The sequence below is a fragment of the Mycobacterium sp. NGS54 genome (genome assembly GCF_059812465.1).
This window is the reverse complement of sequence record NZ_JCALCS010000009.1, coordinates 1-227,439: the sequence shown is the minus strand read 5'-3', so window position 1 is coordinate 227,439 and position 227,439 is coordinate 1. Positions and strand designations below refer to the sequence as shown.

The window sequence follows — 227,439 nt, the reverse complement described above, 5'->3', positions numbered from 1 at the left end:
GGCTACGCGTGTGCGGGCCGTTAAATCCTGATCGTCCTCCAACTGCTCGATCCCGTCTGCGAGGCTGGGGATCCCCGCGTCTTTTAACGATCGCTGCGCTTCATCGAACATCTTTTTCATTTGCTCGATCTGTTCAAATTCCGGGAGCTGGTCAGCAACCTGGTTGATCAAAAGTATTTCGGATTGCGCCCGTTTGGCGAGATTTATTAGTGCGTTATTGAGGTAGTGACATTGCTCACGCGCTATCGCGACGTCCTTGCTCACATCGGTATTAGGGTCCTCTGCATGGCGTTCGATGACTTGATTGAAGCTATACATCGCGTCTTCAAATAAACCTAGGCCGCCGAAAGCCCAAGCGCGGATCATACGTGCCTTCGCTACCGACATGCGGATCAGTGAAAGAGACTCGTCGTCATATCGCGCGATGGTTTGGTTTAGGATGTAAACCGCGTCGATGGACCGGCCAAGCAAAGGTGACGAGGCATAGTCGAAGTGCGTTTTAGGTGTGCCGCGCAGCCAAATCAGTACCCATCCGAGGAAGGCTCCGGCTGCGGCGGCGATGATGTCGTCCTCAGACTGCGATGCTCGCGTGTACGCGTCAATGGCATCGCCCCAGCGAGAGGAACGGTAGGCGAGAGTCCCCATGTAATAGGCTTCAAACGATGAAGCGGTCTCGATGGCGGCCACCCAAACACGCGCGCTTGGAGTTTCTCCTTGGTTGCTAATCAACCTCGTCACGTAGTCATAGGCGCGGTAACCATTGTCGGCAGGTACCAGTAGCCGGATCCGCCCGGCTACCGGCGCTTTTGCCCACTCTATGCCTTTTGCGAAGGCTTGTGCGCTGGCTTCGATGCCGGCTGGCAGGTAACTCAACCACAGGTCGTGCAGCATTTCTTGGCTGACTGCCGCGGTGCGTCCGCATCGTGCCCAGTCAGCTGCAGCACGCACAATCGCCAGTCCTTCGGGTGATGCCCCGGAAGTAAGTTTGGTTTCCAACCGATCCCCAGCAACCAGGTACGCGGCCAGCCCGTAATCGCGCGCCATTTGGAAATCTAGCTCGAGTTGGCCACGCAGCGGTTCCAACTCCGACTCGGTGGTCAGGTCCAAGTTGATTTTGCATGCTCGTGCCAGGAAGTCGTCGACAAGATTGTTCGGAGTCTCTATGCCTTGATTTTTTTCGAAGAGCTTGCCGCCGTAGGTTGCGACGACAAATCTGCCGGGCCCGCTTTTTTTCCAGTTCACTATCGTCTGCCACGTCAGGCCTTGGGAAAGAAAATATTCAAGATCATCCAGCCACAACACTGCAGCGCGGTCTGGCGCCACGACCTTCTCCGGGGCGTTGACGATGTTCGCGATTGCTTCACATCTGTTTTGTGGAGCGACCAATGCGATCTCATTAATCGTCAAATCATATCTGCACAGGGCTTCGAATAACGTTCTGGATTTTCCGACCTTCGATGGGCCTCGAACGACAACCAGTGGCCTGCTTGGGTCGGCATTTGCATCTTTAATGGCTTCCAATAACTTGGTGTCGACCTCGCGTGGCAGATACTGGGGTAGCACGTCACCGGCTAGGACATCCTGCGCCGCCGGAGACACGCCGATGTTGGTTGGGTCGATTTCGCTCACTCGTTCCACCGCAACCCGCAGATATTCCGAACTCGGCACCCGTTGACTGATGACCGCCATGACCGGGTTCTTTGTGGCAAATGGAGGGCCAATGAGTGGATCTACTGAAGCATCTTTCGGGAACAGCGCCGCGTTCTTGCCCCCGCGGAGTCTCTTCGAGATCACTTGGAACGGCACGCCCTGTTTCTCCGCCCGGGTACTGTAATGGTGAAGGGCGACAAGTCGGCCGCGCACGTCGATTATCGATGACCCGGACGACCCCTGAAGGGTGTTGGAGATGTACCGGATGCGGGTTCCCAACTGGTTGATCCTCGGGGGGATTCTCACAAATGACGTTGTTTGCATCTGTCCTAATGGGTGCTGGACGATTCGGAGAATAGAAGCGCTCGCGAAGTCGTAAGGCGTGGTGTCGAGGCGGTAGTAACCGCGCGGCCACTCCTTCGGTTCGCGGCCGACAGGATCTTTGAGGCGAACTACCGCGAAGTCGAGTTCAGTCTCCGGCGCATTCCAGTCGCGTTTTGCATCTCCAGCGACCTCGCCCGACGTGGGAAGGCTCGCCTCGATGAATTCGATCACCTCTACCGCCGAGCCGGTTTCGGCCGGGCTAAGCCAAGGCACCAAGCTGTAGTCGAAGACGGCGACAAGGCCGTCGAGATCTGCTGGTGGCCAGTGTGTGGCGTCGAGGACGTGAGCGGCGGTGAGCAGGAGATCGTCCCCAATCAGCACACCAGTTCCGATCGGCTGGCCGTTTCTTCTAATCTGGGCGGTGCGCCGCGTTTGATTTATGTTGGCCACCAACTCGGCGGGGGTGCTCTCGAACCCGAGGCTGGCGGATGTGAGTGCTTCCGGACCCTCAATAGGCTCGCTCGACGGATCGACTCGAAGACTTTCGAGCTTCTCGACCACCCGGGCAGAAGGTGCTTTGCCTCGAGCCGCGAGCTTGAGAGTGACGATGGGCAGATCGTTGCCGAGGAGTTCAATCAACGAATTGTGAATAGCCTTGGCGGTCGAATCGCACATGACCTCGGCCACGAGATCCAGCACCCTCCCCGAACGTGACGCATCGCCGAGCACACGGATCCAGGCTTCGTTTGCTGAAGCATTGTCATCGTGGTCGCTACCATCGTCCAGTTCTATGGAACGTGCTAACTCCCTTATTTGGTCGAGTTGGCCATAGGTTTCGGCCAATAACTGAACCGCCACAAGTGGCTCCGGCTTAGTCCAGTCGGTCTGACTATTGCTCCATTCGATCACGACATGACTCCTTCAGCAGTGCCTGTCGACGATGTCCGCCAGACGCGTGGCCTGGACTGCGAAGTTGCCCTCGCGCTCGATCCCACCGAAGTGAAGGGCGAGGACCCTTCCTGTTTCAAGATCTACGACGGCCGATCCGGACGAACCACCAAGGGTGGTGGCATCGTGCTCAAGCAAACCGTCCGCGCGGACCGCTGTAACCTTGCCCGGGGACAGCCGTTTGACGTTGTAGATCCCGTCGAAGATGCGCTGTTGGTCGGCGAAGTCGTTGCGACTGTCTCGAGCCGGGTAGCCGACTACCCCGATCCATCGTTGACCGGCGGAGGCCATCTCCTGGGCCGAGGATAGGTCGAGGACTGTCGGCTGGTGTTCGCTTTCCTCACCTAGGTCGACGATTTCGAGCAGAGCGACGTCGAAGGAGGGCTCGGGTTCGATCCACCGCACCTTCCTCACGCGGAATCGTGCGCTTACGTCGCGCTCATGCTCTTGGCGGAAGTCGAGTGTCGCGTCGATCGACTTCTTGTTGAAGTTTTGTCGGAAGACGAAGCCATCGCCGTCCGGCTTGGCAAATTCGGCTGCCACGTGCCGATTGGTCACTACGAGGTTCGGTGCCACCATCCACCCGGTGCCCACCCACGCCATGCGGTGATTGCGGAGGTCGATGCGGCCCGCGCTGGGGATCACCCCATTCAACTTCGTACGCGCCCTCTCAAGCCGATCGGCGACGGAATCGCTATCGTCGAAGTCGTCCCGAGGTGGGCCAAATGTCCCATCCTGGACTAGGTACACGGGTCGGGTGAAGCGTTCGATGATTGCCTCCAGCCCGGGGTTGGAACCACCGTCCCAATTGCCCTCCTGCATGGCAGACACCGCGTTTTCCGCGTCATCGACCGAGTAACTGATGTTGTCAAGCCCCTCGAATCCTCCACGACCTCGATTGCTGAGTTCTCGAGCTTGGGCTTCGAGTTGATTGAAGCGGTCGAGGAATTCGTCCCTCAAATCCTCATCTCGAAAGACCTCGCGGTAATCCACCGTCGCTCCTCCTCCGCTTCCCTCGAATCCCAAACTGGGACGTTTCATGACGCCGCCGATCGCGTTTTTCGCAACTGCCGAGACCAGTTGCATGGTCACGGCGACGAACAACCATTGAGATGGAAATCGGTCGGTCTTGAATTCCGACCAAGACTATTATCACGATTCAGATTTTCCTGTCACGAAAGAGTGACAGAACAGTGAATTCCACATGGACAGGCACTGGCCGCAACTCGAAGCGCCCGAGGAAGTGCTACGGCACTTCCTCGCCCACATCGACCGAAACTCCCGGCGAGATGAATAGGCATGCGCCAAGTCGCTGCCCGTAGAGGAGACCCGGCCCGGGCCGCCGCGCTGCATAATTGTGAACGTTGGGTTCAGTTTTTGGTCGTAGAGGTGACGGGTGGCTGAGGATCCGAGGTCTCGTCCGGGCCGCCCACGTAGCGAGCAGTCCCGTTCGGCCGTGCTGCGCGCCACGTCGGAATTGATCAACGAGGTGGGCCTGCGTGCGATGACGACCGACGAGATCGCCTCCCGCGCCGGCGTGAGCAAGGCCACGATCTACAAGTGGTGGCCGAACAAATACGCGGTGGCAGTCGAGGCGTTCCTGTCGGAAATGGCGAAGGAGTCGCCGGACCCGGACACCGGGTCGGCGGAGGAAGACTTCCGACAAGCGCTCCGGGGTCTGATCCGCTTCTACCGCAGCAAAAATGGCCGAGCGTTTGCCCAACTGATCGGGGAGGCGCAGTTCGATCCCCAGATCGGCAAGGAACTGCGGGAGCAGCTCGTGGGCTCTCGACGGGAACTGGTGCGGGCGATCTTGGACCGCGGCATCGCCCGGGGGGAGCTGCGGCCCGACGTGGACGCAGAGGCCGCGATCGACCTGATCTTCGGGCCCGCGATGTACCGGCTGGTCGCCGGTCACGCCGCGCTTGATCGCAACGCCGCCGACGCGATCGTGGACGCGGCGATCCGAGGCCTGGCGCGCTGAGAGCGATTTCACAGATCCGGCGGGATCACAACCGCCGCGACACGCGTTGATCGCATTTAGAAACTAAACGTTCAGTTTTACAGGGAGCCATGCATGACGAACGCCTTTCCGATCACCAAACATAAGACGCGGTCGACGGCGCATCGCCCCGCGACGATCCGCAAGATGACCGTCGAGTTGATCGGCACCTTCTTCTTGGTGTTCACCGTCGGGGCCAGCGTGCGCGGCGGCGCTGCGCTGGCTCCGCTGGCGATCGGGTCGGCGCTGATGGTGATGGTGTATGCCGGCGGCCACATCTCCGGCGGCCACTACAACCCGGCAGTGACGCTCGCTGCGCTCGTCCGCGGCCGGATCGACCGCACCGACGCGTTCGGCTACTGGATCGCCCAACTCGTCGGCGGTGTCGCGGCTGCTCCGGTGGTCCGCGCGGTTGTCAGTGGTTCGCAGGCCCGCGCCGTCGCACCGGCTGGTCATGCCATGACGAGTGCGCTCGTTGTCGAGTTGCTGTTCACCTTCGCGCTCGCCTACGTCGTGCTCAACGTCGCCACGAGCAAGGACAACACCGATAACTCCTTCTACGGCCTGGCGATCGGGTTCACGGTCGCGGTCGGGGCCGTCGCGGTCGGCGGGATATCGGGTGGCGCCTTCAACCCCGCCGTGGTCGTGGGTGGCGCGGCGATGGGACTGTTCGCCTGGTCGACGTTGATTTATGTGGCCGCACAACTGGCTGCCGGCGCCTGTGCCGGCCTGGTGTTCCGCGTGCTCAACCCCGACGACAAGTAACCGCCAACCATGGGCCCAATTGCGAGGGCAGCCAGCCGCTCCCGTGGACATCGGGATTGGGCTCCTGCTCGGCGTCTCCGCCGGCCGGAGTCAACGTCGCGTACGAGCGCGCGGCGAGTGGAGGGGGGAACTCGTTGTCGAGCAGCAGCGCGACGAATCTTTCCCGATGAGCCATGGCGCAGTCGGATCGATCTAGTCCTAACCGTCTCATAACTTCGTCACCGTCGACTGACGGGATGAAATGACGTGCGTGGGCCTTCTGCCCACGTGTAAGGCGTTGACGATTAACAACTTTGGCTTATCGAGCGAGAATTACTTTGTATCGATTGCGATTTCAGCAGAGTTGCAGTGCCCAATGGGCTGAATTCGTTGTCAACTCACAGGTACTCGTACGTCACCTTGGAGCTTTCGTGCTTAGCGTCATCGTGAGCTGCTCTTGGTCACGGAATTTTGGGGGATTGTCGATGAGTCGGGCGCAACGCATTTCGAATTGGGATCCCGAGGACCTCGCGGCTTGGGAGGCCGGCAATAAGAAGATCGCCCGGCGGAACCTGATCTGGTCTGTGTTCGCGATGCACGTCGGCTACTCGGTCTGGTCGATCTGGTCGGTGATGGTGTTGTTCATGCCCAGATCTGTGTACGGCCTTTCGCCGGCCGACAAGCTTCTGCTGGGTGCCACCGCCACCCTCGTCGGCGCCTGCCTGCGCATCCCGTACGCGGCGGCGGTGGCCAAGTTCGGCGGCCGCAATTGGATGCTGTTCTCTTCGCTGGTGCTGTTGATCCCGACACTCGGCACGATTCTGTTGCTGGCCGACCCCGGTCGGCCGTTATGGATGTATCTGGGGTGTGCGGCGCTAACTGGTATGGGCGGCGGCAATTTCTCCGCGGCGGTTGCCAATGTGAACGTCTTCTACCCTCAGCGACTCAAGGGCGCGGCGCTGGGCATTGCCGGTGGCGGTGGGAACATTGGGGTGCCGATGATCCAGGTCATCGGTTTGCTGGTGCTCGCGACCGCCGGCAACCGGCAGCCCTACTGGGTATGCGCGATCTATCTGGTGCTGTTGTCGGTGGCCGCGCTCGGGTCGGCATGCTTCCTGGACAACATGGAATTGCCCCGCGCCGAGCACAAACCCACGCGAGCGGCTCTGGTACGGCGCGACACCTGGATCCTGGCGACGCTCTACGTCGCGACCTACGGCTCGTTTATCGGATTTTCGTTCGCCTTCGGCGAGGTGCTGCAAATTAACTACATGGCCGCCGGGCAAGGTGCGCTGCAGGCGTCCTTGCACGCCGCCCGCGTCGCCTTCCTCGGACCGCTGCTCGCGTCGTTGGCCCGGATGTACGGCGGCAGGCTCTCGGACCGGCTCGGCGGAGGTACCGTCACCCTGGGAGCTCTATTTGCCATGATCGCTGCCGTCAGCGCGCTGATCGTGGTGAGCGCACACGCCGACAATCGCTCTGGCCCTTTGAGCGTCACCACCATGACCGGCTACATCGTCGGCTTTATGGCACTTTTTGTCTTGTGCGGGATCGGCAACGGGGCCGTGTACAAGCTGATCCCGGCGGTTTTCGAATCGCGCAGCCACTCGATGAAAGCCGCCGAGGCCGAACGCCGCCACTGGGCCCGCGCGATGTCCGGCGCCGTGATCGGAATCGTCGCCGCGGTCGGCACGCTCGGCGGTGTATTGATCAATCTGGCACTGAGACAGTCCTATCTGACCACAGGCTCGGAAACGACGGCGTTCTGCTTTTTCTTGGTGTGCTACCTCGTCGGGTCGGGGCTGACGTGGTGGGTCTACGTGCGGCGCCCCGCCGCCGGGGCGAAATCAGAACTGTCCGAATTACCGCTCGTCGAGACCAGTAGTTCTTAACTGGCACGGTCGGGGTCACTGAGAGTGGCGACGGTGCGCCACATCTTGGTCACCGGCGGAGGAACTTTTCGCGGTCAACTATTACGCGATCGATTTCGCCGCGAGCAACAAGCTGTCCCGAATCGTCAACCGCCTGCACTTCGAACGTCAGGAGTCGCCCGTCGCCCGGCGATCGCGCCTCGGCGGTGACCTCTACGGTGCCGCCTACGTGGGTCGCGCGCCGGTGCTCGATGCGCACCGCGGTGCCAACGGTCGTCTGGCCAGGGCCGGTGAAGGGCGCGGCGGCTTGCACCGTGGCCGCTTCCAGCCATGCAATGAGCCGTGGAGTCGCGAGCACCGGCACATCACCGCTGCCGATCTCCGCGGCTGTGTCGGCGTCAGTCACTTGGTAGTGCATCACTACACGCTAGCTCGCTCGGGAATATCCCTGTCGCCGCTAAGCCTTCGCCGACCGCGTCACCGACGAGTATCTGGCTGCAGCCAGGAGGTCGATGGACGAATACGGGTTCCTCGCGAACCTCCCCGATGAGGGTTAGCCAATCGGGTCGGCGCATGATGACCGTCATGGACGCTGAACTGAAACGCTGGCTGGACTCGGGCCAGCACTTCGACCACCTCGGCTTCGACGTCTTCTACCGCGTCGAGGGCAGCGGACCTCCGCTGCTGCTGATCCACGGCTATCCATTCAATTCGTTTGACTGGGCGCCGATCTGGCCCACGCTGATAAAGCGCTTCACCGTCATCGCACCTGACATGATGGGCATGGGATTCTCCGCCAAACCGACAAACTACCAATACTCGGTGCGCGACCACGCCGACATGCACGAGGCGCTCCTACAGCACCTGGACATCCACAACGCGCACATTCTGGCCCACGACATCGGCGACTCCGTGGGCCAAGAACTGTTGGCGCGCCACGAGTTCGGCCAACAGACGTACGGCCAATGGCGCATCGACTCGATCACCTGGCTCAACGGCGGCATGTTCATCGAGGCCTACACGCCCCGGGCGGCCCAGAAGCTGATGTCGGGCACCCCGCTGGGCGACCTGTTCGGCCCGGTGCAGGGCAGCCCGCTGGCACGACGACTGCTCGAGCCGACAATGCGCGAGATGTTCGGCCCCAACACCAAACCGACCCCGCACATGATGAGCGTGTTCAACCAGATCTTGGACTACAACGACGGCCGGCGGGTGTTGCACAAGGTCGGCCGGTTCATCAAGGACCGCTACACGCATCGCAATCGGTGGGTGCGCGCGATGCGGCAGACCGCGGTCCCGATGCGGCTGATTGACGGGCCGGTCGACCCCAACTCCGGTGCGCACATGGCGCGCCGCTACGCCGAGGTGATCCCCGACGCCGACGTGGTGATGCTCGCCGACGACATCGGGCACTGGCCACAACTCGAAGCGCCCGAGGAAGTCTTACGGCACTTCCTCGCCCACATCGACCGCGTCACCGCCGGCTAACTCATCGGGCAAGGTCGACCGTCGCCGGCCCGAGGGTGACGGGCAACTCCTTGATCCCGCGCAGCAGGGTGCTGTCGTTCGGGATCGGCTCGCCGGCGAGGGCCAGTTGGGGGAAGCGTTCGAACAGCGCTTGCAGCCCGATCTGCAGTTCCATGCGCGCGAGCGATGCGCCGAGGCAGCTGTGGATGCCGCTGCCGAAGCTGATGTGCTCGCGGGCGTTGGCGCGGGCAGTGTCGAACTCGTCGGGACGCTCGAAGACGGCGGGATCGCGGTTGGCCCCGCCAATCAGAAGGAAGATCGTCGAGCCTTCCTGCAGGGTATGCCCGTCGAGCTCAACGGTTTCGGTGGCCACCCGGGCCGCGATGTGCGCGACGGAGTCGTAGCGCAGCACCTCCTCGACCGCGTTCGCCCAGCCGTCCGGTTGCTCCTGGAGCCGGGCCAGCTGATCGCGGTGCCCGACGAGCGCCACCACCGCGTTGCCGAACGCATGGGTGGTGGTGATGAACCCGGCGCCCAGCAGCAGCCCCGCGAACATCCTGACCTCGGTCTCGGTGAGGTCGCCATCCTCCAAAACCGCCGAAAGGATACTGCCGTCCCCGCCGCCCCGACGGAGGCGCTCGATATGCGCGGCGAGGTAGCTTTCGAACTCGCGCAGCGCCGCGATGGCGGTCCGGTATTCGCGCCAGGACGGCGACGTGCTGTTAAGGATTTTGGTGCCGGGCTCGGCGAATGTTTGGAGGTGTGGCGCCTCGTCGCGAGAAATGCCCAGCATCTCGACGATGACGGCGATGGGGATTTGAGAGGCGTAGGCGGCGATCAAATCGCATTGGCTTTTGCCTTCGAGATCGTCGAGCAGGGTGTCGGCGATCTCCTGAATACCCTGACGAAGTCCCTCGATCGCCCTAGGAGTGAATGCCCGCGACACCAAGCGACGCAACCGCGCATGCTCGGGCGGATCGGCAACAAGCAGCGACGGCGGCTCCACCCCATTCAGGACACCGGGGTTCGTTCTCGCCAGCATCCGCTGAACGACGGGAAACGGTGAGCGGTCCCGTGGCTTCGACGTCCGGAACCTGTCGTCGCGCAGCACGTCCCGAACAATCTGCGCGTCGGCGGTGACCCACCCGCCAATCACCGCGGAGACACGCCCGCGCCGGCGTATCTGCTCAACAAGTCGATACACTTCGCCGGGCGGCCCGCCCTCGATTAACAGCTGGGAAAAAGGATCGCCCCGACGCGCGAGCAATTTCAGCGTCCAACGCGGCAGTCCATATCCCAGCAGCCAATGCACCCGGGTCTTGACGTCGGCATTCATATTCGCCCCTGCCTTCGGCTACCGATGAGGCTAGCGGTCAACGGGCGGCGATACGCGTCAAAGAAACGCGCCGGAATCTGGCGGGATTGCACAATTGCGGCAGGCCATTCCGACGGGACATGACGGCTTACCAGCCTTGTTTGGCCCCGGACGATCCACCTGCGTCCGCACCGGGTAGCTATACGGGTGTGATGGACAAGCAGGAGTTGGCTCGGGAGCTCGGCCACCCCGACGCCCAGAAATTGCTCGCCGGTTCAATGGCGCGGCTCGCCTACAACGGCCACGACGGCTTCCCGCGAGTCATCCCCGTCGGGTTCTACTGGACCGGCGAACGCATCGTTGTCTCGACGGCACCGACCTCGCCGAAAGTCCGCGCGGTTTCCTCCCGCCCGGAAGTCGCGTTGACGATCGACACCGGCTCCACCCCGGAAGAGGCCAAGGCGCTGTTGGTGCGTGGCCTTGCCACATTGCAAACCGTCGACGGCGTCACCGACGAGTACCTCGCCGCGGCGAGGAAGTCGATGGACGAAGCGCAGCTTGCCGAGTTCGAACGCAACGTGCGGTCGACGTATCCGGAGATGGTGCGCATCTCGATCGAGCCGCGCTGGGCGCGGTTTTATGACTTCGGCGCCGGCCGGTTACCCGCGTTCCTTGCGGACCTCGTCAACGATGGGTAGTCACTGGGCGCCGAACGCAAAAACGGTTGTCGAATCGTAGGTCTGGCCCGGGTCGAGCGTGGTGGTCGGGAAGGTCGGGTGATTCGGCGAATCGGGGTAGTGCTGGGTCTCCATCGTGAATCCGGCGCCCTGCCGGTAGCTGTGCCCGCTGGTGCCCGTGAGCGCCCCGTCGAGGAAGTTGGACGTGTAGAACTGCACGCCGGGCTCGGTTGTTAAGACCGTCAGGGTGCGCCCCGACTTGGGGTCTTGGGCCTTGGCCGCCTCGACCAGCCCGGTGTTGTTGCCGCGGTTGATCACCCAGTTGTGGTCGTAGCCGTGGGCGAGCAACAGCTGCGGGTCATTCGCGGTGATACGCGCGCCGATCGCGCTCGGTGACGTGAAGTCGAAGGGTGTGCCCTGCACCGGGGCGATCTGCCCGGTCGGTATCTGCGTGGGGTCGGTCGGAAGGTAGTTGTCGGCATGGATTGTGACCTTCTGGTCGTAGACGTCGAGCGTGTCCTCACCGGCCAGGTTGAAGTAGCTGTGATTGGTCAGGTTGATCACGGTCGGCGCGTCGGTGGTCGCGCGGTAGTCGATGCGCAGTTCGTTGTTCTGGTCCAGCGTGTAGGTGACGGTGGTCGTCAGCGTCCCGGGATAGCCCATTTCGCCTGCGGGACTGACATATTCGAGCTTGAGGGCGACGCTGTCCCCACCGTTCTGCGGACCGGCCTGCCACACCTTCGTGTCGAAGCCCGCGGTGCCGCCATGCAGGCTGTTGCCGTTGTTGTTGGTCGGCACGTGATACTCGCTGCCGTTCAACGTGAACGCTCCCTTGGCGATCCGGTTGCCGTAGCGGCCGATGATCGCGCCGAAATAGGTCTTGGCGGATCCGGTGTTGTTCACGTAGCCGGCCAGGGTCGGAAAGCCCAGCACCACATTGTCGACGATTCCGGCGCGATCGGGCACCTCGATGGACTGAATGATGCCGCCGTAGTTCAGGATTCGCACACGCGTGCCGCGCCCGGTGGTGAGCTCGTAGCGGGTCACCGGATTGCCATCCACCTGACCGAACGGCTCGCTGGTGATCGACGGCGGTCCGGCGGGGATCGAGGCATTGCCACTGCCCGTAGTGGAGCTGCTACACGCCGCCAACCCCGCCACACCGGCGATGGCGATCGGTCGAAGTAATCGTCTGCCGCGCATCGGCTCCCCTCACACTCGTACCGAACATAGCGCCAGCAACGCGCGGATCGATTGATCGGAACACTCAGCCTTGTCGGCGTCGACCTCGCACGTCCTCGGTTACGCTCACCCTCGTGGCCGCCGGATACATCAGGGCTACCGACAGTGACCGCGACGAGACCGGACGAGTGCTGGACGCGGCGCTCAGCGACGGCCAGCTCTCGATGGAGGAATATCGCCAACGGGTGAGCGCCGCGCGCCGTGCGGCCACTGTCGGCGAACTCGAGTCGCTTGTGGAAGACCTGCAGATCCACAGCGCCCCGGCCCAGCCCCCGAAGCCGGCCAGTCGACGGAGCATCCTGGTAGCCGGCGTCGCGGTGTTGGCGCTCGCGGGCCTCGGTATCGGCTGGAAACTGATCGGCAACACCACTTCGTCGTCATCCGCGCCACCTCCAAGTGCCACCAGCACCGTGGCGGTCACCCCGCCGCCGCCACCGCCACCACCGCTGCAACTGCAGACCGTCGACGGTCTGACAGGGCTATTGGCGCAAATGCGGAAAGAGATCGGTGACACCATGGGCTACCGGCTGGTGGTCTACGCCGATCACGCGGACCTCGACCGTCCCGACCCCCAAGACGCGCAGCACTCGGTGACCTACCATTACACCGGCAGCGGCTGGGCGAAGCAGGGCGCCAGCGCCATCCCGCCCAGCTCGATCGCCGGTGACCTGAGCAAATTCAACGTGCCGGAAGTGGTCAACGTAATGCGCGGGGCACCGCAGGCCGTCCAGGTGCCCGGCGCCACCAACACCTACCTGATGATCGAATCCGCCAAGGACGGCGGCCTCGCCCTGTCGGTGTACGTATTCAGAGGCCGCGACGGCGGCTATATCGAGCTCAACGCGGACGGCACCGTCCAGGCGATCAAACCTCTTACCAACTGATCCACCTCTAGGATCTTCCCGTGGCCACCGCAAACACCCGGGCTACCGACGGCAACCGCGTCGACACCTGCCAGCTGCTCGATCTAGCGCTGAGCGACGGCCAGCTGTCGATGGAGGAGCACCGCCAGCGGGTGAGCGCTGCGACCAACGCCACCACCCTCGGCGAGCTGCAGTCGCTGGTGTCCGACCTGCAGATCCGCCGCGCCCCAGCCCAATTCCCGAACCTGAAATCGCTGGCCCGCCGCCGAGGGGTACGGATCGCCGTGCTGCTGGTGGTGGCGCTTCTGGGCGTCGCCATCGCCTGGGCTCTGTACGGCAATACCGCGCCCGATCGCGCCCAGCCGGCCGCCGCCAGCCCGGCGGTAGCCGCGCCGCCGCCCCCAACAGCGGCACCAACCGTCGCACCGCCGCAGTCATCGACACCGCCACCGGCACCAGAACAACTGATGACGGTGGGAGGGCTGTCGGACGTAGTCGCACAAATTCGGACAAAGTTCGGGGACACGATGGGCTACGAGCTGCTGGTCTATCCCGAACGCGCCGCCATCATTCGTCCCGACTCGGTCAACGCGCACAAGACGGTGGAATTCTCGTACGCGAACGGCCTTTGGGGCGCCAGCAGCAGCGCCAGCAAGCCGATGGACACGACGGTTGGCGACGTCGGCAAGTTCGACGTCCAGGCCGTCATCAGCGCGCTTCGCGCGGCGCCCCAGACCCTGCATGTCGACGGCGGCCACCCGGATTACATCTCAATTCAAGCTGCCGAAGACGGGACGCTGCGCATCGAGCTCTATGTCACCAACGGTTACACGGGTCGCTACCTCATGGTCAACGCCGACGGCAGCATCCGGCCGGACTTCTGATCGGGCCGACCACTTGTTGGCCAAGGTGTAGCTCGCACGTGACCTTCCCGCGACCGCGACCAAGGAGCCTCAATCTTCGTGACGGTTGTCGCGGTGATCTGCGCGCTCGCAACAGCGACATGCATCGGCTACTACGCCGGCCGGCGAGCCGGCTCGAAGCCGTCGACCTGGAAGATGCGAACGACTCGGATCGCGCTGGGTAAGCAGGCGATGAGCCTGCTCATACTGGTGGCAGTGCGCCGCGCCCGGCGACGTTTCAGGCTGAGAACCGTTGGACCGGTTGACTTCTTGCGGGCTGGGGTGGCGTGGATGCGGCCCTGACGAGGGCGCAATGTAGCCTGTGAAGCCCGTCAGCGCACCAAGAAGGGCCACTATGTCAGCACTGCAAGGCAAGGTCGCGTTCGTCACCGGCGCGTCGTCGGGCCTGGGCGCGGAAACGGCCCGGCTGTTTTCCCGCCAGGGCGCAACGGTTTTCGGCGTCGGCCGCGACATCGGGCGCTTGGCCGAGGTATTCAAGGATGTGGAAAGCGGCTCGTATGCCTCGGTCGACGTTGCTTCGGCGCCGGCCTGCAAGGACGCGGTAGAGCAGTGCGTCAAGGAGTTCGGCGGACTGGACGTTCTGGTCAACGTCGCCGGCAAGCACCAGATGCGCCGAACCGAGTCGATGAGCGACGACGACTGGACCCAAGACCTCGCGGTCAACCTGAACGGACCGTTCTACCTCTGCCGGGCCGCGTTGCCCCATCTGCTGGAACGAGGCGGCAACATCGTCAACGTCGGCTCGATCGCCGGCGTCGAGGGCCAGGCGTACTCGGCCGGCTACTGCGCCGCCAAGCACGGGCTGATCGGGCTGACCCGCGCGCTGGCGGTCGAATACACCGCGGATCGCCTGCGCGTCAACGCCGTATGCCCGGGCGGCATGCTCACCCCGCAGATCGAACAGTTCAGCGCGCCGGAGAACCCGAACTACGACCTGATCCTGCGCACGGCCTCACCGCGCGGCATGATGCAGCCACTCGACGTCGCGAACGTGATCGCGTTCCTCGCCAGCGACGCCGCGGCCGCCGTCCATGGCGCCGTTTACCGCGTCGACAACGGCAAAGGCGCGGGTTAGTACGCCGGGATCAGGGATTCGTGCACCGGCCGATTTGGCATGGTTGTGCCCTTTCTTCCGGTGATGCGGCGTTGGCCCCTGCCCCCCTCGGCGTGATCGAACGTTTCGACAAGCACGCATGCGGTCGCGCCGGTCACGGAGCCGCCGTGACTGCTGAACGGGTTGGGCTATCCGTTGGGTGCTTCGAGCTCGGTCGCCAGCGTCTGTTGGGTGGCCGCCCACGACGCCAGAAGCGCTAAATTGTCAGCCGTCGGCGTGCCCGCGAGTGCTGTGTAGACGTTGAGGTGCAGGCCGGGCTCGGCGGGCAGTTCGAGGGACTCGACGTCCAAATCGAGCCGGCCCACGATCGGATGGTGCACCCGCTTGCGTCCGGACCGGCGCAGCCGCACGTCCTGAGATGCCCACCGCTGCCGGAATAGCTCACTGCACGTTGACAGTTCGCCGATTAGGGCGATCAGCTCCTCGTCGTGCGGATTGCGGCCAGCTTCCATGCGTAGCTTCGCGGCCGTGTCACGGGCAATTTGGTCGTAGTCGACAAAGAAATCTCTGGCCGCCTCGGCAGCTAGGTAGACGAACCGCGCTGTGTTCGCGGGCCGTCGGGGGTCGGCCAGCACCGGTGCATACAGCGCGCGGGCGAGTTGATTCGTGGCGAGCACGTCACATCGTCCGTTTAGGATCCAGGCCGGCGCATCGGAGATGGCGTCGAGCACCTGCTGCAGGGTCGAGCGCACCGTCAGGGCCGGCTTGTGCCGGCGTGGGCCGCTGGGCGCCCCGGATTGGCGTGCGAGGTGGAACAGGTGATCGCGCTCGGCCTCGTCGAGTTGAAGGGCAGAGGCCACCGCGTCGAGGACTCCATCGGAGGCACGGGCCAGGCTGCCGCGCTCCATGCGCACGTAGTAGTCGACTGATACCCCCGCCAGAAGCGCTACCTCCTCGCGACGCAGACCTTTGACCCGACGATTGCCGCCGTAAGCGGGCAGGCCCGCCTGCTCGGGTGTGATGCGGGCGCGACGCGAGCTGAGAAACTCCCGGATATCGGTACGCAGATTCATCGTGGCCATCCCCTCACGGTATGCGCGTTTCGCGGTGTAAGGGAGGCACTGCGGGTACCCCGACGACCGCGTTGAGACCTGGCGTCCGGGTGTTCTCGAGGGGCCGTCGGCGGCCGGCAAAGCCTCGCGCCGACCCCTAGGGCGTACCCGATGCGGTCGTAGCGATGCCGCCGTCGACCGGGATGATGGCGCCCGTGAGGTAGGACCCAGCCCGGCTGGCGAGAAACACGGCGATACCCGCCATGTCGTCGTCGCGGCCGAGCCGGCGCAGAGGGGCCGCCGCGGCGATCGTGTCGCCGATGGCATCGAGCGTGGACGCCATCATCTGCGACGGGAACGGTCCCGGTGCTACCGCGTTCACCGTGACGTGCTGTGGGCCCAGCTCTCTGGCAAGCACTCTGGTGAGTTGATGGAGTGCCGCTTTGCTGCTGGCGTATGAGTAGTTGGGCGACTGGGCGACGTGGATGGCGGCGATACTGCCGATGTTGATGATCCGCGCGGGATCATCGGCCGTGCCCGCCCTGCGGAGCGCGGGGAGCAACGCCTGCACCAGCCAGAACGGCGACTTGAGGTTGAGGTCGATCACGGTGTCCCAGGCCTCGTCCGGGAACGTCGCTAGCGGCTCGCGCCACATTGCTCCCGCGTTGTTGACGAGGATGTCCAGGCGTTCCGAGTCCACCTTGACAAGATCAGCGAGGCGCTGACACTCGTCGTGCCTGGACAGGTCGGCGGGGATTGCTCGAACGTCACCGAATTCGGACAGTAAATGCTGTGCCTCTGCGCACGTCTCTGCCTTGCGTGAGCTGATGACGACGCGGGCGCCGGCCTGGAGAAGGCCGCGCGCTATCATCATCCCAATGCCGCTGGTGCCGCCAGTGACAACGGCGTACTTCCCACTCAGATCGAAAAGTTCTGTGTGAGTGGCGAATTGGTTGTCCGTCACCGGTCTCCGTCCCTTCTGTCGTGGAAGAATGCGTGCAGAATTACGCAGCTGTTCCAGCGAGTCTTGTTACAGCTCCGCAAGCGTGGGTACCAACTGGGCTGCACGCTCGGTGAATTCCAGCGGATGACGGTCCGGTATGACATTGAGGTGCGAAATGCCGAGCGCCGCGTACCGCCGGGCGTCGGTGAGAAACTGTGCGGTGTTCTCGAGTACTTGTCCGAAGTTTAGATAAATGGCCGTCTTCCGAATGGCGTTGTAGTCTCGACCCTCGGCCTCGCAGTGCGCTCGCAGCACCGCCAGTTTGTGGGCGATTTCGTCGACGTCCGTCGCGATCAGGTTGCACGCGTCGGCGTAGCGCGCAACCAACAGCAAGGTCTTGCGTTCCCCATTGCCGCCCAGCAGGATTGGTGGTCGAGATCCCGTCAAAGATGTCGGATTGCAAAGCGTTTCGTCGAGCTGGTAGTGGCTACCCCGGTATGGCCCGTTATTGTCGCTCCACATCTGCAGGCAAATCTGCAGGGTCTCCTCCAGCCGTTCAAATCGCTCCTTCACCGATACGACCGGCACCCCGAGCCCACGTTGTTCGCGGTCGTACCAGGAGGCTCCGAGTCCGAGTAGGGCACGGCCGCCAGAAAGCACATCGAGGGTCGCAACAGTTTTGGCGAGCACGCCCGGGTAACGGTGCAGAACTCCAGTCACCAGAGCGACCAGACGCACTCGTCTTGTACGCGCGGCAACAAAAGCCAGTGTCGTGTACGCCTCTAACATCGGCCCCTCAGCGGGGGCGACGTGCTCCGTCTGAAAGAAATGATCGACAACGCTGAACTCCGCAAACCCTTGCTCGTCAGCGAGTTCGGCCGTCGCCGCGAGGGTTGTGGCGATCATGGCTACATCGGGAGGCTCTGAAAAGTTCAAATAATGCAACCCCAGATCCATTCCTTCTCCTCTGTGTAGCTGGGCGCCGACCCAACCAGGTTGACAGGCGTTTCAGATGTCCGGGAGATCCTGGTGATACAGGGACTGTGAGAGCCACCCTTTGGGCCAACTCAATCCGTTACAAGCACACCGGCGATTCGGCAAACGGGGGCCACCGCGAACCGCAATGGGCCAGAACAACGTGTCACAGTCAGTAATCGCTTCCCCGGTCCCGCCCAACGGCGCCTACGCTGCAATGACACGCCCGAGGAGGTATATGCGACCCGCGACCTATCTCATCGCCTCAACCCCCCGTTCGGGTAGTTCGCTGCTGGCCGCCGGCCTCGTCGCGACGGGAGTCGCCGGGCGGCCCGAAGAGTACTTCGCGGCGGACCATATTGCGGCCTACAAGGAAGATCTGGGGCTGCCGACGGACTGCTCGTGGTCCGAATACCTGACGAGGGTCATGGCGTTCGCGGCGACGGACAACGGCGTTTGGGGCGCCAAGATTCACTGGCGCGACGTCGTCTCGCTGGCGCAAGCGCTGGAGCACGGTGCAGACCCGGGTGCCGTTCTCGAGACGCTCTTTCCCACAGCGGTTTTTGTCAACATCGTCCGCGCCGATCGGCGCGCGCAGGCGATATCGCTGTTTCGTGCCGAAACCACCGGTGAATGGTTTCGTTCGCCCGGCCCGTCGGAGAAAGAACGCCCGTGGGGGCTCTATCTGGGCCGGCCGAGGCCCGACCGCTCCGCGCTGGACCTCACCGGCGCGACGCCGACGCGCGAGCAGATCGCCGAGATCGAACGCGGCCTCGCGGCCGAACAGGCGGCGTGGAACAACTACTTCACCACCCGGCGCCCCAAAGTTCTGACGGTCCGGTACGAGGAGCTCGACGCGGACTATCGCGGGGAGATTGCGCGCGTCCTAAAGTTTCTCGGCGCGGATCCCGCACAGGCCGCCGGCATTCCCACACCCCCGCTCGAGCGTCAGTCCGACCACATCAACGAACACTGGCGGCGACGAATCGACGACGAGGGCCGCGGCTACCCGGTGCAGTGAACCTCGGCGATGCGGCCCGAGGAGACCTTGGCCAGGGCGGCGGTCTGAGCGGCCGGCGCGGTCGAGCCCCAGTCGGCGCCCCACCCGCCGGGCCCGAGAGCCAAAGCGACGCAACGGTTTCGGGTCCACCCCGCGACGGTGCAGCCCGTGCCGTGCCGCTGGCAGTTGCCCAGCGCGATGTGGGTGGCCTCCTCCATGGTGCTGGCGTTGTTGGCCCAGCCCGTCCAGCCGGTGACGGGGGAGTAGGCGATGACGGCGTAACGGTCGACGGCCGCGGCCTGCGCGGCGGGCGACGCCACGAACGCGGCGCCGATGAAGGCGAAGGCGGTTAAGGCGATCAGGGCGTAGACGCGGTGGCGTGTCATAGCGGAAACCTCGTGAGTCGTTTTGGTGGACGAACTCACCATCAGTTACGCCGCTTGGGAGATCCTCAAAAGATCCTTGGCGTTAGCGCGCCTTCCGCAGGTCGGCGAGCGAGTTGCGCAATCCACCGTCCAACCGGATCTGCACGGCCGCCACCGCGAGCATCACCGCCGCCGTCACCAAGTGCACCACGGCATCGGTGGTGTTGTTGGGGAAGGTGAAGACGAACGCGACCTGATGCGAGAAGAAGGCCCAAATGCCCGGCAGCGCACCGGCGATCGCCGCGGCGATCAGGTACAGCACGGCCCACGACTTGCGGAGCGCGAACACCAGGCCCGGGCCGAACAACGCCAGCCCGGCGACCGCATGCCAGCCGTTGTAGTCCATTCCTAGCAGTTGAACCGTTGGCGCACCCGGCCCGGTCGCGAAGCTGGGCTCCATGATGAACCCGACCACCGCCTGGATGACGTGCAGAACACAGATGATCAGCAGCCCGATCTGGGCAAAACTCCACCTCACATTGCACCTCCTTGTGCATGGTGGGATAGCCCAGATACTACGCTCGGTAGTAGACGCTGACAATCGAGGATCTGCGCGTCGAGACTGCAACTACGAACACTCTCGTCGGCGTGTCGTGTGTGTGGCGTAAGTGTCGCGGCGGCCCTCCGAAGCCCCGGAGTCACTTCCGCCCGGGGAGCTTCATCATCGTGCGCACGACGGGCACCAGCGACTTCTGCCATAGCGTCGACGGAATGCCAAGGGGCGGATCGAGATTGAACACGCGCGCCGCCGCGATCGTCTGCGATTCGGTGTATTTCAGCAGGCCCTCGGCACCGTGGCGGCGGCCGACGCCCGACTGGCCCATCCCGCCCATCGGCGCGCCGAGGCTGCCCCAGGCGAACGCGTAACCCTCGTCGACGTTCACCGTTCCCGACCGCAACCGGGCGGCGATCTCCTGGCCCTCGGCGGTGGACCCGGCCCACACGCTGGCGTTGAGCCCGTACTCGGTGTCGTTGGCCTTCTCGACGGCCTCATCCACATCGGCGACGGGATAGATGGACACCAGCGGCCCGAACGTCTCGTTGGCCGCACACTCCATCTCCGGCGTGACGTCGGTGAGCACCGTCGGCTCGTAGAACAGCGGCCCGATGTCGGGTCGCGCCTTGCCGCCGGCAATCACCTTGGCGCCCTTGGCTTTCGCGTCGTCCACGTGGTCGGTCACGGTGTCCAGCTGGCTCGCCGAGATCAAACTGCCCATGTCGACCGAGAAGTCGTAGGCGCTGCCGAGCTTCATGTTTCGCACCGCCGCGCCGAACTTGCTGGTGAACTCGTCGGCGACGTCCTTTTCGACGTAGATCCGCTCGATGGAGATGCACAGCTGGCCCGCGTTGGAGAAGCACGCGCGGGTGGCCGCCTTGGCGGCCTTGTCCAGGTTGGCGCCGCGCGTGACGATCATCGCGTTCTTGCCCCCGAGTTCGGCCGAGAAGCCGATGAGCCGGCGGCCCGCGTGCTCGGCGAGCTGCCTGCCGGTGGCGGTCGAGCCGGTGAACATCAGGTAGTCGCAGTTCTCGATGATCGCGGTGCCGACCACCGAACCCGGACCGGGCACGATCGCGTACAGCGCCCGCGGCAGCCCGGCCCGGTACAACAGCTCGGCGCACGCCAGCGCGCAATACGGCGTCTGGCTGTCGGGCTTGAGTACCACCGCGTTGCCGGCCACCAGCGCGGGCACCGAGTCGGACGCGGTGAGCGTCATGGGGTAGTTCCACGGCGAAATCACCCCGACCACGCCCTTGGGCTGGTAGATGACCGTGGTCTTGCCGACACCCGGGAGCAGCGCCTGCACCTTGCGCGGCTTCAACAAACCGGCGGCCACGTTCACGTAATAGTTGGCGTTGGCCATCAGGTCGACGATTTCCTCCTGCGCCGCCCATCGGGCCTTGCCCGCCTCGGCCTGCAGGAGGTCCATCAGGAACTGCCGGTTCTCGACGACCAGGTCGCGATAGCGGCGGATGACATCCACCCGCTCGGCGACCGGCCGCTTCGCCCAGTCGACCTGCGCCGCGCGGGCCTCGGCGAACGCCGCCTCGACGTCGGCGGCGGTGCCGATGGGGATCGTGGTCAGGGGTTTTCCGGTGAAAACCTCGTCGATCGTCTTGGTCTCGCGTGCGGTGGTGTCCTTGATCGCGACCAGTTGTCGCAGGCGGTCGAAGACCTCGGCTGACGGTGCGGACATGTCGTTACCTCTCGAAAAACGCAAGCGTGCAAAACACCAGCCTAGGCCCGGCGGACCCGGGCCGGTAACGGTTGGGGCACGGTCCGGTTGCCCCGCGGCACGTCACGCGGCCTCGCGGTCCCCGGGATTGAGAATGCGGGACATGACGCAATCGCGGGAGCCCGACGATGGCGCGTGAGATCTCCCGCCAGGCGTTCCTGCGCGGGGCCGCCGGGGCGTTGGCCGCCGGCGCGGTATTCGGCCCGACCCGCGCCGCCGCGGCCCCCAATAATCCCTCCGGCTGGGACGGCCTTACCACCGCGATCGGCGGGAAGGTGGTCCTGCCGAAAGATCCCCAATTCGCCGGCGCGAAGCAGGTTTTCAACACCAACTACAACGGCTCCACGCCGGCGGCGATCGTCACCCCGACGTCGGCGGCGGACGTGCAAAAGGCGATGGCCTTCGCCGCCGCCAACAACCTCAAGGTCGCCCCGCGCAGCGGCGGGCACTCCTACATCGGGGCGTCGACGGCGAACGGCGCGATGGTGTTCGACCTGCGTCAGCTGCCCGGCGGAATCAATTACGACGCCTCCACCGGCCAGGTCACCGTGACGCCCGCGACCGGTTTGTACGCGATCCATGAGGCCCTGGCCGCGGCCGGCCGGGGCATCCCGACGGGTACCTGCCCGTCGGTGGGCGCCGCGGGGCACGCCCTGGGCGGGGGCCTGGGCGCCCAGTCGCGGCACGCGGGCCTGCTCTGCGACCAGCTGACGGCGGCGTCGGTGGTGTTGCCGGGGGGCCAGGCCGTCACCGCGTCCGCGGCCAGCAACCCCGACCTCTTTTGGGCGCTGCGCGGCGGCGGGGGCGGCAACTTCGGCGTGACCACCTCGCTGACCTTCGCCACGTTCCCCACCCGGGACGTCGACGTCGTGAACCTCAACTTCCCGCCGCAGGCGTTCGCACAGGTCCTCGTCGGGTGGCAGAACTGGCTGCGCACCGCCGACCAAAGCATGTGGGCGCTGGCGGACAACACCGTCGACGGGTTCGGCACGCATCCACGGATCATGGCGACCTGCCCGGCCGGATCGGGGAACAGCGTCGCGGCCGCGATCACCAAAGCCGTTGGGGTGCAACCGACCGGAACCGACAACCACACGTTCAACTACATGGACCTGGTGCGCTACTTGGCGGTCGGCAACCTCAACCCGTCGCCGCTGGGATACGTCGGCGGATCCGACGTCTTCACGGCGATGACGCCGGCCGCCGCGCAGGGGATCGCCTCGGCGGTCGAAGCGTTTCCGCGTGGCGCCGGGCGCATGCTGGCGATCATGCACGCGCTCGACGGCGCGCTAGCCACGGTGGCTCCGGGGGCGACGGCCTTCCCGTGGCGCCGGCAGGCGTCGCTGGTGCAGTGGTACGTCGAAACGGGTGACCCGTCGGCGGCGACGAGCTGGCTGGCCACGGCACACCAAGCGGTGCAACCGTATTCGGTCGGCGGCTACGTGAACTACATCGAGGCGAACCAGCCGGCGTCGCGCTACTTCGGCCCGAACCTGTCCCGGCTGAGTGCGGTACGCCAGAAGTACGACCCCGGCCGGGTCATGTTCTCGGGGCTGAATTTCTAGCGGCCGAGTGATAACGCTTTACGTTAATAACGGTTGGCGCGATCATCTATCGCGGATTCGCTCGCTCCGGGAAAAGGGCAAACATAAGTGGCAGACTTCGCGCCGACCCACACCGGGCGAGATCCTCAAGGCGGAATTTCTTGACCCGCTTGGTATCTCGCAGTATCGGATCGCCAAGGCGATCGACGTGCCGCCCCGCCGGATCAACGAAATCGTGCACGGCAAGCGCGGCATCACTGCCGACACGGCGTTGCGGCTCTCCCGTGCGCTCGGACTGAGCGACATGTTCTGGATCAACATGCAAGCTCACTACGACGCCGAAATTGCCCGCGAGCAGCTGGCGGGGGAACTGGCGACCATTGATCGCATCGCGTAATCCACGACCGACCAATAGGTGAGTCTCATCTGTGATATCGCCGGTGATACCGCAATTGGGAATCACCGCATGGTCGGCCGACGGCAGTCACGTCGTTGGTGCGGCGACGGGCTCCCGCAGCGGACGGGAACGCACCAGCGTCGGCCACCAGAACCACGGCCCGAGGATGCGCAGGATGCACGGCACGACGAACGACCGCACGATCAAAGTGTCGAGCAGCAACCCGATACAGACGGTCGAACCCACCTGGCCGACGGTGCGCAGATCGCTGGTGAGCATCGCCAGCATGGTGAACGCGAAGACCAAACCGGCGGACGTCACTACGCCACCGGTGCTGCCGAGCGCGCGGATCAGGCCGGTGTGGATCCCGGCGTGCAGCTCCTCTTTGACCCGGAGGATCAACAGCAGGTTGTAGTCCGAACCCACCGCCACCAGGATGATGAACGTCAGCGGCAACACCAGCCAGTGCAGCGGCAGGCCGATGAGGTGCTGCCAGACGAGGATGGAAAGCCCGAACGCCCCGGCATAGGAGAAGGCCACCGTGCCGGGGATGACAATAGCCGCCATCAGGCTTCTGGTGAGGAACAGCATGATCAAGAAGATCAGCACGAAGGCGGCGATCGCGACGATCAAAAGATCGGACGCGGCGTATTGCTTGATGTCCTTGTTGGTGGATCCGGAACCGCCGATGTAGACCTTCGCGCCGGCCAGCGAGGTCTCCTTGAGGGCAACGGTTATCGCGTTGGGGAACTGCTCGACATGCTGCACGCCTTCCGGACCGTTGGCGTCGCCCTCGTGCGTGACGATGATCCGGGCGGCCTGGCCGTCCGGTGACATCAGCAGCTGCATGCCGGTCTTGACGTCCTCGTTGTCGAATCCCTCGTGCGGGATGTAGAAGAAGTCGTCGCTGCGGGCCTGGTCGAAGTCGAGCCCCACATTGATCTGGTCGTCGAACGTCTGATTGGTCTGGGTGGTCTGCAGAGCCGACTGGCCGTAGGTGCTGACCAAGAGATTGGCCAAGGCCTCCGAGTCGTCCGCCGTCAGCTTCAGCTGCACGATGATCTGCGGCACGATCTTGTCCATCTCCTCGAGGGAGGTCTTGGCGTCGTTGATGTCGGCGGCCAGATGGTCGATGTTGTCGAGCGTGTCGAACAACGACCTGAACGCCCAGCACATGGGGATGTCGAAACAGTGCCGCTCCCAATAGAAGTAGCTCTTGATCGGCCGGAAGAAGTCGTCGAGGTTCGAGATTTCCTGATTCATCTCGTCGGTGACCCGTTGCAGATCCTCGACGGTGAGAACCGTCTTGTGCAGCTCGTCCGACAGGTTCTGGAAATAGTCGATCTCTTTGCGTGTGACCTCGACGGTGTGCTGCGTGATCTGCGCCTGCTGGTTGGTATTGGCGTTCTGTTGCTGGTTGAACGGCAGCTGCTGGCCGCTCCCGCTGCCCTGGGTGGTGAACAGATAGGGGATCGTGGCGTGTTCCAAAGCCCGGCCCATCGGCCGGGTGATGCTTTGCACCATCGCGACGCCGGGCAGGCGTTCGAGGGCCTTGGCCGCGCGGTCCAATGAGATGAAGTCACCCGAGTTCCGCATGTCGTGATCCGACTCGATCATCAACATCTCGGAGAACAGCTTGCTCTTCGGGAAATGCCGATCGGCCGCCTGGAAGCCCAAATTGGCGGGCGCGTTGTGCGGCTGGTACTGACGGTCGTCGTAGTTCTGCCGGTACGTCGGAACGAAGATCGCCCCGAGCAGCACGGCGGCAGCACTGGCGAAGAGGATCGGCACCGGCCACCGGACCACGCTCGCCCCGATCCTCCGATATAGGTGTGCCTTGGCCTTGCTCCTCGGGTCGAACAGCCCGAACAGGCTGCCCAGGGCCAAGAAGGCGGGGCCGAGCGTCAGCGCCGCCGCGATGGTGAACAGCATGGAGATGGCGACGGCCGGGCCCATGGTGTGGAAGTAGTTGAGCCGTGCGAACGTCAGGCAGTAACACGCCCCCGCGATCGTCAGGCCCGAGCCGAGGATGACGGGGGTGACACTCTTATACGCGGTGTAGAACGCCTCCTCCCGGCTCTCGCCGTCGTGCCGCGCCTCGTGATAGCGGCCCATCAGGAAGATGCCGTAGTCCGTCCCGGCCCCCAGGGTGAGCGCGACGACGATGTTCACGGCGAACGACGAGAGTTCGATGTACCCGAGATGCCCGAGGGTCGCGATGACCCCCTTCGCGACCAGCATCTCGAACAGCACCCCGGCCAGCGGCACGAACAGGGTGACAATCGAGCGGTACACCAGCAGCAGCATCCCGATAATCAGGAAGATCGTCACGATCGTGATGTCGTTCAGGCTCGAGTTCGCAATGGCCACCGTGTCCGAGGCGAGCGGGGCCGCGCCGCTGACGTAGACCTTGAGCCCGGCCGGGGGCGTGTCCTTCGCGACGATGTCGCGAACGGCGGCAACGGATTCATTCGCTTGCATCTGGCCGATATCGCCCGCGAGGCGCAACAGCACGTAGGCGCACTTGCCGTCGAGGCTCTGCGCCCCGGCCGCGGTGATCGGCTTACCCCAGAGGTCCATCGCGTACTGCACGTGCTTGGGGTCGCCCTTGAACCGGCGCATCAAGTCGTCGTAGTACTGATGATCCGCGTCGCCCAGCGGCCGGTTGGCCTCCAGCACGATCATGGCCAGGCTGGTCGAATTGGACTCGCGGAACTTCGCACCGATGGACAGCAGCGCCCGCTGGGACGGCGCGTAGTGCGGGACCACCGGCCCCGCGAGCTCTTCCGCGACCCGCTCCACCTGCGGCATGAAGGTGTTCGTCGACACGGCGAGCAGGCCCCAGAAGGCGATGATCGGGATCGCAAGGGCGCGAACCATTCTGGGGATGAACGGGCGCTTCGTCCGCTGCTCCGCCGGATGCTCGCTCATGCGGATTTCACCAGGCAATAGACGTGCGCATCCTGATTGGTATCGGACTGTTCCGCGCGGACAACGCCATTCACCCGCAGTCGGCAGCCGACTTGACCGCCATGAACCTGCGCCGAGATGCTGCCGGACACCACGGTCAGTGTCGTCGCCTCCGTGTGCGACCACGGCAAGGTCGTGAGATCAACCCGGTGCGGATGGCCGTTGATGTCGACCCAGACGAGCATCCCGCCTTCCCCGACGGAGCCGAACAGTTCGTACGTGAGCCGCTTGATGCTGAACTCCGGCGGTGCGGCCGGTTGATTGACGGTGATGACGGGCGGGGGCTCCGAGAACTGGTGCACCTTGTACATGGCCACCCCGCCGACACCGAGCGCGATGACGGCCACCAGCGGCAACCAGACTCGCGCCAAAACCCGCCTGCCCACCGGACGAGGGCTCATTCGATCACCTCTCGTAACTCGCTCGGGCCATCGTCTTCTCCCCCCGGCCCCACCCCTAGGCCAACTGCAGATAGTAGACGGTCATGTACCCAATGGACAGATGATCGTGAAAGAGTAGCGGCCTTGCGGCCGCAACGCGACCGCAGCGACCTGCGGACACACCCGCCGGTCGCTCACGGCAACACATGCCTGTAGGTGCTTCAGGACATCTTTTGCAGACGCCGCTTCAACCTCGCGCTGCGCACGACTTGAGTCGTGAGATTCATGGACGCCAATATCGGAAACAAACCGAGAAACGTCCGCTCGGAGGGCGTCGCTCCGTGCAAGTGGTAGAGACTGCCGAACACGTAAAAGCAGCCCAGCGAGAACAACGCACCCGGGATGGCCAGCGTCAGCAGCGAGCTGCGCGCGGCAAGCAGTTGCTTCGCATAATCCAGCTCGTCTTGCGACATGGGTTCGCGCTTGCGCACTTTGCGCGTAACCGTTTTGGTGCTGCCGATTTCGTCGCTCAGCGGGGGAGGCGGCCGGTCCTGCAGCCGTTTGACGTGCACTGCCGCAATAGCGGCGAACACGAGCGCGAACGCGAGCGCGAGCAGCGTCAGGAAACCGAACAGACCCGATGTCACCATCTCGTTCCTTCACTCCCGGCGGTCGAAGGCCGCTCCAGACGCTACGCCACCCGTCGGGCGCACGACGGCAGACCAAAGATAGCCGACCGGTCGGCTAACATTGTTGCCATGCCCCGCCCACCGAACCCCGAGGTGCGGTCCCGCCTGCTCGCGGCGGGGCAGGAACTCCTGCACAAGCACGGATTCGCCGCCAGCGGCGTCAAGGACATCACCGACGCGGCCGGCGTCCCGAAGGGGTCGTTCTATGCGTATTTCCCGAGCAAGGAGGCCTTTGCCGCGGCGATCCTCGAGCATCACTGGGCAGACGTCGAGGCGCGGTTGGTGCCGCTCCTGGAGGCGGATGGGCCGGCGCAGGAGCGGATCACGCGCTTTTTCCACGCGCTGGCCGACGAACACGAGGCCGGTGATTTCCTGCTCGGCTGCCTGGTCGGCAACCTGTCGCTCGAACTCAGTGGGACGAGCGAGCCGGTACGCAAGGAGCTCGTGAGCATCCTGGACCGCTGGGGTGCGGCCGTGGGCGAGTGCCTGCGTTCGGAGGTTCGGGGCGACCTCGAAACGGGGGACCTCGCCTTTCGACTGATCGAGGCGTGGGAAGGCGCGGCGCTGCGCGGGAAAGTCACCCGCAGCCGCGTCCCGTACGACCGGTTCGAAGCGGTCACCGTTCCGGCGCTGCTGCACTGATCTATCGCTCTCGGGAATGCCGAGACTGAGGGCCTTGTTAGATAGACGACTGGTCATCTATGCTACAGACGCTAGACCAACGGGCTTTGATACGCAGGGAAGGCTCGATGACAGACCTGAGCGACTACGCTGAACCCCAGAATCCCGCCCTGCCGTATTCCGGCTTCACGCTCGACCTCGAGCGCGCCGCACTAGTTCTCACCGATCCGCAGATCGATTTCCTTAGCCCGGAAGGCGTTGCATGGCCGGTATTCGGTGACAGCATCTGTGACAACAACGTCGTCGCTCACATCGGCGAGTTGCTGCACGCTGCCAAGCTGGCGGGCATCACCGTCGCGGTGTCACCGCACTACTTCTACCCGACCGACGAGCAATGGCTGTTCGGTGATCCGCTCGAGAAATTCATGGGCGCCGCCGGCATGTTCGGTCGCCGGGGTGCCTACACGACCGAGGGATTCGCCGGATCCGGTGCCGACTTCCTGCCCGCCTACCGGGACCACATCCACGACGGGCGAACCGTTATCGCCTCCCCGCATAAGATCGTCGGCCCCGAATCGAACGACCTGGTGCTTCAGTTGCGCAAGCGCGGCGTCAACCAAGTGATCCTGGCGGGCATGGCCGCCAACCTGTGTGTCGAGGGCCATCTGCGCGAACTCATCGAGCAAGGCTTCGAGGTCGCGGTCGTCAAGGACGCCACGGCCGGCCCGCGCCTCCCCGAAGGCGACGGCTACCTCGCCGCCCTGGTCAATTTCCGATTCCTCGCCAGCGCGGTGTGGAGCACCGCCGAGGCCGTCGCCCTGCTTACCAAGCACGTCGTCACCAACAACAAGGAGGCCGAAAAGCCATGGCGCCGAACGAGAAACTAAACCAGCACAGATTCGCCTTGAACGACGGCAGCGGCGCGATTCCGGCGCTCGGCTTCGGCACGTCGCTTTCCGATCGCAACGAGACGCGAAACGCGGTCAAGACCGCGGTCGAGATCGGGTTCCGCCACCTCGACGCGGCCGAGCGGTACCGCAACGAAGCGGACGTCGGCGCGGCGCTCAAGGAGTTGTTCGCCGCCGGGACCGTGCGCCGTGACGAACTCTTCGTCACCACCAAGCTGTGGAACAACAACCATCGGCCCGAACGGGTCAAGCTCGCGCTGCAGGCCAGCCTGGACAGGCTCGGTCTGGAGGCGGTCGATCTGTACCTGGTGCACACGCCGTTCGCGTTCCGGCCCGGCGACGACCAAGACCCCCGCGACCGGCACGGAGCCGTCGTCTACGACGACGGGGTCACGCTGGAGGAGACCTGGGCCGCGATGGAAGCCCTTGTGGACGAGGGTCTTTCGCGGGCGATAGGCCTGTCGGACATCGACGCCGCGGGCGCACGGAGAATCGTCGAAACCGCCCGCATCAAGCCGGCCGTCGTGGAGGTCGAGTCGCACCCGTATCACCCACAATGGGAACTCCACGAACTGTGCAAGGAGCACGGGATCATCCTGCTGGCCTTCGCCTCGCTGGGCCATGCGCTGGAACCGCGATTGCTCGACGACCCGCTCATCGTCTCGATCGCTCGGCGCGTCGGAAAGACACCGGCGCAAGTGCTTTTGGCGTGGGGCATCCAGCGCGGCTCGGCCGTCCTCACCTCGTCCGTCAAACCCGCACGCATCGGTGAAAACTTCGACGTGACCGCGCTTCCCGAGAGCGCGATCCAAGAGATCAACGAAAGCCTGGAAACTCGCTACCGGTTCAATTCCGTCGTCGACGCCGGACAACCGGGCTTTGCCGAGGTGCCGCGATGACATCGAGCGTGGGGTTCCACACCGGCGAGTTGGCCGTGCAACGACAAGCCGGCGTCGAGGCCGAGGCCGCCCGACTCGCCGCGATGGTCGGCCGCGGACAACTACGCGCCGGCATGGCCGCGTTCCTGTCCGAGGCGCCATTCGCGGCCATTGCCGCCCGAGACCGGTCCGGACGGCTTTGGACCTCACCGCTGTTCGGCGCATCCGGGTTCCTGCGGGCGGCCTCGCCGACTGCCCTGGAGATCCACGCGGAGCTGCCGAGCGCGGACCCGCTGCACGGCCTGCCTTCCGGACAGCCGGTGGGCGTCATCGCCATGAACTTTCTGACCCGCAGGCGCGTCCGCATCAACGGTGTTCTCAGCTCTGCCGAGGCCGGTGCCCTGACCGTCGACGTGGACCAGGCCTACGGCAACTGCCCGCAGTACATCCACCAGCGCCGCGTCGACGTCCATGGGACGCCCGATGACGACCGAAAGCCGCTGCACTCCGGAAGAGCGTTGCGGGCCGAGGACATTCGTCTCATCGAGGCGGCCGACACCTTCTTTCTGGGCACCACCCACGCCACGGCCGGCAGCGACGCCTCGCACCGCGGGGGCCCGCAGGGGTTTGTCCGCGTTGCCGATGGGCGACTGTGGTGGCCCGACTACCCGGGCAACAACCTGTTCAACAGCTTCGGAAACCTGGCCGCCGACCCGGCGGCCGCCCTGCTGTTCGTCGACTTCGGCGCCGGGATCACGCTCCAGCTCTCCGGCAGCGCGGCCGTCTGCTGGGACGACCCGGACGCGGCCGACACCGGACGCCGCGTGCAATTCACTCCCGAGTGGGTAATCACCACGGCGATACCCGCCCTCGGTGGGGCCGACCACGAGCTGCTAACGGAAAACCGGAATTAAACAATTAGATTTGTACCTATGCGGGACAACGACCGAGACGACCCGCGGTCCGAGCTCGACGAGATGACGACGGCTCGCGACCAGATGGAACAACTGGTGCGGGTCATCGTCGAGGTCGGCTCCGACCTGGATCTGGATTCGACGTTGCACCGGATCGTCGATGGGGCGATGGAGCTGACCGACGCCCGGTACGCGGCGCTGGGCATGCGGGCGCCCGACGGCACGCTGGCATCGTTCGTCCAGAGGGGAATCGACGCGGGCACGGCCCGGCGGCTCGGCGACCTGCCGGTGGGCGAGGGCGTGCGCGTCGATGACCTGAGCACCCATCCGCGGGCGGCCGCGCTGGAGGCGCACGACCCGCCGCTGCGGGCGCTGCTCGGTATACCGATCACCGTGCGGGCGGCCGACTTCGGCAGCCTCTACCTGGCCGACGATCGGCCGGACCGGGCGTTCACCGACTTCCAGGAGGCGGCCGTACGCGCGTTGGCCACGGCGGCGGCCGCCGCGATCGACAACGCGCGACTGTTCGAGCGGGAACGCGAATCTTCGAAATGGACCAAGGCCAGCCGGGAGATCACGACCGCGCTGCTGTCCGGTGACCCGCAGATGGGGCCGTTGCAGCTCATCGTCAACCGGGCACTGGAGTTGGCCGACGCCGAACAGGCGATCTTGTTGGTCCCGCGCGAGCCCGATCTGCCTGCCGATGAGGTCGACACCCTGGTCGTGGCCGCCACGGCCGGCCGGTACGCCTCGGAGGTGATCGGCCGGCAGGTGCCGATGGACGCCTCCACCACGGGCGGCGTCGCGCGTCGCGGCCTCCCGCTGATCACCGATTCCTTCCAGTACCCGATCGAGGGGTTTACCGATGTCGGTGAACGCTCGGCGATCGTCATCCCGCTGATCGCCGACGGCCGGGTGCTCGGGGTGATCGCCGTCGCGCGCCAGCCGCAGCAACAGGCGTTCGGCAGCGACTACCTCGAGCTCGTCAGCGACTTCGCCCGGCACGCCGCCATCGCCCTGGCGCTGGCCGCGGGCCGCGAACAGGCGCTCAACCAGGAACTCGCCCAAGCCGACACCGTCGAGGACGCGGTGCACGCCGCGGCCGAGGAACTGCGCCGGCTGTGGCGGGCCCGCCGCGTCCTGGCCGTCACCTTCCCAACCCACCGGTCCGCCACGGAAACCGCCTCCGGTGAACCGTGGGTGGAATCGGTCGGCGAGCCCGCGCGGTGGGCCGACCTGCCGTCGGAGACCCGGCAGATGCTCAGCTCGTTGCGCGACGGCGACCTGCTGAGCCCCAACGCGTCCGAGCCCGGCACGGCGGGGATCGCGCTGCAGCACCCCGAGGGGGTGCTGGTCGTCCGGATCGACCTCGCCGAGCGACGGCCGTTCACCCTCGAGGACCAGACGCTACTGACGGTGCTGGCGGGCCGCCTCGGCCAGGGCCTGCAACGCGTGCATCAGGTCGACCAGCAGCGCGAAACGGCCCTCGCGCTCCAACACGCGATCCTCGGCCCCGCCGACCTCCCGCACGGGTTCGCGGTTCGCTATGAGGCGGCCAGCCGCCCCCTGCAGGTGGGTGGCGACTGGTACGACGTCTTCGACCTGGACGACGGGCGCATCGCGCTGATCGTCGGCGACTGCGTCGGTCATGGCCTGGCCGCCGCCACCGTGATGGGGCAGGTGCGCAGCGCCTGCCGCGCGCTGCTGTTCGAGAACCCCAGCCCCAGCGCCGCCCTGGCGGGCCTGGACCGCTTCGCCGCGCGACTGCCCGGCGCCCAGTGCGCCACCGCCGTGTGTGCGGTGCTCAACCCCGACACCGGTGAACTGGTCTACTCGAGTGCCGGGCACCCGCCGGCCGTCCTGGTCGACGCCGACGGCAGCACCCGAATGCTTGACGAGGGCCACACCATCGCGCTGGGGGTGCGAGCCGACTGGCCGCGCCCCGAAGCACGCGTGACCGTCCCGCCGCGCGCGACGTTGCTGCTCTATACCGACGGGCTGGTCGAACGTCGCCGTCGGCTGCTGCAGCAAGGCATTTTGCGCGCCGCCGAGCTCGTGCAGGAGGGCCGCGATTCCGCACTGGAGGATTTGGCCAACCAGATCATGTCCGGTTTGGCGCCGAGCGACGGCTATCAGGACGACGTTGTCCTCCTGCTCTACCGTCATCCCGCCCCGCTGGAGTTGGAGTTTCCCGCCGACGTCAGCCAGCTCGCCCCGACGCGTACCGCACTGCGCCGGTGGTTGACCCGGGCCAGACTCGACGCGGATCAGACGATGAACGTGCTCGTCGCCGCGGGCGAGGCCGTCGCCAACGCCATCGAGCACGGTCACCGCCACAGCCCGGGGGGCACGATCAGTTTGGGCGCCACCATTTTGGTTGACCAGGTACGCCTGACCATCACCGACACCGGCTCCTGGAAAACTCCGCAGCCGGCCGCCGAAACGAATCGCGGCCGGGGCATCGCTTTGATGCGGGGGCTCATGGAAGACGTCACCATCAACCCCGAGGCCGCCGGCACCACGGTTCACCTATGCGCGAGGATCACCTGATGGCCACGTCGCTCATCCTCGACACCGCGCGCCGCCACGACGGGCAGCTCGTGCTGACCGCGATGGGGGAGATCGATCTGAGCAACATCGACGCATTCAACCAAGCGCTCAGCAGCGCCACCGCCGAGGCCGATAGCAACGGCGGCATGTTCACCGTCGACCTCAGCGCGGTGGAGTATCTGGACAGCTCCGCCATCAACGCCCTATTCGCCCGGGCCGGCCACATCGACGTCATCGCCCACCCCCTGGTGATGCCCGTCCTCACCGTGAGCGGCATCACGGAGCTCGTCACCGTCGAACCCGCGCAGCCGCCAGCCGAACGCTGACGCGATGCTTCGCGGAAAGTCGGTACTGGTAACAGGTTCCACGTCCGGCATCGGCCTGGGCATCACGCGCGCGTTCGCCGCCGAGGGCGCGAACGTGACCCTCAACGGCTTCGGTGACCCGGCGGCCATTGAGCGGCAGCGGCGCGACATCGAGGAAACGTTCGGCGTGACCGCTGCTTATTCTGCGGTCGACGTGACCAAGCCGCGGGAGATCGCCGACATGATCGCCGGCGCCGAAAAGGCCTTCGGCGCAATCGATGTCCTCGTCAACAATGCGGGCATCCAGTACGTGGCGAAGGTGGAGGAATTCCCGGTCGAGAAGTGGGACGCCGTCCTCGCGACGAACTTGTCGGCCGCCTTCCACACTTGTCGGTGCGCATTACCCGGGATGAAAAGCCGTGGCTGGGGCCGGATCATCAACATCGCGTCGGCGCACGGCCTCGTCGCCAGCGCCGAGAAGGCGGCATATGTCGCGGCCAAGCACGGGCTCGTCGGACTGACCAAGGTGGTGGCCATCGAGACCGCCGACCACGGCATCACGTGCAACGCGATCTGTCCCGGATGGGTGATGACGCCCCTGATCGCCCAGCAGATCCAAGCCCGCGCCGACGCGGCGGGCGTGACATTCGAAGAGGCCAAGCCGGAATTTGTCGGCGAAAAGCAGCCGATGGCCCGCTACACCCAACCGGAGGACATCGGCGCGCTCGCGGTGTTTCTGGCCGGCGATGCGGCCGCCACCATCACCGGCGCTAGCTATACGATCGATGGCGGCTGGACCGCCCAATAGGCGAAATACGCCACGGCACCGAGCGTTTCGCCGCCCGGCGCAACAGAATCGTTTGACGGCTGCCGGCTCGGGGCGCCGCCCGCGGATGAGGCTATTCGGCCGGTACCGTTGCTGAAAAACGGAGTTTTCATAGGCATTTCGGCAATATCCGATTAAGATCCTATTGCTCCGGTCAACGGGCGACCGTCGCGGTGCATCTGCGGGAGGCACATATGTCCTATCTGGTGACGGCTCCAGAACAACTGCAGTCTGCGGCCGAAGGTTTGTCCGGCATCCGCACGTTACTGTCCGGGTCCGCCGCCTCGGCCGCGGCGCCCACGACGGCGGTGGCCGCCGCGGCCCAGGACGAAGTATCGGCTTTGGTCGCAACGCTATTCAGCGATTTCGGCCAGGACTTTCAAGCCATCAGCGCCCAGGCCAACGCGTTTCACGAGGAGTTCGTCGGCTTGATCAGCGCGGGTGCGGGCGCCTACCTCGGCACCGAGGCGGCCAACGCCGCGGCCGCCGCCGCGGCCGACCTGGACCTCTCGTCGTTCCTCGGCGGCAGCGCGAGCCTGAACCTGAACGGCGGCGTGGTGACCCTGCCGCCGATCCTCGGTGGTGGCGGTTTCAGCGTGCCGTCGTTCATCACCGGGGGCGTGCTGGATCTGCCGCCGATCTTGGGCGGCGCGGAATTGACCGTGCCGCCGATCTCGGCCGTCGGGTCCTCGATCGCGACCGCCCTGAGCCCGATCGTCAACGGCGGCGTGGTGGCCCTGCCCGCGTTCCTGGGCGGTGGCGAGCTGACCGTGCCGTCGATCCTCGTCGGCGGCGTGATCGACCTGCCCGCAACCCTCGGCGGTGGCGTGCTGGGATTGCCGTCGATCATCACCGGTGGGCTGCTGAGCCTGCCCTCCAGCCTGGGCGGCGGCGTGTTCACCGTGCCCCCGATCACCACCGTGTTGACGCCAATCCTCGACGGTGGCGCGGTGACCCTGCCAACGTTCCTGGGCGGGGGGCAGCTGAGCATTCCGTCGATTCTGACCGGCGGCGTGCTAAGCCTGCCCCCGATCGCCGGCGGCGGGGACGTGAGCATCCCGTCGATCTTGACGGGCGGCGTGCTGAGCCTGCCCTCGAGTGTCGGCGGCGGGGACGTCGGGATCCCCTCGATCATCACCGGCGGCACGCTGACGCTACCCCCGAGCCTCGGCGGCGATCAGCTGACGGTGCCGCCGATCACCGGTAGCCTGCTGGGCCTCCTCCTCGGCTGACCGCAATCCCGAAGGCGCCGTTGATCACTCGGACGGCGCGGGCGTCATGGACCCGATGAAGTACGTCTCGTGACCGGTCGGGTAGCCGCCGCCGTTGGTGGCGATGTGGACGTGGTCGTAGTGGTTCAGCGTTTCGTTGCCCAGGTTCGACATCCAGCTCGGCGCGCCTACGCCCGGGTAGATCTTCTGGCGCCAGATCACGTGGTTGATTCCCCACCGTTTCGCGTTCGCCAGGGCGTACCCGGCGATTTCGTTGCCGAGCTGGATGCCTTCCGGGCTGGCGTGGTTGGGGATCATCACGTCGATCGCGAGCCCGTTGGGGTGCCACGGCAGGGGATCCTCGCGATAGCCGTAGATGGTGGCGATCTCCGGGAACAGCACGCTGATGGCGCGGGCCGCCCAGATGGTCTTGACCTGCAACCGCTGCTCCGACGCGACGCCGGGAGACAACGGGAACAGGAATTGCTGGGCGGCGGCGGGCGCGCCCGCGGCCAGCTTTTCCACCTCCGCGGGGCTGGCGATCTGCGGCGCCGGACCCGCCGGCGGCGGCGCGGCGACCGGGCCGGGGGCGGCCGCGGCGATCGGCGGCACGGACGGCGCGGCCGCCTGGGCCGCGGCCGGATTGCCGGGCGGCTTGGCGCCCTGGGCGTAGATGGGCTTGGTGCCCTGGGCGTAGATGATGGCGGCCGAGACCACCAGCGAGGCCGCCAACGCCAACCAGCGGCTTCGGCCGATGGCTAACACGCCTTTGCGCACGAACAGCAGCTTAGCGCCGTCCGGGGCGTGCGTGGCAATTCTTTGAACAACTCGATGACGCGCCCGGTCCGCGCATCTCATCGAATCGACGGGCGCCCGTGCTGAAATGTTGCGCATGCCCGTCCATCGCGAGCTCATCGAGCACGAACCGGCGCCCCAATAACGTGCTGTCGAGAATTACCGGTCTCGCCATCGCCGCGCCGCGCCGCGTCATCGCCGTGGCCGTCTTCGTCATGATCGCCACCGCGATCTTCGGCATCCCGGTGAGCAAGTCCCTCCTGCCCGGCGGGTGGTTCGATCCCGATTCGGAATCGTCGCGGTCGTCGGCATTGCTCTCCCAGAAGTTCGGCCAGGGCGACATGGTCATGCTGATCACGGTGACCTCCGACGGCGGCGCGCGGGGCCCCCGGGCCACGGCGGTCGGCACCGATCTCGTTCGGCGGCTACAGAATTCGCCCCACGTGGGGCAGGTGCAATCCGCGTGGACCGCGCCGCCGGCCGCGGCGCCCGCGTTCGTCAGCAAGGACGGCAAGACGGGCCTCATCGTGGCCGCGATCTCCGGCGGCGAGGCCAACGCCCAGAAAAACGCCGAGCGCCTATCGCACGAACTCGCCCACGACCGCGACGGCGTCACGGTGCGCTTCGGCGGCGAGGCAACCGCCACCTGGGAGGTGGACGAGCAAACCCGGGACGACCTCTTGGTCATGGAATCGCTGGCACTGCCGCTGAGTTTCGTGGTCCTGGTCTGGATCTTCGGGGGGTTGTTCGCGGCTGCGCTGCCGGTGGCCGTCGGCGGGTTCGCGATCCTCGGTGCGATGGCGTCGCTGCGCGCGGTCTCGCTGTTCGCCAACGTGTCGATCTTCGCGCTGAACCTGACCGTCGCGATGGGCGCCGCGCTGGCCATCGACTACACGCTGCTGATCCTGAGCCGCTTTCGGGATGAGTTGGCAGACGGCCAAACTCGCGACGCCGCGCTGATCCGCACCATGGCGACGGCCGGCCGCACGGTGTTGTTCTCGGCGCTGACGGTGGCGCTGTCGATGGCCACGATGGTGCTGTTCCCGCAATACTTCCTGAAATCGTTCGCCTACGCGGGGGTCGCGGTGGTCGCGTTCGCGGTGGCCGCCGCGGTCGTCGTGACGCCGGCGGCGATCGCGCTGCTGGGCGAGCGGCTCGATTCCCTGGACGCACGCCGACTCGCGCGACGGATCCTGCGGCGGCCCGCGCTCGAGCCGGCTCCGGCCGAGCGGCGCATTTGGTATCGATGGACGAGGTGCGTCACACGCCACGCGGCGCCGATCGTGATCGCCATCGTCGCGCTGCTGTTGCTGCTGGGCTCGCCCTTCCGCGACGTGCGGTGGGGCGTCGTCGACGACCGGGTCCTGCCCACCTCGGCGTCGGCGCGCCAGGTCGGCGACCAGTTACGAGCCAGCTTCCCGGGCAGCGGTGTCCCCGACGTCACCGTCGTGCTCCCGAACGCGACCGGACTCGGCCCGGCCGACCTCGACGCCTACGCCGCCGCGCTGTCGCGGGTTCCGGACGTGTCGTCCGTGTCCGCGCCGAGCGGCACGTTCGTCGGCGGCCGGTTGGCGGGGCCGCCGACGGGGCCGTGCGCCGTCACGGACGGTGCCGCCTTCATGACCGTGGGCACCACGGCGCCGCTGTATTCCGCCGCCTCCAACGCGCAGCTGGACCGGTTGCACGCCGTCGCGCCCCCGTCGGGGCGGCCGGTGCAGCTCGCAGGCGCCGCGCAGAGCAATCGCGACACCGTGCACGCGATCACGACGCACCTGCCGCTGGTGCTCACCATCATCGCCGTGATCACGCTGGTGCTGGTCTTCCTGCTGACCGGGAGCGCGGTGATGCCCTTCGAGGCGCTGGTGACGAACACCCTGTCGCTGGCCGCGGCATTCGGCGCGGTGGTGTGGGTGTTTCAGCAGGGGCACCTCGGCGGGCTCGGCACCGCGGCGACCGGCACTATCGGGGTCGACCTGCCGGTGTTGTTGTTCTGCATAGCTTTTGGGCTTTCCATGGACTACGAGGTCTTCCTGATCGCGCGGATCCGCGAGTATTGGCTCGCCTCACACCGGGGCTGGGGCGCGAACGACCGGAGCATCGCGCTCGGCGTGGCCCACACCGGCCGGGTGATCACCGCCGCGGCGCTGATCATGGCGATCTCCTTCGTGGCGCTGATGGCCGCGCAGGTGTCGCTCATGCGGCTGTTCGGGTTCGGGCTCACGGTCGCGGTGCTCGTCGACGCGACGCTGGTGCGGATGCTGCTGGTGCCCGCGGTCATGCACGTACTCGGCCGGGCCAACTGGTGGGCGCCCGAATGGTTGGCCCGGCTGCACGACCGGGTCGGGTTCAGCGAGAGCGGGACGGATACTCAAACAACCGATTGGCGGGCGATCAGCCGCCGAATGTTGTTCGGCGTGCAAAGCGGGCCGCGGCGGGGCGAGCCCGTCTGATCAAACGGCGATGGCCTGGTCGATCGCCGGCTTCCAGAGCGGTCGGCGGCCGGTCAGCAGGAGCAGCGCGAGTTCCTGGGCCGCGAACCGCTCGACCAGAAGGGGGACGTAGTCGCGCACCGGCCTGCCCTCGAATCGGGCATGAACGCCCCGCACGACCGCGGTCACGGTTTCGGCCGGGATGGTCGAATACTTGCTGGTCAACCGATCGGCCACCTGGGCGATGATCGTCTGTTCACTCAACTCGATCACCGCGCCAGATTCGCATGGGCTTCACGGCGAAGTCAAACACCGTTAACGACGCGTCCGCGGCCCTACGGCGCGTCATATCTGAGTATTGTGTACTATACCGAGCATGCCCGAAAGACTCCCCGCGAAGCTGGCCGACCACCCCACCGTGAAGAAGGTGAGCTTCCGCCAGAAGCGGCGCCCCGGCGTGCTCGACGCCGACTGGCTGCGCGAGCTGTGCCTGGCCGCCGGCGCCGACGACGTCGCATTCGCCGGCGTGGGCAACCCCGACCTGGCATCAGAGGTCGAGCATGTCCAGGCAGCGCTGCCGGGAGTCAGAAGCTACATCTCGCTGGTGGTCAAGATGAACCGCGACAACGTCCGCTCGACGGCCCGCAGCGTCGCGAACCAGGAGTTCCACCGCAGTGGCGAAGTCCTCAACGAGGCGGCACACCGCATCGTGCGCCGGCTGCAGGACGCCGGTTATCGGGCCCTGAACCCGTCGGCGACGTTCCCGATGGAGATGGACAACTTCCCCGGCCGCATCTGGGTGGTGGCGCACAAGCCCGTCGCCGTCGCCGCGGGCCTTGGCGTTATGGGGATCCACCGCAACGTGATTCACCCCAGGTTCGGCAACTTCATCCTGCTCGGCACGATCTTGGTGGACGCGCCGATCAGCAGCTACGGCGAGCCGCTGGATTACAGCCCGTGCCTCGAGTGCAAGTTGTGCGTGGCGGCGTGTCCGGTCGGCGCGATCGGCAAGGACGGCGATTTCGACTTCATCTCTTGCTCGGTGCACAACTACCGAGAGTTCATGGGCGGGTTCACCGACTGGGTGCAGACCATCGCGGACAGCGCGGACGCGGCCGACTTCCGTTCGCGGGTCAGCGATTCGGAGAACGCGTCGATGTGGCAGAGCCTGTCGTTCAAGCCGAACTACAAGGCCGCCTACTGCCTGGCGGTGTGCCCGGCGGGGGAGGAGGTCATCGAGCCCTACCTCGAGAACCGAAAGGGTTTCATGGACTTGGTGCTGAAACCGCTTCAGGACAAGAAGGAAACCTTGTACGTGCTGCCGAACTCGCGGGCGAAGGCGCACGCCGAACGCCGCTATCCGCACAAGCCGGTGAAGGTCGTCGACAGCGGTATCCGGGGCCGCTAGGGATTGAGGGCGACAACGTCTACGTGCGCGCCACCCGGGTGCCGCCGGTTTCCAGCGAGGTGACGGAAGACCGGGCGGACCTGCGGGTCCGCGTGACCGGCGCGCGCCTTACCCGGTGGTCGTCCGGTATTGCGGGCAGTACGCGGACGACGACAGCCCCAGGAAGAAGCCGGCCTGCCTGGCCGAGAGATTCGCGTCCTTCATCAGCTTCATCACCAGCAGGGCCGCGATGAATGTCGACCACGTCCCAAGACCTACCCTCGCGCGGGCCACGGTTCCTCATTTATGCGGGCGAATTTGCGTCCAGTCAAAAATAACGCGGCCGCACTTCAGGGCGATAGCAGAAAGTCCTCTGACGCGAAGTCGGGTTCACATCATCGGCGGGAACGGGACCATCCAGTTCATCGAGTTGTCGGTCTTTCCCCGGTATTGCGGGCAGTAGGCGGCCACGGAAAGTCCGACGAAGTAGCCGGCTTGCTTCGGGTTGAGATCGGTGTCCTTCACTATCCGTATCGCCGCCGCGGTCGACGGCTCGCCCTTATCGAATGCGGCGCACACCGTGTGACCCATCGAAACGGCGGTGCCCCGGTCGGACATGGCGATCCCGTTTTTCGCGAGGGCCGCGACGAACGCGTCGTCGATCGGCTCCGCCGATGCGGGCGCCGCGCCGAGCAGCGCGACCGCGGACAGTAGGACTCCGCAGGCCGTCGACCACGCGCTCGTGCCGGTCATGGCCTCCCTCGAAACGGGTGAATCGGCTCCAAGTCAAGAACGACTTGGTTGAACGGTAACCGAAATCTGCACATCCCTCTCGCCGAGCGGCCGCAAGAATTCCGCAAGAACTTCGCGACGAAGCGGCAAGCGCCCGGGAGCAACGTATGGGCTGCCGGTCACGGCCACCGGCCCGCACGAAAAGTTCGCGAGAAAAGTGTCCGACCGTGGGGGAGCGGTGGCTCTTACCAATGCGAGCGGCCCACCGGGCCCGGTCGGAGATCTTGGGACCGGTAGCGGCCCGGTACGGGTCAACTTGCACACAACTACAGACCACCAAACCCGAGAGGAAACCCCGGTGAGCACCGACCTCGACAACGCGCCGACACAGCGCACGCGCGGCATCAGCACGCTGACCCCGGTGAGCGAGCCCCGCATCGCCCACCGCGGCTGCTACGCGTCGGGATCGCGCGCGCTCGCGGTCACCGAGACGTCGACACTCCCCCGGATCAGGGTCGTCGCCCCCGCCGCCACCCCGGTGCCCGCGGCAACCAAGGCCCCGCGGAAGTGGCAGGGCCTCTACGCGCTGAAGCCGTGGTACACCCGCCGCTTGACCCCGATCGTGAACATCGCGGTGCGCCGGAACATCTCACCGGACGTCTTCACCCTCGCCGGCGTGCTGGCGGCGGGCGTGGCCGGAGTGACGGTCGCGCTGGGATGGTGGCCCCTGACGGCCGTGTTCCTGGCGCTGCGGCTGGCCGGGGCCAACCTCGACGGCGCGGTCGCCCGCGCTCGCGGCGTGAGCCGGCCGTGGGGATTCGTCGTCAACGAGATCGGCGATCGCGCCTCGGACCTGTTGACCTTCGCGGGCCTCGCGGTGTGGGCGGCGCGGCAGCGCGGCCCGGGCCTGCACTGGCTGTCCTGGCCGGTGATCATGGTGCTGGTGGCCGCGCTGGCCGCGACGCTGCCCACTTTCGCCTCGCTGGCCGGAGCCGCCGCCGGCGCGCCGCGCCGCAACGGTGGCCCGCTCGGCAAGACCGAGCGCTGCCTGTTCGTTTTCCTGGCCACCGCCTTCCCGGTCATCCTGCCGGTGGTGTCGACCCAGCTGGTGAACGGCTCGCTGATCACCACCGTGCTGCGGCTGCGGGCCGCCCACCGCGAGCTGGCGGCCAGGCGCCAGGACGGCCCGGCCGCGCAGGCCACGCAGGAATTGGCGGTGCTGGCATCATGACCGCGACCCGGATCAGCAGCGTGCTGCGACACCGGCTGTGGCGGGCGGTGTGCGCCGTGTCCGGCGGGCTGACCGTCACCGGCCGCTGGCGCGTGCCGGGCGGCTGTGTGGTGGTGGCCAACCACTCCTCGCACGCCGACACCGCGGTGCTGCTGGCCGCGCTGCCCGCCGGCGCCCAGCCGGTGTTCGCCGCGGCGGCCGACTACTGGTTCGACGTGCCGGTGCGCCGGTTCGTGGCGTCCTCGCTGATCGGCATCCTGCCCGTGCGGCGGTCCGGCAAGGACACCTACGCCCAGCTGCTGGCCGCGGCCCGACCGGCGCTGAAGGCCGGACGCACCGTCGTCATCTACCCCGAGGGCACCCGGTCGACGGACGGGAACATCGCCGAATTCCGTTCCGGCGCTGTCCGGTTGGCGCGCGACTGCGGCGTGCCGATCGTCCCGGTCGCGGTGTTGGGCACCGCGGAGGTGCTGCCCAAGGGCGCGAGCTTCATCTCCCACGCGCCGATGCAGGTCCGCATCGGGGAGCCCGTCGACCCGGCGCTCACGTCCGCGGCGCAGCTGCGGGAGCAGGTCATCGGCTTGCGGGACGGCTTCTCGCCCCAGCCGCTCGGGCTGCTGCACGCCGCGTGACGCGGCCGGTCAGCCGAGGAGATAGGCCAGCGGGAGGACGAGCAACAGCGAGTCGATCCGGTCGAGCAGGCCGCCGAAGCCCGGCAGCCAGGTGCCCGCGTCCTTGACCTGGGCCTGCCGCTTCACCATCGATTCGACGAGGTCGCCGAGCACCCCGCCGAACGCCACCGCCACCAGCAGGCCGAGGGTCATCGTGCCCAGCAGGGTCAGGACCAGGAAGGCGCCCACCACCGCGCCGACCAACCCGCCGACCGTCTTGTTGGGGCTCAACGGGGACAACGGCTTTCGCGCCCACCGGAAGTAACGCAGCCCCTTCCCTCCGCACCAGGCCGCGACGTCGGTGGCGGCCGCCGCGAAGCACACGAGATAGGCGTCGGACCACAACGTCACCAGGTGCGCCAGGGACCAACAGATCCACACCGAACCGAACGCGGTGAAGGTGGTCCGCCTGCTCCCGTGTTCGACGTCGCCGCTGAACACCGAGGGCAGCGCGCACGCCAGCACGATGATCGGCGCGAGCCGCAGCAGCGGCGGATGCAGCCATGCCGCAAGCGGATACAGCACGGCCAGCGCCAGCAGCAGGTACGTGTCGACCTTGCCGAGTTTCACCAGGCGCGCGTACTCGAATACCGCGACCACGGCCAGCGCGGCCGCCAGCGTCGCGGTGGTGCCCCGCCCTATCCAGATCGGGATGCCGACCACCGGCGCGATCATCACCCACGTCGTCCACCGCCGGATCAGCTCACGCCGGCGCGACGCCAGCACCACGACGCCGGCGATCACCAGGATCACCACGGTGACCCACAGGAAGAACACCGACCGCGCGTACAGGTGCACGTGCAGCGGACCGATGTCGAAGTTGAGCGGCAACCGCCGATCCATGTGCAGGATCCGCAGGTAGTAGTCGACCAGCATCAGCGTGGCCCGTCCACATCAGCCTCCCAGCAAACTGCGGTCCAGGAAACGATAGGCCGTCCGGGCCGATCCAGGAAATGAGATCGCGGTATCGGGCTCGGTGTCGGCTACCTACGGTCGGGCCCGGGCCGCGCGCGTCGGTACGGCTCGCGGTAGGGTCAAAGAAGTGTGTGGACTCACCGGTGAGGTTCGACTCGACGGCCGGGTTCCCGACCTAGCGGCGGTGTCAGCCATGGCTGCCGTCATGGCGCCCAGGGGGCCGGACGCGGCGGGGGCCTGGTCACAGGGCCGGGTCGCCCTGGGTCATCGCCGCCTCAAAATCATCGACCTGACCGAAGCCGGCGCCCAGCCGATGGTCGACTCGGAGCTCGGCCTGGCGGTCGCCTGGAACGGCTGCATCTACAACTACAAGGAACTTCGGCGCGAGCTCGCTGACCACGGCTACCGGTTCTTCTCGCACAGCGACACCGAGGTTCTGCTCAAGGCCTACCACCGCTGGGGCGACGACTTCGTCAGCCACCTGTACGGGATGTTCGCCTTCGTCATCGTCGAACGCGACAGCGGGCGGGTGGTGCTCGGCCGGGACCGGCTCGGCATCAAACCGCTGTACCTGACCGAGGACGGTCACCGGATCCGGTTCGCGTCGACGCTTCCCGCGCTGCTGGCCGGCGGCGGCCTGGACACCCGGATCGATCCCGTTGCGCTGCACCACTACATGACGTTCCACTCGGTGGTGCCGCCGCCGCTGACGATTCTGCGCGGCGTGCGCAAAATCCCTCCCGCCTCGCTGCTTGCCATCGAGCCCGACGGCCGGCGCAGCACCACCACCTACTGGGCGCCGGACTTCACCAGGCGCGCCGACCGATCGGAGTGGTCGGAACGCGACTGGGAGGACGCGGTGCTGTCCACGCTGCGGGTCGCGGTCGAGCGCCGCCTGGTGGCCGACGTCCCCGTCGGGTGCCTGCTGTCCGGCGGGGTCGACTCCAGCCTCATCGTCGGTCTGCTCGCCGAGGCGGGCCAGCACGGGCTGTCGACGTTCTCGATCGGCTTCGAGTCGGCGGGCGGCGTCGAGGGCGACGAGTTCCGCTGGTCGGACATCATCGCCCGCCGCTTCGAAACCGACCACCACCAGATCCGCATCGGGACCGACCGGATGCTGCCCGCGCTGGACGGGGCGATCGCCGCCATGAGCGAGCCGATGGTCAGCCACGATTGCGTCGCGTTCTACCTGCTGAGCCAGGAGGTCGCGCGCCACGTGAAGGTGGTGCAGTCGGGTCAGGGCGCCGACGAGGTGTTCGCGGGCTACCACTGGTACCCGCCGATGGGTTCGCCGGCGGCCGCGACGCTGGACGGGGCGGTCGCCGAGTACCGCGGCGCCTTCTTCGACCGCGATTCGGCCGAGCTGGCGGGCCTGCTGGGGTCGGGCAACCTCGCGCCGGGCGACCCCAGCCAGCGCTTCGTCGCCGAACACTTCGCGCACGCCGGCGCCGAAACCGGCATCGACCGCGCGCTGCGGTTGGACACGACCGTGATGCTGGTGGACGACCCGGTGAAACGGGTGGACAACATGACCATGGCCTGGGGATTGGAGGGCCGGGTTCCGTTCCTCGATCACGAGCTGGTCGAGCTGGCGGCGACCTGCCCCCCGGAGCTCAAGATCGCCCACGACGGCAAGGGTGTCCTCAAACAGGCTGCGCGACGGGTGATCCCGTCGGAGGTCATCGACCGGCCCAAGGGCTACTTCCCGGTCCCCGCGTTGACTCACCTCGAAGGGCCCTACCTGGACATGGTTCGCGACGCCCTCTACGCGCCGGTCGCCAAGGAGCGCGGGCTGTTCAACTCCGAAGCGGTCGACGCCCTGCTGGCCGACCCGAACGGCAAGCTCACCCCGCTGCGCGGCAACGAGCTTTGGCAGATCGCCCTCCTCGAGCTGTGGTTGCAGCGTCATGGCGTGACGGGCCCGGCCGCATGACCGCCGTCGACCCCTCCGAGGATCACTCGCACGATCACGCCGAGGATCACACCGAGGCCATCACCATGGGCCTGCACGACGCCTCGCCGCCGGAGCTGGTCGACGCGATGGCCAAGGACGTCGAACTCGAAATGGGTTGGGGCCGACTGATTTTCGGCCAGACCTTCGCGGACGCGGAGACCCTGGCCGAGACCCTGCGCCGCGAGGTCGCCGGGCGGCGCGACATCTGCATCTACGCGCGCGAGTCCCACGTGGTGGTCGCCGGGGCGCCGACCGAACTTTTCATCGACCCCAGCCACACCTACCGGCTGCGCTTCACGGGCCACCCGGACGAGGAACGGCTAGCGCCGTCGCCGGTCGGCATGACGGTGCGCACCCTGAACGGCCCGGACGACGCCGACGCGATGAACCGGGTGTTCGTGCGGTGCGGCATGGTGCCCGCACCGATCGACACGATCTGGGACAACCACCTGCACCAGGATGCGGTCACCTACCTGCTCGCCGTGCGTGACGACGACGGTGCCGTGGTGGGCACCGTGACCGGCGTCGACCACGAGTTGCTCTTCTCCGATCCCGAGGAGGGCTCGAGCCTGTGGACGCTGGCCGTCGATCCCGCCGCGGCGCTTCCCGGGGTGGGTGAGGCCCTGACCCGGGCGGTGGCCGATCACTTCCGGCGCGCGGGCCGGGCCTACATGGACCTGTCGGTGGCGCACGACAACGCCGCGGCCATCGGCCTTTACGAGAAGCTCGGCTTCGTCCGCGTACCGGTGCTGGCCATCAAGCGGAAGAACGCGATCAACGAACCGCTGTTCACCGCGCCCCCGGAGACGGTCGAGGACCTCAACCCCTACGCGCGGATCATCGCCGACGAGGCGATGCGCCGCGGAATCTGGGTCGAGGTCCTGGACGCCGAGACCGGCGAGATGCGGCTCACCCACGGCGGTCGCAGCGTGATCACCCGCGAATCGCTGTCCGAGTTCACCTCGGCGGTCGCGATGTGCCGTTGCGACGACAAACGTTTGACGCGGCGGCTGGTCTCGGAGGCGGGCATCACCGTGCCGCGCGCGCGCCTGGCCACCTTCGACGACGGCGACTTCGCCTTCCTGCAGGAGGTCGGCGAGGTCGTCGTGAAACCCACCCGCGGGGAGCAGGGCAAGGGGATCACCGTGGGTGTGCCGGCCGAGAAGGGTCCCGACGAGCTCGCCGCGGCGGTGGCGCGGGCGCGCCAGCACTACCCGGAGGTCCTCATCGAGGAACGCGTCGACGGTGACGACCTCCGCCTGGTGGTGATCAACGGCCGGGTCGTCGCCGCCGCGCTGCGCAGGCCGCCCGAGATCATCGGCACGGGGGACCACACCGTGCGGGACCTGATCGCGGCCGAGAGCCGCCGCCGCTCGGCGGCCACCGGGGGCGAGTCCAAGATCCCGATCGACGACATCACCGAGGCGACCGTGGCCGAGGCCGGCTGGCAGCTGGACGACGTACTGCCGCAAGGGAATCGGCTGCGCGTGCGGCGCACCGCCAACCTGCATCAGGGCGGCACGATCCACGATGTCACCGCCCAGGTGAACCCGGAACTGTGCCGCGTCGCGGTCGCGGCGGCCGAGGCGATCGGCATCCCGGTGACTGGCATCGACCTGCTGGTGCCCGACGTCACCGGGGCCGACTATGCGTTCATCGAAGCCAACGAGCGACCGGGGCTCGCCAACCACGAACCCCAACCCACGGCCGCGGCATTCATCGACTACCTGTTCCCCGGTCAACCGGGCCAGCCACCGGCGTGGACTCCCGAGGAGTCGCGCTCTGACCGGGACTGAGCTTTCGATACGCCTTGTTTGGGTAGTTCTCTGCTCACCCGGATAGGAGTCATATGAGCGCAGGCGTGCAAACCGGCACCATCACCACCCATATCCCGGCGCGGCTGGACCGGCTGCCCTGGTCGCGGTTTCACTGGCGCGTCGTCATCGGACTTGGCGGCGTCTGGATCCTCGACGGCCTCGAGGTCACCATGGTGGGCAACGTGTCGTCTCGCCTCACCGAGAAAGGCAGCGGCATCGGCCTCAACCCCGCGCAGATCGGTGTGGCGGCGGCGTTCTACATCGCCGGGGCCTGCCTGGGCGCGCTCGTGTTCGGTCACCTGACCGACCGGTTCGGGCGGCGCAACCTGTTCATCCTCACGCTCGTGGTGTATCTGACCGCCACCGTGGCGACCGCGTTCGCCTTCGCGCCTTGGTATTTCTTCATCGCCCGCTTCTTCACCGGCGCGGGCATAGGCGGCGAATACGCCGCGATCAATTCGGCGATCGACGAATTGATCCCCGCCCGGGTGCGCGGTCGGGTGGACCTGGTGATCAACGGGACCTACTGGCTGGGCTCGGCCGCCGGCGCGGCCGGGGCCCTGGTCCTGCTGGACACGTCGAACTTCGCGCCGAACATCGGCTGGCGGCTGGCCTTCGGCGTCGGCGCCATCTTCGGCATCTTCGTCCTGCTGGTCCGGCGCAACGTTCCCGAGAGTCCGCGCTGGTTGTTCATCCACGGTCGCGCGGAGGAGGCCGAGCGGGTGGTCGGCGAGATCGAAGGCGAGGTGCGGCGGGGGAGCGACAAACCGCTGCCCGAACCGGCGGGCCGGCCCCTCAAAGTTCGTCAGCGCGAGACGATTTCGTTCCGGGAAATCGCGAGGGTGGCTTTCACGATGTATCCGCGTCGCGCAGTGCTGGGGCTTGCGCTGTTCATCGGGCAGGCTTTCCTGTACAACGGCGTCACGTTCAACCTGGGCACGCTGTTGAGCGGCTTCTACGGCGTCCCGTCCGGCAAGGTGCCGGTGTTCTTCATCCTCTGGGCGGCAAGCAATTTCATCGGGCCCCTGGCGCTGGGGCACCTGTTCGACACCATCGGCCGCAAACCGATGATCACGGCGACCTACATCGGCTCCGCCGTGGTGGCCGTCGTCCTCGCGGTCGTGTTCGTCACCCAGACCGGCGGCGCCTGGACGTTCATCGCGATCCTGGCGGTGGCGTTCTTCCTGGCGTCGGCGGGCGCCAGCGCGGCGTACTTGACGGTGAGCGAGATCTTTCCGATGGAGACCCGGGCGCTGGCGATCGCGTTCTTCTACGCGGTGGGAACGGCGATCGGCGGCATCAGCGGCCCGTTGTTGTTCGGTCAGCTGATCGATTCCGGACAGCGCGGCCAGGTGGCCTGGTCGTTCCTCATCGGCGCGGCCGTAATGGCGATCGCGGGCCTGGTCGAGCTGTGGCTTGGCGTCGCGGCCGAACGGCGCCCGCTGGAGGAACTGGCCCTGCCGCTGACGGTGGCCGACGCCGAGCGCGAGGGATAGCCGCCGCACCGAGACTGCCCTAGCGGGGCGCCCGCGCCGGGTGTGAACTGTGGGCGTTGCGTGTGAGCCGGTGGCGGGAAAATCGCCGATATGCCGCCCTGGGCGCACGCTGAAAACCGCTGGTTCACAGTCAAAGCCGCGAATACACGCGCGACGCGACGACGCGCGAGGAGATCCACGCCACATAGAAGCGCGGGGACCGTTCACGCGATGATTCCCGGGTGATGCGATCGCGGCGGGTGGTCCAGATCCGCCGGATCCGCGCATGGCTGGCGTTGTGCGCGGCAATCACGTTGATCCCCTGGACCGTCTATCTCGCGCTGACCTTGCCGCAGGACTACACCGCCCAGCATTGGCACGCGACCTGGGTCGGCTTCTATATCTTATTGCTGGCTTTCATGGTCGCACCGCCGTGCTCGGCTTCCTCCACCACCAATTGCTGACGCTGTTCGCGTTCGCGACGGGGGTGCTGCTCGTCTGCGACACCTGGTTCGACGTGCTGACCGCCGAAGGCGGCGACCTCGTTGTGTCGGCGCTCATCGCCGGGCTGGTGGAATTGCCGTTGGCGGCGGTGCTGATCGTCGGCACCCTGCGGATCGCGCGCCTGCAGGGCCCTCCGTCCGGCCGGCGACGGCCATTTCGCATGCACCTGCGGCGCTAACCCGCGCCGCCGTCCGCGTCTCACGATCGAAACCATTGCGGACCCGCCGTTGACACGTGCGTAACAAAATTGGCATGGAACGTTCCTACTGTGGGGCGGTCCACTGTCCGGCACCGGAAATCGTGGGCCCCCCTCAGCGATAGGAACTCAATTGAGCGGAAACGCGGTTCGCCTACAGGCGATCAACAACGTAGAGGCATATGTCCCCCCGGCGGTCAGCTTCGTGGATGGCGAAGAGCCCGGCGCGGTATTCGGCTCGAACGTCTTCACCAAGGCCGAGATGCAGGCCCGTCTGCCCAAGTCGGTGTTCAAGTCCATCGTCGCGACCATCGAGAAGGGCACCAAGCTCGACCCCGCGGTGGCGGACACGGTCGCCGTGGCGATGAAGGACTGGGCGCTGGAAAAGGGTGCCACCCACTACGCGCACGTCTTCTACCCGATGACCGGGCTCACCGCCGAGAAGCATGACAGCTTCCTGGAACCCATCTCCGACGGCCAGACGCTGGCCGAGTTCGCCGGCAAGACCCTCATCCAGGGTGAGCCGGACGCGTCGAGCTTCCCGTCGGGCGGCCTGCGCAGCACGTTCGAGGCGCGCGGCTACACCGGCTGGGACGTCACCAGCCCCGCCTACATCCTGGAGAACCCGAACGGCAACACGCTGTGCATCCCGACGGTGTTCGTCTCGATGACCGGCGAGGCCTTGGACTACAAGACGCCGCTGCTGCGCAGTCAGCAGGCGATGGGCAAACACGCCGAGCGTGTCCTGAAGCTGTTCGGCCACAAGGACCTCAACCACGTCGTCTCGTTCTGCGGCCCGGAGCAGGAGTACTTCCTGGTCGACCGGCACTTCTTCCTGGCGCGCCCGGACCTCGTCAACGCCGGGCGCACCCTGTTCGGCGCCAAGCCGCCCAAGGGCCAGGAGTTCGACGACCACTACTTCGGCGCGGTGCCGGAGCGGGTGTTGGGCTTCATGATGGACACCGAGCGGGAGCTGTTCAAGCTCGGCATCCCGGCCAAGACCCGGCACAACGAGGTGGCCCCCGGCCAGTTCGAGATCGCGCCGATGTTCGAGCGGGCCAACATCGCCTCCGACCACCAGCAGCTGCTGATGACGATCTTCAAGACGATCGCCAAGAAGCACGGCATGGAGTGCCTGTTCCACGAGAAGCCGTTCGCCGGCGTCAACGGGTCGGGCAAGCACGTCAACTTCTCGATGGGAAACTCCGAGCTGGGCTCGCTGCTGGTCCCGGGCGACACCCCGCACGAGAACGCACAGTTCCTGGTGTTCTGCGCCGCTGTGATCCGCGCCGTGCACAAGTTCTCCGGGCTGCTGCGGGTGTCGGTCGCATCGGCCACCAATGACCACCGCCTGGGCGCCAACGAGGCGCCGCCCGCGATCATCTCGATCTTCCTGGGCGAACAGCTCGCCGACGTGTTCGAGCAGATCGCCAAGGGCGCGGCCACGTCGTCAAAGGGCAAGGGCACCATGATCATTGGTGTCGACACGCTCCCACCGCTGCCGACGGACCCAGGGGACCGTAACCGGACCAGTCCGTTCGCGTTCACCGGCAACCGGTTCGAGTTCCGTGCGCCAGGCTCCGGGCAGACGGTCGCCGTGCCGCTGATCGTCCTCAACACGATCATGGCCGACTCGCTCGACTACATGGCGACAGTGCTGGAGAAGGCCGTCGCCGACGGCGAGGACTTCGACCATGCCGTTCAGCGGCTGCTCACCGATATCATCACCGAGCACGGTGCGGTCGTGTACAACGGCGATGGTTATTCGGAGAAATGGCAGATCGAGGCGGCCGCGCGCGGTCTGCCGAATCTCAAGACGTCGCTGGACGCCATTCCGGAGCTGATCAAGCCGGAGTCGGTTGAACTCTTCGAGAAGTACGGGGTGTTCAACGAGCGCGAGCTGCACAGCCGCTATGAGGTCCGGTTGGAGCAGTACGCCCTGACCATCGCGGTCGAGGCGAAACTGGCGCTGGAACTCGGTACGACCGTGATCCTGCCGGCCGCCATCCGCTACCAGACCGAGCTGGCCCAGAACGTCGCGACGCTGAAGAAGGCCGGCGTCGAAGCGAGCACGGTTGCGCTGGAAGCGGTTTCGACCCCGATCGCCGAGCTGCAAGAGGGCCTGGCGAAGCTGAAGTCGGCGCTGTCCGACCACTCGGCGGAGACGGCGCTGGCCGAGGCCACGCACGCCCAGAAAGAACTGCTGCCCGCGATGGCGGCGGTGCGTACGGCGGCCGACACGCTGGAAAGCGTTGTCGCCGACGACCTGTGGCCGCTTCCCACCTACCAGGAGATGCTTTACATCCTGTGATAGACATCGTCGGGCGTGGGGGCCGGCCGCGCCAGCGGCGGTGATCCGCGGCCCCCACGCCCGACGATCCACGCGCGACGCGAGCGCAAGAATTTCGCAAGAAACTCGCCAACCTTTGCCAAGTGCTGTGCCGCAACCTTTCCGCTGACGGGCCTTGCCCCCGTAGCAGACCGGAAAGGGACACAAAGTGCCGCAAAGCCGCGAAGACAAGACTTACGATTCGGCCATGTCGCTCGAAGTTGGCCAGGTATTCGCCGGGTATACGATCCTGCGGCTGCTGGGTTCGGGCGGCATGGGCCAGGTCTATTTGGCGGCGCACCCGCGACTGCCGCGCGAGGACGCGCTCAAAGTGCTGCCGCCCGACCTGACCGCCGACGCGGAGTTTCGCGCCCGGTTCGTGCGCGAGGCCGACCTGGCGGCGGGCTTGTCGCATCCGCACATCGTGCGGGTGCACGACCGCGGCGAAGAGGACGGCCATTTCTGGATTTCGATGGCCTACGTGCCCGGCACCGATGCGGGCCGGCTGTTACGCGGAAGCTACCCCGGCGGAATGCCCCTCGACCAGGTGGTGCCGATCATCACCGCGGTCGCCGAGGCGCTGGATTACGCGCACCATCGCGGCCTGCTGCACCGCGACGTCAAGCCGGCCAACATCCTGCTGGCCGAACCCGACGGCCAGGAGCGACGGGTGTTTCTGGCCGACTTCGGGATCGCCCGGCGCATCGAGGACGCGACCGGCCTGACCGCGACCAACATGACGGTCGGCACGGCGGCCTACGCGGCGCCCGAGCAGCTCAAGGGCGAGTCGATCGACGGGCGCGCGGACCAATACGCCTTGGCCTGCACCGCATTTCACCTGCTGACCGGCGCGCAGCCGTATGTCGACTCCAATCCCGCCGTGGTGATCAGCCAGCACGTCAACGCCCCGCCGCCGTCGATCGGTGCGCAGCGACCGGAGTTGGCCCTGCTCGATCCGGTGTTCGCCACCGCGATGGCCAAGGAGCCGTCCGGCCGGTTCGCCAGCTGCCGGGAGTTCGCCGCCCACCTCGGCGGGCAGCCGCTGCCGAGCTTCGCCTACGCCGGCGAGATCCCGGCCCGCCCGGACAGCGAAATCACCCAACCCTCGTTCGGCGTGGCCGCGCCGACCGTCCCGCTGCGGCCGAAGCCGGCAACCTGGAAACGTTGGAGCCGAAGGCCGGCGGTACTGATCCCCGCCCTGGCAGGCGTCGCGCTGCTGATCGCCGGCGGAGTCTTCGCCTCCCAGAAGCTCACCCAGTCCAACAAGCCGGCGAACACGGCGGCACCCACGGCCAGCCCCGGTCCCAAGGCGCCGCCGCCCAACACGGGCCCCTTCACGGGCGTCTACCGGGCCGACTTCGCCCGGATCACCAGCATCGAAGGCATGCCACCCCCGGGCGCCGCGCCGTCGGGCGAAACCTGGGCCGTTAGTTCGGCGTGCCGCCCAACCGGTTGCGTGGCGACCGCGACGCGCCTGACCGGCGAGACCATGCAGGTGCCGACGATCGTGTTCGATCAGGTCGACGGAACGTGGCGGGCCGTCACCGCCGGCACGAGCACGTGCGGCGGTGGCAACGCCGAAGGCGAGATTTGGGAAACGTTCACGCTGCAACCCCGTCCCGACGGCACGCTCGCGGGGGAGGCCACCGAGATCATGGCCAAGGGCTGCGCCAACAAACGCAATGTGACCTTCACCCGCACCGGAGACGTCGACCTCAGCAGCGTGGCCGACCCGAACGCGCTGCCGCCGCGGGTGGCGTCACCGGCCGAAGCGCTGCACGGCCACTACCACGAATCCGATGTCACGCCAACCGGATTCAAAGGCCAGCAGGACTATGTCGTCCGCACGGACTGCCTGCGCACCGGCGATCGGTGCATGAGCTTCTTCCACGCACCCCCGGCGTCCGCCATGGCGTTGGTGTTCGGCGCAGGGGAGTGGATCTACGACCGCGAGTTCGACGGCCGCTGTTCCAGGGGCGGCACTGCGCACGTGCGGATCGTCGCGCATTTCCCGATGCCACAACCTGCCCAGGACCCGATCGCGTTGCTCACCGGGCACGGCCACGAGGACGTGACGAATTCCGCGGGGACCAACTGCGGCAGCACGGACGTCGACGCGAAGTTCGCGCGCACCGGCGACTAGCGGCCTCCGCGGCGTGAGCGTCTAGAGCCAAGGCGCGCAACGGTTTAACGGCCACCGGGCGGACCCATCATCCCGCCCGGTCCCATCATGCAGCCGCCCATCATCCCGCCCGGTCCCATCATGCAGCCGCCCATCATCTGCTGCATCATGGCGGGCATTCCCTGCTCGACGAACCCGGTAACCTCGCGCGCGTGGGCGCGAATGGCGTCGGTGAGGGCGGGATCCTCGGAAGTCTCCTCGGCGGTCACACCCGTTGCGGTAAAGGTGAATTGGCGGCGATAGCCGTTCGCGCGGCGAAACAGCGTCGGCAGGCTCTGGCTCATGCATTTCACCTCCGTACCTTGATCGAGGTGGGCGTACATGCTCGAGACATGCGCCTGGAGTTGGGCGGCAAGCTCCGGTGAGCTCGATTGGGTGGTGGTGCGCACCCCGCCCGGAATCTCTTCCACCGTGCGGCTGATTTCCCGGTGCCGCATGAACATCTCCATATAGCGGCTCATGTCCACCGAACCCGAACCCATGAAACCGCATCCGTCGGCCAGCCGGATACCCGCGGACGGCGACGCGACGATGCTGCGACGGGCCGCCTGCAGGCCTAACACGCTGCCCGCACCCAGCGCACCGAGCGTGGCAAGCGCCGCCCGTCGACTGAACTTGACCATGACGTTCCCTCTAATCCGGAGTCGCTTCGCCAAGCTGACCAGATCCAGACCTCCCATACTAGGGCCAATAGTCCCTACCCCCGTGGGGTATATGTGTGCGATCCTTCGAACCATGACAGACACACCTGAACCCACGATCGAACCGACCCCCGTGAGCGAGCAACCCCGCTACGGCAACCGATACGGCGCGCCCAGCCGTCTGGGACAAGCCGCAGCGTGGGTTGTCATCGTCGCCGGCGTGGTTTTCATCGTCGGGTCGATCTTGTTCTGGGGCCTATTCCTGGGCTGGTCCTCCGGCGCCCACTCCGGCTGGCACCGGGGCTATTACGGCGGCCATGAGGGCAGCTGCCCGATGATGGGCCAGGGCGGAATGGGCGGAATGATGGGTCCCGGTGGAATGGGCGGCATGATGGGCCCGGGCGGAATGATGGGTCCTGGCGGAATGATGGGTCCGTCACAAACGCCTTCGCCGGCACCGTCCACGCCGCATCCCTAGCGGCGAACGGACGGACGTGCGGCGGAATCTCCGACCGCCGCAACCGCATTCCGCGGGCTACCCGAGCAGCTTGGTGAGCCAGGTCGGATCCTGGTAGTTGATCGACCTGGTGCCGTCCCACACGAACGGCGTGCCGGTGGCGTTGAGTCCGGTCAGCGTCGCGTCCCCGGCCGCGGCCTTGGCCTTCCCGGTGCCGACGTCATCGCCCGCCTTGATGCAGTCGATCACGCTGGCGTCGACGCCGACGGTCTTGGCCAGCTGGGCCAGTTCGCCGTCGGTGCGGTCCTCGGGGGCGTCCTCCGCGGGCTGGAAGTTGCTGGCGAACAGGCCCGAGTAGAAGTTCATGTAGAGCTTCGGATCGTTCTGCCCCGCAACGCAATACGTCGCGGCAACCGCGCGCGACGAGTAGTTCTTGCTGTGCGACTTGTCGTCGAGGAAGTTGAGCAGGTGGTAGCGCACCGCGAGCTTCTTGTTGTTCACCGCGCTGTCGATGTCACCGGCGTTCGATCGGATGAAGCTGCCGCACGGCGGGCAGATCGGCTCGTTGAAGATGTCGATCGTCGTCGGGGCGGCCGAGCTGCCGATGGACACACCGTCGTCGAGCACCTTGAGTTCCACCGCGTCCGGCGGAGGCGCCGCCGACGTCGGCGTGGCGGGCCGGGTCGACGGGGACGCCGAATCCCAGGGATGGGCGGCGACGACCGCCAAGCCGACCACCACGGCGACCACCACCGCCACGGCGGCGCCGATCCACAGCAAGGGCTTCCGATTGCTCGGTGGCGGCTGCCCCCATAGCGGGGCGCCGGCGCTGCCCATGTCGCCCGTAGCCCAGGTGGGAGTGCCGGGCCATCCCGTCGGCTGCGGCACCGGTCCACCGCCCACCGGTGTCCCCGGCGCCGATCCCGTGGGCCACCCCGGGGCCGGGGGCGGCGCGTGGTTCGCCATGACGGACGGGGGCATGGCTGCGAAACCGCTGGGCGGCTGGCCGGCGAACGCGGCCGGCAGCTTGGCCACCTGGCTGCGTTCGAGAATGTCGGTGGCCCGATCCTGATCGGGCGTGGCGAGCGCGGCGTACGCGGCCGCAGACAGGTCACCACAGGTGGCGTAACGCGCCGCGGGATCCTTGGCCATGCCGCGCGCGATCACGCCGTCGAAGGCCACCGGAATGCTCGGGCGCGCGGCGCTGGGGCGCGGGATCGCCTGGTTGAGGTGGGCCCCCATCACGCTGATGGTGTCGCCCGTGTAGGGCGGGGAGCCGGTCAAGCACTCATACAAGACGCAGGCCAGCGCGTAGATGTCGGCCCGATAGGTGACGTCGGTTTCGCTGAACCGTTCCGGGGCCATGTATTTCACGGTGCCTACGGTGGTGCCGAACTGGGTCAGCTTTTCGTCGGACGTGGCGCTGGCGATCCCGAAATCGACGAGATACGCAAAATCGTCGGCGCTGACGAGGATGTTCTCCGGCTTCACGTCGCGATGCATCACCCCGGCCGCGTGCGCGGCGTCGAGCGCCGAGCCGATCTGGCGCACGATCGCCACCGCCCGCGGTGGGGACAGCGGTCCGAAACGGCTCAGCGTGGCGGCCAGGTTGTTGCCGTCGATCAGGCGCATGTCGACGTAGAGCTGCCCGTCGATTTCGCCGAAGTCGTGGATCGGCACGACGTGCGGTTCCTGCAGCCGCCCCGCGGTGCGGGCCTCGCGCTGCATTCGCGAGCGGAAGACGGGATCGCTGGACAGCGTCTGCGACATCAGCTTGAGCGCCACGATGCGTTCCCGCACCGTGTCCTCGGCCTCGTAGACGTCGCCCATGCCGCCGCGGCCGACCAGCCGCCGCAGCCGATACGGCCCGAACTGCGAGCCCTCCCGCGAATCCGCGGTCGTGTCACCCATCGCCGACTCCTCACCCGCCGCCACGCGCCGCAAAACCCACACCGAAGCGCGGCGTGCCAGGCATAAGGCTAATGGTTCGGGCAACCGCGGGGCACGCTGAATTGCCAGAAAGCCAGCTAATTCCCGGTCGGCTGGCTACGAACTCCGGGGTCGGCGGGGATCACCGGCATTCCTCCTCGCCGGTCTTTTCGCTGAGCCCCTCCCGTGACAGCGCCCGGACGAAGCCGTAGGCCTGCATGCCCGCCGGGCCGGGATTTCTGACGATCCAGTCGTTGATCTTTCCCAGGGCGGAGGCCAAATCGTCACGCCTTACCCGGATCAGATAGGTCTTGCGGTCGTCCTGCGGATCGTCGATCGACTCGGCGACGGCGACGGGGTTGCGGAACGCGTAGGCGATCCCGTGCACGGAATCGTTGTTCAGCGCCCATTGCAGCTCGCTGGGCCGCAGCCGGTTCACCGCCAGATTGCGGTATTCGTCCTCGCCGTTTGAATCCTTCACGTCGCCCGCCAACCTCCTCTCTGTGCCCGCGAGAAGAAGTCGGACGGCGATGGACTGAAGATTATGTCGCGCAGGCAATTCGATGGAATTTTCCCCAAGCTCTCATCATAGGAAGCGCAGTGCGTCGCTGCATGCCGAGCGAGCGTCCAGCAATCGCGAAGGCACTGACGGTGACCGGCCGCGGCGACGTAGAGTAATCGGCGAGGCAAATCAGGTTGTCTGCGCCGGCTGCGAGGACCCATGACCGAAGAACGCATCGAGACCCGCCGCACCATCGGAGCCCCGGCCGCCGACATCTTCGCGGTGTTGTGCGACCCGCAGGGCCACGTGTCCATCGATTCCTCGGGCATGCTCCAGGACGCCGAGGGTGACCCGGTGACGGGCATCGGCGACAGCTTCGTGGTGCACATGGACCGCGAGTCGCTCAACGACTATCCGCAGCTCGGCAAATACGACGTCACCGTCGACATCAAGGAGTTCGAGAAGGATCGGCTAATTTCGTGGACGATTCTCGGCCAGATCCGCCCCCAGATAGGCCACGTCTACGGCTACCGGCTCGAGCCGGCCGAAGGCGGCGCGTCCACCGTGGTCACCTCGTTCTACGACTGGTCGAACATCGACCCGCAGTGGCGCGACGCCGGGATTTTTCCGGTCCTCTCCGAGGGTGCGCTGCGGGCAACCCTGGGCATCCTCGACCGGACGGTCCGCCGAGGCTATCCCCGCGGCTGACCGCCCGCTCAGCGGCGATACTTCAGGAACACGTAGTCGTCGTAGGCCAAGGCGTGCTCGAGCCGCATCTCGACCGGCACGGACAGCCGTGCGGGCCGCCGGCTGCCGACGCGCTGACTCCCCGCGAGCTTGGGGGCCACCGTCACACAGATTTCGGTGACGGCGTCGGCCTCCACCAGCTCGTCGAGCAGGGTCGGCCCGCCCTCGCACAGGATGCGGTCCATGCCCTGGGAGCGCAGCAGCTCGACGGCCCGCGCCAGATCGACGGAGTCCTCGCCGGCCACCAGGATCCGCCGGCGCGCGACATGGCGGGCGGCCGAGCGCGCACAGGTGACCAGGATCGGGGGCTGGTCGGGATCGCTGAACAGCCTGGCGGGCAGGTTCCCCGTGCGGGTGATCACGGCGATCGGCGGCGGGACGCCCCGGTGCGCATCGACGAGCCGCACGGGGCCGTAGTTCTCGGCGCGCGCCGTGCCCGCGCCGACCAGAACCACGTCCGCGAAGCCGCGCAGGATCCTCAGCAGCCGTTGATCGGTGGGACAGGACAGCGGGCCGGCCCGACCGGTGAACGCCGCGGCGCCGTCGGCGCTGAAGATCATGTTGGCGCGCACGCCCGGTGGGGGATCGGCGTAGAACGACGCGAGTTCGGCGATGTCGCCGACTGCGCCCACCCGGGGCGTCACCTCAGGCCTCGTGGCCCGGTTCAAGATGGCGGACGTCGCCGAAGGACACCCACTGCTCGAGCTCTCGCGGAGGTTGGCCGTCCACCGGTTCGAGCAGATGCCCGACGTGGTCACCCAGGGGGAAGCGGTCGAGGATCTTGCCGGCGAACCAGGCGGCCGCGTCGTCGAGAATAGGCAGCTGCGCCGGCCCGCGATGCCAGGAGCAGCGGTCAAACTTGTTGATGTCGTCGCCGGTCTGGCTGCCGAATAACTCCGCGACACCGAGATGCTCGCGGTCGAAGACGTGCACCGCCAGGTGGCTGGCGCCCGCGGCCACCCGGAACGTGTGGTTCTTGGTGGACAACCCGACCAGGAAACGCGGCGGATGGATGCTGGCCTGGCTGGCGAAACCGACCAGACAGCCGGCCGGCACACCGTCGGCCTGGGTGGTTACCACGAACATCGGATAGTTCAGCAGCGCCACCAGCTTTTCGAATGCGTCTGTTCCGGGCTCGGTCACCCGCTCAGTCTTCCCGTTCGGACCGCCCGGGAATCGCGTACGCCGCGGCACCGATCCCCAGCACCGCCGTCCCCGACAGCACCGAAGACAGCGGCAGCGCGCACGCCAGCACCACGCACCCGACCAGCCCGACCACCGGTATCGCGCGCGGCGGGCGGCCCTCGTCGGGCCCCAGCGTGAACGCCGAGGCGTTGGCGACCGCGTAGTAGATGAGCACCGCGAACGAGGAAAACCCGATCGCCCCCCGCAGGTCGGCGGTCGCGGCCAACACCGCCACCACGACGCCGATCAGCAGCTCGGCGCGGTGGGGGACGCCGAACCTGGGGTGCACGGCGGTGAGAGCGTGGGGGAAGTGATGGTCGCGCGCCATCGCCAATGTGGTCCGCGAGACCCCCAGGATCAGCGCCAGCAGCGAGCCCAGCGCCGCGACCGCCGCGCCAACCTGCACGACCGGCGCCAGCCAGGCCATCCCCGCCATTCGCACCGCCTCGGACAGCGGCGCGGACGCCTGGGCCAGGCGCCGCGGCCCCAACGCGGCGAGCGCCGCGACGGCCACCAGCGCGTAGACGGCCAGCGCGATCGCCAGTGCCAGCGGGATGGCCCGGGGGATCGTGCGCGCCGGGTCGCGCACCTCCTCGCCCAGCGTGGCGATGCGCGCGTAACCGGCAAAGGCGAAAAACAGCAGTCCCGCCGCTTGGATGACACCGCCGACCGTGACGCCCGCCATATGCAGGCGCTCGGCGCTGACGCTGTGGGAGGTGAAGACGGCGACGACGACCGCGGCCAGCACCGCCAGGACCACCGCGACGATGATCCGGGTCAGCCACGCCGACTTCTGCACCCCGACGTAGTTCACCGCCGTCAGTGCGACCACCGCGGCGACGGCCACCGCGTGCGCCTGCGCCGGCCAGGCGTAGGCGCCGACGGTCAGGGCCATCGCCGCGCACGAGGCGGTCTTGCCGACGACGAAGCCCCAACCCGCCAGATAGCCCCAGAAGTCGCCAAGCCGCTTGCGCCCGTACAGATAGGTGCCGCCGGAGGCCGGATAGAGGGCGGCCAGCCGCGCGGAGGAGGTGGCGTTGCAGTAGGCGACGACCGCCGCCAACGCCAGCCCCAACAGCAGCCCGGAGCCGGCGGCGCGTGCCGCGGGGCCGAGCGCCGCGAAGATGCCGGCGCCGATCATCGAGCCCAGCCCGATCACCACCGCGTCGAACACGCCCAGGGTCCGGCGCAGCTCGTTCACGGCGCCAAACCTATCAAATCAGTTTGATGTATTCTCCATGAGGTGGCGGTAACCAAGCGCGCGGACGTTCCCCCGCTGATGCAGATGGCGTCGCATCCGGTGCGGTGGGCGTTGCTCGCCGAGCTCGCCGCGGGCGACCACCGGGTACGGGAATTGGCCGCCGCCGTCGGCGAGCCGCAAAACCTGGTGTCGTATCACCTGCGGCTGTTGCGCTCGGCGGGGCTAATCGACGCGCGGCGCAGCAACTTCGATGCCCGCGACACCTACTACCACCTGAACCTGGCGGGGTGCGCGGCGCAATTCGCCGGGGCGGCAAGCGCTTTGCATCCGGCGCTCGCACCCGCTGGCACCATCCGGCCGGCCGGGTCGGTGCTGTTCTTGTGTTCCGGCAACAGTGCGCGCTCGCCGATGGCCGAGGCGCTGCTGCGGAAGAAGGGCGCGGGCCGCGTCCGTACCGCGAGCGCGGGCAGCCATCCCAAATCCCAGATTCACCCGAACGCGGTGCGGATCATGCGCGACCTGTACGACATCGACCTCGGGGGCGGCCGGCCCCGGCCGTTGGCCGCGGTCGCCCGTCGCCGCTTCGATTGCGTGATCACGCTGTGCGACAAGGTACGCGAATACGCCGACGACCACGGCGTGGCCACCACGATGCACTGGAGCCTGCCGGACCCGTCCGCCGCGGGCAGGGCAAGTTACCCCGAATTCCGGCGCGTGGCAGGCGAACTGAACGACCGGATCGAATTCCTGCTGCCCACCCTCGCCCGGCAGCGGTGATGATGCCGTTCGACCGACGCCGCTTCCTCGGCGGGCTGGCGATGATCACGGCGAGCGGGGCCGCCGGCGTCGCGGCGGCCTGTTCACGAACGACGCCGCCCGGACCGCCCGCCGGCAAGCCCGATTACACGCTGCGGATCGGCACCGGAAAGGTGCAGCTGGCGCCCGGCCACACCGCGACGACCCTGACCTACAACGGCCAATTCCCCGGTCCCTTGCTGCGGTTCAAGGAGGGGCAACGGACATGGGTGGACATCTTCAACGACACCGACGCCCCCGAGCAGCTGCACTGGCACGGACAGCACGTGGGCGTCGACGTCGACGGCTCGGCCGAGGAGGGCACCCCCGACATTCCGGCACACGGCATGCGGCGCATTTCGTTTGTGCCCGGCCCGGCGGGCTTCCGGTTCTATCACACCCACGTCGTGCCGCGGGCCGATCTGTCCCGCGGCCAGTACAGCGGCCTCGTCGGCCCGGTCTACATCGAACCCAAGGAGAACCCCGGCGCCTACGACCAAGAGATCTTCCTGACGCTCAAGGAGTTCGAGCCCAGTTTCAGCCGCGGGGGCGACATGGCCAGCGCATTCCTGGCCGGCGAACCGGATGCCGACCTCAAGGAGAAGGGCGAGGCCTCGATGGCGGCCTCGCTGTCGCGCGGCGAGCCGAAGGGCTTCGAGGTCAGCTACGGTGCCTTCGCCGTCAACGGGCGCATGCTCGGCCACGGCGACCCCATCCGCGTCCGGCCCGGACAGCGGGTGCTGTTGCATGTCCTGAACGGCAGCGCCACCGAATCCCGCAGCCTGGCCCTGCCCGGGCACACCTTCAACGTCATCGCGCTGGACGGCAACCCGGTGCCCAAACCGGCGCCGGTACCGGTGCTGTGGCTCGGTGCGGCCGAACGCATTTCGGCGGTCGTCAACATGACCAACCCGGGCGTGTGGGTGCTCGGTGACCTGTCCGACGACGACCGCGGCAACGGCATGGGGGTGGTGGTGGAATACGCCGGGCGCGGCGGCGACCCCCAATGGGCCGCGCCCGCGCCGTTCAAGTGGGATTACCGGCTGTTCGCGCCGCCGAGCCCCGCGCCGGCGCCGCCGCCGGAACGCACCATCGAGATGCTGATCGAGAAGCGCAACGCGGCCGACAACGGCTTCAACGTCTGGATGTTCAACGGCACGGCGTTTTCCATGGAGACCAATCAGCCCGTGCTCGATCTGCAGCGCGACAAGCGCTATCGGATCCGGTTCCGCAACGCCACCGACGACCTGCACCCGATGCACCTGCACCGCCACACCTTCGAAATCACCCGCATCGCCGGCACACCGACCGCCGGGGTGCGCAAGGACGTCGCGATGCTGGGCGGGTACCAAAGCATGGAGATCGATTTCGTCGCCGATCAGCCAGGGCTGTCGCTGCTGCACTGCCATCAGCAGATCCACATGGACTACGGGCTCATGCTGCTGCTCAACAGCCACTGATCCGCGCGGCGTGCATCTACGATTCGGCCATGGCGCTCGAGACGGGTCAGGTGTTTGCCGGCTACACCATCCTGCGGCCGCTGGGCTCGGGTGGCATGGGGCAGGTCTATCTGGCCTCGCACCCGCGGTTACCGCGCCAGGACGCGCTGAAGGTGCTGCCGACCGAGGTCACCGCCGATCCCCAGTACCGGGAGCGATTCGAGCGGGAAGCGGAGCTGGCCGCGGGGCTTTCCCACCCGCACATCGTGGGGATCCACGACCGCGGTGAATATCAGGGTCAATTCTGGATCTCGATGGAATACGTGCCCGGCACCGACGTGGCCCGGCTGTTGCGCGAGAAATTCGTGGGCGGGATGCCCGTCGACGACGCGATGGCGATCATCAACGCGGTCGCCTCGGCGCTCGATTACGCGCATCACCGGGGCCTGCTGCACCGCGACGTGAAGCCGGCCAACATTCTGGTGACCGACGCGGACGGACAGCCGCGGCGAATCTTCCTGGCCGACTTCGGGATAGCCCGGCGCGTCGACGACGCGGCGGGACTGACCACGACCAGGATGGCGGTGGGCACTGCGGCCTACGCGGCGCCCGAGCAGTTGATGGCCGGGTTGGTCGACGGCCGCGCCGATCAATACGCCTTGGCGTGCACCGCATTTCATCTGCTGGCCGGGTCGCCGCCGTTCGGCGGCCCCAACCTCGCGGTGGTGATCGGCCAACACGTCAGCGCCGCGGCGCCGTCGATCGGTGCCCACCGCCCGGAGCTGACCGGCGCGGATCCCGTCTTCGCCACCGCGCTGGCCAAGGACCCGGCCGGCCGGTTCAACAGCTGCGGGGAGTTCGCCCGGGAGTTGGGCCGGCACCTCGAGATGGCCGACTTGGATGCCCAACAAGCGTCGGGCCCGACTGTGCTTGCGCCGCAATGGGTGAAACCCTCCGTCTGGAGACGGGTGGGCCGCCGCCCCGCTGTCCTCGTCGCGGCCCTGGCCGGGATCGCGTTGCTGGTCGCGGCCGGCGTCGTCGCACTGCTGAAGTTCACCGGTCCGGGCAGCCCGGCCCCGCCGGCGAGCCCCTTCATCGGCACCTATCGGGCCGAGTTCGGGCCGAACATCGCCCTCGACGACGTTCCGGACGCGGGTTCCCCGCCGGCGCTGACGAGCACCTACGGCCTGCGCTCGGTGTGCCGCCCAGCCGGCTGCGTGATGACCGCGTCCCGCCTCGGCGGGGAAACCGTGGCGCAACCGACGATGGTGTTCGACCAGATCGGCGCGGCCTGGATCGCGGTCGCCGTCGCGCCCGACGCGTGCCGCGAGGCAACCGCGGAATTCTGGCAGGTTTTCACGCTGCGGCCCCGTCCCGACGGCGGCCTCGACGGCGAATACACGTCGACCGCCGCCAACGCCTGCGCCAACAAGCGCACCGTGTCCTTCACGCGTACCGGCGACGTCGACGTGAAAACCCTTCCCGACCCGGGCGCCCAGCCGCCGCGGGTGGCGTCGCCGGCCCAGGGGCTGCGTGGCCGCTACCGCGTGACGCGAACCTTCGCGAACGGCCTGCCGCAGCAGCAGTTGAACACCGCGGTCAGGACCGACTGCCTGCGTACCGCCGATCGGTGCATGAGCTACTTCCACGAACCGTCGGCCGACCAGCCGCTGGTATTCGGAGACGGACGCTGGACCTGGAACGTCGACGCCGATGTCACCTGCCCGCACTCCGGCGGCACCGCGCGCATGAAATCCAACGGGGTGTATCCGCTGCCTCAACCGCCCGGGGACCCCATCGCCAAGCTCGCCGGCCGCGCTCACCAGGAACAGAGCGCGCCGTGCGAGCTCAACACGGACTTCGACGAAACCTTCACGCGCACCGGCGATTAAGGGGGAAGGGCGGCGCACCACGTTTGCCCAGACAGCGCGGCTCCGTATTCGTGGCGAATTTAGGTGCCGCTGGGGCTTGAGCATTTACGATTTGCCCATGTCGCTCGAGACGGGTCAGGTGTTTGCCGGGTACACGATCGTGCGGGTGCTGGGCGCGGGCGGGATGGGCCAGGTGTACCTGGCGGCGCATCCCCGACTGCCGCGCGAGGACGCGTTGAAGGTCCTGCCCGCCGACCTGACGGGCGACCCGGAGTTTCGGGGCCGCTTCATGCGTGAGGCCGAGTTGGCGGCCGGGTTGTCCCATCCGCACATCGTGACGATCCACGACCGCGGCGAAGAGGACGGTCAATTCTGGATCTCAATGGATTACGTGGCCGGCACCGATGCGGGCCGGCTGCTGCGCGACAACCCGGGCGGGATGCCGCTCGAAGACGTGGTGGCGATCATCACGGCGGTCGCGTCGGCGCTGGATTACGCGCATGGAAGGGGGTTGCTGCACCGTGACGTCAAGCCCGCCAACATCTTGCTCACCGACCCCGACGGTCAGGCGCGGCGGGTGTATCTCGCCGATTTCGGGCTGGCACGCCACATCGATGACGCGACCGGGCTGACCGCGACCAACATGACGGTCGGCACCGTGGCCTACGTGGCGCCCGAGCAACTGAAGGGAGAGCGGGTCGACGGGCGCGCGGATCAATATGCGTTGGCCTGCACCGCTTTTCACCTGCTCACCGGCTCGCCGCCGTACGCCGATTCCAACCCCGCCATCGTGATCAGCCAACACATCAACGCCGCCCCGCCCTCGATCGCGGCCCGCCGCCCCGAGCTCGCGGCGCTGGATCCCGTGTTCGCCACCGCGATGGCCAAGGAGCCATCCGCACGGTTCGGCAGCTGCCGCGAATTCGCCGACCAACTGGCCCGCCAGCTGGGCCCGGGCTTCGCCCAGCCCGGCGACATTCCATTCCCGGACACCCAACCGCGGATCGACGCGACTCTCCCCGCCCTGCGACCGAGCCGCCGCCCCCGGGCGCTCATCGGCGCCCTGGTGGGCATCGCGTCGCTCGTCGTCGCCGGTGGTGTCTTCGCGGGCGTGAAGCTTCTCCGGCACCCCGGTCCGGGCCACACCGCCCCGACCAATCCGACCGCCGCGCCGGGAAATACCGCCGCCGCGACGCCGAACACCGGCCCCTTCACCGGTGTCTACCAGGTGCGCTTCGGCCAGGGCACCACCCTCGAGGGTGTCCCGGGGCAGGGCGCGGGCCCGGAAACGGACACGTACGCCGTCCGCTCGACCTGCGGGTCGAGCGGCTGCCGGGCGACCGCGCAACGCGTCAGCGGCGAGCTGAGGCTCGCACCGAACGCGGTGTTCGACGAGGTGGACGGGCGCTGGCTGGCCGTGACCATCGGCTCGGACAAGTGCCGAAACGCCCCGGCCGAGGTGTGGCAGGTCTTGACGCTGCAGCCGCGGCCAGACGGCACCTTCGTCGGCGAATACCGCGGGGCCTCGGCCAACGCGTGCAACGAAAAGCGGACGGTGACCTTCACCCGCTCCGGCGACGTCGACATCAACAAGCTCCCCGACCCGAACGCGCTACCACCGCGGGTGGGCTCGCCGGCCGCAGCGCTGCACGGCCGCTACCACCTCGTCCGAAAATTCAAGGCCAGGATCGCGCCACAGCAGACCGACCAGGCCGTCATCACCGACTGCCTGCGCACCGGCGAGCGGTGCATGAGCTATTTCCACTCGAAAACGATTGACACACCGCTGGTGTTCGAGGGCGGGACCTGGACCCTGCACGTCGAGCACGACGACAACGATCCGGGCTGCGGCGGCGCCGTCTACGCTCGGGCCACCGGCCAATACGCGCTGCCGCAGCCGCCACAGGATCCGATCACGCAGCTGATCGGCCACGACCATCTGGACGAGTCGTCGGGCCGCTCCGACTGCCAATGGAGCGTTGACTTCGACGAAACATACACGCGCACAGGCGATTAGCGCCATCCGATCGGTACCGGCCGCCCGCGAGCGCCTCAATGAGGCGCGACGACACCTCCGGTCGTACAGTTAGGCATGTCGCATCCGATGGACCCGGGCCCGCCGCCCCCATACCAACCACCCGCGCCCCAGGGTGGATACCCGCCGCCTTACCCGGGGCCGTACCCGCCGGCGCCCTATCCGCCGCCGTACCCGCCGAGTCCGTATCCCGCGCCATACCCGCCCGGCCCCTACCCGCCGCCGGGCTACGCGCAACCGCCGCAGGCCCAGACGACCAGCGGATTCGCCATCGCCTCACTGATTTTCGGCGCTTTCGGGGGAATCCTGCTCGGCGTCATCTTCGGTCTCATCGCGCTGGGCAAAACGAAACCCGGTGGGCAGCGCGGACGAGGATTGGCGATCGGCGGGCTCGTGCTGTCCGGCGCGTGGGCGATCGGCATCGCCGTCCTCATCGCGGTGGTCGCCCTGTCGCCGACGCACACGGTCAACGCGCGGGACATCAAGGTCGGGGACTGCTTCGCCGAGCTGCCGAGGGGGAACAGAATCTCCTCGGTCGACACCACCAGCTGCGACCGGCCCCATGCGGCGGAGGTGGCCGGGATCGTGACCGTTCCCGACGGCCCGTTCCCGGGCGAGTCCGGCTTCGGCGCCTACGGCAAGGACTGCAAGGACGACTTGGCCTCGTACTCGCCGGCGGCGCTGCTGGATCCCGACATCGACCTCGCGATCATGCCGCCCACGCGGGAATCGTGGCAGCGTGGGGACCGCGCCATGGTGTGCGTCGCGACGTTCACCACCAAGCGAACGGGGTCCATCAAGAGCTGAGTTCCCGAAGCGGCTGATTTTCGCGGATCCCGCGATACATGCCCCATCGGACGATCCACGGCATCACCACCCGCTCTACAGACCACGACGGGAACCGAAACGAGTGGCCCGTGGGGAAGAAAACCTCGAGCCCGTTGGGCTGGATGCCCACCAACGAACCCCACCGCCGCCCCGGAGTCCGGAAAGCGCGCAACTCCCGGCCGGCGAACTCGGCGCGAATATTGCTTGCTACCAACGAATCTCCCCGATTGCGGGCCGAGCTGCGCAGCGGGTCGGTGGCCGCGACGTCGCCGACCGCGAACACGCCGGGGTGACCGGGCACCCGCAGCTGGGGTGTCACGCGAACGAAGCCGCGTTCGTCGAGGAGTTCCGGTGGCAGCCAGTCGGTGTTGGGCCGCACCCGGCCTATCGCCCAGAGCACGGCGTCGGCGGCTGCCGGGGGTTGGCCGGTGCTCCAGTGGACCGGTTCCCCGGTGATCTCCTCACCCGAGAAGCGGTCGGCGATCTGGGCGCGGTGGCCGGGGTGCAGGCCCACGCCGAGGTCGGTCAATCGGTCGTGGATGCGCCGCCACGTCGCCGGGTGATACTCGCCCAACGCCCGTTCGCCGGGGAAGAACAGGTCCACCCGCTTGCCCGGCCAGGTGGTCGCGATGTTCACGGCGCTGCTCACCGCGGCCGCCCCGCCCCCCACGACGATCACCGACTCGGCCGCCGCCAGCCGGTCGTGGGCGGCGCGCAGCTCGGCGCCGATCTCGTCGGGCGACTGCAGGGTCGGGCGGCGCCAGAAGCCGTTGCTGACGCCGGTCGAGATGACCAGCGCGTCGTACTCCTCGGCAACGGGCGTGCCGTCTTCGCTCCGGCCCAACACCGTTCGAGTCGCAAGGTCGAGGCCGGTCAGCGTCGCCTGCACCGTGCGCACGCCGTCGAGGCGGCGGAACCTGTCGAACGGGATCCAGTAGTCGCGGGCCCAGTCCTCGGGGCGGGAGAGCCGGACCCCGAGTTCCTGTCCGCTGACCAGGGCGGGCTTGGCGGAGATCCCGACGACGTCGGCGTGCCGGGCCAGGCGGATGGCGGTCAGGACACCGACATCTCCCAGTCCGGCGACGACGACGCGCTTGCGTGTCGGAATCACGCGCGGCGCGATTGGCTTGTGCCGCTGGGGATTTCGGTCGGCCGGGCCGCTACGACGGCGTCCATGCGGGCCTCCTTACGCGCGTGGTGGGCAAACTGTAACACGTTCTAGGTATGCGCCATCGGGCGTCGGAACGCGGGGAGCCGCATCAGTAGCATGAGCCAGCGGCGCGCGCCGCCACGGCACCGAAAGGAACGGGTCCCATGACGACACAGGCCGATGCCCATCGCCACAGTCCGCAACTGATTCCGCGCCGGCTGCTGCGGGGCGGCCAGGTGCACCACCCGGCCGTCCTGGAGGAGGCCCGGAGGCGAGGCGAGGACCTCCAGCTGCGCCTGGCCGACCGGATCACCGCGTTCGCCGGGTCGATGAACTTTGTCTGGCTACATGCGGCCCTGTTCGGGGTGTGGATGCTGTTCCTGGAGGCCAATCCATGGCCCACCCTGACTCTGGCCGTGTCGCTCGAGGCGATCTTCCTGTCGACCTTCGTGATGATCGGCCAGAACCGCCAGGCGGCGTTCCAGCAGGCCCGGGCCGATCATGACTACCAGATGGAGGACTTGGAGCTGAAGACCAACACCGAGCTCACCCGCGAGATCCATCTCCTCACGCAGGAACTGCACCGGCGCTATATCGGACCGCCGAGTTAGCAACGGCTACGACACGCAGCGAAAAGCGTTGCTAGAGCGGGTGGTGACATGAACGACCGCTCTAATGTGGGGGAGCAGATGTTGGAACTACAGGCGACGATGCGACCACGTATGGACGCTGCGCTGCGTGCCGCGGCGCGTGCGACGGCACCCCGCCCCGCCGCGGCCAGGCGGGCAGCCAAGGACCTGCAGCAAAACCTCGGGCCGGCGGTCGGCGCCGAGATCCGCTGGGCGTTCACGCCGCCCCGCAACTGGCTGATGGGCGTGGTGGCCAACGTCGTCTTCGCCGCTGCCTGGTTGCTGGTGCAGCCACTCACGCCCGGGCGCCACCACCACGACTGGGCCGTCCTGGTCGGCACCTATTTCTCCTCCTGGGTCCTCGCGGACGTCACCACCACCAACCTGCTCGGCGCCGACCACTACCGCGTCCAACAGGCGTTGTCCGACGGGGTGCCGTTCTGGCGAGTGCTTCTGATCAAGAACCTGGCGCTGCTGGCGATCGTCGGGCTGCCGACGTTGCTGACGGCGATGGTCCTCACCCTGTGGTTCCAAACGCCCGCGAGCCTGGCGGTGACGATCCCCACCGTCGCGGTGCCTATCGTGTCCTGGCTCGGCGTCGGTAACTTCTTCTCGGTGGTGCACCCGGTGAGCGTCGAGCCGCTGCTGCGGCGGTGGCGGCAGCGTGGCAATCGTCGCCGCACCGGCGCCTGGATCTTGGCGCTGACCCTGCCATATGCGCTGTACTACGTCGCCGACCCGATGAACGGGGTGGAGCATCGCCTGCTGTGGACGAAAGTCCCCGCCTTGATCTGGCCGGTGTTCGGGCGCGACACGAAGAGCTTCGTGCACCTGGCCATCGCCACCGCGGTGTGGATGGTGGGCACCCTCGCCGCCCTGGTGTGGGTGCGCAAGCGGGGGGTCGAGATCAGGTGAGCCCCAGCTGGAGGAGTCGGGCCCTCCCGGCGGTTATTCGGCTGACGCGGGCGCGCACCTACCGCAGCGCGCAAACCGCCCGCGATCACATCGACCGGCGCGCCGCGCATCCACAGTTCTACGGGCCCCCGCCGGGGTTGCCCAAGGAGGTCAACCTGCACCTGGACCGGCATTCGGTCTGGCCGATCTACACCCTGACCTCCGGCGCCTCGCGCACCGCACAGCGCACGGTCGTCTACCTGCACGGAGGGGCCTGGGTCAACGAAATCGCTTCGCAGCATTGGAAATTGGCGGCCCAGATCGCCGCCGGCGCGCGAGTGCAAGTGGTCGTGCCGATCTATCCGTTGGTGCCGTTCACCACCGCGGTCGAGGTGGTCCCCACGATCGCCGAACTGGTGGCCGAAAAGGCGGCGGCCGACCACTCCGTGTGCCTGGCCGGTGATTCCGCCGGGGGACAGATGGCGTTGTCGGTCGCGTTGATGCTGCGCGACGAGCGCAGCCTGGTCCTGTCCGAAACCGTGCTGATCTCGCCCGTCCTGGACGTGTCGCTGACCAACCCGTTGATCGACGCGGTCGACGATCCGTGGCTGACGCGGGTGGGCCTGCTGGAGTTCGCCGGCCGCTGGTGTGGTGACCTCCCGATGACCGACCCGATGGTCAGCCCCCTGAACGCCGACCTGTCCGGCCTGGGACCGCTGACCGTGTTCAGCGGCACCCGCGACATCCTCAACCCCGACGCGCGACTGCTGGCCGAAAAGGCCTCGGCGGCCGGCGTGCACATCGACTACCACGAACAGCCCGGCTTGGTGCACGTCTACCCCCTCACTCCTACACGGGAAGGCCGCGCCGCACGAGCGCTCATCGTCGATCGGTTGCGGGAGAACTAATCCCACACCGGACAAATCCGGTCCGGCGGTGCAATGATTGGCGTCACCGTTGAGCCCGGCTAAATCGGTGAGCCACACACGCATTCATCGCCTTCAGCAGAGAGGGAAACACAATGACTGAACAGCCGTCCCCCGGGTGGTACCCGGATCCGAGCGGCCAGCCCGGCCAAATGTATTGGGACGGCCAGCAATGGCACGCGAACACCGCTGCCGCCGGCTCGGGCGTCGCCCCGTACGGCGGCGCGCCGTTCGGCGTCGACCCCTACGGCCGGCCGCTGTCGGACAAGAGCAAGCTCCTCGCCGGGCTGCTGCAGATCTTCGTGGGCAGTTTCGGCGTCGGGCGCTTCTACCTCGGCTACACCAACATCGGCATCGCCCAAATCGCGGTGTCCTGGCTGACCTGCGGGATCGGGGCCATCTGGCCACTGATCGACGGAATCATGATCCTCGTCGGCAAGGTGCCCGACGCGGAGGGGCGCACGCTGCGCGACTGAGGCGCATGGCCGGTCCTCACATGTGGCCGCGCGTATTCTCGCGTTTGCGGGTGCAGTTCGGTCAACAGGGGAGGATCCGCCCATGACGACGCCCAACCGGCCCGGTTGGTACGACGATCCACAAGACCCCAACGCCCAGCGTTACTGGGACGGTCGGACCTGGACCCCGCAGCGACAGCGCAGACCCGATGCGCGGGACCCGCGACCGCCGGTCAGCCAGCCGCAGCAACCCCCGCCCTCTGCCGCGCCGACCCAGGTCACACCGCTGCAGCCCCCGCCGCCCCGCCCGCCCGGGTCTAATCTGCCCTCGGCGGCGCAGACCCGCGCGGCGCCCCTGCCGCCCCTGCCCCCGCGCCCGCCGGCGCCGACGGGGCCGCCGCGGCCGCCTCAGCCGGCCAATCGACCGCCCCCGCCACCCGGCTATTCACCGCCCGGCTCACAACGATGGACGCCACCCGGTCCGCCGAATCCGGACGCCGGCGGACCCAAGGTCCCTGAGAGCCTTGCGGCGGTGAAGTCCCTCGCGGCAGGGATGTCGGTGCCCGCGTGGATCGTGTTCGGTGGACTTCTCGTCACCGTCATCTCGATCTTCCTGCCGTTCGCGACGGTCAGCCTCAAGCTGTTCGGCAGGACTCTGAGCTCGCACGGGGCGGCGGCAGACGGAACGGCCAAGTTCGTCGTCATCCTGTTGGTCGTCGTGGCCGGGTTTTTAGCGTTGCCGGCGCTGTGGGGATCCCGAATGCCGGCCAGCCGGCTGTTCGGACTCAGCGTGGTGGTCGGCCTGCTGGGTGCCCTGACGTTCGTCTGGTTCCACACCGTGTCGACGAAAAACAACGAGGGCGAAGGGTTCGTGACCGTCGCGCCGGCGTTCGGGCTGATGGTGTATGCGGCCGCGGTCATCGTCACCGCAGTGGGGGTCGTGCTGCTGTGGATGGATCGGTCGAGGGCCAAACAGGCCTAATAAGGCCGAGCGATTCGGTGTCCCGGCCAGCGGTCCTTCGCGCGGGTTCAGCTGAGCTCGTGTTGTTAACCTGGGGAAATGCCTGAGCCCAGCGACAAGTCGGTGAAGTCGGCGCTCGCCGCCACCAGTTGGGCGCTGCTGGGCATGATGTCCTACGAGGAGGAAGTCTCCGGTTACGACCTCAAAAAATGGATCGACTGGAGCGTCGACCTGTACTACTGGAGCCCGTCGTACAGCCAGATCTACACCGAGCTGAAAAAGCTCGAGGGCCTGGGTCTGGTGACGTCGCGGGTCGAACACGACGAGGGCGCCCGCAGCCGGCGGCTCTACAAGATCACCCCGGCCGGGATGGCGGCCGTCACCCAGTGGACTAATGATGCACCGGTGGATCCGCCGGTACTCAAGCACAGCATGCTGATGCGAGTCACGTTCGGCCACCTCAGCAATCCGGCGCGGCTGAAGGAACTGCTGCAGGAGCACGTGGCCTACGCCGAAGCCAGGCACCGGAAGGCCGTCGAGGACGCCGAGGGCGCCGAGGCGGAACCGGCATGGGCGTATTCGGTGCTCGCCCTGCGCTGGGCGGCCAAGTACTACGCCGCCGAGCGCGAGTTCGCCCTGGAACTCATCAAGGAGATCGACGAGGCCGACGCCATCCTGCAGAAGGCGCCCAAGGGTGGTTACGGCAAACCACGCACCACGCCGGGTTATTGGCGCGAGGTCGAGAAGCAGGTTCAGGCCAGGCGCGAAGCCGAATAGCCGATCCCACGCGCCAACTGGTGTCCCGCTCAATGAGAATGGACCTCGCCAGTTGTTCGGCGGGCGCGGAACGTAGTACACACATTCGCACCAACGGCGGAGGACAGATGGCTGCTAGCTGGGACACGATCGATCGGTATGTGGTCATCTCGACGGACACCCACGCGGGCGCGGACCTTCACGACTACAAGCGGTATCTGCCCGCTCGCCTGCATGACGAGTTCGACGCCTGGGCCAAGGAATACGTGAGCCCGTTCGATGACCTGATCATCGCGACGGCCGACCGAAACTGGGATCACGATCTCCGGATCGCCGAGATGGATGCCGACGGGGTCGCCGCCGAAGTGCTGTTACCGAACACGGTCCCGCCGTTCTTCCCGACCACGCCCAACATCACCATCAGCCTGCCGCGGACCCGCGACGAGCTTGAGAAGCGGTGGGCGGGAGTGCAGGCCCACAACCGGTGGCAGATCGACTTTTGTTCGCTGGCCCCGGACCGGCGTCGCGGGTTGATCCAGATCTTCCCCAACGATGTCGACCTTGCACTGGAAGAGATCCGCTGGGGAGTCCAGCACGGCTGCTTCGGCGGCGTGCTGATCCCCGCGGTCTCGCCCGGCGATCCTGAGGTCGCCCCGCTCTTCCATACCCGCTACGAGCCGATCTGGGCACTGTGCGCGGAGCTGGACCTGACGGTGGTGCAGCACGCCGGGGCCGGTAGCCCCGAGATGCCGATGGACCAGCCGGCGTCCAACGCGGTCTTGATCACCGAGATGGCGCTTTGGGCCCAACGCACGCTCGGTCACCTGATTCTGGCCGGCGTGTTCGAGCGATACCCGACCCTGCGGTTCGCGCCGACCGAGCAGGGAACGCTCTGGGTGCCACCGCAATTGGCGATGCTCGACGCTATGGTGCCGACCATGAAATCCGAGGCGCACAACCGCACCTACGGGATGTTCGGCGGGTCGTCGGTCGACGCATTGAGCATGGCACCGAGCGAATACGCCAAGCGGAACTGCTATCTGGCCAGCGAGCTGGCACCGTTCGACTCGGCGATGATCGACTTCATGGGGTCCGACCACATCATGTGGGGCAGCGACTATCCCCATGAGGAGGGCTTCGCGCCCCAGTCCAAGCTGGCGATCCGCTGGGCGCTGGCCGACCGATCCGAGGACGACTGCCGAAAGATCCTGGGCGGCAACGCGGGCCGACTGTACCGGTTCGACCTCGATTCGCTGGCGCCGGTTGCCGCCAAGATCGGTCCGACGGTCGCAGAGGTACGCACGCCGCTCGAGGACACCGGCTATCGCGCGCCGGCCGCGTTCGGGTACCGGCCCTTCGAAGGTGGGCTGGCCCTGCGGCGTCGGGCCCCGGAGCGCATTTAACCGGCCGCCTCCACGGCCGCGATGTAGCCGTACACCAGTCCCTGGGCGATGGTCGCGCCGGCACCCGGATACGTGGTTCCGAATGCGTTGGCGGCGGTGTTGCCGATCGCGTACAACCCGGGGATGACCAGGCCGTCTTCGCGCAGCACCCGTGCCCGCTCGTCGGTCTTGAGCCCGCCACAGGTACCAAGGTCACTCAGAACCATTTTCACGCCGTAGAACGGTCTCTTGCTCAGCGGACGAAGGTTCGGGTTCGGCCTGATCGTCGGGTCGCCGTAATAGCGGTCGTAGGCGCTGCGGCCCCGGCCGAACTCGGGATCCTCACCCGCCGAGGAGTTTTCGTTGAATCGGGTCATCGTCTGGACGAACTCCGGCACCGGGACTCCCATCCGCGCGCCCAGTTCGCCGAGGCTGTCGGCGCGTACCGCGATGCCGGCGTCATACCAACTCCGCGGGATCCGCATCCGCGGAAACAGTTCGGCGCCAAAGACATAGCTGTTGCGGTATTGCTGGTCGAAGACGATCCACATCGCCTCTAAGGGGCTGCCCGACCGCTCCAGCTCCAGCAGCCGCTGGCCGAACGACATGTAGTCCGCCGACTCGTTGGCGAACCGGCACCCGTGCTGGTTCACGATCACGCAACCGGGAAGCGAGCGCTCGGCCAGCATCACCGCCGGTGCCTTGCCGGGCAGCGGCGCGATGGCGGGGAACCACCACGCCTGATCCATCAGGTCGATGTCGGCCCCCAGTTCCTGGCCGGCCCGGATCCCGTCGCCGGTGTTGGATTCGGCGCCGAGACTCAGGTTGGGGCCCAACGACTCCGACTGGAACTTCCACCGCATGTCCATGCGGTGGTCGAACCCACCGGTCGCCAGCACCACCCCGCGCCGGGCAGTGATTGTCACTTCGCGGCCGTCGTGGTCGACGACAGCGCCCGTCACCCGGTCGCCGTCGGCGCGCAACCGAAGCAGCGTGGTGTCGGTCCACACCGGGATGCCGGCGCGCAGCACACCCGCGAACAACCCGGCCATCAGGCCCTGCCCGCCCGCCGCGTACCGCCGGCCCAGCAGCCGGCCGCCCAGGCCCTGCGCCAGCCGCTTGGCGAACGTGGGCACGCCCTTGCGCGGCACCCGCGCCACCAGGTTCATCCAGCGGTAGTCCGCACCCGTTGTCGGTATCGGCAAGCCGGACTCCAGCACGCTGGGCCGCAGCCGGCTGCGGTACTCGCCGAGGATCGAGGTGTCCAGCGGGCGAGCCTCGCAGGTACGGCCGGCGGCGCTGCCACCCGGCTCCTCCGGGTGATAGTCGGAGTAGTCGCGGGCCCAGAAGAGCCGCAGCGGAGTCGTCCGCCTCAGCATCTCGACCATCGGGGACGCGTGTTCGACAAAGGCGACCGACCGCTGCGCGGATGCCGAGCCCGCGACTACCGAGTCCAGGTACGTGCCCGCACGCTCCACCGTGTCGTCGGCGCCGGCCTCGCGCAACACGGGGGAGGCCGGCAGCCACAGCGCGCCACCGGATCGGGCGGTCGAACCGCCCACACACGGGGACTTCTCGACGATCAGTACCGACAGCCCGCGCTCACTGGCGGCCAGTGCCGCGGCCATGCCGGTACCCGAGCCGACTACCAACAGATCGACGGTCGTGTCGGCGACCGGAAGCCCGGCCGGGATCGTCGTGCTGTGTGGGGCCACGTGCTGAACCGTATGCCGCCGCGCCGAGGGAAAGAAGTCTCGTCCTGACCAGTGGGAGCAGATCGGAGGCTATCCGCTTTTCCAGCGTGAACTGGCACAAATCCGTATAACCGTCGCGGAACAACTCGGCTCATCGAAGCCCAGCCCGCACCGTCCCAGTTCGCCCGCGGCTGGCATTGCCGGGGCCTGATTCGGGACTTCGGCGACGGCAAGCCGGACGCGATCAAGGACTTTGGCGAGAAGCTCGTCGCCTTCCGCGGCGGGGACGGCAACATCAACATGCTCGACGGCTACTGCCGGCACATGGGGGGTGACCTGTCGCAGGGCGAAGTCAAGGGCAACGAGATCGCCTGGCGCGCATTGACAATCCGCTGCTGGTCGAGGAGGACAGCCCCGTCTATCAGCTCCGTCGTTGGTACCAGCAGTTCTACGTCGACGCCGCCGACGTGACGCCAGACATGGTGGATCGCTTCGAATTCGAGCTCGACGCCGCTCGGCCATACCAGGCGTGGATGGACGAGGTCGAGACAGCATGGCGGCCCAGGCGGCCGTCGGCCCGGCGCTATGACGCTGAAATCGTCCGTCAGGACGGACAACCGGCTCGACGAGATGCCCATGGCGCCCGTTGCGTGCCGCGACTGCGGCGCGCGGGTAGCTGGCCCGCAAGAGCAGCTGGAATCAGACCAGCGTGCAGTGGAACGCCGACGCGACCGCCCGGTGCACCGAACTTGCCGAGGCCCACAAGATCTCCGCGCACGCGGGGCGGGGCGTTTTCCTGGTGTGCTCCGTGCTCAGCGAGTCGATCCTGGACGCGGCGCGAGCGGGCGCGTTGTCGATCGTGGACGAGGCGGTGGCGGACGCCCCCGGGCTCACGGGTGGTCGCTGACCACCTCTGCCGAAACCCGATGCTGGTGTCGCTCCACCAATTTCAGCGCCCGTGCGGCCTTCGCCGGGGCCGTCAGCACCGCCGAGTGCGGCGCCGGGGATCCGCCGTGCTGCGCTGGTGGTGGGGCGGACGTGGCGGGCTCGTCGAGTCCCGGGTCTTCGGTGCGTGGTGACTGTTCGTCCCGACGGCCCGACCGCAACCGGTTGGTGGCGGCGACGGCGAGGACGGCGGCCGAGGCGGTGCCCAGCCCCTGCGCCCAGCCCACCGGGCCGACCGGCGTGCAGCCCAGGAGTTGGCTGATCCCCGGGGTGGTGATCATCGCCGTGAACGCGGCGAAGGAGCCGGCGGCGGTGAGCAGCACCAGAGGCGCGTGTGAATCGACCACGGTCTGGCCCAGCTCGACGGCGACCAACGAGATCAGCGCGACGGTGGAGGCCCGCTGCGGTAGCCCGGTCACGGAGGCCATCAGCCAGGCGGTGGTTGCGGCGGTGGCGGTGAGCGCCCCGCGTGCCGCAACGGTTCGCATGAGCGCGCGCTCGTCGATGCCGTGCCCCACCCGTTGCACCGGCCCCGCGGGCGTGCTGACGGCGACCGCGGTCGCGGGCAACGCGTCGGTGAGCATGTTGATCAGCAGCAACTGTCGGGTGTTCAGCGGCGAGGTCCCGGTGAGCGCCGTGCCGATGACCGAGAAGATCACTTCGCCGGCGTTGCCGCCGAGCAGGCCGGCCACGGCCGCCTGGACGCCGCGCCACAGCCGGCGTCCCTCGTCGATGGCGGACACCAGCGTCTCGATCCGGCCGTCGGTCAGGACCAGGTCGGCGGTGGTGTGGGCGGAGTCGCTGCCGCGCGCCACCACACCGACGCCGACGCTCGCGGCCCGGATCGCGGCGGCGTCGTTGGCGCCGTCGCCCACCATGGCGCACACCCGCCCCGCGCGTTCGAGCGTCTGGACGACCTGCACCTTGTTCTCCGGCGACATCCGGGCGAAGATCACCCGTTCGGACACCGCGCGCTGCTGATCCTGCCGAGACAACCCGTTCCATTCGGACCCGGTGATCACCTGGTCCGCGCTCACCGGCACCCCCAGTTCGCGGGCGATCGCAGTGGCGGTGACGGGATGGTCGCCAGTGATCAGCCGGATGGCCACGCCGCGGGCGGCCAGGTCCGCCAGCAGCTGTGGCGCCTGGGGGCGCGGGGTGTCCGAGAGGCCCAGGAACCCGGTCAGCGTCAAGCCCATCTCGCACAGTCCGGTGATGTTGTCGGGGTCTTTCCGCAGCGCTCGCGCCTGCGCCGCGCTCAGGCGGCGTTGGGCCACCGCGATGGTCCGCAGTCCCGCAGTCGTCAGGGCGGCGACCGCGTCATCCACCTCCGCGCCGACTTCCCCGCACGCCGCCAAGATCACTTCCGGCGCGCCCTTGACGGTCAACTGCGTACCCGTCACCGAAGCCGAGAAGGCCCTGCCGGAGCGGAACGGCAGGTGCGCGTCGGGATCGGGTCGGGGGCCGGAGCCCGCTACCGCGTCCGCCGCCTTGATGATGGCTTCGTCGGTGGCGTGGACGTGGGGGTTGCCGTCGTCTGCCGGTGCGGCCTGGGCGGCGCACCGCAGGACGTCGTCGCTGGAATGGCCCGCCACCGGGTGCACCTCGGCGACGCGGAGGCGGTTCTCGCTCAGCGTTCCGGTCTTGTCGAAGCAGACGACCTCGACGCGGCCAAGCGCCTCGGCGGCGCGTGGCACCCGCACCAGCGCCCCGCATTCGCCCAGCCGCTGGGCCGACGCGGATTGGGCGAGGGTGGCCATTAGGGGCATGCCCTCGGGGATGGCCGCCACGGCGACGGCGATGGCGCTGCCGAGGGCTTGGCGCAGGCCACCGGCGCGCAGCAGGCCGAGGGCACCGACCGCGATGCCGCCGCCCGCGCTGAACGGGAAGGCGCGGCTCATCAGCTGGCTGAGTTGATGGTGCAGGCCGACGGTCGGCAGGTCACCGGACGCCAGCTCGGCCGCGCGACGGCTCTGGGTGTCGGCCCCGACGGCGGTAACCAGCGCGACCGTGGTGCCGGCCACCACGGTGGTGCCGGCGTAGATCATGCAGCGGCGCTCGGCGAGCTCGGCCCCGGGCGTGGCCTCGACCTGCTTCTGGACCGACAGGGATTCACCGGTCAGCGACGATTCGTCGACCTCGAGGTCGTGCGCCTCGATCACCCGGGCGTCGGCGGGCACCACCTCGTCGCTGCGTACCTCGATCACATCGCCCGGGCGCAGCTGCTCGATGACGACTTCTCGGTAGCCGCGTGGGGCGTCGGGCCCCTGGGTCACCACGCGGGCCGGCGGGGTCTGCTGAGCGAGCAGGCGGTTCAGCCGGTTCTCGGCCCGAAGCTGTTGGGCCGTCGACAGCAGCGCGTTCCCGGTCAGCACGGTGCCGACCAGTACCGCGTCGGTCGGCGACCCCAGCACCGCGGTGGCCGCCGAACACAATCCGAGGATTGGCGTCAACGAGTCACCGGTCAGCTCTGCGACCGCGGCCCTGGCGAACTCCCACGCCGCGGCGGGGAACCGAGCGCCGTCCTGGTCGGAACCCGTTGTGGCAGGGGGCTCGTCGGGGTCACGGAGCGCCGCCAGCACCTCGCGGACCCGCCCCGGCGACATCGCGTGCCACTCGAATGCCGGCGCCGGCCGGGGAACCGGCGTGCGAATCGTGCCGAGCGCCAACAGGTATCCCGACAGCAGACCCGCGACGGCGCCGATGGTCACCGGGCCCGGCCCGCGCAACCTGCGCACCCCGGGCACCATGAACAGCGCGCCCAGCGCCGAGGCGCCCACCGAGATGGCGATGCCCTGCTGGCTCGCCCTCCTGGCCGCCGGTAGCGCATGCAGCACCCGCCACGCTCCGGCCAGGTCGTCGAGCATCAGGTCCGCGTTCCAGGGCGGTGGAGCATCCGTGTCCTGCCTGATCCCCAGCGCCACGTCGGCGCCCGAAAGGGCCTGCGCGCCAAAGGATGACAACACCGCGACGGTGTGCCCGTCCCGTTGCAGCGCGGACACCGCGTCGGCGAGCGCGCGGTCGATGTCGCCGTGGCCGGCCGGTTGGACGTCGTCGAACGCGGGACGCAGGTCACCGAGCAGGTCGGTGTCGACGGACACCAGGCGCGTACCGGAGTCGCGCGCCCGGGTGATCAGAGCCGACGCGAGCGGGTGGGGCGCCGGGGCGATGAGCGCCTCGACGGCGTCGCTGCCTTCGGCTTCGTCGGTGGCGCGCACGGGAATGCGGTGCCAGCCCGGGGCCGGGCCTTCGTCGAGCAGCTCTTGTGCGCGGGTCCAGACCTCCTGCAGGTCACCGTCGCGGGCGTCGCGGACGCGAACCACCCGCATCTGATCGGCGCACAGCACGCGGGGATCGATCAGCACCGCGTCGACCTTGTCGAGCCGTCGCAGGCTTTCCGGCCGCAGCGGTAGCACCGCGTGCCGGTCTGCCAGGCCGCGCCCGAGGGTGGTGGCGAACGCCTCGTGCGTGGTGCGCATCGCCTTCGGCGAAGTCGCCAGCGCGGCGTTCGACGCCATGGTGACGTTGCGCGTGAGCGCCCCCGTCAGGCCGACACCGATCAGCTGCGCCCACGCCACGCGCTTCCCATGGCGTTCGATCGAGCCTTCTGGGGCGGGAACCGCGCGCGGCAAGTGGTGCAGTTCCGATTCGTCGGCATGCCGGGCCAATTCCGGCTCGTAGCGGGCCCATGCCCGCGCGGCGGCCCGGGACTCCGCGGCCTTGAAACTTTGCATCGCCAGGTCGACGGACAGCTTCGCCGGTGACAACGTGACGACATGCGCGGCGGTGCTGAACACCGACAGTGCAGTGTCCGTGGCGCCGGGGCCGATCCCGCCCTCGAGCGCACGGCGCAGCCACGGTTGGTGATTCGCGATCGCCGACACGGCCTCGACGGCGATCGGGGCAGCCGGCAACCGCAACGCCCGGCTGGCGACCGCGACCGCGAACCCGGCGGCGTTCACGGCGACCATCGCGCCGCGGGTGGCCAACAGCAGCCCGTCACCGGGCAGGCTGCCGGGCCGCGTTGAGTCGCTTGCCCGGTATTCCTTTTCGAGGTCGTCGAGCACCGAGCAGAGGTCGTCGAGCGACGCCGCGTCGTTGTCGATCTCGACAACTGCTCGCGACAACGGACGGTTCAGGCTGACCCGCGTGACGCCGGGCTGGGCCCGCAGCGCAGCAACGACGGCGCGGCCACGCGCCTCCCCGCTCATACCGTCGACGCCGCGCACCTCGATCCACAGCCGGCCGTCGCCGCGCCCGCACCGCCGGCTCAGCGTGGAGCGGGAAACCTCACCCGAGAGCGCCTTTGCGCCCACGCGGACGGGCAGCGCGACGACATCAAGGCCGGCGGCGGCCAACCTGGCGGCCGCGTCGCCAATTCCCGCGGCCGCCCCGAGCCCCGTCGAGATGACCCGCAGCGGCGAAATCTGTCGCACGCGCAACCCCTTTCAAACACGAGACGAATGGTTGCTTCGCGGTTATTCGCGAGAGGAGGCCGCTGATCGACGTTGGCCGCGGCTGCAAACCCGACCAACCTACCCCGCGGGGAACAGGGCCAGCAACTGGAGACAGCTCCGCGTAAAGATCATGTAAATAGTTATCGCGGCAGTTCGGCAGCCTAGATTAAAATATTCGGAGCGCCCAATTTTATATTCAGCAAACTCCCGTGGGCCGTTGGGGCTACGCCCGCTCCGATTCGCGGGGCTCGAGGGCTATCCCTTTTCCAGCGTGAACTGGCACAAATCGGTATAGCCGTCGCGGAACAACTCGGCGCAACCGGTCAGGTACCTCATGTACCGCTCGTAGACCTCTTCCGATTGGATCGCGATCGCCTCGTTCTTGTGCGCCTCCAGGGCCGCCGCCCACAGGTCGAGGGTCCTCTTGTAGTGCGGCCGCAGCCGATGGATCCGGCTGACGCTGAACCCGGCCGCCGTGGAATTCTCCTCGACCATTTCCACCGTGGGCAGGCGGCCGCCGGGGAAGATCTCTTCCAGAAGGAATTTCACGAAGCGGATATGCCACATCGTCAACGGAAGGTTGCGCTGCCGGATCTGCTCGCGGCTCAACACCACGATGGTATGGAGCAGCATCGTGCCGTCGGGCGGCAGCAGGTTATGGGCCCACTTGAAGAAGGGGGCGTGGCGGTCGTAGCCGAAATGCTCAAGCGGGCCGATCGCGACGATCCGGTCCACGGGCTCGTGAAACTGCTCCCAGCCTTCGAGCAGCACCCGCTTGGAACGGGGGCTGTCCGATGCGGCGAACAACTCCTCCACGTAGGCCACTTGATTCCTGCTCAGCGTCAGGCCGACGACGTTGACGTCGTACTTCTCCAATGCACGGACCATCGCCGAACCCCAACCGCAGCCCACATCGAGCAGCGTCATGCCCGGCTGGAGGCCGAGTTTGCCCAGCGCCAGATCGATCTTGGCGATTTGGGCCTCTTCCAGGGTCATGTCGTCGCGCTCGAAGTAGGCGCAGGTATACGTCCGGGTCGGGTCTAGGAACAGCGCGAAGAAATCGTCGGACAGGTCGTAGTGGGCCTGCACGTCTTCGAAGTGGGGCCGCAGGCTCTGAGTGCTTTTTGGCATGCGTCCTTTCGCAGCGGCTCGGGCAGGGACTCCCTGCAGGCTTCACGCCGGCGCGGGTCCCCCCGCGACTATTCCGCACCATCCGGTACGGGAGATTACACGTGTTGGGCGCCGCGGCGAGGTAGCGAAACAGGCCGGATTTTGAATGCAAAATGGCTGGGGGATTCCGCGGCGGGATTCGGCGCTAACGCACCGTCGGTCGCCGTTGCTGTGCAAGGACATTCGCTCGTTCGGTCATGGCCGCCCCGACATACTCCGGATCGGTCAGAAGGTAGAACCGGCCTTCGGCGGCCTGTTGAAAAATCCTGGCTGCGGCCGTAAGCGAATCCATGGCCCCCGCCTTGACCTCCAGCATGGCCGAGCGTTGCCGGTCGGCGGCCGCGGGATCGGTTGCGGCGGACGGGTCGACACCCCCGGCGGATTCGAAGATGTTGGAAACCACCGCCCCCGGCAGCACCGCCTGCACGTGGATGTGGTGGTCGTGTCCGGCCGCCTGCACGTCGAGATACAAGCACTCCGTCAAGGCGAGGACGGCGTGTTTGCTCACGATGTAGGGCCCCTGCAACGGCGCCGCAAGCACGCCGCCGACCGAGGACAAATTCCACACCCAGGCCGGCTCCTCGGTGGCCATCATCCTGGGCAAGAAGGCCCGCACGCCGTAAAACACTCCGCTGACATTGATGTCGACGACGCGGCGCCAGTTCGCCACGGGTGTGTCCCACAGATAGCCGAACTGTTCGACGCCGGCGTTGTTCACCAATAGCCGCACCGGACCGACATCGCGGTAGGTCCGTTCGGCGAGGTCACGCATGGCCTCCGGGTCACGCACTTCGCACACGACGTCGAGCGCCGAACCTCCTGCGGCGCAAAGCTCCTCGCGCAGTGCGGCGATCGCCCGGGCGTCGACATCGGCGAGCACCACGGTCATCCCCGATGCGGCGGCGTGACGGCTGAGTCCCGCGCCGATGCCCGCGCCGGCCCCGGTGATGACCGCGACGCCGCCACGGAACGGATTCACGCGTACTGCAAGGCGGGCCGTGAGATGGGCCGCAAGGGCCGCAGCGGCTGTAGGGTCGGCGCGACGCGCTGCGGGCCGTCCTCGGCGTTGCGCCAGATGCCCATCGCGGTCATGCGCACCGGGGCCGTCAGCCGTTGATCGAACATCATGCGATTCATCGGACCGCACACCGACACCGCGGCCACTGCCTCGCCGGGGCTCCCGATCGGCGCTGCGACACAACCGAATCCGAGCAGCGACTCCTCGCGTTCGAAAGCGACACCGTGGGCCCGCACCTTGGCCAATTCGACCGCGAGCTGCGCGCTGCTACGGATCGTGTACTTCGTCTTGCGGACCCGTAGATCGAGCTCGGCGTCGGCCTCGCGGTAGGCCAGGATCGCCTTGCCGACGGCCGTGCAGTGCGCCGGCTGGCGCCCGCCCACCCGAGTGGGGATTCTCTCGTCGCCGATCTTGTCCAGGTAGACGACGTCGGGTCCGTCGAGCACCGCCAGATGCACGACAAACCCTGTGGCGCGGTGCAATTCGCCGAGCAGCGGCCCGGCCGCCCGCACCAGCCGGTCCTGGTGCACGGCGAGGGAGCCCAGCTCGACCAGCCGCATGCCGAGCTCGTAGTCGCGCCCGCTTCGGCGCAGCCAGCGCAGTTGCACCAGCCGCTCGAGCATCCGATGCGCCGACGAGCGCGGCAGGCCGGTCCGGCGGACGATCTGGGCCAGTGTCAGCCGCCCGGGCCCCTCGAACGCGTCGAGGACCAGGGAGATGCGATCGATGACGGCCGTGGGAGTGGTAGGTCCTGCCATCGGTCCTCCAAGGTATCGGGCTGGCATATTCCTATTAGGAACATAGTGGACCGCGAGCAGACGCAAAAGCCCCCGCGGGTAATGCGGGGGCTTTTGCGTCTGGTGGCCGGGCGAGCCCGGCGAACACCGCTCGAGGAATCAGCCCTTGGCGGCCGACCGGCCCGCGCGGCGGCCGTAATAGCTGCCGTCACCGAGCGAGATGCCGCTGGCGTAACCCCACGCGGCCAGTCCCGCGGTCGACCGGCCGGCGGCGAACAGCCCCGGGATGGGGTCGCCGCTGACGTGCAGGACCTCGGCGTCCAACGTGGTGAACAGCCCGCCCAGCGTGAAGCCGCCGGTGTTCTCCCGCAGGTCGATGGCCCCGACCGGGTACCCGATCGGCCTGAGCCACTCGGGCTTCTTGTGCAGCAGCGGATCCTCGCCGCGCGCGGCGCCCTCGTTGTAGGCGGCCACGGTCGCCTGCAGCGAACCGAGGGCCAGGCCCATGTCGCGCTCCAGGTCGGCCACGGTGTCGGCCACCCAGGTCGCCGGGCGCAGCATGAACTTCGGCGACCACGAGGCCATCGCCTCCTGCTGCGCGTCGTCGTCGATGATCAGAAAAGCGGTGTTGTCCTGGTGGTACAGCGTGAGCTGCCCGACCCGGCCCGGGTAGGTGTCCTCGGCGACGTAGCGCTGGCCGCGGCCGTTGACCAGGATGCCGCGCACCAGTTGCTGCGGGTCGATGAAGATCGCGACCTCGGTCGCGTCCATGTGGGCCAGATCGGCGCCCAGCGCCTGCGCCATCCGGATCGCCTGCCCGTCGTGCTGCTCGATCGAGGCGGCCGGGCGCCCGGCGATCCGCGGGGCGTACCGCGCCACCATGGCGTCGTTGTAGGCGAAACTGCCCGTCGCGAGCACGACCCCACGGCGGGCGCGAACCGTCATCTCCGCGCCGTACTGGCGGGCGCGGATGCCGACGACCCTGCCGTCGGACTCGACGATCAGGCTTTGCACGCGGACGTCGTACAGCGCCCGCGCGCCGGCCGCCGTGGCGGTCTCGACGAGGGGCTTCATCAGCATGTAGCCGGCGCTCGCCTCGCCCTGCTTCTTGTTCTGCATCTGCGGGACGTGCCCGCGCGGGGCGGGGGAGGCGATGGTGTTGAACGGGTAGGCGTTTTCGCCGCCGCTGTACATCAGCCCCTGGTCGCCCATCGGCTCCCAGCCGGGCTCGGAGAAGAACTCCGCCTTGAACGGCACGCCGCAGCCGACGAGCCAGTCGAAGTGCGCGACGCTGCCGGCGCAATAATCGGCGATCCGGTTCTCGTCGGCCCCGGGGCCCATCGCCACGTTGAGAAAAGCCGCCATGTTGTCGACGGAATCGCTGAAGCCACAGGCGGTTTGCAGCGCGGTGCCGCCGCCGAGGTAGATGAATCCGCCGGCCATCGCCGCCGCACCGCCCCATGACCCGGTGCGCTCCAACACCAGCACGTCGGCGCCGGAGCGGGCCGCTTCGACCGCCGCGGCGGCGCCGGCCACCCCGTAGCCGGCGATGACGACGTCGGCCTCCTGATCCCACGACGTGATCGACGACGCCGCGACGGGGGTGACGTCGGTGTCGGGCGTCATAGCCGCATCGCCGCGGGCATCTCACCGGTCCACTGGTGACCCCAGTAGCTGTCCGCGGTGATTTCCTCTGCGGTGTAATAGGTTTCGTCGACGCGCATGCCGTCGGTGCCGAACTCGATGTCCCAATCGCCGGGCGCCCGGACGTAGAAGGAGATCATCTTGTCGTTGGTGTGGCGGCCCAGCGTGGAGGACAACTGGAAGCCCTCGGCGTTGACCCGGTCCAGCGCCTGACCCACCGCGTCGAGGGTGTCGACCTCCACCATGATGTGAACGACGCGCGGGTCGCGCAGATGCGCGGCCGGCACGATCGCCAGGCTGTGGTGGCGCTCGTTGATCCCGAGGAAGCGAACCCGCACCGGGCCGAACTCTTTCGGCAGCGGCACCCGAAACGCGCCGCGGGAACGGAAACCCAGGACGTCGGTGTAGAAGTCGAACAGCCCGTTGGGGTCCATCGCCGGCAACACGACATGGCCGAGCCCCTGATCGCCGGTGACGAACTTCGCGCCGAACGGCGTGATCACCGGGCTGTGGTCAAGCACCGGGCCGTGGAACACCTCGAGCGTGTGGCCCGACGGGTCCTCGAACGTGATCGCCTCCTCCAGTCGGCGCTCCTCCGCCTCGTCGACGGACAGTTGCTTGAACGCGACGCCGGCGCCGTCAAGGGTGGCCTTGACCCGCTGCAGCGCCGCATGATCGCGCACCTCCCAGCCGATGGTGAGCACCCGCTCCGTCGCGCCGGGAACGACGACGATCCGGGCCGCGCGTTCGTCCATCCGCAGGTACAGCGCCGACGGGTCGGATCCCTTTCCCTCCGCGAAGCCGAGGACGTCGAACGCGAAATGCCGCCACCGGTCGACATCGTTCGTCGAAATGGTGATGTAGCCAAGGCTTTTCAGGTCGGTCATCGCGTGCTCCTAGTTCGCCGTTAAATCAACGCCCGCAGCGGGCCTTCCGGCGGGTCGATGCCCAGCGAACTCAGCGCCGACGCGTGATACGTGGTGCCGGGCACATGGATGGCATGCAGGTGGCCCACGTGCACATCACGCCAATACCGTTGCAGGGGCTTGTCCATCCGGGCCGCGTTTCCGCCGGAGCGGGCGAAGATTTCGTCGACCGCCGCCACGGCGCGCCACACCGCACGAACCTGGGTCCGGCGACCGGCCGCGCGGTCCGCGAACGACACCTCCTTGCCGGCGGCGACCATGTCGTAGATGCGGTCGGCGTTGGTCAGCAGCTCCTGGCGGGCGGCGTTGATGTCGGCCGCGGCCTCGCCGATGGCGTGCATGACGTACGGGTCGTCCCTGATCGCGGTTCCGGTGGCGCCCACGCGCTCCCGCTGATAGTCCAGGTGTGCGGCCAGCGCGCCCTCGGCGATCCCAATGGTGGCAGCGGAGATGCCCAGCGGGAACATCGTCGACCACGGCATCAGGTACAGCGGCTCGGTCATGCCGGCCTCGCGCTGGGCGGTGCCGTCCATCACCTTGGTCGCGTCCATGGTCCGGTAGGTCGGGACGAACGCGTCCTTGACGATGACGTCCTTGGAGCCGGTTCCGCGTAGCCCCACCACATTCCACGAATCCTCGACGATCTCGTAGTCCTTGCGGGGCAGGATCATGTGCAGCATCTGTGGCGGCATCAACGGTATGCCCTGCTCGTTGCCGAGCATCGCGCCCAGGATGATCCAGTCGCAATGGTCGGTGCCCGAGCTGAACTGCCAGCGGCCGTTGAAGATATAGCCGCCCTCGACAGGCTTGGCAACGCCCTGCGGCGCGTAGGGGGACGCCATCCACGTGTCGACGTCGTCGGCCCACACCTCGGCGGGCACCTTAGGATCGGCATAGGCCAGCTGGTAGGGGTGCACGCCCACCACGCCGACGATCCAACCGGCGGCCGGATCCAGCGCTGCGGTGGCCATCACGGTCTCGGCGAACTCGCGCGGGTGGACCTCAAAGCCTTGGTAGCCCTTGGGTTGTAGCAGCCGGATCAGCCCGGCCCCCTTCATGAGTTTGACGGTGTCGTCGGTGAGTCGGCCGATCCTCTCGGCTTCGGCGGCCTGGTCGCGCAACTGATCGGCCATGGCCACAACCTGGTCAAGTACCCGCTCGCTCATGTTTGGTCCTTACCTGTGGGGGGCGTACTAATGGTCTACCGCAGTCCGCGCCGAACCCGAAGCCCTTCCCGGTGAGCGGACGCAAATGCGTGCCGGATGAGGAGAAACCATGACAGACATCGAAGACTTGGCGGCGCGGCTGCGCCGGCTCGAGGACGATCGAGACATCAGGCAGTTGATCGCCTCGTACGGTCCGGCCGTGGACGCCGGAGACCCGGACGCGGCCGCGCGGCTGTGGGCGACCGACGGCGTCTACGACGTCGATGGGTTACGCATGGAGAGCCGGGCCGACGTGCACGCGATGATCAGCTCGGAGGCCCATCAGGAGCTGGTGGCCAAGGGCTGCAGCCACTTCCTCGGACCCTGCGTCGTCACCCTCGCCGGCGACGAGGCGGTGGCGGTCTGCGAGTCGCTGGTGCTCATCCGCGAGCGCGGCGAAAAGGGGGCGTATCGCGTATGGCGGGCAACCGCGCACCACTTCGCGCTGCGACGCATCGACGACCGCTGGCAGATCACCACCCGCACCAGCCGGGTCCTCGACGGCAGCCCGGACGCGCACGCGCTGTTGCTGAAGGGCCTCGCAGGATCCGCCAAGTCGTCTTAGCGGGCGAGGAACGCCAGCACGGTGCTTTCGAACGCCTGCCTGGCCTCGATCATGGCCCAGTGCCCCGAGTTCGGGAAGATGTGCAGTTCGGCGTTCGGGATGGTGCGCATCGGGAGGAGCGCCATGTCGGGCGGGCTCACCCGGTCGTCGCGGCCCCATGTCAGCAGCGTCGGCGCCCTCAGCTTGTGCATGACCGCCCACGGCATCGGCCGGTCCGAGGCGGCCATCCCGGCGTTCATGGCGGCGAACGCGGCCTTGCCGTACATCCGGCGGGCGGCGTCCAGGGCCACGGGATCGGTTGCGAGCGCCCAGCGTTCCTCGATCAGCTCGTCGGTGACCAGGGACTGGTCGTACACCATCGACTTCAGCCAGTCGACCAGACGCTGGCGCGTCGGGTCCTCGACGAACTCCTGCAACAGGCGGATGCCCTCACTGGGGCTGGGGCTGAAGATGTTGGTGCCGATGCCGCCGATGGTCACCAGCCGGTCGACGCGGCCGGGATTCTGGATCGCGAAGTTGATGCCGACGCCGCCACCCATCGAGTTGCCGACGATGTGCGCCTTTTCGACACCGAGCGCGTCGAGGAAGGGCCCGACGGTGCCGAACGCCATGACCATCGGGTGGCCGCCGAAGTCGTCGCTGACGCCGAACCCGGGGAATTCCAGGACCAGGCAGCGGTAGTGCTCGGCGAACGTCGGCAATATCCCGCGAAAGTTACGCCAGCCGGTGACCCCGGGACCCGAGCCGTGCAGGAACAGCAGCGCCGGCGCGGAATCCGGGCCGCAGTCGTAGTAGCGCAATGCGCCCTTCGGAGTTCCGATTTCGCGCAGGTCTTGTTCAACGAGTTCAGTGTTGGCCACGGGTGTCACCCTGCCACGCCGCCCCGGCCAGCGGGAGCGATGTCCCGCCGATCGGTCATCTAGAGTCTGGGGCCATGTCAGGCCGCTTGCTGATCACCGGCGTCGACGCGTCCGGGCGGTCGTGCGCGGCCCGGGACGAACCCGTCACGCTGCACGGGGACGCCGGTCGCGGCGGCCTGCTCTATTCGGTGCTGTACGCGGCGCCGTCCCTGCCGTCCATCGCGGCGGGTGGGCGAGCCGCCGACCTCCTCGACCTGGTTGTCGCGCCCGGCGCGCTGCGCTGGACGATGATCGAGTACGCCCCGGGCGCCGAGTTCGCCATGCACCACACCGACACCGTCGATTTCGACGTCGTCCTCGCGGGCTCGGTGGAACTGATCCTCGATGACGGCGCGCACCCGTTGGCCGTCGGGGACAGCGCGGTGCTCACCGGCGTCGACCACGCCTGGCGCGCGGGCCCGGACGGGTGCCGCCTCGCCGTGTTGACGATCGGCGCCTCGGCGCCGGCCTGAAACACAGCCGCGCCGAACGCTAGCCCGCACCGGGAGGGGCGCAATCCAGCAATTCCTTGAGCGCCGCGGGAAACGCGTCGGCGAGCGTCCACAGGTCCGGCACGAGGTCGGGGCAGGAAATGATGCCGATACCCAGCCGGCCGTTGAGCGACATGACGGTCACGTTGAGCCCGCCGCCCGCGATGATCGGCCCCAGCGGATACATGGCGTCGACCCGGCAACCCAGGAAGTACAGCTGCTCCTGCGGACCCGGCACATTGGACATCACCAGGTTGTGCGGCGGCTTTTCGGGCAACGGTATTCGCGGCAGCAGCTTCATCGCGGCGCCGAACATGGTCTGCCCGGCCACCTGCGTCCAGTCCTGCAGCAGGGTCGGCCCCATCGCGGCGGCGTGGTCCTTCGCGCAGGCATTGCCTTCGGCGATGCTGACCAGTCGCTGGGCCGGGTCATCGATGTGGGTTTCGAGCCGGCACAGCATCCACGTGGTCTGGTTTCGGCCCGGCCGGTCGGACCTGCCCCGCACCGACACCGGCACGCTGGCCACCATCGGGCTGTCCGGCAGCTCGCCGCGGTCCGACATGAACTGCCGCAGCGCCCCCGCGCACAGGGCCGTCACCACGTCGTTGATCGTCACGCCGAACCGGTTCTTGACCGTCTTGACGTCGTCGAGGTCCACGGTGGTCAGCGCGACGTTGCGGCGCCGGCTGAACGGGCCGTTGAACGGCGTCGGCGGCGCGGCGAACGGGGCGGCCATGGTGGGCCCACCGCCGCGCGCGCGCAGGATGGTTTGCCCGAGCGTCAGCACGGTCGCCGGTACCACCTTGGCCAGCCGCCACGGCCGCAACGCGGCTCCTATCAGCCCCGACGCGGCGATCTGCAGGGGACTCGCGGCGCCGGCGCGCTCCGCCGGGTTGGGCGGCGGCGGATCGGCCACGGTGCTGCACAGCTGGGCCAGCAGGTTGGCGCCGCCGACCCCGTCGACGACCGCGTGGTGGGCCTTGAGGACGACCGAGAGCGCCTCGGTGCCGTGCAGGCCCTCGATCACCCACATTTCCCACAGCGGGCGGTCGCGATCGAGCGCCAGACCCGCGACGTGCCCGCAGATCTCCGCTAACTCCTTCGGTCCGCCCGGCGAGGGAAGCGCCACGTGGTGCAGGTGGCGAGACAGGTCGAAGCGATCGTCATCGACCCAGACCGGATGGTCGAGGTTCAGTTGGCTGTCGGCCAGCTTGAGGCGGAATTCGGGCACCGCGTCGACGCGTGTCGACAGCGCCCTCCGGAACCCCTCGAATGTGTACCCCCCGGGTTTCGTTTCCGGGTTGAGCTCCAAGATGCAGCAAACATTCAATGGCTGCGTCGGTGACTCCAGGTACAAAAAGAACGCGTCCAGCCCACTAAGTCGCTGCATTCCCCGCCCATCTCATTCGCGCGGTCGTGACCCCTGGTCATATGACCGGCGGTCAACCCCCGGACTCCGATGACCCACCGCATCGGAGAGGACCGCAATCTCTTGATGTGATCCCTAATCTGTAGCCGTTGGGCGGCATGTGGCAAACATCTGGGCGATACATTTAACGAAATCGCCATCAAGATTCATCTGACCGGCCCCGGATCAGCGGGCCATTTTCGAATCCGGGGCCGCCCAGTCGGTTGACACCTTGCGATGCTTGATCAGCCAGGTGTCACCGTCGGGCACCAGGACGTCGCGATAGCGGCCGAAGTGGTCGAGCCCGATGAGGGTAACCACGGTGAAGTACGACGAGACGCGCGCCTCGTCGGGTGTGAGCCCGGTGAAGAGCACGTTGGCGACGTTGTGCCGGACGACGGAGTTGACGTCGACGTCGCGGGCGACGTTGCGCGTGACGCCGCCGAGGAACGAAACGATCGCGGCTCGCCCGCGCAGCGGCTCCAGCCCGCGTATCTCGAGGATGCCGTCGACGCAGAACGTCTCCGCGAGGCCGTCGAGGCGGCCGGCGTCGCCCGACCAGTTGTACCGCGCGAGCGTGTCCCGAATGCGCTCACGGGCGACCAATTCCCACATCTCCACCGCCGCGAGCCTAATCCGCGAAAGTGCAACCGCGGGAGGGCCTTTACCTCACGAGATAAGGCCGGAAGCCACGCTGGGCTGCCGGGGTGACCCCGTTCAGGTCGAAGACGGCGATGAGGGCGCGCAAGAGGGCGGGGGACCAGTCGTCGAAATGCTGCGCATCCATGCGATCGAGTAATTCGCCGCGGAGGTGCTCGATGCCGGTGGGCTCCTGGTGATCGGTCATGTCGTGAACGACGCTAGGAGCCGCGTCAGGCGCTTGTACAGCCAACTGGCCAGATTCAAATGCCATTCTTGCCCGATATGTATTGGGAATGAATCGCCCCGCACGACGGTATAAGCACGCATGAAACTCAACGACGCCGCGCGCGATCTCATCGGCAAGGGTGCCGACGCCACCCTGGTCACCATCAATCCCCACGGCAGCCCCCAGGTGAGCGTGGTCTGGGTCGCGCTGCAGTCGACGCCCGACGGGGACGAACTGGTCACCGCGCACCTCGCCGAACACAAGAAGGTGCGCAACGTCCGCAACGATCCCCGCGTGGCCGTCACGATCCTGGCGCTGGACAAGGCCGGCCAGGGCATGCGGCCCTACCTGTCCGTCACCGGGACTGCGCGAATCGTCGAGGGCGGGGCGCCCGAGCTCCTGACGCAGCTCAACCCGGTCCTGGGCGATCCGAACATGAATTTCCCGCCGGAGGGCGCGCCGCCGGGATTCCTCACGCGCATCCGCATCGACAAGGTCGGCGGCATCGGCCCCTGGACGGCCTGAGAATCCGGTGCCTGCCGGCGCGTGAATCCAGGGCTTTCAGCGTGTACAAGTGGCGGGAATCGCGCGATCTTCCCACCCAGGATTCACACGCAAGGCCCACAATTCACACCCAACGCCGACGGCCAACTAGCCGGCGTACTCCCGCAGCAGGCTGCGGGTCCGGGCCCGGCCCTCTTCGGATGTGTCGAATGCATAGGCGACGAACTCGTCGACGCCGGCCGCGCGCAATTCGTCGAGGCGCTGGGTGACGACCGTCTCGTCGCCGATGATGGCCGCATCCTGCGGGTCGCGGTAGCCCTCGCGATCGAGCATTGCCCGGTATGACGGCAGTTGCCCGTAGAGCGCGAACTGCTCGGCGGCTTGTGCGCGCAGCCTCTCGACGTCGTCGGTGACCGCGATCGGGAGCGAGGCCGCCACCCGCACCGCGCCGTCCGGGCGACCGGCCTCGGCGGCCGCGCGGCGAAGCGTGGGCCCGACGTGTTCGGCGAGGGTCTTGGGCCCGGTCATCCACGTCTCCGTCCCCGCGCAGCGCCGCCCCGTCAAGCGCAACAGTTGCGGCCCCAGGGCCGCGATGTACACCGGTGGCGTTGGCGCACCGGGAACGCGCACCGCTCCGCGGGTGGTCACCGTCTCGCCCGTGGCATTGGCGTCCTTCCCGTCCAGCAAGGGCAGCAGGCCGTCGAGGTATTCGCCAAGCCGCCGCACCGGCTTGTCCCACGGGATCCCCCACATTCCCTCGGTGACCATGCGATGGGTCATGCCCAGCCCGAGGATGAATCGGCCACCGGAGATCAGGCTGAGGGTGAGCGCGCGCTGCGCCATCAGCATCGGCTGCTGATTCTGGATCGGCAGCACACCCGTCGCGACCTCGATCGTGTCGACCTCGCGGAACGCGATCGCTAGCACCGTCAAAACATCGGCCTGCCAGGGCATTTGAGCCACCCAGGCCCGGCTGAATCCCTCGTCGCGCAGCTTCGCGAGTTCCGCCACGTAGTCGTCGACCAGCGACCCTTCCGGGTCGTCGCCGAGGAAGCAATTCACGCTGATTTGCACCTGTATTCCTCTCGTTTGCCTTCTGCAAGATGGTACTTCCGCTACCGGCGGTAGCGGAATACAGTGGGTGGGTGACGACCGGCGATGACGGCAGGCATCTGCGCACCTGCCCACTGTGTGAAGCCATGTGCGGCTTGGAGATTCAGGTGGAGGGCGGCAAAGTCGCCAGCATCCGCGGCAACCGCGACGACGTCTGGAGCCGCGGGCACCTGTGCCCGAAGGGGGTGTCGCTGGCCGCGGTGCACGAGGACCCGGACCGGATCCGCCGCCCGATGGTCAAGGTCGACGGGCAGTGGCACGAGGTCAGCTGGGACGCGGCGTTTCGGCGGTGCACCGAGCTGCTGACGCCGGTGATCGAGAAGTACGGGATCGGCGCGGTCACCGCCTACACCGGTAACCCGCTGGCGCACTCTTTTTCGCTGGCCCGGTATGCCGGAGTGCTGATGGGCATGTCCGGGATGCCGGTCACGTATTCGCCGGGCACCGTCGACCAGTGGCCCAAGAACTTGTCGTCGCATCTGATGTACGGCCTGTGGTGGAACTTCCCCGTGCCGGACATCGAACGCACCGACCTGATGGTGATCATGGGCGCCAACCCCGCCGCGTCGCAGGGTTCGCTGCTGGCCGCGCCCGACGTGATGGGCCTGATCACGGGGATTCGCAAGCGCGGCAAGGTGATCGTGATCGACCCGGTGCGTACCCAGACCGCGGCCCAGGCCGACGAGTGGCTCCCGATCGTCCCGGGCACCGACGCGGCGCTGTTGCTGGCCGTGGCGCACACCCTGTTCGACGAGGGCCTGGTCAATGCGGGACCGCACGTCGACGGCCTCGAAACGATGCGCCGGGTCGCCGCCCAGTGGCCGCCGGAGCGGGTGAGCGCGGTCACCGGGATCGGCGAAGACCGGATTCGGCGGCTGGCCCGCGAACTCGCCGGCACCGAGAGATCGGTGGTGTACGGGCGAATCGGGTTGTGCAATCAGGAGTTTGGCAGCCTGGCCAGCTGGCTGGTCGACGTGATCAACATTCTGACCGGCCATTTCGATACCCCGGGCGGCGCGATGTTCCCCAGGCCGGCGGCCTGGTTGATCACCACCCAGCCACTGCCCGGCCTGGAGGGCGGCCTACCGGAGTTCGGCCGCTGGCACACGCGGGTGCGCGGCGCGAAGGAGGTTCTCGGGCAGGCCCCGGTGTCGTGCATGGCCGAAGAGATCGCCACACCCGGCGAAGGTCAGCTCAAGGCGCTGATCACCGTCGCCGGCAACCCCGTGTTGTCGACGCCCGGCGGCGACAAGCTCGACGAGGTGCTGCCGATGCTGGAAGCGATGATCTCCGTTGACCTTTGGCTCAACGAGACGACGCGGCACGCGGACGTGATCCTGCCCGGGCTGTCCCCGCTCGAGCAGCCGCACCACGACGACCTGATCCTGCTTTTCGCGATCCACAGCATCGCCAATTACTCGGCCCCGGTGTTCGATCCGGGCGATCGCCCGCACGAATGGGAGATCCTGATCCGGCTGACCGGCCTGTGCACCGGGACGCCGGCCGAGGACGTCGACGTCGCCGCGATCGACGACGGATTCTTCGACTATCTGGCCTTCACGCACGGGGTCGACGGCGCGGAAATCCGCAAGCTCTACGATCACGGCGGCCCGGAGCGGATGCTCGACCTCACGCTGCGAACCGGGCCCTTCGGGGACCAGTACGGCAAGAACCCGGGTGGGCTCACCCTGGACATGCTCAAGGCGAACCCGAACGGAATCGACTTCGGGCCGATGGTGCCGCAGCTTCCGGACATCCTGGGCACCCTCGACAAAAAGATCCACCTCGCCCCGCAATACCTGCTCGATGACCTGCCGCGCCTCGCCGCGCGCATGCAGCGGCCCGCCGAGCCGCTGGTCCTCGTCAGCCGCCGGCACCTGCGATCGAACAACACCTGGATGCACAACGTGCCCGCGCTGATGAAGGGCAGGGACCGGTGCACGCTGCTGATCCATCCCGACGACGCGGCCCGCTGCGGCATCGCCGACGGCGACGTCGTCACGGTGAAGTCAGCGGCCGGCGAGATCAAAGTGCCCGTCGAGGTCACCGACGCGATCAAGCCCGGGGTGGTGTCGATGCCCCACGGCTGGGGGCATGGCAAGCCGGGCACCCGCATGTCGGTGGCCAACGGTTCGCCTGGGGCCAACACCAACGTGCTGTCCCCGCCGACGTTCCTCGACGAGCCGTCCGGCAACGGCGCCCTCAACGGCATCCCGGTGACGATCATCGACGATCAAGCACGGTTTCGGCCCGCGCAAACGGTTTGAGCTTGGCGCGATTTCACAGCTGATCGCTAACAACCATCCAGCGTGCTGCTAACGCGATCCCGCAGCATTGCGGATGGCGGCCAACAGGCAGATGGTGTTCGTTCAAACGTTTTTTCGCCGGGGTCGCTACGGTCGCGACGCTGGCGTTGTTACATGCGGCGCAGCCCGATGACGCGAAAATCGTTGGCGCGTCGATGAACTTGGCGGACCGCGGCTTCGCCACCGATGACGACGACGAAGCCCAACTGCAGCAACAGCTGCAGATCCAGCAGGAGATTCAGCAGTCGGAACAACAGGCCGAACAGCAAGAGCAACTCGACCTCCAGGAAGCCCAGCAAGCCGAGCAGCAGGGGCAACAGGTTGAGCAGCAGGCCACCCTGTCGGTCCCCGGAAGCTAACTCAGCGTCGCGGCGGTGCGTTGCTGCCGCGCCGCCCGGATACCGGCGAATCCGAAGACAATCCCCATACTCATTGCCGCGGCGAGACTGAGCCACGAATACCACGTCACGCCCGTGTGTGGCGGCGAGACGAAGCTGTCTTGCAGCCCCGGCAGAAATGTCGGCAGCAGGTGTCCGTAGGTTGATGCCAAGGCCGTGCCGAACCCCACGATGATCGCCGCCTGCGGCGCCCACCGCCGGCGTGCCAACACCATGAACACGGCGATCGCGATCGACAACGCCTCCGCGCCCCCACCGATCATCACCAGCATGGTCGCAGCCGACATCCCACGTCGGACGTGATCCACGGCGTGCGTCCCGAACCCGATCGCCAAGGCGACAGCGCTCCATCGTAGAAACTCCTGCGGGCCGGGCGATCCCGGACGATTCGACATCACAACTCTCCGTTCGCTATTGGCCGACTGCTTAACGCCGCTTGGATTTCGATCGCCACCTGTTGCGGGTTGTCCAGCGGGACCAGGGTGCGAGCGCCGGTGATCTCAACGAGTCGTGCGTCGGGGAACGCGTCGCACAACCGATGGGCAAGTTGGATGGGGAAGAACCGGTCCGCGTCGCCCCAGAGCACCACGACCGGTTTGGCGAATCGCCCAAACCGGGTGTACACCTCAACCAACTCGTCCGGGTCGACGCCGCGCAGGAACTTGGCGGCGTCACGCCGTACGCCGCGATCGGCCAGGGCGGGCGTGACCCAGCGGCGAGTCAGGGCCGGATCCAGGGGTTTGGACACGTTCTGGCCCTGCACGCGTTGACGAATCCAGGCGGGCCGCATGAGCGACATCAGCGCATAAATGCCTGCGGCTCGTCGGCCCAGTCTGAAGACCGGCATCAACGAAGGGGGCGGGAACTGATCGAACGCATCGCCGTCGGTCAGCACGAGTTGAGCTATCCGGCTGTCGTCAATGTCGATCACGAACTGGCACAGGGCAGTTCCGGTGTCGTTTCCCACCAGCGTGACGTCGGTGAGCCCGAGCTCTTCCAGGAAGGCGATGACCAGTCGCGCCACCCCACGTGGACGTAGATCCGCATCGGGTCTGAGCGCTATGGAGTGTGACCCCAGGGGGAGGTCGAGCGCGTAGGAGCGTATGCCGCGTGCGGCGAGGTCGTCGGCTACCCGACTCCAAACCTCGTAGTTGACCATCAGCCCGTGCAGGAACACGACGGGTGCACGTGAACTGTCAGCCGGTCCGGCGAGTCGGTACTGAACCGCCCCGTGGGGCAGGTCGATGATGGGCATCGAGGACTCCTGAGATACGATCCAACGAAACATACATACCGTATGTACTAACATACATACGGTATGTACGAGAGGCAAGGCCTATGAACGCCACCCGCCGAACCCAGGCCGAACGCGCCGCCGAAACCCGCGAGGCGCTGATCGCGGCGGCACGGCCGCTGTTCGCCGAGCACGGTTTCAGTGAGGTGGCCTTGGAGACGATCGTGCGCGCGGCGGGCGTGACGCGGGGCGCGCTGTACCACCATTTCGCCGACAAGACCGAGTTGTTCGCGGCGGTGTTCGAGCGCGTGGAGGGAGAGCTGGCCGCGCGGATGGGCGACGCGATCGCGGCCTCGGGACAAACCGATCCGCTGGAAGTGATGCGGCTCGGTGTGGGCTTCTGGCTCGACGCATGCTCGGATCAGGAGGTGCAACGGATCGTGTTGGTCGACGCCCCTGGCGTCTTGGGCTCGTCACGGTGGAGCGAGATCGGCAACCGTTACAACATCGGCCTGGTGCGGGAACTGCTAAACGGCGCCATTGAGAGCGGCCGCATTCCGCCCCAGCCCGTCGAGGCGACCGCGTTGACAATGTTGGGCGCGATGCGGGAGGCGACGCTCTACATTGCTCGCGCGGAGGGACACGATCAGGCCCGCCGCGACGCGGGTGCCGTGATGAACCGACTGATCGATGCCCTCGCCGCGGAAAGCACTCGACGCTGAAATGGCGGGCCACCAACGTTTTCGCGGCAGCGAACGCGGGTGCCGAGCGGCGCTTCGGCGTATCCGTTCTCGCGCGGTTCATTTCGGCCGGCGATTTCACACCGGGGACGAGATGTAATGTGGTTCACCTTTCATAGCATCTGATGAACCTTTGACGGCTCCATAGTCGTCGGGTGGGTATGACTGCAACAACGTATTCCACATCGGCGAACCATGCCGCCGCTCACGGGCGAGGCGCCCCGCACATCGCGGGAACCGCGGTGGCCTTCACGCCGAACCGCTACGACCAGGAAGAGGTGGCGCGCGAGCTCACCGAGTTCTCGGAGCCGGGTTTCATGCGTTTCGCGCAGACCGCGGGGGTCGACCATCGCAGCCTCGCGCTGCCGCTGTCGCGTTACCCGCGGCTGAGCGGATTCACCGAGGCGAACGACGCCTACCTCGAGGTCGCCGTCGACCTGGGGGAGCGGGCCATACGAAAGGCGCTGGCCGCGGCGGAGATTGAACCCCATGAGGTGGACGCCATCGTGATGGTCTCCAGCACGGGGATCGCGGTGCCGACCATCGACGCGCGGTTGATGTCGCGCGTCGGGTTGCGGCCCAACATCAAGCGCCTGCCGCTATTCGGACTCGGCTGTGTCGCGGGCGCGGCCGGTATGGCGCGGGTGCACGACTACCTGCGCGGCTACCCGGGGGATGTGGCCGTGCTGCTGTCGGTGGAGCTGTGCTCGCTCACGCTGCAACGCGACGACACCTCGATCCCGGCCCTGATCGGTGTGTCGCTGTTCGGCGACGGCGCGGCCGCGGTGGTCGCCCTCGGCGCCGATCGAATCGGCCCGGGCCCCAACGCGCGTCGGGGGCCGCGGGTCCTGGCCACGCGCAGTCGCGTGATTCCCGAGACTGTCGATGTCATGGGCTGGAATGTCAGTTCCAGCGGGTTCCAGCTGGTGATGTCGCGGGACGTCCCGAAGATGGCCGACGACTATCTGCGCGCGGAGGTCGACGGCTTCCTGGGCGACCATGATTTGTCCATTGCGGATGTCTCGACGTGGGTATGCCATCCCGGCGGCCCGAAGGTGCTCGATTCGATCGAGGACGCGCTGGGTCTGCCGCCGGAATCGGTGGCTCACAGCCGAGAATCGATGCGGGAGAACGGAAATATCTCATCGGCGTCGGTCCTCGACGTGCTGCGCCGGACGGTGGCCGAACCGCCGCCGCCGGGATCCCTCGGGGTGATGCTCGCGATGGGGCCGGGCTTCAGCTTCGAGTTGCTGCTCCTGCAGTGGTGAGGGGGTAAACCATGTACTACTACCTGTTCATCCTGGCGATCGGAGCCGAGCGGCTCGTCGAGCTGGCGGTCGCCCAGCGAAACGCCAAGTGGTCTTTCGCCCACGGGGGCAAGGAGTTCGGGCGCGACCACTATCCCGCGATGGTCAGTATGCATGCGCTGCTTCTGGTTTCGTGCATCGTGGAGGTGTGGACCATGGGCCGCCCGTTCATCCCCTTGCTGGGATGGCCGATGCTCGGCGTCGTGGTGCTCAGCACCGTGGTCCGCTGGCGGTGTGTCGCGGTGCTCGGCAAACGCTGGAATCCGCGACTCATCGTGCTCCCGGGCGCGCCGCTGGTCTCCGATGGGCTGTACCGCTGGGTCCGTCACCCCAACTACACCGCGGTCGCGGCGGAGGTCGCCGCGCTGCCGCTGGTTCATTCGGCGTGGCTGACCGCGATCGTGTTCAGTGCGGCGAACGCCCTGGTGCTCACGGTGCGCATCCGCGCCGAGAACGCCGCGCTGGGTTACGCCTAGCAATCACGGCGCTACGGGACGATTCGTCCATTCCCGGTCGGCCCGGCGCGACGAGCGGAACCAGCCGCCCGCCGCGCCGGTGCCGCCGTCGGTCGGGATGGTGTGGCCGGTGACGAATGCCGACAGCTCCGAGGCGAGGAAAAGGATGACGCGGGCCTGGTCCTCCGGCAACCCCATCCGCCCGACCGGCACCCACTGCGGCCACTGAGTCTGCTCGTCCGCGGAGAGCCACCGCGAGTAGGGCACCTGCAGCGATTCGGTGACGTCGGGGCCGATCGCGTTGACCCGCACTCCGTCGCGGCCCACCTGCACCGCCAGGCTGCGGGTGAAGTGGATGACGGCGGCCTTGAAGGCCGCATAGACCGGATCCTCGGGGTAGCCGCGCAACCCCTCGACCGACGAAACGTTGACGATGGCGCCGGCCCGCTGCTCGATCATCGCGGGCAGGAACGCGTGCGTGACGAGGAAAACGTGGTGCAGGTTGATGCGGTACAGGTCGTCCCACAGTTGTGCGTCGGTGTCGACGAAGTTGCCCGGGTGACGCAACCAGTGACCCACGTTGTTCACCAGCACGTCCACCCGGCCGTAGCGGTCCAGCACCGTCCGCGCCAGGGCGCTGACCTGCGTCTCGTCCCGGACATCGGTCACGGCAGCCAGGCCCGAGCCTCCCGAAGCCGCAATCTGGTCGGCGACTCGCTCGGCGAGGGAGGCCTCGATGTCGGCGATAACCACCCGGGCGCCGTGCTGGGCGAACTGGAGCGCGGTTGCCGCGCCGATACCACCGCCACCGCCGGTCACGACCGCGACCTTGCCGGCCAGCAGTGCGGCGGACTGAACTGCCTCTTCCATGGCTCATATCTTGGGCCACCCGGGTCGGCGCCGGCGCAGTTACCCACCTTCCCCGCGCACCAAACAGTGAGGAAGCCGACATTTGCCAGAGATTCAACCGGCGTTTTTCCCGATTTGGGCCGGGTACTCGGTTCATCTCTACGGAGGATGAATACAAATGCTGACGAAGCCGGATCGGCACCGCATATTGCCGAGCCACGCAATCAACCGGCGGGTGCACCATCGGCACAGTCCGCAATCCTTTGCGGTGTCGATGGCCAGTCGGCTTATCGTCAAGAACATCGTGCGCGCCTGGGCCATTCAGCCGAATTTGCATTGGCCTCTGGGATACGTCGACGACTTCGCGGGTTTGCTGCAGCATTTCCCGTCCGCGGCGAGCATCGAACCGGTGCGCCTTGACGGCTGCGCCGCCGAATGGGTTCGCGCGCCGGGTGCCTCGTCGCAGCGGGCGATTCTTTACCTCCACGGCGGTGCGTTCCTCACCTGCGGCCTCAACACGCACCGATCCCTGGTGACCCACCTGTCGAAGGCGGCGGACGCCGCGGTGCTGACGGTCGGATACCGAAAGCTGCCGTCGCATCAGATCGCCGACGCGATCGAGGACGGAATGTGCGGGCTCCGCTGGCTGCGGGACCGCGGCTATGACGGGGACCGGGTGGTGGTGGCCGGGGACTCGGCCGGGGGATACCTCGCGTTCATGACCACCCTCGCCGCCATCCGGACCGGCATGCTCAGACCGGCCGGCGTCGCGGCGATCTCGCCGTTCACCGACGCGGACCCGACCCGAAAGCTGCGGCACCGCAACGCCCGCAGGTGCTCGATGTTCACCCGCGGGGCGTTGTCGATGTTCGCCCGGTACCTCGGCGAGGTGCGCGTTCCGCAGGGCAGGGGGACGTCCGCGCGTCGCGTCGAGTCGCCGGTTGACGCGGACCTTTCCGCATTGCCGCCCGTAACCATCCACGCCAGCTCCGACGAATTGTTGCTTCCCGACGCCGAGCTCATGGCGGAACGGTTGCAATTCAGCGGAGTTCGCTGCGACCTTCACCTGTGGGACGGCCAAATCCACGACTTCCCGCTGGCCGCCGACGTATTGCCGGAAGGGAGGCGGGCCATTCGATATCTCGGGGATTTCATCAAAGAAGTCACCGGGGGAGCGAGCCGCGTGCCTTACGTCGCGGCGGCGGGATAGCCGATATTTCGGTGTCGAAGTCATTCGGGCGGCCCATATCGGGCCGTTTTTCGCGCCGCCCGAGTTTCTCACTGCGGGACGGTCCCGCAATTCCCGCCAGCCGGACGCGGTCGTCCTCCAGCGGAACCGGCAGTCGCCGCCGCATCCACGGCCGCGACCCGGGCCACGAGCCGAGGCCGTGAAAGGCGCTGAGCACTTGGCCTGCAATCGGGCCCGCTGCCGATACAGTTGGTCATCGTGAGCCCACCAGCCCCGCCAGTGCTGACCGTGCGGTACGAGGGATCGGAGCGCACCTTCGCAGCAGGCACCGACGTCGTAATCGGGCGTGATCTTCGCGCGGACGTCCGCGTCGCACACCCGCTGATCTCCCGGACGCACCTCATCGTGCGTTTCGACCAGGGACGATGGATGGCCATCGACAACGGCAGCCTCAACGGGCTCTACGTTCACAACCGTCGCGTGCCTGTCGTCGACATCCAGGACGGCCTGCGGGTCAACATCGGCAACCCGGACGGTCCCGCGCTGACCTTCGAGGTCGGCCGCCACCAGGGTTCGGCCGGGCGGCCGCCCCTGACCACGTCGATACCGATTTACACCGCGAGCACACCGAGCGCCCCCGTGTCCCAGAGCCAGCCGCAACAGGTCGGCCCACACTGGCCGGGCCAGCCGCCGCAGTCGCCCTCGGCCCCGGTCCACCAGCCGACACATCCGCCGAGCGCGCCCCGGCCGATCCACCCGCCCAGCGGGCCGCAGCCAATTCATCCGCCCACCGGGCCGCAGCCGTGGCAGCCGACCGGCGGACATCCGACGGGAGTGCCGAGCGAACCGCTACAGGCGCCGAAGATCTACCGGGCACAACCCATGCAGGTGCCGCCGGCGGAGTCCGAGACCGGCCGCGTCCCCGATGCCGCCAACATCGCCACGTCGATGATGAAGATCCTGCGGCCCGGCCGAACCGGGTTGGTGTCGATGCCCGGCGCGGTCAAGATCGGCCGGGCCAACGACAACGACATCGTCATTCCCGAGGTGCTGGCGTCGCGCCACCACGCGACCCTGATTCCGACGCCGCAGGGCACCGAGATCCACGACAACCGCAGCATCAACGGAACTTTCGTCAACGGCGCCCGGGTGGAAACGGCGGTGCTGCACGAGGGCGACGTCGTCACGATCGGCAACATCGACCTCGTTTTCGCCGGCGGCACGCTGGCCCGGCGCGATGAGACCGCGACCGCGACGCGCGGCGGCGGCCTCGACGTGCGCGGGGTGACGTGGACGATCGAGAACAACAAGGTCCTGCTCGACGACATCTCGCTGGGCGCCCAGCCGGGAACGCTGACCGCCGTCATCGGCCCGTCGGGGGCGGGAAAGTCGACGTTCGCGCGGTTGGTCGCCGGCTACACGCACCCGACCAAGGGCACCGTGGCCTTCGAGGGGCACAACGTCCACGCGGAATACGCCTCGCTGCGCAGCAGGATCGGGATGGTGCCGCAGGACGACGTGGTGCACGGGCAGCTGACCGTGCAGCAGGCGTTGATGTATGCGGCCGAGCTGCGGCTGCCACCCGACACCACCAAGGACGACCGCGCGCAGGTGGTGGCCCGGGTGCTCGAGGAGCTCGAGATGACCCAGCACCTGCACACCCGGGTCGACAAGCTGTCCGGCGGCCAGCGCAAGCGCGCGTCGGTGGCGCTGGAGCTGTTGACCGGGCCGTCGCTGCTGATCCTGGACGAGCCGACGTCCGGCCTGGACCCGGCCCTGGACCGACAGGTGATGACGATGCTGCGGCAGCTGGCCGACGCGGGTCGCGTGGTGCTCGTGGTCACCCACTCGCTGACCTACCTGGACGTCTGCGATCAGGTCCTGCTGCTGGCGCCCGGCGGAAAGACCGCGTTCTGCGGGCCGCCGAGCCAAATCGGTTCCGCGATGGGCACCACGAACTGGGCCGACATCTTCAGCACGGTCGCGGGCGATCCCGACGGCGCCAAGGCGCGCTACCTGGCGCGGACGGGCCCGCCCCCACCGCCGCCGCCGGCGGAGAAACCGGCCGAAATCGGCGACCCGTCGCACACCAGCCTGTTCCGGCAGTTCTCCACGATCGCGCGGCGGCAGGTGCGGTTGATCGTGTCCGACCGCGGCTATTTCGTCTTCCTGGCGCTGCTGCCGTTCATCATGGGCTCGCTGTCGATGTCGGTGCCCGGCGATGTGGGCTTCGGCAGACCGGACCCGATGGGCGCCGCGCCCACCGAGCCCGGGCAGATTCTGGTGTTGCTCAACGTCGGCGCGGTGTTCATGGGAACGGCGCTGACGATCCGGGATCTGATCGGTGAGCGCGCCATCTTCCTGCGCGAGCAGGCGGTCGGCCTGTCGACGTCGGCGTACCTGTTGGCGAAGGTGTTCGTGTACACGGTGTTCGCGGTCATTCAGTCCGCGATCGTCACCGTCATCGCGATCGTCGGGAAGGGCGGTCCGACGCAGGGTGCGGTGGCGTTGGGCATTCCCAACCTGGAGCTGTTCGTCGACGTCGCCATGACGACCGTCGCCTCGGCGATGCTCGGGCTGGTGCTGTCATCCATCGCGAAGTCCAACGAACAGATCATGCCCTTGCTGGTCGTCGCGGTCATGTCGCAGCTGGTGTTCTCCGGCGGCATGATTCCCGTGACCGATCGAGTCGGCCTGGACCAAATGTCTTGGGCCACACCGGCGAGATGGGGCTTCGCCACGTCGGCGTCCACCGTTGACCTGCTCAGCCTGCAGGACAAAGTCCCGTCGGTGCCGCACGACTCGCACTGGCGTCACACGGCCGGCGCATGGTGGTTCGACATGGGCATGTTGGTATTGCTCAGCGCCGTGTACCTGGGCTTTGTGCGCTGGAAGATTCGGCTCAGAGGCGGCTGATCGCTCGCCCGCGCGCTTTCGGTGTGTATCCAGGGCGACGACTCGCGGCGTGTCGTGGGCTCACAGTGAAAGCCGCGGCGGCTATGCGCCCTTGCGGACCACCTGTTCGGCGGCGGCGCGCATCCGGTCCGACAGCTGAAGCAGGGCATGCTCGCCGACCCCGTGCGGCACCGTGTAGGCGAGTTGCCGTAACTCGAGGGCGCAATCGCGCAACTCCTGGCGGAGGCGTGTCTCAAGGGTGGGCATGGCTTCTTCCTCTACGCGTGGGGGCTGAGAAAAATTTTCGCAGCCCGGCGTTGTATCCGCGATATGGGCGAAGCGTTTTTACGGGAGATTGACAGCGTTTTTACATCCGGTGAACGCGTGTTACGGCTCAGGGGCGCACGGCGACGAACGTCTCGTTGGGCACGCCGGCGGCCAGCCCGTCGACGTCGAAGGGTTCGCGCAGCCGCGCGTGCAGCTTCGCGGGATCCGTGATCAGGCTGATCTCCGCGGTCTGCCGCGCGAACAGGCGCCCGAAAAGCGGGTAAAGCCAACGCATTAACGCCCGCTCGGAGCGGGTGCAGCGCGCCGCGCAGTAGCCGACGTGGCCGAGTTCGTCGGTGAGGATCTCGGTGTAGAGCCGATCGATCCGCGCGGCCACGTCCGGCTCGTCGGCGAACAACTCGACGCCAACCCGGCGCAACTCGTCAAACATGATGCAGCCCGCCATCTCTCCCGCGCCGACGAACGGGAATCCGATGCGTTCGGGCAGGAAAACTTCCATCTTGACGAATTGCCGCATCACGAACGGCGGCACCACGACCTGGAACGGCAGCCCGAACATGTCCAACACGTAGCTCAGCAGGCGGGTGTGGTAGTGCTCCTCGAGCGCCAGATACACCCGCTCGGGCGGCTGGTCCGCGCCGCCGATCCGTCCGTACGTATCGCCCAGGTCCACGCCGAATCGCTCCGCCTGGTTCAGTTTCGCGGTGGCCAACAGGAACAGCATCTCGCGGGGCAGCCCCGACTCGGGTCGGCGGCGGCGCAGGTTTCGCAGGAACACGCGCTGATCGATGTGCCGGCTGGAGCGAATCGGGTCGGCCGTCAGCGACCCGAAGAATTCCTCCCGGCTGGAAAGTCGGCGATGCAGCAGATCCGCGTCGCCGTCCCGACGCACCAGAAAGTCCCGGTATTCCTCGATGGCCGTGCTGGTCATGACGCCTCCATTCCGTTGACGATGGTCTTGACGTATCGATCCAGGAGCGCCGCACGTGACCGCGGTGCCGTTGCCGCGGTGACCAGCAATGCGAACAGGCCGGTCAGGAAGATGGCACCGAGTTCACCGGCGTCCGCATCGGGCGACACCCGTTGCGCGGCCTGCGCTTCGGCGATCGCGGCGATGACGAACTCGGCCAGCGGGTGCTCACCGAGTTCGTCCTCGATGGGGCGCGTCGCCGAGAAGTGCAGCCCCAGCATGTCCCTGAAGACGACCGGCCCCAGCCGCTCCTCGGCCGCAAGCACCTGGCGCACCAGCGAAGTCAGCATCGACCGCAGGTCGCCGGGCGCGCCGGTCTCGGCGGCCAGCATCGCCACGATCTTGGACTCCTCGTCGCGTTCCAACTCGGCCAGCACGTGTTCCTTGGTCGGGAAATGGAAATAGAACGTGCCCCGCGCCACCCCCACCGCCGAAGCGATCGCGGCGACGTCGGTGCCCGCCAAGCCCGACCGCGCGATCTCGGCGACCGTGGCATCGAACAGGCGCGCCCGCGTCTGCAGCCGCTGCGCCTCCCGCGCGCTCATGACCGACGTCGTCGAAGGCATGCGAGCGAAACTACCCCCTTTCGCTGACGGGCGTCAATGACGGTCGTCAGCAAGCGATCGGCGGCCCGGTCAATGGGAACGGCATCTGGCGGTGACCCTGGTGGCTGAGCACACTGAGAGGGCACACCACCTCATCTGGGGCGAAGGGGCCGGGATGGATTTCGAGCTCGACGCCACGCAACGCGCGTGGCTGACCGAGGTTCGCGGATTCCTCCAGGAGCACGTCACCGACGAGCTGCGGGCCGAACTAGCGCAGCACGACCTGGAATTCCCCGACGGCGAGGTGGCCCGTTTTCGCCGCAAGATCGGCGAGAAGGGCTGGTTCGGCCTCAACTGGCCGCGCGAGTACGGCGGGCTCGGCCTCGGCGCCGTGCATCAGCAGCTGCTGATGAGCGAGTTCGAATATTGGGGCGTGCCCGGACCCGACCTGACGGTCACCTCGGTGGCGCCGATGATCATGCGCCACGGCACCGAGCGGAACAAGGCCGAGTGGCTACCGCGGATCGCCACGGGCGAAATGCTCTGCGCCGTCGGCTATTCGGAGCCCGACGCGGGAACCGACCTGGCCAGCCTGCGCACGCGCGCCACCCTCGACGGGCAGCACTGGGTGATCAACGGCACCAAGATCTGGAACAGCGGCGCCCAGCGCGCCACCCACGAATGGCTGTGCGTGCGCACCGATCCGGATGCCGCGCGCCATCGCGGGATTTCGGTCATCATCGTGCCGATCGACAGCCCGGGCGTCGAAATCCGCCCGCTCTACGCGTGGTCCGGCTATCGCACCAACGAGGTGCGCTTCGACGACGTGCGCGTCCCGGTCACCAACCTGATTGGCGAAGTCAACCGCGGCTGGACCTACATCACCGGCGCCCTCGACCTGGAACGAGGTGCGCTGACCAACGCCGGCGATCTGCGCCGCGCCGTCGACGACTTGCGCGAACTGGCGCTCCGGCCGCGCCGGGACGGGACGATGCCCGCGCACGAACCGGCCCTGCGCCGCCGCCTGGCGCGGGCCGAGGCAGACGTGGAGGCGGCCACGCTGATGGGCTACGAGGCCGCGTCCATCCTGGACGGCGGGGTCATGCCGACCGTGGAGGTCAGCGTCGAGAAGGTCTTCACCAGCGAATTGCGCCAGCGCATAGCCGAATTGGCGCTCGATGTGCTGGGGCCGGACGGCCTGCTGGCGCATCGCAGCCGGGACGCGCCGTTGGGCGGCAAGTTCGAGCGGCTCTACCGGGCGGCCCCGTTGATGCGTTTCGGTGGGGGCACGAACGAAGTTTTGCGCGACATCATCGCCCAGCGCGGCCACGGGATGCCGTCATATGGACGTTAGGCCGACCGCCGAGCGGCGCGAGTTCGCCGCGACCCTGCGCGCGTTGCTGTCGGCCGAGAGCCCGATCGGCCTGGTGCGCGGCCTTGGCGAACCGGGCGCCGACCGAAGCGCCCCCGCCCTGTGGAAGGCGCTGGCCGACGCCGGTGTCTTCGGGCTGGCCGTCGGCCAGGAGCACGGCGGTTCCGGGGGCTCCCTCGACGACCTCGCCCTGTTCTACACGGAGGCGGGGCGCGCGCTGTGCCCGACGACGGCGCACAGCACGATCGCGGCCGTGTTGGCGATCGATCAGCTTGGCGCCCAACGCGCCAAGGCCGAGTGGCTGCCGCGGCTGACGACCGGCGGCATTCGCGGCACCACCGCATTGTGCAACGCCCGCGACGCCGCCGTCATCGCGCCGGTGCTCCGCGCCGAACCGGACTCGACCGGCGGCTGGCGGCTGACCGGCACCGTGGACTACGTCCCCGACGCCGACTTGGCCGACGTCGTCGTGGTGTCTGCCGCCGCCGGCGAGCGCACGCGCGCCTTCGTCGCGGACACGCACGCGGGCGGGCTGAGCATCGAGCCGCTCGCGATGGCCGGCGGCCACCGGGCGTGCACGCTGCGCTTCGACGGCGTGGTCGTCGACGCCGGCGCGCTGCTCGGCGATGCCGACCCGCGGGATCTGCGCCGCATCGCCAACACCGCGGTGGCGCTGGGATCCCTCGACCTGGTCGGGGTCGGGCAGGCCGTGCTGGACCGCACCGTGGAATACACCAAGCTTCGTCACCAGTTCGGCCGCCCGATCGCCTCGTTCCAGGCGGCCCAGCACCTGATCGCCAACATGCACATCGCCTTGGCCGCGGCGCGATTGGCCGCGCACTCCGCGGTGTTCTGGCTGGCCCGGGGTCACGTGGCCACCCGGCAAACGGCGATCGCGCGCATGCACGCGGCCACCGCGGCCCGGCTGATCACCCTCGACGCCCACCAATTGCACGGCGGGATGGGCTATGTCACCGAAACCGACCTGCACCTGTGGAGCGAACGGGCGCGGCTCGGCTCGACGCTCGGCGGCGGAGCCGACACCGCCGCGGGGTGGCTGGAAGCGATCCTTCAGGAGGGCGCCGATGAGTGAGGAACCCTTGATCGACGCCGAGTCGGCGTCGCGGGTGGGCGCCGTCGCCGCGTCCGCCACTGGCGAGGTGAACCGGCGCGACTGGCAGCGCTGGGCCGCGGCGGTCGGCGACCACAACCCGTTGTGGTTCGATCCGGAGTACGCCCGGGCCAACGGCTTTCGTGACGTCATCTGCCCCCCGCTGTTCCTGCAATACGCCGTCCTGGGTGTCACCCGCCTGGACGGGCTGCGGCCCGACGGATCCTCCCGAGCGGCCTCGGGCAGCCTCGCTTTTCCGCGCGCCCCCAAGCGGATGGCCGGCGGCGAGAGCTTCACCTTCCACCTGCCGGCCTACCACCGCGACGAGATCGAGATGGTGCGAACCATCGAATCCATCGTCGAAAAGCAGGGCCGCTCGGGAAGATTCGTGCTCGTCACCTGGCACACCGTGTACCGAAACCAGCACGAGGATCTCGTGGCCGAGGCGTCGACGTCGATGATCGCGCGACCCTAGGAGCACCAATGGAAGGTCGGCAGGTGTTCTACGAGGACGTCGCGGTGGGCGACCGGATGCCCACGCTGACGGTCACCGTCGACGAAACGCAACTGTTCTTCTTCAGCGCCGCCACCTACAACGGCCACCGCATCCACTACGACAAACAGTGGGCCCGCACCGTCGAGGGCTACGACGACGTGCTCGTCCACGGCCCGCTGCAGGCGGCGCTGCTGGCCCGCGCGATCGGCGACTGGATCGGCGGACGCGGCCGTCTGGTGTCCTTCTCGGTGCAGAACCGGGCCGTCGCGTACCCCGGCCAGCCGCTGAGCTTCGGCGGCGAGGTCACGGGCAAGCGCCTCGCCGAGAACGGCGCGGGACTCCTGGATCTCGAGATCGCCGGCCGCCGAGACGACGCCGTGCTGATGCCCGGAACGGCGACCGTCGAGCTGCCCCGACGCGGAACCGCGTCGTGACCGGGCTGCGCGGGGAGGCGGCGATCATCGGGATCGCCGAGCTGCCCGCCGAGCGGCGCCCGACCGGGCCGCCGCGGTTCACCCTCGACCAGTACGCGTTGTTGGCGAAGCTGGTCATCGAGGACGCCGGCGTCGACCCCGCGTGCATCAACGGCCTCCTCACCCACGGCGTGGCCGAATCGGCGATGTTCGCGCCGGCCACGCTTTGCGAATACCTCGGCATGGCATTGGATTTCGGCGAGCGAGTGGATCTGGGCGGCGCCACCTCGGCGGGCATGGTGTGGCGCGCGGCGGCCGCCGTGGAGCTCGGCATCTGCGACGCGGCGCTGGCCGTGGTCCCGGGATCGGCCTCGGTGCCGCAATCCCAACGGCGCCCGCCGCCCGCGCCGAATTGGTATGGGGCGTCGTCGAACAGCTACGGCTCGCCGCAGGCCGAGTTCGAGATCCCCTACGGCAACGTCGGCCAGAACGCCCCGTACGCGCAGATCGCCCAGCGCTACGCGGCCGAGTTCGGCTACGACGCGGCCGCTGTCGCCAAGATCGCGGTCGACCAGCGCGCCAACGCGTGCGCGCATCCGGGCGCGGTTTTCCACGGGACCCCGATCACGGTGGACGACGTTCTGTCCAGCCCGATGATCGCCGATCCCATCCACATGCTCGAAACCGTGATGCGGGTGCACGGGGGAGCCGGCGTCCTCGTCGCCAACGCCGACGTCGCGCGCCGAAGCCGTCACCGCCCCGTGTGGATCAAGGGCTTCGGTGAGCACATTGCCTTCAAGACCCCGACCTACGCCGAGGACCTGATGCGCACGCCCATCGCGCGCGCCGCCGACAGGGCGTTCGCGATGGCGGGGCTGAGCCGATCCGATGTGAACGTCGCCTCGATCTACGACTGCTACACCATCACGGTGCTGATGAGCCTGGAGGACGCCGGCTTCTGCACCAAAGGCCAAGGCATGTCCTGGATTACCGACCGCGACCTGACCTACCGCGGCGACTTTCCGCTCAACACCGCGGGCGGTCAACTGTCCTTCGGCCAGGCCGGGATGGCCGGCGGCATGCACCACGTCGTCGACGGCGCGCGCCAGATCATGGGCCGGGCCGGCGACGCGCAGGTGCCCGACTGCGACGTCGGATTCGTCACCGGCAACGGCGGCATCATGAGCGAGCAGGTCGCACTGCTGATCCGGGGGGACTAACGTGACCGCCGAATATCGTGTGCCCGAACCCACGCCCGTCTCCCGGCCCTTCTGGGACGCCCTGGCCCAGCACCGGATCCTGGTGCAGTACTCGCCGTCGCTGCGCCGCCACGTCTTCTACCCGCGCACCCTGGCCCCCGGTACCCTCGCCGACGACCTGGAATGGCGCGAAATCGACGGCGCGGGAACGCTGTACACGTTCACCGTCGCGCGCCGGCCCACCGGTCCGCCCTGGGCGGACGCGGTGCCGCACCTGCCCGCGGTGGTCCAGTGGGACGCCGGGCCGAGGATCAGTACCGAATTGGTTGACGTCGATCCGGACGATATCCGGATCGGAATGCGGGTCACCCCCGTGTTCTACGATCTCGACGGGGGAATCACCTTGCTGAAATACCGGCCCGCATGACCGGCGCAGCGGTGCGGGCGGAGGCCCACATGGACGACCCGATCGACGGCGCCGTGCAGGCGATGTTGAGCGAACTGAACGCCGGATTCCCCCGCATCGAGACGATGACCGGACCGCAGGCGCGCGCCGCCGTGGCCGAACGGCGGGTGCCCGTCGACAACGTCGGGGACGTCCGCGACACCGTCGACCACGCGATCCCGGGCCCCGCGGGCGCCATCCCCGTTCGGATCTACCACCCGCACGGCGACCTCGGCCACCGACCCGGAATCGTCTTCTACCACGGCGGCGGACTCGTGTTCTGCGACATCGAATCCCACGACGGCTTCTGTCGCGCCCTTGCGCGCGGCAGCCAGGCGGTGGTGGTGTCCGTCGGGTATCGGCTGGCCCCCGAGCATCCCGCGCCCGCGGCGGCGCTCGACGCGTTCGCGGCGTTCTGCTGGGTGTTGGAACACGCGGCCGGTCTCGGCATCGACCCCACCCGGACGGCGGTCGCCGGCGACAGCGCCGGCGGGAATCTCGCGGCCGTGACGACGATCCTGTGCCGCGAGCGAGGGGTCGCCCGCCCGGCCGCCCAGCTGTTGCTCTACCCGGTCATCGACCCCTCCTTCGATACGGACAGCTACCACCGCTTCGGCACCGGATACGTCAACACCCGAGCCGCGATGCAGTGGTATTGGCGCCAATACCTCGGCGCCGACAGGCTTGTCGACCCGCCTTATCTGGTGGCGCCGGCCCGGGCGGATTCGCACCGGGACCTGCCGCCCGCGGTCATCGCGACCGCCGGCCTGGATCCGTTGCACAGCGAGGGGTGCGACTACGCGCACCGGTTGCGCGGCGCCGGGGTAGCGGTCGTGCACCGCGACTTTCCCGGACTCTTCCACGGCTTCATGACGATTCAGTCCTTTGAGCCGGCGGCCTCGGCGCGCGAGATGGTATGCGCCGACCTGCGTGGGCTCCTCGCGCCGACGCATTGCGAGTCGGCATGACCGATTTCGACGTGATCGTCGTCGGCGCGGGGTTCGCCGGCTTGTATGCCGTGCACCGGGCGGCCTCGGCGGGTCTGTCGGTGATCGGCCTCGAGGCGGCCCCCGACGTGGGCGGCACCTGGTATTGGAACCGGTACCCGGGCGCGCGGTGCGACGTCGAAAGCGTGGACTACTCATACTCTTTCGACGAGGCGCTGCAGCAGAGCTGGACCTGGACGGAACGGTTCGCCGCGCAGCCGGAGATCCTGGCCTATCTGCGCCACGTGGCCGACCGGTTTGACCTGCGCCGCCACTACCGTTTCGGCGTCGACGTGGTCGGCGCCGACTTCGACCAGGCGGACGAGCGCTGGCACGTGCGCATTGCCGATGGTCAGCCGCACGCCGCGCGGTTTCTGCTCTGCGCGACGGGCTGCCTGTCCGCGGTGAACCGCCCCGACATTCCGGGCGTCGCCGACTTCGCCGGCGCGGTCTACTTCACGGCCGAGTGGCCGAGCGAAGACCCGGACCTGCACGGCAAGCGGGTCGGGCTGATCGGCACGGGTTCGTCTGGCATTCAGGCGGCTCCGCTGATCGCCGCGCAGGCGGAGCGGCTGGTGGTGTTTCAGCGCTCGGCGAACTACAGCATCCCGATGCCCAACCGTCCCTGGTCTTCCGAGGAGCAGCAACGGATTCGGGAGGAGTATCCGGAGCGACGCCGGCTATCGGCCTACGCGTCGGCCGGCACGCCGCACGGCACCTATCCCAAGAAAGCCGTCGACACCGAACCGCACGAGGGAGTCGACGCCCTGTGGCGGCGGTGGCGCGAGGGCGGCGTGCTGTTCGCCAAGACCTTCCCCGATCAAAACAGCGACCCGGCGGCCAACGACATCGCCCGGGAGTTCGCCGAGGCGCGGATCCGCGAAATCGTCCGCGATCCCGTCGTCGCCGCCGATCTCATCCCGGTCGACCACCCGATCGGAACCAAGCGAATCTGCACCGACGCCGGCTATTACGCGACCTTCAACCGGGACAACGTCCGGCTGGTGAACCTGCGCCGCGAGCCCATCGACTCCGTCACCCCCGAGGGTGTGCGAACCAGCTCCGCGACCTACCCGTGCGACGTGCTGGTCTTCGCGACCGGCTTCGATGCGCTGACCGGCGCGCTGACCCGGATCGACCCGCGCGGGCCCGGGGGAGTGCGGCTGCGGGACGTCTGGTCCGACGGCCCGCTGACGTTTCTCGGCCTGATGGTGCCGGGCCTGCCCAACCTGTTCACGATCAGCGGGCCGGGCAGCCCGTCGGTGCTGGCCAACATGGTGCTGCACGCCGAAGTGCAGATCGACTGGGTGATCGAGTTGATGCTGACGGCCCGCCGCCTCGGACTGAGCGAGGTGGAGCCGCGCCGCGACGCCGCCGAGGCCTGGACCCGCCACGTCGCCCAGGCCGCCGACCAGACCCTGTTCCCCAGGGCCGCGTCGTCGTGGTACCTGGGAGCCAACATCGAAGGCAAGAAGCGCGTATTCATGCCCTACGCCGGGGGATTCGGAAACTACCGGCGCCACTGCGACGCGGTGGCCGGCCGGAACTACGCCGGGCTGGTGCTGACCACCCGATGACCGAGACAGTGCAGGAGCTGCTGCGCCGGCGCCGGAACGACGACACCCCCGCGGTCGTCCACGGCGACCGGACCTGGACCTGGCGGCAACACCTGGCCGAGGCCGAGGCCGAGGCGGCCGCGCTCATCGGCCTCGCCGACCCGGCTCGTCCGCTGCATGTCGGCGCGCTGCTCACCAACTCTCCGGCGATGCTGCGCGCCATGGCCGCCGCCGCGCTGGGGGGCTACGTGTTGTGCGGGATCAACACCACCCGGCGCGGGGCCGGCCTGCTCGCCGATATCCGGCGCTCCGATTGCCAGCTCCTACTCGTCGACCGCGAGCACCTGGCCCTGCTGGACGGTTTGGCGCTCAACGGGATTCAGGTCATCGACGTGGGCTCGACGCGCTACGCCGAGGCGGTGGCCGCGGCGCCGGCCCTCATTCCGCATCGCGAGGTCACCGCCGCGGACACGCTAATGATGATCTTCACCTCCGGCACCAGCGGCGCCCCCAAGGCCGTGCGATTCGCGCACGGCATGGCGATCATGTGCGGGACCAGCCTGATCTGGCAGTACGACGTCACCGCCCAGGACGTCTGCTACCTGTCGATGCCGCTGTTTCACTCCAACGGCATCGCCGCCGGATGGGCGGTCGCCATCGGAAGCGGCGCCACGATGGTGCCGGCCAAGTTCTCGCCGTCACGCTTCATTGACGACGTGCGCCGCTACCGGGTGACCTACGTGAACTACGTCGGCAAGCCGCTGGCGCTGATCCTTGCCACGCCCGAACGTCCCGACGACGCCGACACCCCCTTGCGCGTTGCGTTCGGCAACGAGGCGACTGATCGCGACATCGACGAATTCGCACGGCGTTTCCGCGGCGCACCGCCTGTTCGTCGGGTGTCTCGTCGACGACGGGGTTTTCGTCGTCGGGGTTGCACGCGCCGGGGGCGGCCAGCTTGGCCAACATGGCCTCGATGGCCGCCCGCAATTCGGGAGTGACCAGCCCGCTGATGCGTGACATGCCGTCGAATTCCTGGGCGCCGAGGGTGATGCCGCGCCGGCGCGCTCGTTGTTGGTCGCTGAATTCGCCATCGGGATGCAGCCAGTCCATGATTCGCCGGGCATATTTGGCGACCTCGTCGGGGCGATAGTGGGTGGCCTTGTCGGCCAGGTCGGCCTCGGCAGCTTCCCGGGTGCAGCCGTCCACGTCGGTGAGCAGGTGGGCGAAGAAGCTGCGGATCACCCGCACATGCCCCTCGCCGATCAGCCCGTCGCGTTGGGCGGTGGCGGTCGCGGGCATAAGCGGTGGCAATGACTCCCCCGTGAGCGCGCGGCGTTCACCTAAATCCTCGGCTTCGTCGATGCGCCGGGCCGCCTCGGCCTTGGTGATGCGCAACCGATCGGCCAGCGCACCACGCAGCGTGCCGCCGAGTTCTTCGGCGCTGGCTTGCGCCCCGACCTGATTGATCAGCGTGTGCTGCGGGGCGCGCAGCCCGCGCGCGAAGGATTCCAGATGTTCGAGGGCCGAAAGTCTTTCCGGGGTGGTCAACACGTCAAACGACAAATCCCGCAGCCGTTTCAGCACCCCCTTGAGATCGCCGAACACCTCGACGATCTCCTCACGACTGCCCGAACCCATACCCGAATCGTAGGAATACCCACCGACAACAAATCCCGATTTGTGACCACTGAAACTAAAGTGACACAAGGGATTCCATGCAATGCCGTTCCCAAAGGTTCAGCACGTTCGCGAGCATCTGCAGCGGCGCACGCACGCTCTCGTCACCGGCGATCCGCGGATCCATGCGGCTCCCCGGTGCTGAGTCGCCAAATCGCGCGCGCATCAGCGCCGGCACATCCAACAACCACGCGACCCCCATCGTCGCCGCGTATAGCAGCGTGTGCCGGCGCAGCCGGTCCGGATCCAGGCGCGGACCACCAACGCGCTCGACCTCCGATACGAACAATTCCAGCAGCTCGTCGAAATGCTCATTCCACAAATCGGTTTCGGCGCCGGACATGGCACCCCAAATGGCCATGCCCATGTTCATCTGGCCGACGCATCCCCAGTCCAGCAAGCCGCAGCGCAGGACGCCGTCGCGCCAAAACCAGGCGTTGTCGATGTTGGCGTTCCAGTGGCACAGCGCGACGTAGTCGGAGTCGTCGGTCAGCTGCCTCATGATCGTGTGCTCGTGACGCGCGACCCGCGGCACCTCTTCGCGCAGGCGCGCCAGGAACTCCGGCGAGCCGACGTTGGCGGGCAACAACCCGGGATTAGCTTCCACAAATTCGGTCAGCTGGGTCACGCGCCGGTCCAACTTGTCGGCGCCCACCGGTGCGCGGTCCGCCACGGTCGCGGCCCGCACATCGAGCGGGAATTGCGCGGCCAGCTGCGCCGGCAGGCGACCGGACCCGTAGGTGCCGGCGAGGCGCCCCAGAGCGGTCAGCAGCGCGCGGTAGTGGCCGACCGCCTCGGGCATGTCGTAGTCCAGGCACTTGTGGTACTGGCGCTCGATTCCGCCGCGGCCGAATGGGATTCGTTCGGTGATCAGGATTCCCGTGCCGGTCTCGCGGTCGTAGTCGCCGAACTGCACCGCGGGGACCGCGATGGGAAACCCGGGTGTGCGGGAGAGCGCGGCGAACCGGACCTCCGGCTCCATCTGCGTCCTTCCCTTGTCGCGCACCGGGTTGTCGAGATCGCGGGAGAACTTCACGAACAGGTCGGTGCGCAGACCAATACGCGGCCTGGCGTATTCGACCGACAGCACGACCTTCCGCCCGGTGCTGCCGCCGGCCACCTCCCGGAACCCGGTCACGGCGGTGACGGCGTTACCGCCGGCGAGCACACCCGAAGCGCGAAACGCCTGGGTCAGAAACCGCGCGCCGACGCCGCGCAAAGCGTTGGGGTCGGGCGGGATCGCGAGGCCGAACCGCCCGCCGTAAATCACCAAGTCTGTTCCGCCGCGCGCACCAACATGTGGTTGACGGCGACCCGGCGATCGCGAGTCACCATGTAGAGCACCGCGTCGGCGATGTCTTCGGGCCGCAACTTGACCATGCCGGCGGTCTGGCGCGCGACGGCCTCTCGCGACGGGGCGGAAAGGTGGCCGAAGATCTCGGTGTCGACGGTCCCGGGAGCCACCACCCCGACGCGCACCCGATTTCCGAGCACCTCTTGGCGGATCCCCTCGCTGAACGCGTTCACCCCGAATTTGGTCAGCGAGTAGACCGCGGTGTTCGGGCGGGCCACCCAGCCGCCGGTGGAACTGATGGTGACCAGATCGGCGACGCCGCGCGGTGAGCTGCCGGCCGCCTCGATCAGGTGCGGGAGAGCGGCGCGAGTGACGTAAAGGACGCCCTGAACATTCACCGCCACCATGTCGTCCCAATCCTGCAGGCGGGCCTCGGCCGCGGGGCCGGACCGGATCAGCCCGGCGTTGTTCACCACGGTGTCGAGGCGCCCCAACTCGGCGAGTGTGCCCTGCACGGCCGCCGACACGTCGTCGGCGTCGGTCACATCGGCGGTGACGACCAGCGCGGTGCCGCCCGTGGACTCTATCTCCGCCTTGACGTCGGCAAGCCGGTCGGCCCGACGCGCGAGGAGCGCCACTGCGGCGCCTTCTGCCGCCAGCGCCTTCGCCGTAGCGGCTCCGATACCGCTGCTGGCGCCCGTCACCAGGGCCGCGGTATTCGCTAGGGTGGCCGTCACCTCGCGCCTCCCGTCGTTGATCCCGCGCCCAGGATCTCCCCCAGGACGTAGTCGGTGTCCTCGCCCAAGTCCGGTGCGCCGCGTTCGATTCGGGCCGGGGACCGCGCCAGCCGCCACGACGGCCCGATTATCGGGCGCTGGCCTTCGCGATTATCCGTGACGAAGCGGAACAGCTCGCGATCCCACAATCGCTGATCGCCGATCGTGTCGATCACGGTGGCACTCTTGCACGCAGGAACCCCCGCGGCCCGCAGGCGCTGCGCCAAATCCTCTGCGTCGTGCTCGCGGGTGAGCGCCGCGAGCGCGTCGTCCAGCGCGTCGGCGTGGCGGTGCCGGGCCTTCATCGTGCGGTAGCGCGCATCGATAACCAGCTCGGCGCCGCCCAATACTTCGCACAGCCGGCGCCATTCGGCGTCGTCGGCCACGGCCACGGCGATCCACGAATCGTCCCTGCACGGGTAGCAGCCGTGTGGGCACATGTCGGGATGCTTGTTGCCGTTGGGGCCCAGGCGTTTTCCGGTGAGGCTTTGTTCAAGCAGACAGTCGCCGACCATCGAGGACAGCGTCTCTACCGCCGACAGGTCGACGAACTGGCCCTCGCCGGTGAGCTCCCGATGCAGCAACGCCACCACGGCGGCGTAGGCGGCGGCGGCCCCGACGGTGGAATCCCCGTAGCGCATGCTCGTCCCGAGGGGTGGGCCGCCCGGGTAGCCGACCAGCGATGCCAGGCCGGCCAGCGCCGCGAAGCATGGGGCGTAACCGGTTTGATGCCCCAGTGGCCCGTCGTTGCCCCACATCTTGATCGACACCGAGATGATGTCCGGCTTGATCGCCGCGAGTTGTTCATAACCCAAGCCCTGGCGCTCCATCGCGCCCGGCCGCAGGTTGTTGACGACGATGTCGGCGCGCGCAATCAGCTCGCGCAGGCGCGCCATGCCCTCGTCTGACTTGATGTCGAGCTCCACGCTGAGGATCTCGTGGTTGATGCTGAGAAAGTATGGGGCGTGATTGATGTCCGTGCCGCCGTAGGCCCGCATCTCCTCGGGGGCGCTGGCGGTTTCGACCTTGATCACTTCGGCGCCCAGCTGCGCCAGGAGCTTGCCGGCATACGGACCGGCCCAGACCTTGGTGAGCTCGACGACGCGGACTCCCTCCAGCGGTCCGCCGCGCGGCCGCTTGGGCGGCTTGAGTTGCGGCGCCCTGACCGACGGCGGTGTGCGTGGCACGCCGAGCCCGTCGCGGACCGCGTCCGTGTGCTCGCCGAGAGTGGGTGCGGCGGAGGTGATTCGGGCCGGCGACGCGCCGAGGGCGTACGGAACGGTGGGATACGCCGCATCGCCCAACGCGGGATGGCGCATCTGCTGGAAGAACCGCCGGTGGCGGTATTGCGGCGACTGGTGCAGATCCCCGGCCTCGTTGACCGGGACCAACGGCACCCCCAGGCGCTGGGCTCGCTCGGCGGCCGCCTCTCTGGGCATGGTCCGGACCCACGCGGCGAAACCCCGCCGAAACGCGTCGACCTTTTCCGCCGTGACGGAGAACTCCAGCCAGTCGTCCTCGAAGGCGTCCAGCCAGTCGGGATGGCCCAGCAGTTCTTTCAGGCCGCTCCAATGGGCGCGGCTGGTCATGTACAGGTAGACGAAGCCGTCGGCGCAGGCGAAGAATGACGCCGGGCCCGCCTGGTCGTAATCGTCACGGCGGCCTGCTGCCGGAACCTCCCCGGTGATGAAGCGGCCCAGGATGCAGTCGGCGCGGGAGACCAGCACCGCGTGCTCCGAGACGTCGATGCACTCGCCCCGACCGGTGTGCAGCCGCCCGAACAGCGCCGACGCGACACACAGCGCCGCATCCAATCCCGCCTCGTAGTCCGCCAGGAAGCGCCCCGGTCCCTGCAACGGCGGCTTGCCCGGATCGGCGTGACTCGGGGTGTGATACCCCCAGCCGCTGGCGTGGAACACGTTCAGGCTCTTGGCGTTTCCGAACCCGGCGGCCGCGGCGGCGCCGAACGGGGTGATCGAGCAGAACACCACGGATGGATGCCGTTCGGAGCGGCCCGACTCGCGGTCTTCGATGACCGCGTCGGCCGAAGCGATCAGCGCTTGCAAGCGCTCGTCGTCGAGGACGACGGAGCGCTTGTTGGTGTTGAGGTAGGCGAACAGCGCGCTGCCTTCGGGCCCGTCGGCGAGGAGGGGGGCCATCGCGCGGGTGCGGCTGCCGCATTCCGGCGCCTCGACCTTGATGACCTCGGCGCCGAAATCGGCCAGTAGCTTTCCGCAGTACTCCCCCGCGACCGTCTCGGCCAACTCAACGATCCGGAAGCCCGTCAGTGCGGTCAGGGCTTCTTCCGTCCCGAGCGGCTCAGGCGCCATTCCGGCGGGAAGTTCAGGTCGTTGTCCTTCACCACGTTGTTGAGGCCCTTTTCGAAGGTGCCGTCGGTCAGGTCGACCTCCTGCGCGTCGTTTTGGATCAGCGGCAACATTCCCTCGACCATGCCGGTGAGCAGGCTGCCGAAGTACTCGCCCTTGTGCTGCTTGTACAGCTCCAGGAAGGTCTTCTGCACCGCGACGGTGTCCGTGGGCCGGGAGCGCGAGCACGCCATCGCGTATTTCAGCGTCTCTTCTTCCAGCTTGTCGCGGGGCACCACGCTGTTGACGAAACCGCACTCGTACATCTCTTTCGCGCTGAACGGCCGCCCGGTGAACAGCATTTCGGAGAACTTCCGCAGCCCCATCGTCTCCGCCCACCACCACAGGCGTGGGCCCCAGCCCACGTAGCGGAACGCGGGGTGACCGAAAAGGGCGTCATCGGAGGACACCACCAGATCGGCGTCGCCGGCCTGATAGAAATGCCACCCGTAGCAGTAGCCCTTGGCCTCGATGATGCTGATCTTCCGAAGCTCTTGCAGCGGGCGGTTTCCCGCGCGGGCCTTGGCGTAGAAGTCCGTGACGGTGGACAGGTAGCGGTACGATCCGCCCGGCGGGTACTTGACGTCGTCGTCGTTGATGGCGAGCTCGTGCAGCAGCGGCAGGCCGGGGTTCTCCAGCATCGGGCGTTGCTCGGGTAGGTCCCCGCCGCTGCCGAAATCCTCGCCCTCGCCACGGATCACGACGACCTTGACGTCGTCGTCGACGTTGCACTTGTGGATCAGGTCGGCGTAGTTCTGCCGCATGCCCAACGTGGTGGCATTCTGGGCGTCGGGTCGGTCGAACGTGATGTAGGCGATCCGGTTCTTCTTGTCCTTCTCGAACTTGATGTACTGCTCGGCTTCCTTCTTCAGCTTCTCGTAGTCGTACTCGGGCATGGGTTCTTCTCCACTTCTCTACTTGAGCAAGGCACCCGCGTCGACGGGCAGCGAAACGCCGGTGACATAACGGGATTCGTCAGAGGCGAGGAACAGGACGGCGTTGCTGATGTCGGCGGCTTCCACCCAGGGCACCGGCAGCGTGTGGGTCATCTGCGAGAACGGCGCGAAGTCGTCGGGTCCGGGATTCTCCAGGTCCGGCCGAAAGAGGCGAAACGTGACTTCGTTCATCGTCATCGGCGTGTTGACCTGGCTGGGGTGCACGGAATTCACCCGGATCATGTGCTGGCCCAGCTCGACCGCGAATGCGCGCATCAGGCCGATCACGCCGTGCTTCGCGGCGATGTAGTGGCCGGTGTAGGCCATGGCCTTGTGCGATCCGACCGAGCCGGTGAGCACGATCGAGCCGCCGCGCCCGCCGGCGATGATGTGCGGCACACCGGCTTTCACGGTGTGCCAGACGCCCGAAAGGTTCACATCGATCATGTCCTGCCAGACGTTCTCGCGAATCTTGTGCAGCTTGTTGCCGAATGTGCCGATGCCCGCGTTGGCGACGATGATGTCGAGACGCCCGAGCTGCTCGACGCCGCTGTCCACCGCCGCCTTGAGCGCGTCGTAGTCGCGCACGTCGACCTGCGCGGTCACGATGCGGCGATCCTGCGCCTTCACCAGGTCGGCGGTTTCGGCGAGATCCTCCGGCGTGGAGTGCGGGTAGGCCAGGTTTTCGATCGGTCCGCAGACGTCGATCGCGATGATGTCGGCGCCCTCCTGCGCCAGGCGCACCGCGTGACTGCGGCCCTGCCCCCGGGCGGCCCCGGTGATGAAGGCGACCTTCCCTTCTACCCGGCCCGTCATCAGGGCACCACGGTCGGCAAGGTTTCCCAGCCCCGCACCGACGACGTCGGGCTCAGCTTGGCGTTGGCCAGGTCGACGTCCCACTCCGGAAAGCGTTTGAGTACTTCCTCGAGCGCGACCCGGCCTTCCAGTCGGGCCAGCGCCGAGCCCAGGCAGAAGTGCGTGCCCACGCTGAAGGTGAGGTGGGGCCGGGCTTCGCGATGGATATCGAACCGGCCGGCGTCGGGCCCGAACTGCCGCTCGTCGCGGCAGGCGGACCCGAGGAGCGTCATCATGACGCTGCCCTCGGGCACCGTCTGGTCGTACAGGGTGACGTCGCGGGTCACGTACCGGGCCATGTGTGGGGCGGGCGGCTCGTAGCGCAGCAGCTCCTCGATCGCCTGCGGGATGAGGCCGGGGTTTCGTACTAGCTCGCGGCGCTGATCGGGATGCTCGGCGAGCACCTTGCCCGCCCAACCGATCAGCCGGGTCGTGGTTTCGTTGCCCGCTCCGGCAACGACGTTGAGGTACACCAGGATCTCGCCACGGGTCAGCCGTCGCGTGGTGCCGGTCTCGTCGACGAACTCGACATTGAGCAGATCGGTCATGATGTCGTCGGACGGATTGTCGGCCCGCCAGTCGATGTAGGCCTCGAACTGTTCGCCGACGGACAGGCCGTGCTCCGCGGCCTTCATCGGCTTGCCGGCCTCGGTGCGAAGCTGCGCGTTGCCGCGGTCGCGGATGTACTCCTGGTCGTCTTCGGGGATGCCGAGCAGCGTGCTGATGACCTTCATCGGCATGATCGCGCCGAGATCGGTGACGAAGTCGAATTGCCCCGAACCCACCAGGGGATCCAGGAGCTGCGCGCAGAAGTCCCGGATCATCGGCTCCAGCGCGTTGATCTTGCGTGGGGTGAACATTCGCGACAGCAGCTTGCGGTGTACGTCGTGGATCGGTGGGTCCTCGAAGATCAGCATGCCCGAAGGGATTTCGAGGTTGGCCTTGATCAGCTCGAGGATCACGCCCCGGGCGGAGCTGTAGGTGCCGTGGTCGACGAGGGCCTTGTTGACATCGGCGTACCGGCTCAACGCGAAGAAGTCGTATTCGGCGTTGTAGTACAGCGGCGCCTCGTCCCGCAGGCGCGCGAACATCGGATACGGGTCGGCAATCAGCTCGACGTCGTATGGGTCGAAATGGACATCGCTGTCCGTGCTCACCGTCACGAAATCCCTCCTACCGCTGACATTTTCGTATAAGCATCGAGATATCCGCCGCGGCGCAATTTATACGCTTCGCTTAAATACAGCGGGTTCACTCTATTCTCGTAGAGAACCATACGGCGGGTGCCCTGGCAAGACGACGACACGGAACTCATCCGGGCGCACCGGTTCCGGTCAGCCGGCCCTTGTTCGGGTTCTTCAGGATGCCGGTGGCCATCGCCGTCAGGATCCCGTCAAGCTGTTCGGGACTGTCGACGACCCGGTCGCCGTGGGCGAAGCGCAGGAGCAGGCCGTTGATGAAGGTGAGCGTGATGTTGCTCAGATCCTCGACCACGGCCGGCTCCAGCTCGGCGCCGCGCGGCATGAGCTGCACCAGGATTTCGCGGTGCAGCTTCGTGAATGCGTCCGTGGCCTGCTGCAGAATCGCCGCCACCGCGGGGTCGCGGGTGGCCTGCATGGTCAGCTCGTAGCGGGCCCGGGTCCGCGACAGCTGCGGCTCGTGGCCGGCCTGAATCACCACCTGCGACAACCGCGACGGCGACGGGCTGTTTGGCCGACCGTCCGCGCCGTCGGCCTCGTCCGCCACGGACTGCAGGCTTGCCAGGTCCAGCTCCGCCAGCCGCTCGGCCACCGCGCGCAGCAGCGCCGAGCGGGTCCGGAAATAGAACGAGGTGGTGCCGTCCGGGACCCCGGCCTGACGGTCGACTTTGAGATGGCTCAGCCCCTTAGCCCCGTCGTGAGACAAGAGGTGGATCGCCGCATCGCAAAGGTCGCGGCGGCGTTCGGTGGGGTTGGGCTTTCGTCGTTTGTCCATTCAAGGTGTCCCGGAGCGGGAGACTACTCTATATTCGTAGTGTCCGTAAAGAGCGTGTCGCGCCGGTGCAACGGGTTCCCGGATGAAAGTCTGGTGCAATGATTCACCGCGCATCCCGGGGCGCCGGCGGCCTGACGAGCGCGCTGCTGCTGGGCGCGGTGATGTGCGGCTGCCACTCGGCGCCACACCACAACTCCCCCACCACGCCGACCACCGCCGCGGCACCGACGACCACCCAATCGGCGCCCACGGTGAGGATCCAGCCCTTACCGGTTCGGCCGGTGCAGAAGTCCCAACCGACGACGCCCAACAAGTGCCCCGCCGCGAATCCGAACGCTCCGGTGGCACCGACCGGCGTCCTGGTTACCTGCGACCTCGCCCGGACGACGCTGTATACGTTGGGTCCCGAGACGATGCGACTGGCCCTGATCCACGTGGACCCGCCGGCGTCACTGACGTCCGGCTTCTACGAGGTGAGCTTGACCATGGACCCGCTGTCCGCGGGGGCCTGGGCGACATTCACCGCCACCCACCTGCAGGACCACGTTGCCTTCATCCGCGACGATCTGGTTCTGGAGGCACCGATCATCGTAGAGCCGGTCACCTCCGGCAAGATCGCGTTGACCACCCAGACGGCCCAGGCCGCCGACCAGTTGGCGCAATTGGCCGGACGCCCCGAGTAGCATGGACCGCCTCGGCATCGGCTTCCTCGGCGGATTCGGACTTCCGCCAGTGGAATTCGTCGATCTCACGGCCGACCTCGGTTGCAAATACATGTCGGCCGTGGTGCGGGGGCTTCCGCTGGTACCGCTGGGCTATCCGCCCTTCTCCCTGAAGGACGCGGCGCTGCGGCGAGACGTGCGGGCCGCGATGGATCACCGTGGCGTCGCGATCTCGCTGGGCGACGGGTTTTTGGTACTGCCCGGCGCCGAGATGAGCGAATTCACAGGCGAGCTCGACGCGCTCGCCGAGCTCGCGGTTCCGCGGATCAACGTCGTGAGCCTCGACCCCGACCTCGGCCGCACGTTCGACCAGTTCGCGGCCCTGACGGAGCTCGCCGCCCAACGCGAAATCCAGACGGTCGTCGAACCGGTACCGGGCCTGACCGTGGGCGACCTGCCCACCGCGCTCGCCGCCCGGGAGCACGTCGCGCGGCCCGACTTTCGGCTGTTGATCGACCCGATGCACCTGGTGAGATCCGGTTCGACCGCCGCTGACGTCGCGGCCATCGACCCCGATCACATCGGATATGCCCAAGTCAACGACACGACCCTGCAGCCGCGTGGCGACAACTACATGGAGGAGGCCATGTTCGAGCGCATGGTTCCCGGTGAGGGCGAATTGCCGCTACCCGAAATACTTTCCGCGCTTCCCGCCGACGTTGTGATCGAAATCGAAGTCCCGAGAAGGTCGTTGGCGCTGGCCGGCGTCAGCCCGATCGATCGCCTCCGCCCCTGCGTCGAGGCGGCGCGCCGCTTGTTGTCCGACGTGGCAGCCCGGTCAACGGGTTAGCGGTCAGCTCGGTTCGCGAAGCGGAAGGCCCGCGGCACGGTAGATCGCGTCGATAACGGTCATGTTTTCGATCGCGTCTTCCGGGGTGGTCTTGACCGGTTCGCCGCGCAGCACCGAGGCGGCGAAGGCGTCGAGCTGGTAGGCGTAGGTGGGGCGGCGCGAAAAGCGCTCGACGCGCCGCCCGTCCTGTGATCGGATCGTGAGCCGGTGGAAAAGGCTGGGCAACACCGGGTTCAAGACGCGAAGCTCACCGTGTTCGCCGACCACGTGCGCGCTGATCTGCAGCAGCTGCGTCGACCACATCGAACAGCGGACCCGGCCGGTGTGCCCGCCGGCGAACTTCACCTCGGCCGTCATGGCCCGGTCCACCTGCGGATCGCGCAATTTGGCGCGCGCGGAAACGACCTCCGGGGTGGAACCACCGAAGGTGCGGACCATGTGCACCGAGTAGCACCCGGCGTCCATCAGCGCCCCGCCGGCAAGCGAATAGTTGTAGCGGATGTCGGAGAACCTCGGCAGGGGGAAGCACATGGCGGCCTCCACCCGGGTGAGCTTGCCCAGCTCGCCGGAGGCGATGATCTCCTCGACGCGCCGGGTCAGCGGGTGGTAGCGATAGTGGAAGGCCTCCATCACCACCCGGTCCGAATTGGCGGCGATCTCCGCGATCTCGCGTGCCTCGGCGGCGTTGGCGGTGAACGGCTTTTCGCACAGCACGTGCTTGCCGGCCGCCAGCGCGGCCCGCGTCCACTTGCCGTGCAGTCCGTTCGGCAGCGGGTTGTAGACGGCGTCGACGGCGGGGTCGGCGATCAGCGCGTCGTAGCTTTCGTGCACCCGCGGGATGCCGTGTTTGGCGGCGAAGGCCCGCCCACGCTCCGGGTCGCGGGCCGCCACGGCGGCCACCGCTACCTGGCTGTGCTGCTTGGCTGGATTGACGACGGCCAAAGGCGCGATGCGGGCCGCCCCCAAGATGCCGATTCGGATGGGGTTGCCGTCTGCTGACACGGAGCCGACGCTAGCACTCGGCCGTCTGCCACGGCTATCGCCGACATCGAGGCCGGTCCCCGCGCCTACAGGTCCGCGTCGAACACCGAGATGGGGTCCAGGATGACGCCGGTCTCCTCGACGTAGCGATCCCACAGCGCCAGCAACTCGGCCAGCTTGTCGGGCTGCGAGGCGGCCAGATCCTCGATCTCACCCGGGTCGCCGGACAGGTCGTAGAGCTGCCAGGCGCCGGGACCGTACGGCGCCGGCAGATAGACGGCCTTCCAGTCGCCCTGCCGAATGGCCCTGCGCCCGAACAACTCCCAACCGGTACCGGTGTCCGCGCCGTGAACCGCTTCGGTGTCGCCCGACAGGTACGACACCAGCGAGCGGCCCCGCATGGGTTCGACGTCGCGGCCCCGGTAGGCGGTGCCCGGGTGCGCGACGCCGGCGAGCTCGAGCACCGTCGGGGCGATGTCCATGACCGTCGTGAAGGCCGTGCCGATTTCGGCCTGCCGGGCAAAACCGGGCCAGGTAACGAACCCGACCACCCGGATCCCGCCTTCGGTGGTGAACGCCTTGTGCAGGCGCGACGGCGCGGTGGCCGCTTGCGCCCAGCGCGGGCCGTACCAGATGAACGAGGTGGGGCCGCCCAGGTTGTCGAGGCTGTTGTCGCAGTACTTTTCGATCTGCGCGACGATTTGGGCGCCGCGCAGCGGCATCGCCTCGACCATCGCGCCCTCCGCGCCGTTGTCGGACAGGAAGATCACGACCGTGTTGTCCAGTTCGCCGGTGTCGGCCAGGTAGTCGATGACCCGGCCGATGTTCTGATCCATCCGGTCCACCATCGCGGCATAGACCTCCATGCTGCGGGCCGAGCGGGCGCGCTCGTCGTCCGTCATGTCGGCCCATTCGGGCGCGCCGTCGGCCACGACGGGGTGCGCCTCGACGTCGGGCGGGCACAGGCCGAGCTTCTTCAGCGCCGCCAGGCGCGCCTCGCGCAATTCGTCGGGCCCGGCGTCGTAGCGGCCGTGGTAGCTCGCGATGCACTCCGCCGGCGCCTGCAACGGCCAGTGCGGCGCCTGAAAAGGCAAGTAGGCGAAGAACGGGCGGTCGTCGTCCGCGCGGCGCTCGCGGAAGTAGCCCAACAGCGTGTCGACGTAGAAGTCGGACGAGTAGAAGTCGTCGCCGACGGTGACGAATTGGTCGTCCTCGGTGTAAAGCGTTGCCACAGGCGAGAACCCACCCCCGGTGGCGGGGCCGTAGTGGCTGGCGCCGGCGGGCAGCAGGGCGAACGAGCGCTCGAATCCGCGCGCCCACGGCGACCTTTCGATGGTGCCGCCCAGGTGCCACTTGCCCGACATCAGCGTCAGGTATCCGGCGTCGCGCAACAGCTCGGGCAGGGCCACCACCCGGTCGTTCAGGTAGCCCTCGTAGCCCGGGGCGCCGCGGAACTCGGGCATCGCGACCTCGAGCATCGTGCCGATGCCGGCGAGGTGGTGGTCAGTTCCGGTCAGCAGCATCGCCCGAGTGGGCGAGCAGGCCGGGGCCGAGTGGAAATCGGTGAATCGAACCCCGGCGTAGGCCAGCCGGTCCAGGTTCGGCGTCTTGATCTCGCCGCCGAACGCACCGATATCGGAATAACCGAGGTCGTCCGCCACGATTACTAGAAAGTTGGGCCGCTTCACGGTGAAGCATCCTGTCAGGTCCGGCGCCGGGATGGAATGGCCGGGATGGAATGGCCGGGATGGAATGGCAATGCCCCGCCGATATTCTCAAGGCAGCCCGTGATCCGGACTCGGAAGGGGGACTGGGATGCTGGAACAGTTTGGGATGTCGATACCGCTGGTCGCCGCCCCGATGGCCGGCGGGCCCACCACGTCGGCGATGGTGTCCGCCGCGACCCAGGCCGGCGCGCTGGGCATGCTGGCGGCAGGGTACAAGACCGTCGACGCCGTCGAAGCCGAGATCAAGAAGGTCCGCGCCGAGGGAATTCCGTTCGGGATCAACGTCTTTGCGCCCAATCCCCTGCCCGTCGACCCCGACAGCTATCGCGCCTACGCCGCGATCGTCCAGAAGGAGGCCGACCAGTTCGGTCTGACGCTTCCCACTGAGCCGATCGACGACACCGACCGGTTCGACGAGAAGATCGCGCTGTTGCTCGACGACCCGGTGCCGATGGTGTCGTTCACCTTCGGGATACCGCCGGCCGACGTGATCGCCGCCCTGCGAAAGGCCAATACCGTTGTGGTGCAGACCGTGACGACGCCCGACGAGGCGGCGCAAGCGCGCGACGCCGGGGTGGACATGCTTGCCGTGCAGGCGGCGACGGCGGGCGGGCATTCGGGCACGCTCTCGCCGCGCAAGCCGTTGACACCGGTCCCGATCGTCGACCTCGTCGCACAGATCGTCGCGACGGTATCGCTGCCGGTGATGGCCGCCGGCGGGCTCGCCACTCCCGCCGCGGTGGCCGACGTGATCCGTGCCGGCGCCGCGGCGGCCGCGGTCGGGACGGTTCTGCTACGCGCCACCGAGAGCGGCGCCTCGGCCACCCACCAGGCGGCCCTCACCGATCCCGCCTACACCGAAACCGTGATTACCCGGGCCTTTACCGGCCGCCCCGCCCGCGGCCTGCGCAACGCGTTCATCGACGCCCACGAGGCGCAGGCGCCGCTCGGCTATCCGGCGATCCACTACCTCACCAGCCCGATGCGCAAGGCCGCCGCCGCGGCGGGCAAGCCCGACTACGTCCACCTGTGGGCGGGCACCGGGTATCGGCACGCCACCGCGGAGCCCGCGGCCGACATCCTGCGGCGCTTGGCCTCCGACCTGTAACCGTCACGGGGCAGCCGCAGAATTTAGTTGCTCAGATACAGATACCAGAGGCCGTCAGCATGCTGCTGGCAGGAGAAATGGGTGAAGGTGCCGGGGTGGTTGACCTCGACGTGGGGGCCGTCCACCTCGCACGCGGCCTGGGTCGCATAGTTTCCTTCGACTTGGATCTCCTCGGCGTTGCTGACGCCGACGCCGGTGGTCATCAGCCCGCAGAGCGCCAGAACACCGGCGGCAACGAACTTCCTCATCATGCACCTCCAATTCGCTTCCGCCGCTGGGGCGGAGCTCGCAGCCGTTTGCTGATGGCCCGACGTTAGCCAGCCGTGCCGGTTTTCCGCTCAGCAAAGAAAAAGAATTTGCACGGACATAACATTCGACTCGCCCGCGGGCACTCAACTGGCCGCGCCACGGGCGGGCCGGTGCCCCATGGACAGCACGCGGTCGATCGCGTCGCTGACGCAGTCCGCGTCCTCCTCGAGGAGCATGTGCCCGGCGGTGGGCCGGTGCACGTGGATGGCACCCGGGATGGCCGCGGCGAGGTCGCGCGCGTGGTCGGCTGGCGTGGTTCGGTCCGCTCCGCCGCTGATGACGACCGTGTTGGCGGCGATCACGGCGAGCGCGTCGTACTGGTCGTATTGCTTCAGGCTGGGCAGGAAACCGGCCGCGGTGGTCAACGAAATCGTGCGGATGGCGGATTGCGTGACCGCCGCGGCGCCGTTGCGCTCGACGCCGGAATATCTGATGAGGCCCTCGCAGACGGGCCGGACCAGCCCGTTGATCGCCTGGTCCGTCGCCCGTCGGGGCATGTGGTGCACCAGATCGAACAGCGCTCCCGTGGCCCGGCTGGCCAGCAAGCGGCCCAGCCCCCGCTCGGCGAGCCGGCCCGCCGCCGTGGCCACCAGGACGAGCCCCTGCGGTTGCACCGGGCGGCCGGCGGCGGGACCGCCCAGATAGGCCAGCGCCGTCATCCCGCCCATCGAGTGCCCCGCCAGCGTCAGCGGCCCGCTCACCCGCAGCACGGTCAGGATGTCGGCGAGGTCGGCGGCGAGCCGGTCGATCTGGTAGGTGTGCATGTCGGCCCCGGTGGAACGCCCGTGGCCGCGGTGGTCGTAGGTGATGATTCGCACGCTGTCGCCCCACCGGCGCACCAGGTGGCGAACCTGGAGGGCCCAGCTCGACTGCGTCAAGCACAGACCGTGCAGCAGGACGACGGTGTGGTCGCGGGCGCCGGCCGCGCCGTAGTCGCGGACCGCGAGCCGCACGCCGTCGCCGGTGATCACCGTGCGCTCGACGTACCCGTCGCGCGGAGTGGGCAGTCGCCGCGGAAGCGCAGCGGTCGGCGCACGGTACGCGTTTGATCCCGTCGTCATTTCCGGCTGAGTGAACACGGTGGGCTCCTGGTCGGTGTCGATGTCGAGGGGGTCTCGACACCTCGTTGCACTCGACGCTACGGAGCGATGACGGCGCTGACGCGCTTGTGCGCAATAGCCACGGAACAAACGATTTTGAGCTTTTGCGCATTCTGTTCACGGAGTGATCGTCGGCCGGGACCGCCGCGCGAATGCCCTAGTCTCTCCCGCCGCCGTGTCCCTTGCCGTGGCCTTTGCCCGGCCCGTGCCGTGGCGGACCCGGCGGCTGTTCCGTGGGAGGCGGTGGGGGAACCGGGTTGCTGACCGGCATCGGCACCGGCGACGGCGTGCTGGTGGTGACCGGCTTGGCAGGCGAGTTCGAGGGTGCCGGATCCGACGCGATCGCGAACGGGAGGACGACCATCGCCGCCAGGACTGCCAGGGCGGCGAGCGCCTTCCTGGTGCGGCTCGTCAGCCGTGGACCGCGCGCCGGCACGGGCATCTCGAGTACCTTCGTCGCCGGGCGCCGCGGGGCGGCGAGCGGCACCCCGGCCATCAGCGGCGCCCCCCGGCCGTGCAGTACTCCCCGCATTTCCTCGGCGCTGCCGAACCGCTGCCGGGGATCCGGCGCCATCGCGCGTTCGATCGCCGTGATCAGGGCGGGATCGACGTCGGGCCGCAGCAGGGCGAGTGGCGGCGGCCGGTCGTGCAAGATGGCGCCGGCCAGTGCGCCCATGTTCTCCTGCGGGAAGGGCCGATGCCCCGCGAGTGCCTCGTAGCCGACCACCCCGGCGGCATAAAGGTCATCGGCCACGCTGGCAGGCGCTCCGGCCAGCCGCTGGGGGCTCAGGTAGGCAATGGTGCCGAAGACCTGGCCCGTTCGCGTATGGGCGGCCTCCTGGGTCTTGGCGATGCCGAAGTCCGAGACCTTCATGGCCGCGCCGTCGGCGCCGACCAGGATGTTTCCCGGCTTGATGTCCCGGTGCAGGATCGCCGCGCGGTGCGCGACCGACAGTGCGGCGAGAACGTTGTCGAGCGTGGCGCGGACGTGCGGGGGTGGGAGGGGACCACGGGCTATCAGATCGGCCAGCGAAGTGCCGGGCAACCGCTCCATCACGATGAAAGGCATGCCGTCGTGCTCGCCGCTGTCGTGGACCGCCACGATGTTCGGATGGTTCAGCGCGGCGGCCGCGCGCGCCTCCGCGTCGAACCGGTGCCGAATGTCGGGCTCCGCGTTGAAAATCGGGTGCAGGAGCTTGATGGCGATGGACCGGTTCAGTCGGGTGTCCCAGCCGTCGCGAACTTCGGCCATGCCTCCCAGGCCAAGCCTGCCGCGCAACTCGTAGCGGCCGGCCAGCAACGCGAGGGTGTTCATTCGCCCTGCCAATCCCCACTGCTTTTGTCGACGACCGGGCGCGCAACGCGACGACCGACGTCCCACGTCGGCTACCCAAAGGCCCGCGGGTCAAAACGCGCGTCCGAGATCGACGCGACCAGAGCTTTTGCGCAATGTGCTGATTTGGAGCGGCACGTTCGCCATCCGCGACGGGCGTCGCTCCGAAACACTATCGAGCAGATTTTGTGGCGACCGACGCCGATGGTTCGAAGAGGGGGCCTGTCTTGATGGGAATAGCGACGTTCAAAACGGTTGCCGCTGGCGATGGTTCACCGCAATCCCCATCCGGATACGCCTTTTACCTGCTGGTCCACGCGATCGCGACGGCTCTGCTGCTGATCGCCTTCGTGGCCGCGATATGGACGTTCATGGACTGGGTCGCGGCGCCGCCGTGCACGAAACCCTCCCTGGCTTCGGTGTCCTCGCCGGTGGGCGCGTCGCAGCGGTATGTGGCCCTCGACGATACCGGCTGTCCCTGCCCGCACGAGCGGCAGCGCCAGAACGCCTAGAACGCGTCGGGATTGCGCTGGACCTCGGCCGGCACCGGGTGGCGGTACAACCGAGAGGCGTTCTCCCAGCTGAACTTTCGGATCACGTCTGCGGGCAAATCGCCGATTTGCTCGTGGATAGTCTCCTGGGTGTGCGGCCAGGTGGAATCGCAGTGCGGGTAGTCGGCTTCCAGCATGATGTTGTCCACGCCGATCCGGTCGCGCTGCACGAACGACGATTTGTCCTCCACCGCGCAGAACCAGAAGTTTCGGGTGAAAACCTCTGCCGGAGTTAAGCTTTCGCCCAGGGCCTGCCAGGTGCCGTACATCGCGTGGTAGCTGAGCATGTGGTCCAGGCGGTCCAGCAGCCCGGCGACCCAGCCGATTCCACCCTCCGACAGGCAGATCTTCAGGTCGGGGAATCTGCTGGGCAGGCCGGAGTACAACCAGTCGACCGCTGCGGAAATGGCGTAGGCGAAGAACAGCACGCCCTGGACGTCCGGCGGCGCGTCGTCGGTGGTGGACGGTGAGGAGCCGGAGGACCCGATGTGCAGGTTCACGACGGTGTCCGTCTCGGCGCAGGCCGCCATCATCGGGTCCCAGTGGCCGGAGTGGATGCTCGGCAACCCGAGCATCGCCGGGTTCTCGCTGAAAGTAACGGCGTGAAAACCCCGTTCGGCGTTCTCATAGATCATCTTCGCGCCGAGCTCGGGGTCCAGCAGCCACGGCAGCTGGCAGGGGATGATGCGTTCGGGATACGAGCCCGCCCAGACCTCGAGGTGCCAGTCGTTCCATGCCCGCACCGAGGCCAGCGCCAGGTCGCGATCGGTGGTGACTTGTTGTAGCCGCTGGCCGGCGAATCCCGGCAGGAACGAGGGAAAGTTGAGCGAGGCGTAGATGCCGTTCAGGTCCATGTCTTTGACCCGCTCGTGGATATCCCATGCGCCCCTGCGCATCTCGTCGAACCGGACCGGCTCGAAACCGTATTCGGTCACCGGCCGGCCGACCACGGCGTTGAATCCGACGTTGGGCAGTTCCCGGCCGTCGTAGACCCACGTCTGTCCCCCGGTCCCGGTCTCCACAACCTTTGGGGCGCGGTCGGCGAACTTCCGGGGCAGGCGCCCGGTGAAGGTGTCGGGCGGTTCGACGATGTGGTCGTCCGCCGAGATCACCGTATAGCGGCGCGGGGCGCGGGGTGGGTCGGGCAGAAAGGTGACCGAGCGATCGTCGCCGGTCTTCGCCGTCGTGAACTTCAGGTCGCCGGCCAGTTCATCGATCGATTTCACTCGTCAGTCTCCTTGCGGGACAGGGCATTTGAGTGTGCGCCAGCGGCATTGACTGTGCGCCCAGGGCGGGAATCGCGGCCGAGCCGCGCCCTGAATGCACACTCAGCGCCGTGGCCGCACAATCCACGGCCGCTCAATTGAGGACATCCGGATCGGCCTTGATGGTCATCCGGGCCGCCCCCGCCCAGTACACGTCGGCGGCACGTTCGATCAGCGACCGCTGCATGCCGGCCATGTCCGACCAATTCATCTTCACCGGTTCCCGGCCGGTAAGCATGACGTCGTAGGCAAGCTTGCAGACCCGTTCGATCGATGCGGCCCGGTAGACCGCCTCCGGCAGGTTGCGACCCGTTGCGATGACGCCGTGGTTGGCCAGGATGGTGAGGTTGGCGCCCCCGATGCGCGCGGCGAGATCCGCGGCGCGGGCCGGGCTGTCGACTTCCCCGTCGTAGGACTCGACCAGGCACAGGTCGTCGAGATACAGCGAACCGGTTTGGTGGACCAGTTCGGGGAGCCTGCCCAGCGCGGCGAGCACGCACACGTAGTAGGGGTGGTTGTGGATGACCACGCGGGCGTCGTCGCGCACGCGGTGCAGTTCCGTGTGAATGTGGATGGCCGGGGTGACGTCCCATCGACCGCGGACGACGCGGGCCTCGCTGTCCACCACGCAGATGTCCGAGGCGGTGAGCTCCTGCCACCACAGCCCCCACGGGTTGACGAACATGTCCGTTTGGCCGTCGAGCTGCCAGGTGATGTGTCCGGCCATGTTCTCCGAGAACCCGATGCCGGCGAGATGCCGGAAGGCCACCGCGAGGGCCTGCTCGTTCGACAGGTCGACGCCGATCGGGGGCACCACCGACGGTGCCCAGACCTCGATGCCGCCTCGACGTGCGTTAGGAGCGTTCATGATCCGCCTCCGTCCTGATTCGAATATCCTCGCGGAGCTGGCCTTTGGCAATCTTGCCGCCGGACGATCGGGGAAGCTCATCGAGCACGATGAGCCGTTCGGGCAGCAGCTCCTTGGAAACTCCCAGCGCCAACAGGTGCTCGACGAGCTCCGGCAGGTCGATGGCCCGTGAGTCGACGAGTTCGGCGTAGAGGCAAACCTTTTCACCGAACACCGGATCGGGCATGGCGACGGCCGCCGCCACCGCGATCGCGGGGTGGGTGGTGGCGGCGTCCTCGACCTGGCTGGCGCTGATGTTTTTGCCGCCGCGCACGATGAAATCCGAGGTTCGTCCGGTGACGCTCAGATAGCCTTCCGCATCGATCTCGCAGATGTCGCCCATGCGCATCCACCCGTCGGCGGTGAACAGCTTGTCGTGGTCGGTCCCGCCCAGGTACCCGAGACTGGTGGCCGGGCCCCGGCACGCGGGCTGCCCGCGCCCCGTCGCGGTGACGTCCCGATCGCCGTCGAAGAGTCGCACCGCCATCTCCGGGACGATCCGCCCGCCCGTGCGGAGCCGGCGTTCGCGGGTGTCGTCGAGCGTGGTCGCGCTCAGCAACCCGGTTTCGTTCGAGCCGTAAAACTGCAGGATCTTCGCGCCGGTCAGCTCCTCGAACTCCGCGGCGGGCCGGTACGGCAGCGCCTCGCCGCCCGCGAAAACGACGCGCAGAGAACTCAGGTCGTGCTCGCGGGAAGCCGGGTCCGCCATCAGCATGGTCAGCTGCGTGCTGACACAACACAGCACGGTGACCCGGTGGCGGGCGATCGCCTCACACGCCGCCGACGCAGTGAACCGCGGCAGGATCACCGCGGTGGTGCCGAGATAGATCGGCGTGGTGTGGCTGGTCCATAGTCCAAAGCCGAAGGGCGTCGGGATGACCGGCAAGAAGATGTCGTCTGACGTCAGCAACCCGTTGGCGACGGCCTTCTGGTGAAAGTAATGCCAGCGGTTCTGCGTGTGCACCACGCACTTGGGCAGGCCGGTGGTCCCGGAAGTGGAGTTGATCAGGAAGATGTCGTCAGGACCCAGTCGCGATTCGGTTCCCACCGCCCGGGGCCGCGCGTCGACGTTCAGCCGCAGCGCACCCGGATCACCGTCCAAGACCAGGGCGGACACCGCGGATTCCTTGGCCACATCGGCCGCGGCATCTCCGCGTTGCGGATCGCTGACCAGGATCTTTGGCTGCGAATTGCGCAGTATCGCGGCGACCTCGCGGGTCCCGGCCCGCGCCCCGATGCCGACCACGACGGCACCGCACCGTTCGATCGCGACGAACAGCACGTGGATGGCGGCGGCATCGCCGTGCCACACCGCGACCCGGTCACCGCGAACCACGCCCAGCCCCGCGAGTAGCTCGGCCAATTTGGTTGCCGCATGGTCGAATTCGCGCCAGTTCAACGACGTTCCGGGATGATCGACGTAGGCGGGGCGATCAGGCGACGATTGGGCGTTATGACGTACCGCGTCCGACAGCGTCGCATCGGACCACCAGCCGGCGGCGCGAAACAGGGCCGAGTCCTCGTCGGTGAATGCCGGCGAGCCCACGGTATCCAGCCCACCGGCGCTCATTGGCAAATGATAGGAAAGCCGCTCGCGTTCTGGTCAGGAAACCCGGCCGCTATGGATTTTGCGGGGCGGGGGGATTGTGCTGGTTGGCGCCCGCGGTGCCCGGACGACGGTGCGGGGTAGGGCAGGTGACCCGCGGAATGCACCCACAGTTGAGGCCGACGATGCAGGGGCTCCCACCGACGGGCTGCACGTCGATGGCGCCGCCACCGTCGCCGCCGGTTGCGGCCGTCCCCGATGAAGAGCTCGCTGCGACGTTCAGTGGCGCGCCGACGACGGGCCGCGGGCCGAAAGCGCCCAACCCGACCGCAAGAACCAACGCGGCGCCGCCGCACACCGCCGCCGCCCGCGTGACTTTGCGATTCGTCATGACTACCAACTGTAATTCCCGCTCGCGGGATGCGCACCGCCACACAGGGTGCTTTAGTCAAACTCGACGCAAGCTGCCAGAGAGGAGGCGGCCGGTGCGGACCACCCGGATTGCCCGGCTTTGGCCGGGGCTGGTGAGCGGCGCCGCCGCCGGGACCGCCGGTACCACCGCGCTCAACGTGATCACCTCTCTGGACATCGCGGTGCGGGGCCGGCCGACGAGCTCGACGCCCGAACGGACCGTCGAAGCGATGGCGAAACTGTTCGGCCTGACGGTGCCGGGATCCGGTGACGTCTTGGCCAACCGGATGCTCGGCCTCGGCGCGCTGACCGGGTATGTCGCGGGGATCGGGATGGGGCTGATCCTCGGGCTGGCCTACGCGCTGGGCTGGCGCCCGAGCCTTGTGGTCGCCACGCTGGTCGCGACGGCGATCGCCCTCATCGGCACCAACGGTCCGATGACCGTGCTCGGCGTGACCGACCCGCGAACCTGGGGCGTTGTCGGGTGGGTCAGCGATCTGATCCCGCACCTGGGATACGGGATGGTCACCGCCCTGGTGCTGCAGTACCTCTGCCGCAGTTGGGATCGGTAGCCGCCCGCCGGGTTTCCACTTGCCGCATGAAAATCAAGGCCGCAGTCCTGTTGTCCGGCGCGCTCATCGCCCTGCTGCTGCTGACGCGCTACCTCGCGCTGAGCCGCGCCGGCCTGCCGCTGGGGTGGATGCTCTACCTCGGGCTGCCGATCACCGCGGGCGGTGTGCTCTTCGCGCTGCGGCTAATCAACCTCGGCGCGGGATGGGGCGCCAAGGACACCAGGCGGCCCGCGCATCCGATAGCGCTTTCGTATCCGGAACCGCCGGTGCCGGTTTCCGAACGGTTCAGGGAGCTCGAGGCGCTGCGCGCCGCCGGCGCGATCTCCGATTCGGAGTACAGCGCGAAGCGCGCCCACATCATCTCGGAGATGTGAGTCAGTTTCCGTCGGCCATCCGGACATAGCTCATGGCACGTCGACTGGCTCAAAGACGACCACATGGCGCGTGCCGCTCCGCCTCATATACGCATCATGAGCAGGCCACATTTCTACGAGCCTCGTCGTGTTGCGGGCGGCCTCATCCTCCGTGGCGGGCCGGCCGACGTAATCGGCGGCCGCACCGCCGATCTCGATCCGTGCCGTTGGGTTCGCACGCAGATTGTGTGGCCAGCTCGACGTCGCGTTCAGCCCGAAGTTCTCGCACATCGCAACCAAGTTTCGTCCGTCGCGAACGTAGTGCAGCGCAACTTTCCGGTCCTTGCCGCTCTTCCTGCCGATCGTGGTGAGCAGCATGGTCGGTAGCTGCGGGCCGCTCATCGACAGGCGACCACGGCTTGCTTGGATCAGTGCGCGGTCCGCTCGTGAGCCGACGTGCTTCATGAACAGGGCGAACCAGCGGTAGTGACCAATGCGGCGCATGACTTTCAGATAAAGCTCATACGGCCTGCCCGCCGAAGCCTGGGCGATTCGCTCCGCCATGGATCCTTCCCTCCCACCGCCGCTTACGGTCGCTCGAAGTAGGACTGCAGCTTGAGGGCTCGCCAGGGCCTGCGCCCGCCGACGATTCGTAATCCGTGACGAACCGCGGTGAATGGCCCGATGCGCTGGTAGAGCATCAGCGCGAAGGTCGATGCGGGCGTCCGCAGCACCGCGTCCGGGCGATCATTGGGGCGGCGCGGCCGGAACTCGGCGGTGCCGCAGTGGATGTGAGTCAGGTATGGCCGGGCTCCCGCGAGTTCGAATGCCACCCTCAAGTCGACGTCGGGCGAAACTCCCTCGCGCAATGGGTATCCCGCACCGATCTGCACCATGCCGCGAGATACCAGCAGCATGTCCCGCTCAGAGAGTTCCCAGGGCGCCTTGACGCCTCGGGCAATGTCGTAACCGTGCAACAGCAGCTCGCCCAGCCAATTCGTTTGCGCCGTGATGTCGTCGACGACCGCACCGCCGTGAAACCGAAGCGTCGCCGTGCTGGTAGCGAGCGTGTCGAAGTAGCCGTCGATTTCTGGCGCAAGTGCTTGAAGCTGGTCAGCCAATTCGTGCATTGGCGCCATCGCGACTTGGAGCTCCGCCTCATTGATCGCGCCTAACTCGCCAGCGGTTGCGCCGAGGTGAGGCTCTCTGCCATGCGCCAGTTCCCGATATCGATGAGCGACAGTAAGCACGTGGGCCACAGTCTGCTGAACGGTCCAGCGGGAACCTGCGGGGCGCGCGAGCGGATCGGCGATCCGGGCGAGGCTGTCAAAGCGGTTGCGTGCCAATTCAATCCGGTTGCGGAGCTCGTCGCGCGTGCTGTCGGCGAGTGCGACGTATTCGGTGCCGTTCATTTCAACCGCCTAAACTCCAGTGTGGAGTAGATTTTACTCCAGAATTGAGTATCGTCAAGGAATGGCCTCTCGCCCGACTGCAACTTCTTTCGCGCTTCTGGGTCTCCTCGCCGTGCAATCGTGGACAGCGTACGAGCTGGTCGCGCAGGTGCGGCGCAGTCTCCACTACTTCTGGCCACGATCGGAGGCCCATCTGTATGCCGAGCTAAAGCGGCTCGTTGAGCGGGGGCACGCTCAAGCGGAAACGGTTGACGGCCGGCGCCGGCGAGCCACGCGCTACACAATCACGCCGCAGGGCCGCGCGGCCCTCAAGGATTGGCTCGGCACCGAACCCGCCCCACCCACTATCGAGGTCGAGGCATTGCTGCGCCTCTTGCTGGCGGACCAGGGAACGTTAGCGGATCTGCGCGCCGCCTTAGATGCCACGGGGCACCAGGCCCGCGAATTGCGCGCCGCCGCCCTGCAGCTGGGCGACGAATTGCTCAGCACGGGGGGGCCATTCCCGGAGCGGCTCCACCTCACCGAACGCGTGGTGGCGCTCTATGGCGAATTCCTGCTGCTCCTCATCCGCTGGTGCGAAGAAACATCAGCGGAGGTTGAGACATGGTCGGATACGCGTGACATTGGGCTGACCCCCCAAGGGCGCGAACGACTCACTCGACTCGTCGTCCGCGCCCGCGAAGCTCATTGATCAAATGAGCTACCTGATCGTCGCTAATTCTGTTCCGTAGTGCCAATGATGATGTCACCGATCTCGACACCGGGGTGTTCGCGTTGTTCTCCCTGCATGTCCCTTTCGTACTGCGTGCGTGTTGATGTCTCGTATTGTGTAGTCCGTGCTCATCGGGTTCCTGCTCGCGCTGGGTTGCTCGGTGTGCTACGGCACCGCCACGGTGTTGCAGGCGGTGGCGACGCGGTCGGTGGAACCCGCCAGCAAGTCGGGTGTCGACGCGGTCCTGCTGATGCGGGCCGTGCGGCAGTGGCGCTACATCGCCGGTATCGGCCTTGACGTCCTCGGGTTCCTGCTTCAAGTGATCGCCCTGCGTTTGGTGCCGATCTACGTCGTCGCGGCGGCACTGGCCGCCTCGATCGCGGTCACCGGCATTGTGTCCGCGTGGGTGTTGTCGGCGCGCCTTTCACGGGCCGAGTGGGCGGCCGTCAGCGTGGTCTGCGTGAGCCTCGCGGTGCTGGCCTCGGCGGCCGGGCCGGGGCATTTTCGGCACGCCCCCGAGGGACTCGGCTGGGCGCTGATCGGCGTGGTCGCCGCTTTGTTCGTCGTCGGTGCCGCTGCCGGCCGGTTGCACGATCGCGAGCGCGCGCTTGCGCTTGGGCTTTGCGCCGGAAGCGGATTCGGGGTGGTGGAGATCGGCGTGCGGCTGATCGACGTGATCGACCCGACCAAGGCCGCCTTCTACACCCAGCCGGCCGTGTACGCCGCGGCCGGCGGGGGCGCCGCCGGATTCCTCTTGCTCACATCGGCCTTGCATCGCGGATCCGTGACCACCACAGTGGCCGCCATGGTCGTCGGTGAAACGATCGCTCCCGCGATCGTGGGAGTCGTATGGCTGGGTGACACCGCTCGCGACGGTCTCGGCTGGCTGGTGATCGCGGGATTCGTTGTGGCCGTGTCCGGAACACTGGTATTGGCCCGGTTCGGCGAGGCGCCCACGCCCGCCGAGTCCGGTTGAGTCATTTCGCTCTGGCCACGGAACCTATTCTGCCGCAGCCGATATAGGACTCCGTGTGACGACTGAGTCCAGGGCGCCGACGACGATGGGTCAGTTTTCGTGCGCGGTCCAACGGGCCGGAACCTGGGCATGCGAAAACGGCTAGCGGCCAACCCGATTGCCCCACACGGCCCGTTACAGACCGGCTCCCGCTATTCATCCTCGGCCACGTAACCAGGCGCAAAGCCAGGCGCCACGTGCCTGGCGCGGCTGGCGGATTCGCTGATGCCGATCCGGTTGTGCAGCCAGGCCAGCGGTTTGGGGGTCCACCAGTTGGCCCGGCCCAGCACGTGCATGAAGACCGGCAACAGTACGGTGCGTATCACGGTGGCGTCGATGAGTACGGCCAGGGTCAGTCCGAGCCCGAACATCCTCATGAACGACACCTGCGAGGCGGCCAGCGCGGCAAACGAGATTGACATGACCAGCGCGGCGGCGGTGATCACGCGCCCGGTACGGGCCACGCCCAACGCCACGCTCACGTCACTGGCGTCGCTGCTACGGGCCGATGCCAGCCAGTACTCGCGAATCCGTGACACCAGGAACACCTCATAGTCCATGGATAGGCCGAACGCGATGCAGAACATCAGTACCGCCGTGTTGGCGATCAACGTTCCGGTAGACGTGGTCCCCAGGGCGTCAAGGTGGCCCTCTTGGAATATCCATACCAGGGCACCGAACGTCGCCGTCAGCGATAACACGTTGAGGATCAACGCCTTGAGCGGCAGCACCACGCTACCGGTAAGCAAAAACAGCAGTACGAAGGTGACGACAGCGATAAACCCGACCGCCAGCGGCAGGCGCGAGGTGATGGCTTCGACGCTGTCGCGGTCGGCTTGCGCGAGGCCGGCGAGCTGGACTGACCGGCCACCGGGGCCCGGCATCTCGTGTAACCGGTCGAGTTGGGTGTCGGAGGCTGACGAATTCAACGGCGCGGAACTGAGGACCGTCAAAAATGCACTGCCGCCGGCGATCCCAGTCGCGGCCGCCGGTGGCCCAACTTCGTGCCCATCGATGAAGGTGCCGGCCGGAGCGGCTACCGCAGACACGTCGGGCATCCGAGACAGGTCGGCAGCGTAGCCGTCAAGATCGCCCGGAACCAGGTCGCGCGCGTCGGGGATGACGACCTGTATCGCCGGCGCGGAATCGTTGGAAAAACCGTTGCGGAGCTGGTCGCCCACCTGATGGGCCGACGCAGATCGCGGCAACAGGCGGTCGTCGGAATAGCCCCACTTCACGTGCAGGAACGGGAATCCCAGCAGCAGCAGCACGGCGAGCGCGGCCAGACCGATGGGCATCGCTCGGCGCATCACCAGCTTGGTTGACCGGTACCAGAACAGCTGCTCTGGTCGTCTCGGCAGCGGATCGGGCCGATGCAGCGCCCGACGTGCCAGCCGGCGAACATCCAGGGAGTCCAGCCGAGGCCCCAGTGCGGCAATCGCTGCCGGGGTCACCATGATCGCCGTGAGACTCGCGAATGCGACGGTTGCAACTCCGGCATAGGCGAACGATCTCAAGAAGTACATGGGGAACAACAGCATCACGGCCATCGACAACGCGACCGTAGTCGCGGAGAAGAGCACGGTTCGCCCGGCCGTGGCCATCGTCCGGATCAGCGCGTCGTTGGGAGTGGCTCCTTCGGCCAGCTCGTCGCGGTAGCGGCTGATGATCAACAGCGTGTAGTCGATGGCCAGCGCCAGGCCCAGCGCGGTGCTCAGGTTGAGCGCCAAAATCGAGACATCCGTGGTGAAAGTCAGCAACCGCAGTATCGACATGGAACCGACGATGGCGATCAGCGCCACGGCGATCGGCAACGCTGCCGCGAGCAGTCCACCGAACACCCACACCAGTGCGAGGAAGCTCAAGGGGATTGCGATGGACTCCATCAACGCCAGGTCGCGTTGGGTTTGATCGTTAACCTGCGCGTAGACCATCGCCATACCCCCGGCGCGCACGGCGACCCCGTCCCGGTTGCCGCCCACTTGATCCGACAGCGTTTTTGCGTATTTCGGTGCATTGTTTTCCCCGCCCTTGAGGTTGGCCACGATCAGGCCGGACTTGCCGTCCTTGCTGACCAGCCCGGCGGCGGCCTGTGGTGCCGCGGTCCACAGGGAGGACACGTTGAACACGTAAGGGGATCGCTGCAGGTCGTCGACGATATCGGTGCCGACCCGGCGAGCTTGATCGCTGCGGGCGCCTCCGGGCGCGGTCACCATGAACAGCAACTGCTGATCGCTTTGACCGAACTCGTCGGCCAACAGCCCGCTGGCCCGGGCCGACTCCGATCCCGGAGCCCGCAAGCCGCCCACCGACAGACTCTGAGCGACCGGGGCGCCAAAGACCGCCGCCCCGATAAAGCCCAGGAAGGCAACGGCGATGACCCGCCGTGGCGCGGCGATGGCCAACAGCGTGATCCGGTGCAGCATGTAGTGTCCTTCCAAGGTTGTCGCCCGGACTTCGCCCGACGTACCCTCCTCAGGCGAGTAACATGAGTACACGCCGATGGCGCTCATATTAAACGGGAGTACACATGGACGCAGCCGAAGGTGCGGAGAAGGGCGACCTGGCGGCCCGTCTCGACAAGCTTTTCGAGGTAATGCGTCGGCCGGACACGCCGCCACTGTCGAATGCCGCCGCCGCGGCCGCGATCACCAGCCAAACCGGTGTCTCGATCAGCCCGGCCTACCTCTGGCAACTCAGGAGCGGACTCAAGGACAACCCAACGGTCCAGCATTTGCGCGCCATCGCCGAGTTTTTCGGAGTGCCAGCCAGCTACCTCGTTGATCGTGATCCGAACGCACAGATCGACGCCCAACTCAATCTCTTGCAGGCGTTGCGTGACAACGGCGTACGCGACTTGGCGATGCGTGCGAGCGGCCTCACCCCGCAGGCGCTCAACAGTGTGGCCCTGATTCTCGACCGCGTTCGCGAGCTTGAGCGGCTGCCGCCGATCGCGCACCCAGGCGGCGGTGAGACGGAGGCGTAAATGACACTTTCGAATGGTGACATCTTGGCGCTGGCACGCCGCCAGCCGATCCCGGTCCCCTGGGACAGGGATGTCTTCATCCGCAACCTCGCTGAATTGCGCGGCCGCCCAATCAGATTAATTCCGACCGACACCGCCGCTCTGGCCGACAGTCCATGCGGACTGTGGCTGGCTCGCGACAACGACGACCTGATCCTGCACGAGATCGGGACCACCGACTATCACATCGACCAGATCGTGGGCCACGAGATCGGGCACATGCTCCTAGGTCACCAGCGAAGTCCTGCTTTCGGCGCAGACAAGTGGCGCGAACGCGACCTGTGCCGCCAGATCCTTCCCGATATCGATCCGCAAACCGTGCACGCCGTGCTCGGACGCAGCAATTGCGGCAGCGAGCAAGAGCGCGATGCCGAAATGTTCGCTTCCCTGCTGATGATCGCCGCCGCCGAAGCCAACGAACGCTCGTCGATGATGATGCGTAGCGCCTTCTTCCATCGGCGATGACCTCCACCGTCCCAGGCTTCATCGCCTGGCCCGTGATCATCGCGATGGCGGTGCTTCTCGCCGCGCGCTTCCGCTGGTGCAGGACCAACCTCTACGAGAGGTACTACACCAATCTGATGGCCTGGATCATGCTGATCCAGCTCCTGCGTGAGCGCGATGTAGAAGTCCTGCTGTCCAAATGGGCTCTGTTGACTGTCACCACCGCCCAGCAATTATCTTCCGCGGCAATGATTTTCGCCGCCACCGAATTCATTGGCTTCACGATGTTGGGGACTCGGCTCTCACCGGCCGAAACGCGCCGGGGCCACCGCTATTACCGCCTGGCCGCGGTCATCTTGTCCGTGGCATACCTGGTCGCGGCCACCCGTGCCCGCGTCGCCGGTCAAACCCTTGAAGTCGCCGGCGGCTGGGACGGAGTCTTGGCCTGCAGCTTCTATACGGCCATGATTCTCCTTCTGGCGGCTCGGGCTGTGTGGATGTTCGCGGCTGAGTTGCGAAAGAGCACCCAGAAACGTGACCTCTTCCTCGCCGTCGGCGGGCTGCTGGTCGGTGTGCTGACCGCAGCAGCTCCTCTAGAAGCGCTGGTCTCGGCCGCGACCGATCAGCTCGGCTGGACCGACACGCTGAGGTTCCGGCTGTGGTCGCACGGCTTTGAGGCCTTTTGCATGGCAGTCATCGTGTATGGCTTCGGAGCTGTTCCGCTCCTAGCGCGAGTGCTGCGTTACCTCGGACTGGATCCCACCAGCCGCTCCTGGAAAAACCTGGCCGCCTTACGGGCAAGCATGACAACGGTGGTCCCGGAAAGCAGTTTCAACCTCGACCACGACAATCATCGGTTTCAGAAAACCACCCTGCAGCTACACCAAACTGTTATCGAAATCCGCGACGCGATCCTGCACCTGCGTCCCTATTTCCGCGACATAGCGCCGCACGAGCTGGCCCGGTTCCACCGGACAAACTCCGTGCCAACCGCCGAACACGACGCGGCATCGCAAACCTTACAGCTGGCTCACGCCGCCAGAGCCAAAACCGCGGGCGCAGCGCCCGGATCCCCCGACGTGGCAACGATCCTGCGCTCCCGAGCGACAACCCTCGACGAGGAGGTCGCCGAATTGTTGACCCTGGCGAAATGGTGGAAGCCCGCCTTAGCGGCCACCGAACAGTTCAGCGAGATTGCGCCCACGCCCGCCGAGTCCCGCTAACTCAGATCGTCACGCGATAGCTCGTGCCGCGCGGTTCACGTGCCCACAGCACCCCGCCCTGCGCGGTGACGCCGGCGGCGATCAACTCCCGCTTGAGGATCTTGTTGGTGGCGGTTGCCGGCAGGTCGTCGTTGATGCGGACGTAGCGCGGCCACGCCTTGGGCGACAGGTCGGGCTGCGCGGCGAGGAATTTCTCGAAATCGGCCGGCTGTAAAGGGGTTTCGTCACGGAGCACGAGGGCCGCCATCACCTGGTCGCCGACCCGCTCGTCGGGCACGGCGTAAACGGCGACCTGGCCGACCTGCGGCAGCCGTTCCAGGATCCGCTCGATCGGGGCCGCCGCCAGGTTTTCGCCGTCCACCCGCATCCAATCGGCGGTGCGGCCGGCCAGATAGATCCAGCCGTCGGCGTCGCGGTAGGCCAGGTCGCCGGACCAGTACATGCCGTGCCGCATGCGCTCCGATGTCGCGGCGGGATCGTTGTAGTAGCCGGTGAACGGGCCGGCGCCCTGGGTGTTGACGAGCTCGCCGACGGCGTCGTCGAAGTTGGTCAGCGCGCCGTGTTCGTCGAACCGCGCGACGGCGCACTCTTGCAACGTGTTCGGGTTGCAGATGCTGACGCCCGGGTAGGGCTTGCCGATCGAGCCGCGCGGGGCGCCGTCTTCGCGCACGACGATCACCGCGAACTCGCTGGAGCCGAAGCTGTCGATGACTCGGCGACACCCGGTCCCAGCGTCAGCGCAACCACGACGCCGTGCTGGCCGCAATGCGTGCCCTGTTCGCCTCGGGAAAGCTGGGCACCCACAACGGGTTACCGGTGTCGATCGTGGCCACCACCACGCTGCGGGAGCTGGAGGCGGCCACCGGCAAGGCGTTGACCGGCGGGGGCACCCTGGTGCCGATGTCCGATGTGATCCGCTGGGCCGCCCACGCGCATCACTACCTCGCGATCTTCGACCAGGCCAAGCCGCTGGCGCTGTATCACACCAAGCGGCTGGCCTCACCCGCCCAGCGAATCGTGCTCTACGCGCGCGATCGCGGCTGCACCAAACCCGGCTGCGACGCCCCCGCGTATCACAGCCAGGTCCACCACGTCACCGGCTGGAACACCACCCGCACCACCGACATCGACGACCTCACCCTGGCCTGCGGACCCGACAACCGCCTCGCCGAACAAGGCTGGACCACCCGCACCAACGCCCGAGGCGAAACCGAATGGCTACCCCCACCCCACCTGGACCGCGGGCAACCCCGCACCAACAGCTTTCACCACCCCGAACGACTCCTCCGCGACACCGACGACGACAAACCCGTTTGACAGCAGGGGCTGCTGGTCAGCACCTCCGCGCCGCCGTCGGTGATGTGTACGGTGTCGCGACGGAGCACCGCGCCGACGCCCTGTTGCCAGACGTAGCCGGTGATTGCCAGCACCATCCCGGCGTCGAGGCGGTCGTCTTCGCCTGCGCTCGACAGCGTTTCGGAGACGACGGGCGGATCGAAACCCAATCCCAACCCGTGCGCGACGGGCATGGGCGGTACCGGCTCACCGGCGGCATGGTAGGCGGCGAGCAGGCCGACCGCGGGCGCGCCGGGGCGGCAGGCCGCGATCATCTTGTCGAACAACGCATCCGACCGTCCGAACAGCTTCCGTGTCGAGCCGTTGGCCTCCGCACCCGCCGGCCAGGTCCGGGCGACTTCGCCGACGTACCCGTCCGCCAGCGCACCCGCGGCGAACGCGACGAGGTCGCCGGGCCGCACCTCGCCGTGGCCGCGCCGCCACGGCTGTTCGCGCGAAGTCACCCACGCGACGTCCTGGGTGGCCGGCGTGCTGACGCCGCCGGCGGCCATGGCCTCCATCGCGGTCGCGGCGAGCGCCCGCTCCGACACCCCGGGCCGCAATTCCCCGACGGCGGCGGCGAGGCCGTGTTCGGCGACGCGCAGCGCCGGGCCCATCGCCGCGATCTCATCGGAGGTCTTGATGCGGCGCGCCGTCCGCATAGTCGGCTCGCCGTCGACGAGCTCGGCGTTGGGAAACGCTTCCGGCAGCAACGCCGCGAAAGTCGGTGTGATGGCGTCGGTTCCGACCCGGCGCGCCGTCTCGGCCCCGTCGATCTTCTTCAACACGTCGATCAGGGTCATCGGGTTCCAGGCCAACCCGTAGAGGTGATCGTGGCCGATCTCCTCGGGGACGCCCTCGTCGTCGGTGCTGTTGAGGTAGATGTCACCGGTGGCGCGCACCACGACGCACATCGGAGCGAACGGACGCGTCCCGGCGATCCAGAGCTGGGGGGCGCCGGTCACGTAACGAATGTTGGATTGTCGCCCCAGCACCAGGATGTCGAGATCGTGTGCGGCCATCTGGGCCAGCGCCCGTTCCCGACGTCCCGTCCGCAACGCCACTGGGTCGGGCGAAATTTCAGTCGTCATAGGGGGAGCCATAGGGGGAGTAGGGGTAGTCGGTGATCGGCGTGTAGCCGTCTTCGGTGATCACCACGATCTCCTCACTGCGATAGCCGCCCGTGCCGTCTTCCCACACCACCGGTTCGAGCACCAGCACCATGCCGGGCGCAAAGACGAAGTTGTCGTCGAACTCTTCGCCGAGATCCGTTCCGATCATGGGTGCCTCGGCCGGATAGGTGCCGATGCCGTGGCCCAGGTAGAAGTGCGGCAGCCACGGCTTGCGACCTCCGTTGGCGGCAATAGCAGCGCGCGCCAGATCACCCGAAGTCACGCCCGCCTTGGTCACCTGGAGCACGGCATCAAGGATGGCCTTCCACTGGCGAAACTGGTCCTGCTGCCGCGGCGAGGGCTCCTCGCCGACCACCCACGTCCGCCCGAAGTCCGAGCAGTATCCGGCGTAGCTGATGCTGATGTCGGTCCACAGCACGTCGCCGGCGGCGAGCTCGCGAGCCGACGGCAGCAGGGGCAACGCGAGGTCGCCGTGGGTCGTCCAGACACCGGCCTGCCGCGAGCTGGGCATCACCTGCCAGATGGCCTCGAGCATGTTGGTGGTGGCGCCCAGCTCGAACGCGCGCCGAACCAGCTTGGCCGACAGATCAATCTGGCGCACGCCCGGCGCCAACGCCGCTTGCACGTCGACCACGGCCTGTTCGGTGATGCGACAGGCCCGGCGAAGGCAGGACAGCTCGTCTCGCGTCTTGACCAACTGCGCGGCGCCGAGCACGATCGCGGCATCCGACGGCGGCCCGGCGGGAAAGAGCGTGGCCGCCGATCGCCGCATCGCGCCGGTGAGCTCGTCGACGGCGACGGCCGCGCCCCGCGGGATCAGGGCGGCCAGCGTCCGGGCGAAATCCCGTACACCGCTGTCGAATTCCAGATAAACGGGACCATGCAGATGGTCGTCGGGTACCGGTGGATCCCGTGGTTCCAGCGAAGCCCCGGCGCGAAACGGCATGAACAGATGCGGGTGTTCGTCGTCGGCCAGCACGACGGCCACCGGACGCTCCACGTGCGAGAGGCCCGCGTCGATCAAGGGCCAGCTGGCGCCCGTCGCGTACCCCACATAGCCGTTCATCAGCAGGATGAGCGCGTCGACGCCGTGGTCGGCCATGGCGGCGCGAAGCCGCGCGCCGGTCTCGGCGCGCATCCGCACGAAGTCGGGCTCGTCGGGAATGTCGATTACCGCGCCGCGGGCGCCCAGTGCGTTGGTCATCTCACCACCTGTATCACCCGGGGTACGTGACGCCGGTGAGTCGTTCGGACATCTGCCACAGCCGCCCCATGTCGGCCTCGCTACGAGCCAAGCCGGGGACTCCGGCCAGGGCGACACCGCCCCCGGCGGTTTCGTAGAGGCCGCGCGGCCCGTAATAGGTGCCGCCGCGGGCGTCCGTCGACGCCGCCGCGTACAGGGTCGGCTCGATGCCTTCGTCGACGTCGAGCCACATGAACGGCAGTAGCCGCCACGTGAGCCGGGTCAGGCGGGCCTGCAGGGTCGGCCTGTCGCGGCCGTAGGACGCCCCGCTGAGCAGGTTGGTCTTGCTCAGCCCGGGATGGGCCGCGTTGGACATCAAGCGCCAGCCGCCGAGGCGGCTGCGCCGTTCCAGTTCCATCGCGAACATCAGTTGCGCCAGCTTGGCCATCCCGTAGGAGCGCATGGGTCGGTAACCATGTTGGGCGTTGGGATCGCTGAAGTCGAGGCTTCGCTGGGTTGCGGCGATGCTGCTGACGGTCACCACCCGCGCGGATTTCGCCGCGCGTAGCAAAGGCAGCACGTGTCCGGTCAGCGCGAAATGGCCCAGATGGTTTGTGCCGAACTGTAATTCGAATCCATCGCGCGTCTCCTGGCGCTGAGGCGGCGTCATGACGCCCGCGTTGTTGATCAGGATGTCGATCGGCCGGCCCTCCGCGACCAGCTCCTCGCCCAGCGCAGCCACGCTGCGCAGCGATGACAGGTCCAGATGCCGGATCCTCAGCTTGGCCCGTGGCGCCTCCCGGCGGATCTCGGCGATCGCGGCTTCGCCCTTGGTCCGGCAGCGAACCGCCACCACCACGTCGGCGCCCGCGGCCGCCAGCCTCGTCGCCAGGCCGAGCCCGAGCCCGCTGTTGGCGCCGGTGACGACGGCGCATCTGCCGGACAGATCGGGCACCTCAATGCGCAGGTCCGGCTTCACCATGTCACGGGGAGCTCGTACACGCCGTAGGCCAGTGTGTCGTGTTTGAAGGGAAGCTCCTCGAGGGGCACGGCCAACCGCAGCGTCGGGACCCGGCGCAGCAGGGTGGGCAGGACGATCTGCAATTCCATCCGGGCCAGTTGCTGGCCCACGCATTGGTGGCGGCCGTAGCCGAAGCCGACGTGCGCGCCGTCCTCGCGCAGCAGGTCCAGCCGGTCCGGGTTGGGGAATTGGCGGGCATCCCAGTTGGCCGGCGCGACATCGAGGATGATGCCTTCGCCGGCCCGGATGGTCTCGCCGCCGACCTCGATGTCCTCCACGGCGATGCGCCGCTGACCCGTCTGGATGATGCTCAGGTACCGCATCAATTCCTCGACCGCGTTGGCGATCACCTTCGGGTCGTCGGCGTCGCGCAGCAGCGCCCTCTGGTCGGGATGCTCCAGCAACGCCGCGACGCTCAGGCTGATCATGTTCGCGGTGGTCTCGTGACCGGCGATCAGCACACCGAGGGCCAGTTGCGTCGCCTCTCGCACGCTGAGCTCCTCGCCGTTGACCCGTTCGGCGAGGTCGGACACCAAATCCTCTGAGGGGCTTTGCATTTTGGCGCGGATCAGGTTGGCCAGGTATTTCGCTAACGAGGCGGCCCCTTTGGCCGTGTCCTCCTCGGTCGCGTAGCGGCCCGTTCCCCGTTGGGCTTGTTCCTGGAAGAAGTCCGCGTCCTCGTAGGGGACGCCCAACATCTCGCTGATGACCAGCGACGGCACTGGCAGCGCCAGGGTGCTGACGATGTCACCGGGGTTGGGACCGGCCAGCAGCGCGTCGATGCGCTCGTCGGCGACCTTCCGCACCGCCGGGCGCAGCGCTTCGACCCGCTTGAAGGTGAAGGGTTTTGACAACATCCGGCGAAACCGGGTGTGTTCTTCGGCGTCCGAGGTGAAGACGGAACGCGGCCGGGTGTGGACCGTCGCCAGCATGCCCTCGTTCCAGTGCGGGTACCCCGGCAGCCGGTCGTCGACGCTGGTGCGGGAGTCCGTGAACAACGCGCGGATCGCCTCGTAGCCATGGATCAGCCAGGGGGTGCTGCCGTCCCAGATCCGCACCCTGCTCAGTTGCCTGGTGTCGTTGAGCGCCAGGGCGTCCGGCGGCGGCGCGAACGGGCAGCCCGGTGCGCGCGTCATCGGAAACTCCGGGACGCTTGTTGCGGTGGTGATGTCGGTCATCCTGCTCCTCGGTTGCCATCCGCCGCGTTCACGTGCACCGGCGCGCGCCACAGGCCGACGATTGCGTCGATCATGCCCTCCCCGGCGACCGGCCAGCTCGACCGCGACCGCGGACCGTGCTCGGCCAGCGCGCCCTCATGCTCGGCGCAGGTGTGCATCAGCAGATTGCGGACCATCGCGATCCGTTCGTTGCGCACCCGCTTGGGCAGGTCGGGAAGGCAGCGGGTGATGCCGTCGATCGTCCGCACCAGCAGCGGCGACGTCAGAGCATCCTTGGTCACGACATGGCGATAGGTGGGATCGGCCATCGCCTGGGCGGCGAACCGGGCATACCAGCTGGGCGTCCCCAGCGCGGCCAGGTGATCGGTGAGTGGGCGCACCAGCGTGCCCACCCAATCGCGGAGCTCGGTCGAATCGCCGATGTCGGCCAGCATCTGCGCGCGCAGCTCTTCGATCGGCTCCCGGTGCTTGCTTTCGATGGCCCGGAGCAGGTCGGTCCTCGTTCCGAAGTGGTAGCACGCCGCGGCGTTGTTGCCCTGCCCCGCCGCCTCGCTGATCTGCCGGTTGGACACGGCATACATGCCACGCTCGGCGAACAGCACCTCCGCGGCCGACAAGATCGCCTCGCGGGTGCCGGTCGACCTCCCGGAGCGGGCCATCCTCTGAGCGGTCATCGACCCAGTGAACACCGCGCACAAGGTTAAATCAAGCCATTTATTTAACGCCAGCGCTGCGCTCGTATCACTGATCCGACAATTCGCCGAGACTGTAATTTTGCAGGCCTCAGCTCGTACTTCTCCTGCGGATTTACCGGCTCGGCGACTGTCGGTCCGGACGAATTGACCCGCCCGCGCCGGACTAGAGTACGCGTGTGAATCCGCTGCAGCGGGTGGCGCGAAACCCGACCGCATACACGTGGCTGATCCTGCGGGGGCGACCGGTCGCCGAAGGGATCGAAGCCCTGCTCAGGTTCGCAACCAACGGACGCCTCGGGGTCCTGGACGTGACCGGCGTACCCAACATCCAGGTGACCACCTCGGGGCGCAAGACGGGCCTCGCCCGGACGGCCACCGTGCAATGCGTCCCCGACGGGGATGCGCTGCTCGTGGTCGGGTCCAATTGGGGCCTCGCCCGGCACCCGTCGTGGTCGGCGAATCTCAGAGCGACGCAACGGGTCACCGTTCGCAGGCGCGGGCACCGCTTCGTCGCGAAGGTGCAATTGCTCACCGGCGAGGAGCGCGCCGAAGCGTGGGCACGGGTGGTCGCGCACTGGCCGAATTATCAGATCGCCCAGGACCGCGCCGGCGGACGGCAGTTCCGCCTCTTTCGTCTGACGCCGACCGACTGACCGGCGCTCAGCCGGCCAGTCCGGTCTTGATCGCGGCGTCTTGCTTCTGGCCGACGTCGGTGACGACGTCCGGAGGCACGAGCGCGTCGGGCGGGCCGTCGAATTCGAGCTCGGCGAACGCCTTTCCCTCGGTGAACATCAGCACGGTGACGCTCTTGGAGCCGTCGGGCGAGGGTCCCGAGATCGTGGTCCCGCCGGTGCCGATCGAGATCGGGTCGGGCACGCCGTGGACATAGCCATCGGTCGACGCCTTCGCCGATTCCAGGGCGCGGACCGCGGTCGCGGGATCCGGCAGGACCTGAAGGCTGTCGTAGATGACGAGGGTGCGGCGCTGGTTGCGAAAGGTGGTCGTGGCACCTGGCCGACCGTTCGGGTTGTTGACGGGCGGCGACGCCGTGAAACTCTCCGGCGCATTGATGTCGCCGGCCCCGATCAACAACCCGGTGTAGTCGGGCGGGTCGGCGACCGCGATCCGCGGGGTCCCGGTCAGCGTCGCGGCGGCGATCAGCGCCGGGGCGCCCCAGCGGGCGCCGCACGCCATCACGCCGGACCGAGCGCGTCGAAGATCAACTTCCCGTACATCGCCATCCGGTCCGAACCGAGGATGCCCGGCCCCATCTTGTTCATGACGTAGGAGACGGTGGCCTTCCGGTCGGGCCACATCAACACCATCGAGCCGCCCCACCCGCCCCAGAAGCAGATCTTCTCGTCAGGAACGTAGGGGAGCGCGTCCTTTTGGGGAAGCCCGTATCCGAGGCCCCAGCGCAGCGGCGCGGGCAGCACGAGGTCGACGCCGCTGGCCTGTTCCTCGAAGATCAGCTCGACGGTCTCGGGCTTTAGCAGCCGAACCCCACGAGCCTTGCCGCCCAACGAAATCACCGACAGGATCGTGGCCAGCGACCGCGCGTTCCCGTGGCCGTTCAGAGCGCCCATGTCGGCGTCGCGCCAGGCCGGCGTGTTGGCGGCATCGGCGTTGGGCGGCGGGCCGCTGAAGGTTCTGCGCATCGGGCTGTCCTCGGGGAGCGCCTCGATTGGCAGCTCCAGGGGAGGCGGCGGCACGATCTCGGCGATGCGGTCGTAATCGGCATGCACCGCGCCGATTTGGAAGTCGGCGTCCAGTGGGCCGGCGATCTCGTCGCGGACGAACTCCTTCAGCGTTTGGCCCGTGACGCGGCGAATCAGCTCACCGATGAGATGGCCCTGGTTGTGGGCGTGATATCCCGACGCGGTTCCGGGCTCCCACCACGGCGCCTGCGCCGCCAGCGCCGCCGTGGCCTTGTCCCAGTCGTACATGTCCTCGGTCGCGAACGGCAGGTCCCAGCCGGACACACCGGATGTGTGCGACAGGATGTGGCGAATCTCGATGTCCTGCTTGCCGTTTGCGGCGAATTCCGGCCAGTAGGCGGCCAGTGGCGCGGTCGGCTCGATCAGGCCGCGGTCGATGAGCATCAGCGCGGCCAGGCTGGTGACGGTCTTCGTGGAGCTCCACACGTTGACGATGGTGTCCTCGGCCCAGGCGGTCGTCCGTGCCGCGTCGGTGAAGCCGCCCCAGATATCGACGACGGTTTCGCCGCCGATGTCGATGGCGATGCACGCGCCGACCTCTTCGCCGGAGGAGATGTTGTCGGCCAGCGCGGCCCGGACCTCGTCGAAGCGGTCGTCGCAGTGCCCGTTAATGACGCTCGTCACCACGAACGGAACATATGCGACGGTGCAGCCGGGGGCAAGGGTGCTAGCCAGCGCCCTGGCTGGTGATGTGCGACAGCAGGTCCCGCGCGACTCCGGCGGGCGGTGTGCGTCCGCCCACCCAGATGGCGCGCAGTTGGCGTCGGAGGTCCAACTCCGGGACATCCACCGTGCGCAGCCGTCCGATCGCCAGGTCGTCGGCCACGGCCAGCCGGCTCATCACGGCGGGCCCGGCGCCGGCCGCAACGGCGGCGCGCACCGCGGCAGCGGAGGACAGCTCGAGGACCGGCTCCGCCTGTCGTGTCGAGTCGCCCAGCGCGTGGCGCAGCGCGGCGGTGAGCGAATCGCGTGTCCCCGATCCGGGTTCGCGGGTCACGAGCGGTGTCCGGCTCAGTTCCGAAGCGGTGATCGGTCGCTGGCGCTGCGCCCACTTGTGATTCGGGGGAACGATCAGCACGAGGTCGTCGTGCCCAACCACTCGGCTGCGCAATCCCTTTGGGGCGTGCGGGGTCTCGATGAATCCGAGGTCGGCCCTCCCGTCGCTGACGGCGGTGATCGCCTGGTCGCTGTTGGTGGCGGTCATGATGACTTCGGGCGTCGCCGCGCCCAGCCGGCCCGCCGCAACCTGTAGCGATACCAGCCAGCGCGGCATGAGCTGTTCGGCGATCGTCAGGCTGGCCACCACTTTGACGCGCTTGCGCCTCTCGGATCGCAGTGACGCCAACCCCGCGTCGACGTATTCGGCGACGTCGAGCAGTCGATCCGCCCACTCGGCAACGACGACTCCGGCCGGCGTCAGCCGAGAACCGCGCGGGGTGCGCACGACGAGCGCGATGCCGGTCTGCGCCTCGATCGATGCCAGCCGCGCCGAAATCGCCTGCTGTGTCAGCCCGAATTCCCGGCCCGCGGCGGCCAGGCTGCCGGTCCGGGCGATCGCCGTAAAGATCTCGAATGCGGACAGGTCGGGCATGTGAGTGCTGAGCGGCATGACCATCCTCCGGCGGGCACAAGGCGGCTTTGTGGCATCTGGGGCCTGTCACAAGTAAAGCTTGTGACCCCACAAAATTCACCCCCCTGGCCGCGGGCGTTCGAGTGGGGAACCATTGCTTACATGACAACGAGCGCCATGACCCCGGCCGCTGCATCGTGGGGCAAGCGCGACGACATGGTCGTGCGGGGGCGCCTGCCGTACAACGCCGAACCGCCGCCGGCGGTGCTGGCCGACAGCGACATCACCCCGATCGACGCGTTCTACGCCCGCAACCACGGCCGGTTCCCCGATATCCCGCCGCAGCAGTGGCAGCTGACGGTCAACGGGCTGGTGGACAGGCCACTCGCGTTGACGTATGAGCAGCTCACCACCGAATTCGACCAACACGACGTGGTGGCCACCCTGGCCTGTGCCGGCAACCGGCGCGCCGAGATGCTGCGGGTGCGGCCCATACCGGGCAAGGATCCATGGGCGCACGGCGCGATCTCGACGGCCGAATGGCGCGGTGTCCGGCTGGCGGACGTCCTCGCGGCCGCCGGGACGCGCGAGGACGATGGGCTGCACGTCGCCTTCCAAGCCCCGGACGTCGCGAGGGAAGCCCGGCCCGTCCAGGCCTACGGCGGCTCGATCCCCCTGGGTAAGGCGATGTCGCCGGAAGTGCTGCTGGCGTGGCAGATGAATGGCGAACCGCTGCCACGCGCCCATGGCGGCCCGGTCCGGCTGGTGGTGCCCGGGTACATCGGGGCGCGCAGCGTCAAATGGGTCACGGCCGTCACGGTGCAACGCCGTGCGTCGGACAACTACTTCCAGGCGCACGACTACCGCATCCTGCCCCCGGACGCCGACCCCGACGCCGCCGTCGGCGGCGAGGGCATCGCGTTGTCGTCGTTGGCGCTGAACTGCGACATCCTCGATCCCACCGACGGCGACCGGGTGTCGCGCGGCCCGTTGACCATCCGCGGCTACGGAATCGCGGGCGACGGCCGCAGCGTCGAACGCGTCGACGTGTCCCTCGACGACGGACTCACCTGGCGCCGGGCCGACCTGCACCGCGCGCCCAGCAAGTGGTCCTGGCGGCCGTGGTCGCTGGCCGTCGACGCCGAGCCCGGGCCATTGCGCATCACCGCCCGCGCCTGGGACGACACCGGTACCGCCCAGCCGGAGTCGGCGGCGTCGCTGTGGAACCCGCGCGGATACGCCAACAACGCGTGGGCGCGGGTGGCCCTGAGGGTGGTGTGAGGCTCGCCGCCGCGGCCGCTACGTCCCGTTGGACTTCTGCAGCCGCGCGATCTCGCCGCCCCACACCGACTGGGCGCCCGCATCGCCGGTGCGATAGACCTGGATCGTCGACGAGATGCCCACGGCGAGAACGATTATCGCGGCGATGAGATGGCCGAGCACGCGGCGCTTCTCGGATCGGCGTTCGACCACGCGCAGCACGACGAGCCCGATCGCGACCACCAGCATGGCGGCGGCGAAATAGACCATGGTGCCGCCCCGTTCGGCATGTTCCTGCAGGATCGGGCTGGGCTTTTTCCTCAGGTCATAGAGCCATTCCCCGGCGTTGACGGTGATGGGCGTGATCACCATCGTCGCAACGGCCAGCGCCAGCGTGAGCCACATCAGCTGGCCCCGCCGGGCCGGCCGCCATAGGCCGCACACGATTTCGAACAGGGCTGTCAGCGGAACGAGCACCACCACCAGATGCAGCAATAAGGCATGAGCAGGCAGGCCGTTGATGACGTCCATACGTCAGCCGCCAAGCCCCTTCTTCACCGCGTCGTCTTGCTTCTGGGCGACGTCGGTGACGAAGTCCTGCGGCGGGAGCGAGTCGACCGGCCCGTCGAATTCGAGCGTGACGAACGCTTTGCCCTCGGTGAACAACAGCACCAAGATCCCCTTGGAGTTGTCCGGTGCGTTCCCGGACACCGTCGTTCCGCCGGTTCCGACGTTGAACGGTTGCGTCGTCGGATTCTTGATGTTGCCGCCCTGCGCGCCCTTGGCCGCGTTCAGCGCGTTCGTGGCGGCGCCGGGGTCCGCGAGCACCTGGATGGTGTCCTTGATGACGTGGCTGTTGTCGTCGGTGCTGAAGGTGATGGCGGCGCCCGGCTGCCCGTTCGGGTTGCTCGTCGGGGGGGCGGCGTTGAACTGTATCGGGGCGTTGATATCGGTCGCCTTGATCAACCAACCGGTGTAGTCGATTGCCGGTGCCGCGGACGCGGAAGTGGGAGCCGCGCTGCCGGTACCCGGCGCTGGGCTGGATGAGCCCGACTTCGACGTCGATGACGTCGAGGGCGCGGGCTTACTGCCGCAGCCGGCCACCGACGCCGTCAGCGCCGTGGCCACCGCAACGCCGGCGACTATCGTCCGAGACGTCCGAGAAACCCTCATCGCACCGCGCCCCTTCCAGGCTGATTCTGGCGACACAGTCGACCCGTGCCCGAATCGCACAGTACATCGCCGGGGGCCACCGAAGGACCTGCCGGGCCGCGCCGTAGGGAACGACCTACCCCAGTTGGTCGCGCAGGCAGCGCAGCGTGTGGGCCAGGATGCGGGAGACTTGCATCTGCGACACGCCGATGCGCTCGGCGATCTGGCTTTGGGTCATCGACTCGAAGAACCGCATGTGCAGCACCTGACGTTCCCGCTCGGGCAGCGCACCCACGATGGCACGCACGGCTTCGCGGTTGGTGATGTGCTCGATTTGCGGATCGACGTCGCCGACGGCGTCGGCCACCAGGCGCGGCTTGCCGGAGTCGTCGGCTCCAAGCGGTGCATCCAGGGAGTCGAGCCGATAGGCATCGCCGGCGACAAGGCATTCGATGATTTCCTCCCGCGGCACGTCCAGCACCCGAGATAGCTCGCCGGCGGTGGGGGCGCGCCCCAGTTTTTGTGCCAAGTCGCTTGTGGTGCGACTGATTTGGACATGCAGCTCGCGCAAGCGCCGCGGCACCCGCATGCCCCAGCTGTAGTCACGGAAGTATCGGCGGACCTCGCCCATCATGGTGGGAACCGCGAACCCGATGAAGCTGGGGCCCTTGTCGGGATCGAAGCGGTTGATGGCGTTCATCAACCCGAGGCGGGCGACCTGAGTCAGATCGTCGAGGCCTTCGCCACGCCGCGCGAAGTGGCTGGCCACATGGTCCGCCAGCGGTAGGCAACGGGCGACGATGCGTTCGCGCTGACGGCCATATTCATGCGATTCTGCGGGCATCTGGCGCAGCGCGACGAACATCTCGACAACGTCGTCGTAGGAATCGTCCGTTTCTCTGCTGGCTTGTCGGGTGGGTCGGGATGGGGTCGCTACGCCGGTCATCGGCTAGGACGCGTCGCGAAAAGGTCTGTGCAGGAAGGGGTTTGCATTATTGGCCCACTTTCGGGGTCGTGTGCAGCGGGGCATCGCAGAAATGCGCACAATCGCCTCCGCTACACCTGTATCCGCCGGACAAGTCGGTGATCAGCGCACGCAGTGATAACGAGAGGGTGACCGGAGTTTCTCTCGGAGCCACGCCATGCTCAGCAGCCGTGCGGCTGACTGACCGCTTTTAGCTAAACGGCGACATGTCCAGAACGGACTTCACTGGTGACTATACGCCTCATCGGGCCCACCCGCGATTGCTCAGCTCAGAGGGGCCGGGAGCGAAGCATTGTTCAGTTTTCGAAGTTCGCCGGCCGGTGCCAGGACGAGCCTTGTCGCTGGATGTTCGGCCGGCGGCAATGTCGCGAGGGTAGCCGGGGCGCACCCCAGTTACGGGCTTCTCATTCTCGGACCGCCTGGGTACTGTTCGGCACATGTTTGTCACCGCCGCGCGCAAGCTGTTGCTCGCCGCCGAGAAGTCCGCGCGCACAGGGCATTCGGAGGATTCTGAGGCCCACGCCGATGTCTGATCCGCTGCTTGGGCGCGGCGTGGTGGTGTCGGGCGGCAGCCGCGGCGTCGGACGCGCGGTCGCCGAACTGCTGTGCGACCTCGGCGCCGGCGTGGTGGTCAACGGGCGCGACGCGGACGCCGTGGCCGAGACCGTGGCGGCGATATCGCACGCCGGCGGGCGAGTAACCCCGGTGGTCGGGGCCGCGGACAACGAACACACCGCGAACGCGCTCGTCGACGCGTGCGTGAGCAGGTACGGGCGGTTGGACGCCCTGATCAACTGCGCCGGGATCGCCGAGCCCGCCGGTTCGTCGATCCTGAACATCTCGCCGGAGGAATTCGACCGCCTGATCAGCGGGCACCTGGGTACGGCGTTTCACACGTGCCGCGTCGCCGCCCGCGTCATGGCGGCGCAAGGGCACGGATCGATCGTCAACACCAGCTCGGTGGCGTTTCTCGGTGACTACGGCGGCACGGGTTACCCGGCGGGCAAGGGCGCCGTCAACGCGCTGACGATGGCCATCGCGGCGGAACTGAAGCCTCACGGGGTGCGGGCGAACGTGGTGTGCCCGGGCGCCCGGACGCGGCTGTCCACCGGTCCCGAGTACGAGGAGCACATCGCGGACCTGCACCGCCGCGGGTTGCTCGACGAGATGACGATGCGAGCCTCGCTCGATAGCGCCCCGGCCGCCTTCGTGGCCCCGCTCTATGCCTATCTCGCCAGCGACTTGTCCCGCGGTGTGACGGGGCGGATCTTGGTGGCCGCGGGCGGATTCGTCGGCAGCTTCGACCGGCCCACGCCGCGCGTGCTCGGATACCGCGATCACCACGACGCCGAACCGTGGTCGGTCGACGAGATGCACAAGATGGTCGGCAGTGACCGCGTTCGGTGAACCGATGGGTGCGCGGGCACGTATCCAATGAAGTGACGGGCCCGCTTCGGATACTTGTCATCGGCGCCGGCGTGAGCGGAATTTCCGTCGCGCGCGGACTGCTGCGCGACGGCCACGACGTCACGGTCTTCGATCAGCGCAAGGACACGCGCGCCGGCGGCGGCGCGGTGACTATCTGGTCCAACGGCGAGACGGTGTTGCGGCAGCTGGGCGTGAACATGGCCGGGGCCGGCCAACTGCTTTCCCGGGTGCGGGTGCTGACCTCCCGGGGACACCAGCTGGCGAGCCTGGACGTGGACGCGATGGTGGACCGGCTGGGCGCACCCGTGCGGATGGTGCCGCGTCGCGTCCTGCTGGAACGGCTGTTGGACGGCTTCCCGAGCGATCGCATCCGCTGCGACGCCCGCGCGGCGCGGGTCGTGACGAAACCCGACGGGGTCCAGGTCGAATTCGACGACGGCAACGTGGCCCGGGGCGACCTGGTGATCGGCGCCGACGGCCTGCACTCCGTCGTTCGCGACGTCGTCGGCGCCCCCGCCGCGGAACCGACGGGCTGGTGCAGCTGGCAGGGGCTCGTCACCCTCCCCGCCCTGGTCGACAAGCGGGTGGCGATGATCGTCATCGGCGAGCGCGGAAACACCGGCGTGTGGCCGGCCGGGGGTTGCGACGTCCAATGGTGGTTCGACCTGCCGTGGTCCCGCGACTTCGTCAGACCGCGGCGCCCGATCGAGGCGATTCGGTCGAATTTTTCCGGGTGGTCCGACACCGTCGACCTTGTGCTGCGCAGCCTGACGGACGAGGACCTGGCGGGTTCGCCCTACCCGCACTTTCGGCACCCGCGGCTTCCCCCGTTGGTCCCGGGTCCCGTGACGTTGCTGGGCGACGCCGCGCATACCATGCCGCCCACGCTCGCGCAGGGAACCAATCAGGCGCTGCTCGACACCATGGTGCTGTGCAAGGAGCTTTCGGATTCCCGCGAGTGGGTAAACGCCGGCGCCGCCGAGCTCTCCAGGGAGATTTGCGCGGCCCTGCGCCGATACGAGAAGGCCCGGCGGCGCCGGGTCGGCGCCGTGTCCCGGGTCGCGGCGCTGCAGGTGGCCCACGGGGAGTCCGTGTTGTGGCCGGCGACCATGATCCCCGACCGGGTCCACACCTGGATGCTGACCACGTTTCTGCGGTGCACGAGTCATCGCCGGCTGTCCGCGGCGATCGATCGGGGCCTCGGGACGGCGATGCCGATCGCGTCGTGCCGCCGATGAATGCGCCCCCGACGGTGCGTGGCGCCGACGGTCCCGTGCGGGTGCGCGGCGATCTCGAGGCGCCGTCACGCTGGCTCTGGGTCGTCAAGTGGTGCGTGCTGGCCGTCCCGCACTACCCCATATTGATCCTTCTCTATCTGGTGTATCCGCTGCTGACGATCGTCGCCGGCGTGGCGATCCTGATCACGGGGCGCTACCCGCGCGCGATCTTCGCCTTCAACGTCGGGGTGCTGCGCTGGTCGTGGCGGGTCATGAACTACCGCTTCCCGATGAACACCACCGACAGGTACCCGCCCTTCGCGTTGGGCTCGAGGCCCGACTATCCCGGCGACCTGGTGGTCGACTACCCGGAGCGCCTGAGCCGCTGGGCCGTGCTGGTGAAGTGGTGGCTGCTCGGGCTCCCGCAGATACTGCTGTGCTGGGCGATGGAGCCACTGCTGCAGGTGCTTTGCGTCATCAACGCGGTGTGGTTGCTGTGCAAGGGGTCCATTCATCCCGGCATGTTCGACCTGCTGATAGGGATCGTTCGGTGGCGCTACCGGGTGGCGGTGTATGTATCGTTGATGAGTGACGAGTATCCGCCGTTCCGACTGGATCTAGGTGGCAGATAACGCGCGAAAATCCTTTATTCCCATACATATATCGGTTCGGTCAGCCGATGTTCGACCGGCTCTTCTACAACCGATATCGCCGGGCGGCGATCGCACACGCGACCGGCCGGCTGCTGATGGTCGGGCTGGGGCCGGGAACCGATCTGAAGTTCGTGCCGCCCGCGGTGACGTCGGTCGCCGCCGTGGAGCCGGTGGCCGCATTCCGGCGAATGGCGTCGCGTGTTGCCGATCGACAGGGCATCGCCGTCGACATCGTGGAGGGCACGGGCGAGTCGATTCCCTTCCCGGACAACACCTTTGATTCGGTCCACATCGGGCTGGTGCTGTGCTCGGTCGACGACGTGGCCGCGACGCTGGGGGAGATCCGCCGGGTGCTGGCCCCGCAGGGCCGGCTGGTGGTGCTCGAGCACGTCCGCGGAGACGGGGCGACGGGCCGGTTCCAGGACCTGGTCGCGCGGCCGTGGTCCTGGTTTGCCGCCGGTTGCCATCCGAACCGCCGAACCGTCGATGCCATCGCCGCCGCCGGCTTCGATACCTCGGGACTGCGCAGGATCCGGACCCCGGTGCCATTTCCGTGCAAACCGCACCTGCAGGGCTTCGCCACCGTGATGGGCGATGTCGGCTAGACCCGCATTGAACTATCCCGGCCTCTATTTCGTGTAGTCGTAGACGCTGCGTGTTGTCGTGCTGGCGTTGTCGTGCTGACTGCGCCGGCCCGGCCGTCGCGGCCCTCACGGAAGGGACTGGGGTCATGAATTTCTCGGTATTGCCACCGGAGATCAACTCGGCGCGAATCTTCTCGGGCGCCGGCTCCGGTCCGATGTTGGAGGCGGCCGCGGCATGGGACGCGTTGGCTTCCGAGCTGGGGTCGGCGGCGTCGTCGTTCTCGTCGGTCACCTCCGGCCTGACCCAGCAGGCGTGGCGGGGGCCGGCGGCTGCGGCGATGACGGCCGCGGCGGCCCCGTACGCGGGGTGGCTGAGCGCGGCGGCGAGCCAGGCGATGGGCGCGGCCGGACAGGCCCGGACGGTGGCCGGCGCGTTCGAGACGGCGTTGGCGGCCACGGTGCATCCGTTGCAGGTGACGGCCAACCGAAATGGGTTCGTGCAGTTGGTGATGTCGAATCTCTTCGGCCAGAACGCGCCGGCGATCGCCGCCGCCGAGGCCGAGTACGAGCAGATGTGGGCCCAGGATGTGGCCGCGATGGTCGGCTATCACGCCGGCGCCTCGGCCGCCGGCGGGGCGCTGGGGCCGTTGCACGGCCTGGCCACCCAGCTCGCGTCGGCGCTGGGCCTCAGCCCGGTCACCAACCCCGTCGCCGGCGACCCGGACTTCATGAGTCAAACCACCAATTTCGGCGGGCTGTTCTCATCGACCTCCCTTGCCGACCCCGACGACAACCACTTTGTCGCGACCAACATCTCGAGCCCGCTCTTCACGGCCGCGGTGACCTCCGGGTTGGAGCCGACATTGGGGCTGGGCGCCCCCGGGCAGACGATCTTCACGTTCCAGAGCCCGGTCGCCCCGTTCCTGAACAGTTCGTTCGCCCTGCCGGTGACGGATCCGCTGGCGCCGCTGTTCACCGCGCTTCTTCCGCTCGGCTTCTGATCGTCCGCGGGCATCGGAGGGGAGTGCCCGCGCCGCTCGGGACCAGCTACTCGTGGATATATTTTTCGTCGGACGTCGCCCGGGTATCGGCCCGAACACACAGCACGACTCATTCCGCACATTCGGACGGGCGATTCGATGATTTGTGGCGGAACTCAAATCTTTCGGCAATCGAAGTCATAGAATTCGCCTACGCGGCCTTGTCGGGGGCCGACCGCCCGGCGAGGCTCCTTCGACGTCGTAGGAGGCCTTCATGGTCACTTTTCCGATGTTGCCGCCGGAGATCAATTCCCTGCTGATGTACAACGGAGCGGGGTCTGCCCCGATGCTGGAGGCGGCCGCGGCGTGGAGCGGGCTAGCCGATGAGCTTGCAGCAGCGGCCAATTCGTTTTCCACGGTGACCTCGGAGTTGGCCGGCGGGGCCTGGCAAGGCCCCGCGGCGGCGGCCATGGCGGCCGCGGCGGCTCCGTATGCGGGATGGCTGGGCGCCGCATCGGCGCAAGCCGCCGGTGCGGCCGGGCAAGCGCGGGCGGTGGCAGGCGCGTTCGAGGCGGCGCTGACGGCCACGGTGCACCCGCTGGCCGTGTCCGCCAACCGCAACGCATTCGTGCAGTTGGTGCGGTCGAATCTCTTCGGGTTCAATGCGCCCGCGATCATGGCTTTCGAGCACCTTTACGAGGAGATGTGGGCCGCCGACGTCTCGGCGATGACGGGCTATCAGGCCGGTGCGACCGCGGCGGCTGCCCAGTTGAACCCCTTCGCGCAATTACTGGCTTCGCTGCCGGTGAACTTGGGGATCGGCAACAAGGGCGGCACCGGCAACGTCGGCAACGGCAACAAAGGCACCGCCAACGTCGGTGTCGGCAACAGCGGCAGCGGCAACACCGGCGGGGGCAACACCGGCACCTCGAATGTGGGCAGCGGCAACAACGGCAATTACAACTTCGGCGCCGGAAACACATTCAACGGCAACGTCGGCTTCGGCAATACCGGAAACGTCGTGACGAGTTCCGATCCGGGCCACAACATGGGCTTCGGCAACACCGGCAACGGCAACTTCGGCGTCGGAAACTCCGGCGATGGAAACCGGGGCGCCGGCAACACAGGCAACAACAACATCGGATTCGGCCTGACCGGAAACAATCTCGTCGGAATCGGTAACGCCTATTTCAACACGGCGACCAATCAGTTCACTTTCACCGGGCTGAACTCCGGCACAGGCAACATCGGTTTCGGGAATTCCGGCACCGACAACATCGGCTTCTTCAACTCCGGTAGTGGCAACGTCGGCATCTTCGATTCGGGGACGAATCCTTTCACTGGTCACCTCAACGGAATTGGGGTGGGCAACTCCGGCACCGCCAACATCGGCATCGGGAATTCGGGTTTCAACAACTTCGGCGTCGGGAACGCGGGCCAGGTGAACACCGGATTCGGAAACTCCGGCGTGATCAACACCGGCTTTGGCAACTCGGGCGCCATCAACACCGGTTTGTGGAATGCCGGCAACTTCAATACCGGCGATGGGAATACGGGTGACTTGAACACGGGCTTCTGGAATTCCGGCAACACCAATACCGGCATCGGATTCACCACCGACAGCGGGGCCACCAGTTCCGGCTTCGGCAACACGGCCAATAACTCGGGCTTCTTCAACACGGCCGTCGGCGGATCGGGACTGAATGGCCATATGTCAGGGCTCTTCAATACAGCCAGCGGCGCCGCGGGCACGGACGGCCAGAGCTCCGGCGTCGGAAACGTCGCCATCCCGGGCGGCCCCTACCTCGGTCCCCTCAACAGCGGCTTCGACTCCGGCTTCTTCAACACCGGAGGCAGCTTCCTCGCGGGTTTCTTCGGCCTCGCTCGACTGTTATGGCAATAGTTTCGGCCTGAGTTCCGGCCGACACTGAAGCCCATTGCGACGAAAACTACTCGACGCTGACGGCTTCGATGATGTTGAGCCGGGCCGCGCGCCGCGCGGGCGGCAGCGAGCCGAGCAGGCTGATCGCCAGCGCGCCGAGTGTGAACGCACACGCCATCCAGCTGGGCCGGAAGGTGACCTGGAAGTTCATCATGTCGCCGCTGACCAGGCTGAACAGCCATTGGTCCGAGATTCCGAACACCAGCCCCAGCGCGCCGCCGACGACGCCGATGCCGGTCGCCTCGGCCAGCACCATCCGCAGGATGGACCGTCGGCTGGATCCCATCGCCCGCAGCACGCCGATCTCGCGGCGCCTTTCCAGCACCGAGAGCGTCAGCGTGTTGAGCAGCGCGACCGCGGCAACCAACACGACGATGATCCATACGGCGTTCGCGATGAACATGCTCTGATGCATCGGGGCCTGAAGCCCCGCCAGCTTGGCGCGCCCGTCGTACACGTAGTTCGGCGCGGGCACCGCGCGGTGCACGACGGCGAGGAGGCGACCGGCGTCCGCTCCCGGGGCCGCGGCGATCTCGAGCGTGGTCGTCACGGGGCGGTCGAACCAGGCGCGGAGTTGTTCGAGGCCCATCCCGACCGTGCCGATCACGGTGGAGAAGTACGGCACCAGGGCCAGCACGGTCGTCTGCTGCGCGCCGTGTGGGGTTTGCATCCGCAGTTGGCCGCCGACCCCGACGTGCAGTGTCCTGCCCAGGTTCTGTGTGAGCACCACGCCCCGGCCGGCGAGCACCTGCTCGCGGGTCCGCTGGTCGAGCGCGCGGTAGAGCGGATCGGCCGTGCCGGCGGAAAAGCCGTCGAGCATCACGCGGGTGCCGCCCACTTCGGCGAACCCGAGCGCGCCCTCGGTGACGCGCCGGACGCCCGGCAACGCGGCCACCTTATCCGAAAGGCCTTGCGGCAGAGCATCCGTGGGATAGCTGTCGGGGGAGTTCGCGCTCACCCAGACCGGGACGTCGGCGACCGGGGCGAAGATGCCCCGTGCCGAGGAGATCATGTCGGCGTTGGTTCCGGTGATGGTGACGGTGGTGACCACCGCGATGAGCACCGTCATCACCGTCGCCCACACCCGGCGCGGCGCCCGCTCGACGGTCGCCGCCGCGAGGGCGCCGACGGAGCCGAACACCCGTGCCGTCGCGGCGGTGGCGTTGACGATTTGCTGGGTCAGCGCGAATCCGAGCGCTACCTCGGCGGAGAACACAGCCGCCATCGCGACGAACGCCAGGACGCCCCGCTGGTTGACGACGACCGCGATCGATGCGGCGAAGACAGCGAGCGCGCCGACCCCGCTCGCGACGCGCAGCCACCGCGGCACGCGGTCCGCGGCCGAAACGCCGACCGGCGCCAGCGCCTCGATGGGTGCGACCTTGTACACCTGCCGCGCGGCCATCGCCGATACCACGACGCTGGTGAGCGCCGTCGCCGCGACGGCGGCCGGTATCGCGTACCCGGGCAGCCAGTACTCGATGCGGGCCTCCAGCCCCTGGGTCATGGCCGGCGGCAATCGGCCGATCGCGATGCGGCCCATGACGATCCCGAGGGCCGAGCCCAACGCCCCGCCGATGATGCCGAGGATCACCGCCTCCGCGAGCATGTCGCGGACGATGGTCGCGCGGCGCCCCCCGATCGCGCGCAGCATCGAAATGACCGGCCGCCGTTGGGTGATCGCCATGGTCATCGTGGTGTAGATGAGGAAGGCGCCGACCATCAGGGCGACCATCGCCCCCATCAGGGCCATGTAGTTCATCAGCTTGACGCCGTCGCCGGCCCGGGTGGCCCGCATGCTGGGCTCGGCGACGATCGCGCGGCCGTTCACGGCGGTGGTGACCGCGGCGCGGACCCGGGCGAGGTCGGCGCCGGGTTTGGTGGTGATCAGGATGGAGTCGAGCTGGCCCGCGCGGCCGGTGATGTTCTGCGCCAAGGCGAGTGGGGCAAGCACGTAGTGCCCGCCGTTGAGCGCGGCAACCTGCTTGCCGGCGAGGACCTCGCCGACGGTCACCGATCTCGACCCCAGTTGGAACGTCTCCCCCTTGGCGTGGCCGACGCCGGGTCCGACACGCACGGCGTCGGCCGGTCCGCTCGGGCCGGGCGACCCGCTCTTCAACGCGTCCTTGAGGGCGCCGCCCAGCGCGGCCAGGCGCTCGTCGGCGCCGAACAGCAGGACCGGGCCCGAGGAGGTGGGCGCCGACGTCCGGATCAGCGGCGCCGCCGTCGCGACCCCGGGGACCGCGGCGACGTCGGCGGTGATCGTGTCGGGAAAGCCCGCGTCGGTGATGCCCGACACCTCCAGCGAGGCGATACCCGCGACGCCGTCGGCGAGCCGGTTGACCGATCCGCTGATCGAGCCGAAGATGCCGAACACCGCGACCAGATACATTGCGGAGACCGCCATTACGGCGACGGATGCGCTGGTGCGACGGCGATGCACCGCGAGCTCGCGCAGGCTGAACAGGCGCAGCCGGCTCGCAGCGGCGGCAATCGCCGAGCCCGGTGTCACACCATGACCTCCGACCGCTGGTCGGCGCCGACCCGCCCGTCCTGCAGCATGATCACCCGGTCAGTCGCCGCCGCGGCCTCCGAATTGTGGGTCACCATCACCACCAGCCGGCCCCGGCCGGGCTCGTGGGCCACCTCCCCGAGCAGCGCCAGGATCGACGCGCCCGTCGCGGAGTCGAGGTTCCCGGTCGGTTCGTCGGCGAGGATCAGCGGGGGGTCCATCATCAACGCGCGCGCGACGGCGACCCGCTGCATCTGGCCGCCGGACAACTCGGCGGGCCGGTGCTCGGTCCGGTTGCCGAGCCCGACGCGCTCCAACAGCCGAATCGCGTCCGGTTTGGCCCGGCCCAGCCGGACGCCGTCGAGCAGCCTCGGCACCGCGACGTTCTCCCACGCCGACAGCGTCGGCAACAGGTTGAAGAACTGAAATATGAAGCCGACGCGATGGTGACGAAACTGCGACTGCTGCTCGTCGCTGAGCCGGCCGATCTCGTCGCCGTCGAATTCGATCGAGCCCGAATCGGGGGAGTCCAGCGCACCCAACAGATGCAGCAGGGTGCTTTTGCCCGCGCCCGACGGCCCCACCACCGAGATGAACTGCCCGCCCTCGAGGCGCAGGCTGATCTCGTCGAGGGCCCGCACGGATTGACCGCCGACCCGGTATTCGCGCACCACGTCGCGCAGTTCGATGGTCAGCGGATTGTGATTGCTGCCGGTGTCGATCCGTCCGAACATGACCCTCCCCGCGCGCACCCCGTACCGCAAAAACGCTGGTACTTGAGATCACGAGGCCGCGCCGCGATCAGTTCATCGCGGCGCTCGAGAGAGGCCCCGGCGAGTTTGGGATGTGAAACGCGAACCCGCGTCCTACGCTGTGCTCCGGACCGCAGGAAGGTGCCCCAGAAAGGTGTTGTCAATGCAACCGAACCCGCTTGACCCAGTCGCGAGCGAGAGGCTGTCGCACGCAGGCAAGGTGTTCACGACCGACCTGTCGATCAACGAATTCGCCTTACTGCACGGGGCCGGGTTCGAACCGATCGAGCTCGTGATGGGCGTTTCGGTCTATCACGTGGGCTACCAGTTCACCGGCATCAGGCAGCAGTCCGAGCTGCCGGTGCTCACCGAGGCGACGTACCGCGCGCGCTGGAACGCGATGTCGCGGATGCAGGCGGAGGCCGATTCGTTGGGGGCCGACGGCGTGGTCGGCGTGCGCCTGGAGTGGCGTCACCAGGGGGAGGGCGAGCACCTCGAGTTCATCGCGGTCGGCACCGCCGTGCGATACACCGCGAAGCCCGGCGCGTTTCGGCGCCCCAACGGGCAGGCGTTCACCAGCCACCTTTCCGGCCAGGACCTGACGACGCTGTTGCGATCCGGATACGCCCCGGTCGCCTTCGTGATGGGCAACTGTGTGTTCCACGTTGCCGTGCAAGGGTTTATGCAGATGTTGAAGCAGGCGGGACGCAACGCGGAGATGCCGCAATGGACGCAGGGCAGCTACCAGTCCCGCGAGCTGGCGATGTCGCGGATGCAGAGCGAGGCCGAGCGCGACGGCGCGAACGGCGTCGTCGGGGTGCATTTCGCCATTTCGAATTACGCGTGGGGACATCACACGGTGGAGTTCTACGTGGCGGGCACGGCGGTGCGTCGCAGCGGCGAGCCGCAGACCCTGACCCCGTCGTTCGTGCTGCCGATGAGTGACTGATGACGGTGTTCGACCACGAGCGGGTCAGTCACGCCGTCGGGTCCGCCCTTTCGGGGCCCGGCGGCGTCGCGCTGGTGGTCAAGGTGTTCGGCGGCGTTCCCGGGGTGATCGTCACGCCAGCGCGGCGCGGCCTGTTCCGTTCGCAGCCCGAGCGGGTGCAGATCGGCGACTGGCGCTACGAGTTGACCGCTGACGGCCGGCTCCTCGCCGCCCACGTGGTGAACGGGGTGGCCATCGCCGAGGAGGTCCTCGCCGCCGGCGCCGTCGGTCCGCACATCGCCCGCGCGCTCGGCCAACTGGTGAGCGGTTACGGCCCGACGATCATGCCCAACATCGACGCGGCCCTCGAAGCCCTCGACACCGGCGCCGGTCCCCGCTTCTGACTTCCTCGCGCGCGACGACTTTCGGGCGCGGCGAGGGTCTATACCGGCGTCATCTCTGCCGGGTATTGGAGGCTTACATGTTCGAAGGTGCCACCCGCGACGCTCTCTGGTCCTCGGTTCACGCGGAGCGCGCCGCGCTCGCCGACGATCTCGCCGGCCTGGACGACGCGCAATGGGCGCAGCCGTCGCTGTGCGGCCAGTGGGTCATCGAGGACGTGGTCGCCCACCTCACCGCCGCCGCGAGCACCGGCCCACTGCGCTGGTTCGCCAGCGCCCTGGGCGCTCGATTCGACTTCGACCTGCACAACGCGCGGCGCCTGGCCGAGCACCGCGGCGCAACCCCCGCCGAGACACTCGAACGGTTCCGGCGCGTCGTCACCAGCACCACCGCGCCGCTGGGACCGACCGCCGCGTGGCTGGGCGAGGTCGTCGTGCACGCCCAGGACATCCGGCGGCCCCTCGGACTCCCGCGCACGCCGACCGTGGACACCGTCGCCCGGGTAGCGGAGTTTTATGCCCAGCGCGACTTTGCGGTACGCAGCCGGAGCGCGATCGATGGTCTGCGGTTGGAGGCGACCGACGGTTCCTTCGCCACCGGCGCCGGCCCACTGGTTAGCGGCACCACGCTGGCGCTGACGATGGCGATGGCGGGCCGCCAGGCCTACTGCGACGATCTCGCCGGCCCGGGTGTCCCCGCGCTGCGCGCCCGTTGCGCTGCGGGCTGACGCACTTTCACTCGCCTTGGCGAACAGCCACGCACCGTCTTGTTTGACCGCGTCGCCTATCGAGAAAAGCGTGAACGCTGTTGAATGCTTGGTGGGCGCCAAGCCCGGCCCGCGAGGAGGCTGTCATGACCTACGACCTGATCATCCGGGGCGGAACCGTGGTGGACGGCACCGGCGCGCCGGCGCGGACCGCCGACGTCGCGGTCACCGACGGGATCGTCGCGGAGGTCGGCCGTGTCGAGGGCACCGCCAAGCGCACCGTCGAGGCCGACGGGCTAACCGTGACACCGGGATTCGTCGACGTGCACACCCATTACGACGGGCAGGCCACCTGGGATCCGCACCTCACCCCTTCGTGCTGGCACGGCGTGACGACGGCGATCATGGGCAATTGCGGCATCGGTTTCGCGCCCGTGCGGCCCGACCGGCACGGCTGGCTCGTCGACCTGATGGAAGGCGTCGAGGACATCCCGGGCTCCGCGCTGTCCGAGGGCATCACCTGGGAGTGGGAATCCTTCGGCGAGTATCTGGACGCCCTCGAACGGATGCCGCGCGCGGTGGACGTAGCGGCCCAGATCCCGCACGCGGCCGTCCGCGGCTTCGTGATGGGTGACCGCGCGCACGACACCGCGACGGCGGTTGACCTCGACGCGATGAGCGGGATCGTCGCCGACGGCCTGCGAGCCGGGGCGGTGGGAATGTCGTTCGGACGCACGGCAGGGCATCGCAGCGCGTCGGGCGAACCCGTCCCGGGAACCTACTCCGAAGAAGAGGAACTCGCCGCGCTGATGGCCGTGATGGCGGAGGTGGGTTCCGGTGTGCTGCAAGTGGTTCCGGCCGGTGTGGGCGGCGCGATGGGAGGCGACCAGCGCCACTCGATCGACGCCGAGGTCGAGTGGATCACCAGGCTCGGGCGCCAATACCGGATACCGCTCACCTTCCTGGCGATGGTCAACGAGCAGGATCCGCACGATTGGCGGCACTGGTTCGCGGCGGTGCACGAGGCCAACGCGGCCGGTGCGGCGATCCGGCCGCAGGTCGCCAGTCGGGCCTTCGGAATGTTGATGGGCCACCAGTCGCGGATGAATCCCTTCCGGCACCGCGCGACATACCGGCCGCTGATGGAACTGCCGCTGGCGCAGCGCGTTCGACGACTCCGCGATCCGGAGGTGCGGGCGCAAATCCTGGCCGACGCGCCCGACCCGACGCCCGAACCCTCGGCGGACCAACTGAACAAACACATCTTCAAGCGCCTGTATCCACTCGGTGAAGCGCTCGACTACGAACCCGCGCCCGGGGACAGCATCGCCGCGATCGCCGACCGGGAGCGCCGTGACCCCTGGGAGGTCACCTACGACGTGCTGCTCGGCGCGCAAGGGCGCGAATTCCTGCTGCTGCCCCTGCTCAACTACGCCGGCAACAACTACGACCACCTCTACAACATGATGGCGGACCCGGTGAGCCTGCAGGGGCTCGGCGACGGCGGGGCGCACTGCGGGATCATCTGCGACGCCAGCATGACGACATACCTGCTGTCGCATTGGGTGGGCAAGCGGACGCGCGGGCCGGGCCTGTCGCTTCAGGCCGCGGTCCACCGCCTCACCGGCGACCCGGCAAGTTTCTACGGGCTGGGCGATCGCGGCGTGCTCGCGCCCGGGCGGCGTGCCGACATCAACCTGATCGACCTGGACCGGCTGCGGCTGCACTACCCGGAGCGGGTCGAGGACCTGCCCGGCGGCGCGGGCCGGTTGATCCAGCGCTCGGAGGGCTACGTCGAGACGATGGTGCGCGGCCAGACCGTCGTCGCCGAAGGCGAACTGACCGAAGCCAGGCCCGGCGGTCTGGTCCGGGGGCGCAGGCCGGCGGCTGTCTAGGTCCTCCTAGAGCCGTCCCACGGCGAAGTCGGCCGCCTGATCTACCATCCCGGCCTCGACGTACTGCCGGTGCGCGGCCGGGAATCCCGAGCCCGAACAGACCGGATCGTTGGGTACGCACAGCTCGATCGTCTTCGGCGCGTATAGCGGGCCGACCGTGACGGGGGGCTCGTTGATGATGCTCATGAACTGGGTCGACGGCTTGCCGAACAGGGCGACGGCGGCGACGTGGTTGGCGACGTCGGGCGGCATCGGCTGGGGCGGCTGCGCGAGGTTGGCCCCGTCCGGGACCCGGTTCGCGGTGACGAAGCCCATGACGGCCGCGCCCTGGGAATATCCGCCCAGCACCATCTTGGTTCTGGGGCAGTTCGCGGCCATCGACTCGACGTGGTGGCCGGCGTCGGTGATGCCGTCGATCGCCGTGGGGAAGTCCGTGGTGGCCGGGTAGTTGACCGGGTACACGCCGAGCGATCGGGTGCCCACGCGCGAGCGCAGCGTGTCCACGAAATCCTGGCCGACGCGGCCGACGCCGGGGGGCTCGGTGGTACCCCGGGCGAAGACCACCTCGACGTCGGGGCACGGCTCGGCGGCGGCGAACGGAACGGGCGCGGCCAGCAGCGCCCAAATCGGCGCCGCCGCAGCACAAATGAGACGGAGGAGGGGAGGAAACTTCACGCTCAAAATTTTGTCACAGCGCGGTAACGGATGCTCGCCGAGCGCGGGCCACCCCCCGACGGACCCGAAGGCCTTCCCAGGGGACGGCCTGCACCCACGGCCCCGGAAATGTCGCAGCTCAGGACCGCAGAAGGGGCCGCCGGACCGGTCGCAAGTCGGGCGAGCCGAAATGCGCGGTAACTCCCGGTGATGTGACCAAGTCGGCCGTATTACGTGCGTGTGTCCGGGGCGGCGGTCTCGCGGTTGCCGGCGCCCCGCCGGCGCAGTACAGAGCGGGCCGAGCGCAGCACGCCGCGAAATGCGTACGCGGCGGCAAGAACACACAGCAGGATCAGCAGGATGAACATCGGCAGCCAGTTGCTGCGCTCGTGGCTCACGTCCCACCAGACGATGGTGAACAGCAGCGCGCAGAGCAAAAGCACCATGTCCCGCCAATTGCCTCGGTAGGACAGGGCGGCTCGGCGCATCGCACGGTTCCTGTCGGCGACACCGATCAGGTCATCGATGCGCTCATCGATGATGCGTTGCATTTCGGCGCGTCGGGTGATCGCGTCGGTGGGGAGCCGGTCGAGCAGGTCCATGTCTTCTTTGATCAGCTCTCGGTAGTTCGGGCCCCGGAATTGCCCGGCCACGATGGCCAGCATCGCGCCGCCGAAAATGGGGGCGCTGTTGAGCGCGATTGCTCCCAGACCTGCCATGTCCCCTCCTTCGTCGGTCGTCGTCAACGTCGGTTCGTTGAGGATGGCCGAACTCGGGGGAGGGATCAACCACTCCCGCGGTATCAGGACGCTCGTGACGGGCGCCCGCGCGCGTGCGCCGGCTCGGCCGCCCGAAGCGCGTCCATGGTGCGCATCAACTGCGGGTAGGCGATCGCGGGTCCTATCCACCGGGTGAGATAGCGGCGCAGGTCGGCGCCGGTGCGCGGCGGCCGGCCCGGGTCAGTGAGGAAGGATTGCAGCACCCGCAGGCCGAATTCGTTCAGCTCGTCGAGCCCCGTTTCGTCGAAACCGTAGTGCTCCCAATCGATGTCGAATCGATGCAGCATCGATCGCCCGAAGGCCAACGCGGTGTCGGAGATGATGGAGACGCTCTGACCGCTGCGGTGGCGCAGCACGAACCCGACCTGATCGTCGGAAGCCAGTTGCTCGATGGCGAACGCCATGCCTTCCGTCATCGCCACGACCGGGTCGGTCACGCCTTCGAGCTGGGTCGCCAGGCGGTCGAGGAACCCGTCGGCCGACCGCATCGCGGCCGCCACCAGCAACGCCTGGGTGCCGGGGAAGTACCGGTAGACGGTCTGCCGCGTCACGCCGAGGGCCCGCGCCACGTCGGCGATTCCCATCGCCGTGCCCCGCTCGTCGATGATCCGGTCCGCGGCGTCCAGGATGCGCTCGATCGCCTCCTCGTCGGAGGCGGGCGCGTTCCCTGCCCAGCCGTGACTGCGCATGCTCAGCCGATCCTCACAGCTGGATAATAGCGATTCGGTTGGGCCACTGGGCTTTAGGCGGCGCAGGCTTTCAGAATGAGGCCGACGGCCTCGTCGAGCTGTCCCGCGATCTCCTCATAGCTGACGAACCGGGCCGTCAGGAGGGCCCCGGAGAACGTCATCTGAAGCGCGGAGCGCACCGCTCGCGGCCACCCGGGACCCAGCGCCGCCGCGATCCGCCTGGACACCTCTTCGCCGATCTGCTCCCGCAGCGGCTTGACGGCGGGGTCGTCGGCCATCAGCGCCGCGCCGCAGGCCGTCGCCAACTCGGGCTCGTCGGCGACCATCAGCGCCATGTCCCGCAGCGTCGCGCTGACCCGCGACTGGGTGGTGTCGTTGACGTCGGTGTGCAAAGGCAGGTCCTGCAGGAAGCGCAGGTACACCGCCGCCACCAGCGCGCTCTTCGACGGAAAGTACGTATACGCGCTGGCCGGGGACACGCCGGCGCGGGTGGCGACCGCGCGCATCGTCAGGGTCGCGTAGGAGGATTCCCGCAGTTCCTCCAGCCCGGCGTCGAGGACCTTGCGGATCGTCTGCGCCGGCCGGCGGTCGGAGCGGCGGGCCGTCCCCGCGTCCGTCGGAGTGGCCGCCTCTCTAGACACCGGTCCAGTGTAGAAACGCGGTGGGCGATTTAGGGTGGCGCCTATGGCCGAGGACGACCGGCGTCGCTGGGACGAGCGGTACGCCGCCGCCGGGCCACCGCCGGTGGGCGAGGTCGGGCCGCCCGGCTTCGTGGCGCGCCACGCCGAGCAGTTTCCGACCGCGGGACTTGCGCTCGACCTCGCCTGCGGGCAGGGGCAAGGCGCGGTGTGGCTGGCCCGTCGCGGCCTGGACGTCTGGGGGTACGACGTCTCCGCGGTCGCCATCGAGCAGGCGCGCGAGTTGGCCCGGCTCGCCGGCGTCGGGGACCGCTGCCGCTTCGACGTCTTCGACCTCGACGGCGGGCTGCCCGCCGGACCGCCCGTCGACCTGATTCTGTGCCATAACTTTCGGGACCGTCGCCTCGACGGGGCGATCATCGAGCGGCTGGCGCCGGGCGGGCTGTTGGCCATCGCCGCGCTGAGCGAGGTCGGGGCCGCGCCGGGACCGTTTCGCGCCGCGCCGGGCGAGCTGACCGCCGCGTTCGCCGCGCTCAAGCTGGTCGACGCCGGGGAGGGCGACGGTCGCGCCTGGCTGGTGGCGCGCGGCTGAGCGGCCGCCCGGTAATGTCACGACGATGGAGCGGCGCGTGCTCGAGGCGATCATCTATGAACGCGAACCGCCGATTGCGCGGATCATCCTGAATCGGGTCGACAAGGCCAATACCAAGGACGCGGTGTTGGTCACCGAGGTCGACGACTGCCTGCACGAGGCCGACCGCGACAAAGAGATCAAGGTCGTCATCATCAAGGCCAACGGGAAGGGCTTCTGCGGCGGGCACGTGGCCCGCTGGGGACCTGACGAGAATCCCTACCCGGATTTCGGAAACACCTTCGAGGACCTGTACAAGGGGACCGCCGACCTGTTTCTGTGGCCCACCCTGTATCTGTGGGAGTTTCCCAAGCCGACGATCTCGGCGATCCACGGCTATTGCATGGGCGGCGGAATCTATCTCGGCCTGCTGACCGATTTCTGTGTGGCGTCCGAGGACGCGTATTTCCAGATGCCCCTTGCCCAAAGCCTGGGGGAGCCCGGCGGGCACACCATGATCGAGCCGTGGCTGCTGATGAACTGGCACCGCACCATGGACTGGCTGCTGCTGGCGCCCACCCTGTCCGCGCGCGAAGCCCTCGACTGGGGCCTGCTGAATAGGGTGGTGCCGCGCGAAGACCTGGAAGACACCGTCGAGGAGATGGCGCGCAGGATCTCCCAGATCCCGTTGACGACGCTGATGGCGGTCAAGAACAACGTGAAGCGGGCCTGGGAGTTGATGGGCATGCGGGTGCACCTGCAGGTCAGCCACATCTTGACCAACATGGTGGGCGCCGCCTCGGATGTGCAGGCGCGCCGGGCCGAACTCATGCAATCCGGCATGAAGCCACGCGATTTCGTCGGCCGCGACGAATAGGTTTTTGCGCGAGCAGACGCAGGATCGCACTGTGGGGGCTCAGCGCGTGCGATTCTGCGTCTGCTCGCGCGTCTAGCGGGCCCCCTCGCCGGCGATCCGGCGCCCGGCGGCGTGCCGCGCGGCCACGTAACCGAACACCATCGAGCTGGCGATGCTCGCGCCCGCGCCCGGATACGTGCGGCCCATCACCGTCGCGGTGGTGTTGCCCGTGGCGTAAAGGCCCTCGATCACCAGGTCCTGCTCGTCCAGGACCTGCGCGTGCTCGTTGGTGACCACGCCGCCGCAGGTCCCGACGTCCGCCGGGAAGACCCGGGTGGCGTAGTAGGGCGCACGGTCGAGCGGGCCGACGGCGGCGTTGGGCCGGTAGCCGGGGTCGCCGAGACAGTCGTTGTAGGCCGACTGCCCGCGACCGAAGTCGGGGTCCAGGCCCTTGGCGGCGAAGCGGTTGAACCGCTGGATCGTTTGCGCCAACTCGTCGGCCGGAAGGTCGATCTGACGGGCGAGGTCGGCGATGCTGTCGCCGCGTTTCACCGCGCCCTTTTCAATAAGTTCGGGCGGCAGGCCTTGGTTGCGCTTGAGCGGATTCGTGCTGGTGACATACCTGTGCACATAGCCGTCGTCGAAGATCATCCAGCAGGGCACCGCCTTGTTGGCGTACATCGCCTTGCCGACCTCGACGTAGGAATTCGACTCGTTGCAGAATCGGCGGCCGGTGGCGTCGACGTAGATGGCGCCGGGACGCTGCCGGCCCGAGCCGAGCGAGGCCGCCGCCGCACCGCCGTTGGCGATGAAAACCGAAGGCAGCCACCACGCTTCGTCGAGCAGATCGGTCTTGGCGCCCAGGCGCATCGCGGCCTGCAATACCTCGCCGGTGTCCCCGGCGTTGGCGATCGACCACTGCGCCTCGTTGGGCTGATCGCCGCTGTATTGGCGGCGCATCTCCTTGTTGTGGCCGAATCCGCCGGCGGCCAGCAGCACGCCCTTGCGCGCCTGGACGTTCAGCGGCGCGCCACCGCCGCGGGAGACGCGCGCCCCGACGACGCGGCCGTCTTCGACGATGAGGTCTTCCATGGCGGCGTCGGTCCACAGCGGGGGCTGCCCGTCGCCGAATTCGATGAGCGCCTTGAGCATCTGGGCGATCAGCGAGGCGCCGTTGGTGAGGATTTGCCGGCGGCGGGCCCGCGCGGCCGCGGTGCGCAGGAACACCCGGGTCGCCACCGCGAACGCGCGCGGCGACCGGTTGTAGTACTGCACCGAGCGCAACTCGTTGGTCAGGACCACGAACCCGTAGTTCTTCGCCAGCGGCGGCTGCACCTTGTCGCTCCAGGCGCCGAGCTCCGCGGCGTCGAAGGGGATGCCCTCGATGGCGCGGCCGGACTCGTTGCCGCCCTTGTGGTTCGGGTAATAGTCGCTCCACCCGGCGCACCGGATCAGCCGAACGCCTTTGCGGATAAGGAAATTGATCATTTCGTAGCCCGCGGTGAGAAACATCTCGCGGCGCGCGGGCGAGGACGGCGCCCCAATGTCGCCGACCACGTCGGCCAGGTAGGCCATGCCGTCCTCGTGCGAATCCGCGATTGCTTCGGCCCGCATCAACGGGTTGTTGGGCAGCCACACGATGCCGCCCGAGAGCCCCGTCGAACCCCCGACCAGGGCCTGCTTCTCGATGATCAGCGGCTCGAGCCCGCAGTCGATCGCGGCCAGCCCGGCCACCATGCCGCCGCCGCCGCTGCCCGCGATCAGCAGGTCGACGGAGCGGTCCCAGGGGGTGCTCATCGCCCCTCCGAGCCGAAGCCCAGGTCGGCGACCGGCACGTCGATGGTGGTGTTGGTCTTCTGGATCGCGGGCACCAGCGCGTCGTACGGCAGGCCGGCCAGGAAGCCGTCGACGACGCGTTCGAAGTTCGAGATCAGCCCCTCGATCCGGTCCGACAGTCGCATGTAGTTAAACCCCTTGGAGTGCAGGCCTTTCTGCTGTCGCGGGAGATTGGAGAAGTCCTGGGCGGGGATGGGCGGCCAGCGCGGGTCGTCGGGCGCCATCGGCTCCGGTGGTGTGGGTTTGTCGGTCATCTGGTCCGGCGGGATGCGGGTCAGCGACCAGATCTCGAACAGCGTCTCCTCCGGGCCCAGCGGACGGATCCGGTACGACGAGGCGCTGCTGTATTGGGGCAGTAGAAAGTAGTGCGGGAAGCAGAAATTGATCGCTTCGGTGATGCCGCGCCGCTCCAGCTCGTTGAGGTCGGGCATGTCGCAGCCCCGGGCGCGGTGCCAGTCGACGATCGCGTCGTTGAGCGCGGCCCGCCAGGCGGCCATCGCCGCGGCCGGATCGGCCGGTAACTCCATGTTCTGCAGGCCCTCGGCGATGCGGACGTCGTTCTCGTGGGTCATGCCCGCCATGCCCTCGCCGAGGGTGCGCATGAAGTACAGGTTCGTCTGGGCCAGCCCCGGCGGTTTCGACGTGCTGGGCATCGAGGACGGCAGCAGCTGCGGGTGGGTCTGCGGGACGTGGTAGCCCTCCATGAAGGCGGCCGTCGCCAGCTTCCAGTTCACCGGAAGCCGGCACGCCTGCCACCACTCGACGCGCAGCGACTCGACCTTCCAGGCGTCGTAGATCGAGGCGAACGGCTCGAAGCAGTCGCGCATCGGTGGCGCGTGGTCGTCGAGGTTGATCCACGCGCAGCCACCCCAGAGCTCGCATCGGACTCCGACGAGTTGCAGGTCGTCAGCGCTCAGGTTGTCCTCGGCGAACTCGTCGGGTCGCAGAACGAAGGTGTTGCGGCCGTCGATGGCCCAGCACCACCCGTGGAATGGGCAGACGAAGGTGCGGCGGTTTCCGTTGCCCTCCACGAGCTTTACCCCGCGATGGCGGCACGCGTTGTGGTAGGCCCGCACCGTTTCGGCGTCGAGCCGGACGACGATGACGGACTCCTCGAGGATCTCGTACTCGACGTAGTCGCCGGGCTTCGGGATTTCCTCGAGCCGGCACGCCATCTGCCATACGCGGGGCCAGAGCAGCTCCGCTTCGAGCGCGTAGAACTCCGGGTCGTAGTACCGCTGCTTGGGGATCCGGTCGGGCCGCTGCACCGCCCACGGTACCGGCAGCGGCGTCCAGTTCACGTCGGTGTGGGTGGTCTGGGTAGTCACCATGTCCGTTCCCTCGTTCATACGATCCGTGAAGCCCGGCCTTGCCAGTACCGTTCGCGAATGCGCCTCTTGTACAGCTTTCCGTTGGGGTCGCGGGGCAACTCTGCTTCGAATTCGACTGTGCGCGGACACTTGTAGCCGGCCAGGTGGGCCCGGCAGTACGCGATGAGCTCCGCCTCGAGGTCGGGCCCGGGCGTGACGCCGTCGGCCGGCTGCACGACGGCCTTGACCTCCTCGCCGAACTCGTCGTTCGGGACGCCGAACACCGCGGCGTCGACGAGCTTGGGATGCATGATCAGCAGGTTCTCCGCCTCCTGGGGGTAGATGTTCACCCCGCCCGAGACAATCATGAACGTCGACCGGTCGGTGAGGTAGAGGTATCCGTCCTCGTCGACGTAGCCCATGTCGCCGAGCGACCGCCAGCCCCGTTCGTTGGAGACCGACGCGGTCTTGGCGGGGTCCTTGAAATACTCGAAATCGGGCCCGCCCTCGAAGAACAACTCGCCGGACTGGCCAACGGGAAGTTCGACCCCGTCGTCGCCGACCACGTGTACGGGGCTGAACGGCTTGCCGACCGAGCCGGGATGGGCCAGCCATTCCTCGGGCCCGATCGTCGTGCCCGCGAATCCCTCTGTGCCCCCGTAATATTCGTGGATGATGGGGCCGAACCACGCCATCATCCGGTGCTTGACGTCCACCGGGCACGGGGCCGCGGCGTGGATCACGCATTGCAGGCTCGAGACGTCATACTTTCGCCGCACCGCCTCGGGCAGCTTGAGCATGCGCACGAACATCGTCGGCACGAACTGGGCGTGGGTGACGCGGTGCGTCTCGATCAACCGCAGCACGGCCTCGGCGTCGAACTTGCGCATTAGGATCGAGGCCGCGCCGACGCGGTGCACGGCCATGGTGTAGTTCACCCCCGCCGCGTGATACAGGGGCGCGGGGGAGAGGTACACGCTGGACCGGTCCATCCCGTACTTGTGGATCAGCGCCAGCTCCAGGACTGACTGGGCCCACGACCCGTTGCCGTCGGCCGGCAGCGCCCGCCGAACCGCCTTGGGCCGTCCGGTGGTGCCCGACGAATAGAGCATCTCCGACCCGTCCGCCCGCGGCGGGGCGTCGCCCGCCGCCGCGAGGGCGTCGTCGTAGGGGCGCCAGCCCGGCAGCGCGCCCCCGACGGCCACGTGGATCCCGACACCCGGGTTGGCGGCACGGACGTGCGCGGCGAGGTCGGCCCCGGACGCCTCCGACGCGTCGACAAACACCGCCTTCGCGTCGGAGTCGTCGATGACGTATGCGACCTCGTCGGGGGTGAAGTGGGTGTTGACGGCGGTGTAGTAGAGCCCGGAAAGCTGGCAGCCCCAGGTGATCTCGAAGAACTCGGGCCGGTTCGGCAGCACCAGCGCGACGCCGTCGCCGCGCCGCAGCCCGGCCCCATGGAGGGCGGCAGCGACCCGCTGGCTCCTTTCGTACAGCTCGCCGTACGGGATCGTGTCGCCGTCCGCGAGGAGGAGGGCCGGCGACTCGGCGGCGGTGTTCGCGTGATCGGCGATGTTCACCAGCGGACCTCGCGAAGGCTCAAGTGGTCGCCGCGCCGTCGGTGGACGAGGCTGCTGCCGCCGCCTGGCGTCGGGCCTGCTCGGACGGCAGCACCTTGTCCTTGAACACCGTCTGGATCAGCTCCTGCACGTCCCTGCTGACCGACGCGAGCGCGACGAGGTCGTTGGAACTCTGCCAGTGCACCCGCATGCCCATCAGCTCCCAGGCCCGCTTCAGGTTCGCCTTGGTCGCCAGCAGCGTCGTCATCGGCGCCTGGGCGATGTGGCGGGCGATGGCGTCGGCCCGCGACTCCAGCTGGTCCCGCGGCACGACCTCGTTGACCAGGCCGACCTCCAGCGCCTTCTTCGCGTCGATGACCTCGGCGAGGTACAGGTAGTACGCGGCGCGCCGCCAGTTCATGAAAACCCATGGCTCGATCGAGCATTCGCCGGACGGCATCCCGAAGCCCTGCAGCGGCGGATAGGAGAAGTAGGCGTCCTCGGCGGCGATGACGATGTCGGTGGTCAGCCCGTAATGCGTGCCGCCGCCGACGCAGTAGCCGTGCACGGCCGCGATGGTCGGCTTGGAGAACTCCCACAGGTTCAGCACCGGCTTGACGAACAGGTCGCTCTGCGGCTTCCACGGCGTGCCCATGACCTTCGCACCCTCGACGAACGCCGGGTAGTCGACGGCGTTGTTGCCGATGGCGTGTCCGGAGCAGAAGCCCTTTCCGTTGGCCTTGAGGATCAGCACCTTGATGTCGTAGTCGCGGTCGGCGTCGAGCAGCGCGGCGTCGACTTCCTCGGCCAGCTTCTGGTCCTGGGCGTTGGCCTTCTCCGGCCAGTTGAGCGTGACCCGTGCGATCGGGCCTTCCTTTTCGTAGATGATTCTCTCGCGGGTCTCGTTGAGATCCATTGGCGGCCTTACCTTTCGCTAGGAACTGATGACGCCGATTTCGGCGCCGATGTCGTAGGTGGTCCCGACCCGTCCGGTCCACTGCACGATGCCCGAGGCGCCCGCCTCGATTTCCTGCTCCACCTTCTCGGTGGCGATCACGTAGATCGGCGTGCCCTCCTCCACGCGTTCGCCGGCGTCGACGAGAAGGCCGGTGAGCTCGGCCTCCGAGACGGCCACCGACACGCGTGGAATCCGGATGACGAAGTCAGCCATGCACCTTGGCTCTCTCACGCGTGCGCAGGGCGGCCTCCACGATGCGCGCCGGCGACGGGTACACCTGCGCCTCGAGCGCCGCCGCGGCCGGGTTGGGGACGAACCGGGCGGCGACGCGCTCGATCGGGGCGGCCAGCTCCCCGAACAACTCAGATTGCAGGGTGGCGGCGATCTCGGCGCCCGGGCCGGCGAATTGGACCGCGTCGTGCACCACGACGACTCGCCCTGTGCGGCGCGCGGATTCGACGATCGTCTCGACGTCGAGCGGCACCAGCGTGCGCAGGTCGACGACTTCGGCGCTGACACCCTGCCCGGCCAGCGTGTCCGCGGCCGCGAGCGCGTCGTGCACGGGGCGTCCGTAGGCGATCAGTGTCACGTCGGTGCCGCGCCGTTTGACGTCGGCCCGGCCGAGGGGGATCGAGAATCCGGGTTCGACGGGGACGGGCCCCTTCTTGCCCTGCAGCCGGATGGTCTCGATGAACAGGCAGGGGTCCGGATCGAAGATCGCCGACGTGAGAAGGCCTTTCCCGTCGCGCGGGGTGGCCGGCACGATCACCTTCATGCCGGGGATGTGCATGAACCACGCTTCCAGGCTCTGCGAGTGCGTGGCGCCGGTGGCCAGCCCGGCATAGACCTGGGTGCGGATGGTGATCGGCGCCGTCGTCCGCCCGGCCGTCATGAACCGCAACTTCGCGGCGTTGTTGATCAATTGGTCGGCCGCGATGCCGATGAAGTCCATGATCATGATCTCGGCCACCGGCAGCATGCCGTCGATCGCGGCACCGATCGCGGCACCGACGATCGCGGCCTCCGAGATGGGCGTGTCGAGGACCCGTTCGTGGCCGAACTTGGTCGACAGCCCCGCCGTTGGTCCCGAGGCGCCGGGGTCGGCGATGTCCTCGCCGAGCAGGAACACCCGGTCGTCGGCCGCGAGCGCCTGGTCGAGCGCGAGGTTAAGCGCCTCGCGCATGGTCATCTCTTTCTCTTGCGTCATACCGGGAACCCGATCGGGGTCGCGTACACGTCGCGGTCGAGTTCCTCGACCGAGGGGGGCTCCGCGCCCATGACGGTCGCAAGGGCGGCCTCCACCCTGGCCAGCGCCTCCCGGTCGATGCGGTCGAGCTCGTCGGCGTCGCAGATGCCGGCTTCCGCCAGGTGGTCGCGGAACCGCGGCACCGGGTCGGCCGCCATGGCCGCGGCCAGTTGATCCTTGGGGATGTAGGCCATCCGGTCACCGAAGTAGTGACCTCGGAAGCGGAACGTCACGCACTCGATGAACGTGGGGCCGGCGCCGGCGCGCGCCCGCCGCAGCGCCTCGTCGAGCGCCGACTTCACCGCCAGCGGGTCGTTGCCGTCGACGCGAACCCCCGGCATGCCGTAGCCGTCCGCGCGCTGCGCGACGTGCTCGATCTTCATCGTGTCCGTGGTCGGCGTCATCTCTGCGAACAGATTGTTCTGGCACACGAAGACGAGCGGCAGATCCCACAGCGCGGCCATGTTGGCGGCCTCGTGAAACGAGCCGGTGTTCGTGGCGCCGTCGCCGAAGCTGACCACCGTGACGCGGTCGAGGCCCTTGCGTTTGCCGGCCATCGCCAGCCCCACGGCCACCGGCGGTCCGGCGCCGACGATCCCGGTCGAGAGCATGACGCCCGTGGCGGGGTTGGCGATGTGCATGGTGCCGCCCTTGCCGCGGCTCGCGCCGACGGTGCGCCCCATCATCTCCCCGTAGATCTCCTCGAGCGGGACGCCCTTGCCGATCAGGTCGTGCAGCCCGCGGTAGGTCGTCACCAACTGGTCGTCGGGCCGCAGCGACACCCCCATCGCGGCGGCGATGGCCTCCTGGCCGCGCGACGGCCAGTACACGCACATGAACTCGCCGGTGCCGATGCCCTTGGAAAGCCGGTCGTCGGCCGCCTTCATCAAGACCATGAGTTCGTAGAGGCGACGCGCGATGTCGGCTGCGGATCGACCGTCGCTCACCAAGCCCCTCCAGTTCCGTTGCACCCCAACATGGTTAGCGTTGCCGCCCTCACCCGCCCGACCACGGCTTGACCTTCAGGAAGCCGCCCCCGTCGACGCGGAGCTGCTGGCCGGTGACGTAACGCGCCGCGTCCGACGCGAGGAACAGCACGGCCTCGCTGATGTCCTCGGGCTCGACATAGGGGATCGGCATCGCCTGGACCACCGGGAAGACGGGTTCGGCGTCCTCGCGCTTGGGTTCGGACAGGTCCGGCCGGAACGCCCGGTACATCGGTGCGCTGTGCAGCATGTCGGTGTTGACATTCGTCGGATGCACCGCGTTCATCCGGATGCTGAAGGGCGCGAGCGCCAAGGCAAAGTCGTGCACATAGTGCGCGGCAGCCAGTTTCGCGAACGCGTACCCGGCTCCGCCCGGCCCACCGGACACGCCGCCGCCGGTGTTCAACGACGACATGAACGCCGCGTTGGACCCGATCACGATGATCGACGCCCCGGTCTGCAGATGTTTGAGGCTCGCGTGCACGAGGTTGAGCACCCCGAGCAGATCGACGTCGACGGCGTCGGCGAACGCCTGCGGCGGCAGGCCCGCGGTGAGCGGGCAGATGCCGGCGTTGGCCACCACGATGTCGAGATGGCCGAACTCGGCCACGCCCTGGTCGATCGCGGCGGCCAGCGCCACCCGGTCGCGCACGTCGGCGATCGCCGTGAACGCGCGCTGCCCCTCCTTCTCGACCAACCGCGCCGTCTCGTCGAGATCTTCCGGCCGGGCCAGCGGGTACTCGTTGGTCCCGATGTCCGCGCAGATGTCCACCGCGATGATGTCGGCGCCCTCGGCGGCCAGTAGCCGCGCATGCGAACGTCCCTGCCCCCGCGCGGCCCCGCTGATCAAGGCCACCTTGCCCGTCACCCTGCCCATATCCCGTCCCTTGCCTAAATCAGCGACCCGCGTTGGGGGCCAAAGCTATTCGCTGCCAAAGAATTGGGAAAGCGCGCACTCACCGCGTCGCGGAGCGGGGTCGGCCCAATGGTCGGCCCCGTCGCATCTCTTCCACGAAAACCGCGCGTGGCCGCAGCCGGGCTGTCGATATCCCTTAGAGTAGCTAGAATACTTAAAATAGCAAGAAAGGCGGATGGTGCCCTTGTCCGGCGTGCTGAGCGGTGTCCGAGTGGTCGAGTTGGCGTCGTGGACGTACGTGCCGTCGGCGGGGGCGGCCCTGTCGGACTGGGGCGCCGACGTGATCAAGGTGGAGGGCGTCGCCGCCGGGGACCCCGGACGCGCGCTGGTGGTCGGTGGCTTCACCCGCGAAGCGGCCCGCCCGGACGCCGACTTCATCCTCGAGTTGGGCAATCGCGGTAAGCGCAGCATCGCCATCGACATCAAGTCCGAGGTGGGCCGCGAGCTGTTCGGACGCCTGTTGGCCAGCGCGGACGTCTTCCTGACGAACTGGCTGCCCGGCGCGCTCGAGCGGGCCCGGCTCACCGTCGACGACATCCGCGGGTTCAACCCGAAGATCATCATCGCGCGGGGCACCGGGTTGGGGGTCCGGGGTCCGGACCGGGACCGCGGGGGATTCGACGCGGCCACCTACCTGGCGCGCGGCGGGGTGGCCTACACGCTCACGCCGTTCGGTACCGACACGCCGGCGGTCCAGGGCCCGGGGTTCGGCGACCTGCAGGGCGGCGCGACCCTGGCCGGTGGGGTGTGCGCCGCGCTGTTTCACCGGGAACGGACCGGCGAGCCGACGATCGTGGATTCGTCACTGCTGGCGCAGGCCATGTGGGCGATCGCGCCGTCGATCTCGGCGGCCGACTTCTTCGACATCGACGGCATCCCGGGCGCCCCGCCCGGGCTGGCCATCAACCCCCTGGTGAACCGCTACAAGACCAAGGACGGCAGGTGGATTCAGCTGGTCTTCCTGCAGCCCGACAAGTTCTGGGCCGGCTTCTGTGAACGCATGGGCCTGGGGGAGTTGGCCACCGACGAGCGGTTTGTGCCGTCGCGCAACCTGATAGCCAACGCGGCCGCGGCGACCGAGATCTTCGCGAAAACCTTCGCCCGCAACGACCTTGCGCACTGGCAAAAGGTGCTCGCGGACGAACCCGGGGTGTGGGGCGCCCTCGCGACGCCGCGCGAGACCCTCAACGACCCGCAGGTCGAACCCAACGGGTACGTCGTGACCAACGTCGACGACCACGGGGAGAAATACCGGATCGTCGCGGCGCCCGTTCAATTCGACGAGACCCCGCCGGCGCCCGCCCGCGCCCCGGAACACGGGCAGCACACCGAAGAGATCCTGCTCGAGCTCGACGTCGACTGGGACGATATCGCCAGGGCGAAGGACCTCGGGGCCATCCTCTGAGGTCCGCCCGTTACCGGGCCGCGGCGGCCTTCCGGGCGGCGATTTTGGCGCGCACCACGTCCATGTCCAGGGATTTCACCTGGGTGATGAGGTCTTCGAGCGCGGCCGGCGGCATGGCACCGGGCTGGCTGTAGACCAGAACGCCGTCGCGAAACGCCATGATGGTCGGCACGGAACGGATCCCCAGCGCGGCCGCCAGGTCGAGCTCCGCCTGGGTGTCGACCTTCGCGTGCACGACGTCGGGGTGCGACTGCGCCGATCGATCGTAGACGGGCGCGAAGGCCCGGCAGGGCCCGCAGTATTCGGCCCAAAAATCAACCAGCACAAGCGGGTTGTCGAGAATCGTCGACTCGAATGTCTCGTAGGACAGGTTGGCCGTCGCCATGGTGAATTCCTTCCGGCTCGGTGTCTAGGAGTTGTCTAGGGGTGACAACCGATACCCTATGGGGTATATTCCTGGTTGAACCGATGATACCCCCGCGGGTACCCTGTGGGTAGCGTTCGGGAGTACGGGGAGACGGAGGATTCAAATGGTTGGTGATCAGGACAGCATCGGCGCGGTGCTCAACCGGCTGCGCCGCGCGCAGGGGCAACTCGCCGGGGTGATCTCGATGATCGAGCAGGGCCGCGACTGCAAGGACGTCGTCACCCAGCTCGCGGCGGTCTCGCGCGCGCTCGATCGCGCCGGGTTCAAGATCGTCGCGACCGGGTTGCGGGAATGCGTCACGGGCAGCACCGCCGACGGTGGTACTCCGCTGAGCGAGGCGGAGCTGGAGAAGCTGTTCCTGGCGCTCGCCTGAGCGCTTTGAGCACGAACGGAAGGAGTCATGATGGACATCGCGATTGCGACGCCGCTGCACACCTCTTTCGAGGACGCGGTCGCGCGTACCCGCGAGGCGCTCGCCGAACAGGGCTTCGGCGTGCTGACCGAGATCGACGTGAAGGCCACGATGAAGGCCAAACTCGGCCACGACATGGAGGACTACCTGATCCTCGGCGCCTGCAACCCGCCGCTGGCGCATCGCGCCGTGCAAGCCAATCGCCAGATCGGCCTGCTGCTGCCGTGCAACGTCGTCGTGCGCGCCGACCCGGAGGATGCCGGTACGGTGCTCGTCGAGGCGATGAATCCCGGGCTACTGGTGGAGGTCACCGGTGAGCCGGAGCTGCGTCCGGTCGCCGAAGAGGTCGGGGACCGGCTGCGAGCGGCGATCGAGTCGCTCAAGAGTGGTTCGCCGGTGAGCGCCGAGTAGGCGGACATGTCAGATCAACAGCATCACCACGAGGTCCTGCAGGAGCTGTTGCCTCAGCACCGCGAGCTGCGCAAGCAAATCCCGGAGGTGTACAAGGGGTTCGCGGCCCTGAGCGGGGCCGCCCTGGCCGACGGGGCGCTGAGCCGCAAGGTCAAGGAGCTCATGGCGTTGTCGATCGGGATCGTCCAGGGCTGCGATGGGTGTATCGCCTCGCACGCCCAGGCCGCCGCCCGGGCGGGTGCCACCCGTGAGGAGGCGGCGGAGGCCATCGGCGTCACCTTCCTGATGCACGGCGGGCCGGCCACCATTTACGGTGCACGCGCCTACACGGCGTTCTGCGAATTCGCCGACGCGGAGGCGGGGGAATAGCGGGAGCCCCTGACGAATGTCCCGATGTTGAGGGACCAAAGTCATTGTCTGCCAATGAGGTGCTGACCTTTGCCGCCCCGAGTCGTAGGTTTAGGCCCGGAGCACACCATGACTGCATTCTTACGCAACAGCGACGCGTTTACGTGGGCGATGGAAACCGACCCGCGGCTGCGGTCGACCGTGGTCAGCGTCGTACTGCTGGATCGGTCGCCGGACTGGGACCAGGTGCGCGAACGATTCGACCTGATCAGCCGCAAACTTCCGATGTTTCGGCAACGGGTCGTGCCCTCTCCGCCGCCGGCCCCGCCCCGCTGGGAATACGCCCCCGACTTCGACCTCGACTACCACGTCCGGCGCGGTGTGGCGCCGGGGGCCGGCACGCTCGACGACGTGCTCGAGATGGCCCGGTTGGCCGAGATGCAGGACTTCGACAGGGCCCGCGCGCTCTGGGAGACCACGCTGATCGACGGCCTGGAAAACGGTGGCGCGGCGATGATTTGCAAGTTCCACCACGCCCTGACCGACGGGATTGGCGGCGTGCAGATCGCGATGAACCTGTTCAACCTTTCCGAAGACCTATATGAGCGCGAGCCGCTGCCGCCCGAGCCGGCGGCGCCCACACCGTCATGGGTCCGCGGCTACCGGGATACCTGGCGCTACGACGCCGGCCTGGTCGCGAATGCCGTTGCCGGCGCGGCCAAAGCGGCGCCACGGCTGGTGTACGGCGGTGTCCGCAGGCCCGTCGCGACGGTCCGATCGGCGGCGGCCATGGCGGGGTCGGTCTATCGGATGATGCGGCCGATAAGCCGCCCCGGCTCGCCGCTGGTGACCGACCGCGGCCTGATCCGCCATCTGATGGTGCACGAGGTGCCGATGCCGCAACTGCGCGAGGCGGCGCACCGTTGCGGTGGCGCGCTCAACGACGCCTTCGTGTCCGGCGTGGCCGGGGGTTTGCGCCGGTATCACGAGAAGCACGGCGTCGCGATCGGCGACCTGCACCTCACGATGCCGATCAGCCTGCGGACCAAGGCCGACGACATGGGCGGGAACCGGATCACGCTGATGCGCTTCGATGTTCCCGCGGGCGAGGCCGACCCGGTCGCGCGCATCCAGGAGATCCACCAGCGCGCCGGCGCGGTCCGCGACGAGAAATCCGTCCCCTACACGCAGCGGATCGCCGGGGTTCTCAACCTGATGCCCCGCTGGTACATCGGCTCGGTGTTGCGCCACGTCGATTTCGTCGCCAGCGACGTGCCCGGGGTGCCGGTGCCGGTGTTCCTGGGCGGCGCGCCGGTGCGCGCGCAGTATGCCTTCGGGCCCACCATCGGTTCGGCGGTCAACGTCACGCTGCTCACCTACGTCGACAAGTGCGCGTTGGGCATCGACGTCGACACCACCGCGATACCGGATTACGACGTCTTCTACGATGCCCTGGTGGCCGGTTTCGACGAAGTGCTGGCTCTCGCAGGCTGATTCGCGCGATCCCGGATCGGTCACAAGGGCGTATCGATTCCAGCGGTGCTCTGGCACAACGGCCTTCGCTCAACAAATCATGGCATAGGGCGCCTTTTAGGGGACAAGGCGCGACGATGCGTACCGCACGGGTTCTTTGCCGCCATACGCGTGGCGGATTCCGTTCGGGCGCAACAGGAGGTAACGACAGCATGACGGCGTACGGCCCGAACTCCGGCGGCATTCTCGACACCGCGCGGGGCATCTTGATCGGACTTCGCCGATGCCCTTCGCAAGTGGCTCTGGACGAACTGCACACTGCCGCATTGCGTCACAAGGTTCCGGTATTCGCCATGGCGTGGGCGCTCGTCCACCTGGCGGGCGACGGCGAGAAGACGCCGAGCTTCACCGACGCGCAGTCCGCGGCTCGTCGCGAATGGGGAGCGCTGTTCACCGCGCCGGCGGCGGCGCGCTGCTGAGCGGGGGTTAGGACTTGGCGCCGGCCGGGGTCCTGGGGGGTACCACGGCCGTCGCCAACCGCCGTTCCCGTAGTCGTCAGCGCGTCCAGGCCGACGAGTCGGCCGCCGCGCGCAACGCCGCGAGGATGCGCTGCTCCTTTTCGCGAAAACGTTCGGTGGGGGCCGGCACCGAGATCGCGACCACGTTGTCGCCGGCGGTGCGCCGCGCGATGGCGGCCGCAGAGATGCCCTGGGTGTGCTCGTCGCGGTCGAAAGCGATTCCGCTGCTCTTGATCTCGGCGATCTCGTCGCGCAGCGCCTCGGCCGCCACGGGTCGTAAGCGAGCGATGACGGCCTCGGCGTCGGCCTCGTCCAGCGCCGCCAGCGCCGCCTTCCCGTTGGCGGTCGATTCCAGCGGGAACCGGACGCCGACGGCCGAGACCGCGCGCAGCCGGTGCGGCGATTCGATCTGGTCGACGAACCACATCCGCTGGCCCCGCAGTATGGATAGGTCGACGGTTTCGCCGTCGGTTGAACGCGCCACCCGTTCGATCGTCGGGCGGAAGATCGTCGCGATCTGTTCCCCGTCGGCACCGCCTAAACCCAGCAGGCGCTCGCCGAGCGAAAAGCGCCCCTGCGCGTCGACGTTGGCCAGCCCCACCTCCACCAGGCCGACCAGCAAGCGGCGAGCCGTCGACTTGGCCAGCCCAAGCCGCTCGCCGAGGTCGACCAGGCGCAGCCGCCCGGGCTCGGCGGCGATCTCGTCCAGCGCGGCGGCGGCCCGGCGCAGGACCTGGATGCCTTCGTCGCGACCGGTCGGCAAAATTTTCCCCCTTAGACGCCCGTTATCGGCATTCGTCCACTATAGTGTTCCGCATAGCGGACCACAATGACCCACAATGCGGATCAAAGGAGTTCCCAGATGGGCGGGCTACCAGCCGGGCGGCACTATTTCCGGGGCGACGACGGGTATGAGGCCGCCCGGCGCGGCACGGTGTGGCACCAACGGGTGCCCGACCGCTACCCCGAGGTGATCGTCCAGGCGGTCGACGCCGGGGAGATCGTCGCCGGCATCCGCTATGCCAAGGCCAACGGGCACAAGGTCAGCATCGTCTCGGGCGGGCACAGCTTCGCCGCCAGCCATCTGCGCGACGGAGCCGTGCTGCTCGACGTCAGCCGCCTGGATCACGTCACGGTCGACGCCGCAAAGGGCCTCGCGGTCGTCGGTCCGGGCAAGGGCGGCAGCCTGCTCATGGCCGACCTGGAGGAGCACGGACTGTTCTTTCCCGGCGGCCATTGCAAGGGCGTCTGCGTCGGCGGTTACCTGCTGCAGGGTGGGTACGGCTGGAACAGCCGCATCTACGGCCCGGCGTGCGAGAGCGTCGTCGGCCTGGACGTCATCACCGCCGATGGCGAGCAGATCCATTGCGACGCAGACCATCACGCCGATCTTTACTGGGCCGCCCGCGGGGCCGGCCCCGGTTTTTTCGGTGTCGTCACGTCGTTCTACCTGAAGCTGTATCCGCGCCCCGCCGTCTGCGGCACCAGCGTCTACGTCTATCCATGGGACGTCGCCGACGAGGTCTACAGCTGGGCCCGCAGCATCAGCGCCGAGGTGGACCGGCGGGTGGAGATGCAGGCCATCGCCACCCGCAGCCTCCCGGAGATGGGCATCGACAGCCCCGCGATCGCGTTCGCCTCCCCGGCGTTCGCCGACTCGGAGGAGGAAGCGCAACGGGCCCTCGCCATCTTCGGCAGCTGCCCCGTCGTGGACAAGGCGCTGGTCGCGGTCCCGTACATGCCGAGCGACCTGCCCACCTGGTACACCGCGGTGATGACCCACTACCTGAACGACCACCGCTACACGGCCGACAACATGTGGACCTCGGCGTCCGCCGAGGAGCTGCTGCCGGGCATCCGGACGATCCTGCAAACCATGCCGCCCGCCCCGTCGCACTTCCTGTGGCTGAACTGGGGACCGTCCCCGCCGCGCCAGGACATGGCCTACAGCGTGGAGGACGAGATCTACCTGGCGCTCTACGGCTCGTGGAAGGACGCCGCCGACGACGAGAAGTACGGCAACTGGGCCGGATCCAACATGGCCGCGATGTCGCACCTGGCCACCGGAATCCAGCTCGCCGACGAGAATCTCGGCAACCGGCCGGCGAAGTTCGCCACCGACGATGCCATGGCGCGCCTCGACAAGGCCCGCGCCACCTATGACCCCGACGGCCTGTTCAACAGTTGGATGGGACGACTCTGATGGCCGGCGAGAAGTATCTTGGCTACCGCGATGACGACACGAACACCCCGTTCGGCAAGTTCTTCAAGCCCGAAATGGCTCCGTTGCCAACGCATGTCGTGGAGGCGCTGCAGCACGGCCCGCAGGGCGGGATGGCGTTGCTGGCGTTCGACGACGCCACCACCGTCGCCGAGGAGGGGTACCAGCAGACCGAGAACGGCTACGGCGTTCTCGAAGACGGCAGCTATCAGGTATCGGTGCGCACCGACATGCCCGGAGTCACCCCGGCGATGTGGTCGTGGTGGTTCGGCTGGCACGGCTGCGACACCCGCCGCTACAAACTGTGGCATCCGCGCGCGCATCTTTCGGCCGCCTGGAAGGACGGTGACGACGCCGGTCGTCAGGGCGCCCGGCGCTACATCGGCCGCTGGTCGATCATCAGCGAGTACATCGGCTCCACGATGCTCAACGGCGCAATCCAATTCGTCGAGCCGACCGAGATGGGCTGTCCACCCGACGGCGACGACGCCGTGGCGATTTGCGCCCGGCTGGGCTCCAGCGACGCGCCGGTGGATGTCGGATGGTTCATCCACCACGTCAGGTCGACGCCGACGGGCGCCGAGATGCGGTCCCGGTTCTGGATGGGCGGGCCGCACATCGCCGTGCGCAAGGCGCCCGGCGTCGCGTCCAAGGCGGTGCGCCCCATCGCGGCGCGGATACTGGGCGACCCGGTGGCCAGCGGCCGCAATCTGCTGGTGCACTGCGCCCAGGAGATGAACCACCTCGCGGGCTTCCTGCCGGAACTCTACGCGGCCTTCGGCGACGAGTGATCCAGGCGCTGTTGCCGCTGGGACGCCCGGATCTGGGTAGCCGGGTTCGGGCACATCCCACTGTTGGTGGTACCCATCTGTCGGCGACCGGCGACATCACGCGACACCGCCGGGTTGACGCTCCCGGGAAAATGCCGGCGCGACGAACCTTTCCACCAGTCGGCGTTCAGCGTCATCGTCGTCGGCCGGCCAGTACATCAGTGATAACACCACGCGAACCACCCATTTCGCCGCCTGCGCATCACCGCCGGCCAGCCCGGCGAGGTCGGCAGCAAATTCGCCCAGCAGCGGCGACTCGGTGAGCCAGGCTATTTCGCCGGCGCCGCCGCGGACTGATCCGATCATGAGTTGACCCAGTGGATCGGCCCGGATGCGCTGAAGGGCCAACACGATGGAGGCGACGAGTCGCTCCGGACCGCTGAGATCGGCGACCGCCGACCGCACGCCGTCGGCGATCCGGGCCGCGGCCCTGGTGAGAACGGCGTTACGGATCTGGGTTTTGCCGCCCGCGTAGCGGTAGACGGTGGCCCGTGAGCAGTGGACGCGGGCAGCGAGCTTGTCGATCTCCAGCCCGTTGATTCCGTCGTGGGCGATGAGGTCGGTGGCGACTTCGTAGATGCGTTCGGTGGCGGCGAGGCGGCGATCACCTCCGAGGAGCCAATCGTCAGCGGTCATTGTTCATCTGTCCGTCCTGTCTGCCCGTGGGCGCAAGACATTTTTTTCCGGCCGTGAGACACAGTTTGACACGTGTATGACTGTCGTGGCTGGTCAATTCGCCCCGCTGAGATAAGGCGTGTCGGCTTGCCGCGGTAGCTCGTCTCAACTTGCTGCAGGGGCATTGAGCTGCATGTTTGCGCTGTCAAGCTAGGTGAAACTGGCTTGTTCTCGGACGGGTGCTGGAGGGTCGGAAATGTCGTTGGTGAGTGTTGCGCCGGACCTGGTGGTGACGGCGGCTTCGGATTTGGCGCACATCGGATCGTCGCTCAGTACCGCCCATGCCATGGCGGTCGGTCCGACCACGGTGGTCGAAGCCGCGGGCGCCGATGAGGTCTCGGCGGCGATTACAGCCCTGTTCCGCGCGCATGCGCAGCAGTATCAGGGGATCAGTGCCCAGGCGGCCGCGTTCCATGAGCATTTTGTGCAGGCATTGACGACCGGCGCGGAGTCGTATGCCGGCATCGAGGACGCCAGCGCAGCGCAGTTGCGGGTTGCCGAGCAAAGCGCCCTGAACGTGATCAACGCGCCCACCGAGATGTCGCTGGGGCGGCCGCTCATCGGCAATGGCGCCAACGGCGCCGCAGGGACCGGTCAGGCCGGCGGGGCCGGCGGGTTGTTATGGGGTAACGGCGGCAACGGCGGTTCCGGTGGCCTCGGTCAGGCCGGGGGTAACGGTGGGGCCGCGGGGTTGTTCGGCAATGGCGGAGTCGGCGGGGCCGGAGGGGCTGAGGTGGCGTCCGGCAATGGCGCGGCCGGCGGAACCGGGGGACACGGCGGGCTGCTGTACGGCAACGGGGGCACCGGGGGGGCCGGCGGCCAGGGCGTGACCACCGGGGGTATCGGCGGGGCGGGTGGTGCTGCGGGCCTCGTCGGTACGGGCGGTGCGGGCGGTGTCGGCGGTGTCGGGGCCCAACACAGTGCGACCGGCGGTGCGGGCGGCCATGGTGGGAGGGTGTATGGCAATGGCGGGGCCGGTGGGGCCGGTGGGGCGGGGCCCACAGCCGGCGGCGGCGGGAACGGCGGTACCGGTGGCGCTGCCGGGCTGTGGGGTGTCGGCGGGCACGGCGGTGTCGGAGGGCATGGCGGTAGTGGCGCGACCGCCGGCGCTGGTGATGTCGGCGATGCCGGTGGTGATGGCGGCGCCGGAGGCGCCGGAGGCCGGGGTGGCTGGTTGGTCGGTTCGGGCGGGACCGGCGGTCAGGGCGGTGCCGGCGGGACCGCCGGCGACGGTGGTGCGGGTGATTCCGGGACGGTGCTCGGCGGTGCCGGCCACGACGGCGGCACGGGCGGCAACGGTGGTATAGGCGGCGACGGCGGGAACGGCGGGGCCGGCGGACAGGGCGGCCTGATCAGCGCTTTGAGTCGCCAGGGGGCCGGCGGGGCCGGCGGCGACGGTGGGGTCGGAGGCGTCGGCGGTAACGGCGGCACCGGCGCCGCCGGCAGCTTCACCGGTAGCGATGGTGTCGGCGGCAATGGCGGCCAGGGCGGTGACCCGGGTGCCGGCGGTGCGGGCGGACAGGGCGGCGGCGGCTCCATCATCGGTCAGCACGGCACCGCGGGGGCCGGCCCGACCAGCGGCGGTAACGGCGGCGACGGCGGCCGCGGCGCCGACGCCGGCACGGTCGGCGGCAACGGCGCGACGGGCGGCAACGGTGGCGCCGGCGGACTCTACGGAAACGGCGGAAAAGGCGGGGACGGCGGTACCGGCCTGGCCGGAGCCGACATCGCGCAGGCCGACGCTTCGGGCCAAGCCGGCGGCAACGGCGGTAGTGGCGGCGATGGCGGTACCGGCGGGCAGGGTGGCCTGGGTGGAGCAATGGCCGGTAACGGCGGAGCCGGTGGTAACGGCGGCGGCGCCGGTAACGGCGGCAACGGCGGTGACGGCCACGCCGGCCACGCCGGCGCCGACGGGGGCGTCCCCGGCAGCAGCATCGACGGCCAGGCCGGCGGCAACGGCGGCAATGGCGGTACCGGAGGGCACGGCGGTGACGGCGGGCTGGGCGGCAAGGCGCAAGTGAGCGGATACTCTGACGGCGTCCAGGGGACGGGCGGTGCCGGTGGTGATGGCGGTGCAGGTGGGCTCGCCGGCAACGGCGGCGCCGGCGGCAAGGGCGCTGTGAACTTCAACAACCCCTACGGCAACGGCGGCGATGGCGGCCACGGCGGCAACAACGGCGGCGGCGGTGCCGGCGGACAGGGCGGTGGCGGCTCCGTCGTCGGTCAGGACGGCACCGCGGGGGCCGGCCCGACCAGCGGCGGCAACGGCGGCGACGGCGGCCGCGGCGCCGACGTGGTCGGCACCATCCACGCCGGCGGCGCCGGCGGCAACGGCGGCGACGGCGGGCGCTACGGCAACGGCGGGAACGGCGGCACCGGCGGCACGGGCGGAGCCGGTCAAAGCACTCCGGGGTCTACGACGCCAGGTTCCATCGGCGGCAACGGCACCGTCGGCGGCAGGGGCGGTGTCGGCGGGGCCGGGGGTGACGGCGGCGCTTCGGCCGGCAACGGTGGTGACGGCGGTGCCGGCGGCGCCGGGGGTACCGGCGGGAACGGCCTGGACGGCGTAGCCGGCGCCGCAGGCACCGCGGGCGGCGACGTGAACGGCGGCACCGGCGGCGGCGGCGGCACCGGTGGTGACGGCGGCACCGGCGGTGCCGGGGGAGCCGGGGGCAGCGCGCACGCGGCCGGATACCACGACGGCACGAAGGGCGGGGGTGGCGACGGCGGTCAGGGCGGTGCCGGCGGTGACGGCGCCGCAGGCGGTCATGGCGCTGATGGCGCAGCCGGCGTGCTGGGAACCAACAACGGGACCGGCAACGGCAGCGGAACCGGCGGAAACGGCGGAAACGGGGGTGGCGGCGGTAACGGTGGATCGGCCGGCGGCCCCGGCGGTGACCAAGGCGGGGGTGGCAACGGCGGGGACGGCGGCGCGGCCGGAGTCGCCGGCAGCGGCGGCAAGGGCGCCACCGGCAGCTTCGCAAACGGCGGCACGGGTGCTGGCGGCGATGGCGGACACGGCGGTGACAGCGGTTACGGCGGGTCGGGTGGGCGCGGCGGCGCCGGTTCCACCACCGGCTTCGCCGGCGCACACGGCAAAGTGACCAACAGCGGCGGCAACGGCGGCAACGGCGGTAACGGCGCCACCGCGACCACACCGGGCGGGACCGGCGGCGACGGCGGCGACGGCGGGAGCGGCGGGACATTTGGCAACGGCGGGACCGGCGGGCACGGGGGCAACGGCGCGGCCGCGACCACACCGGGCGGGACCGGCGGGACCGGCGGTGCCGGCGGCAACGGTGGCACGGGCGGGTCGTCCAGCGGCAACGGCGGGACCGGCGGCATCGGCGGGACCGGTGGAACCGGTGGCACCGGTGCGAACGGCCCCAACGGCCCCCAGGGCACGTGGTCTGGCGGCGGCGATGGCGTTGGCGGGACCGGTACCCAAGGCTATACGGGCGGGGCCGGCGGCCACGGCGGGGCCGGTGGAACGGGTGGCCAAGCGCCCGCAGGCACCCGGGGCGCGGGGGGTGCCGGCGGGGCCGGCGGACAGGGCGGCACCGGCGGGATCGGGGGCGCCGGCGGCACGGGCGCAGCGGCCAACGCGGGTCACGCCTTCGGCAGCAGCGGCGGCGACGGCGGCCTCGGCGGCCTCGGGGGGGCCGGCGGGTCCGGCGGGGCCGGCGGCACCGGGTCCACCACTGGCAACACGGGCGCGACCGGCCTCGTAGGCGATGGCGGCACCGGCGGACATGGGGGCACCGGCGGCACCGGCGCCGTCGGCTTCGGCGTAAGCGCCGGCGACGGCGGCTCTGGTGGCCAAGGTGGCGGTGGATACAACGGCGGCACCGGCGGCACCGGTGGGATGGGCGGCGACGGCGGTGCCGGACACGTGGGCGGCACAGGCGGCACGGGCGGCGAAGGCGGATACGGCCTCCACGGCGGCGGCGACGGCGGCACCGGCGGAATCGGCGGAACCGGCGGTGGCCCGGCCTTTCTCGCCACCAGCGCCGCCGATGGCGGCCATGGCGGGACCGGCGGCGCCGGCGGCTCCAGCGCCGTCGGCCTTGGCGGCGATGGCGGTGATGGCGGCACCGGCGGCACCGGCGGCGCCGGCGTGCCCGGCTTCGGCACCAACCCGGCAGCGTCCGGCGGCGACGGCGGCATGGGCGGCACCGGAGGTAACAGTGGTCCGGTCGGCAGTATCGGGATCATCGCCGGGGGCGGCGCCGGTCAGCCCGGGACCGGCCCCACCGGGACCGGCGCGCTCATCGGCGGCACTGGCGGCGCGGGGGGACCGGGCGGCCAAGCCTGAGCCTGATGGAGCCGCCGCGGGCGTGGACCGCGACCGGGGTGGCGACAAGATGAAGCGGCGAAATGGAAAACTGCACTGGCACAGCGGAATACGCTGCCCAGGTGCCGAACGCCGACGGATCGGCGACATCGACGTGAGCACCTGCCTGCCCGGCTCGGAGCCCGCGCGTCGACCGCCGTCCGCACACTGGGGTGCCGAGTTCAACCGAGGCATGTCCCTCACATTGAGACGAAGACAGCCGCATGGGTCGTGATACCCGCAGGTCGGGCCGCGGCGGTGAGACGACCGGCCGGCGGCGCCCGGTGACCAGGGATTCAACTTGTTGCGGCGTCGTTGACGGGCGATAGTCGGCCCAGCACGCTGGATGCATGACGGTCGCTACCGACGCCAGTACGTTCTTCGGTGCGCATGCGTTGCAAGACCCGTACCCGATTTACGAGCGCATGCGCGCCGCCGGCCCGGTCCACCGCATCGCCGACTCCGCGTTTTACGCGGTGTGCGGCTGGGACGCGGTCAACGAGGCGATCGGCCGGCCCGAGGACTTCTCGTCCAACCTGACCGCGACCATGACCTACACCGCCGACGGTGCCGTCAAGCCGTTCGAGATGGACCCGCTCGGCGGGCCGACCCACGTGCTGGCCACCGCCGACGACCCCGCCCACGCGGTGCACCGCAAGCTGCTGGTGCGCCACCTGGCCGCCCGGCGCATCCGCGCCATGGAGCAATTCGCGGCCGAGACCGCGGACCGGCTGTGGCGCGACGGCCTTCGCGACGGGCGCATCGAATGGATGGGCGCCGTGGCCAACCGCCTGCCGATGATGGTGGTGGCCGAGTTGATCGGTGTCCCAGACACCGACGTCAGCCGGTTGGTGAAATGGGGATATGCGGCCACGCAGCTGCTCGAGGGTTTGGTCGATGAGGATCAGCTCGCTGCCGCGGGCACCGCGGTCCTGGAACTCAGCGGCTACATCACGGAGCGCTTCCACGAGGCTTTGGCCGACCCGCAGGACAACCTGTTGGGCGTACTGGCCAGCGCCTGCGCCGCGGGCGAACTGGACACCATCAGCGCCCAGGTGATGATGGTGACGCTGTTCGCCGCCGGCGGCGAGTCCACGGCCTCGCTGCTGGGCAGCGCCGCGTGGATGCTGGCTCACCGACCCGACATCCAGCGGCAGGTGCGCGAAAGCCCGGAATTGCTAACGGCATTCATCGAAGAAACCCTGCGCTACGAACCACCGTTCCGGGCCCACTACCGGCACGTGCGCGACCACACCTCGCTCGCCGGCGCAGATCTGCCCGCCGACTCGCATCTGCTGCTCTTATGGGGGGCGGCCAACCGGGACCCGGCCCGCTTCGACATGCCCGGCGAATTCCGCCTCGATCGCGTAGACGCCAAGGGGCACATCAGTTTCGGAAAGGGAGCGCACTTCTGCGTGGGAGCGGCGCTGGCGCGGCTAGAGGCACAGATCGCCTTGCGCCTGCTGCTGGACCGGACCTCGGTGATCAAGTCGGACGACGTCGGCCGGTGGTTGCCGAGCATCCTGGTGCGCCGCCTCGAACGCCTCGAGTTGGCCGTCGCTTAAGCTCCCGGCTGCGACGGCGGTTTCGCCGGATTCGGCGCGCCGATGACAACGAACGCCTCAACCGTGGTCGCCTGCTCGAAGCCCTGCACCTCCACCCGCCACTCGTAAAGCCCCGGCTCCAGCGGGATACCCGCCGGGATGTTGAGCGTGAGCGGCATGCGAACCGAGGTGCCGTGGATCGCACCGGGGGGACGACCGGCCTCCGCCGACGCCTCGAAAGAGATCCGTTGTGGCCCTTGCGTGCCCATCACCACCACCGGCTCGCCGTCGGTGGTCAGCAATTGACACGTCAGCTTGTGCGGCTTGTTGGTCTCGTCCCAGTCGATGTCCAGGAAAAGCACCAAAGCGAAAGGGGGAGTGGGTGTTTGGCACTGCCGCCAGCCCAGGCCGAGGGCATGGACCTTTCCGGATGCGACGTCGGCCTGCGCCGCGTCCGCGAGGAACAGGCTGATCTTCACGCCGGGGCCGCGATCGCCTTAGCGGTTCTCACCGCGAGACCCTGCTCTGCCATCTCCGCCGCCTCGAGATCCACGAGATCCTTCCCCCCGCCACTATCCGGAGGATCATACCTTCGCGCGGATCAGGCACGGCGGCCGCGCACCCGCTCGGACGCCGTCGGCCCCGCCGGCAGAAACCTAGGTCCCGGCGGGCTTCGGCGATTCGCCTTGCTCGGTCTGGGTCAGCTTCTCGGGGCAGTACGCCGAGGCCGCGATCGCCGCGAACTTGGCGGCGCCGGGGCCCTGGAAGCCCGGGTTTTTGTCCTGCAGGTTCTTGACGATTTCCTCGCCCGTCATGCCGTCGTCGGCCGACTTGCAGACCTGCTTGCCGGCCGTGATTGCGCGGTCGGCGTTCAGGTACGTCAACCCCGCTTGGGTGAGCGCGTTGAGGAAGCTTTGATCCTTGGCGTCAGGGTCGGCGTAGGCCGGGGCGGCGGTACCGATCACCAGGGCGGCACTGGCCAGTAGCAGTACGGGTCTCATAGTTCCGAGATTCTCGCAAAGCGAGGAAAACCGTGCATCCGTTGCGGCCAACGGGACTTTAACGACGACTGGCCACCGGATGAAATCCGATGGCGCCGCGATCACTTGCCGGGCGGTAGCTGCCGCGGGCCTTCCGGTGCACGCAGCTCGCTCGGTCCGTCCCGCCGCGGCAACTCGGCGTCGCGCTCGCGGCCCGCCAGTGCCAGGCCCTCGGCGTCGTTGGCGGCGATCCCGCGCACCGAGCGCCGCTCGTGGCCGCCCACCCGCATCCGGCCGGCGGCGGACGGCGCTTCGTCGGACGCGGGCCGCTGCGGCGCCTGCCCACCGGCGTCGGCGCTTTCCGAGTCGAGCGTCACCTTGTGGGTGCGCCTGAGCGCGAACGTGATCTCCTCGACCTCTTCGAAGACGTGACGCGCGGTGCGCAGCGGCTGGGTCGTGTTGTCGATGACCCGGGCGACGAACGGGGGAACCAGCGGGCGAATCCAGCGGGCCGCGGCCCGGGTGGCGTCCGGAAGCGACGGAATCAGGGGCGTCGCCCGCTCATCGTGCGGTTCGACCTCGCCGCCCGGCTCGATCGGTGCGGGCAGGTTCGCGGGGCTTTCGGGCGTCACCTGGACCTCGACCTCCTGCGGGTCGGCGGTCAGCGGGGCGATCGCTCGACTGGCCGCCTCGGCTTCCGCCGCGATCGGCAGGTACATGTCGTCGGCCACCGGCTCGAACGTGCGCCGCGACGACGCGCGCACCGGCGCCTCGAGGGCGTCCATCACCCGCCGGCGCTGCTGTTCGCGGTCGATCTCGGTCTGCGCCTCGATGGCGAGCCGTGCCTGCGTGAGTTGGTGCTCGGCCCACATGATTTCGGCCTCGCGGCGGACCTGTGCCCGCTTGATCGCGATGGCGGTTTCGGCCTCGAGTTCGGCGCGCTCGCGCTCGGACCGAGCGGTCGTGTGGCGATCATGGGTCGTCTCGCCGCGCCACAGCCGCAGGATCAGCGGCAGCAGGCACAACAGCGCGAAGAACGCGATCGCCGCCAGCCGCAGCGCCAACGCCCCCGCGTCGGCGAGTGTGAGGTCGTTCATGGCGACCCAGCGCGCGCCCAGCCCCCGGCCGGCGTCCGCGGCCACCTCTTGGCGCGCCCGGGCCACGGCCTGCTCCTCGCGGGAGATTCGGGCATCCAGTTCGGGCGCCTGGCGGTCCCGGGCCGCCAACGCGTCGTCCAGTTGGCGCTGCGCGTCGGCGAGAAGCTCGTTTGCGGTTCGGGTTTCGGGCCCGGCACCGGGAACGCCGGTGATCCGGGTCTGCGGGCAGGGCGGCGACGGGTTGTACTCGCAGCGGGCCACCACCAGGGCCTGGTCCTGGCGCTCGCGAGCCTGCGCGACGGCGACGTCGAGCGCGCCCCGCGCGTCCTTGGTTCGTTGCAGCGCCGCCGACGCCTGCGCGACGGCCGGCGCCGAGTCGGCGTTGCGCAGGGCGCGTTCGTCGAGGCGGTGGTCGATCGAACTGGCGAAGATGGCGAGCGAGGCCAGCTCGCCGACGACGGCACCGACGGCGATCGCGACGGCCGCGCGAGCGGCGACGCCGGGCCAGCGGCGCCCGGGCCCGGCGGCGGTGCCGCGGGTCACCGCGCCCACCAGCAGGCCGAAGAGGAGCGTCAGCGCCACCACGGCGGGCGTGGGCCAGCGGGTGGACTCGTGCACCGCCAGGCCCGCGACCAGCCAGGCCAGCGCGCCCCCGAGCAACACGACCGCGCCGGCCAGCGCCTCGTCGGCCTGGGTCACCCGCTCGTGCCGTTCACCGGGCTCGCGCCGGTGCCCGCCGCCGAGCCAGGTCAGCGGACCCTGGATCCGCGACGTGAACGAGCGCGACTCAGTGCCTTCCTGGGCGCACATCGGTTCCAAACACCTCCAAGTTCGTCAAGCCTCCCAGGCCGGCGGCCGACGCACCGAATCCAGGCGCCATGCGTGTGGTGATGTTCACAGCGCAACGGGGTGGGTGCGGGGTCACATCCTCGTGATACCCATCGGGTCCGCCCGGCCTGATCCGGGGCCGCCTCTGGCGCGAAATTGCTGCGACGCGAGCAGATCAACGACCGTTCCGGCAGGGGACGTGAGACGGTATAAGCCTATGCCAAACCACGATTATGTCACCTACGAAGAGTTCGGCCGCAGGTTCTTCGAGGTCGCAGTCACCCCCGAGCGTGTCGCCGCCGCGTTCGCCGACATCGCGGGCAACGAGTTCGCCATGGAGCCCATCGCCCAGGGCCCCGGCGGGATCGCCAAGGTCAGCGCCAACGTCAAGATCCACGATCCCAAGGTGACCCGCCGGCTGGGCGACGACATCACGTTCGTCATCCACATCCCCTTGTCGATCGATCTGCTGCTGGACCTGCGCCTGGACAAGCAGCGGTTCGTGGTCTCCGGGGACATCGCGCTGCGCGCCACGGCGCGGGCGGCGGAGCCCCTGCTGCTGATCGTCGACGTCGCAAAGCCCCGCCCGTCCGACATCACCGTCAACGTGTCGTCGAAGTCCTTCCGCGGCGAGGTGCTGCGCATCCTGGCGGGCGTCGACGGCGAGATCCGCCGTTTCGTCGCGGCGTACGTCGCCGAGGAGATCGACTCGCCGCAGTCGCAGGCCGCGCAAGTCATCGATGTGGCCCATCAGCTGGCGGAAGCCTGGCCCTAGCCCGCCCAGCCGTGGGCCGGGTTTATCCCTTCGGGACCGACGGGTATGCGGAGGCAACGTCCGTGACCGTCTTTTTCGAGGAGTGAGAACCGTTGGCGCGAGTAGATGTTTCGATGGCGTCGGAGGTGCCGGCGGAAACCGCCTGGAAGCTGGCGCCCGACCTGCGCCGCTTCGACGAGTGGCTGACGATTTTCGGTGGCTGGCGCGGGCCCGTCCCGGCGACGATCGAGAAGGGCACCCGCGTTTCGTCGTGCATCAAGGTCAAAGGCTTCCGCAACATCATTCACTGGGAAGTCACCTGCTACGACGCGCCGAAAGCGATTGAGCTGCAAGGCCGGGGCCGTGGGGGCATCCGGATCGGGGTCGGGGTGACCATCTCCGAGGACCGTCCCGGATCGGAGTTTCACCTCACGGCGGACCTCAAGGGCGGCGTGCTCAGCGGTCCGGTCGGGGGGCTGGTCGCCAGGGTGCTGCGCTCCGACATTCGCAATTCGGTCAACAACCTGGCGTCCCTGCAGTAGTCACGGCGGCGGCCGATCGGTGTGCCATCCGCGTTCGGCGTCGCGGATTCGCCTGCGGTCCATGGCAAGCCACGCCAGGCCGGCGCCGAAGGCCAGTAGGCCGACGATCGCGGCGACGACGCCCGCGCCGGCCTGCCCGAGCGCGAAATTGATCACGCACGCCACAAACGCCACGGCGGCGGCCGCGACAACGGCGAGGCCGCCCGAGCGCTCCCAGGCGCGTCGTGCCATGGTGCCTCCTCGGATGCCGCTTCGTTACACCGCTTGTCAGCGGCTACCCGAAACGGCCTCGGGGGAAACGACTTTGGCCCGCGACGCGCTACAGCGTCTGGTGCCGCCCGAAATACTTGTGGTCCTCGCTGTAGCCGCCGTACCCGCTGCCGATGTCGCGGTAGTCGGCGACGAACTCGATCCCTTTGATCCACTTCACCAGCTTGAAGCCGTGCTGCAGCTCGTTGCGCAGCCGCAGCGGCTTGCCGTGCAGGTAGGGGAGTGGCTGGTCGTTCATGTTGTAGGCCAGCATCGTCATGTGGTGATCCATCTGGCCGATGTGGTGGGCGTTGTAGTAGATGCCGCCGGTGGCGCCGAGGCCCATCGAATAGAACACCGCCCATTTCGCCTCGGGCAGCGGTTTGACGATGTCCATGATCGCCTTCATCTGCACGCCACCCCACTTGGCCACGCCCGACCACGCCTGGATGCAGAAGTGCTGGCTGATCTGCTCGTGGTAGGGCAGCGCCTTGAGGTCATCGAGCGAGAATTCCATGGGATGCTCGACCAGGCCGTAGACCTTCAGCCGCCAATCGCGAAAGTCGTTGGCCTCCAACTCTTTGTACTCGACGGTTTCGGGCAGGCGGCCGTTGCGCCAGTGATGCGGTGAGATGTCCTTCTCGGTGAAGGCGCCGGGCTTGGGGTCGAGCTGTTCGAGCGCGCGCTGAAAGGGGCCGACGAGCGCATAGCCGACCCGCTGGATCACCCGGGGATGGCGAATCGTGAAGGGGGTGGCCCACACCCACGCGATGGCGGTCACGACCATCGCCGCGGCGAAGATCCAGAAACCCACCCAGCTGTCGTCGTCGCGCGAGGCGAACATGTGGTTGAGGTTCCGCAGCGCGCCGGTCGTCAGGACCATCGTCACGTGCACCAGGATGAAGAACAAGAAATACACCAGCACCACGAAATGCAGGGAACGCGCGTGCTGGATGCTCAGCCGCTTGCTGAGCCAGTGCACGCGCTGCGACAGCGCGGGCGACATGCCCAGGCCGGTGATCAGCGCCGCCGGCGCGGCGATGAAGACCGTGGTGAAGTACGCCAGCAGCTGCAGGCCGTTGTAGGCGACCCAACCGTCGTCCTTCGGCCAGTCCAGCGAGAGGTACTGCACCGCAACGGACGCGGCGTTGGGAAAGACGTCCCAGCTGGTGGGCACGATGTGGCGCCACTGGCCGGTGGTGAACAACAACACGTAGAAGACCAACCCGTTGACGAGCCACAGCACGTCGATGCCGAGGTGCCACCACCGGGCCAGCCCGATGGAGTGCCGGAATCCCGGCAACCCGAGTTGCGGTGGCAGCGAGACGGTGTCGGCGTTGGCGGTCCACAGCTCGTCGTCGGGCACCGGCGGCCCCACCCGCAGCCACTCGTCCTTGCCCGGTGTCGCGTTGCGGCTGAAGTAGAGGCGGGGGTGGTCACACAGGATCTGGATCCCCGTCCGGACGATGAACATCATCATGAACAGGTTGAAAAAGTGCGTCCACCCGATCCAGGCGGGCAGGCCGGGGCTGACGCCAGTGTGGGTATCGGTTCCCGGGTAACGCTGGATGAACGACTGCACCGCCGGCATGTTGTGCAGGCCCTTGCCCATCGCCACGCCGACGACCAGCAGGGCGAAGCCGATCGGGATCAGCCAGAGCAGGTTGAACCATTTGTCCCGCCCGACGCGCAGCTTCGGTGCCGTCGCCCGACGGGTGAGGTCGAAGCCGCCGCCGTACGCCTCGACGTCGATGGTGTCCTCGGCGGTGTGTATTTCGTTGCGGTAGTCGGGGATTGACGTCAGCGGCGTGCCCGCCGCGACTGTCGATACTGAGCCGTCGTGCGCTGCCCGCCCCCCGGCGGTCGCGGCGTTGTCAACGCGCGGGTCCCGATGTTCGGTATTCGTCACGGGGCCGAATTTACCCGAATGCACTTGGATTAATTGGGCTCATTCAGGCGGCGAGGCTCCGCCGCGGGGTCTGCGGTCTTCGGCAATAGTTGCCTGGGGGCAAAATCCGCCTCGTCATGAATAGCGGTAGCCGCAACTGCCGAACAAACCAGGTATTTTTGCCGCAGAATCGGTTCCTTGGCGGTCCCTGTGAGTTTGGGCATAACCTTCTGAACGGCGACGAACGCGCGGGTCGTGCCCCTGGATTCGAGCCAATGCGTCGACGTCACGGGGGCGAACGTCGACCTGCTCACCGCGTCGGACAAAGATGCCGCACGGAAAGCCGCCGACACCTTGGAGGGCTACAACCCGCCGGCTTCCGTCAAGGACGCGATCGAACACTTCGTCACGACGGGCGGCGCGCACTTCGATGACCCGGACTACACCAAGAACAACAAAGCCCTCGACGGCTGGGTCAAGCAGGTCTGCCCCAGCTAACGCCCGCAGCGCAATAGCTGCGCGCTAGGCGAGGTCGTGCGGCCGCAATCGGCGGGCCGGCCGGGTCTCGATCGCGTTGACGGTCAGGGCCCGTCGGCCGATCCGCCAGCCCGCGTCGGTCAGCCGGTACTCGTCGTCGTAGCGCAGGTGCCAGACCACGTCGACGACCTCGTCCCTGCGCGGGCTCCAATGATGCGCGACGCACGCGACGCGCCCGACGGCGGTGCCGCCCCGGGCGCCCTCGTCATAGACCTCGCCGACGACGGCGTGTTCGGTGCGGGTGACGGCCGCGACGGCGGCGACGGCGGCGACGATGGCCGCCTGCCCGCGGTGGACGTGGACGGGCTCCAGCGCATCCGCCGGCTCGGGCACCCGCAACTCGGCCGTCTCGGTGAAAAGCGTTGCCACGGAGTCGAATCGACGGTCGTCCACGTAGGCCGCATACCGGTGCACCAAGTCGCTGAGGGCCGCGCGGTCGGTCGCCGAGAGGGTCACGAGCTCAACGACAGCCGCTGGGCGCACGCCGACAGGACGTCCTTGGCCTCCTCGATGTCGGCGGTCGGCGGCATCGAGAGCACGATCCGGTCGGCCCCCTGATCGATGAGGCCGCCCGCGCGCTCGGCATCGATCTTGGTGACGGCGTGGCCCAGCGATACTTCCAGCGCCGCCGGGTCGCGGCCCGCCGCCGACGCCTCGTCGCGCATCAGCGCGATCAGCGACCCGAGTTCAGCGCCGGCCACTCCGAGCGGCTGCAGGCCGTCGCCCAACCGCCCCGCCCGGCGGGCCGCCGCTTTGCTGTGCCCGCCGATGTAAATCGGAAGCCGTTCGCCGGCAACGGGTTTGGGATAGCACGTGACGTCGTCGAAGTCGAAGAACTCGCCGTGGTGCGACACCCCCTGCGGTCTGTCCGCCCACAGCGCCCGCAACACGGCCAGCTGCTCGTCGGCCCGCCTGCCCCGGTTGTCGAATTCCGCGCCGCACGCCTCGACCTCTTCCCGGAGCCAGCCCACTCCCACGCACAGCCGCAGCCGTCCGCCCGAGAGCGCGTCGACCGTCGCCGCCCGTTTGGCCAGCACCACCGGATGGTGGTTGGGTAGCACCAGCACCCCGGTGGCCAGCCGCAGCCGGCTGGTGTGCCCGGCCAAGAACGCCAGCAGGTCGAGCGGGTCGGGAATGGGGCAGTCGGCGGCCAGCCCGACCCGCCCCGAGCTGTCGTACGGGTAGACGCTGTCGTAGCGGGTGGCCAGCACGGTGTGCTCGACGACCACGATCGATTCGAACCCGCACCGTTCCAGGTGCCCCGCGAAGCTCGCCATCCACTCCGGATCCGCGGTGACACCTTCGGCGACGGGCGCCAGAACCCCGAATTTCAGCGAAGCCGTCATGGCACCAGAAGCTAACAGGTGGTGTTATCCCGGCGGCCCGATCGCCTCGCGGACGGCCTCTGCCAGCGCGGCCGCCCGGCGATCGGTGAAAACGTCCTCGAGCAGCACCGGTCGGCCGTCGGTGCCGGTCAGCGGGACCCGCCAGTTGGGGTACTCGTCGGTGGTGCCCGGCTGGTTCTGGGTCCGCCGGTCACCGACCGCGTCCGTCAGCGCCACCCCCAACAGCCGCGACGGTGTCCGGCCCAGGTACCGGTACAGGGCGAGAATCACCTGCTCCGGGTCGTCTTGAACGGCTTGGCCGCCATCCAGTAGCCCGACCCGGCGCAGCTCGGCCATCCAGGCCGCCAGCTCGGCCCGGTCGGATTCGAGCTCGACCTCCGCCGGCCGGGTCAATAACCCCAGGGACTCCCGCAGCCGCACGTGGTCGCCGGCCAGGTAACCGGCCGTCGGCGGCAGATCGTGGGTGGTGACCGACGACAGGCAGTATTCGCGCCAGCGCTCGGCTGGCAGCGGCCCGCCGGTTCCGTCGCGATCCAACTCGAACCACAGGATCGAGGTGCCCAGCACGCCGCGTAATAAGAGGTAGTCGCGCACCCACGGTTCGACGGTGCCGAGGTCTTCGCCGACGACCAGCGCCCCCGCCCGGTGGGCTTCCAGGGCGACGATGCCGATCATCGCTTCGTGGTCGTAGCGCACGTAGGTGCCCTCGGTCGGCGATGCGCCCCGCGGGATCCACCACAGCCGGAACAACCCGATGATGTGGTCGATGCGGACGCCGCCGGCGTGCCGCAGCACGGCCCGGATCAGCGCCCGAAAGGGGCGGTATTCCTGTTCGTCCAGCCGGTCCGGGCGCCAGGGTGGCTGCGACCAGTCCTGGCCGAGTTGGTTGAACTCATCAGGCGGCGCGCCGGCCGTCACGCCCAGCGCCATCACGTCCTGCAGGGCCCAGCTGTCGGCGCCGTTGGGGTGCACCCCGACTGCCAGGTCGTGCATGACGCCCAACGCCATCCCGGCCCGGATCGCCTGGGACTGCGCCCAGGCGAGTTGTTCGTCGAGTTGCCACTGCAGCCAGCGGTGGAAATCGACGGCGTCCGCGTTCCGTTCGACGAACCCCGCGACGCCGGCGGCGCCGGGGTGCTGCAGCGAGTCCGGCCAGCGATGCCAGTCGTCGCCGTATTCCTCGGCCAGCGCGCAATAGACGGCGAAGTCGTCGAGGGGGGTTCCCTCGCGGTCGCGGAACGCGGCGTAGGCGAGCTCACGGCCCGCCGAACGCGGCTCCCGGTGCAGCAGCCGCAGCGCGGCGCGCTTGGCGGCCCAGGCGCCGTCGCGGTCGATGGCGTCGAGTCGGCCCGCCCGCTGTTGGACGTCCGTGCGCAGCCGGCGCACCCGGCCCCGCTTGGTCAGGCCCGCGTATTCGGGAATCGCCTCGACGCGCAGGTAGAGCGGGTTGAAGAAGCGCCGCGACGTGGGCAGGTACGGCGACGGCTCCATCGGGCTCGACGGCCCGGACGGGGCGGCGGCGTGCAGGGGATTGACCAGCACGTAGTCGGCGCCATGGCGCGATGCCGACCACACCGCGAGGTCGCTGAGGTCGGTGAGGTCGCCGACGCCCCACGACTGCCGCGACCGCACGCTGTAGAGCTGCGCGGCCAGGCCCCAGGCGCGGCGGGCGCCCAGCCGCTCCGGCAGGCCGAGCCAGTCCGGCGTGACGATCAGCGCGGTGCTGGTCTCGGAGTCTCCGGAGCGCAGGTGCACGCGGTGGTAGCCCAGCGGCAGGTGAGCGGGCAGGACGAAGCTGGCCTCACCGATCCAGCGCCCGTCCAGCTCGAACGGCTGGGTGAAGTTGTCGACCTGCGCCACCCCGCCGCGGACCGTGCCGTCCTCGAGCTGCAGCCACACCTCGGCGGGATCGCCGTGCGTCACGTGCACCCAGAACCGGATCTGCTCACCCGTGCGCCCGACGATGGTCGCCGGCATCCGGCGCTCCCAATGCGACCGCCGTTGCGCGGTCAGGGCGGCGTTGCGCTCCTGCTCGGTGCCGGCGGCGACACCGAGCGCGGCGAGCACGGCCACCAGCGTGTGCTCTCCGACGAGCACGCGCCGGCCGGTCCAGTCGTCGTACTCGGTGGCGATGCCGAAGCGGCGGGCGAGTTCGACCAGCGAGGGCGCGAGCTCCGTCATGTCGCCCATCTTGCTTGAGAAGCGGTTCGGTCGCCTCACCGCCGAGCCGGGCGGGCGAAGCTGGCCGTTCGACAGGACTAAGCGGGCGTCCCCGGTTAACATGCCCAGTGAAGACGTGAGGAATCCAGCCGGGGGATGAGTGGGGAACAGCAAAAGTGTCAGCGCCGCTGCTGGCACCCTTAGCGACACTCACGACCCGAAAGCGGCCGGATTCGTCCACGCGGCGAGATTGAATCCAAGTGAACGTGCACGGCAACGCGTGGCGAGCTCCGTGCGGGTCCCTTACGGTTGTCGATGTAATTCGCGCCCGGATATTTTTCAAGGACAGTGTCCAGGCGTTCTAGCAGACCGGATGGTGAATTAGCGTGGCGGAAGAAAGTCGCGGGCAGCGCGGGACGGGATACGGCCTTGGGTTGTCGACCAAGACCCAGGTGACCGGCTACCAGTTCCTGGCTCGGCGAACCTCGATGGCGCTGACCCGCTGGCGGGTCCGCATGGAGATCGAGCCCGGGCGGCGCCAGACGCTGGCCCTGGTGGCCTCGGTCTCCGCCGGCCTGGTGATCTGCCTGGGCGCGTTGTTGTGGTCGTTCATCAGCCCGTCCGGCCAGATCAACGAGTCGCCGATCATCGCCGACCGCGACTCCGGCGCCCTCTACGTCCGCGTCGGTGACAAGTTGTACCCGGCGCTGAACCTGGCGTCGGCGCGGCTGATCACCGGGCGGCCCGACAATCCGCACCTGGTTCGGGGGAGCCAGATCGCGAACCTGCCGCGCGGGCCCCTGGTCGGCATCCCGGGTGCGCCGTCGAACTTCGCCCCCAAGACACCGACCGCGTCGTCATGGCTGGTGTGCGACACGGTGGCCGGCTCGACCGGGGTCGGGGCGCCGTCCGGGGTGACGGTGACGGTGATCGACGGGACCCCGGACCTCAGCGGCCACCGGCAGGTCCTGAACGGCTCGGACGCCGTGGTGCTCCGCTACGGCGACGACGCGTGGGTGGTCCGGCAGGGCCGGCGGTCGAAGATCGACGCGATGAACCGCTCGGTGCTGTTGCCGCTGGGCTTGACCCCGGAGCAGGTCAGCATGGCCAAGCCGATGAGCCGCGCCCTGTACGACGCGCTGCCGGTGGGGCCCGAGCTGACGGTGCCGGAGATACCGAACGCGGGCACCCCGGCGACGTTCGCCAGCGCGCCCGGCCCGGTGGGGACGGTGATCGTCACCCCGCAAATCAGTGGGCCGCAACAGTATTCGCTGGTGTTGGCCGACGGCGTGCAGACGCTGCCGCCGTTGGTGGCGCAGATCCTGCAGAACGCCGGCGGCCCCGGCAACAACAAGCCGGTCACGGTGGAGCCGTCGGCCCTGGCGAAGATGCCGGTGGTCAACAAGCTGGACCTGTCGTCGTATCCCGACAACCCGCTCAACGTGATGGATATGCGGGAGAACCCGGCGACCTGCTGGTGGTGGCAGAAGACCTCCGGTGAGAACCGGGCCCGCATCCAGGTCATCTCCGGGTCGACCATCCCCGTCGCGTCCAAGGAGATGAGCAAGGTCGTGTCGCTGGTGAAGGCCGACACCACCGGCCGCGAGGCCGACCAGGTGTATTTCGGCCCCGATCACGCCAACTTCGTGGCCGTCACCGGCAACGACCCCGGCGCCAAGACCACCGAATCGCTGTGGTGGCTGACCGACGCCGGCGCGCGGTTCGGGGTGGACGACACCCGCGAGGCCCGAGAGGCGCTCGGCCTGAAGACCGCGCCGAGCCTGGCGCCGTGGGTGGCGCTGCGGCTGCTGCCACAGGGCCCGACGCTCTCCCGGGCGGACGCCTTGGTGGAGCACGACACCTTACCGATGGACATGTCCCCTGCAGAGTTGGTGGTACCCCGATGAAACGTGGATTCGCGCGCCCGACACCGGAAAAGCCGCCGGTCATCAAGCCGGAGAACATCGTCCTACCGACCCCGCTGAGCATTCCCCCGCCGGAGGGCAAGCCCTGGTGGATCGTGGTGGTCGGCGTCGTGGTGATCGGCCTTCTGGGCGGCATGATTGCCATGACCTTCGCCAGCGGCTCGCACGTGTTCGGCGGCGTCGGCGCGATCTTCCCGATCTTCATGATCGGCGGCATGGCGATGATGATGTTCGGCGGCCGGTTCGGCGGCCAGCAGCAGATGAGCCGGCCGAAGCTGGACGCGATGCGCGCCCAGTTCATGTTGATGCTCGACATGCTGCGCGAGACCGCCCACGAGTCGGCCGACAGCATGGACGCCAACTACCGCTGGTTCCACCCGGCGCCCGACACGCTGCCCGCCGCGGTGGGCTCGTCGCGGATGTGGGAGCGCAAGCCGGACGGCAAGGACCTCAACTTCGGTGTCGTCCGGGTCGGCGTGGGCATGACGCGTCCCGAGGTGACCTGGGGTGAGCCCCAGAACATGCCGACCGACATCGAGCTCGAGCCGGTGACCGGTAAGGCGCTGCAGGAATTCGGCCGCTACCAGAGCGTCGTCTACAACCTGCCGAAGATGATCTCCCTGCTGGTCGAACCCTGGTACTCGCTGATCGGGGAACGCGAGCAGGTGCTGGGCCTGATGCGGGCGATCGTGTGCCAGCTGGCGTTCTCGCACGGCCCCGACCACGTCCAGATGGTCGTCGTCAGTTCGGACCTGGAGCAATGGGATTGGGTGAAGTGGCTGCCACACTTCGGTGACTCGCGGCGCCATGACGCGGCGGGCAACGCGCGGATGGTCTACAGCTCGGTGCGGGAGTTCGCCGCGGAGCAGGCCGAATTGTTCGCCGGCCGTGGCTCTTTCACGCCCCGGCACGCCAGCTCGTCGGCGCAGACCCCGACGCCGCACACGGTGATCATCGCCGACGTCGAGGACCCGCAGTGGGAGTTCGTGATCAGCGCCGAGGGCATCGACGGCGTGACGTTCTTCGACCTGACCGGCTCGTCGATGTGGGCGGCCGTGCCCGAGCGGACGCTGCGGTTCGACGAGCGGGGCGTGATCGAGGCCCTGCCGCGCGACCGCGACACCTGGATGGTCATCGACGAGAAGCCGTGGTTCTTCGCGCTCACCGACCACCTCAGCATCGAGGAGTCCGAGGAGTTCGCCCAGAAGCTGGCGCGCTGGCGGCTGGCCGAGGCGTACGAAGAGATCGGCCAGCGGGTGGCCCACATCGGCGCCCGGGACGTCCTGGCGTACTACGGCATTGACGATCCGTCCGACATCGACTTCGACGCGCTGTGGGGCAGCCGCACCGACGCGATGGGCCGGTCGCGCCTGCGCGCGCCCTTCGGCAACCGTTCCGACAACGGCGAATTGCTGTTCCTGGACATGAAGTCGCTGGACGAAGGCGGCGACGGCCCGCACGGGGTCATGTCCGGCACGACGGGTTCGGGTAAGTCGACGCTGGTGCGAACCGTGATCGAATCGCTGATGCTCGGGCACCCGCCGGAGGAGCTGCAGTTCGTGCTGGCCGACCTCAAGGGTGGTTCGGCGGTCAAGCCGTTCTCCGGTGTGCCGCACGTGTCGCGCATCATCACCGACCTGGAAGAGGACCAGGCGCTGATGGAGCGCTTCCTGGACGCGCTGTGGGGCGAGATCGCGCGCCGCAAGACGATATGCGACAGCGCCGGGGTCGACGACGCCAAGGAATACAACAGCGTGCGCTCCCGGATGCGGGCCCGCGGCCAGGACATGCCGCCGCTGCCGATGCTGGTGGTCGTCATCGACGAGTTCTACGAGTGGTTCCGCATCATGCCGACGGCGGTCGACGTGCTGGACTCGATCGGACGGCAGGGCCGCGCCTACTGGATCCACCTGATGATGGCCTCGCAGACGATCGAGAGCCGCGCGGAAAAGCTCATGGAGAACATGGGTTACCGGTTGGTGCTGAAGGCGCGCACCGCCGGCGCGGCGCAGGCGGCCGGCGTGCCCAACGCGGTGAACCTGCCGGCCCAGGCTGGTCTGGGTTATTTCCGCCGCAGCCTCGAGGACATCGTCCGGTTCCAGGCCGAGTTCCTGTGGCGGGACTACATCTCGCCCGGGCTCACCATCGACGGCGAGGTGGCCCCGGCGTTGGTGCACAGCATCGATTACGTTCGCCCGCAACTGTTCACCAACTCGTTCACCCCGCTCGAGGTGAGCGTCGGGGGACCGAGCATCGAGTCGGTTCACTCGAACGGCTCGAACGGTGAGCTGCTGCCCGCCGAGCTGGCGGAAGCCGAGGGCGAGGACGACGAGGGCGTCCGGACGCCCAAGGTCGGCACGGTGATCATCGATCAGCTGCGCAGGATCGACTTCGAGCCCTACCGGTTGTGGCAGCCACCGCTCAACTCGCCGGTGGCCATCGATGAGCTCGTCAACCGATTCATCGGCCGCCAGTGGCAGCAGGACTACGGCACGGAGCAGAACCTGGTGTTCCCGATCGGGATCATCGACCGGCCCTTCAAGCACGACCAGCCGCCGTGGACGGTCGATACCTCCGGGCCCGGCGCCAACGTGCTGATCCTCGGGGCCGGCGGTTCGGGTAAGACGACGGCGCTGCAGACGCTGATCTGCTCGGCGGCGCTGACCCACACGCCCGAGCAGGTCCAGTTCTACTGCCTGGCCTACAGCGGCACCGCGCTGACCACGGTGGCCCGCCTGCCCCACGTGGGTGAGGTGGCCGGCCCCACCGATCCGTACGGCGTGCGCCGCACGGTGGCCGAGCTGTTGGCGCTGGTTCGGGAGCGCAAGCGCAGCTTCCTCGAATACGGGATCGCCTCGATGGACGTGTTCCGGCGCCGCAAGTTCGGCGGCGAGGCCGGGCCGGTGCCCAACGACGGGTTCGGCGACGTCTACCTGGTGATCGACAACTACCGGGCGCTGGCCGAGGAAAACGAGGTGCTGATCGAGCAGGTGAACCTGATCATCAACCAGGGACCCTCGTTCGGTGTGCACGTGATCGTCACCGCGGACCGCGAGTCGGAGCTGCGGCCGCCGGTGCGTAGCGGTTTCGGTTCCCGCGTCGAGTTGCGCTTGGCCGCGGTCGAGGACGCGAAGCTGGTGCGTTCCCGGTTCGCCAAGGAAGTTCCGGTCAAGCCGGGACGCGGCATGGTCGCGGTCAACTACGTCCGCCTCGACGCCGACCCGCAGGCGGGTCTGCACACGCTGGTGGCGCGGCCCGCGCTGGCCAGCACGCCGGACAACGTGTTCGCGTCGGACAGCATCGTCGAGGCGGTCGGCCGCCTCGCGAGCGGCCAGGCCCCGCCGATCCGCCGCCTGCCCGCGCGCTTCGGCGTCGAGCAGGTGCGCGAACTGGCCGCCCGCGACACCCGTCAGGGGGTCGGTGCCGGCGGAATCGTCTGGGCCATATCGGAATTGGACCTCGCGCCGGTCTATCTGAACTTCGCCGAGAACGCGCACCTGATGGTGACCGGCCGACGCGAATGTGGTCGCACCACGACGCTGGCGACGATCATGTCGGAGATCGGGCGGCTCTACGCGCCCGGCGCCAGCAGCGCGCCGCCGCCACCGGCCGGGCGGCCCTCCGCCCAGGTGTGGCTGGTCGACCCGCGCCGTCAGCTCCTGACGGTGCTGGGCTCGGAGTACGTGGAGAAGTTCGCGTACAACCTGGACGGCGTGCAGGCGATGATGAACGACATGTCCGCCCTGCTGGCCAGCCGCGAACCACCACCGGGCCTGTCGGCGGAGGAGCTGTTGTCGCACTCCTGGTGGAGCGGCCCGGAGATCTTCCTCATCGTCGACGACATCCAGCAGATGCCGGCCGGTTTCGACTCGCCACTGCACAAGGCCGCCGCCTGGGTGACCCGGGCCGCCGATGTGGGCCTGCACGTGATCGTCACCCGCACGTTCGGTGGTTGGTCGTCGGCGGGCAGCGATCCGATGCTGCGGGCACTGCACCAGGCCAACGCGCCGCTGCTGGTGATGGACGCCGACCCCGACGAGGGCTTCATCCGCGGCAAGATGAAGGGCGGCCCGCTGCCCCGCGGCCGCGGCCTGCTGATGGCCGAGGACACCGGCGTGTTCGTCCAGGTGGCCGCCACCGAGTTCCGCAAGTAGGGACCGCTCGGAGAAGTAGCCGTTGCGCTGGGGCTGGGGTTCAGCCCCAGCGCAACGGTAATGTCTTGAGCGCGAAGGTCTTTGAGGGGAACTTGATCTCGGGCTGGTAATCCTCGGGCACGTCGAAGTCCGGGATCTGTTTGAGCCACTCCGCGACGATGATGGTCAGCTCGATGCGGGCCAGGTGCGAACCCAGGCAGCGGTGCGGTCCGCCGCCGAATCCCCAGTGCCGATGCACCTTGCCGTCCAGGAACAGCTCATCGGTGGACATCGCGTCGGTGCCATCGCGGTTCACCGCGGCCATGCACAGCCGCACCGGCGTGCCGGCGGGCAGCATCATGCCCCCGACATTGACGATCTCGGTCGTGACCCGGGGCGCCACCGGCGCCGACGGCTCCAACCGCACGATCTCCTCGATGAAAACCCGGATCTGCCGGGGATTGTCGCGCAGCGCGGCGCGCAGCTCCGGCCTGCGCGCCAGTTCGTAGAGCGAAAACCCGATGGACGCGGTCACCGTGTCCAGGCCGGCGAGGATCAGCAGGTGGCTCATGCCCAGCAGCTCGAGATCGGTGAAGTCGCCCTCGCCGGTCATCACCCGCGACAACATGTCGGACCCCGGGTTCTCCCGGCGCTTTTTGATCGCGTCGGTGAGATAGGCCAACAGCAGGTGCGCCTTTTCGTGGTCCTCCTTCGTCATGTAGGGCTTGTCCCCGATGACGGAGTCCTTCCAATCGATGACGAGGTCGCGGTCCTCGACCGGCAATCCGTAGAGATCCAGGAAAACCTGAAAGGGGTAGAGCCGCGCGAAATCCGCCATCACGTCGCACTTGCCCTGTTCGGCCAGCGCGGCGATCATCTCGGCGGCGTGCCGCTGCAGCACCGGCCGCGACGCGCTCAACCCCTGCGGGCTGAAGTACGGCTGCAGGATCTTTCGGTAGCGGGTGTGCTCCGGCGGGTCGAACGCCAGCGGCACCACCGGCAACGGGCTGCCCGGGGGTTGCAGCGCCAGCCGCGACGAGAACACCTTGGGATTGCGCAGCGCGGCGAGCACGTCCTCGCGTCGTGTCAGGTAGTAGTGGCCGTTCATGAACACCACCGGCCCGGCGTCGCGCAGGGTCTTCCATCCAACACCGCGGTCGGCGGACATCGGCAACTTGGTGTATTCCAGCCGCGGCAGGTGGAAGGCGCCCGGCTGGCCTTCGCCGAGAGTGCTCATGGGCTCTGATCTCCGCTTGTCCGTTGAGTTTTCGTTGTCCGTCGAATTCGTGTCGTGCCGCCTTGTCGACGGCACCCCAATATCGCACGCGGGCCAGGGGCGCACCAATCGTGTCGGCCCCGATCGACGACCGTCTCCTAGACTTTATCGACCGGCTAATCTACGTATCGATTCGTCAGGTCCGTTCCGGGTTCTCGCGAAAGCCGCCGAAGGAAACGAAGAAGGAAACCTCGTGAAGGTTCGTCTCGAAACGTCCAAATGCGTTGGCCACGCCCAGTGCTACGCCGTCGACCCAAACCTTTTCCCCATCGATGAGTCGGGTTATTCGATCCTCGAGGAGCACGAGGTGAGGCCCGAGGACGAGCAGGTGACTCGCGACGGCGTGGCCTCCTGCCCGGAGATGGCGCTGATCCTCGAAGAGGACTAGCGGCGCAGCAAGCCCGACCGCTAGCCAAACGCGAGATGAACATTCGGTTGTCTCTGGTGAACCGGGGCTGGCCGGGAGTGAACATTGGTTGGCGGGGAATGAACAGTTGGCATCCTCGGGCGGCGGGCCAGGAACGAGCAGCTAATGTCTTTCGCGAGCGGCAGTTCGTGCACCAAAGAGCTGTCGCTCGGTTGCTGACAGCGGGGTAGTCGAGGCGGATTGTGCATGTCGTTCCTGACCGGAAATCCAGGCAATCCTGGTGGCGGAGCACTTGTCCGGGCAGTGGGAACGCGCGTCGCAGTGCGCGGACTATCCCGTCGAACGGGTTTGCTGGTCGACAAAGTCGTGACCGCGCCCACCATGGGTTGTACCTGACCGCGATGATCGCCGCCGCGATCATGGCCAACTGAGGAGGACACGGTGTTCGACTTCGGAGCGTTACCGCCCGAAATCAATTCCGGTCGGATGTATGCGGGCCCGGGGGCCGAGTCGATAATGGTCGCCGCGACGGCGTGGGACGAGTTGGCGGCGGAGCTGAGCACGGCTGCTTCCGGTTACGACTCGGTGATCAACGATTTGATCAGCGCGCCCTGGGTTGGGCCCTCGTCGACGGCGATGGTCAACGCGGTGGTGCCCTACGTGAGCTGGCTCAGCTCGGCCGCCGGTCTGGCGGAGGACAGCGCCAGCCAGGCGCGGGCCGCGGCGGGCGCCTTCGAGGCGGCGTTCGCGATGACGGTGCCCCCGCCGGTGATCGTGGCCAACCGGGTGCAGCTGGCCACGCTGGTCGCGACAAATTTCTTCGGGCAGAACACGCCGGCGATCATGGCCACCGAGGCGCAATACATAGAGATGTGGGCGCAGGACGCCGCCGCCATGTACGGCTACGCCGCCTCGTCGGCGGCCGCCACGGTCTTGACCCCGTACCAGGCGCCGCCCAACACCAGCACCCCGAACGCGGCGGCCAACCAGGGCGCCGCCGTCGCGCAGGCCACCGCCCAGCCGGCCGCCAACTCCGCCAGCGTGGTGGATCAGATCGCGGCGATCCCGCAGGTGTTGCAGCAACTGGCGCTGCAGCAGCTGAACGGCTATCAGTTCACGACCTGGCCGTTCTCGATGCTGCAGAACCAGCTGAAAGATCTGCTCACCTATGGGCTTCCCTCCCCGAGCAACAACTGGTTCGGCATCACTCCGCCGCTGTTCAACTCGGCCAGGCAGACCCTGCAGGCCTACTTCGGTGTCGGGATTGGGAACTTCGGCTGGTCCTATGGCCAGCAGTTGACGTTCGGCGCTGGCACCACCGTCGGTGCGGCCGGTGGTTGGTTCCCGACCCCGCAATTCGCCGGGTTGCACCTGGGGGCGATCGGGGCGAGTTCAATCAGCGGCAACGGCGCAGGGTCGGTCCTGGCCAGCGCGGGCCAGGCCGGCAAGGTCGGAGCGTTGTCCGTGCCGGCCAACTGGGCCAACCCGACCGCGGAGGCCACCCTGGTCAGCGCCGTCAGCGAGGAGGCCCCGGGCAACGCCGGCGCCGCGCCCGGACCCAACGCCATCCTGCGCGGCATGCCGATGGGTGGCGTCGGACGGCGCAGCGCCGGATACGGCTACACCACCAAATACGGGTTCCGTTACAGCGTGCTGACCCGCCCGCCATCGGCCGGATGATCGAGAGGCCGCGAATGAACAACAGTTGTCCACCAATGAACAGTTGGCGCTAAGGAGGCGCGACCCGGAGGGATCCAATTAGTCTCACTAGCAAGCCATGTCTGAAGTAAATCTTCAGCAGCAAATCTTTCCTTAAGGTCATCGAGCCTGAAAGTTGAGGAGGAAACCACATGTCCTTTGTGACCACACAGCCAGAAGCGCTGGCGGCGGCCGCGGGCAGCCTGCAGGGTATCGGCTCGGCGTTGAGCGCCCAGAACGCTGCGGCAGCGGCCCCGACGACCGGCGTGGTGCCCGCTGCGGCCGATGAGGTCTCGGCGCTCACCGCGGCCCAGTTCGCCGCGCACGCCCAGATGTACCAGGCCGTCAGCGCGCAGGCGGCGGCGATTCATGACCAGTTCGTCAGCACCCTGGGCATCAGCTCGGGGTCGTACGCGGCGACCGAGGCGGCCAACGCGGCCGCGGCCGGCTAGGAGGCAGTGATGAGTGACTTGGGTATGTTGCCGCCGGAGGTCAGCTCCGCGATGATCTACGCGGGCCCGGGCTCCGGGTCGATGATGGCGGCGGCCGCGGCATGGAATGGGATTGCCGCCGAATTGACCTCGGCCGCGATGGGCTACGACCAGATCATCACCCAGCTGGCCGGCGAGGAGTGGATGGGGCCCGCATCGGCGTCGATGGCTTCGGCGGCGCAGCCCTACGTGCAGTGGATGACGACCACCGCAGGTCAGGCCGAGGAAGCCGCCGCCCAGGCCCAGAACGCCGCGGCGGCCTACGAGACCGTGCTCGCGTCGGTCGTGCCCCCGCCGCTGATCGCGCTCAACCGCACGGAGTTGTCGCAGGCTATGGCGACCAACATCCTGGGCCAGAACAACGGGATCATCTCGCAGCTCGAGGCCCAGTACCAGGAGTTCTGGGCGCAGAACTCCGCGGCGATGTACAACTACGCCGGCCAGTCCGCGGCCGCGGCCAAGGTGACGCCGTACCAGAACGCGCCGACGGTGGCCAACCCGGCCGCCGCCGCCGTCACGCAGTCCGCGGCGCCGGCCGCCTCGATCCAGCAGACCCTGCAGAGTTACCTCACGCAGATTCAGAGCTCGTTGGGCGCCCTCGCCACGCCCAGCTCGACGGTCTCGGCTGTGAACCAATTCGGGACCAACAACCCGTTGACCGAGCTCTGGTTCCTGATCAGCGGCCAGACGGTGCTCCCGTCCAACGTCGGGACGTTCCTGAGCGGCTACAACAACTTCTCGAGCTTCTTCTACAACACCGAGGGTCTGCCGTACTTCAGCGTCGGTATGGGCAACTTCGGTATCCAGATGGCCAAGACGCTGGGGGCGATCACCGGGCCCGCGGCGGCGGCGGCGGCCGTTCCGAAGGGCCTGCCCGGGCTGGGCGGCCTGCTCGGCGGTGGCGCCGGCGGGGCGGCGGCGCACCTGGGCAGCGCGACGTCGATCGGCAAGCTGTCGGTGCCGGTCTCGTGGACGGGCGCCACGGCCCCGACGGCGGCCGCGGCCCACGCGATTCCGGTCAGCAGCATCAGCGCAGCGCCGGAGGCGGCCGGGGGACCCGGCAACCTGCTCGGTGGCATGCCGCTGGCGGGCGTGGGCTCCGGTGCCGCCAACGGCGCCGGTCCGCGGTACGGGTTCCGTCCCACCGTCATGGCCCGGCCACCCCTGGGCGGGTAGCCGGCTTTCCAGCACAACTGGCGTCGTGGGCGCGGGCACAATTGCCTGCGCCCACGACGGCGTTTTGGGGTAAAACCCGACCGGGTCGACGCGCGAGCGCGCCCAGATCGCGGCGGGCCCGCCGCCCCGTTGATGCCCAATTCGGCGGCTTTATCTGCGGCCGGATTTTTACCCGGCCCGGCCGCTTTCGTCCCGCCGATCTCGCGGCAACCGGGCCGGCGTGGCGTGCGCGCCGGAAGCGGGTTCGGCGCATTGTCGCTACATTTTCGCAGCTAGCGGACGGTGCCTTCGCGCGTCCGCCGCTCACCGACCGAGGCCCGCGTCGATCCCGGACCATCGGGCGATCCGGCGTCGCTCCATGAGCCCGGCCACTTCGCTCGGCTCCGGGCGGGGATTGCCGGCCTTAGCCTCCACTCAAGCGAACAGCTGCCAGAACTTGCGGAGAAAACATGTCGTTTCGGCCCGGCGGTTCATAGGTGTTGGACTTCGGCGCGCTACCGCCAGAGATCAACTCGGCCCGGATGTATGCCGGCCCGGGGTCTGGCTCGATGATGGCCGCGGCTTCGGCCTGGGACGGGCTGGCCGCCGAGTTGAGTCTGGCGGCCACCGGCTACTCGTCGACCGTCACCGAGCTGACCGGCTCGCCGTGGCTGGGCCCGGCGTCGCGGGCCATGGTGGCCGCCGCGGCGCCCTACATCTCGTGGCTCGGCTCCGCGGCGGAGCTCGCCGAGGAGGCCGCGAACCAGGCCAGGGCCGCCGCGGCCGCCTTCGAAACCGCGTTTACGCTGACGGTGCCGCCACCGCTGATCGCGGCGAACCGTGTGTTGTTGGCGACGCTGGTGGCGACCAATTTCTTCGGACAGAACTTTCCGGCCATCGCGGCCACCGAGGCGCAGTACGCCGAGATGTGGGCCCAGGACGCCACGGCCATGTACGGCTACGCGGCCGCCTCGGCGGTCGCGACGCAGTTGACCCCGTTCGGCGAGCCGGCACAGGCCACCGACCAAGGCGGGCTGGCCGCCCAGGCGGCCGCGGTCAGCCAGGCCATCGCCACGCCGGTGGGCACCGGCGCCCCGGCGCTCGCGCTGACCCCCGACGCGGTTTCCATCACGTCGGTCTTCACGTCGATTAACCAAGCGCTGCAACAGCTTTCGGCTGGGGCGCTGGCCTCGCAGCTGAACCCGTACAACTGGTGGATCGTGCAGCAGGTCGTCGCCCTCAACGTGTCGAACCGAACCGCACTGTCTCGCATCACCGTGGGACTCGCCTACTTCTCCACCGGCATGACGAGCTTCCTCAGTTCGATCGCACAGCAGGTGACGTTCGGCCCCGGCGGGACGACGGCCGGCGCGCAGGGCGCCTGGTACGCGACCCCGCAGTTTGCCGGCCTGCACCTGGGCGCAGTCGGCAGCGGCGCCGCCGGCCATGGCGGGATCGCGGCGAATTTGTCCTCGGCGACCAAGATCGGCGGGTTGTCGGTGCCACAGGGTTGGGCCGGCTCTCCCGGCGCGGCCGAGGAATCGGCGACCCAGGCGATCGCCGTCGACTACGCCACCGACCCGCAGGGTGCGGGCAACGGGCTGCTGCGCGGCATGCCGATGGGCACCGGCAGCCGACGCTCGGGCTCGGCCTGGCCGCCCCGCGAATACGGATTCAAGCGCAGCGTGCTGGCACGCCCGCCATCCGCCGGATAACCAGCTGTATAGAGCGGCCACCGTGGCCGCGACTGATGAAGGAGTCAGGACATGGCAATCGATTTCGGTGCGTTACCGCCGGAGGTCAACTCGGCGCGCCTGTACGCCGGTGTGGGCTCGACACCGCTCGTGACCGCGGCCTCGGCCTGGAACTCGTTGGCCGCGGAGCTCACCGCGGCCGCCCTGGGCTACGAGAACGTGGTGACGCAGCTGGCCGGCGAGGAGTGGCTGGGGCCCGCCTCGGCGTCCATGGCCGCGGCGGTGCAACCGTATGTGGACTGGATGAGCACGACCGCCGCACAGGCCGAGCAGGCCGCCACGCAGGCCAGCGCGGCCGCGGCCGCCTACGAGGCGGCGTTCGCCGCGATCGTGCCCCCGCCGTTGATCGCGGCCAACCGAACCCAATTGGCGCAGGCGGTGTCGACCAACGTGCTGGGGCAGAACACCGGGATCATCGCGCAGCTGGAAGCCCAGTACGCCGAGTTCTGGGCCCAGGACGCCGCGACGATGTACGGCTACGCCGGCAACTCGGCGACGGCGTCGAACGTCACCCCATTCACCGCCGCACCCGCCATCGCCAATCCCGCCGCTTCGACCACCCAGGCGGCCGCGACGACCGCCGCAGCGACGACGTCGGTCGGCTCGATCCAGAACCAGATCAACGCCGCCATCAGCCAGATCACCGCGCAGCTGGCGAGCTTGGCGTCGCCGTTCTACACGCCACTCCAACAGGAATGGTGGTATCTGGCGTCGGGCAGCGGGCCGCTGTCCGCGGTGTGGCAGGTCTTGTTCGGGTCGCAGTCGTTCCCCGGCGCCAGCCTTTCCGCGTTCATGTCTGCGGTCTCGCCGTACGCGGGCGTCCTCTACAACACCGAGGGCCTGCCGTACTTCAGCATCGGTATGGGCAACTCCTTCACCCAGATCGCAAAGTCGACGGGGGCACTCACGGCGGCCGCGCCGGCCGCCGCGGCCGCCGTCCCCAAGGGCCTGCCCGGGCTCGGCGGGCTGCTCGGCGGCGGCGCCCCGCCGGTGGCGGCGCATCTGGGCAGCGCCACCTCGATCGGCAAGCTGTCCGTGCCAGCCTCCTGGTCCGGGCCGGTTTCAGCGCCCAGCCACGCGACGGCAATCCCGGTGAGCAACGTGCGGGAGGCACCCGACGCGGCGGCCGGAAACCTGCTGGGCGGCATGCCGCTGGCCGGCGCGGGCACCGGCGGAAGCGGAGCCGGCCCCCGGTACGGATTCCGGCCGACGGTGATGGCCCGCCCGCCCGCGGCGGGCTAGGTTGTGGACTCGGTGATGGGGCCGCGCAGGCATTTGCTCCGACGCGATTTCGCCGCATCGGTGATAAGCTCCATCCGTGCTGGCCAACCGGCCTTCAACGGCGACCCGTAGGGGTTCACCTTGTCGGTTTGCTGTGACGGTCCTGTGAACGCCAGCGGTAGGGGCCGGGCGCTGTTACTGTGTCGTTACTAAAAGTGAATTCGCCGTGCCATCCAGTGAACAATTGCGAACAGGTGGTCTCGGATTCAGCTTGAAACGGAAGTAATCATCTACTCTCTTGCACAGAGCAGTGCGGGGGACAATTTTTAGGAGGGAAAACCATGTCGTTCGTGACCACACAGCCTGAGGCTCTGGCCGCTGCGGCCGGGAGCCTGCAGGGGATCGGCTCGGCGTTGAGCGCTCAGAACGCGGCCGCGGCCGCCCCGACGACCGGTGTAGTGCCGGCGGCGGCCGACGAGGTGTCGGCCCTGACCGCGGCGCAGTTCGCCGCTCACGCGCAGATGTACCAGGCGGTCAGCGCCCAGGCCGCCGCGATTCACGAGCAGTTCGTCAGCACCCTGGGCATCAGCTCCGGGTCGTACGCCGCGACCGAAGCCGCCAACGCAGCGGCCGCCGGCTGATCAGGTTCAGCGGTTCTGCGAATGTCGGGTCTGACGGCTGGGCTGAGGCCCCGGGATCCGAGTTTTCAATCGCCGTGGCTGGGGTTGCACGTCCGTACGCCGGACGTGCCCCGGTCGACGGTATGGGGGGAAGTCTTTCTGCATGTGGCTCCGCGGCGCGCTGACGCGTAACCGTTGAGCCAGCGTCACTCACAACTGAAAACAAGTCACTCAGTATTAAGGAGAAAGCCAACATGGCAACACGTTTTATGACTGACCCGCATGAGATGCGGGCGATGGCGGGCCGGTTTGAGGTCCACGCGCAGACCGTTGAGGACGAGGCCCGCAAGATGTGGGCGTCGTCGATGAACATCGCCGGTGCCGGCTGGAGCGGCCAGGCCCAGGCGACCTCCTACGACACCATGGGTCAGATGAATCAGGCCTTCCGCAACATCGTGAACATGCTGCACGGTGTGCGCGACGGGCTGATCCGCGACGCGAACAACTA

The 227,439-nt window shown here is 68.1% G+C and carries 211 protein-coding genes and 7 pseudogenes (1 of these 218 only partly in view); 115 read left to right on the top strand and 103 right to left on the bottom strand.

The features are described from left to right. Together AC5Y5E_RS27795 and AC5Y5E_RS27790 are read right to left on the bottom strand one after the other, a co-directional pair. On the bottom strand, positions 1–2,883 hold the 5' portion of the coding sequence (locus tag AC5Y5E_RS27795; protein ID WP_499906786.1) for a trypsin-like peptidase domain-containing protein. Its footprint begins 582 nt before the window's first position; only the first 2,883 of its 3,465 coding nucleotides appear in the window; its start codon is at positions 2,881–2,883; the stop codon falls past the left edge of the window. Positions 2,884–2,895: 12 nt separating this feature from the next. Continuing rightward, complete coding sequence (locus AC5Y5E_RS27790) at positions 2,896–4,008, bottom strand: trypsin-like serine peptidase (protein ID WP_499906894.1); 1,113 nt, start codon at positions 4,006–4,008, stop codon at positions 2,896–2,898. 310 nt (positions 4,009–4,318) lie between these two features. Between AC5Y5E_RS27790 and AC5Y5E_RS27785 the strand changes: the two genes are divergently transcribed. The 3 genes from AC5Y5E_RS27785 (at position 4,319) to AC5Y5E_RS27775 (ending at position 7,560) form a co-directional block, all read left to right on the top strand. Beyond that, complete coding sequence (locus AC5Y5E_RS27785; protein ID WP_499906784.1) at positions 4,319–4,906, top strand: TetR/AcrR family transcriptional regulator; 588 nt, start codon at positions 4,319–4,321, stop codon at positions 4,904–4,906. A 93-nt stretch (positions 4,907–4,999) separates the two neighbouring features. After that, on the top strand, positions 5,000–5,689 hold the full coding sequence (locus AC5Y5E_RS27780) for an MIP/aquaporin family protein (protein ID WP_499906782.1): 690 nt from the start codon (positions 5,000–5,002) through the stop codon (positions 5,687–5,689). A gap of 464 nt (positions 5,690–6,153) precedes the next feature. Further along, positions 6,154–7,560, top strand: coding sequence for an MFS transporter (locus tag AC5Y5E_RS27775; RefSeq protein ID WP_499906892.1), 1,407 nt, complete (start codon positions 6,154–6,156; stop codon positions 7,558–7,560). Positions 7,561–7,609: 49 nt separating this feature from the next. Here AC5Y5E_RS27775 and AC5Y5E_RS27770 read toward each other — a convergent pair whose 3' ends face one another. Then, positions 7,610–7,957, bottom strand: coding sequence for a thioesterase family protein (locus AC5Y5E_RS27770; RefSeq protein ID WP_499906780.1), 348 nt, complete (start codon positions 7,955–7,957; stop codon positions 7,610–7,612). A gap of 167 nt (positions 7,958–8,124) precedes the next feature. On the opposite strand from AC5Y5E_RS27770, the gene AC5Y5E_RS27765 reads away from it, so the two are divergent. Then, complete coding sequence (locus AC5Y5E_RS27765; protein WP_499906778.1) at positions 8,125–9,027, top strand: alpha/beta fold hydrolase; 903 nt, start codon at positions 8,125–8,127, stop codon at positions 9,025–9,027. Between the two features lies 1 nt (position 9,028). On the opposite strand, the gene AC5Y5E_RS27760 is transcribed toward AC5Y5E_RS27765, so the two are convergent. Then, positions 9,029–10,342 (bottom strand): cytochrome P450, encoded by a 1,314-nt coding sequence (locus tag AC5Y5E_RS27760; RefSeq protein WP_499906776.1) that lies wholly within the window; start codon positions 10,340–10,342, stop codon positions 9,029–9,031. A 191-nt stretch (positions 10,343–10,533) separates the two neighbouring features. Between AC5Y5E_RS27760 and AC5Y5E_RS27755 the strand changes: the two genes are divergently transcribed. After that, positions 10,534–11,019 carry a pyridoxamine 5'-phosphate oxidase family protein gene (locus tag AC5Y5E_RS27755; protein ID WP_499906774.1) on the top strand — a complete coding sequence of 162 codons (486 nt, stop codon included), beginning with the start codon at positions 10,534–10,536 and terminating at the stop codon, positions 11,017–11,019. On the opposite strand, the gene AC5Y5E_RS27750 is transcribed toward AC5Y5E_RS27755, so the two are convergent. After that, entirely contained in the window at positions 11,020–12,201 is a 1,182-nt protein-coding gene (locus AC5Y5E_RS27750; RefSeq protein WP_499906772.1) for an aldose epimerase family protein, read from the bottom strand. Positions 12,202–12,314: 113 nt separating this feature from the next. On the opposite strand from AC5Y5E_RS27750, the gene AC5Y5E_RS27745 reads away from it, so the two are divergent. From AC5Y5E_RS27745 to AC5Y5E_RS27730, 4 genes are all read left to right on the top strand, one after another. Further along, positions 12,315–13,124: a DUF1707 SHOCT-like domain-containing protein gene (locus AC5Y5E_RS27745; RefSeq protein WP_499906770.1), complete on the top strand. Its 810-nt coding sequence runs from the start codon at positions 12,315–12,317 to the stop codon at positions 13,122–13,124. Positions 13,125–13,144: 20 nt separating this feature from the next. Then, on the top strand, positions 13,145–13,987 hold the full coding sequence (locus AC5Y5E_RS27740) for a DUF1707 SHOCT-like domain-containing protein (protein WP_499906768.1): 843 nt from the start codon (positions 13,145–13,147) through the stop codon (positions 13,985–13,987). 78 nt (positions 13,988–14,065) lie between these two features. Then, positions 14,066–14,308 carry a hypothetical protein gene (locus AC5Y5E_RS27735; protein WP_499906766.1) on the top strand — a complete coding sequence of 81 codons (243 nt, stop codon included), beginning with the start codon at positions 14,066–14,068 and terminating at the stop codon, positions 14,306–14,308. 52 nt (positions 14,309–14,360) lie between these two features. Continuing rightward, entirely contained in the window at positions 14,361–15,101 is a 741-nt protein-coding gene (locus AC5Y5E_RS27730; RefSeq protein ID WP_499906764.1) for an SDR family NAD(P)-dependent oxidoreductase, read from the top strand. Positions 15,102–15,268: 167 nt separating this feature from the next. Here AC5Y5E_RS27730 and AC5Y5E_RS27725 read toward each other — a convergent pair whose 3' ends face one another. The 3 genes from AC5Y5E_RS27725 to AC5Y5E_RS27715 form a co-directional block, all read right to left on the bottom strand. Next, positions 15,269–16,162, bottom strand: coding sequence for a helix-turn-helix transcriptional regulator (locus AC5Y5E_RS27725; RefSeq protein ID WP_499906762.1), 894 nt, complete (start codon positions 16,160–16,162; stop codon positions 15,269–15,271). Positions 16,163–16,289: 127 nt separating this feature from the next. Further along, the gene (locus AC5Y5E_RS27720) at positions 16,290–17,096 is read right to left on the bottom strand and encodes an SDR family oxidoreductase (protein ID WP_499906760.1); all 807 of its coding nucleotides are present in this window, start codon (positions 17,094–17,096) and stop codon (positions 16,290–16,292) included. 66 nt (positions 17,097–17,162) lie between these two features. Next, positions 17,163–18,032 carry an LLM class F420-dependent oxidoreductase gene (locus AC5Y5E_RS27715; protein WP_499906758.1) on the bottom strand — a complete coding sequence of 290 codons (870 nt, stop codon included), beginning with the start codon at positions 18,030–18,032 and terminating at the stop codon, positions 17,163–17,165. A 256-nt stretch (positions 18,033–18,288) separates the two neighbouring features. On the opposite strand from AC5Y5E_RS27715, the gene AC5Y5E_RS27710 reads away from it, so the two are divergent. Then, entirely contained in the window at positions 18,289–19,071 is a 783-nt protein-coding gene (locus tag AC5Y5E_RS27710) for a Stf0 family sulfotransferase (RefSeq protein WP_499906756.1), read from the top strand. On the opposite strand, the gene AC5Y5E_RS27705 is transcribed toward AC5Y5E_RS27710, so the two are convergent. From AC5Y5E_RS27705 to AC5Y5E_RS27695, 3 genes are all read right to left on the bottom strand, one after another. Beyond that, the gene (locus tag AC5Y5E_RS27705; protein ID WP_499906754.1) at positions 19,056–19,436 is read right to left on the bottom strand and encodes a DUF4189 domain-containing protein; all 381 of its coding nucleotides are present in this window, start codon (positions 19,434–19,436) and stop codon (positions 19,056–19,058) included. The two genes, AC5Y5E_RS27710 and AC5Y5E_RS27705, sit on opposite strands and share 16 nt — an antisense overlap. A gap of 82 nt (positions 19,437–19,518) precedes the next feature. Then, complete coding sequence (locus tag AC5Y5E_RS27700) at positions 19,519–19,953, bottom strand: DUF4383 domain-containing protein (RefSeq protein WP_499906752.1); 435 nt, start codon at positions 19,951–19,953, stop codon at positions 19,519–19,521. Between the two features lie 160 nt (positions 19,954–20,113). Continuing rightward, entirely contained in the window at positions 20,114–21,670 is a 1,557-nt protein-coding gene (locus AC5Y5E_RS27695) for a succinic semialdehyde dehydrogenase (RefSeq protein WP_499906750.1), read from the bottom strand. Between the two features lie 167 nt (positions 21,671–21,837). Between AC5Y5E_RS27695 and AC5Y5E_RS27690 the strand changes: the two genes are divergently transcribed. Continuing rightward, entirely contained in the window at positions 21,838–23,274 is a 1,437-nt protein-coding gene (locus AC5Y5E_RS27690; protein WP_499906748.1) for an FAD-binding oxidoreductase, read from the top strand. A 55-nt stretch (positions 23,275–23,329) separates the two neighbouring features. After that, the gene (locus AC5Y5E_RS27685; protein WP_499906890.1) at positions 23,330–23,650 is read left to right on the top strand and encodes a HigA family addiction module antitoxin; all 321 of its coding nucleotides are present in this window, start codon (positions 23,330–23,332) and stop codon (positions 23,648–23,650) included. An 87-nt stretch (positions 23,651–23,737) separates the two neighbouring features. Here AC5Y5E_RS27685 and AC5Y5E_RS27680 read toward each other — a convergent pair whose 3' ends face one another. From AC5Y5E_RS27680 to AC5Y5E_RS27670, 3 genes are all read right to left on the bottom strand, one after another. After that, positions 23,738–26,581: an MMPL/RND family transporter gene (locus AC5Y5E_RS27680; protein WP_499906746.1), complete on the bottom strand. Its 2,844-nt coding sequence runs from the start codon at positions 26,579–26,581 to the stop codon at positions 23,738–23,740. Continuing rightward, on the bottom strand, positions 26,578–27,021 hold the full coding sequence (locus AC5Y5E_RS27675) for an MmpS family transport accessory protein (RefSeq protein WP_067158647.1): 444 nt from the start codon (positions 27,019–27,021) through the stop codon (positions 26,578–26,580). Before AC5Y5E_RS27675 ends, AC5Y5E_RS27680 begins: the two co-directional genes overlap by 4 nt. A gap of 200 nt (positions 27,022–27,221) precedes the next feature. After that, positions 27,222–27,650 carry a hypothetical protein gene (locus tag AC5Y5E_RS27670; protein WP_499906745.1) on the bottom strand — a complete coding sequence of 143 codons (429 nt, stop codon included), beginning with the start codon at positions 27,648–27,650 and terminating at the stop codon, positions 27,222–27,224. 108 nt (positions 27,651–27,758) lie between these two features. Between AC5Y5E_RS27670 and AC5Y5E_RS27665 the strand changes: the two genes are divergently transcribed. From AC5Y5E_RS27665 to AC5Y5E_RS27630, 8 genes are all read left to right on the top strand, one after another. Next, complete coding sequence (locus AC5Y5E_RS27665; RefSeq protein WP_499906743.1) at positions 27,759–28,331, top strand: TetR/AcrR family transcriptional regulator; 573 nt, start codon at positions 27,759–27,761, stop codon at positions 28,329–28,331. Positions 28,332–28,438: 107 nt separating this feature from the next. Continuing rightward, complete coding sequence (locus tag AC5Y5E_RS27660) at positions 28,439–29,197, top strand: cysteine hydrolase family protein (RefSeq protein WP_499906741.1); 759 nt, start codon at positions 28,439–28,441, stop codon at positions 29,195–29,197. Further along, positions 29,176–30,117 carry an aldo/keto reductase gene (locus tag AC5Y5E_RS27655; protein WP_499906739.1) on the top strand — a complete coding sequence of 314 codons (942 nt, stop codon included), beginning with the start codon at positions 29,176–29,178 and terminating at the stop codon, positions 30,115–30,117. The genes AC5Y5E_RS27660 and AC5Y5E_RS27655 overlap by 22 nt, the downstream gene beginning before the upstream one ends. Then, positions 30,114–31,010 (top strand): pyridoxamine 5'-phosphate oxidase family protein, encoded by an 897-nt coding sequence (locus AC5Y5E_RS27650; protein WP_499906738.1) that lies wholly within the window; start codon positions 30,114–30,116, stop codon positions 31,008–31,010. The genes AC5Y5E_RS27655 and AC5Y5E_RS27650 overlap by 4 nt, the downstream gene beginning before the upstream one ends. Positions 31,011–31,028: 18 nt before the next feature. Beyond that, complete coding sequence (locus AC5Y5E_RS27645; RefSeq protein ID WP_499906736.1) at positions 31,029–33,560, top strand: SpoIIE family protein phosphatase; 2,532 nt, start codon at positions 31,029–31,031, stop codon at positions 33,558–33,560. Next, positions 33,560–33,886: an STAS domain-containing protein gene (locus AC5Y5E_RS27640; protein ID WP_499906734.1), complete on the top strand. Its 327-nt coding sequence runs from the start codon at positions 33,560–33,562 to the stop codon at positions 33,884–33,886. Before AC5Y5E_RS27645 ends, AC5Y5E_RS27640 begins: the two co-directional genes overlap by 1 nt. A gap of 4 nt (positions 33,887–33,890) precedes the next feature. Beyond that, complete coding sequence (locus AC5Y5E_RS27635; RefSeq protein WP_499906732.1) at positions 33,891–34,673, top strand: 3-hydroxybutyrate dehydrogenase; 783 nt, start codon at positions 33,891–33,893, stop codon at positions 34,671–34,673. A 212-nt stretch (positions 34,674–34,885) separates the two neighbouring features. Then, a complete protein-coding gene (locus tag AC5Y5E_RS27630; RefSeq protein ID WP_499906730.1) occupies positions 34,886–35,923 on the top strand; it encodes a PE family protein in 1,038 nt (345 codons plus the stop codon). 24 nt (positions 35,924–35,947) lie between these two features. Here the strand turns inward: AC5Y5E_RS27630 and AC5Y5E_RS27625 are convergent, their stop codons facing one another. Next, on the bottom strand, positions 35,948–36,679 hold the full coding sequence (locus AC5Y5E_RS27625) for a VldE C-terminal domain-containing protein (RefSeq protein ID WP_499906728.1): 732 nt from the start codon (positions 36,677–36,679) through the stop codon (positions 35,948–35,950). A gap of 164 nt (positions 36,680–36,843) precedes the next feature. Between AC5Y5E_RS27625 and AC5Y5E_RS27620 the strand changes: the two genes are divergently transcribed. Further along, on the top strand, positions 36,844–39,147 hold the full coding sequence (locus tag AC5Y5E_RS27620) for an MMPL family transporter (RefSeq protein ID WP_499906726.1): 2,304 nt from the start codon (positions 36,844–36,846) through the stop codon (positions 39,145–39,147). Here the strand turns inward: AC5Y5E_RS27620 and AC5Y5E_RS27615 are convergent, their stop codons facing one another. Beyond that, the gene (locus AC5Y5E_RS27615; protein ID WP_499906724.1) at positions 39,148–39,399 is read right to left on the bottom strand and encodes a three-helix bundle dimerization domain-containing protein; all 252 of its coding nucleotides are present in this window, start codon (positions 39,397–39,399) and stop codon (positions 39,148–39,150) included. Positions 39,400–39,502: 103 nt separating this feature from the next. Between AC5Y5E_RS27615 and AC5Y5E_RS27610 the strand changes: the two genes are divergently transcribed. Next, positions 39,503–40,534, top strand: coding sequence for an epoxyqueuosine reductase (locus AC5Y5E_RS27610; protein ID WP_499906722.1), 1,032 nt, complete (start codon positions 39,503–39,505; stop codon positions 40,532–40,534). A gap of 108 nt (positions 40,535–40,642) precedes the next feature. Here AC5Y5E_RS27610 and AC5Y5E_RS27605 read toward each other — a convergent pair whose 3' ends face one another. Further along, positions 40,643–40,807: a DUF732 domain-containing protein gene (locus AC5Y5E_RS27605; protein ID WP_499906720.1), complete on the bottom strand. Its 165-nt coding sequence runs from the start codon at positions 40,805–40,807 to the stop codon at positions 40,643–40,645. Between the two features lie 96 nt (positions 40,808–40,903). Beyond that, positions 40,904–41,266 (bottom strand): DUF732 domain-containing protein, encoded by a 363-nt coding sequence (locus AC5Y5E_RS27600; RefSeq protein WP_499906718.1) that lies wholly within the window; start codon positions 41,264–41,266, stop codon positions 40,904–40,906. A 337-nt stretch (positions 41,267–41,603) separates the two neighbouring features. Here AC5Y5E_RS27600 and AC5Y5E_RS27595 point away from each other — a divergent pair, with 337 nt between their 5' ends. Together AC5Y5E_RS27595 and AC5Y5E_RS27590 are read left to right on the top strand one after the other, a co-directional pair. Next, the gene (locus AC5Y5E_RS27595; protein ID WP_499906716.1) at positions 41,604–42,476 is read left to right on the top strand and encodes a CDP-alcohol phosphatidyltransferase family protein; all 873 of its coding nucleotides are present in this window, start codon (positions 41,604–41,606) and stop codon (positions 42,474–42,476) included. Beyond that, on the top strand, positions 42,473–43,108 hold the full coding sequence (locus AC5Y5E_RS27590; RefSeq protein WP_499906714.1) for a lysophospholipid acyltransferase family protein: 636 nt from the start codon (positions 42,473–42,475) through the stop codon (positions 43,106–43,108). Before AC5Y5E_RS27595 ends, AC5Y5E_RS27590 begins: the two co-directional genes overlap by 4 nt. A gap of 9 nt (positions 43,109–43,117) precedes the next feature. Here AC5Y5E_RS27590 and AC5Y5E_RS27585 read toward each other — a convergent pair whose 3' ends face one another. Further along, complete coding sequence (locus AC5Y5E_RS27585) at positions 43,118–44,023, bottom strand: phosphatidate cytidylyltransferase (protein WP_499906712.1); 906 nt, start codon at positions 44,021–44,023, stop codon at positions 43,118–43,120. A gap of 166 nt (positions 44,024–44,189) precedes the next feature. Between AC5Y5E_RS27585 and AC5Y5E_RS27580 the strand changes: the two genes are divergently transcribed. The 7 genes from AC5Y5E_RS27580 to AC5Y5E_RS27550 all read left to right on the top strand — a co-directional run bounded on the left by AC5Y5E_RS27580 (position 44,190) and on the right by AC5Y5E_RS27550 (position 54,480). Next, complete coding sequence (locus AC5Y5E_RS27580; protein ID WP_499906711.1) at positions 44,190–45,995, top strand: N-acetylglutaminylglutamine amidotransferase; 1,806 nt, start codon at positions 44,190–44,192, stop codon at positions 45,993–45,995. Next, positions 45,992–47,812: an N-acetylglutaminylglutamine synthetase gene (gene ngg / locus AC5Y5E_RS27575; protein ID WP_499906709.1), complete on the top strand. Its 1,821-nt coding sequence runs from the start codon at positions 45,992–45,994 to the stop codon at positions 47,810–47,812. The genes AC5Y5E_RS27580 and ngg overlap by 4 nt, the downstream gene beginning before the upstream one ends. 53 nt (positions 47,813–47,865) lie before the next feature. Next, the gene (locus AC5Y5E_RS27570; RefSeq protein WP_499906708.1) at positions 47,866–49,329 is read left to right on the top strand and encodes an MFS transporter; all 1,464 of its coding nucleotides are present in this window, start codon (positions 47,866–47,868) and stop codon (positions 49,327–49,329) included. 239 nt (positions 49,330–49,568) lie between these two features. After that, on the top strand, positions 49,569–49,772 hold the full coding sequence (locus tag AC5Y5E_RS27565) for a hypothetical protein (protein WP_499906706.1): 204 nt from the start codon (positions 49,569–49,571) through the stop codon (positions 49,770–49,772). Continuing rightward, positions 49,742–49,990, top strand: a complete 249-nt coding sequence (locus AC5Y5E_RS27560; protein ID WP_499906704.1) for a hypothetical protein — start codon at positions 49,742–49,744, stop codon at positions 49,988–49,990. Before AC5Y5E_RS27565 ends, AC5Y5E_RS27560 begins: the two co-directional genes overlap by 31 nt. Positions 49,991–50,141: 151 nt before the next feature. Further along, the gene (locus tag AC5Y5E_RS27555; RefSeq protein ID WP_499906702.1) at positions 50,142–52,319 is read left to right on the top strand and encodes a glutamine synthetase III family protein; all 2,178 of its coding nucleotides are present in this window, start codon (positions 50,142–50,144) and stop codon (positions 52,317–52,319) included. A gap of 226 nt (positions 52,320–52,545) precedes the next feature. Further along, the gene (locus AC5Y5E_RS27550; protein WP_499906700.1) at positions 52,546–54,480 is read left to right on the top strand and encodes a serine/threonine-protein kinase; all 1,935 of its coding nucleotides are present in this window, start codon (positions 52,546–52,548) and stop codon (positions 54,478–54,480) included. Between the two features lie 44 nt (positions 54,481–54,524). Here the strand turns inward: AC5Y5E_RS27550 and AC5Y5E_RS27545 are convergent, their stop codons facing one another. Continuing rightward, complete coding sequence (locus tag AC5Y5E_RS27545) at positions 54,525–55,142, bottom strand: hypothetical protein (protein WP_499906698.1); 618 nt, start codon at positions 55,140–55,142, stop codon at positions 54,525–54,527. Between the two features lie 112 nt (positions 55,143–55,254). On the opposite strand from AC5Y5E_RS27545, the gene AC5Y5E_RS27540 reads away from it, so the two are divergent. Next, complete coding sequence (locus AC5Y5E_RS27540) at positions 55,255–55,638, top strand: hypothetical protein (protein ID WP_499906696.1); 384 nt, start codon at positions 55,255–55,257, stop codon at positions 55,636–55,638. 57 nt (positions 55,639–55,695) lie between these two features. Here the strand turns inward: AC5Y5E_RS27540 and AC5Y5E_RS27535 are convergent, their stop codons facing one another. Next, positions 55,696–57,528, bottom strand: a complete 1,833-nt coding sequence (locus AC5Y5E_RS27535; protein ID WP_499906694.1) for a serine/threonine protein kinase PknE — start codon at positions 57,526–57,528, stop codon at positions 55,696–55,698. Between the two features lie 160 nt (positions 57,529–57,688). Continuing rightward, complete coding sequence (locus AC5Y5E_RS27530) at positions 57,689–57,985, bottom strand: hypothetical protein (RefSeq protein WP_499906888.1); 297 nt, start codon at positions 57,983–57,985, stop codon at positions 57,689–57,691. Between the two features lie 282 nt (positions 57,986–58,267). On the opposite strand from AC5Y5E_RS27530, the gene AC5Y5E_RS27525 reads away from it, so the two are divergent. Then, a complete protein-coding gene (locus AC5Y5E_RS27525; protein ID WP_499906692.1) occupies positions 58,268–58,756 on the top strand; it encodes an SRPBCC family protein in 489 nt (162 codons plus the stop codon). Between the two features lie 8 nt (positions 58,757–58,764). On the opposite strand, the gene AC5Y5E_RS27520 is transcribed toward AC5Y5E_RS27525, so the two are convergent. From AC5Y5E_RS27520 to AC5Y5E_RS27510, 3 genes are read right to left on the bottom strand one after another with little or no spacing between them, the layout of a single operon-like run. Further along, positions 58,765–59,439, bottom strand: a complete 675-nt coding sequence (locus tag AC5Y5E_RS27520; RefSeq protein ID WP_499906690.1) for a pyrimidine reductase family protein — start codon at positions 59,437–59,439, stop codon at positions 58,765–58,767. A gap of 1 nt (position 59,440) precedes the next feature. Further along, positions 59,441–59,938 carry a flavin reductase family protein gene (locus AC5Y5E_RS27515; RefSeq protein WP_499906689.1) on the bottom strand — a complete coding sequence of 166 codons (498 nt, stop codon included), beginning with the start codon at positions 59,936–59,938 and terminating at the stop codon, positions 59,441–59,443. Between the two features lie 4 nt (positions 59,939–59,942). Then, positions 59,943–61,181: an APC family permease gene (locus tag AC5Y5E_RS27510; RefSeq protein ID WP_499906687.1), complete on the bottom strand. Its 1,239-nt coding sequence runs from the start codon at positions 61,179–61,181 to the stop codon at positions 59,943–59,945. Positions 61,182–61,223: 42 nt separating this feature from the next. Here AC5Y5E_RS27510 and AC5Y5E_RS27505 point away from each other — a divergent pair, with 42 nt between their 5' ends. The 5 genes from AC5Y5E_RS27505 to AC5Y5E_RS27485 all read left to right on the top strand — a co-directional run bounded on the left by AC5Y5E_RS27505 (position 61,224) and on the right by AC5Y5E_RS27485 (position 68,128). Next, positions 61,224–61,958, top strand: a complete 735-nt coding sequence (locus AC5Y5E_RS27505) for an arsenate reductase/protein-tyrosine-phosphatase family protein (protein ID WP_499906685.1) — start codon at positions 61,224–61,226, stop codon at positions 61,956–61,958. Then, the gene (locus AC5Y5E_RS27500; protein ID WP_499906683.1) at positions 61,955–63,436 is read left to right on the top strand and encodes a multicopper oxidase family protein; all 1,482 of its coding nucleotides are present in this window, start codon (positions 61,955–61,957) and stop codon (positions 63,434–63,436) included. Before AC5Y5E_RS27505 ends, AC5Y5E_RS27500 begins: the two co-directional genes overlap by 4 nt. Before the next feature lie 29 nt (positions 63,437–63,465). Further along, the gene (locus AC5Y5E_RS27495; protein WP_499906681.1) at positions 63,466–65,307 is read left to right on the top strand and encodes a serine/threonine-protein kinase; all 1,842 of its coding nucleotides are present in this window, start codon (positions 63,466–63,468) and stop codon (positions 65,305–65,307) included. Between the two features lie 97 nt (positions 65,308–65,404). Continuing rightward, positions 65,405–67,303 (top strand): serine/threonine-protein kinase, encoded by a 1,899-nt coding sequence (locus tag AC5Y5E_RS27490; RefSeq protein WP_499906679.1) that lies wholly within the window; start codon positions 65,405–65,407, stop codon positions 67,301–67,303. A gap of 75 nt (positions 67,304–67,378) precedes the next feature. Next, entirely contained in the window at positions 67,379–68,128 is a 750-nt protein-coding gene (locus tag AC5Y5E_RS27485) for a DUF4190 domain-containing protein (protein WP_499906677.1), read from the top strand. On the opposite strand, the gene AC5Y5E_RS27480 is transcribed toward AC5Y5E_RS27485, so the two are convergent. Continuing rightward, positions 68,118–69,257 (bottom strand): NAD(P)/FAD-dependent oxidoreductase, encoded by a 1,140-nt coding sequence (locus AC5Y5E_RS27480; RefSeq protein WP_499906886.1) that lies wholly within the window; start codon positions 69,255–69,257, stop codon positions 68,118–68,120. The genes AC5Y5E_RS27485 and AC5Y5E_RS27480 overlap by 11 nt on opposite strands. Before the next feature lie 206 nt (positions 69,258–69,463). Here AC5Y5E_RS27480 and AC5Y5E_RS27475 point away from each other — a divergent pair, with 206 nt between their 5' ends. From AC5Y5E_RS27475 to AC5Y5E_RS27445, 7 genes are all read left to right on the top strand, one after another. Then, complete coding sequence (locus tag AC5Y5E_RS27475) at positions 69,464–69,910, top strand: DUF1003 domain-containing protein (RefSeq protein ID WP_499906676.1); 447 nt, start codon at positions 69,464–69,466, stop codon at positions 69,908–69,910. Between the two features lie 111 nt (positions 69,911–70,021). Further along, positions 70,022–70,843: a hypothetical protein gene (locus AC5Y5E_RS27470; protein WP_499906884.1), complete on the top strand. Its 822-nt coding sequence runs from the start codon at positions 70,022–70,024 to the stop codon at positions 70,841–70,843. Beyond that, on the top strand, positions 70,840–71,730 hold the full coding sequence (locus AC5Y5E_RS27465; protein ID WP_499906674.1) for an alpha/beta hydrolase: 891 nt from the start codon (positions 70,840–70,842) through the stop codon (positions 71,728–71,730). Before AC5Y5E_RS27470 ends, AC5Y5E_RS27465 begins: the two co-directional genes overlap by 4 nt. Positions 71,731–71,843: 113 nt before the next feature. Continuing rightward, positions 71,844–72,224: an NINE protein gene (locus tag AC5Y5E_RS27460; protein WP_499906672.1), complete on the top strand. Its 381-nt coding sequence runs from the start codon at positions 71,844–71,846 to the stop codon at positions 72,222–72,224. A gap of 82 nt (positions 72,225–72,306) precedes the next feature. Continuing rightward, positions 72,307–73,185 (top strand): DUF2510 domain-containing protein, encoded by an 879-nt coding sequence (locus tag AC5Y5E_RS27455; protein ID WP_499906670.1) that lies wholly within the window; start codon positions 72,307–72,309, stop codon positions 73,183–73,185. 78 nt (positions 73,186–73,263) lie between these two features. Next, positions 73,264–73,941, top strand: coding sequence for a PadR family transcriptional regulator (locus AC5Y5E_RS27450; protein WP_499906668.1), 678 nt, complete (start codon positions 73,264–73,266; stop codon positions 73,939–73,941). A gap of 107 nt (positions 73,942–74,048) precedes the next feature. Then, positions 74,049–75,323 (top strand): amidohydrolase family protein, encoded by a 1,275-nt coding sequence (locus AC5Y5E_RS27445; protein ID WP_499906666.1) that lies wholly within the window; start codon positions 74,049–74,051, stop codon positions 75,321–75,323. Here AC5Y5E_RS27445 and AC5Y5E_RS27440 read toward each other — a convergent pair. Then, the gene (locus AC5Y5E_RS27440) at positions 75,320–77,017 is read right to left on the bottom strand and encodes a 3-ketosteroid-delta-1-dehydrogenase (protein WP_499906665.1); all 1,698 of its coding nucleotides are present in this window, start codon (positions 77,015–77,017) and stop codon (positions 75,320–75,322) included. The genes AC5Y5E_RS27445 and AC5Y5E_RS27440 overlap by 4 nt on opposite strands. A gap of 132 nt (positions 77,018–77,149) precedes the next feature. Here AC5Y5E_RS27440 and AC5Y5E_RS27435 point away from each other — a divergent pair. Together AC5Y5E_RS27435 and AC5Y5E_RS27430 are read left to right on the top strand one after the other, a co-directional pair. Further along, positions 77,150–77,544: pseudogene (locus AC5Y5E_RS27435) on the top strand (Rieske 2Fe-2S domain-containing protein); the annotation flags it as partial. Between the two features lie 37 nt (positions 77,545–77,581). Beyond that, positions 77,582–77,903: pseudogene (locus AC5Y5E_RS27430) on the top strand (ferredoxin). On the opposite strand, the gene AC5Y5E_RS27425 reads toward AC5Y5E_RS27430, so the two are convergent. The 7 genes from AC5Y5E_RS27425 to AC5Y5E_RS27395 form a co-directional block, all read right to left on the bottom strand. Beyond that, positions 77,887–82,377, bottom strand: a complete 4,491-nt coding sequence (locus tag AC5Y5E_RS27425) for an HAD-IC family P-type ATPase (RefSeq protein ID WP_499906663.1) — start codon at positions 82,375–82,377, stop codon at positions 77,887–77,889. The pseudogene AC5Y5E_RS27430 and the gene AC5Y5E_RS27425 sit on opposite strands and share 17 nt — an antisense overlap. Positions 82,378–82,653: 276 nt before the next feature. Further along, a complete protein-coding gene (locus AC5Y5E_RS27420; protein ID WP_499906661.1) occupies positions 82,654–83,529 on the bottom strand; it encodes a cyclopropane mycolic acid synthase family methyltransferase in 876 nt (291 codons plus the stop codon). Positions 83,530–83,713: 184 nt separating this feature from the next. Then, complete coding sequence (locus tag AC5Y5E_RS27415) at positions 83,714–84,547, bottom strand: SDR family NAD(P)-dependent oxidoreductase (protein ID WP_499906659.1); 834 nt, start codon at positions 84,545–84,547, stop codon at positions 83,714–83,716. Further along, positions 84,544–85,344, bottom strand: coding sequence for an IclR family transcriptional regulator (locus tag AC5Y5E_RS27410; protein WP_499906657.1), 801 nt, complete (start codon positions 85,342–85,344; stop codon positions 84,544–84,546). The genes AC5Y5E_RS27415 and AC5Y5E_RS27410 overlap by 4 nt, the downstream gene beginning before the upstream one ends. A 138-nt stretch (positions 85,345–85,482) precedes the next feature. Further along, complete coding sequence (locus tag AC5Y5E_RS27405; RefSeq protein ID WP_499906655.1) at positions 85,483–86,949, bottom strand: FAD-dependent oxidoreductase; 1,467 nt, start codon at positions 86,947–86,949, stop codon at positions 85,483–85,485. Beyond that, positions 86,946–87,854, bottom strand: coding sequence for a biphenyl-2,3-diol 1,2-dioxygenase (gene bphC, locus AC5Y5E_RS27400; protein ID WP_499906654.1), 909 nt, complete (start codon positions 87,852–87,854; stop codon positions 86,946–86,948). Before bphC ends, AC5Y5E_RS27405 begins: the two co-directional genes overlap by 4 nt. 20 nt (positions 87,855–87,874) lie before the next feature. Next, entirely contained in the window at positions 87,875–89,059 is a 1,185-nt protein-coding gene (locus AC5Y5E_RS27395; protein ID WP_499906652.1) for an acyl-CoA dehydrogenase family protein, read from the bottom strand. Between the two features lie 109 nt (positions 89,060–89,168). On the opposite strand from AC5Y5E_RS27395, the gene AC5Y5E_RS27390 reads away from it, so the two are divergent. Beyond that, positions 89,169–89,663: a nuclear transport factor 2 family protein gene (locus tag AC5Y5E_RS27390; RefSeq protein ID WP_499906650.1), complete on the top strand. Its 495-nt coding sequence runs from the start codon at positions 89,169–89,171 to the stop codon at positions 89,661–89,663. On the opposite strand, the gene AC5Y5E_RS27385 is transcribed toward AC5Y5E_RS27390, so the two are convergent. Next, positions 89,660–90,532, bottom strand: coding sequence for an alpha/beta fold hydrolase (locus AC5Y5E_RS27385; RefSeq protein WP_499906648.1), 873 nt, complete (start codon positions 90,530–90,532; stop codon positions 89,660–89,662). The two genes, AC5Y5E_RS27390 and AC5Y5E_RS27385, sit on opposite strands and share 4 nt — an antisense overlap. Positions 90,533–90,597: 65 nt before the next feature. Here AC5Y5E_RS27385 and AC5Y5E_RS27380 point away from each other — a divergent pair, with 65 nt between their 5' ends. After that, positions 90,598–91,035 carry a cupin domain-containing protein gene (locus AC5Y5E_RS27380; protein ID WP_499906646.1) on the top strand — a complete coding sequence of 146 codons (438 nt, stop codon included), beginning with the start codon at positions 90,598–90,600 and terminating at the stop codon, positions 91,033–91,035. A 19-nt stretch (positions 91,036–91,054) separates the two neighbouring features. Here the strand turns inward: AC5Y5E_RS27380 and AC5Y5E_RS27375 are convergent, their stop codons facing one another. The 3 genes from AC5Y5E_RS27375 to AC5Y5E_RS27365 form a co-directional block, all read right to left on the bottom strand. After that, positions 91,055–92,443, bottom strand: coding sequence for a WS/DGAT/MGAT family O-acyltransferase (locus tag AC5Y5E_RS27375; RefSeq protein ID WP_499906644.1), 1,389 nt, complete (start codon positions 92,441–92,443; stop codon positions 91,055–91,057). A 204-nt stretch (positions 92,444–92,647) separates the two neighbouring features. Continuing rightward, positions 92,648–93,082 (bottom strand): nuclear transport factor 2 family protein, encoded by a 435-nt coding sequence (locus tag AC5Y5E_RS27370; RefSeq protein ID WP_499906642.1) that lies wholly within the window; start codon positions 93,080–93,082, stop codon positions 92,648–92,650. A 43-nt stretch (positions 93,083–93,125) separates the two neighbouring features. Next, on the bottom strand, positions 93,126–93,308 hold the full coding sequence (locus AC5Y5E_RS27365) for a hypothetical protein (RefSeq protein WP_499906640.1): 183 nt from the start codon (positions 93,306–93,308) through the stop codon (positions 93,126–93,128). 120 nt (positions 93,309–93,428) lie between these two features. On the opposite strand from AC5Y5E_RS27365, the gene AC5Y5E_RS27360 reads away from it, so the two are divergent. Continuing rightward, positions 93,429–93,854, top strand: coding sequence for a PPOX class F420-dependent oxidoreductase (locus AC5Y5E_RS27360; RefSeq protein ID WP_499906638.1), 426 nt, complete (start codon positions 93,429–93,431; stop codon positions 93,852–93,854). Positions 93,855–93,980: 126 nt separating this feature from the next. Here the strand turns inward: AC5Y5E_RS27360 and AC5Y5E_RS27355 are convergent, their stop codons facing one another. Then, entirely contained in the window at positions 93,981–94,913 is a 933-nt protein-coding gene (locus tag AC5Y5E_RS27355; RefSeq protein ID WP_499906883.1) for a TIGR03564 family F420-dependent LLM class oxidoreductase, read from the bottom strand. Positions 94,914–94,978: 65 nt separating this feature from the next. On the opposite strand from AC5Y5E_RS27355, the gene AC5Y5E_RS27350 reads away from it, so the two are divergent. Beyond that, positions 94,979–97,213, top strand: a complete 2,235-nt coding sequence (locus tag AC5Y5E_RS27350; RefSeq protein ID WP_499906636.1) for a molybdopterin oxidoreductase family protein — start codon at positions 94,979–94,981, stop codon at positions 97,211–97,213. A gap of 194 nt (positions 97,214–97,407) precedes the next feature. Next, on the top strand, positions 97,408–97,611 hold the full coding sequence (locus AC5Y5E_RS27345) for a hypothetical protein (protein ID WP_499906634.1): 204 nt from the start codon (positions 97,408–97,410) through the stop codon (positions 97,609–97,611). Here the strand turns inward: AC5Y5E_RS27345 and AC5Y5E_RS27340 are convergent. Together AC5Y5E_RS27340 and AC5Y5E_RS27335 are read right to left on the bottom strand one after the other, a co-directional pair. After that, positions 97,608–97,922: a hypothetical protein gene (locus tag AC5Y5E_RS27340; protein ID WP_499906632.1), complete on the bottom strand. Its 315-nt coding sequence runs from the start codon at positions 97,920–97,922 to the stop codon at positions 97,608–97,610. The two genes, AC5Y5E_RS27345 and AC5Y5E_RS27340, sit on opposite strands and share 4 nt — an antisense overlap. Before the next feature lie 122 nt (positions 97,923–98,044). Continuing rightward, positions 98,045–98,827, bottom strand: coding sequence for an alpha/beta fold hydrolase (locus AC5Y5E_RS27335; protein WP_499906630.1), 783 nt, complete (start codon positions 98,825–98,827; stop codon positions 98,045–98,047). A 161-nt stretch (positions 98,828–98,988) separates the two neighbouring features. Between AC5Y5E_RS27335 and AC5Y5E_RS27330 the strand changes: the two genes are divergently transcribed. The 3 genes from AC5Y5E_RS27330 to AC5Y5E_RS27320 all read left to right on the top strand — a co-directional run bounded on the left by AC5Y5E_RS27330 (position 98,989) and on the right by AC5Y5E_RS27320 (position 101,407). Then, entirely contained in the window at positions 98,989–99,606 is a 618-nt protein-coding gene (locus AC5Y5E_RS27330; RefSeq protein ID WP_499906628.1) for a TetR/AcrR family transcriptional regulator, read from the top strand. 179 nt (positions 99,607–99,785) lie between these two features. Beyond that, positions 99,786–100,892: a type III polyketide synthase gene (locus AC5Y5E_RS27325; protein WP_499906626.1), complete on the top strand. Its 1,107-nt coding sequence runs from the start codon at positions 99,786–99,788 to the stop codon at positions 100,890–100,892. A gap of 11 nt (positions 100,893–100,903) precedes the next feature. Continuing rightward, positions 100,904–101,407, top strand: a complete 504-nt coding sequence (locus tag AC5Y5E_RS27320) for an isoprenylcysteine carboxyl methyltransferase family protein (RefSeq protein ID WP_499906624.1) — start codon at positions 100,904–100,906, stop codon at positions 101,405–101,407. Positions 101,408–101,410: 3 nt separating this feature from the next. Here the strand turns inward: AC5Y5E_RS27320 and AC5Y5E_RS27315 are convergent, their stop codons facing one another. After that, positions 101,411–102,256 carry an SDR family NAD(P)-dependent oxidoreductase gene (locus AC5Y5E_RS27315; RefSeq protein WP_499906623.1) on the bottom strand — a complete coding sequence of 282 codons (846 nt, stop codon included), beginning with the start codon at positions 102,254–102,256 and terminating at the stop codon, positions 101,411–101,413. Positions 102,257–102,413: 157 nt separating this feature from the next. Between AC5Y5E_RS27315 and AC5Y5E_RS27310 the strand changes: the two genes are divergently transcribed. Then, positions 102,414–103,445: an alpha/beta hydrolase gene (locus tag AC5Y5E_RS27310; protein WP_499906621.1), complete on the top strand. Its 1,032-nt coding sequence runs from the start codon at positions 102,414–102,416 to the stop codon at positions 103,443–103,445. Between the two features lie 228 nt (positions 103,446–103,673). Next, positions 103,674–106,340, top strand: coding sequence for an FHA domain-containing protein (locus AC5Y5E_RS27305; RefSeq protein WP_499906619.1), 2,667 nt, complete (start codon positions 103,674–103,676; stop codon positions 106,338–106,340). A gap of 81 nt (positions 106,341–106,421) precedes the next feature. On the opposite strand, the gene AC5Y5E_RS27300 is transcribed toward AC5Y5E_RS27305, so the two are convergent. From AC5Y5E_RS27300 to AC5Y5E_RS27290, 3 genes are all read right to left on the bottom strand, one after another. Then, positions 106,422–106,586, bottom strand: a complete 165-nt coding sequence (locus AC5Y5E_RS27300) for a hypothetical protein (protein ID WP_197508680.1) — start codon at positions 106,584–106,586, stop codon at positions 106,422–106,424. 127 nt (positions 106,587–106,713) lie between these two features. Beyond that, positions 106,714–107,538 carry a hypothetical protein gene (locus tag AC5Y5E_RS27295; protein ID WP_499906618.1) on the bottom strand — a complete coding sequence of 275 codons (825 nt, stop codon included), beginning with the start codon at positions 107,536–107,538 and terminating at the stop codon, positions 106,714–106,716. Then, positions 107,535–108,143 (bottom strand): TetR/AcrR family transcriptional regulator, encoded by a 609-nt coding sequence (locus AC5Y5E_RS27290; RefSeq protein ID WP_499906616.1) that lies wholly within the window; start codon positions 108,141–108,143, stop codon positions 107,535–107,537. The genes AC5Y5E_RS27295 and AC5Y5E_RS27290 overlap by 4 nt, the downstream gene beginning before the upstream one ends. 154 nt (positions 108,144–108,297) lie before the next feature. Between AC5Y5E_RS27290 and AC5Y5E_RS27285 the strand changes: the two genes are divergently transcribed. The 9 genes and pseudogenes from AC5Y5E_RS27285 to AC5Y5E_RS27245 form a co-directional block, all read left to right on the top strand. Beyond that, positions 108,298–109,476, top strand: coding sequence for an acyl-CoA dehydrogenase family protein (locus tag AC5Y5E_RS27285; RefSeq protein WP_499906881.1), 1,179 nt, complete (start codon positions 108,298–108,300; stop codon positions 109,474–109,476). Further along, positions 109,466–110,587 carry an acyl-CoA dehydrogenase family protein gene (locus tag AC5Y5E_RS27280; protein WP_499906614.1) on the top strand — a complete coding sequence of 374 codons (1,122 nt, stop codon included), beginning with the start codon at positions 109,466–109,468 and terminating at the stop codon, positions 110,585–110,587. The genes AC5Y5E_RS27285 and AC5Y5E_RS27280 overlap by 11 nt, the downstream gene beginning before the upstream one ends. Next, a complete protein-coding gene (locus AC5Y5E_RS27275) occupies positions 110,580–111,080 on the top strand; it encodes a MaoC family dehydratase (RefSeq protein WP_499906612.1) in 501 nt (166 codons plus the stop codon). Before AC5Y5E_RS27280 ends, AC5Y5E_RS27275 begins: the two co-directional genes overlap by 8 nt. Before the next feature lie 8 nt (positions 111,081–111,088). Next, positions 111,089–111,535 carry a MaoC family dehydratase gene (locus AC5Y5E_RS27270; protein ID WP_499906610.1) on the top strand — a complete coding sequence of 149 codons (447 nt, stop codon included), beginning with the start codon at positions 111,089–111,091 and terminating at the stop codon, positions 111,533–111,535. Next, a complete protein-coding gene (locus AC5Y5E_RS27265; RefSeq protein ID WP_499906608.1) occupies positions 111,532–112,734 on the top strand; it encodes a thiolase family protein in 1,203 nt (400 codons plus the stop codon). The genes AC5Y5E_RS27270 and AC5Y5E_RS27265 overlap by 4 nt, the downstream gene beginning before the upstream one ends. Position 112,735: 1 nt before the next feature. Continuing rightward, a complete protein-coding gene (locus AC5Y5E_RS27260) occupies positions 112,736–113,140 on the top strand; it encodes a Zn-ribbon domain-containing OB-fold protein (protein ID WP_499906606.1) in 405 nt (134 codons plus the stop codon). Further along, positions 113,137–114,126 carry an alpha/beta hydrolase gene (locus AC5Y5E_RS27255; RefSeq protein ID WP_499906604.1) on the top strand — a complete coding sequence of 330 codons (990 nt, stop codon included), beginning with the start codon at positions 113,137–113,139 and terminating at the stop codon, positions 114,124–114,126. Before AC5Y5E_RS27260 ends, AC5Y5E_RS27255 begins: the two co-directional genes overlap by 4 nt. Further along, positions 114,123–115,721 (top strand): flavin-containing monooxygenase, encoded by a 1,599-nt coding sequence (locus AC5Y5E_RS27250; RefSeq protein WP_499906602.1) that lies wholly within the window; start codon positions 114,123–114,125, stop codon positions 115,719–115,721. Before AC5Y5E_RS27255 ends, AC5Y5E_RS27250 begins: the two co-directional genes overlap by 4 nt. Beyond that, positions 115,718–116,575: pseudogene (locus tag AC5Y5E_RS27245) on the top strand (AMP-binding protein); the annotation flags it as partial. The gene AC5Y5E_RS27250 and the pseudogene AC5Y5E_RS27245, both read left to right, overlap by 4 nt. Here the strand turns inward: AC5Y5E_RS27245 and AC5Y5E_RS27240 are convergent. From AC5Y5E_RS27240 to AC5Y5E_RS27205, 8 genes and pseudogenes are all read right to left on the bottom strand, one after another. Continuing rightward, positions 116,544–117,341: pseudogene (locus AC5Y5E_RS27240) on the bottom strand (DUF222 domain-containing protein); the annotation flags it as partial. The pseudogenes AC5Y5E_RS27245 and AC5Y5E_RS27240 sit on opposite strands and share 32 nt — an antisense overlap. A 55-nt stretch (positions 117,342–117,396) precedes the next feature. Then, complete coding sequence (locus AC5Y5E_RS27235; protein ID WP_499906879.1) at positions 117,397–118,647, bottom strand: hypothetical protein; 1,251 nt, start codon at positions 118,645–118,647, stop codon at positions 117,397–117,399. After that, the gene (locus AC5Y5E_RS27230) at positions 118,647–119,411 is read right to left on the bottom strand and encodes an SDR family NAD(P)-dependent oxidoreductase (protein ID WP_499906600.1); all 765 of its coding nucleotides are present in this window, start codon (positions 119,409–119,411) and stop codon (positions 118,647–118,649) included. The genes AC5Y5E_RS27235 and AC5Y5E_RS27230 overlap by 1 nt, the downstream gene beginning before the upstream one ends. Beyond that, complete coding sequence (locus AC5Y5E_RS27225; protein WP_499906877.1) at positions 119,408–121,747, bottom strand: CaiB/BaiF CoA transferase family protein; 2,340 nt, start codon at positions 121,745–121,747, stop codon at positions 119,408–119,410. Before AC5Y5E_RS27225 ends, AC5Y5E_RS27230 begins: the two co-directional genes overlap by 4 nt. Further along, entirely contained in the window at positions 121,744–122,712 is a 969-nt protein-coding gene (locus AC5Y5E_RS27220) for an enoyl-CoA hydratase/isomerase family protein (protein ID WP_499906598.1), read from the bottom strand. The genes AC5Y5E_RS27225 and AC5Y5E_RS27220 overlap by 4 nt, the downstream gene beginning before the upstream one ends. Before the next feature lie 18 nt (positions 122,713–122,730). Beyond that, the gene (locus AC5Y5E_RS27215; RefSeq protein ID WP_499906596.1) at positions 122,731–123,567 is read right to left on the bottom strand and encodes a mycofactocin-coupled SDR family oxidoreductase; all 837 of its coding nucleotides are present in this window, start codon (positions 123,565–123,567) and stop codon (positions 122,731–122,733) included. Continuing rightward, the gene (locus tag AC5Y5E_RS27210; protein ID WP_499906594.1) at positions 123,567–124,769 is read right to left on the bottom strand and encodes a cytochrome P450; all 1,203 of its coding nucleotides are present in this window, start codon (positions 124,767–124,769) and stop codon (positions 123,567–123,569) included. Before AC5Y5E_RS27210 ends, AC5Y5E_RS27215 begins: the two co-directional genes overlap by 1 nt. A gap of 148 nt (positions 124,770–124,917) precedes the next feature. Further along, positions 124,918–125,580, bottom strand: a complete 663-nt coding sequence (locus AC5Y5E_RS27205; protein WP_499906592.1) for a TetR/AcrR family transcriptional regulator — start codon at positions 125,578–125,580, stop codon at positions 124,918–124,920. Between the two features lie 98 nt (positions 125,581–125,678). Between AC5Y5E_RS27205 and AC5Y5E_RS27200 the strand changes: the two genes are divergently transcribed. Together AC5Y5E_RS27200 and AC5Y5E_RS27195 are read left to right on the top strand one after the other, a co-directional pair. Beyond that, on the top strand, positions 125,679–126,263 hold the full coding sequence (locus AC5Y5E_RS27200) for a SecDF P1 head subdomain-containing protein (RefSeq protein ID WP_499906590.1): 585 nt from the start codon (positions 125,679–125,681) through the stop codon (positions 126,261–126,263). Position 126,264: 1 nt separating this feature from the next. Next, entirely contained in the window at positions 126,265–127,092 is an 828-nt protein-coding gene (locus tag AC5Y5E_RS27195; RefSeq protein ID WP_499906588.1) for a sugar phosphate isomerase/epimerase family protein, read from the top strand. Positions 127,093–127,095: 3 nt separating this feature from the next. Here AC5Y5E_RS27195 and AC5Y5E_RS27190 read toward each other — a convergent pair whose 3' ends face one another. Further along, the gene (locus tag AC5Y5E_RS27190; RefSeq protein ID WP_499906586.1) at positions 127,096–128,094 is read right to left on the bottom strand and encodes a Gfo/Idh/MocA family protein; all 999 of its coding nucleotides are present in this window, start codon (positions 128,092–128,094) and stop codon (positions 127,096–127,098) included. A 65-nt stretch (positions 128,095–128,159) separates the two neighbouring features. Next, on the bottom strand, positions 128,160–129,761 hold the full coding sequence (locus tag AC5Y5E_RS27185; protein ID WP_499906584.1) for an arylsulfatase: 1,602 nt from the start codon (positions 129,759–129,761) through the stop codon (positions 128,160–128,162). A gap of 127 nt (positions 129,762–129,888) precedes the next feature. Between AC5Y5E_RS27185 and AC5Y5E_RS27180 the strand changes: the two genes are divergently transcribed. Then, positions 129,889–130,908 (top strand): NAD(P)H-dependent flavin oxidoreductase, encoded by a 1,020-nt coding sequence (locus tag AC5Y5E_RS27180; RefSeq protein WP_499906582.1) that lies wholly within the window; start codon positions 129,889–129,891, stop codon positions 130,906–130,908. 23 nt (positions 130,909–130,931) lie between these two features. On the opposite strand, the gene AC5Y5E_RS27175 is transcribed toward AC5Y5E_RS27180, so the two are convergent. The 3 genes from AC5Y5E_RS27175 to AC5Y5E_RS27165 all read right to left on the bottom strand — a co-directional run bounded on the left by AC5Y5E_RS27175 (position 130,932) and on the right by AC5Y5E_RS27165 (position 133,632). Then, positions 130,932–131,156 carry a hypothetical protein gene (locus tag AC5Y5E_RS27175; protein WP_499906580.1) on the bottom strand — a complete coding sequence of 75 codons (225 nt, stop codon included), beginning with the start codon at positions 131,154–131,156 and terminating at the stop codon, positions 130,932–130,934. Between the two features lie 144 nt (positions 131,157–131,300). Next, positions 131,301–132,296 carry an alpha/beta fold hydrolase gene (locus AC5Y5E_RS27170; protein WP_499906578.1) on the bottom strand — a complete coding sequence of 332 codons (996 nt, stop codon included), beginning with the start codon at positions 132,294–132,296 and terminating at the stop codon, positions 131,301–131,303. Positions 132,297–132,474: 178 nt separating this feature from the next. Next, entirely contained in the window at positions 132,475–133,632 is a 1,158-nt protein-coding gene (locus tag AC5Y5E_RS27165) for a serine/threonine-protein kinase (RefSeq protein ID WP_499906576.1), read from the bottom strand. 206 nt (positions 133,633–133,838) lie between these two features. On the opposite strand from AC5Y5E_RS27165, the gene AC5Y5E_RS27160 reads away from it, so the two are divergent. Then, positions 133,839–134,162 carry a hypothetical protein gene (locus AC5Y5E_RS27160; protein ID WP_499906574.1) on the top strand — a complete coding sequence of 108 codons (324 nt, stop codon included), beginning with the start codon at positions 133,839–133,841 and terminating at the stop codon, positions 134,160–134,162. On the opposite strand, the gene AC5Y5E_RS27155 is transcribed toward AC5Y5E_RS27160, so the two are convergent. The 4 genes from AC5Y5E_RS27155 to AC5Y5E_RS27140 all read right to left on the bottom strand — a co-directional run bounded on the left by AC5Y5E_RS27155 (position 134,159) and on the right by AC5Y5E_RS27140 (position 138,310). Beyond that, on the bottom strand, positions 134,159–135,427 hold the full coding sequence (locus AC5Y5E_RS27155) for an amidohydrolase family protein (protein WP_499906572.1): 1,269 nt from the start codon (positions 135,425–135,427) through the stop codon (positions 134,159–134,161). The two genes, AC5Y5E_RS27160 and AC5Y5E_RS27155, sit on opposite strands and share 4 nt — an antisense overlap. A 133-nt stretch (positions 135,428–135,560) precedes the next feature. Next, positions 135,561–136,334: a class II aldolase/adducin family protein gene (locus tag AC5Y5E_RS27150; protein WP_499906570.1), complete on the bottom strand. Its 774-nt coding sequence runs from the start codon at positions 136,332–136,334 to the stop codon at positions 135,561–135,563. Beyond that, complete coding sequence (locus AC5Y5E_RS27145) at positions 136,321–137,943, bottom strand: class I adenylate-forming enzyme family protein (RefSeq protein ID WP_499906568.1); 1,623 nt, start codon at positions 137,941–137,943, stop codon at positions 136,321–136,323. Before AC5Y5E_RS27145 ends, AC5Y5E_RS27150 begins: the two co-directional genes overlap by 14 nt. Before the next feature lie 49 nt (positions 137,944–137,992). Continuing rightward, a complete protein-coding gene (locus AC5Y5E_RS27140) occupies positions 137,993–138,310 on the bottom strand; it encodes a hypothetical protein (protein ID WP_499906566.1) in 318 nt (105 codons plus the stop codon). A gap of 94 nt (positions 138,311–138,404) precedes the next feature. Between AC5Y5E_RS27140 and AC5Y5E_RS27135 the strand changes: the two genes are divergently transcribed. Both AC5Y5E_RS27135 and AC5Y5E_RS27130 read left to right on the top strand, forming a co-directional pair. Further along, a complete protein-coding gene (locus tag AC5Y5E_RS27135) occupies positions 138,405–138,902 on the top strand; it encodes a hypothetical protein (RefSeq protein ID WP_499906564.1) in 498 nt (165 codons plus the stop codon). Between the two features lie 26 nt (positions 138,903–138,928). Further along, positions 138,929–139,276 carry a hypothetical protein gene (locus AC5Y5E_RS27130; RefSeq protein WP_499906562.1) on the top strand — a complete coding sequence of 116 codons (348 nt, stop codon included), beginning with the start codon at positions 138,929–138,931 and terminating at the stop codon, positions 139,274–139,276. Between the two features lie 30 nt (positions 139,277–139,306). Here AC5Y5E_RS27130 and AC5Y5E_RS27125 read toward each other — a convergent pair whose 3' ends face one another. Both AC5Y5E_RS27125 and AC5Y5E_RS27120 read right to left on the bottom strand, forming a co-directional pair. Then, a complete protein-coding gene (locus AC5Y5E_RS27125) occupies positions 139,307–139,819 on the bottom strand; it encodes a nitroreductase/quinone reductase family protein (protein ID WP_499906560.1) in 513 nt (170 codons plus the stop codon). Positions 139,820–139,842: 23 nt separating this feature from the next. Next, positions 139,843–140,667: a maleylpyruvate isomerase N-terminal domain-containing protein gene (locus AC5Y5E_RS27120; RefSeq protein WP_499906558.1), complete on the bottom strand. Its 825-nt coding sequence runs from the start codon at positions 140,665–140,667 to the stop codon at positions 139,843–139,845. A 61-nt stretch (positions 140,668–140,728) separates the two neighbouring features. Between AC5Y5E_RS27120 and AC5Y5E_RS27115 the strand changes: the two genes are divergently transcribed. Both AC5Y5E_RS27115 and AC5Y5E_RS27110 read left to right on the top strand, forming a co-directional pair. Beyond that, on the top strand, positions 140,729–141,358 hold the full coding sequence (locus tag AC5Y5E_RS27115) for a PadR family transcriptional regulator (protein ID WP_499906556.1): 630 nt from the start codon (positions 140,729–140,731) through the stop codon (positions 141,356–141,358). A 145-nt stretch (positions 141,359–141,503) separates the two neighbouring features. Next, complete coding sequence (locus AC5Y5E_RS27110; protein WP_499906554.1) at positions 141,504–142,355, top strand: DMT family transporter; 852 nt, start codon at positions 141,504–141,506, stop codon at positions 142,353–142,355. A 191-nt stretch (positions 142,356–142,546) separates the two neighbouring features. On the opposite strand, the gene AC5Y5E_RS27105 is transcribed toward AC5Y5E_RS27110, so the two are convergent. Further along, a complete protein-coding gene (locus AC5Y5E_RS27105; RefSeq protein WP_499906552.1) occupies positions 142,547–144,820 on the bottom strand; it encodes an MMPL family transporter in 2,274 nt (757 codons plus the stop codon). Between the two features lie 104 nt (positions 144,821–144,924). On the opposite strand from AC5Y5E_RS27105, the gene AC5Y5E_RS27100 reads away from it, so the two are divergent. The 3 genes from AC5Y5E_RS27100 to AC5Y5E_RS27090 are packed head-to-tail and all read left to right on the top strand — an operon-like array spanning position 144,925 to position 147,086. After that, positions 144,925–145,380 carry a helix-turn-helix domain-containing protein gene (locus AC5Y5E_RS27100; protein WP_499906550.1) on the top strand — a complete coding sequence of 152 codons (456 nt, stop codon included), beginning with the start codon at positions 144,925–144,927 and terminating at the stop codon, positions 145,378–145,380. Next, positions 145,381–145,884, top strand: a complete 504-nt coding sequence (locus tag AC5Y5E_RS27095; RefSeq protein ID WP_499906548.1) for a hypothetical protein — start codon at positions 145,381–145,383, stop codon at positions 145,882–145,884. Next, entirely contained in the window at positions 145,881–147,086 is a 1,206-nt protein-coding gene (locus AC5Y5E_RS27090; protein WP_499906546.1) for a DUF6545 domain-containing protein, read from the top strand. The genes AC5Y5E_RS27095 and AC5Y5E_RS27090 overlap by 4 nt, the downstream gene beginning before the upstream one ends. A 1-nt stretch (position 147,087) precedes the next feature. Here the strand turns inward: AC5Y5E_RS27090 and AC5Y5E_RS27085 are convergent. Continuing rightward, positions 147,088–147,843 (bottom strand): annotated as a pseudogene (locus tag AC5Y5E_RS27085) (AMP-binding enzyme); the annotation flags it as partial. Here AC5Y5E_RS27085 and AC5Y5E_RS27080 point away from each other — a divergent pair. Further along, positions 147,804–148,403 (top strand): annotated as a pseudogene (locus tag AC5Y5E_RS27080) (HNH endonuclease signature motif containing protein); the annotation flags it as partial. The pseudogenes AC5Y5E_RS27085 and AC5Y5E_RS27080 overlap by 40 nt on opposite strands. On the opposite strand, the gene AC5Y5E_RS27075 reads toward AC5Y5E_RS27080, so the two are convergent. The 5 genes from AC5Y5E_RS27075 to AC5Y5E_RS27055 are packed head-to-tail and all read right to left on the bottom strand — an operon-like array spanning position 148,352 to position 153,625. Further along, on the bottom strand, positions 148,352–149,512 hold the full coding sequence (locus tag AC5Y5E_RS27075) for a M24 family metallopeptidase (protein ID WP_499906544.1): 1,161 nt from the start codon (positions 149,510–149,512) through the stop codon (positions 148,352–148,354). The pseudogene AC5Y5E_RS27080 and the gene AC5Y5E_RS27075 sit on opposite strands and share 52 nt — an antisense overlap. Continuing rightward, complete coding sequence (locus AC5Y5E_RS27070; RefSeq protein WP_499906542.1) at positions 149,502–150,758, bottom strand: M24 family metallopeptidase; 1,257 nt, start codon at positions 150,756–150,758, stop codon at positions 149,502–149,504. The genes AC5Y5E_RS27075 and AC5Y5E_RS27070 overlap by 11 nt, the downstream gene beginning before the upstream one ends. A 13-nt stretch (positions 150,759–150,771) precedes the next feature. After that, on the bottom strand, positions 150,772–151,719 hold the full coding sequence (locus AC5Y5E_RS27065) for an SDR family oxidoreductase (RefSeq protein WP_499906541.1): 948 nt from the start codon (positions 151,717–151,719) through the stop codon (positions 150,772–150,774). Next, on the bottom strand, positions 151,713–152,936 hold the full coding sequence (locus AC5Y5E_RS27060) for a cytochrome P450 (RefSeq protein ID WP_499906539.1): 1,224 nt from the start codon (positions 152,934–152,936) through the stop codon (positions 151,713–151,715). The genes AC5Y5E_RS27065 and AC5Y5E_RS27060 overlap by 7 nt, the downstream gene beginning before the upstream one ends. Next, positions 152,933–153,625 (bottom strand): TetR/AcrR family transcriptional regulator, encoded by a 693-nt coding sequence (locus AC5Y5E_RS27055; RefSeq protein ID WP_499906537.1) that lies wholly within the window; start codon positions 153,623–153,625, stop codon positions 152,933–152,935. The genes AC5Y5E_RS27060 and AC5Y5E_RS27055 overlap by 4 nt, the downstream gene beginning before the upstream one ends. A gap of 182 nt (positions 153,626–153,807) precedes the next feature. On the opposite strand from AC5Y5E_RS27055, the gene AC5Y5E_RS27050 reads away from it, so the two are divergent. Then, a complete protein-coding gene (locus AC5Y5E_RS27050; protein ID WP_499906535.1) occupies positions 153,808–154,284 on the top strand; it encodes a nitroreductase family deazaflavin-dependent oxidoreductase in 477 nt (158 codons plus the stop codon). Positions 154,285–154,291: 7 nt separating this feature from the next. On the opposite strand, the gene AC5Y5E_RS27045 is transcribed toward AC5Y5E_RS27050, so the two are convergent. From AC5Y5E_RS27045 to AC5Y5E_RS27035, 3 genes are read right to left on the bottom strand one after another with little or no spacing between them, the layout of a single operon-like run. Next, positions 154,292–154,825 carry a hypothetical protein gene (locus AC5Y5E_RS27045; protein ID WP_499906533.1) on the bottom strand — a complete coding sequence of 178 codons (534 nt, stop codon included), beginning with the start codon at positions 154,823–154,825 and terminating at the stop codon, positions 154,292–154,294. Continuing rightward, positions 154,825–155,973 (bottom strand): serine hydrolase domain-containing protein, encoded by a 1,149-nt coding sequence (locus tag AC5Y5E_RS27040; protein WP_499906531.1) that lies wholly within the window; start codon positions 155,971–155,973, stop codon positions 154,825–154,827. The genes AC5Y5E_RS27045 and AC5Y5E_RS27040 overlap by 1 nt, the downstream gene beginning before the upstream one ends. A gap of 43 nt (positions 155,974–156,016) precedes the next feature. Further along, a complete protein-coding gene (locus AC5Y5E_RS27035; RefSeq protein WP_499906529.1) occupies positions 156,017–156,958 on the bottom strand; it encodes a LysR family transcriptional regulator in 942 nt (313 codons plus the stop codon). Between the two features lie 123 nt (positions 156,959–157,081). On the opposite strand from AC5Y5E_RS27035, the gene AC5Y5E_RS27030 reads away from it, so the two are divergent. Next, the gene (locus AC5Y5E_RS27030; RefSeq protein WP_499906528.1) at positions 157,082–158,200 is read left to right on the top strand and encodes a sulfite oxidase; all 1,119 of its coding nucleotides are present in this window, start codon (positions 157,082–157,084) and stop codon (positions 158,198–158,200) included. A gap of 18 nt (positions 158,201–158,218) precedes the next feature. Here the strand turns inward: AC5Y5E_RS27030 and AC5Y5E_RS27025 are convergent, their stop codons facing one another. The 3 genes from AC5Y5E_RS27025 to AC5Y5E_RS27015 all read right to left on the bottom strand — a co-directional run bounded on the left by AC5Y5E_RS27025 (position 158,219) and on the right by AC5Y5E_RS27015 (position 160,277). Then, positions 158,219–158,710, bottom strand: a complete 492-nt coding sequence (locus AC5Y5E_RS27025; protein ID WP_499906526.1) for a DUF2231 domain-containing protein — start codon at positions 158,708–158,710, stop codon at positions 158,219–158,221. A gap of 3 nt (positions 158,711–158,713) precedes the next feature. Further along, positions 158,714–159,325, bottom strand: a complete 612-nt coding sequence (locus AC5Y5E_RS27020; protein WP_499906875.1) for a hypothetical protein — start codon at positions 159,323–159,325, stop codon at positions 158,714–158,716. A gap of 142 nt (positions 159,326–159,467) precedes the next feature. Next, positions 159,468–160,277, bottom strand: coding sequence for a SigB/SigF/SigG family RNA polymerase sigma factor (locus tag AC5Y5E_RS27015; protein ID WP_499906524.1), 810 nt, complete (start codon positions 160,275–160,277; stop codon positions 159,468–159,470). Between the two features lie 564 nt (positions 160,278–160,841). On the opposite strand from AC5Y5E_RS27015, the gene AC5Y5E_RS27010 reads away from it, so the two are divergent. From AC5Y5E_RS27010 to AC5Y5E_RS26985, 6 genes and pseudogenes are all read left to right on the top strand, one after another. Continuing rightward, the gene (locus tag AC5Y5E_RS27010; RefSeq protein ID WP_499906522.1) at positions 160,842–161,723 is read left to right on the top strand and encodes an SDR family NAD(P)-dependent oxidoreductase; all 882 of its coding nucleotides are present in this window, start codon (positions 160,842–160,844) and stop codon (positions 161,721–161,723) included. Between the two features lie 32 nt (positions 161,724–161,755). Then, positions 161,756–162,982: an FAD-dependent oxidoreductase gene (locus AC5Y5E_RS27005; RefSeq protein WP_499906520.1), complete on the top strand. Its 1,227-nt coding sequence runs from the start codon at positions 161,756–161,758 to the stop codon at positions 162,980–162,982. 41 nt (positions 162,983–163,023) lie between these two features. Continuing rightward, complete coding sequence (locus AC5Y5E_RS27000) at positions 163,024–163,593, top strand: DUF4389 domain-containing protein (RefSeq protein WP_499906873.1); 570 nt, start codon at positions 163,024–163,026, stop codon at positions 163,591–163,593. Between the two features lie 47 nt (positions 163,594–163,640). Next, positions 163,641–164,219: a class I SAM-dependent methyltransferase gene (locus AC5Y5E_RS26995; protein ID WP_499906518.1), complete on the top strand. Its 579-nt coding sequence runs from the start codon at positions 163,641–163,643 to the stop codon at positions 164,217–164,219. A gap of 125 nt (positions 164,220–164,344) precedes the next feature. Next, positions 164,345–164,840 (top strand): annotated as a pseudogene (locus AC5Y5E_RS26990) (PPE family protein); the annotation flags it as partial. 612 nt (positions 164,841–165,452) lie between these two features. After that, on the top strand, positions 165,453–167,081 hold the full coding sequence (locus AC5Y5E_RS26985) for a PPE family protein (protein ID WP_499906516.1): 1,629 nt from the start codon (positions 165,453–165,455) through the stop codon (positions 167,079–167,081). Positions 167,082–167,127: 46 nt separating this feature from the next. Here the strand turns inward: AC5Y5E_RS26985 and AC5Y5E_RS26980 are convergent, their stop codons facing one another. Beyond that, positions 167,128–169,632, bottom strand: coding sequence for an FtsX-like permease family protein (locus AC5Y5E_RS26980; RefSeq protein WP_499906514.1), 2,505 nt, complete (start codon positions 169,630–169,632; stop codon positions 167,128–167,130). Further along, positions 169,629–170,327 (bottom strand): ABC transporter ATP-binding protein, encoded by a 699-nt coding sequence (locus tag AC5Y5E_RS26975; protein ID WP_499906871.1) that lies wholly within the window; start codon positions 170,325–170,327, stop codon positions 169,629–169,631. The genes AC5Y5E_RS26980 and AC5Y5E_RS26975 overlap by 4 nt, the downstream gene beginning before the upstream one ends. 220 nt (positions 170,328–170,547) lie before the next feature. Between AC5Y5E_RS26975 and AC5Y5E_RS26970 the strand changes: the two genes are divergently transcribed. From AC5Y5E_RS26970 to AC5Y5E_RS26955, 4 genes are all read left to right on the top strand, one after another. Further along, entirely contained in the window at positions 170,548–171,333 is a 786-nt protein-coding gene (locus AC5Y5E_RS26970) for a heavy metal-binding domain-containing protein (protein ID WP_499906512.1), read from the top strand. Further along, positions 171,333–171,716 (top strand): DUF5073 family protein, encoded by a 384-nt coding sequence (locus AC5Y5E_RS26965; protein ID WP_499906510.1) that lies wholly within the window; start codon positions 171,333–171,335, stop codon positions 171,714–171,716. The genes AC5Y5E_RS26970 and AC5Y5E_RS26965 overlap by 1 nt, the downstream gene beginning before the upstream one ends. Positions 171,717–171,793: 77 nt before the next feature. Further along, positions 171,794–172,441 (top strand): maleylpyruvate isomerase family mycothiol-dependent enzyme, encoded by a 648-nt coding sequence (locus AC5Y5E_RS26960; protein WP_499906508.1) that lies wholly within the window; start codon positions 171,794–171,796, stop codon positions 172,439–172,441. A gap of 125 nt (positions 172,442–172,566) precedes the next feature. Beyond that, on the top strand, positions 172,567–174,315 hold the full coding sequence (locus tag AC5Y5E_RS26955) for an N-acyl-D-amino-acid deacylase family protein (protein WP_499906506.1): 1,749 nt from the start codon (positions 172,567–172,569) through the stop codon (positions 174,313–174,315). Between the two features lie 6 nt (positions 174,316–174,321). Here the strand turns inward: AC5Y5E_RS26955 and AC5Y5E_RS26950 are convergent, their stop codons facing one another. The 4 genes from AC5Y5E_RS26950 to AC5Y5E_RS26935 all read right to left on the bottom strand — a co-directional run bounded on the left by AC5Y5E_RS26950 (position 174,322) and on the right by AC5Y5E_RS26935 (position 177,078). Then, positions 174,322–174,963, bottom strand: coding sequence for a cutinase family protein (locus AC5Y5E_RS26950; protein WP_499906869.1), 642 nt, complete (start codon positions 174,961–174,963; stop codon positions 174,322–174,324). A 236-nt stretch (positions 174,964–175,199) separates the two neighbouring features. Further along, the gene (locus AC5Y5E_RS26945) at positions 175,200–175,688 is read right to left on the bottom strand and encodes a hypothetical protein (protein ID WP_499906867.1); all 489 of its coding nucleotides are present in this window, start codon (positions 175,686–175,688) and stop codon (positions 175,200–175,202) included. Between the two features lie 83 nt (positions 175,689–175,771). Then, positions 175,772–176,437 (bottom strand): TetR/AcrR family transcriptional regulator, encoded by a 666-nt coding sequence (locus AC5Y5E_RS26940; RefSeq protein ID WP_499906505.1) that lies wholly within the window; start codon positions 176,435–176,437, stop codon positions 175,772–175,774. Between the two features lie 53 nt (positions 176,438–176,490). Beyond that, positions 176,491–177,078, bottom strand: coding sequence for a TetR/AcrR family transcriptional regulator (locus AC5Y5E_RS26935; protein WP_499906503.1), 588 nt, complete (start codon positions 177,076–177,078; stop codon positions 176,491–176,493). Positions 177,079–177,121: 43 nt separating this feature from the next. On the opposite strand from AC5Y5E_RS26935, the gene AC5Y5E_RS26930 reads away from it, so the two are divergent. Both AC5Y5E_RS26930 and AC5Y5E_RS26925 read left to right on the top strand, forming a co-directional pair. Continuing rightward, positions 177,122–177,667, top strand: coding sequence for a class I SAM-dependent methyltransferase (locus AC5Y5E_RS26930; RefSeq protein WP_499906501.1), 546 nt, complete (start codon positions 177,122–177,124; stop codon positions 177,665–177,667). A 25-nt stretch (positions 177,668–177,692) separates the two neighbouring features. Then, on the top strand, positions 177,693–178,523 hold the full coding sequence (locus AC5Y5E_RS26925; protein ID WP_499906499.1) for an enoyl-CoA hydratase-related protein: 831 nt from the start codon (positions 177,693–177,695) through the stop codon (positions 178,521–178,523). Positions 178,524–178,595: 72 nt separating this feature from the next. Here AC5Y5E_RS26925 and AC5Y5E_RS26920 read toward each other — a convergent pair whose 3' ends face one another. From AC5Y5E_RS26920 to AC5Y5E_RS26885, 8 genes are all read right to left on the bottom strand, one after another. Beyond that, the gene (locus tag AC5Y5E_RS26920; protein ID WP_499906497.1) at positions 178,596–180,299 is read right to left on the bottom strand and encodes an FAD-binding protein; all 1,704 of its coding nucleotides are present in this window, start codon (positions 180,297–180,299) and stop codon (positions 178,596–178,598) included. Next, positions 180,296–181,669 (bottom strand): aromatic ring-hydroxylating oxygenase subunit alpha, encoded by a 1,374-nt coding sequence (locus AC5Y5E_RS26915; RefSeq protein WP_499906495.1) that lies wholly within the window; start codon positions 181,667–181,669, stop codon positions 180,296–180,298. Before AC5Y5E_RS26915 ends, AC5Y5E_RS26920 begins: the two co-directional genes overlap by 4 nt. 14 nt (positions 181,670–181,683) lie before the next feature. Further along, the gene (locus AC5Y5E_RS26910) at positions 181,684–183,228 is read right to left on the bottom strand and encodes an acyl-CoA synthetase (RefSeq protein ID WP_499906493.1); all 1,545 of its coding nucleotides are present in this window, start codon (positions 183,226–183,228) and stop codon (positions 181,684–181,686) included. A 19-nt stretch (positions 183,229–183,247) separates the two neighbouring features. After that, positions 183,248–184,123 (bottom strand): enoyl-CoA hydratase/isomerase family protein, encoded by an 876-nt coding sequence (locus AC5Y5E_RS26905; protein ID WP_499906491.1) that lies wholly within the window; start codon positions 184,121–184,123, stop codon positions 183,248–183,250. An 18-nt stretch (positions 184,124–184,141) separates the two neighbouring features. After that, positions 184,142–184,378, bottom strand: a complete 237-nt coding sequence (locus tag AC5Y5E_RS26900; RefSeq protein ID WP_499906489.1) for a lipoyl domain-containing protein — start codon at positions 184,376–184,378, stop codon at positions 184,142–184,144. Beyond that, positions 184,371–185,372: an alpha-ketoacid dehydrogenase subunit beta gene (locus AC5Y5E_RS26895; RefSeq protein ID WP_499906487.1), complete on the bottom strand. Its 1,002-nt coding sequence runs from the start codon at positions 185,370–185,372 to the stop codon at positions 184,371–184,373. The genes AC5Y5E_RS26900 and AC5Y5E_RS26895 overlap by 8 nt, the downstream gene beginning before the upstream one ends. Next, the gene (locus AC5Y5E_RS26890; protein ID WP_499906865.1) at positions 185,369–186,307 is read right to left on the bottom strand and encodes a thiamine pyrophosphate-dependent dehydrogenase E1 component subunit alpha; all 939 of its coding nucleotides are present in this window, start codon (positions 186,305–186,307) and stop codon (positions 185,369–185,371) included. The genes AC5Y5E_RS26895 and AC5Y5E_RS26890 overlap by 4 nt, the downstream gene beginning before the upstream one ends. 100 nt (positions 186,308–186,407) lie before the next feature. Beyond that, positions 186,408–187,274 (bottom strand): mycofactocin-coupled SDR family oxidoreductase, encoded by an 867-nt coding sequence (locus tag AC5Y5E_RS26885; protein ID WP_499906486.1) that lies wholly within the window; start codon positions 187,272–187,274, stop codon positions 186,408–186,410. A 214-nt stretch (positions 187,275–187,488) separates the two neighbouring features. Here AC5Y5E_RS26885 and AC5Y5E_RS26880 point away from each other — a divergent pair, with 214 nt between their 5' ends. After that, complete coding sequence (locus AC5Y5E_RS26880) at positions 187,489–188,718, top strand: CaiB/BaiF CoA transferase family protein (RefSeq protein WP_499906484.1); 1,230 nt, start codon at positions 187,489–187,491, stop codon at positions 188,716–188,718. Positions 188,719–188,728: 10 nt separating this feature from the next. Here the strand turns inward: AC5Y5E_RS26880 and AC5Y5E_RS26875 are convergent, their stop codons facing one another. Next, positions 188,729–189,103 (bottom strand): thioredoxin family protein, encoded by a 375-nt coding sequence (locus AC5Y5E_RS26875; protein WP_499906482.1) that lies wholly within the window; start codon positions 189,101–189,103, stop codon positions 188,729–188,731. A 145-nt stretch (positions 189,104–189,248) separates the two neighbouring features. Between AC5Y5E_RS26875 and AC5Y5E_RS26870 the strand changes: the two genes are divergently transcribed. The 5 genes from AC5Y5E_RS26870 to AC5Y5E_RS26850 all read left to right on the top strand — a co-directional run bounded on the left by AC5Y5E_RS26870 (position 189,249) and on the right by AC5Y5E_RS26850 (position 192,268). Continuing rightward, positions 189,249–189,518, top strand: a complete 270-nt coding sequence (locus tag AC5Y5E_RS26870) for a metal-sensitive transcriptional regulator (protein WP_499906480.1) — start codon at positions 189,249–189,251, stop codon at positions 189,516–189,518. Between the two features lie 30 nt (positions 189,519–189,548). Beyond that, positions 189,549–189,968: a DUF302 domain-containing protein gene (locus tag AC5Y5E_RS26865; RefSeq protein ID WP_499906863.1), complete on the top strand. Its 420-nt coding sequence runs from the start codon at positions 189,549–189,551 to the stop codon at positions 189,966–189,968. Between the two features lie 6 nt (positions 189,969–189,974). Further along, positions 189,975–190,337, top strand: coding sequence for a carboxymuconolactone decarboxylase family protein (locus tag AC5Y5E_RS26860; protein ID WP_499906478.1), 363 nt, complete (start codon positions 189,975–189,977; stop codon positions 190,335–190,337). A 108-nt stretch (positions 190,338–190,445) separates the two neighbouring features. Continuing rightward, complete coding sequence (locus AC5Y5E_RS26855; RefSeq protein ID WP_499906476.1) at positions 190,446–191,810, top strand: wax ester/triacylglycerol synthase domain-containing protein; 1,365 nt, start codon at positions 190,446–190,448, stop codon at positions 191,808–191,810. Positions 191,811–192,001: 191 nt separating this feature from the next. Continuing rightward, entirely contained in the window at positions 192,002–192,268 is a 267-nt protein-coding gene (locus AC5Y5E_RS26850) for an ANTAR domain-containing protein (protein WP_499906474.1), read from the top strand. A gap of 76 nt (positions 192,269–192,344) precedes the next feature. Here the strand turns inward: AC5Y5E_RS26850 and AC5Y5E_RS26845 are convergent, their stop codons facing one another. Further along, positions 192,345–193,073 carry an IclR family transcriptional regulator gene (locus AC5Y5E_RS26845; RefSeq protein WP_499906861.1) on the bottom strand — a complete coding sequence of 243 codons (729 nt, stop codon included), beginning with the start codon at positions 193,071–193,073 and terminating at the stop codon, positions 192,345–192,347. 96 nt (positions 193,074–193,169) lie between these two features. Here AC5Y5E_RS26845 and AC5Y5E_RS26840 point away from each other — a divergent pair, with 96 nt between their 5' ends. Then, complete coding sequence (locus AC5Y5E_RS26840; protein ID WP_499906472.1) at positions 193,170–194,510, top strand: FAD-binding oxidoreductase; 1,341 nt, start codon at positions 193,170–193,172, stop codon at positions 194,508–194,510. Next, positions 194,510–195,319 carry a DAPG hydrolase family protein gene (locus tag AC5Y5E_RS26835; protein WP_499906470.1) on the top strand — a complete coding sequence of 270 codons (810 nt, stop codon included), beginning with the start codon at positions 194,510–194,512 and terminating at the stop codon, positions 195,317–195,319. Before AC5Y5E_RS26840 ends, AC5Y5E_RS26835 begins: the two co-directional genes overlap by 1 nt. A gap of 96 nt (positions 195,320–195,415) precedes the next feature. On the opposite strand, the gene AC5Y5E_RS26830 is transcribed toward AC5Y5E_RS26835, so the two are convergent. Then, the gene (locus AC5Y5E_RS26830; protein ID WP_499906468.1) at positions 195,416–195,994 is read right to left on the bottom strand and encodes a TetR/AcrR family transcriptional regulator; all 579 of its coding nucleotides are present in this window, start codon (positions 195,992–195,994) and stop codon (positions 195,416–195,418) included. A 235-nt stretch (positions 195,995–196,229) separates the two neighbouring features. Here AC5Y5E_RS26830 and AC5Y5E_RS26825 point away from each other — a divergent pair, with 235 nt between their 5' ends. Further along, positions 196,230–200,348 carry a PE family protein gene (locus AC5Y5E_RS26825; RefSeq protein ID WP_499906467.1) on the top strand — a complete coding sequence of 1,373 codons (4,119 nt, stop codon included), beginning with the start codon at positions 196,230–196,232 and terminating at the stop codon, positions 200,346–200,348. A 368-nt stretch (positions 200,349–200,716) separates the two neighbouring features. After that, positions 200,717–201,931 carry a cytochrome P450 gene (locus AC5Y5E_RS26820; protein WP_499906465.1) on the top strand — a complete coding sequence of 405 codons (1,215 nt, stop codon included), beginning with the start codon at positions 200,717–200,719 and terminating at the stop codon, positions 201,929–201,931. Here AC5Y5E_RS26820 and AC5Y5E_RS26815 read toward each other — a convergent pair. The 3 genes from AC5Y5E_RS26815 to AC5Y5E_RS26805 all read right to left on the bottom strand — a co-directional run bounded on the left by AC5Y5E_RS26815 (position 201,928) and on the right by AC5Y5E_RS26805 (position 204,797). Next, on the bottom strand, positions 201,928–202,389 hold the full coding sequence (locus AC5Y5E_RS26815; protein WP_499906463.1) for a DUF6941 family protein: 462 nt from the start codon (positions 202,387–202,389) through the stop codon (positions 201,928–201,930). The genes AC5Y5E_RS26820 and AC5Y5E_RS26815 overlap by 4 nt on opposite strands. 177 nt (positions 202,390–202,566) lie before the next feature. Next, positions 202,567–202,911, bottom strand: coding sequence for a DUF732 domain-containing protein (locus AC5Y5E_RS26810; protein WP_499906461.1), 345 nt, complete (start codon positions 202,909–202,911; stop codon positions 202,567–202,569). A 101-nt stretch (positions 202,912–203,012) separates the two neighbouring features. Then, on the bottom strand, positions 203,013–204,797 hold the full coding sequence (locus AC5Y5E_RS26805) for a DUF4407 domain-containing protein (protein WP_499906459.1): 1,785 nt from the start codon (positions 204,795–204,797) through the stop codon (positions 203,013–203,015). Positions 204,798–205,032: 235 nt separating this feature from the next. Here AC5Y5E_RS26805 and AC5Y5E_RS26800 point away from each other — a divergent pair, with 235 nt between their 5' ends. Together AC5Y5E_RS26800 and AC5Y5E_RS26795 are read left to right on the top strand one after the other, a co-directional pair. After that, positions 205,033–205,590, top strand: a complete 558-nt coding sequence (locus AC5Y5E_RS26800; RefSeq protein WP_499906457.1) for a hypothetical protein — start codon at positions 205,033–205,035, stop codon at positions 205,588–205,590. A gap of 92 nt (positions 205,591–205,682) precedes the next feature. Beyond that, positions 205,683–206,111, top strand: coding sequence for a type II toxin-antitoxin system Rv0910 family toxin (locus AC5Y5E_RS26795; RefSeq protein ID WP_499906455.1), 429 nt, complete (start codon positions 205,683–205,685; stop codon positions 206,109–206,111). Here the strand turns inward: AC5Y5E_RS26795 and AC5Y5E_RS26790 are convergent, their stop codons facing one another. Both AC5Y5E_RS26790 and AC5Y5E_RS26785 read right to left on the bottom strand, forming a co-directional pair. Next, positions 206,112–206,342, bottom strand: coding sequence for a LapA family protein (locus AC5Y5E_RS26790; protein ID WP_499906454.1), 231 nt, complete (start codon positions 206,340–206,342; stop codon positions 206,112–206,114). A gap of 88 nt (positions 206,343–206,430) precedes the next feature. Continuing rightward, complete coding sequence (locus AC5Y5E_RS26785; protein WP_499906452.1) at positions 206,431–208,269, bottom strand: molybdopterin-dependent oxidoreductase; 1,839 nt, start codon at positions 208,267–208,269, stop codon at positions 206,431–206,433. Positions 208,270–208,503: 234 nt separating this feature from the next. Between AC5Y5E_RS26785 and AC5Y5E_RS26780 the strand changes: the two genes are divergently transcribed. Then, positions 208,504–208,746: a hypothetical protein gene (locus tag AC5Y5E_RS26780; RefSeq protein WP_499906450.1), complete on the top strand. Its 243-nt coding sequence runs from the start codon at positions 208,504–208,506 to the stop codon at positions 208,744–208,746. A gap of 24 nt (positions 208,747–208,770) precedes the next feature. On the opposite strand, the gene AC5Y5E_RS26775 is transcribed toward AC5Y5E_RS26780, so the two are convergent. Genes AC5Y5E_RS26775 through malQ form a run of 3 tightly spaced genes read right to left on the bottom strand, consistent with a single transcriptional unit; the run spans position 208,771 to position 212,312 of the window. Further along, positions 208,771–209,241 (bottom strand): nuclear transport factor 2 family protein, encoded by a 471-nt coding sequence (locus AC5Y5E_RS26775; protein WP_499906448.1) that lies wholly within the window; start codon positions 209,239–209,241, stop codon positions 208,771–208,773. Beyond that, a complete protein-coding gene (locus AC5Y5E_RS26770) occupies positions 209,238–210,119 on the bottom strand; it encodes an LLM class F420-dependent oxidoreductase (RefSeq protein WP_499906860.1) in 882 nt (293 codons plus the stop codon). The genes AC5Y5E_RS26775 and AC5Y5E_RS26770 overlap by 4 nt, the downstream gene beginning before the upstream one ends. Before the next feature lie 36 nt (positions 210,120–210,155). Beyond that, entirely contained in the window at positions 210,156–212,312 is a 2,157-nt protein-coding gene (malQ, locus tag AC5Y5E_RS26765; protein WP_499906445.1) for a 4-alpha-glucanotransferase, read from the bottom strand. Between the two features lie 365 nt (positions 212,313–212,677). Between malQ and eccB the strand changes: the two genes are divergently transcribed. Next, complete coding sequence (gene eccB, locus AC5Y5E_RS26760; RefSeq protein ID WP_499906443.1) at positions 212,678–214,198, top strand: type VII secretion protein EccB; 1,521 nt, start codon at positions 212,678–212,680, stop codon at positions 214,196–214,198. Beyond that, on the top strand, positions 214,195–218,370 hold the full coding sequence (gene eccCa / locus AC5Y5E_RS26755; protein WP_499906441.1) for a type VII secretion protein EccCa: 4,176 nt from the start codon (positions 214,195–214,197) through the stop codon (positions 218,368–218,370). Before eccB ends, eccCa begins: the two co-directional genes overlap by 4 nt. Before the next feature lie 40 nt (positions 218,371–218,410). Here eccCa and AC5Y5E_RS26750 read toward each other — a convergent pair whose 3' ends face one another. Next, entirely contained in the window at positions 218,411–219,586 is a 1,176-nt protein-coding gene (locus tag AC5Y5E_RS26750; RefSeq protein WP_499906439.1) for a cytochrome P450, read from the bottom strand. Between the two features lie 232 nt (positions 219,587–219,818). Here AC5Y5E_RS26750 and fdxE point away from each other — a divergent pair, with 232 nt between their 5' ends. The 8 genes from fdxE to AC5Y5E_RS26710 all read left to right on the top strand — a co-directional run. Further along, complete coding sequence (gene fdxE / locus AC5Y5E_RS26745) at positions 219,819–220,013, top strand: ferredoxin FdxE (protein ID WP_499906437.1); 195 nt, start codon at positions 219,819–219,821, stop codon at positions 220,011–220,013. Between the two features lie 420 nt (positions 220,014–220,433). Next, entirely contained in the window at positions 220,434–221,672 is a 1,239-nt protein-coding gene (locus AC5Y5E_RS26740; protein WP_499906436.1) for a PPE family protein, read from the top strand. 170 nt (positions 221,673–221,842) lie between these two features. Then, a complete protein-coding gene (locus AC5Y5E_RS26735; protein WP_499906434.1) occupies positions 221,843–222,142 on the top strand; it encodes a PE family protein in 300 nt (99 codons plus the stop codon). A 9-nt stretch (positions 222,143–222,151) separates the two neighbouring features. Further along, positions 222,152–223,357 carry a PPE family protein gene (locus AC5Y5E_RS26730; RefSeq protein WP_499906432.1) on the top strand — a complete coding sequence of 402 codons (1,206 nt, stop codon included), beginning with the start codon at positions 222,152–222,154 and terminating at the stop codon, positions 223,355–223,357. A gap of 476 nt (positions 223,358–223,833) precedes the next feature. Continuing rightward, positions 223,834–225,051, top strand: coding sequence for a PPE family protein (locus tag AC5Y5E_RS26725; protein ID WP_499906430.1), 1,218 nt, complete (start codon positions 223,834–223,836; stop codon positions 225,049–225,051). Between the two features lie 51 nt (positions 225,052–225,102). Continuing rightward, positions 225,103–226,332, top strand: a complete 1,230-nt coding sequence (locus AC5Y5E_RS26720; protein ID WP_499906428.1) for a PPE family protein — start codon at positions 225,103–225,105, stop codon at positions 226,330–226,332. A gap of 320 nt (positions 226,333–226,652) precedes the next feature. Next, the gene (locus AC5Y5E_RS26715) at positions 226,653–226,952 is read left to right on the top strand and encodes a PE family protein (RefSeq protein ID WP_066912455.1); all 300 of its coding nucleotides are present in this window, start codon (positions 226,653–226,655) and stop codon (positions 226,950–226,952) included. A 233-nt stretch (positions 226,953–227,185) separates the two neighbouring features. After that, positions 227,186–227,439, top strand: a 254-nt coding sequence (locus AC5Y5E_RS26710; protein WP_499906426.1) for a WXG100 family type VII secretion target, incomplete at its 3' end; no start/stop codon positions are given.

Excerpts from the sequence above, each read along its gene's own strand:
- AC5Y5E_RS27790 (WP_499906894.1), bottom strand. The coding sequence starts at position 4,008 with ATGCAACTGGTCTCGGCAGTTGCGAAAAACGCGATCGGCGGCGTCATG.
- AC5Y5E_RS27780 (WP_499906782.1), top strand. The coding sequence starts at position 5,000 with ATGACGAACGCCTTTCCGATCACCAAACATAAGACGCGGTCGACGGCG.
- AC5Y5E_RS27775 (WP_499906892.1), top strand. The coding sequence starts at position 6,154 with ATGAGTCGGGCGCAACGCATTTCGAATTGGGATCCCGAGGACCTCGCG.
- AC5Y5E_RS27770 (WP_499906780.1), bottom strand. The coding sequence starts at position 7,957 with ATGCACTACCAAGTGACTGACGCCGACACAGCCGCGGAGATCGGCAGC.
- AC5Y5E_RS27765 (WP_499906778.1), top strand. The coding sequence starts at position 8,125 with ATGGACGCTGAACTGAAACGCTGGCTGGACTCGGGCCAGCACTTCGAC.
- AC5Y5E_RS27760 (WP_499906776.1), bottom strand. The coding sequence starts at position 10,342 with ATGAATGCCGACGTCAAGACCCGGGTGCATTGGCTGCTGGGATATGGA.
- AC5Y5E_RS27755 (WP_499906774.1), top strand. The coding sequence starts at position 10,534 with ATGGACAAGCAGGAGTTGGCTCGGGAGCTCGGCCACCCCGACGCCCAG.
- AC5Y5E_RS27750 (WP_499906772.1), bottom strand. The coding sequence starts at position 12,201 with ATGCGCGGCAGACGATTACTTCGACCGATCGCCATCGCCGGTGTGGCG.
- AC5Y5E_RS27730 (WP_499906764.1), top strand. The coding sequence starts at position 14,361 with ATGTCAGCACTGCAAGGCAAGGTCGCGTTCGTCACCGGCGCGTCGTCG.
- AC5Y5E_RS27725 (WP_499906762.1), bottom strand. The coding sequence starts at position 16,162 with ATGGCCACGATGAATCTGCGTACCGATATCCGGGAGTTTCTCAGCTCG.
- AC5Y5E_RS27715 (WP_499906758.1), bottom strand. The coding sequence starts at position 18,032 with ATGGATCTGGGGTTGCATTATTTGAACTTTTCAGAGCCTCCCGATGTA.
- AC5Y5E_RS27710 (WP_499906756.1), top strand. The coding sequence starts at position 18,289 with ATGCGACCCGCGACCTATCTCATCGCCTCAACCCCCCGTTCGGGTAGT.
- AC5Y5E_RS27705 (WP_499906754.1), bottom strand. The coding sequence starts at position 19,436 with ATGACACGCCACCGCGTCTACGCCCTGATCGCCTTAACCGCCTTCGCC.
- AC5Y5E_RS27695 (WP_499906750.1), bottom strand. The coding sequence starts at position 21,670 with ATGTCCGCACCGTCAGCCGAGGTCTTCGACCGCCTGCGACAACTGGTC.
- AC5Y5E_RS27690 (WP_499906748.1), top strand. The coding sequence starts at position 21,838 with ATGGCGCGTGAGATCTCCCGCCAGGCGTTCCTGCGCGGGGCCGCCGGG.
- AC5Y5E_RS27680 (WP_499906746.1), bottom strand. The coding sequence starts at position 26,581 with ATGAGCGAGCATCCGGCGGAGCAGCGGACGAAGCGCCCGTTCATCCCC.
- AC5Y5E_RS27675 (WP_067158647.1), bottom strand. The coding sequence starts at position 27,021 with ATGAGCCCTCGTCCGGTGGGCAGGCGGGTTTTGGCGCGAGTCTGGTTG.
- AC5Y5E_RS27670 (WP_499906745.1), bottom strand. The coding sequence starts at position 27,650 with ATGGTGACATCGGGTCTGTTCGGTTTCCTGACGCTGCTCGCGCTCGCG.
- AC5Y5E_RS27665 (WP_499906743.1), top strand. The coding sequence starts at position 27,759 with ATGCCCCGCCCACCGAACCCCGAGGTGCGGTCCCGCCTGCTCGCGGCG.
- AC5Y5E_RS27660 (WP_499906741.1), top strand. The coding sequence starts at position 28,439 with ATGACAGACCTGAGCGACTACGCTGAACCCCAGAATCCCGCCCTGCCG.
- AC5Y5E_RS27655 (WP_499906739.1), top strand. The coding sequence starts at position 29,176 with ATGGCGCCGAACGAGAAACTAAACCAGCACAGATTCGCCTTGAACGAC.
- AC5Y5E_RS27650 (WP_499906738.1), top strand. The coding sequence starts at position 30,114 with ATGACATCGAGCGTGGGGTTCCACACCGGCGAGTTGGCCGTGCAACGA.
- AC5Y5E_RS27645 (WP_499906736.1), top strand. The coding sequence starts at position 31,029 with ATGCGGGACAACGACCGAGACGACCCGCGGTCCGAGCTCGACGAGATG.
- AC5Y5E_RS27640 (WP_499906734.1), top strand. The coding sequence starts at position 33,560 with ATGGCCACGTCGCTCATCCTCGACACCGCGCGCCGCCACGACGGGCAG.
- AC5Y5E_RS27635 (WP_499906732.1), top strand. The coding sequence starts at position 33,891 with ATGCTTCGCGGAAAGTCGGTACTGGTAACAGGTTCCACGTCCGGCATC.
- AC5Y5E_RS27630 (WP_499906730.1), top strand. The coding sequence starts at position 34,886 with ATGTCCTATCTGGTGACGGCTCCAGAACAACTGCAGTCTGCGGCCGAA.
- AC5Y5E_RS27610 (WP_499906722.1), top strand. The coding sequence starts at position 39,503 with ATGCCCGAAAGACTCCCCGCGAAGCTGGCCGACCACCCCACCGTGAAG.
- AC5Y5E_RS27600 (WP_499906718.1), bottom strand. The coding sequence starts at position 41,266 with ATGACCGGCACGAGCGCGTGGTCGACGGCCTGCGGAGTCCTACTGTCC.
- AC5Y5E_RS27590 (WP_499906714.1), top strand. The coding sequence starts at position 42,473 with ATGACCGCGACCCGGATCAGCAGCGTGCTGCGACACCGGCTGTGGCGG.
- AC5Y5E_RS27585 (WP_499906712.1), bottom strand. The coding sequence starts at position 44,023 with ATGCTGGTCGACTACTACCTGCGGATCCTGCACATGGATCGGCGGTTG.
- ngg (WP_499906709.1), top strand. The coding sequence starts at position 45,992 with ATGACCGCCGTCGACCCCTCCGAGGATCACTCGCACGATCACGCCGAG.
- AC5Y5E_RS27570 (WP_499906708.1), top strand. The coding sequence starts at position 47,866 with ATGAGCGCAGGCGTGCAAACCGGCACCATCACCACCCATATCCCGGCG.
- AC5Y5E_RS27550 (WP_499906700.1), top strand. The coding sequence starts at position 52,546 with ATGTCGCTCGAAGTTGGCCAGGTATTCGCCGGGTATACGATCCTGCGG.
- AC5Y5E_RS27545 (WP_499906698.1), bottom strand. The coding sequence starts at position 55,142 with ATGGTCAAGTTCAGTCGACGGGCGGCGCTTGCCACGCTCGGTGCGCTG.
- AC5Y5E_RS27540 (WP_499906696.1), top strand. The coding sequence starts at position 55,255 with ATGACAGACACACCTGAACCCACGATCGAACCGACCCCCGTGAGCGAG.
- AC5Y5E_RS27535 (WP_499906694.1), bottom strand. The coding sequence starts at position 57,528 with ATGGGTGACACGACCGCGGATTCGCGGGAGGGCTCGCAGTTCGGGCCG.
- AC5Y5E_RS27525 (WP_499906692.1), top strand. The coding sequence starts at position 58,268 with ATGACCGAAGAACGCATCGAGACCCGCCGCACCATCGGAGCCCCGGCC.
- AC5Y5E_RS27495 (WP_499906681.1), top strand. The coding sequence starts at position 63,466 with ATGGCGCTCGAGACGGGTCAGGTGTTTGCCGGCTACACCATCCTGCGG.
- AC5Y5E_RS27490 (WP_499906679.1), top strand. The coding sequence starts at position 65,405 with ATGTCGCTCGAGACGGGTCAGGTGTTTGCCGGGTACACGATCGTGCGG.
- AC5Y5E_RS27485 (WP_499906677.1), top strand. The coding sequence starts at position 67,379 with ATGTCGCATCCGATGGACCCGGGCCCGCCGCCCCCATACCAACCACCC.
- AC5Y5E_RS27475 (WP_499906676.1), top strand. The coding sequence starts at position 69,464 with ATGACGACACAGGCCGATGCCCATCGCCACAGTCCGCAACTGATTCCG.
- AC5Y5E_RS27470 (WP_499906884.1), top strand. The coding sequence starts at position 70,022 with ATGGACGCTGCGCTGCGTGCCGCGGCGCGTGCGACGGCACCCCGCCCC.
- AC5Y5E_RS27460 (WP_499906672.1), top strand. The coding sequence starts at position 71,844 with ATGACTGAACAGCCGTCCCCCGGGTGGTACCCGGATCCGAGCGGCCAG.
- AC5Y5E_RS27455 (WP_499906670.1), top strand. The coding sequence starts at position 72,307 with ATGACGACGCCCAACCGGCCCGGTTGGTACGACGATCCACAAGACCCC.
- AC5Y5E_RS27450 (WP_499906668.1), top strand. The coding sequence starts at position 73,264 with ATGCCTGAGCCCAGCGACAAGTCGGTGAAGTCGGCGCTCGCCGCCACC.
- AC5Y5E_RS27445 (WP_499906666.1), top strand. The coding sequence starts at position 74,049 with ATGGCTGCTAGCTGGGACACGATCGATCGGTATGTGGTCATCTCGACG.
- AC5Y5E_RS27420 (WP_499906661.1), bottom strand. The coding sequence starts at position 83,529 with ATGCCAAAAAGCACTCAGAGCCTGCGGCCCCACTTCGAAGACGTGCAG.
- AC5Y5E_RS27410 (WP_499906657.1), bottom strand. The coding sequence starts at position 85,344 with ATGGCAGGACCTACCACTCCCACGGCCGTCATCGATCGCATCTCCCTG.
- AC5Y5E_RS27405 (WP_499906655.1), bottom strand. The coding sequence starts at position 86,949 with ATGACGCCCGACACCGACGTCACCCCCGTCGCGGCGTCGTCGATCACG.
- bphC (WP_499906654.1), bottom strand. The coding sequence starts at position 87,854 with ATGACCGACCTGAAAAGCCTTGGCTACATCACCATTTCGACGAACGAT.
- AC5Y5E_RS27395 (WP_499906652.1), bottom strand. The coding sequence starts at position 89,059 with ATGAGCGAGCGGGTACTTGACCAGGTTGTGGCCATGGCCGATCAGTTG.
- AC5Y5E_RS27390 (WP_499906650.1), top strand. The coding sequence starts at position 89,169 with ATGACAGACATCGAAGACTTGGCGGCGCGGCTGCGCCGGCTCGAGGAC.
- AC5Y5E_RS27380 (WP_499906646.1), top strand. The coding sequence starts at position 90,598 with ATGTCAGGCCGCTTGCTGATCACCGGCGTCGACGCGTCCGGGCGGTCG.
- AC5Y5E_RS27375 (WP_499906644.1), bottom strand. The coding sequence starts at position 92,443 with ATGCAGCGACTTAGTGGGCTGGACGCGTTCTTTTTGTACCTGGAGTCA.
- AC5Y5E_RS27365 (WP_499906640.1), bottom strand. The coding sequence starts at position 93,308 with ATGACCGATCACCAGGAGCCCACCGGCATCGAGCACCTCCGCGGCGAA.
- AC5Y5E_RS27360 (WP_499906638.1), top strand. The coding sequence starts at position 93,429 with ATGAAACTCAACGACGCCGCGCGCGATCTCATCGGCAAGGGTGCCGAC.
- AC5Y5E_RS27345 (WP_499906634.1), top strand. The coding sequence starts at position 97,408 with ATGAACTTGGCGGACCGCGGCTTCGCCACCGATGACGACGACGAAGCC.
- AC5Y5E_RS27340 (WP_499906632.1), bottom strand. The coding sequence starts at position 97,922 with ATGCTGGTGATGATCGGTGGGGGCGCGGAGGCGTTGTCGATCGCGATC.
- AC5Y5E_RS27330 (WP_499906628.1), top strand. The coding sequence starts at position 98,989 with ATGAACGCCACCCGCCGAACCCAGGCCGAACGCGCCGCCGAAACCCGC.
- AC5Y5E_RS27325 (WP_499906626.1), top strand. The coding sequence starts at position 99,786 with ATGACTGCAACAACGTATTCCACATCGGCGAACCATGCCGCCGCTCAC.
- AC5Y5E_RS27320 (WP_499906624.1), top strand. The coding sequence starts at position 100,904 with ATGTACTACTACCTGTTCATCCTGGCGATCGGAGCCGAGCGGCTCGTC.
- AC5Y5E_RS27315 (WP_499906623.1), bottom strand. The coding sequence starts at position 102,256 with ATGGAAGAGGCAGTTCAGTCCGCCGCACTGCTGGCCGGCAAGGTCGCG.
- AC5Y5E_RS27310 (WP_499906621.1), top strand. The coding sequence starts at position 102,414 with ATGCTGACGAAGCCGGATCGGCACCGCATATTGCCGAGCCACGCAATC.
- AC5Y5E_RS27300 (WP_197508680.1), bottom strand. The coding sequence starts at position 106,586 with ATGCCCACCCTTGAGACACGCCTCCGCCAGGAGTTGCGCGATTGCGCC.
- AC5Y5E_RS27295 (WP_499906618.1), bottom strand. The coding sequence starts at position 107,538 with ATGACCAGCACGGCCATCGAGGAATACCGGGACTTTCTGGTGCGTCGG.
- AC5Y5E_RS27290 (WP_499906616.1), bottom strand. The coding sequence starts at position 108,143 with ATGCCTTCGACGACGTCGGTCATGAGCGCGCGGGAGGCGCAGCGGCTG.
- AC5Y5E_RS27285 (WP_499906881.1), top strand. The coding sequence starts at position 108,298 with ATGGATTTCGAGCTCGACGCCACGCAACGCGCGTGGCTGACCGAGGTT.
- AC5Y5E_RS27280 (WP_499906614.1), top strand. The coding sequence starts at position 109,466 with ATGGACGTTAGGCCGACCGCCGAGCGGCGCGAGTTCGCCGCGACCCTG.
- AC5Y5E_RS27275 (WP_499906612.1), top strand. The coding sequence starts at position 110,580 with ATGAGTGAGGAACCCTTGATCGACGCCGAGTCGGCGTCGCGGGTGGGC.
- AC5Y5E_RS27270 (WP_499906610.1), top strand. The coding sequence starts at position 111,089 with ATGGAAGGTCGGCAGGTGTTCTACGAGGACGTCGCGGTGGGCGACCGG.
- AC5Y5E_RS27255 (WP_499906604.1), top strand. The coding sequence starts at position 113,137 with ATGACCGGCGCAGCGGTGCGGGCGGAGGCCCACATGGACGACCCGATC.
- AC5Y5E_RS27250 (WP_499906602.1), top strand. The coding sequence starts at position 114,123 with ATGACCGATTTCGACGTGATCGTCGTCGGCGCGGGGTTCGCCGGCTTG.
- AC5Y5E_RS27220 (WP_499906598.1), bottom strand. The coding sequence starts at position 122,712 with ATGCCCGAGTACGACTACGAGAAGCTGAAGAAGGAAGCCGAGCAGTAC.
- AC5Y5E_RS27215 (WP_499906596.1), bottom strand. The coding sequence starts at position 123,567 with ATGACGGGCCGGGTAGAAGGGAAGGTCGCCTTCATCACCGGGGCCGCC.
- AC5Y5E_RS27205 (WP_499906592.1), bottom strand. The coding sequence starts at position 125,580 with ATGGACAAACGACGAAAGCCCAACCCCACCGAACGCCGCCGCGACCTT.
- AC5Y5E_RS27200 (WP_499906590.1), top strand. The coding sequence starts at position 125,679 with ATGATTCACCGCGCATCCCGGGGCGCCGGCGGCCTGACGAGCGCGCTG.
- AC5Y5E_RS27195 (WP_499906588.1), top strand. The coding sequence starts at position 126,265 with ATGGACCGCCTCGGCATCGGCTTCCTCGGCGGATTCGGACTTCCGCCA.
- AC5Y5E_RS27180 (WP_499906582.1), top strand. The coding sequence starts at position 129,889 with ATGCTGGAACAGTTTGGGATGTCGATACCGCTGGTCGCCGCCCCGATG.
- AC5Y5E_RS27175 (WP_499906580.1), bottom strand. The coding sequence starts at position 131,156 with ATGAGGAAGTTCGTTGCCGCCGGTGTTCTGGCGCTCTGCGGGCTGATG.
- AC5Y5E_RS27165 (WP_499906576.1), bottom strand. The coding sequence starts at position 133,632 with ATGAACACCCTCGCGTTGCTGGCCGGCCGCTACGAGTTGCGCGGCAGG.
- AC5Y5E_RS27150 (WP_499906570.1), bottom strand. The coding sequence starts at position 136,334 with ATGAACGCTCCTAACGCACGTCGAGGCGGCATCGAGGTCTGGGCACCG.
- AC5Y5E_RS27145 (WP_499906568.1), bottom strand. The coding sequence starts at position 137,943 with ATGAGCGCCGGTGGGCTGGATACCGTGGGCTCGCCGGCATTCACCGAC.
- AC5Y5E_RS27140 (WP_499906566.1), bottom strand. The coding sequence starts at position 138,310 with ATGACGAATCGCAAAGTCACGCGGGCGGCGGCGGTGTGCGGCGGCGCC.
- AC5Y5E_RS27130 (WP_499906562.1), top strand. The coding sequence starts at position 138,929 with ATGAAAATCAAGGCCGCAGTCCTGTTGTCCGGCGCGCTCATCGCCCTG.
- AC5Y5E_RS27125 (WP_499906560.1), bottom strand. The coding sequence starts at position 139,819 with ATGGCGGAGCGAATCGCCCAGGCTTCGGCGGGCAGGCCGTATGAGCTT.
- AC5Y5E_RS27120 (WP_499906558.1), bottom strand. The coding sequence starts at position 140,667 with ATGAACGGCACCGAATACGTCGCACTCGCCGACAGCACGCGCGACGAG.
- AC5Y5E_RS27115 (WP_499906556.1), top strand. The coding sequence starts at position 140,729 with ATGGCCTCTCGCCCGACTGCAACTTCTTTCGCGCTTCTGGGTCTCCTC.
- AC5Y5E_RS27105 (WP_499906552.1), bottom strand. The coding sequence starts at position 144,820 with ATGCTGCACCGGATCACGCTGTTGGCCATCGCCGCGCCACGGCGGGTC.
- AC5Y5E_RS27100 (WP_499906550.1), top strand. The coding sequence starts at position 144,925 with ATGGACGCAGCCGAAGGTGCGGAGAAGGGCGACCTGGCGGCCCGTCTC.
- AC5Y5E_RS27095 (WP_499906548.1), top strand. The coding sequence starts at position 145,381 with ATGACACTTTCGAATGGTGACATCTTGGCGCTGGCACGCCGCCAGCCG.
- AC5Y5E_RS27090 (WP_499906546.1), top strand. The coding sequence starts at position 145,881 with ATGACCTCCACCGTCCCAGGCTTCATCGCCTGGCCCGTGATCATCGCG.
- AC5Y5E_RS27075 (WP_499906544.1), bottom strand. The coding sequence starts at position 149,512 with ATGACGACTGAAATTTCGCCCGACCCAGTGGCGTTGCGGACGGGACGT.
- AC5Y5E_RS27070 (WP_499906542.1), bottom strand. The coding sequence starts at position 150,758 with ATGACCAACGCACTGGGCGCCCGCGGCGCGGTAATCGACATTCCCGAC.
- AC5Y5E_RS27065 (WP_499906541.1), bottom strand. The coding sequence starts at position 151,719 with ATGGTGAAGCCGGACCTGCGCATTGAGGTGCCCGATCTGTCCGGCAGA.
- AC5Y5E_RS27060 (WP_499906539.1), bottom strand. The coding sequence starts at position 152,936 with ATGACCGACATCACCACCGCAACAAGCGTCCCGGAGTTTCCGATGACG.
- AC5Y5E_RS27045 (WP_499906533.1), bottom strand. The coding sequence starts at position 154,825 with ATGGCGTGCGGCGCCCGCTGGGGCGCCCCGGCGCTGATCGCCGCCGCG.
- AC5Y5E_RS27035 (WP_499906529.1), bottom strand. The coding sequence starts at position 156,958 with ATGCCGCTCAGCACTCACATGCCCGACCTGTCCGCATTCGAGATCTTT.
- AC5Y5E_RS27030 (WP_499906528.1), top strand. The coding sequence starts at position 157,082 with ATGACAACGAGCGCCATGACCCCGGCCGCTGCATCGTGGGGCAAGCGC.
- AC5Y5E_RS27025 (WP_499906526.1), bottom strand. The coding sequence starts at position 158,710 with ATGGACGTCATCAACGGCCTGCCTGCTCATGCCTTATTGCTGCATCTG.
- AC5Y5E_RS27015 (WP_499906524.1), bottom strand. The coding sequence starts at position 160,277 with ATGACCGGCGTAGCGACCCCATCCCGACCCACCCGACAAGCCAGCAGA.
- AC5Y5E_RS27010 (WP_499906522.1), top strand. The coding sequence starts at position 160,842 with ATGTCTGATCCGCTGCTTGGGCGCGGCGTGGTGGTGTCGGGCGGCAGC.
- AC5Y5E_RS26995 (WP_499906518.1), top strand. The coding sequence starts at position 163,641 with ATGTTCGACCGGCTCTTCTACAACCGATATCGCCGGGCGGCGATCGCA.
- AC5Y5E_RS26985 (WP_499906516.1), top strand. The coding sequence starts at position 165,453 with ATGGTCACTTTTCCGATGTTGCCGCCGGAGATCAATTCCCTGCTGATG.
- AC5Y5E_RS26970 (WP_499906512.1), top strand. The coding sequence starts at position 170,548 with ATGCAACCGAACCCGCTTGACCCAGTCGCGAGCGAGAGGCTGTCGCAC.
- AC5Y5E_RS26965 (WP_499906510.1), top strand. The coding sequence starts at position 171,333 with ATGACGGTGTTCGACCACGAGCGGGTCAGTCACGCCGTCGGGTCCGCC.
- AC5Y5E_RS26960 (WP_499906508.1), top strand. The coding sequence starts at position 171,794 with ATGTTCGAAGGTGCCACCCGCGACGCTCTCTGGTCCTCGGTTCACGCG.
- AC5Y5E_RS26955 (WP_499906506.1), top strand. The coding sequence starts at position 172,567 with ATGACCTACGACCTGATCATCCGGGGCGGAACCGTGGTGGACGGCACC.
- AC5Y5E_RS26945 (WP_499906867.1), bottom strand. The coding sequence starts at position 175,688 with ATGGCAGGTCTGGGAGCAATCGCGCTCAACAGCGCCCCCATTTTCGGC.
- AC5Y5E_RS26940 (WP_499906505.1), bottom strand. The coding sequence starts at position 176,437 with ATGCGCAGTCACGGCTGGGCAGGGAACGCGCCCGCCTCCGACGAGGAG.
- AC5Y5E_RS26930 (WP_499906501.1), top strand. The coding sequence starts at position 177,122 with ATGGCCGAGGACGACCGGCGTCGCTGGGACGAGCGGTACGCCGCCGCC.
- AC5Y5E_RS26925 (WP_499906499.1), top strand. The coding sequence starts at position 177,693 with ATGGAGCGGCGCGTGCTCGAGGCGATCATCTATGAACGCGAACCGCCG.
- AC5Y5E_RS26920 (WP_499906497.1), bottom strand. The coding sequence starts at position 180,299 with ATGAGCACCCCCTGGGACCGCTCCGTCGACCTGCTGATCGCGGGCAGC.
- AC5Y5E_RS26915 (WP_499906495.1), bottom strand. The coding sequence starts at position 181,669 with ATGGTGACTACCCAGACCACCCACACCGACGTGAACTGGACGCCGCTG.
- AC5Y5E_RS26905 (WP_499906491.1), bottom strand. The coding sequence starts at position 184,123 with ATGGATCTCAACGAGACCCGCGAGAGAATCATCTACGAAAAGGAAGGC.
- AC5Y5E_RS26900 (WP_499906489.1), bottom strand. The coding sequence starts at position 184,378 with ATGGCTGACTTCGTCATCCGGATTCCACGCGTGTCGGTGGCCGTCTCG.
- AC5Y5E_RS26895 (WP_499906487.1), bottom strand. The coding sequence starts at position 185,372 with ATGACGCAAGAGAAAGAGATGACCATGCGCGAGGCGCTTAACCTCGCG.
- AC5Y5E_RS26890 (WP_499906865.1), bottom strand. The coding sequence starts at position 186,307 with ATGGTCTTGATGAAGGCGGCCGACGACCGGCTTTCCAAGGGCATCGGC.
- AC5Y5E_RS26885 (WP_499906486.1), bottom strand. The coding sequence starts at position 187,274 with ATGGGCAGGGTGACGGGCAAGGTGGCCTTGATCAGCGGGGCCGCGCGG.
- AC5Y5E_RS26880 (WP_499906484.1), top strand. The coding sequence starts at position 187,489 with ATGGTGCCCTTGTCCGGCGTGCTGAGCGGTGTCCGAGTGGTCGAGTTG.
- AC5Y5E_RS26875 (WP_499906482.1), bottom strand. The coding sequence starts at position 189,103 with ATGGCGACGGCCAACCTGTCCTACGAGACATTCGAGTCGACGATTCTC.
- AC5Y5E_RS26870 (WP_499906480.1), top strand. The coding sequence starts at position 189,249 with ATGGTTGGTGATCAGGACAGCATCGGCGCGGTGCTCAACCGGCTGCGC.
- AC5Y5E_RS26865 (WP_499906863.1), top strand. The coding sequence starts at position 189,549 with ATGGACATCGCGATTGCGACGCCGCTGCACACCTCTTTCGAGGACGCG.
- AC5Y5E_RS26860 (WP_499906478.1), top strand. The coding sequence starts at position 189,975 with ATGTCAGATCAACAGCATCACCACGAGGTCCTGCAGGAGCTGTTGCCT.
- AC5Y5E_RS26855 (WP_499906476.1), top strand. The coding sequence starts at position 190,446 with ATGACTGCATTCTTACGCAACAGCGACGCGTTTACGTGGGCGATGGAA.
- AC5Y5E_RS26850 (WP_499906474.1), top strand. The coding sequence starts at position 192,002 with ATGACGGCGTACGGCCCGAACTCCGGCGGCATTCTCGACACCGCGCGG.
- AC5Y5E_RS26840 (WP_499906472.1), top strand. The coding sequence starts at position 193,170 with ATGGGCGGGCTACCAGCCGGGCGGCACTATTTCCGGGGCGACGACGGG.
- AC5Y5E_RS26835 (WP_499906470.1), top strand. The coding sequence starts at position 194,510 with ATGGCCGGCGAGAAGTATCTTGGCTACCGCGATGACGACACGAACACC.
- AC5Y5E_RS26830 (WP_499906468.1), bottom strand. The coding sequence starts at position 195,994 with ATGACCGCTGACGATTGGCTCCTCGGAGGTGATCGCCGCCTCGCCGCC.
- AC5Y5E_RS26825 (WP_499906467.1), top strand. The coding sequence starts at position 196,230 with ATGTCGTTGGTGAGTGTTGCGCCGGACCTGGTGGTGACGGCGGCTTCG.
- AC5Y5E_RS26820 (WP_499906465.1), top strand. The coding sequence starts at position 200,717 with ATGACGGTCGCTACCGACGCCAGTACGTTCTTCGGTGCGCATGCGTTG.
- AC5Y5E_RS26810 (WP_499906461.1), bottom strand. The coding sequence starts at position 202,911 with ATGAGACCCGTACTGCTACTGGCCAGTGCCGCCCTGGTGATCGGTACC.
- AC5Y5E_RS26805 (WP_499906459.1), bottom strand. The coding sequence starts at position 204,797 with ATGTGCGCCCAGGAAGGCACTGAGTCGCGCTCGTTCACGTCGCGGATC.
- AC5Y5E_RS26800 (WP_499906457.1), top strand. The coding sequence starts at position 205,033 with ATGCCAAACCACGATTATGTCACCTACGAAGAGTTCGGCCGCAGGTTC.
- AC5Y5E_RS26790 (WP_499906454.1), bottom strand. The coding sequence starts at position 206,342 with ATGGCACGACGCGCCTGGGAGCGCTCGGGCGGCCTCGCCGTTGTCGCG.
- malQ (WP_499906445.1), bottom strand. The coding sequence starts at position 212,312 with ATGACGGAGCTCGCGCCCTCGCTGGTCGAACTCGCCCGCCGCTTCGGC.
- eccCa (WP_499906441.1), top strand. The coding sequence starts at position 214,195 with ATGAAACGTGGATTCGCGCGCCCGACACCGGAAAAGCCGCCGGTCATC.
- AC5Y5E_RS26750 (WP_499906439.1), bottom strand. The coding sequence starts at position 219,586 with ATGAGCACTCTCGGCGAAGGCCAGCCGGGCGCCTTCCACCTGCCGCGG.
- AC5Y5E_RS26735 (WP_499906434.1), top strand. The coding sequence starts at position 221,843 with ATGTCCTTTGTGACCACACAGCCAGAAGCGCTGGCGGCGGCCGCGGGC.
- AC5Y5E_RS26730 (WP_499906432.1), top strand. The coding sequence starts at position 222,152 with ATGAGTGACTTGGGTATGTTGCCGCCGGAGGTCAGCTCCGCGATGATC.
- AC5Y5E_RS26720 (WP_499906428.1), top strand. The coding sequence starts at position 225,103 with ATGGCAATCGATTTCGGTGCGTTACCGCCGGAGGTCAACTCGGCGCGC.
- AC5Y5E_RS26715 (WP_066912455.1), top strand. The coding sequence starts at position 226,653 with ATGTCGTTCGTGACCACACAGCCTGAGGCTCTGGCCGCTGCGGCCGGG.